We start from the raw sequence: 230686 nt of genomic DNA, 5'->3' as shown, positions 1-230686 counted from the left end.
AACTGGAACACCGCCGCCACCGCTGCCGCGACCACGACCATGCCGCGGTTGGAAATCAGGCCGAGGCGGACGATCTCGCCTGCAGGCAGATGCAATAGTGGTGTCGCGGAGGCCATGGCCTGATCGGCGCCGGCATCGGCGGCCTGGCCCCGGTGCCGGATCAGCGCCTCCAGCGCCAGGGCATCGGCCAGTTTGAGCACCCGCATCTCGGCTTCGGGCTTCTGGCCGCCGGCCGATTCCAGCCGCACTTCCGCCACCCCGAACAGCCGGTGCAGCAGATTCTGTTCGAGGCCGACATTGTGGATGCGCGCGAACGGGATCACCCGCAGGCTGCGCTCGAGCCGGCCACTGCGCACCACCAGCGCGTCGCCGACCACGCCATAGCGGTAGGTCCAGTACCGCCACAACGATGCGCCGACAAGACCGACCACGCCAAGCAGGCCCCACAGTTCGTGCATGCCCTCGCCGCGCCGGCCGAATACGACCACCACCACCAGTGGCACGATGAAGGCCTTGATGTACTGGACCGTCACGAACAGCCACGACATCGGGTGCAGGCGATGGTCGGCATCGCCGGCGGTGACCTGTTGTGGTGCGGCTTCCGGATCAGTCGTCATCGCGATCGATCTGGCGGCCGAGGGTATCGCGCAGGTGCTCGGCGTCTTCAAGGTCGAGGTTGGGCACGCTGACCGCGCCGTGTGCGGTGCCGGCGGTATGCACGACCAGGGTCGCGAGTGCGCGCCGACGCTGCCACGGACCGCGCTTGAGGTCGAGGTGCTGGACCCGTGTCACCGGCACCCGGGTCTCGCGTTGCCAGAGCCGGCCGCGGCGCACCGCCAGGCCCTCGCCGTCGAGTCGCCAGAACGTGTAGCGATGGGCCTTATGGCCCAACCACAGGCCGATCGCGGCCCCGGCCAGCGCGAACAGGCCGATACCGGCCATCACCAGGGCCGTGCGCGGGATCGCGTCGATCCGGCTGCTGCCCAGCAGGGCAAGCACGAGCCCCGCGACGCCTCCGGACAGTGTCATCCAGATCGCCCCGCCGAGCAGGAACAGTGGCCGTGCGCGGGGCGGCAGCGGGTTCCAGTCCGTGTCTGCCGCGGGGGATGGGGCAAGTTCCAGCGGTTCCATGTTCAGCCCCGAGTCTCGTCGATGTAGGCCTCGCCGCGGGCGTACTGGTTGAGGCGCGACTTGAAGCCTTTGATCATCGCCTTGGGGACCCCGGCCGGGATCGCCCCGATGGCGAGTTTCTGGTACTTGACCGCTTCATCGAACTGGCCGTTGGCGGCGAACGCGGCGGCGACCGTGTCCAGTTCCGCCGCGTCGAGGCTGTCCACGCCGTCGATCATGTGCCGTGCCAGCTGCATGGCCCGGGCCGTGTCGCGCTGGCTCTCGATCGGGCAGGTTGCCAGGAACCACACCCGCTCGTTGCGCGCGCGCGACAGGCCGGCGTCCTCGGCGCGCGCGGCCCACTCTTCGGCCAGGGTGCAATTGCGGGCAATGCCGGCTTCGCCGGTGAAGGTCAGCCCGGCGATGACCCCCATCGATTGTGCGTCGCCGTTCTCGGCCGCCCGGCGCGCATGCCGCTCGAGCTGCACGAGGTAATCCTCCGAGGGCTTGTCGGTGCTGTCCTCGGCCTGTTGCTGCTCGATCATGATCTCGACGACCAGGGCGGCGGCCTGGGCGTGGCCGGCATCGCTGGCGTGCTCCAGGTAAGCGAGGCCGCGGGCGGTATCCCTCGGCGCCAGCTTCGGCATGGTGCCGCTGTAGTACAGGGTGCCGAGCAGGTACAGGGCCAGATCCTCGCCGTGCTCGGCCTTGCGTTGCAGTGCCTGCAGGCGCGTCCGGTAGGTGGCTTCGTAGTCCGGCCAGCTTTCGTTGAGGCGGGTGCGGGCAGCGACATCGTCGCGCAGCGGGCGGTCGAGCAGGGCCAGCGACGGCATCGGCGCGTTTTCGGGTAGGTAGCGGGCCAGGGTGATCTCCAGCACCTGGGTTTCGCTGGCGCCGCTCTGGCGGATGATCTGTTCCACATGCATCGAATCGCCGAGCACGAGGCTTTCGGTACGGATCTTCCATTGGCCGTCCATGCGTACCAGCTCCGGTCCGAACTGGTAGCCGGTACCGTACTGCGGCCCGAGCTCGCCGACCGCGAGATCGGGCGTGACCAGGGTGACGTGGCTGAGTGCGATCGCGTTGTCGCCCTCTTCGGGCTCACTGATTCCGCACATGTCGATCCTGATGCATTCGCGTGCGACCGCGGCGCCATCCATCGCCTCGATCGTGTCGCTGTCCAGGCGCGCACGCAGCGCGTACAGCTCCAGCCGCTTGGTCACGGGCAGCCGGCGGATCTGTTCGGGTGAGGCATGCAGGGCGGCGTCGCGGATGAAGGCATGGTCATCGATGCTCGACGGTGCCAGCAGTGCGACCACGTCCGGATCGTTCCGGCTGCTGGCCGCGACATAGCGGTTCCAGGCCGCGCTGACTGCGTTCATCGCTGCGAGCTCATCGGCAGCGGGCGCGTCTCCGGCCGGCAGCGTCCCGGCTGCGGCCATGGCCGGGCCTACTGCCAGTCCGAACCCCAGCAACACCGGCACGGCGACAGCCGGCCACCTCCTCCTGAAATACATCGGTTGCGTTCCCCTTGTGGTTGGCTCGGCCCGATCACCCGCGCCTGTATGGATTCGACTCCCCCGAGCCCGGTGGCCTGAGGGTATAGCGTTTGTAGGTCCACTGGTATTGGGCCGGGTCGCGACGGGCGACGTGTTCGACCGCGCGGTTGAGCGCGGCCACTGCGACCTTCGGGTCGGTATCGGCGATGCCGTCCGGTGCGGGTTCGATGTGCAGGGCGAACCGGGGCCCGGCGGCATGGCTGTCGATCCGCTCGCACCAGGCGAACAGCACCGTCGCGCCGGTGCGATGGGCGAGCCGGCCGACCAGGGTCATGGTGAAGGCCTGCATGCCGAAGAACGGCGCGAACTCGCCATCGCCGGCCTTGGGCTGCTGGTCGGGCAGGATGCCGACCACACCGCCGGCGCCGAGACGCTTGAACAGCTGCCGTATCGCCGGGCCTTCGGCGCGGATCTGGGCGACCCGGCCGGCGTCGCCATGGGCTGCGCGCACGCGGTTGAGGAAGGCCTCGCCGATCGCCGATTCCGGCGGCCGGTAGAGGATCGCCAACGGGGTGTGCGCGGCCAGCCACTGGTTCAGCAGCTCCCAGTTGCCGTGATGCGGTGCGGCGACGATCACGCCCTTGCCGGCCGCGATCGCGGCATCGAACAATTCCACGCCGTGCATCTCGTGGATCATCTGCAGGTTGTCGGCATGCGGGCGTGTCCACAGCCGCATCGTTTCCAGTGCCTGGTGGGCGGTGGTGCGGAGAATCTCGTTGTGCAGCTGCTCGCGTTCGGATGCCAGCAGGTGGGGATAGGCGAGTTCCAGGTTGCGCCGCGCGACCCGGCTCTCTCTCGCATCGATCCGTCGCCACAACGCGGCCAGACCGTCGCCCAGCACCATCAGCCATGGCCACGGCAGCTGCCCGAGTGCGGCGGCGAGGAAATAGAGCAGGGCGGCGGCAATCCGGGCCATTGGGCGGATGGTGAATGCAGAGTGGAGAGAGGTGAGAAGAGAGTTTAGATGACCGGAAGGGCCCATACTCTTTTCTCACCTCTCTCCACTCTCCACTCGCATGTTGGCTCTCATCCAGCGCGTGACCTCGGCCAAGGTCGTGGTCGAGGGCGAAACCGTCGGTGCGATCGGCCCGGGCCTGTTGGCCCTGGTCGGGATCGAGCCTGGCGACGGCGCCGTCCAGGTTCAGCGCATCGCCGACCGGTTGCTCAACTATCGTGTCTTCGCCGATGCCGAGGGCAAGATGAATCTCGGTCTGGCCCACACTGGCGGCGGCCTGTTGCTGGTCAGCCAGTTCACCCTGGCCGCCGACACCCGCAGCGGACTGCGCCCGGGCTTCTCCACCGCCGCTCCGCCCGCCGAGGCTGAACGGGTATTCAGCGATCTGGTCGCGATCTGCCGGGAAAAATACGCCGGGGGGGTGGAAACCGGCCGCTTCGGTGCCCATATGGAGGTCAGCCTGGTCAACGACGGCCCGGTCACGTTCCTCCTTCGCAGCTGAGCCGGCAAGGCCGGCGGCAGGCTGGTATACTGGAACGTTCCCTATTCTCCTTATTTCGCGGTGGCGAGCCCTATGGCCAACGAACGTCAGGCCCCTCAGTCCGACATCAAGCAGCTGATCAGCAAGGGCCTGGAACAGGGCTACCTGACCTATGCCGAAGTCAACGATCACCTTCCCGACGATATCGTCGATCCGGAGCAGATCGAAGACATCATCGGGATGATCAACGGCATGGGCATCGAGGTGCACGAAGTCGCACCGGATGCCGAAACCCTGCTGATCACCGGCGAGGGCAGCAACCGCGATGTCGACGACACCGCCGCCGAGGAAGCTGCCGCGGCGTTGACCGGCCTCGACACCGAGGGCGGTCGCACCACCGACCCGGTGCGCATGTACATGCGCGAGATGGGCACGGTCGAACTGCTCACCCGCGAGGGCGAGATCGCGATCGCCAAGCGCATCGAGGATGGCCTGTCGCAGGTCCAGGCCTCGCTGGGCCTGTTCCCGGCTACCATCGAGATGCTGCTGGCCGACTACGCCGAGTACAAGGAGAGCCGCAAGCGCCTGGCCGAGATCGTGGTCGGCTTCAACGATGCGCTGCTGGAAGAACAGCAGCTGGAAGAAGCGCTGCGCAACGGCGAGGAAGTCCCGGATACCGGCACCGAGGCCGATGAGGCCGAAGCCGACGACGAGGACGACGACGATTCCTCCTCGGACGACGACACTCCCACCGGCCCGGACCCGGCCGAGGTCGAGGCGCGCGTGTCGGCCATCTTCGAGAACTGGAGCAAGTTCGAGAAGGCCTACGCCAAGCATGGTCCGACCCACAAGACCGTGATCAATCTGCGCGAGGAGATGGCGGCCACCTTCATCACCCTCAAGCTGCCGCTGCCGCTGACCGACGTGCTGGTCAACAACCTGCGCAGCGTGGTGATGCAGGTGAAGAAGCACGAGCGCCGCATCCTCGAGCTGGCCACCCGTGTGGCGAAGATGCCGCGCAAGGATTTCATCCGCGCCTGGGACGGCAACCAGACCAATCTGGGCTGGGTCGACGAGCTGCTCAAGCGCAAGCAGAAGTGGGCCTCGGGCCTGCGTGAGGTCAAGGACCAGATCGTCGCCGAGCAGCAGGCCACCCTCGACCTCGAGAAGTCGATGCGCATCACCCTGGCCGATCTCAAGGAGATCAGCCGCGCGATGGCCTACGGCGAGGCCAAGGCGCGCAAGGCCAAGAAGGAAATGGTCGAGGCCAACCTGCGCCTGGTGATCTCGATCGCCAAGAAGTACACCAACCGCGGCCTGCAGTTCCTGGACCTGATCCAGGAGGGCAACATTGGCCTGATGAAGGCGGTCGACAAGTTCGAGCACCGCCGCGGCTTCAAGTTCTCGACCTACGCCACCTGGTGGATCCGCCAGGCGATCACCCGTTCGATCGCCGACCAGGCGCGCACCATCCGCATCCCGGTGCACATGATCGAGACGATCAACAAGCTCAACCGCATTTCCCGCCAGATGCTCCAGCAGTACGGCCGCGAGGCCACTCCGGAGGAGCTGGCCAAGGAAATGGAGATGCCCGAAGACAAGATCCGCAAGGTGATGAAGATCGCCAAGGAGCCGATCTCGATGGAGACCCCGATCGGCGACGACGAGGATTCCCACCTGGGCGACTTCATCGAGGACACCAACGCCGAGTCCCCGATCGACGCGACCACCAACATCAACCTGTCGGAAACCGTCCGCGACGTGCTCGCCGGACTGACCCCGCGCGAGGCCAAGGTGTTGCGCATGCGCTTCGGCATCGACATGAACACCGACCACACCCTGGAAGAGGTCGGCAAGCAGTTCGACGTCACCCGCGAGCGCATCCGCCAGATAGAGGCCAAGGCGCTGCGCAAGCTGCGTCACCCGAGCCGTTCGGAACAGCTGCGCAGCTTCCTCGACATCGACTGAGCCGCGCCGCGCTCCGCGAAGAAGGCCCGCCCCGAGCGGGCCTTCTTTTTTTGCCCATGCTTCCCTGCGGCCGTGCGATCGTATGATGTCGGTTCGGACAAGGAGGGAGGGGGAAGGATGGCGATGTTGGTGCTGGCGTTGCTCGCGTTGCTCGCGGGTCTTTGGTGGTGGCGCCAGCGGCGCATGATCCTGTCGGAGGACGGCATCAACTACGTTCCCACCGGCGACCGCGACATGGAGAAGGCGGTCGCGCAGGCGCGCGAGAATTTCCAGTTCTTCGTCGATCGACTGCGCCATCCGCGCGAGGGCGACGAGGAGTTCTTGGTCAAGGCGCGCATCGAGCACGACGACCAGATCGAGCACATATGGTTATGCGATGTCATGGTCGACGACGACTGGTTCGAGGGCGAGATAGGTAACGATCCGCAGGTCGTGCCGTACAAGCTCGGCGACCGCTGGCGCGGCACCCTGGCGCAACTGAGCGACTGGGCGTTCTTCGAGCATGGCCGCATGCAGGGCAACTTCACCTTGCGCGCGATGCTGCCGAGGATGCCGCGTGCGCAGCGCGAACAGGCACGGCAGATGCTGGAGACCCGCTGGGACACCCGCGAACTGGCCCATCTGCCGTGGCCGGAAAACGCAGTGATGCCCGGGCAGCCGCGACCGGACGACATCAGTCATGGCGACAGCGTGCTGATGGAGGGCGTCGGCGATCATCTCGAGCGTCATTTCGGGAAGATCCCGCGGGTATTCCACGAGATCGTTTCGCCGAGCGCGCACATCGACCTCTATCCGTATCCGGCCACCGTGCAGCGGCCCTTTCACGTGATCGCCACCACCGGCATGGCGGAAAAACCGATGCAGCTGATGGAGGGCGTGCAGGCCGACGAATGGGTCGAGCTGGTGATGCTGCTGCCGCCGTCCTGGCCGCTGGAGCAGGAGGCATGGAACGACGAAGGCCATTACTGGCCGTTCCGTTGGCTCAAGCGCGTCGCCCGCTTCCATTACGAGACCGGTCGCTGGCTGGGCGAAGGCCATGTGCTGACCCACGGTGCCGAGCCTGCGCCGATCGACCCGTCCTGTCGCTACGACAGCGTGCTGCTGGCCGCGCCGCGGGCGCTGCCAGCCGGATTCCAGCGTACGACGCTGAGCGATGGCCGCAGTGTGCGCTTCCTGTGCCTGTACTTCCTCGATGCTAGCGCCCGCGCGGAGCTGCAGGAGCGTGGCCGTGAAGGGTTCCTTGCCGGCATCGATGCGGAACGGCTGTCGGTGTGACCTCGGTCGCCGCGACCCTCTACCGTCAAGACAGGAGAGGGTGCTGACATCGCATGGCGACGGACAGGCGATCAACCGGGGTTGTAGAAGAACTGCTCGCGCACGATCTTGCCGTCTCGGACCTGGTAGACGCAGATCTCCTTCATGTCGACCCGGCCCATGTCCTTGTAGGTCGCATCGATGCCCATCGCGACGCTGAACCAGTCGTCGGCGACGACCGGATCGCTGACACTGCCGCCGTGGATCTCGACGATGTTTTCGCCCCACTGACGGCCCTTCGCGGATCGCCTGCATGCCCTCGACGCGCTCGGGGAAGTTGCCCGCCGCGCCTTCCATCTCGATGCTGATCGCATCGTCGGCGTACAGCTCTTCCTGAGCCTTGTCGTACTCGCCGGCGCGGCACAGTTCGACCGCCTGAATTAAGCCGCGCCGCGAAGCGGCGTCGGCTTGAATGAATTGTTAGGCGGCACCGCCCGGAAATCGTTCAATCGAGGAATGTCCACGTATCTGCACCATCAAAGCGTCTGACGACCACTGACTCGAGGATCTTAGGCTCGAAGTTGCGCAGGTTTACACCGTGCCGAGCACCAGGTTTGGGATCCAGTGGTTCCCAGTGAGTGAAGATGCCGCACGTTCTGCACCGTACGTTCCTCAGGGTCCGGTCACCCCAGACATAGTCCTCCGTGTTCTCTGGATGCCCTTGAACAGACACTGTGCCTAGCTCGTAGTAAGCGCAAATGACCCCTGACCTGCGGCAGAGCGAGCAATTGCAACTCGTGGCCTCTCCTGGCAGAAATGGAAGAGTGATGCGGACTGCTCCGCAGTGACAGGAGCCGTGAAGCGATGGGGTTGGCAGTTCATGACTCATGGGTCGCAGTCCTGGTCGATGTGCCGCCTAACAGGCGTTGTGCGATCTGTTGGGTGTTCATCATGGCCTCCATCTTTCGGGTTGGATTGGACACCCTATAGCCGCGGTGCTGTCAGCATGGTGTCAGCAGGGCCGGGCCGTGTATCGCGGTGCGGCGTGAAGCCTGGGCTGGATGGATGCTAGGGTCTGAATTTGGACCGATCCAAACCGCCCATGCAGGAGCCAGCCCGATGCCGCGCCGCACCCGTCCGAGTTACAGGCTGCCCCTTTTGCTGGGTGCAATCGCGATGGCCGGCGTGACGATGGAGGTGGCCGCCGCGACACCAGCACCCGACGAATCAGTGTCGCCGTCGGTGATGGCCGAGCGCGCCTATGCCTCGGTCGATCCGTTCATCGGCACCGGCGGCGAGGGCCACACCTTCCCCGGTGCGGTGGTGCCGTTCGGCATGGTCCAGCTCAGCCCGGACACCCGCATCCAGCCGCGCAAGGACGCCTACGGCTGGGCTGCGGGATATCGCTACGACGACAGCAGCATCGTCGGCTTCTCGCACACACATTTCTCCGGCACCGGCCATTCCGATCTCGGTGACGTGCTGGTGCTGCCGGTCAGCGGCGAGGTCACGCTGGAACGCGGCGATCCCGACATGCCCGGCAGCGGCTACACCGCGAGCTTCAGCCACGACAGCGAAATCGCCGAGCCGGGCTACTACGCGGTGACCCTCGACAACTACGCCATCCGTGCCGAACTGACCGCCAGCGAGCGCGTCGGCGTGCACCGCTACCGGTTCCCAGAAGGCAAGCCGGCGCACGTGCTGATCGACCTGCGCACTTCGATGTACGACTACCCGGGCAAGGTGCTGTGGTCGCGGCTGCGGCTGCATCCGGACGGCACCGTCACCGGCTATCGCAAGACCCGCGGCTGGGCACCGGGGCGCGAGCTGCATTTCGCCATGCGCTTCTCGCGCGCGGCCAGCGGCCATGCCTTCCACGACACCGAGCAGGACGTGTTCTACAAGGGCTTCGCGACGCCGGCCGACAAGGACCCGACGCGGCGCGCGCAGATCGAGGGCCGGCAGCTGGTCGCCAGTTTCGACTTCGCCGATGCCGTCGGCGGGGAGATGGTCGTCAAGGTCGCGATTTCCCCGGTCAGCGAGGCCGGCGCGATCGCCAACCTCGATGCCGAGGTGCCGGATTTCGACTTCGACCGTGTCCGCGCCGCCGCCCGCGAAAAGTGGACGCGGGCGCTGTCCGCGATCGAGATCGACGCGCCGGAGGCCGACCGCAAGGCCGCCTACACCGCGCTGTATCACGCCCTGCAGGGGCCAAGCCTGTTCATGGATGCCGATGGCCGCTACCGCGGTCCCGACAATGCGATCCACCAGGCCGAAGGCTTCAGCAACCACTCGACCTTCTCGCTGTGGGACACCTACCGCGCGCTGCATCCGCTGCTGACCCTGGTGCAACCCGAGCAACGCAACAACGACTTCATCAATTCATTGCTGGCCTCGCAGCGGCAAAGCCCGTACGGCGTGCTGCCGGTGTGGTCGTTCCACGGCCTGGAGACCTGGACCATGATCGGCTACCACGCGGTGCCGGTGATCGCCGATGCGTACCTGAAGGGCATCCGCGGCTATGACGCCGACGCCGCGCTCGACGCGATGGTGGCCAGCGCCAGCTACGGCCCTTACGACGGCATCGCCCAGTACATGGAACTGGGCTGGGTGCCGATCGACGAGGAAGGCGAGGCCGCCTCCAAGACGTTGGAGTACGCCTTCGACGACTGGACCATCGCGCGCATGGCCGAGGCGATGGGGCGCAAGGACATCGCGGCGACCTACTTCGGGCGAGCGGGGAACTGGCGCAACGCCTTCGATCCGGAGACGGGCTTCATGCGCGCGCGCAACCGCGACGGCAGCTTCCGCGAGCCGTTCGACCCCACCGCCAGCGGCTACGGCACCGACTACACCGAGGGCAACGCGTGGCAGTACTCGTGGTACGTGCCGCAGGACGTGGCCGGCCTGATCGACGCGCATGGTGGCGACGACAGGCTGGTGGAAAAGCTCGACCAGGTGTTCGACGCCGAGGTCGACCCCGCGATCTTCGAGCACATGGAAGACATCACCGGGCTGATCGGCTGGTATGCGCACGGCAACGAGCCCAGTCATCACGTCGCCTATCTGTATTCGTATGCCGGCCAGCCCTGGCGCACCCAGGAGCGGCTCGCCCGGATCATGGCGACGCAGTACAAACCGACCCCCGACGGCCTGGCCGGCAACGACGACCTCGGCCAGATGTCGGCCTGGTACCTGTTCACCGCGCTCGGCTTCTACCCGGTCGCGCCGGCCAGCAACGAATACGTGATCGGCCGCCCGTTCCTGCCGGAGGCGACGCTCAACCTGCCCAACGGCAAGCGCTTCTCCATCGTCACCGAAGGCCTGGACGCCGGCCACGGCTACATCGGCGCGGTCACCCTCAACGGCAAGCCGCTGCAGCGCAGCTTCATCCGCCACGAGGAAATCATGGCCGGCGGCAAACTGCGCTTCGTCATGCAGGCCACGCCGGACACCGACTGGGCGACCGCGCCGGAGCTGCGGCCGTATTCGATGTCGAGATGAGCATGCAGTCCCGCTGGGTCTACCCGGGATTGGGTAGAATGCGGGGCTACGGGCCTATAGCTCAACGGTTAGAGCAGGGGACTCATCGAAAGGTGCCGCCGCGCAGGAATGCGCGGACGGGAACGGGATGAATTCAGGGAAACCTCAGCGGCGTGCATGGCACGGACGGTGGCAACCCTGAGCCAAGCCGGCGGTACACCGCCGGAAGGTGCAGAGACTACCTGAGGGCTTCAGCGCCCTTGATCACAGGCTCGAGCGTCCCGCACCCCACCCGTTGCATGCCCAGTGCATGCGGCGAAGGGTGAAGAGATAGTCCGCGCCGGGAGGAAACCCCCGGACCACGCGAATCCCTTGGTTCCAGGTTCGAATCCTGGTGGGCCCACCAAACACGCATACTCCGCCCGAGGGCGACGTCCCCCGCCGGTTTTGAAACGACGTGATCAAGGATGCCCTGCGAAAAACGTGGTGAGCGCACCTGCGCGTCGGACGCTGGTGCGGCATCTGGTGGGCAAGGGCTGAGCGAGCAGCGAGCGTTGGCGGTCGTGCGCATGAGTGCCGGTGCGTACCGCTACCAGCCGCGGCCGAATCGCAATGTTGAGCTGCGCGAAAGCATTTCGGCGCTGGCACAGCGATACAAGCGCACGGCGTGGGAATGATCCATCTGAAGCCTCGATAGGCAGGACCGGTGGTGAACTACAAGCGTGTGGAGCGGCTGTACCAGGAGGCGAAGCTGCAAAGCGGGGGTGTCGGCGCCGCGGTACGGCTGAGAATCGATCCATTCAGAAGGGTTGCGGCGCGATCGCGTTCAGCCGTACTTGGCGGGAGGGCAGGCCTTCCGCATCGATATCGACCACGATGGGACCGGCCCGGGTGTCGGCACGAACCACGGCGACCACGCGTCCATGGAAGGTCTTGCGTTCGCCGGACTGGAAGCTGGAAACGTCGATCGGATTGCCGTTGCCGATGCCGGCCAGGGTGCCTGCGCCGCTCACGCGCACGCGTACCTGACGGTCGTCGTTGCGGGCATAGATGGGCGTGCCGTCGGCGTCGTGCAGTTCCACGGTGACGTAAACCAGATCCTCGCCATTGGCCGTGAGCTGCGAGCGGTCCGCGGTTGCGACGGCGATGGCCGGCTGGCCGGCCGTGCGCAGTTCCCAGCGAGCGGCCTCGCGGCCGTCGCGATAACCCACCGCGAGCAGGCGTCCCGGCGCGTAGGGCACTTGGTAGACAGCCTTGTATTCGCTGTCCACGCCGACCGGCTTGCGCCCCAGGCTCTTTCCGTTGAGGAACAATTCCACTTCCGGCAGTTCGGAATAGACCAGCACTTCCTGGCGCCGGCCTTCCTGTCCCGGCCAGGTCCAGCTGGGATGCACGTCGTCCAGCGACCAGTCGAGGTGGGGCGGCTCGGTCGGGTAGAAGTCGCGGTCGGGCAGGTCCTCGGTGCCCTCGGGCTGCCGGACGAACGCGGAAATCGGGGTGATGCCGGTCTTCCACACCACCTGTCGGTAGTAGGCCGCCGGGCGCAAGCGCCCGGTCGCGTCTATCTCGCCGCAATACGCCAGGTGCCAGGGATACGGGCCGAGCTTCTGCCAGTCCTGGCTGTAGCCCATCCAGCCGATGCCGGCTTCGCCCAGATAATCGACCGCGGTCCAGACGAAGTCGCCGATCACCCACGGCATGGTTTCTACGGCGCGCCAGTAGGAAAACAGGTCTTGCGGCAGGGATTCGGAGGTGTACATGGTCAGCTCGGGAAGCCGCTCGTGCTCCTCGGCGAAAATGTGGGCGTGGTAGTTGTAGCCGACGACGTCCAGCACCGCGGCCTGGTTCGTGCTTTTCGGCGGGTCGGCGTTGATGCCCTGGGTGACGGGCCGGGTCGGGTCGAGGCTGCGCACGCGCTCGGCAAGCTTGCGGCCGGTTTCGACGCCCTCGGGCGTGCCGTCCTCGGGGATCTCGTTGCCGATGCTCCAGAACAGCACGCTGGGATGGTTGCGGCTGCCCAGGACCATGCTGTCGATGTCCTGCTGCCAGTCCTCGGCGAAGAAGCGCGAATAGTCCAGCGGCTTCTTGCTCTTGTTCCAGCTGTCGAAGGCTTCGTTGATGACCAGCATGCCCAACTCGTCGGCGGCGTCGAGCGTGGCCCGGCTGGCCGGATTGTGTGCGCTGCGGATGGCGTTGTACCCGGCGGCCTTCATCAGCGCGACCTTGCGGGCCTCCGCGTCGGGCGCGCCGGCGGCGCCGATCATGTAGTTGTCGTGGTGGATGTTGCCGCCGCGCAGCAGCACCGGCTGGCCATTGATGCGCAGGCCGTTGGCGGAATCCAGGGCGATCGTGCGGATGCCGAAGCGGGTGCGCCTTTCGTCGACGGTTTCGCCACCGATGCGGACCTCCTGGACCAAGGTGTAGAGATTGGGGGAATCCGGAGACCACAGGCGCGGCCTGGCCACGGTCAGTTCCAGTGAAGGCTGCGCGCGCGCACCGGCGGCGACCGCATGCGTCTGCCGCGCCTCGGCCACGGTCTCGCCGTTGGCCGCCACCACCCGGGTCACCCATTCGGCGGATTGCGTCTTGCCCGACCGGTTGGCGATGGCGGCGCGCACCGAAACCACGCCCCGGTCTTCGGCCGCCACCGGGGTGGAGACGAAAACGCTTTCGGGCTCGACATGGACCGGATCGAGGATTTCCAGCGCGACCGGCCGGATCAGCCCCGAGCCGGCATACCAGCGCGATGACGGATCGGCATGGTCGACGCGCACGACGAGGGTGTTGTCGCCGGCGCGAACCTTGCCGGTCAGGTCGACCGAAAACGCGGTATAGCCGTACCGATGCTTCTTCAGATGTTCGCCGTTCACCCAGATGTCGGCGTCCATGTACACGGCTTCGAAGTTCAGCCGCACGATGCGCGACGCCTCGGCCGGCGTGAGCGTCAGCTGGCGGCGGTACCAGCCGGTGCCGCCCGGCAGATAGCCAGAATCCTGGCCGCTGATGGCGTCCGCATCGAACGGCGCGCTGCCGTCGGGCCTGTCCATGATCGAGAAGTCGTGCGGCACGGCCACCCGCTGCCAGGCCCGGTCGTCGAAGGCGCTGTGTTGCGCGTCTGCGGCCTCGCCGGCATGGAACAGCCAGTCCTGCGACAGGCTGCGGACTTCCGCCCAGGCGGGCGATGCGGCCATCGCCATGAGCAATGCGGCCGTCAGACGTCTGTGCCTTGCCGGGATGTTTCGCACGGTGGTCAGTTCCTCATTCTTGTTCACCCGTCACGACGGTGATGCGTGCGGTATCGACGATGCGGCCCACCGGCCGCCACGGAAGCTGCATATGCCCTCCGTCAGTGCGAATCGCGTTCGACGAGGTCGCCGCTGCCCCCGACCAGGATGTCGAGATCGGCGCCGAGATGGGCCTGCTGCACATGATCGAAATAGAGCCGGGCCCAGCCACGTGCGGGGCGCGGCGCCTCGCGCCATTCGACGCGGCGGCGCTCCAGTTCGGCCTCGTCGACGTCCAGATGCAACCGGCGTCCGGGCACATCGAGTTCGATGGAATCGCCGTCGCGCACCAGCGCCAGGGAACCGCCGACGGCGGCCTCCGGCGAGACGTGCAGCACCACGGTGCCGTAAGCGGTGCCGCTCATGCGCGCATCCGAGATGCGCACCATGTCGGTGACGCCCCGGCGCAGCAGCTTCGGAGGCAGCGGCATGTTGCCGACTTCGGCCATGCCGGGATAGCCGCGCGGGCCGCAGTTCTTCAGCACCATTACGCAGGTTTCGTCGATGTCCAGCGCTTCGTCGTCGATGCGCGCCCTGAAATCCTCGATGTTCTCGAACACCACCGCGCGCCCGCGGTGCCGCAGCAGGTGCGGCGAGGCCGCCGACGGCTTGACGATCGCGCCGTCGGGCGCCAGGTTGCCGCGCAGCACGGCGATGCCAGCCTCGGGCTTGAACGGCGCATCGATGCTGCGGATGACCTCGCGGTTCCAGCAGGGCGCGTCGGCGATGTTCTCACCGAGCGTGCGGCCGTTTGCGGTGAGCGCGTCCAGGTCCAGTTCGCCGACGATCTCGCGCAGCACCGCCGGCAGGCCGCCCGCGTAGTAGAAGTCCTCCATCAGATGCTGGCCGGAGGGTTTCAGGTCCGCCAGACAGGGCAGTTTCGAGCCGATATCGTCCCAATCCTGCAAGGTCAGCGGCACGCCCAGGCGCCCGGCCAGCGCCAGCAGGTGGATCACCGCGTTGGTGGAGCCGCCGACCGCGGCATTGGCGCGGATGGCATTCTCGAATGCGGCGCGGGTCAGGATGCGCGACATGCGCAGGTCTTCCTCGACCATCCGCACGATGCGGCGGCCGGTGAGGTGCGCCAGGCGGAAGCGACGCGCATCCACCGCCGGGATCGCCGCGTTCTCCGGCAGCGACATGCCCAGCGCCTCGACCATGCAGGCCATGGTCGAAGCCGTGCCCATGGTCATGCAGCTGCCCTTGGAGCGCTGCATGCACGCCTCGGCATCGACGAACTCCTGCTGGCTCATTTCGCCGGCGCGCACCATCTCCGACATCTGGATCACGCCGGTGCCCGAACCGATCGGGTTGCCTCGCCAGTTGCCCGACAGCGCCGGGCCGCCGGACAGGCCGATCGTGGGCAGGTCCACGCTGGCCGCGCCCAGCAGCAGCGACGGGGTGGTCTTGTCGCATCCCATCAGCAGCACGACGCCGTCGATGGGATTGGCGCGTATGGACTCCTCGACGTCCATGCTGGCCAGGTTGCGGAACAGCATGGCGGTGGGCCGCATCTGGGTCTCGCCCAGCGACATCACCGGGAACTCGAGCGGGAATCCGCCGGCCTCGTAGACGCCGCGCTTGACGTGCTCGGCCAGTTCGCGCAGCGAACTGTTGCACGGCGCCAGCTCCGACCAGGTGTTGCAGATGCCGATGACCGGACGCCCGTCGAACATGTCGTGCGGAACGCCGAGGCTCTTGAGCCAGCTGCGGTAGTAGAACCCTTGCTTGCCTTCGCGACCGAACCACGCCTGGCTGCGCCGAAGCGGCTTATCGGGTGAGTCCATGGATGAAGCGTTCCCTCGGAAAAGGAATGCGGAAACCGGGAGCCACCGGTGCGCGGCGGCACTTTACGGCGATGATGCTACTAGGCATATTGATGCTTCGGAAATAACAATATCGCCGAATTCGATATACATTCGGATATCGATTTTTGTCTCATCCAGCGGAGGAATCCAGCGTGCATCGTCCCGACACTTCCGCCGAGCCGGCCTCCGGTGCGGCCATCGGCCAGGCGCTCTATCCCGAACTGCGGGGGCGCCGCGTGTTCGTCACCGGCGGAGGCAGCGGCATCGGCGCGGCACTGGTCGAGGCCTTCGCCCGCCAGGGCGCGCAGGTCGCCTTCGTCGACGTGGCCGAGGAGGAGGGGCGGGCGCTGGTCGAGCGTATCGCCGCCGCCGGCGGGCCGCGGCCATGGATGCGGCGCTGCGATGTCGTGGACGTGGCCGCGCTGCAGCAGGCGATCGCCGATGCGGCGGCCGAACTGGGCGATTTTCACGTGCTGGTCAACAACGTCGGCAGCGACGACCGCCACCGGCTGGACGAGGTGACCCCGGACTACTGGGACCGGCGGGTGGCGATCAACCAGCGTCCGGCGTTCTTCGCGATCCAGGCGATCGTGCCAGGCATGCGGCGGCTCGGCGGCGGCTCGATCGTCAATCTGGGCTCCACCGGCTGGCAGACCAAGACCGGAGGCTATCCGGTCTACGCCACCACCAAGTCGTCGGTGAACGGGCTCACCCGCGGGCTGGCGCACGAGCTGGGCGCCTCGCGCATCCGCATCAACGTCGTCACTCCGGGCTGGGTGATGACCGAGCGTCAGGTGAGCCTGTGGCTGGACGCGGAAGGCGAGCGCGAACTGGCGCGCAACCAGTGCATGCCCGACAAGGTCTATCCCGAAGACATCGCCGCGATGGTGCTGTTCCTCGCGTCCGACCAGGCCCGCGCCTGCACCGCGCAGGAATACGTGGTCGATGCCGGCTGGTCCTGAGCGGGCGGATCCCGAAGGCGATTCCGGACGCCGGCGTGCGTCCGGTCAGTTCCCGCTTTTCCGGTTGCCCCGCGCCTTCGGTGTGTAGATATCCGCAGCGGCGTCCTTCAGGGCATCCAGCACGGTGCGTGCTCCTGGAGACAGCAGCCAGTCGGTGCGGGTGATGAAGCCGAACGAATCCATGTTGCAGGAGAGCTCCAGCGGCACGGTCCGGGCCAGGCCGTGCTCGGCGTAGTGCCGGGCGATGTCCACCGGCACCACGGCGAGATGGTCGCTTTCCTGCAGCAGGCGCGGCAGCAATACCAGCGCGGCGGTGCCGATCATGCGCCGCGGGACCTCGAGCCCGGCGGACTGGAACATCAGTTCGAAGCGGTGGCGCAGGATGCTGCCCTCCGGCGGCACCACCCACGACGCCAGCGCCAAGTCGCGCAACTGCGGGTTTCCCAGCGAAAGCAGAGGGTGCCCTGGCCGGGCGATCGCGCAGACCTGTTCCTCGGCCACCGGCTGGTAATGCAGGTGGCGCTTGTCGTGGCGAGCGAACAGGCGTCCGATCATCAGGTCGATCCTGTTCTGCGCCAGTTGTTCCAGTAGCACGTCGCTGCCGTCCACCACCAGCGACACGCGCAGGTCGGGATAGGCCTGGGAGATCCGGGCCAGGGCCGGCGGCAGCAGGGTCATGGCCGGCCCTGCGATGGCGCCGATGGTCACGTTGCCGGCATGCCCGGCCTTGAGCGCTTCGATCTCGGCGCCGGCCTCGCCGAGGCTGGACAGGGCGATGCGGGCGTGGCGGATCATGCTTTCCCCGTACCAGGTCGGGCGCATGGCGCGGGGCAGCCGGTCGAAGAGCGGAACCCCGATCAGGACCTCCAGGCTCTTGAGCAGCTTGGAGGCTGCCGGCTGCGACATGTTCAGCGCCTCCGCGGCGCGATGGACGTTGCCGTGTTCCTCGATGGCGATCACCAGCATCAGCTGCCGGGTCTTGAGGTGGGCGCGGACGAACCAGGGAGGCGTGATGGACACGGCATGTTCCGATATCGATTTGTATATCGATAATGATGATTTACCTATTTGTAGCATATCCATGAAGCCCGCAGAATAAGACCATTGGTGCTGTCCGGCGGCTGCACGCCTGCCGAGCCCGAGCCGCCCATGCCTGCCATACGGCCAGGCAGCGGACCCAGCAGGACGGAGACGATGCGACTGATCCAGTTTCTCGACGATTCCTCGGCCGTATGCGTAGGCGAAGTCGGTATCGACGGCCGCCAGGTGCGCCGGCTCGACCGCGTCGCCTCGATGTACGAACTGGCCAATGCGGCGATCGCCGCCGGGCGCTCGCTCGATGCCATAGCCGCGGAATGCGCCGGCGAAGAACGCCTGGACTATGCGGACCTGCTGGAACGGAACCGCGTGCTGGCGCCGCTGCACCATCCCGATCCGGCGCACTGCCGGGTAACCGGTACCGGGCTGACCCACCTGGGCAGCGCCGCGGCCCGCGATGCGATGCACCGGAACCTCCGGCAGCAGGCCGAGGCGGGCACGCTGACCGACTCGATGCGGATGTTCCAATGGGGCGTGGAGGGCGGCATCCCGCGCGATGGCCAACCGGGCGCGCAGCCGGAATGGTTCTACAAGGGCGATGGCGGCATCGTCGCCGCGCCCGGCGCGCCGCTGGATTCGCCGGACTTCGCGCTGGACGGCGGCGAGGAGCCGGAACTGGTCGGCCTGTACCTCATCGGCCCGGACGGCACCCCGCACCGGCTCGGTTTCGCCCTCGGCAACGAGTTCTCCGACCATGTCACCGAGCGCCGCAACTACCTGTACCTGGCGCATTCCAAGCTGCGCGCCTGCGCGGTCGGCCCGGAACTGCGCACCGGCGAGTTGTCGCGCGATCTGCGCGGGACCAGCCGCATCCGCCGCGACGGCGACGTGCTGTGGGAAAAGCCCTTCCTGACCGGCGAGGCCAACATGTGCCACTCGCTGGCCAACCTTGAGTACCACCATTTCAAGTACGCCGCGCACCGTCGCCCCGGCGACGTCCACCTGCATTTCTTCGGCACGGCCACGCTGAGCTTCGCCGACCAGGTGAGCGCGCGCGACGGCGACGTGTTCGAGATCGAATTGCCCGAGCTGGGCGCGCCGCTGCGCAACCCGTTGCGCACGGTCGCCTCCGGCTTCGCGCTGGGCGGCGTGTCCGTGCGTTGAGCACGGAGCCCGGCGCAGGAGACGACCACAGGAGACGATGCATGACCCGCCAGTTCAAGAGCTACATCGATGGCCAATGGGTTGCCGGCAGCGACGGCGCGGACGACGAGAACCCTGCCGACCTCGCCGCGCCGGTCGGCAGCTACGGCGTGCTGGATGCGGCGCAGGTGGCGCAGGCGGTCGACGCCGCCGCCGCGGCGTTGCCGGCCTGGTCGCTGAGTTCGCCGCAGCAGCGCGCGGACATCCTCGACCGCGCCGGCAGCGAGATCCTCGCGCGCAAGGAAGAACTGGGCCGACTGCTGGCGATGGAGGAAGGCAAGACCCTGCCCGAGAGCATCGGCGAGGCGGCGCGCGCAGGGCAGATATTCAAGTTCTTCGCCGGCGAGGCGCTGCGCATTCCCGGCGAGAAGCTGGCTTCCACGCGCCCGGGCGTGGACGTGGAGATCACCCGCGAGCCGGTGGGCGTGGTCGGCATCATCGCGCCCTGGAACTTCCCGCTGGCGATCCCGGCCTGGAAGATCGCGCCGGCGCTCGCCTACGGCAACACCGTGGTGTTCAAGCCGGCCGAGATCGTGCCGGGCTGCGCCTGGGCCATCGCCGACATCCTCGAACGCGCCGGCGTGCCCGCCGGCGTGTTCAACCTGGTGCTGGGCGCCGGCCGCACGGTGGGCGCGGCGCTGGTCGGGCATGGCAGGCTCGACGCGCTGACCTTCACCGGCTCGGTGCCGACCGGCCGCGCGCTGCTGCGGCAGGCCGCCGAGCGCGGCCTGAAGATCCAGATGGAAATGGGCGGCAAGAACCCGCTGGTGGTGCTGGCGGATGCCGATCTGGATCAGGCCGTGGAATGCGCGGTCAACGGCGCCTACTTCTCCACCGGCCAACGCTGCACGGCCTCCAGCCGCCTGATCGTGGAAAACGCGGTATACGACGAGTTCGCCGCGCGCATGCAGGCGCGCCTGGCCAAGCTGACGGTGGGCGACCCGCTGCAGGCGGGCGTGGACATCGGCCCGGTCGCCAGCGCCGCGCAGTTGGACACCGATCTGTCGTACATCGGCATCGGCCGCGACGAAGGCGCCGAGCTGCTGTTCGGAGGCGAACGCGTCGAATGCGCCACGCAGGGCCATTTCCTCGCGCCGACCCTGTTCGCCGCCCGGCCCGAGCACCGCATCGCGCGCGAGGAGATCTTCGGCCCGGTCGCCGCGCTGATCCGCGCCGACGACTACGAGCATGCGCTGGCCCTGGCCAACGACACCGAGTTCGGCCTGTGCGCGGGCATCTGCACCACGTCGCTCAGGCATGCCACGCACTTCAAGCGCCACGCGCAGGCGGGCATGGTGATGGTCAACCTGCCCACCGCGGGCGTGGATCCGCATGTGCCGTTCGGCGGCCGCAAGGCGTCCAGCTACGGTCCGCGCGAACAGGGACGCCATGCGGTCGAGTTCTACACTACGGTGAAGACCGCCTATACGGCAGCCTGATACCACCACACGGCATCGGTTCTTCGGGAGGGAACGGAATGCGGAAGTTCGTAATGATGTGCGCCACTTTGCTGGTGCTTGCGGCCTGCTCCGGGAGCGGAACAGGGAACGGCGACGGTAGCGGCGAAGGCAAGCCGATCACCGTCGGCTTCAGCCAGGTCGGCGCGGAAAGCGAATGGCGCACCGCCAACACCGCGTCGGTGAAGGCGGCGCTGGCTCCGCCGGAGTTCCGGCTCAAGTTCTCCGATGCGCAGCAGAAGCAGGAGAACCAGATCAAGGCGCTGCGCTCGTTCATCGCCCAGCGTGTGGACGTGATCGCGTTCTCGCCGGTGGTCGAGTCCGGCTGGGAGACCGTGCTGCGCGAAGCCAAGGCCGCTGGCATTCCGGTGGTGCTGACCGACCGCGCGGTGAAGGTCAGCGACGACTCGCTGTACGTCACCTTCATCGGATCGGACTTCGTCGAGGAAGGACGCAATGCCGGCCGTTGGCTGGTCGAGGACAGCCAGGGCAAGTCCGGGCCGATCCGCGTCGTCGAGCTGCAGGGCAGCGTCGGTTCGGCTCCTGCCATCGACCGCATGAAGGGCTTCCGGGAAATCGTCGATGCCGACGGCCGCTTCCGGGTGGTGCGCTCGCAAAGCGGCGATTTCACCCGCGCCAAGGGCAAGGAAGTGATGGAAGCCTTCCTCAAGTCCGAGGGCCGCAACATCGATGTGCTGTTCGCCCACAACGACGACATGGCGATCGGCGCGATCCAGGCCATCGAGGAAGCGGGACTGAAGCCGGGTCAGGACATCCGCATCGTCTCCATCGACGGCGTGCGCGGCGCGTTCGAGGCGATGAAGGCCGGCAAGCTCAACGCCACCATCGAGTGCAACCCGCTGTTCGGCGAGCAGCTGGCGCAACTGATCCGCGACGTGGCCGCGAACAGGCCGGTGCCCAGGCGCGTGGAGGTCGAGGAAGGCGTGTTCACCGCCGACCAGGCCGCCGCCGAACTGCCCAATCGCAAGTACTGACGCCCGCCGGCGCGCCCCGATGCAGTCCGATTCCCTCGCCCCCACGACCGGCGGCTCCGTGGTGCTGCAGGCCGAAGGCCTGGCCCGGCGCTTCGGCCAGACGGTGGCGTTGGAGGACGTCGCCCTCACGCTGCAGGCGGGCGAAGTGCATGCGCTGATGGGGCAGAACGGCGCAGGGAAGTCGACTCTCATCAAGTTGCTGACCGGCGCCGAGCGCGCGGACGCCGGCAGCATCCGCATCGATGGGCGCTCCATCGCGCCGGCCACGCCGCTCGAGGCGCAGCACGAAGGCATCAGCACGGTCTACCAGGAAGTGAACCTGTGCCCGAACCTGTCGGTGGCGGAAAACCTGTTCGCCGGTCGGTTTCCGCGCAACCGGTTGGGCCTGATCGACTGGGCGCGGGTGCGGCGCGACGCGCGCGAGTTGATGGCGCAGCTGCACCTGGACCTCGACGTCGATTCGCCGCTGGGGAGCCACCCGGTGGCGGTGCAGCAGATGGTGGCGATCGCGCGCGCGCTGGGCGTGTCGGCGCGGGTGCTGATCCTCGACGAGCCCACCTCCAGCCTGGACGAAGGCGAGGTGCGCGAACTGTTCCGGGTGATGCGCCAGTTGCGCGAGCGCGGCATGGCGATCCTCTTCGTCACCCATTTTCTCGACCAGGTCTATGCGGTCGCCGACCGCATCACGGTGCTGCGTAACGGCAGGCGGGTCGGCGAATACCTGCCGGCCGAACTGCCGCAGGCCGCGCTGGTGACCGCCATGGTGGGACGCAAGGTGGTCCTGGCGAGCGGCCATGCGCGGGGCGGCATCGTGGCCGACGATGCGCCGGTGGTGGTGGAGGCCGAAGGCCTCGGGCTGAAGGGCAGGCTGCATCCGACCGACCTGCGCCTGCGCGCGGGCGAAGTGCTGGGGCTGGGCGGCCTGCTCGGTTCCGGCCGCACCGAATTGGCGCGGCTGCTGTTCGGCCTGGATCGGGCGGGGCAGGGGCGCCTGCGCGTGGCCGGCCGCGACACCGCGTTCCGCCATCCCGCCGACGCGGTGGCCGCCGGCTTGGCGCTGTGCCCGGAAGAGCGCAAGACCGAGGGCATCGTGGCCGAGCTGTCCGTGCGCGAGAACATCGTCCTGGCCGTGCAGGCGCGCATGGGCCTGCGCCGCTCCATGCCGCGCGCGAAGCAGGAGGAGACGGCGCGCCGGTTCGTCGATCTGCTGGGCATCCGGACCGCCGGTATCGAAACGCCGGTCGGGGCCTTGTCCGGCGGCAACCAGCAGAAGGTCGTGCTGGCGCGCTGGCTGGCGACCGAGCCGAAGCTGCTGATCCTCGACGAACCCACGCGCGGCATCGACATCGCCGCCAAGCAGGAGGTCATGGCTGAGGTGGTGCGACGCGCGGACGAGGGCATGGCGGTGCTGTTCGTTTCCGCCGAGATCGATGAACTCGTACGCCTGTGCGACCGCATCGCGGTGATGCGCGAGCGCCGCAAGGCCGGGGAGCTGCCGGGCGGCAGCGGCGCCGAACGGGTGCTCGCGCTGATCGCCGGGCAGTGAACGTATGACGGGACACGACGAACAGCGGATGAAGACTTCTTTCGCCATTGGCTTGGCGCACGGCTTGCAGACTATCGCCTCCAGGCCGCTGTTCTGGCCGCTGCTGACGCTGGCGCTGCTGCTGGCCGGCAATGGACTGGTCAACCCGGGCTTCCTGTCGCTGCAATGGCGCGACGGGCATCTCTACGGCAACCTGGTGGACATCGCCAATCGCGCCGCGCCATTGATCCTGGTGTCGCTGGGCATGACGCTGGTGATCGCGGTGCGCGGGCTGGACATCTCGGTGGGCGCGATCGCCGCGATCGCCGCCACTGTGGCCGCGTGGACCCTGCTGCGGCTGCAGGCCGGCGACGGTGATGCGCGCGGGCTGCTGCCGCTGTTCGCCGCGCTTGCCGCGGCGATCGCGGCCGCTGCTGCGTGCGGATTGTGGAACGGTCTGCTGGTCACGAAAGTCGGCATGCAGCCGATCATCGCCACCCTGATCCTGATGGTGGCCGGGCGCGGCATCGCGCAGCTCATCGGCGACGGCCAGATCCTTACCGTCTACTACGCACCGTACTCGTATCTGGGCAACGGCTTCCTGCTGGGGCTGCCGTTCGCGCTGTTCGTGGTGGTCGCGGTGTTCGCGCTGCTGCACGTGTTGCTGGGACGCACCGCGCTCGGCCTGTTCGTGCGCGCCATGGGCCACAACCCGCAGGCCGCGCACGTGGCCGGGGTGCGGACGAAGGGGATTTCTCTGGCGCTGTACACGTCCTGCGGCATCTCCGCCGGGCTGGCCGGATTGCTGGTCAGTTCCAACGTCGCCAGCGCCGACGCCAATAGCGTGGGGTACCTGATGGAGCTGGATGCGATCCTGGCGGTATGCCTGGGCGGCACCGCGCTGACCGGCGGCCGTTTCAGCCTGGCGGGCAGTCTGGTGGGCGCGCTCATCATCCAGACGCTGACCTCCACCATCTACGCCGTAGGCGTGCCGCCGCAGGTCAACCTGGTGGCGAAGGCGCTGCTGGTGTTCGCGGTGATGCTGCTGCAATCGCCAGAGTTCCGCCGCAGCGTGCGCGGCCTGGCGATGCGGGCGGGCGCGGGAGGCGCACGGTGAGCGCGACGCATCCCGTCTCCGTTGCCGGCGCTCGGCCGGCACACGCGTGGCGCCTCGCCGAAAGGCTGCCGCTGCTGGTCACCCTGGCGCTGTTCGTGGCGATGTCGGCGGCCGGCGGCGTGCTGTACGACGGATTCCTGTCGCCGCAGGTATTCCTCAACCTGCTGATCGACAACGCCTTCCTGTGCATCGTCGCAGTGGGGCTGACCTTCGTCATCCTGACCGGGGGCATCGACCTGTCGGTGGGGGCGGTGATCGCCTTTACCTCGGTGCTGTCGGCGGCGCTGGTGCAGCGGCACGGCTGGCACCCGCTGGCGGCCATTCCGCTGGTGCTGGCGCTGGGCACCGGCTTCGGCGCGCTGATGGGCGTGCTGATCCGGCGCTACCGGCTGCAGCCCTTCGTGGTGACCCTGGCGGGCATGTTCCTCGCCCGCGGCGCGGCCACGCTGATCAGCGTGGATTCCATCAACATCGAACATCCCGCTTACGTGGCGATAGCCGCGCTGCGCATTCCGGTGGGCGGCGGCGCCTCGCTGTCGTTCGGGGCGCTGCTGGCCCTGGCAGTGGTGGCGGGCGGCGTGGCGCTGGCGCGCCTGACCCGTTTCGGTCGCACCGTGTACGCCATCGGCGGCAACGAACAGTCGGCCTGGCTGATGGGCTTGCCGGTCGGCTCCACGCTGGTAGGCGTGTACGCGCTGAGCGGGTTCTGTTCGGCACTGGCCGGAGTGGTCTACACCTTCTACATGCTCAGCGGCTACAGCCAGCACGCGATGGGACTGGAGCTGGATGCGATCGCCGCGGTGGTGATCGGCGGCACGCTGCTGTCCGGCGGCAAAGGGCATGTGCTGGGCAGCCTGGTCGGCGTACTCATTCTCGGCCTGATCCAGACCCTGATCGTATTCGACGGCACGCTCAGTTCGTGGTGGACGCGCATCGCCATCGGCGTCCTGTTGCTGGCGTTCTGTCTGCTGCAGCGCCTGCTGGTCGCGCGGCACGGCGGCGCGTGACCGCAGTTCTCTTTTCCGATCCTCACGGGATTCCAGATGAAACGCGAATTCGGGACGCTGCCCGACGGTAGCCAGGTCCACCTGCTGACCCTGCGCAGCGATGAAGGGCTCGAAGCGGAGGTGCTGACCTACGGCGGCATCTTGCAATCACTGCGCCTGGAGGCGGGCGGCGAGCCCGTATCGCTGGTATTGGGCCTGGAGGACTTGCCTGCGTACCTGGCCGACACCGTCAACCTGGGCAGGCTGGTCGGCCGCACCAGCGGCCGGATCGCGCATGGGCGCTACGAACACGATGGCAGGACGTACCGGCTCAGCGTCAACGAAGGGCATCACCACCTGCACGGCGGCAGCGGGGGATTCGGCCGCCGCCTGTGGCGCGTGGAAGAACAGGATGTCGACCGCGCGCGCCTGGCCTGCACGCTTGAGGATGGTGAGGACGGCTATCCGGGCCGCCTGGAAGCCAGTGTCGAGTTCCGCCTGCAGGGAACGACGTTGCACTTCGACTGCACCGCGCGCTGCGATGCGCCCACGCCGTTCGACCCGACCTATCACCCGTACTTCAACCTGGGCGGCGATCCCGCCGTGCCGGCGGCAGAGCATTGGCTGCGGGTGCCGGCCGACCGCTACCTGCCGGTGGATGCCGAACTGATCCCGCTGGGGGAAATCGCCCGCGTGGACGGAACGCCATTCGACTTCCGCCAACCGGTCGCACCGACCCGGAACACCGATCTGGCGCACCCGCAGATCCGGATGGGCAAGGGCTACGATCATTGTCTGGTGCTGGCCGATGCCGCCGACTGCAGCGCGGAGCTGTACTCGCCACACAGCGGCGTGGCGATGCGCGTATCGAGCGACGCTCCGGCGCTGGTGTTCTACGAAGGGCAGATCCTCGACGCCCATCATCCGCGGCTCGGCCGGGGCGTGTGCCTGGAACCTCAGGGATTCCCCGATGCGCCTAACCGTCCAGGCTTCCCCGACGCGATCCTGCGGCCGGGCCGGAAGTACGCACGCCGCATCGCCTACCGCTTCGCCCGCGTCGCACCGGGCAGCGCCTGGGAGGATGCGATGGCGGCGCTGACGGAAGGTTTCGCACAGAAGTAGAGAGCGATATGGAGTCGTATTGGCTATCGATTGATTCGATTATCGAAGTCGATGCGCGGCAATGTTGACAGCGCTGCCAAGCGTGCACGATCTTGCGGAAGATCGAATATTCAGCGGCGAAAAGATGGGTTTGCCGCCGTCTCCGCCGGAAAGGGGCGCGTCGCATCCGGCCTCGCCATCGGCTGTCTTTCGCGAATCGTCGCGTATCGGTAATCCGCCAGGCCCGTGTCCATGAAACTGTCCCGACGATCCTTCCTCCAATCCGCTGCCGCAGTGGCCTCGCTTCCGTTCTGGGGGACGAAGGCGTCGGCGCTCGCGCCCACCTTCGCGCCGACCTGGGACTCGCTGGTGGAAGGCTACCGTACGCCCGACTGGTTCCGCGACGCCAAGTTCGGCATCTGGGCGCACTGGGGCGCGCAATGCGTGCCGGAGATGGGCGACTGGTATGCGCGCCGCATGTACATCCAGGGCAACTGGCAGTACGACCACCACGTCGAGACCTACGGCCACCCGACCAAGTCCGGCTTCATGGAGATCCAGAATCGCTGGAAGGCGGAGAACTGGGATCCCGACGCGCTGCTCGACCTGTACGTGAAGGCCGGTGCCAGGTACTTCGTGGCGATGGCCAACCATCACGACAACCTCGACGCATACGACTCCAAGTACCACGGCTGGAACACCCTGCGCGTGGGTCCCAAGAAGGACCTCATCGGCATCTGGGCCAAGGCCGCGCGCGAACGGGGATTGCGCTTTGGCGTCAGCAATCACGGTGCGCACGCGTGGCATTGGTTCCAGTCGGCCTACGGCTACGATCCCGAAGGCCCGTATGCCGGCCAGCGCTACGACGCCTACACGCTGACCAAGGCCGATGGCCGCGGCAAGTGGTGGCAGGGCCTGGATCCGCAACAGCTCTACACCGGCCGCAACATCGTCATGCCCGACGGCTTAAGGACGATCCGTGCCGTCGAGGCGTGGCACGAGAAGAACACGTTCTACTGGGACGAGAAGCCGCCGCTGCAGAACCCGGCGTTCACTCGCCAGTGGTACCTGCGCTGCCGCGACCTGATCGACAGCTACCGGCCCGACCTCGTCTACATGGACAACCACGGGCTGCCGCTGGGCCAAGTCGGGCTGGACATCACCGCCCACTACTACAACGCCAGCATGGCGTGGAACGGCGGCAAGCTGGAGGCGGTGGTCAACGCCAAGGAGTTGCCGACAGAGTGGCGCCCGGGCGTGGTCGAGGACGTGGAGCGCGGCTTCCGCGAGAACATCGAGCCGCTGCCCTGGCAGACTTGCACCTGCCTGGGCGACTGGCACTACGCCCGCTCGCTGTTCGACAACCATCAGTACAAGTCGGCGGCCACGATCGTCCATCGGCTGTGCGACATCGTTTCCAAGAACGGCAACCTGCTGCTGTCGGTGCCGATGCGCGGCGACGGCACCATCGATGCCGACGAGCAGAAGATCCTCGAGGACATCGCCGCCTGGATGGCCCGCAACGGCGAAGCCATCTACGGCACGCGTCCGTGGCGCAGCTTCGGCGAAGGGCCCACGCGCGTGGGCAGCGGCATGTTCAGCGAAGGCTCGTCCAAGCCGCTCACGGCCGAAGACATCCGCTTCACTACCAAGGGCGGTGTGCTGTATGCCATCGCGCTCGGCTGGCCACGCGATGGCGTGATGCGCATCCACACGCTGGCCGAGGAATCGGCGCTGGCGCCGGGTGCCATCGAGCGTGTCGAGATGTTGGGCTCCACCGAAAGCCTGCCGTTTGAGCGCAACCGAAGGGGGTTGGAAGTGCGCCTGCCAGAAGGACTCGCCGGATCGATGGCCGTGGCCCTGAAGATCCGCGGCAACGGACTGGTTTGACCGGATGATCCTGTTGACTCTCTCCGGATCCATTCCCCGCCGCTTGCGGCGCGCCGAGGCACTTGCAGGAGCGCCCTTGGGCGCGACCGCGCCAGCGGGCACCGCAACGCGTGCCTATCGCGGCCAAGGCCGCTCCTGCACGCAATGCGATACCTCGCGGCATGGTCGCACGCTGCTCGGATGCCTTCTGGGCGCCGCGTTGACGATCGCCGGGCCGACATTCGCCAGTCAGCCACCCTCCGGCTTGGACGCCGCCGGCCAGTTGCAGCGGCTGGCGGTCGAGTCGCGCGACGGATTCGGCTGGTTGCGCGTCGCTGGCGGCGTGCAGTTCCAGGTCGATGGCATCACCAAGAGCGTGCTGTTCTACGGCCCCGGCATCGTGCGCGTCTCGGCGCACAAGGGCGAGACCTACACGCAGCAGCCCAGCCTGGTGGTGGTGGCGACGCCGCAGGCCCCGCAACTGGAGATCGCCGAGTCGGCCGACACGCTCGCCATCGACGGGCCGGCACTGCGCATCGAGGTCGACAAGCGGACCGGCGCGCTCGCATTCCAGCGCGCCGACGGCACCCCGTTGACGCGCGAGCAGCAGGCGCCGGCGATCACCCCGGCCACCGAATCCTCGGGGACCCCGACCTACACCGTCGAGCAGCGCTTCGCGCTGACGGCCGACGAATCGCTCTACGGCCTGGGCCAGTACGACGAGCCGTACATGGACTACCGCGGCCGCGACGTGTTGATGGTGCAGACCAATATCGGCATCGTCGTGCCGTTCATGGTGTCCACGCGCCGTTATGGGCTGCTGTGGGACACGTATTCGAAGATGACGTTCTCCGACGGCCCGCAGGGCGCTGCCTTCCGTGCCGACAACGCGCCCGCCGGCGTCGACTACTACCTGATGGCCGGCGACACCATGGACGAGGTGATCGCGGGCTATCGCCAGCTCACCGGCGCTGCGCCGATGTTCCCGAAGTACGCGTTCGGGTTGTTCATGAGCAAGGAGCGCTACGCCACGCAGCAGCGCTTGCTGGAGGTGGTGCGGCGCTTCCGCCGCGAGCGCTTCCCGCTGGACGTCATCGTCCAGGACTGGCAGTACTGGGGCGGCGAGAAGGACGGCGAGTGGGATGGCAACTGGAGCGGCATGGTCTGGGACCGCGAGCGCTACCCGGACCCCGCAGGCATGGTGCGCACCTTGCACGACCGGCTGAACACCCGGCTGATGGTGTCGATCTGGCCCTCGGTCGGCAACGACACCGCGCTGGCGCACGAACTCGACGCCAACGGATTGCGCTTCGAACCGCTGCACTGGATTTCCAGGCGCGCGCGCATCTACGACGCGTTCAGCGACGAGGGCAGGGCCATCTACTTCAAGCATACGAAGCAGGGTCTGCTCGACCTCGGCGTCGATGCACTGTGGATCGACGGCACCGAGGTGGAAGTGGGCGGTGCCGCGCACGATCCGGCCGAGGTGGAGGCCGACATCAAGCGCCTGGGCCGCAATGCGATGGGCGACTTCGGCCGCTATCTCAACGTCTACAGCCTGCTGGCGACGCGCGGCCTCTACGAAGGCCAGCGGGCCAGCGACGACCGCGACGCCAAGCGCGTGTTCACGCTCACCCGTTCCGCCTGGGCCGGACAGCAGCGCTATGCCGCGATGTCCTGGTCGGGCGACACCACCGCCAGCTGGGCCGCACTGCGGGCGCAGATCGCCGGCGGCCTGAACGTCTCGATGGCCGGCCAGCCGTACTGGACCCAGGATGTCGGTGGCTTTTTCGTCAACGCGCCCGGCGGCGAACGCGACCCGGCCTACCGCGAACTGTTCGCACGCTGGAACCAGTTCGGCATCTTCAATCCGGTCTACCGCATCCACGGCACTTCGATCGAACGCGAGCCCTGGGCATTCAAGGCACTCGAGCCGGCGGTGTACCGCTCGATCCGCCGCGCCGCCGAGCTGCGCTATCGCCTGCTGCCCTACATCTACAGCCTGGCCTGGGCCAGCACGCACGACGGCTACACGATGATGCGCGCGCTGCCGATGGACTTCCCGGACCAGCCGGCGTTGCGCCGGGTGGACGACACCTACATGTTCGGCCCGGCGTTCCTGGTGCAGCCGATCACCAGGCCGATGTTCCATGCCGAACTGCCGCCGCCGCCGACGGTGCCGGCGGCGCAGCTGCGCACGCCAGACGGCCAGCCGGGCCTCGAACTGGAGTACTACCGCGGCATGGAGTTCGAGGAGCTCGCCAGCCGCACCATCGACCCCCACGCCGACCACCATTGGCCCGGGCCACCGCTGGACAGCGTGCCGGCCGGCCTTGATGGGCTGCAGAACTTCTCGGCGCGCTGGCAGGGCCAGATCATCGCGGCCGAGGACGGCGAGCACGAGATCGGCGTCGAAGGCGACGACGGCTTCAGGGTCTGGCTCGACGACGAACTCGTGGTCGAGGACTGGAAGGAAGCCGGCGCGCGTTTCGAGGGTGCACGCGTCATGTTGCGCAAGGGGCAGGCGGTGCGCGTGCGCATCGACTATTTCCAAAAGGGCGGCGGCCGGTCGATGCGGCTGGCCTGGCGCACGCCGAGCGAGCGCAGCGCCCTGGCCGAGCACCAGCGCCGGCTCGATCCGCGGCAGGCCACGCTGCTGCCGGCGGGAGCCGACTGGTACGACTTCTGGACCGGCCAGCGCCATGCCGGCGGCGCCAGCACCGCGCGGCGCTATGCGATCGACGAGTTCCCGCTGTTCGTGCGCGCCGGCTCGATCCTGCCGCTGGGTCCGGTGATCCAGCACGTCGACGACAAGCCCGGTGCGCCGTACGAGATCCGCATCTACCCCGGTGCCGATGGCCGCTTCACGCTCTACGACGACGACGGCCAGACCTACCGCTACGAGCAGGGCGAGTACGCCACGGTCGCGCTCGCCTGGGACGATGCCGGACGCACGCTGCGCATCGGCGCTCGCGAAGGCGCTTTTCCCGGCATGACCGAGCGGCGCACGCTGAACGTGCGGCTGATGCCGTCGCGTCCCGGCGACCGGGTCCAGACGAAGACCGTGCGCTTCCACGGCGAACCGGTCGAACTGCACTTCACGCAATGAAGAATGAAGGTCATTCGATGAGAACGATGGGGTTGTTCGCGGCGATCGCCGCACTGTCCTGGGTCGCCATGGCGGGGGACGCCGCGGCAACACCGCAAAGCGTCGCATCGCCCAGCGGAGATGCCGTCATCCGGATCGACGACGACGCCGGCCGGTTCTCGGTGCTGTGGCGCGGGGAGGCCATCATCGATGCATCCCCGCTGGGGCTGGAGCTGGACGGCGCGCCGGCGTTCGGCGCGCTGGCACTGGAAAGCCGCGAAGACACCGAGGTGGACCGCGAGATCCCGCTGGTCGCGACCAAGGCGGCGGTGGCGCGCGACCGCTACCACGGTGCCACACTGACGTTCCGCGAAACCGGCGCGCCGGCACGCAAGCTCATCGTCGACGTGCGCGCCTACGATGACGGCGTCGCGTTCCGCTATCGCATCGACGATCCGGCGCCGGTGCGGCTGAGTGGCGAACGCACGGCCTTCGTGCCCGCGGGCGATCCCTCCTGCCTGGTCACCGAGCGCGACTACGGCGCGCATGAGTTGCCGTTCGAGCGCCTGCGCTTTTCGCAACTGAAGGAAGGCGTCGCCTACGACGTGCCGGTGGTCTGCGCCGCGCCATCGGGCCGCGCCCACTACGCCATCACCCAGGCACATCTGGAGGGCTACACCGGCGCCATGCTGCGGCGCGAGGGCACGGCGCTGCGCGTGTACCTGTCGGCCGTGCCGGACCGGCAGGGCCCGGCCTACATTTCCCCGGCCGGCCTGAGAACGGCCTGGCGCGCGATCATGATGGCCGACCGCGCCGGCGAACTGATCGAGTCGCACCTGGTCGGCAATCTCAATCCGCCGCCCGAAGGCGATTTCGGCTGGGTGAAGGCCGGCAAGACGGCCTGGGACTGGTGGTCGGGCCCGCTGGAAGGCGTGAAGCCCGACCTGGCTGACTACAAGCGATTCATCGACTTCGCGGCGGAGTCGGGCTTCCCCTACTACCTGATGGATGCCGGCTGGGCCTGGGGCGCCGGCCCCTGCTGCGACGCGCTGCCCACGACCGACATCGCCCGCCCGGCCGAAGGCACCGACATGCCGGCGCTGGTGCGCTACGCGGCCGACAAGGGCGTGGGTCTGCTGCTGTGGATGCACTGGGAGCATCTGGCGGCGCGCATGGACGAGGTGCTCGATACCTACGCGCGCTGGGGCATCAAGGGCATCAAGGTCGATTTCATGAACCGCGACGACCAGGAGATGGTGGCGTTCTACCAGCGCGTCGCGGCCGCCACCGCACAGCGCCGCATGCTGCTGAACCTGCACGGCGCCTACGTGCCCGCCGGCCTGCAGCGCACCTGGCCCAACTTCATCACCCAGGAAGGCGTGCTGGGCGCCGAGTGGAACAAGATGGACCGGCGCATCACGCCGGAGCACAACCTGATGCTGCCGTACACGCGCATGCTCACCGGCCCGATGGACTACACGCCCGGCGGCTTCCGCAACGCCACGCCGCAGACCTTCGAAGTGCGCGCCGTGATGCCGCAGACGCAGACCACGCGCGGTCAGGCGCTGGCGATGTACGTGGTCTACGACAGCCCGCTGCAGATGGTCTCCGACGACCCCTCGAACTACCGCGGCGAGTCTGGCTTCGATTTCATCAGGCGCGTGCCGGCAGCCTGGGACGAGACGCGCTTCATCGACGGTGAGCCGGGCCAGGACATCGTGCTGGCTCGTCGCCACGGCAAGGCCTGGTACCTCGGCGCGATGACGGCCGAACAGGCCCGCACCCAGAAGGTGCCGCTCGACTTCCTGCCCTCCGGACGCTGGCGCGCCACCATCTGGCAGGACGGCGAGGGTGTGCGCGAAGTGCGCCGCACCGAACGCAACGTGGCGAGCAAGGACGTGCTCAGCCTGGTGCTTGCCGCAGCCGGCGGCGCCGTCGTGATCCTCGAACCCGCCCCTTGAAGACTCCATGAACACGACAGCATCTCCAGGCAGCTCGCCCGACTCGCCGCAGCGCCGCGGCTTTGTGTGCGCCACGCTGGGCAGCGGCCTGGCCGCACTGGCAGGCCTGCCGGCGGCCCGCGCCGCCGCGGCCATCCAAGCCCCGCGCAGCAGTGCCGACGGGGCCGAACCCGGGCTGCCCTTCCACGCCTGGGCACCGTCGCCGCCGATGGGCTGGAACAGCTGGGACGCCTTCGGCGCCAGCGTCACCGAGGCCGAGTACCTGGAGAACGCGCGCATCCTGGCCGAACGCTTCCTGCCTTACGGCTACGACACGGCCACCGTCGACATCCAGTGGTACGAGGCAGGCGCCAGGTCGTCGCACTACCGGCCCTTCGCGCCGCTGGTGCTCGACGACCATGGCCGCCCGCAACCGGCGCCCAATCGCTTTCCCAGCGCCGCCGGCGGTCGCGGCTTCGCGCCGCTGGCCGCGCAGGTGCGCCGCCTGGGGCTGCGCTTCGGCGTGCATCTGATGCGCGGCATCCCGCGCCAGGCGGTGGGGCTGGAACTGCCCATCGCCGGCAGCCAATGGCGCTGCCATGAGGTGGCCAACCCGGGGTCGACCTGCGCATGGAACACCGACATGTGCGGCGTCAACCCGGACCACCCTGGCGCCTTCGACTGGTACCGCGCCTGGTTCGCCCAGCTGGCCGAATGGGGCGTGGACTTCGTGAAGGTCGATGACATCGCGGCGCCCAACTACCACGCACCCGAGGTCGAGCTGATCCGGCGCGCCATCGACGCCAGCGGCCGGCCGATGGTGCTGAGCCTGTCGCCCGGCCCGTCGCTGCTGGAGCAGGCCGCGCACCTGCAGGCGCATGTCAACCAGTGGCGAGTGTGCAACGACTTCTGGGACACCTGGCCGCAGCTGCGCGACAACCTGGTCAACCTGGTGAAGTGGGCGCCGCATGCGCGCGTCGGTGCCTGGCCCGATGCCGACATGCTGCCGGTGGGCAAGATCGGCCTGCGCAACCTCGACGGCGGCGGCACCGGAGAGCGCGACACCCGCTTCACCCGCGACGAGCAGGTGCTGATGCTCACCGCCTGGACCTGCGCACGCAGCCCGTTGATCCTCGGCAACGACCTGCGCCGGCTCGACGACTGGACTTTCCGGCTGGTGACCAATCCCGAGGTGCTGGCGTTGCTGCGCGTGCCCGGCGCGCGCGAATGGCACAGCACGGCGCAGGGCCACCGCTTCGTCTGCAGCGGCCCGCAAGGCACCTGGGCGGCATGGCTCAACACGGGCGAGGCGCCGTGGCATGCGTCGCTGCCCGCCTGGCTGCCCGACGCGCGTCGCGACTGCTGGGCGCGCGCCGACCTGCCCGCCGGCACCCGCACGCTCACCATCCCCCCGCATGGCGCACGGCTCGTGCGCTGCGCTTGAATCCAAGGAGACCCTGATGACACCCGCGCGCCTACTGCGTACCTTCGCCACCTTCGCCGCCTTTGCGGCCGCCGCCGTGCTGCCCTTGGGCGCCGGCGCCGCCGAGCCCGTTCAGGTCCGCCTCGACGTCACCCAGCAGCCCGCCGGGCCGCGCATCGAACCCACCGTCTACGGCCACTTCGTCGAGCACCTCGGGCGCGTCGTCTACGAGGGCCTGTGGGTCGGCCCCGAGTCGCCCATTCCCAACACGCGCGGCTGGCGCAACGACGTGGTCGGCGCGCTGCGCCAGCTCGGCGTGCCGGTGATGCGCTGGCCCGGCGGCTGCTTCGCGGACGACTACGACTGGCGCGACGGCATCGGCGACCCCGCCAAGCGCCCGGTGCGCATGAACAAGTGGTGGGGCGGACTGGAGACCAACCGCGTCGGCACGCACGAGTTCATGGATCTGGCCGAGATGCTCGGCTCCGAGGTCTACCTGGCCGCCAACATGGGCTCGATGCCGCCGCGCGCGATGGCTGAATGGCTCGAATACATGACCGAAGACGGCAAGACGACGCTGGCCGAAGAGCGCCGCCGCAACGGCCGCGACAAGCCGTGGACCGTCAAGTACACCGGGATCGGCAACGAAAGTTGGGGCTGCGGTGGCAACATGCGGCCCGAATACCAGTCCGATCTGCACAACCAGTACGCCACCTTCCTGCGCGGGTCGACCTTGCGCGCGGCTTCGGGCGAGGGCGGGACCAGCGACCACCTGGTCGAGGTGCTGATGGAGCACTCCGGCAAGCACATGGACGCCTTCACGCTGCACTACTACACCTTGCCGGGCGACTGGACCAAGAAGGGCGAGGCGCTCGGTTTCAACGCCGACGCCTGGGCCAAGACGCTGAAGACCGCGATGGGCATCGAGACGCGTATCGACGTGGTCTCGCGCATCATGGACAAGCACGACAAGGACAAGCGCGTCGCACTGTACGTCGACGAGTGGGGCACCTGGTACGACACGCCGGACGGCGCCTCCGCGTTGTGGCAGCAGAACTCGCTGCGCGACGCGATGGTCGCGGCGCTGTCGTTCAACGCCTTCCACCGCCACACCAACCGCGTGAAGATGGCCAACATCGCGCAGATGGTCAACGCGCTGCAGTCTCCGGTGCTCACCGACGGGCCGCGCATGCTGCTGACGCCCACCTACCACGCGTTCGACCTTTACAAGCCCTTCCGCGGCGCGACGCCGCTGCAGGCCAAGCTGGAGACGCCGCGTTTCCGCACCGGCGACGTCGAGCTGCCGGCGGTGGAAGCCAGCGTGGCGCGCGCCGAAGACGGCAGCACGCAGCTGGCGCTGGTGAACCTGGACCCGCAGCGCCCGGCACGCGTTGTGACCAACCTGAAGGGCGATGCGCGGGGCCGCGTGCTCACCGCCGCCGCCATCGACGCCCACAACACCTTCGACAAGCCGCAGGCCGTGGTGCCCGCTCCGTACGCCGCGCGCGCCGGCGCGCAAGGGCTGGTGCTGGAGCTGCCGCCGAAGTCCATCGTCGTCGTCAGCGTGGGCAAGCCCTGAACCGGGCGACCCGCGAACCCACGATTGTTTCCCACCCCCTTCATCAGGCATCTCTCAAGAGGGTCCCCGCATGCTCCGCTTTGTCCGACGCGCCGCGCACGCCGTCATCCTGTTCGGCTTCGCCGCCGCCGCGCCCGCCTACGCCCACGAGACGCTCAAGCTCGACGCGCCCAAGCCGCTGCTCGCCCCCACGCCGCCGATGGGCTGGAACTCGTGGAACAAGTACGGCTGCGACATCGACGAGGCGCTGGTGCGCCGGCAGGCCGACGCGATGGCGGCTTCCGGCATGAAGGACGCCGGCTACCAGTACATCGTCATCGATGACTGCTGGCAAAAGAGCCGCGACGCCGACGGCAACATCGTCGCCGACCCCGAGCGCTTCCCCAGCGGCATCAAGGCGCTGGCCGACTACGTGCACTCGAAGGGGCTGAAATTCGGCCTGTACTCCGATGCCGGCGTGCTGACCTGCGGCGGCCGTCCCGGCAGCGCCGGCTACGAGTTCCAGGACGCGCGCCAGTACGCCAAGTGGGGCGTGGACTACCTGAAATACGACTGGTGTTACACCGGCACCCGCGACGCCGAGGCCGCCTACACCCTCATGGCCAAGGCGCTGCGCGAGTCCGGGCGCGACATCGTGCTGTCGATCTGCGAATGGGGCGACAACCATCCCGAACGCTGGGCGCAGCCGGTGGGCCACCTCTGGCGCACCACCGGCGACATCTTCGACGCATGGGAGGGCCGCAAGGATTATTCGCTCGGCATGGTCAACATTCTCGACCTGCAGGTGGAGCGCTGGCGCCATTCCGGGCCGAATGCCTGGAACGACCCGGACATGCTGGAAGTGGGCAATGGGGGCATGACCACCACCGAGTACGAGTCGCACTTCTCGCTCTGGGCGATGCTGGCGGCGCCGCTGATCGCCGGCAACGACCTGTCGGCGATGGACGCGGATACGCTCCGCATCCTTACCAACACCGACGTCATCGCCGTCGACCAGGATCCGCTGGGCCAGCAGGCGCGACGCATCTGGAAGCAAGACGACCTGGAGATCTGGGCGCGTCCGCTGAAGGGCGGCGAGCACGCGGTGGTGCTGTTCAACCGCGGCGAGGCGCCGGCCGAGATGAAGGTGGACTGGGATCAGCTCAATCTGCCCGCCGGCCTGACGGCCAACGTGAAGGACCTGTGGAGCAAGAAGGTCTCGGAGAACGTGCGCGGCAGCTATGGCGGCACGGTCGCCCCGCATGGCGTGATCATGGTGCGGATCACGCCGGTGCTCTGACGCGGCGGGCCCACGGCCATCGGATGCCGGCATGAAGAGCCTTCTGCGCCTCGCGGTGGCCGTATGCATCGCGCTTCTGGCGAACCTCGCCTGCGCGGCCACGCGCAGCAGCGAGGCCATCAACCGCGATTGGAGCTTCACGTTGGGCAACCCTGCCAACGCTTGGGCGGCCGGCCATGACACGGAGCAATGGCGTCGCGTGGATCTGCCGCACTCGTTCTCGGAGCCGTACTTTCTCGGCACCGGCTTCTACGTTGGCCATGGCTGGTACCGCAAGAACCTTGAACTGCCCGCCAGCGTCACGGAGAAGCGCGTCTCGCTCGAGTTCGACGGCGTATTCCAGGAGGCCGAGATCTGGGTCAATGGACAGAAGGCCGGGCGCCACGTTGGTGGCTACACCGGCTTCAGCGTCGACATCACGCCTTACGTGAAGGCGGGCCGCAACCTGCTGGCCGTGCACGTGAACAACGAGTGGAACGCACGCGTGGCGCCGCGCGCCGGCGAGCATGTGTTCTCGGGCGGCATCTACCGCAATGTGCGTCTGGTCGTCACCGACCCGGTGCACGTGGCCTGGTACGGCACCTTCGTGACCACGCCACAGGTGTCCGACGAACGCGCCACGGTGCGCGTGCAGACCGAGGTGAGGAACGAGCGCGCCGGCGCGCCGGTGACGGTGGAACTGGTTTCCGAAGTGCTCGACGCGGCCGGCAAGCGGGTCTCGGTGCAGCGCAGCGAGCGCACCATGCCGGCCGCGAGCACCGTGACCTACGAGCAGCAGCTGCCCGAGATCGCGCAACCGCGGCTGTGGTCGCCCGACCGGCCCTACCTCTACACGCTGGTGAGCCGCCTGCACGTGGACGGCAAGCCGGTCGATCGCTACCAGACGCCGTTCGGTATCCGCACCATCGAATTCACCGCCGACCGGGGCTTCTTCCTAAACGGCAAGCACCTGTACATGATCGGCGCCAACGTGCACCAGGACCATGCCGGCTGGGGCGACGGCGTGACCGACGGCGCGGCGCGGCGCGACGTGCAGATGATCAAGGACGCCGGCTTCAACTTCATCCGCGGCTCGCACTACCCGCACTCGCCGGCCTTCTCGAAGGCGACCGACGAGATCGGCCTGCTGTTCTGGTCGGAGGCACCGTTCTGGGGCATCGGCGGCTTCGGTGCCGATGGCAACTGGCTGTCCAGCGCCTACCCGCCCGACCCGGCGGACCGCCCAGGGTTCGAGGCCAGCGTGCTGCAGCAGACCGAGGAGATGATCCGCATCCATCGCAACCATCCCTCCATCGTTGTCTGGAGCAACGGCAACGAGGTGTTCTTCACCGAGGGCCAGGCGATGGACGCGATGCGCGACTTCGTCAAGCGCCAGGTGGCCGTCATGCGCCGGCTCGACCCGACGCGGCCGGTGGCCATCGGCGGTTCGCAGCGCGGCGACATCGACAAGCTGGGCGACGTGGCCGGCTACAACGGCGACGGCGCCACGCTGTTCCTGGACCCGGGCGTGCCCTCGGTGGTGTCGGAATACGGCTCCACGATCACCGACCGTCCCGGCGCCTACGAGCCCGGCTTCGGCCTCATGCCTGACACTCCGGACCAGAAGGCCAACCCCAAGCCCTATTCGTGGCGCTATCCCTGGCGTTCGGGCGAAGCGCTGTGGGCCGGTTTCGATCACGGCTCGATCGCGTCGGTCGAGTTCGGTTCGATGGGCTTCATCGACTATTTCCGCCTGCCCAAGCGCCAGTATCACTGGTACCGCAGTGCCTACGCGGGCGTGCCGCCGCCGGCCTGGCCGGTGGACGGCAAGCCGGCGCAGCTGCACCTGGCCGCCAGCCAGGCGCAGATCCGCGGCACCCAGGGGCTGGACGATGCGCATCTGGTGGTGACCGTGCAGGACGAGGCGGGCAGGGCGCTGAGCAATTCGCCCGACGTGACGCTGACCATCGTCAGTGGTCCCGGCAAGTTCCCCACCGGCCGCAGCATCCATTTCAGCAACACGTCGATGGTCGCCATCCGCGACGGCCAGGCCGCGATCACGTTCCGCTCCTACTTCGCCGGCAAGAGCGTCATCGAGGCGACCTCGCCGGGCCTGAAGCCGGCACGCATCGCGATCACGACGACCGGACCCGATCCTTTCGTTCCCGGCGTCTCGCCGCTGGCGCCCGACCAGCCCGTCATCGCCTACCCGCCAATCAGCCGTAACGCGCTGGCCAGCGATCCGATCAACGTGACCACCAGCCGACCCACGTCGACCAGCGGCGCAGAGGCCGGCCACCCGGCGCCGATGGCCAACGACGGCCAGGAGCAGACCTGGTGGAGCGCGCCCGCGAAGGACGGCTCCGCATTCTGGGCCGTCGACCTGGAGAACCTGTACGCCCTCCATTGGCTGTCGCTGGCCATGCCCAACGAGCAGGCGCCTGACTTCGTCGTCGAGATCAGCAAGGACGGCGCCGACTGGCGCCCGATCGCCGACGCCAAAGGCGGACGCAAGACCTACGAACTCGCGCTGTTCGAGCATGCCGCCATCGCACGCTTCCTGCGCATCCGCTTCCCGGAAGTCACACCCGACCACCCCGCCGCGCTGAGCGAGGTGCGGGTGATGGTGTTTCCTGCGAACTGAACGCCTGGAGCCCAGCCATCAAGAGCGAATCCACGTCCGGGAGGCCAGTGCCGAGCCCGGACTCACTGTGTCTGTTCAGGCGCTCGCGGCGCCGCGAGCGCAGCATTGCAACTGCCCGCGGAACGCCTGATGCCGCCTCAGCAAGCTGTGGCGCCGTTCAAACAATGCTGCTTTCCGATGCAGGGACTCGCCCCGTTGCCAGCGATCCCGCATCAGCGACTTCTGGTGCTCGGTGTAGTGGATCCTCTTCCTGCGCTTCACCTGCAACACTCCTGCTGCTTCCATGAACATCTTCGTGGGTGGTTGAGGTTTCGTACTTCTGTACGGTTGTTCCCGATGTTTCTGGACGGAGCACCCATTTGCCGCTGGTATTCGCGGGTGCTGCGAAGTTCAATGTCAACTTGGCATGGCGGCTGCGAATATTTTCATTGGACCCACGGTCACTGTCCGTCTTAACTTCGGCCACCATGAGCATCGACCACGCCAACGGTTTCAGCCGGCGCGACTTCGTCAAATCCCTGGCCTTGGCCGCTGCCATACCGCGTCTTGCCTGGGCCGGTAGCGCCGCCGAAACTGGAACTGGCGGCGCCCGCATGTTCTCGCTTGCCGATATCCAGCTCGGTGAAGGCGTGTTCGCCCACTCCCATGCGCTCAACCGTCGCTATCTGGCCGCACTGGCGGTTGACCGCCTGGTCGCGCCTTATCGGATCGAAGCGGCGTTGGCGCCGCGCGCCTCCAAGTATCCCAACTGGGAGTCGATGGGCCTGGAGGGGCATACGGCCGGACACTACTTGTCGGCCTTGGCCCAGGAAGCGGCACAAGGCGATGACGAGATGCGCCAACGGCTCGACTACATGATCGCGGAGCTGGCCGCTTGTCAGCAGGCCAACGGCGATGGCTACGTCGGCGCGGTCCCGAACGGACGGGCGCTGTGGGACAGCGTCGTCGCGGGCACGTTCGATGCCGGGTCGTTCTCGCTGGACGGCGCGTGGGTGCCGTTCTACAACCTGCACAAGATGTTCGCCGGCCTGCGCGATGCCTGGTCGTACGCGCGCAACCGCCAGGCCCGCCAGATGCTGATCGCCTTCACCGACTGGGCCGACCGCCTGGTGGCCGGCCTCGACGAGCAGCAGATGCAGGCGTTGCTGGCCACCGAGCACGGCGGCATGAACGAAGTGCTGGCCGATGTCTACGCCATCACCGGCGAGCGGCGCTATCTGGCCCTGGCCCGTCGCTTTTCCCACCATGCCCTGCTGCAGCCGCTGCTGCGCCGCGAAGACGCGCTGGACGGCATGCATGCCAACACCCAGATCCCGAAGGTCATCGGCTTCGCCCGCATCGGCGAGCTGGACGGCGACCAGGCCTGGATCGACGCCGCCGCCTTCTTCTGGGAGACGGTCGTCCGGCGGCGCAGCATCGCCTTCGGCGGCAACAGCGTCCGCGAGCATTTCAATCCCGTCGACGACTTCAGTGCGATGGTGGGGTCGCCGGAAGGTCCGGAAACCTGCAACAGCTACAACATGCTGCGCCTGAGTGCGCAGCTGTACCGACTGGACCCCCAGCCGCGCTACGCCGATTTCTACGAACGCACGCTGTTCAACCACATCCTCTCCACCCAGCACCCGCGGCACGGCGGCCTGGTGTACTTCACGCCGATCCGCCCGCGCCACTACCGGGTCTATTCGCAGCCGGAGCAGTGCTTCTGGTGTTGCGTCGGTACCGGCATCGAGAACCATGGCCGCCACGGTGCGTTCGCCTATGCCCATGATCGGGACTCGCTGACCGTCAACCTGTACATGGCGTCGCAGCTGCAATGGCGCGAGCGCGGCCTGGTGTTGCGCCAGGACACGCGCTTCCCGGACGAGGAAACCAGCCGGCTGGCGCTGCAGCTGCGCGAACCGCAGCGCTTCCGCCTGCGCCTTCGCCATCCGCACTGGCTGGAAGGAGCGCTCGAGGTCCGCATCAACGGCAAGCCCTGGCCGCTGCGGTCCACGCCGTCCTCCTATGCCGACATCGAGCGCGAATGGCTCGACGGCGATGTCGTCGAGATCGACCTGCCGATGCGCACCCGCGCCGAAGGATTGCCCGACGGTTCGGACTACGTGGCGCTGATGCACGGCCCGATCGTACTGGCGGCACGCACCGGCACCGAGGACCTGGACGGACTGATCGCCGACGATGGTCGCGGCAGCCACATCACGCCGGGGCCGCTGTTGCCCTTGGACCAGGCACCGGTCCTGGTGGGTGATCGGAATGCGCTGGCGAGGCAAGTCAAGGCGGTGCCGGGACGTCCGCTCACTTTCGAAGCAGGCGGACTGATCCGCCCCGCCACGTTCAAGTCGCTGCAGTTGGAGCCTCTGTTCCGTGTACATGACGCGCGATACGTCGTGTACTGGCGTACCGCCACCGCGTCCGCCTATCCCGCCCTGGTAAGCCGGATCGAGGCCGACGAACGCCAGCGACAGGCGCTGCAGGATCGCACCCTGGACCGGGTGGCCCCCGGCGAACAGCAGCCCGAGGTCGAACACCAGTACCAGGGCGAGGACAGCCGCACCGGTATCCGCATCGGGCGCCACTGGCGCGACACCGGTCGGTGGATGTCCTATCGGCTGAAGGCGCGGGCCGGCACCGATCCGGCCGCCAACCTCGAACTGCTGCTTGCCTTCTATGGCGGAGACCATAACGAAGGCTTCGACCTGCTGGTCGATGGACGTCGGCTGGAAACGATCCGGTTGCACGGCGGTGCGAACGACACGTTCGTCGAGCACAGGGTTGCCTTGCCGCAGGACATCGCCCAGGCGGCTGTCCGCCGAGGCATCACGGTCAAGCTGGTCGCCTTCCCCGGTCGGCGCACCAGCGGCCTGTTCGATCTGCGTCTGCTCCGCAGCGAATGAAGACCATGCCTGGGCTGCAACACGCGCGTTCCGGTGAGCTGGAGTGTTCCGCCGCGCCTCCATGGCGAACCGGTCGAACTTCGCTTTACGCAATGAAGAGTGAGGGAGATTCAATGGGAATGCAGAAGAGACTGTTGGCGGCGATCGTCGCGCTGTGCTGGGCCGCCACGACGGGAACCGCGATGGCAGACCCGCAGTCGATCGCATCGCCGAGCGGCGATGCCGTGATCCGTATCGACGACGACGCCGGTCAGTTCTCGGTGTTGTGGCGGGGGGAGACCGTCATTGCCGCGTCGCCGCTGGGGCTGGAACTCGACGGCGCGCCTGCGTTCGGCGCGCTGGCGCTGGAAAGCCGCGAAGACACCGAGGAGGATCGCGACATTCCGCTGGTCGCGACCAAGGCGTCGGTGGCGCGCGATCGCTACCGCGGCGCCACACTGACGTTCCGCGAAATGAATGCACCCGCGCGCACCCTCCTCATCGACGTGCGCGCCTACGACGACGGCGTTGCGTTCCGCTACCGCATCGACGACCCGGCGCCGGTACGGCTGCGCGGCGAGCGCACCGCCTTCGTACCGGCGGGCGATCCGTCGTGCCTGGCTACCGAATTCGACGGCTCGCACGAAAAGCCCTTCGAGCGTCAGCGCATCTCGGAACTGGCCACGGACAAGGGCTACGACGTGCCGTTGGTGTGCGCCAGCGCCTCGGGCCGCGCGCACTATGCCATCACCCAGTCCTATCTGCAGGGCTACACGGGTGCGTCGCTATGGCGCCAGGGTGCGGCCATGCAGGTGCGCCTGTCGGCCGTGCCGGGGCGCGACGGGCCGGCGTATGTCTCCCGCGGTGGACTCAGGACGTCCTGGCGCGTGGTGATGATGGCCGACCGCGCGGGCGACCTCATCGCCTCGTCGCTGGTGGGCAACCTCAACCCGCCGCCCGAGGGCGACTTCAGCTGGGTCAAGCCCGGCAAGGCGGCCTGGAACTGGTGGTCCGGGCCCAGCGAGGGCGCCACGGCGGAGATGGACGCCTTCCGCCGTTACATCGATTTCGCCGCCGAATCCGGCTTGCCCTATGCGCTGCTGGACGCCGGCTGGGCCTGGGGCAGCGGTCCGTGCTGCGAAACGCATCCGGAAACCGATCTCACCCGCCCGGTCGATGGCGTGGACATGCCCGGCCTGGTGCGCTACGCCGAGTCCAAGGGGGTCAGCCTGCTGCTGTGGGCGCACTGGAAGCACATGGCCGCGCGCATGGACGAGGTGCTGGACACCTGGGTGCGCTGGGGAATCCGCGGCATCAAGATCGACTTCATGGAGCGCGACGACCAGGAAATGGTCGAGTTCCACGAGCGCATTGCGGCAGCCACCGCCAAACGCAGGCTGCTGCTGAACCTGCACGGCGCCTACATGCCTGCCGGCCTGCAACGTACCTACCCGAACTTCATCACCCAGGAAGGCGTGATGGGCGCGGAGTGGAACAAGTGGACCCCGCTCATCACCGCGCGCCACAACCTGATGCTGCCGTACACGCGCATGCTCACCGGTCCGATGGATTACACGCCGGGTGGCTTCCGCCATCGCACGCCTTCAACGTTCGAAGTGCGCGACGTGCTGCCATTCACCCAGACCACCCGCGGCCAAGCGCTGGCGATGTTCGTGGTCTACGACAGCCCGCTGCAGATGGTGGCCGACGATCCGGATGCCTATCGCGACGCGGCCGGCTTCGAATTCATCCGCCGCGTACCCACCGCCTGGGACGAAACCCGCTTCCTGTCCGGCGAGCCGGGACGCGACATCGTGCTGGCGCGGCGTTCGGGCGCAGCCTGGTACCTGGGCGCGATGACGGACGATGAAGCGCGCACCGCGCGCGTGCCGTTGGACTTTCTGCCGGAAGGCCGCTATCGCGCGACGGTATGGGAAGACGGCGATGCGCCCGACCGCGTCCGCCGCAGCGAACGCATCGTGACCGCGCGCGACACACTCGTGTTGCGCCAGTCGCCGGCCGGCGGTGCCGCCGTGGTCCTGGAGCCTTCGGACCGATGAAAGAGAAGTACTGCAAGACACACGTCGGATACGTTGTTTCCCTCCCTCACTTCGACTCGAACGCATGAGAATCGCACGCCGTCTGATCGGGCTTTCCGTTCTGTTCCTGCTCCTGTCCGCCTGCGGTGGCGGCGGTGGCGGATCGCCACCCGTGGGCGGCAATCCTCCGCCGTCGTCGCCGCCACCGGCCCCGCCGCCACCGCCGCCGCCACCACCACCACCTCCTCCTCCGTCGGACGGGCCGACCGGCTACCGCTGGGGCAATGTCGCGATGGGCGGTGGCGGCTATGTATCTGCGGTGATCCCGAGCAGGACCCAGCGGAACCTGTTCTACGCCCGCACCGACGTAGGCGGCGCGTACCGATGGGATCACGCCACGGGCCGTTGGGTCCCACTGCACGACTTCCTGTCGGAGGACGACGTGGGTCTGATGGGAATCGAGTCGATTGCGCTCGACCCCAAGGACTCGGCCGTGCTCTATGTACTGGCCGGTACCTCGTACTTCAGCAATGGCAAGACCGCGGTGATGCGCTCCACCGACTACGGCGCCACCTTCTCGCGCGTGACCGACGTGACCGCGCAGTTCCACGTCCACGGCAATGGCATGGGTCGTGGCAACGGCGAGAAGATGCAGGTCGACCCGGGCAACAGCAATGTGCTGTACGTGGGCTCCCGCGACAACGGACTGTTCAAGAGCACCGATGCCGGCGTGAGCTTCTCGCGCGTGGGCTCGCTGCCGGTGACCACCACGCCCAACCAGGCTGGCATCAGCTTCGTGCTGCTGGACCCGGCCAGCATCGCCGGCGGCGTGGCGCAGCGCATCTTCGTGGGCGTGTCGCGCTACGGTTCGGTGGGGCCCAACCTCTACCGCAGCGACAACGCCGGCAACACTTTCACCGCTGTCGCCAGTGCGCCGGCGGGCTACATGCCGCAACGCGCGGCACTGGCGGGCGATGGCAACCTGTATGTCACTTACGGCAACGGGGCCGGCCCACACGGCAACTGGAGCCAGCCCGAGCCCATGGATGCCGGCCAGGTGTGGCGATACAACGTCGCCAGCGGCGGCTGGACCAACGTGACGCCCACCGGCATCAACGGGGCGTTCTCCGGCGTGTCCGTCGATCCGGACAATCCGCAGCGCGTGCTCGTCTCGACCATCAACACCTGGATGCAGCAGGGCGACAACTGGGGCGACCAGTTCCTGCTCACCACCAACGGTGGCGGCAGCTGGACCAACGTGGTGCAGGGCGGCTTCGCGCTCGACACCGACGGTGTGACCTGGATCGCCGGAAACAGCATCCATTGGGCGAGCAGCATCGAATTCGATCCGTTCGACACCCGGTCGGCGTGGGTGACCTCGGGCAACGGCGTCTTCCGCAGCACGGACATCACAGCCAGCCCGGCCACCTGGACCTTTGCGGTCAGGGGACTGGAGGAGACGGTGCCGCTCGGCCTGGTCAGCGTGCCCGGCGGGCCGCTGCTGTCGGTGATCGGCGATTACGACGGCTTCCGCCATACCGATATCGATGCCTATGCGCCGATCCACACGCCGCGCATGGGCTCCACCTACGGGCTGGCAGTGGCTGCCGCCAACACGCCGGTCGTGGTGCGCGCCGGTATCGAGAAGATGTTCCGCTCGACGGACACCGGCACCACCTGGACCGCGGTGCCGACGATGCTTCCGGCCGACGCCAGCCGCACGAGGGACAGCGTGGTCACCCTTTCGGCGGACGGCAGGACGCTGCTGCACGGCATCCGGATCGACGACGTCACGACGACCTACCGTTCGACCAACTTCACGAGTGCGAGCCCGACCTGGACTCAAGTGACGGGTCTGGGCACGAGCGGCCTGCGCCCGGCGGCCGATCCGCTCAGGGCGAACAAGTTCTACGCCTACGACAGCAGCAACGGCGCCGTGCTCGTCAGTACCGACGGCGGCGCCAGCTTCGGCGTTGGGGCCATGCTCGCGGCCGGCGGCTCCACCTGGATACGCCCGGCCCCCGGCCGCGAGGGCGACGTGTGGGTGGCGCTCCGTTCCGGCGGGCTGAGCCGCTCGACCAACTCGGGCGCGTCGTTCAGCAGGCTGTCCAACGTGACCGACTGCAGTGCGGTGGGCTTCGGCAGGACGATGAACGGTGCGAGCTATCCGACCGTGTTCATCTGGGGCTCGGTCGATGGCGGCGAGCGCGGCCTGTACCGCTCGACCGACGAAGGCGCGAGCTGGATCCGGATCAACGACGATGCCCACCAGTTCGGTGGTCCGGGCAACGCGCAGCTCGTCGTCGGCGACATGAACACCGAAGGGGTGGTCTACATGAGCACCGTCGGGCGCGGCATCGTCTACGGAGTCCCGGTGGCGCCGCAAGCGAGCGGACGCGACTGGGCGAGAACCGCGCGGTTCCGCAGCGAGTCGATCGAAATGAAGTTACTCAGGTGAACGACGTGATGTTGCGCCTGGGATCGTCCATGAAGCTGCTTTCACGCGTCTTGCTCGCAGTCGCGATTCCGCTCCAGCTCGCAGGCTGCGGCCCCGGTGCCGCGCCTGCAATGGAAGCGGATTCCGGCAAGGCCGTGTTCGAGTGGGTGGAGTATGCGGGCGCCGACCCCGTGTTCGAGCGGAAGCTGCCGGCCGGTGCCTTCCGGAATCCGATCCTCACCGGCTTTCATCCCGATCCGAGCATCACGCGGGTCGGCGACGACTACTACCTGGTCAACTCCACCTTCGGCTTCCATCCCGGCGTTCCGGTCTTCCACAGCACGGATCTGGTGAACTGGACGCAGATCGGCAACGCGATCGACCGCCCGGACATGATGCCGTTCGGTCCGGACGTCAGCCTGAACGGCGGCGGCATCTACGCGCCCGCCATCCGCCATCACGACGGGACCTTCTACCTGGCCACGACGTGCGTGGGCTGTGGCGGCAACTTCATCCTCACCACCCGCGATCCGGCGGACGGCTGGAGCGACCCCATCTGGTTGCCGCACATCGGCGGCATCGATCCATCGCCGTTCTTCGACGACGACGGCCGGGTGTACATCGTCCACCATGCCAATCCGCCGGTGAAGAAGTACCCCGCACACACCCAGATCCGGATCATGGAGGTGGATCCGAAGACGTTCGCGCCACTGTCGGAGGACGTGCTGCTGGTCGATGGCAGCGACAAGCAACCCTGGCACACCGACTACATCGAAGGCCCGCACGTCTACAGGATCGATGGCCGCTACTACCTCAGCGCGGCCGGTGGCGGCACCGGCTACTACCACCAGCAACTGTTCTATCGCGCGGATTCGCCGTTCGGTCCGTTCGAGGCCAACCCCCGCAACCCGGTGCTCACCCAGTTTGGCTTGCCGGACGATCGCCCCGACCCGGTGACCGCCACCGGCCACGCCGACCTGGTGCAGGACCAGGCCGGCAACTGGTGGACGGTGTTCCTGGGCACGCGCGTCTACGACCTGGCGACCCCGCCGCAGGATCCGGGCAACTTCCACACCGGCCGCGAGACCTTCCTGCTACCGGTGCACTGGGAGGACGGCTGGCCGGTGCTGCTGGCCAAGGACCAGGCACTGCCCTGGACGCCGAAGGCCCCTGCGCTGCCCGAGGGCAAGGCGCCTGCCGTCCCCACCACGGGCAACTTCGGCTGGCGCGAGGAGTTCGACGCACCCGCACTCCCGCCTCAGTGGCTGTTCGCAAGGACGCCCCGCAGCCAGTGGTGGAGCACCGGCACGGACGGCGCCCTGGTCCTGCAACCGCGCGCGGACCGCATCGGCGGGAACGGCCAACCCTCGTTCGTCGGTCGCCGGATCCAGCACATGAAGGCGTCGTTCGCCACCCGGCTGAGATTCTCGCCTTCCCGGCCCGGCGATGAGGCGGGACTGTTGGCCGTCCAGAGCGATGACTTCTATTACGCCTTCGGTCTGGGAACCAGCGAACGGGGCGAACCCATGTTGCGGATCCATCGCCGTCGGGGTCGTGACGAACCTGCCGACGGCGTGGTGCTGGCCGAGCGGACCCTGGGTTCGGAAGCGCGCGATGGGGTGACCCTGAAGATCGATATCGACAGGGCCAGGATCGACTTCACCTACAGCGTGGACGGCGGGACGTTCACCACCCTCCTGGACGACGCGGACGCGCGCGTGCTGACCTCTGCGGTTGCCAGCGGCTTCACCGGTGCCGTGGTGGGCCCATATGCGCACAAGGCGGCCGCGCCATGAGGGAACACCGCGCCATGCCCATGCGGCTGATCGGCGCCCTGGCCGGCATCCTCCTGTTCTCCATCGCCGCCGTTTCGTTCGCGCGCGAAGAAGAGCCGGTCACACCCGAGCGGGCGCGCGCCAACTTCGCCCGGCCGATCGTGCTCGGTGCCGATGACGTGCGCACGTTCGCCGATGCGTCGGACGGCTTCCGCGACCTGCGTGCCGATGCAGTGCAGGGCAGGGTGGAGGCATTCGCATACGACTCGGGCGTGACCGGCACGCGCCGTCAGGCGCAGGTCTATCTACCGCCGGGATACTCGGCCGGGCGGAAATATCCCGTGCTTTATCTCCTGCACGGCATCGGCGGCGACCAGGACGAGTGGCGCGGCTACGTGCGCGCGCCGGCGATCCTCGACAACCTGATCGCCGAGGGCAGGGCGGTGCCGATGATCGTGGTCATGCCCAACGGCCGCGCCTTGCCGGACGATCGCCGGCCGCCCGAGGACCGCGTGTTCACGCCGGAAAACGCGGCCGGATTCGCCAGCTTCGAGCGCGACCTGCTGGATTTCCTCGTGCCGGCGATCGAGACGAAGTACACGACCCACGCCGACCGCGAACACCGTGCGCTTGCCGGGCTGTCGATGGGCGGCGGACAGGCGCTGAACTTCGGCTTCGGGCATCCCGATGTGTTTGGTTGGGTCGGCGCCTTCTCGCCGGCACCCAACACCCGGCCGCCGGCGGAGCTGGTCCCCGATCCGGAGGCCGTGCGGGAAAGGTTCACGCTGCTGTACCTGTCGTGCGGCAACCGCGACGGCCTGATCAACGTGTCCCAGGATCTGCACGCATATCTGAAGCGGCACGACATCGCCCACGTCTGGAACGTCGACGACCACGGTCACGACGGCGACAGCTGGGCCAACAACCTCTACCACTTCGCGCAACGGATATTCCGTTGAGCCGGCGTGGCCGCTCCCCGTATCGAGCCCGAGATCTACGGCCACTTCGTCGAGCACCTGGGCGCCGGTGTCTATGGAGGCTTGTGGGTGGGGCCGGATTCGGAGATCCCGAACACACGCGGCTGGCGCAACGACGTGATCGAGGCGCTGCGCCGCCTCGGGGTGCCGGTGATGCGCTAGCCCGGTGGCTGCTTCGCCGACGACTACGACTGGCGCGACGGCATCGGCGACCCGGCGAAGCGGCCGGTGCGGTTGAACAAATGGTGGGGTGCGGTGCCCGAGGACAACCGCGTCGGCACGCACGAGTTCATGGACCTGGTCGAGATCCTCGACAGCGAAGCCTACCTCCACGTGACCGAGGTGCTTATGGCGCGGTCCGCCAAGCACATGGACGCGCTGACGTTGCATTACTACACCGTTCCATCCGGATGAGCTGTCCCACCCTTCGTTGCTGAGGGCAGTGCGTGGTTCGGTTACCTGTGGTCAACAGATGCTTTCAGAAGGTGGCCAACTCATGTTTTCTCCCACAGAGGGTGTATCCGGGGACTCGAATGGCAAGTTGGCTGGGCGCGGCGTTCATGCCGCCGTGCCTGCCTCCACGCGGCGCGCCCACAACGCGTGCAGGCCGCGCGCGGCCAGTTCTTCCGGATGGCGCTGCACGCCGATGCCCAGTGCGGTGAGCGCATGCGCGTACGAGGACAGCAGGCGCTCGTTGCCGATCAGGTGCACTTGCACCGGACGCGGCGATTGCGAGAACAGGCCGGAAGCGCGGATCTCATGGCCGATCAGGATGCCGGACAGGTAGGACGGCAATGCGGCCTCATCGAACAGGCGGAACAGGCGGCTCGTACGCACGCCGAACAGATGATGCAACAGTCCGTCCGGCTGGGCGCTGCGCTTGAGGCCGGCATCGAAAGCATAGGCGTCGAAACGGACTTCCGCGCTGGGCATCGACTGCCCCAGGATGCTGTGCTGGCGCAGTATCGCGTACACCTCGCCGGTCATCGCGGTGGCAATACGGCGGATGAGGCCGTCGTGGACCGTGACCCATTTGCTGTGCGTGCCGGGCAGGCAGACCAGATGGGCGCCGCCGGGCAGTACGTCGAGCAGCGCGGCCAGTTGCGCCTCTTCGCCACGCATCACGTCGGGAACGGTGTCGGAAACCGTGTCGCACAGCCCGGGCACGATCCACAGCTCGCGTCCCTCGAATCCGGCGGCCTCGATTCGCTGCATGCCCTGCGCCAGTTCGGCGTTGCCGGCCGGGCAGTCCAGGTAGGGGACTTCGCGCCAGCCGCCGCGGCCGCCGACCATGCCGCACATCAGGATCCGGGTATCGTTCCAGCCGGCGGTTTCCTGCGCCAGCACATCGCCGAAGCGACCCGTGCTCGCCATCGCGCCGCAGTCGCTGCGCCGTCGCTCGCGCACCAGGCCGCTTTCGTCCAGGCGGTACAGGCGCAGGCTGCTGGTGCCCCAGTCCACTGCGATCATGGCAGTCGCACCCGGTCTTCAGGCCGCGCGAACGGGCGCTCCATCCGGCAGGCGAACACGCCGCCGGATAGCGGCAGCGCGGCCAGGGTGTCCGCGTCCAGGCCCACGCGCGCGCTGGTGACGTACAGGGTGTCGTCGCGCAGGATGCAGCAGGAGGATTGCGGCGCGGGCACGCGGACGATGCGGTCGATGCATCCGTCCGGCAGGTAGCGCACCACCCGTCCGGCGCCCCATTGCGCGTTCCAGAGGGCATCTTCGGCGTCGACGATCGAACCGTCGGGTTCGGTGCCGGGGGCGTCGAGTTCGACGAACAGGTCGATGTCCGATACCGCCGCGGCGGCGGCGTCATAGCGACAGGTCATGATGCGTGCGTCGTGCGAGTCGCAGAAGTACATCCGCGTGCCGCTGCCGTCGAAGCAGATGGAATTGGGGATGGTGGCGCGCGGCAATGCAAGTTCGCGCAAGCCGTGTGCGGCTGTGTACTGGTAGAAGCGGCCGGCGCGGCGTCCGTCCGCGTATTCGCTCTTGGTGCCGAACACGAATCCGCCAGCGCGGTCGGCACGGCCGTCGTTGATGCGTGTCAGCGGATCGTCTGCGTCCACGTCGGTCAGCCTGGCCAGCGGCAAGGTGCGTGTGTGCAGGTGCGCCTCCACGTCGGCTGCATGCAGGCCGTTGGCCAGACCCAGCAGCAGGCGACCGTCCTCGGCCAGGGACAGGCAGCCCAGCGGTTCGGGCAGCGACCACGTGTGCGTGTGGCCGCTGGCGGGAACGTGCCGCCACAGTTCCGCACCGAGGATGTCGGTCCAGTACAGCGCCTGCCGGTGCGCACACCACAGGATGCCTTCGCCGAGCTGGCAACGGCTGTCCACCTGCAGCGTGGCCAGAAGCTCGGTCATGGATTCACCATTCGGCCACGCTGCCGTCGGCATGGCGCCACAGCGGGTTGCGCCAGCGTGGCGGGTCGAGGCTGGCCTGTTTCAGGCGCTCCTCGTCGATCTCCACGCCCAGGCCCGGTCCCGGCAGTGCGGCGATGCTGCCGTCCACGCAGCGGAAGTCGTCCTTGTTGAGCACGTAGTCGAGCAGGTCGGCGCCCTCGTTGTAATGGATGCCGATGCTCTGCTCCTGCAGCATCGCGTTGTAGGAGACAAAGTCCACCTGCAGGCAGGCAGCCAGCGCCACCGGACCCAGCGGGCAGTGTGGCGCCAGCGCCACGTCGTAGGCTTCGGCCATGGCGGCGATCTTCACGCATTCGGTGATGCCGCCTGCGTGCGAAAGGTCCGGCTGCAGGATCGCCAGTCCGCCAGCGGCCAGCACCGGTTTGAACTCGGCGCGCGAGTACATGCGCTCGCCGGCGGCCAGCGGGATCGGTGTGGCATCGGACAGTGGGCGGTAGTACTCCCATTGCTCGGGCAGTACCGGCTCCTCCACGAACAGTGGGCGGAAGGGCGCCAGTTCGCGCAGCAGCACGCGTGCCATCGGGGCGCTGACCCTGCCGTGGAAGTCGATGCCGAAATCGACCGCCTCGCCCATCGCCTCGCGGATCGCCGCGACCTTGGCCACTGCCGCATCGACCGCGCGCGGGCTGTCGATCAGCTTGAGTTCCTCGGTGCAATTGAACTTGAAGGTATCGAAGCCCAGTGCCTGGTAACGCCGCATCTGCGCCACGATGTCGGCCGGGCGGTCGCCACCGACCCAGCGGTAGGTCTTCATGTGTTCGCGCACCAGCCCGCCGAGCAACTGGTACACCGGCACGCCCAGCGCCTTGCCTTTGATGTCCCACAGCGCCTGGTCGATGCCGGCGATGGCGCTCATCAGGATCGCGCCGCCACGGTAGAAGCCGCCGCGGTACAGCGTCTGCCACAGATCGTTGATGCGTGCCGGATCCTGCCCGATGAGGTAGTCGCCCAACTCGTGCACGGCCGCTTCCACGGTGCCGGCGCGGCCTTCGATGACCGGTTCGCCCCAGCCGCTGATGCCTTCGTCGGTCTCGATCTTGAGGAACAGCCAGCGTGGCGCGGCCTGGTAGGTGGTCAATCGCACGATCTTCATGCGGCGTGGTCCAGATAGGCCTGCCGGAACCGGCGCGCCTGAGCGCGGGTGATTTCGACGGACTGGCCGGGTTTGTAGAGTTCGCTGCCGATGCCGGCACCCTGGCAGCCGGCAGAGAGAAATCCGGGCAAGGTGTCGGGGGTGACGCCACCGACAGCGAAGAGGGGAACCGACGGCAGCACGCTGCGCAGGGCGCGCACCATCGTCGGTCCGTAGACGGAAGCGGGGAAGAGTTTGAGCATCTGCGCGCCGGCCTCCAGCGCGTCGAACGCCTCGCTGGCGGTGGCGAAGCCGGCCGCCACAAGCAGGTTGCGCTCGACCGCGTGGCGGATCACCGCCGGGCGCGTGTTGGGCGTAACCGCCAGTCGGCCGCCTGCCGCGAGCAATGCGTCGGCGTCGGCTGTCGTGAGGATGGTGCCGGCGCCGATGGTTGCACGCGCGCCGAACTCGTGGGCCGCCAGCGCGACACTGCGCGACCAGTCCGGCGAGTTGGTCGGAATCTCGATCGCATCGTAGCCTTCGTCCACCAACGTGCCGACATGTGCCAGCACCTCGCTCGGCGCGATGCCGCGCAGGATGGCGATAAGTGGCAGGTGGAAGGGCGTGGTGAGCGCGTCCATGCGGATCAGTCGTGGCAGACCTGAGAGCGGCCGCCGTCGATCAGGATGTCGGTGGCGTTGAGGTTTACCGACAGGCAGCGTTCCCAATCATCGTCGGAAAGTGCCAGCGGGTCGGCGAACAGGTCCGCACCGGCGTTGTTCACCAGCACGTCGATGCCGCCGTGGGCCGCCAGCGCGGCCAGCACCGCCGCGTCCACGGCAGCGCGGTCGGTGATATCGACAAGTGTGTGCACTACGCCATCGTCGCCGATGGGCGACGGTTGCCGGTCCAGACCGACCACCTGCGCACCCTTGCGTGCGAACAGCCGCGCGATGGCAGCGTCGATGCCGCTGGCGGCGCCGGGGACCAGCGCGACCTTGCCCGACAGGCGGCCGCTCACGCGTGCGTTTTCCCGGGGGCGGTGAATGGCGTGGCGGCGGCGCGTGGGCTGTCCTGCTGCGGTGGCGTCATGGGTTCTTCTCCCTGTTGCGAATCAGTTGACGCGGGCCTGTCGCTGGCTTTGTGCCGGTCCGTCGCCCCGCCACTGCGGTGGCGGGGGCGCTGCGCGCCGCCCGTCCCCTGAATGGAAGCGTGGCATAGCCTTACGTGAGCATCTATGCACGACAAATGAAATTTTTGTCATATTCTATTCCTGGTCCGAATAGCTCGTGTTCGGCGGAGACGACACATGATCCAACCCACCACCGGCTGGTTCGGCGCCGCGCGCCTGAAGACCCGCCATCTGCTGCTGCTGCTGCATCTGTACGAGCAGCGCTCCGTGCTGCGCGCCGCCGAGGCGGCCAACATGAGTCAACCGGCGGCTTCCAAGTTGCTGGCCGAAATGGAGGGGCTGCTGGGCGTGCCGCTGTTTGAGCGTCATGCCCGGGGCGTGGAGCCCACCTGGTACGGACAGGTGCTGATCCGCCGTGCGCGCTCGGCGCTGTCGGAGCTCGGCCGCGCGCACGATGAGATCGCGGCGCTGCGCAGCGGTCGCATGGGCCAGGCCACCATCGGCACCGTGGTCAACCCCGGCACCAACCTGGTCCCGCAGGCCATCGCGGCGGTCAAGAGCGACTTTCCCGACATCCTGATCAAGGTGGAGATGGATTACAGCCGCCCGCTGGTGGCCAAGCTGCTGGACGGCCAGCTGGACATCGTCGTCGGCCGGATCATGGAGTCGGAGGGCGCGGCGGAACTGGTCTTCGAACCCCTGGCCGACGAGCCTCATTCAGTCATCGTGCGGGGCGGGCATCCGTTGGCCTGTCGTGACCGGGTCGACCATGCCGACCTGGCCGAGTACGGCTGGATCCTGCCGCCGACGGCCAGCGTGCTGCGTTCGCGTCTGGATGCGATGTTCCTGGAACATGGTCTGCCGCTGCCGCAGAACATCGTGGAAACCTCCTCGTTGCCGATCATCATCCATCTGTTGCGCCACAGCGACCTGCTGACCGCATTGCCGAGTGAATCGGTGGCGCCCTACCTGCAGACCGGGCAGATGTGCGCGCTTCCGATCGAGCTGGGTGTGCGCATGGAGTTCTTCGGCATCATCCGCCGCCGCGACCAGTTGCTCTCACCCGGAGCGGAGCGGGTGCTGGAGGCCCTGCGCGCCACTGCCCGGAGCCTCTACCCGTCGGTGGGTGACGGTGCGGGGATGGGCCAGGGATGACGGATTAGTATTCGCTTCGGGAATAGATCGCGGCTAAATTTTCATTTGCATGTAATGACTGCGCTGTCATAGGCTGCCGGCACGGTCGCATGAGCCTGGATATACGCAGGCAACAGCGATCCGGGGAGCACCACAGCTCGGGCACGGCGGCTGACCCCACCCCTCCGGGGAAGGGCGGACCGGCGGATCCGATCCAGGGAGAGGCGAGGGCGATGCCCACCGGCGCAGCCAACGGTTGCCCATCGCCCCGCGCACCCCCGGCACGAAGGCGCGCAGACGCCAGGGCCGGGACCACAACTTCGATCGTTTGCCATGTGTCCTGGGAGGGAACAATCATGTCGACGCTTCAGAGCCGCCACGCGGCGGCCCATCGTGCGGGTCGTCATGTCGACCGCAAACTGCAACCCACTGCCCTGGCCCTGGGCGTCGCCCTGATACTGTCGGTGCCGGCCTACGCCCAGCAGAACGAGGCGTCCCCGCCGGACGAGGATCGGGCCGTCGAGCTGGACAGGGTGGTCGTCGCAGGAATCCGCGGTTCCGTATACAGGGCCCAGGACATCAAGCGTGACGCCGACACCTTCGTCGACTCGGTCACTGCTCTGGACATCGGCGCGCTGCCCGACCGCAGCGTCACCGAAACCCTGTCGCGCATCCCGGGCGTGACCATCGACCGCTTCCTGTCGGTGGGCGATCCCGAGCACTTCTCGGCCGAAGGCAGCGGCGTGCAGGTCCGTGGCCTGACCCAGGTGCGTTCCGAGTTGAACGGACGCGACAGCTTCTCCGCCTCCGGTGGCCGCAGCCTGAGCTTCCAGGACGTGCCATCCGAACTGATGGCCGGCGTCGATGTCTACAAGAACCAGAAGGCCGACATGATCGAGGGTGGCCTGGGCGGCACCGTCGATCTGCGTACGTTCATGCCCTTCGACTTCGAAGGCAGCAGGTTCGGCATGTCCTTCAGTGCGAACAAGGGCGACTTCGCCGACAAGGTGAAACCCTCCGGCTCCATCCTGTTCAGCAACCGCTGGGAAACCGATGCCGGCGACTTCGGCATTCTGGTCGACGTGGCGCATTCGGAACTGGCCACCCGCACCGACGGCATGTTCGTGCGGCCGTTCTTCGAGACCGCCAACAACGACCTGGATGGAGACGGCGTCAACGAGCGACTCTGGCTGCCGCGCGGCGCCGACTGGCGCACGCTGGAATACGAGCGCGAACGCCAGGGCGCCTATCTCGCCCTGCAGTGGCGGCCCAACGAGAACCTCGAACTGTTCACCACCGCGTTCCAGAGCCGATACGACGAGCTCTGGTACGAGGACGCCATCTTCGTCGGCAACGACCCCACCCAGGTGAGGCTCGATGCAAGCCAGCCCTACGAGCTGGACGGCAACGTGTTCCGCTCGGGACGGCTCGTCCAGCCTGGGGATATCCCCATGGGCACCGACATCCGTGCGTCTCACCGCAAATCCGAGACCACCGATCTCTCGTTCGGCCTGAATTGGACATTCAGCGAAAGAACCAAGCTGTCCACCGACCTGCAGTACATCAAGTCCAGTACCAACACCCTGGATTCCACGGTGGCGCTGGGCATCAACGTGCCCTATATCGACGTCGACCTCAGCGGCGGCCGGCCATCCATCGGTATCGATCCGCAGTTCACCGGAAACCCCGCCAATTATTACTGGGGTTTCACCATGGACCATCGGGACGACAACGAGGCCGACCAGCTGGCCTGGCGCGCCGACCTCAAGCACAGCTTCGACAGCGGCGTCTTCAGGGCGCTCAGGTTCGGCGTGCGCCTGACCGACCGCAGCGCCACCACCGTCGATAGCGGCTACGACTGGCAACCGGTCTTCCAGCCCTGGATGCAGTGGTGGGCCCTGCCGGGCGACCAGCCGCTGCCGGGACTGGACCTCGACGGCACGGTCAACTCCAGCCTGGTCCACCAGAACACCTTCAACAACTTCTACCGCGGCGACGCCAACACGCCGGGTACCTTCTTCGCGCCGATCCTGGCGACGGCCCTTGGCTTCCCGGGCAGCTACCTGGACATCCATGGCGCCGCGACCCCGTACTACCTGTGCTGCTTTGGGCAGATCACGCCGCGGGACCTGCAGGATCCGCAGTGGCGCAACGAACAGAGCGAGAAGACCACAGCCGCCTACGCGATGCTCGATTTCGCCCTGGACAACCTCCGCCTGGACGGCAACTTCGGCGTGCGCGCGGTGCGCACCAGGAATTCCGCCGATGGGTTCCTGGTGTTCCCGAACGTCGCCTATGCGCCGTATCTGGGTGCCGGCGAATCGGAGCCGATCTCGGCCAGCAATGCCTACACCGACGTGCTGCCCAGCCTGAACGTCCGCTGGGAACCGGTCGACAACCTGATCGTGCGTTTCGCCGCTTCCAAGGCCATCGCCCGACCGGCCTTCAGCGACATGCAGGCCTATCGGGTCTTGAGCGTCGGCCTGCGGGACGGCGTCACGCTGGACCCGGACAACCCGAATCAGGTGCTGCCGATCACCGACCTGGTGTTGACCAGCGGTTCCACCAACAACCCCTACCTGAAGCCGATGAAGGCCAACCAGTTCGACCTGTCGCTGGAGTGGTACTTCGATCCGGACAAAGGCGGCATGGCCTGGGTCAACTTCTTCCACAAGGACGTCAAGGACTATTTCCGCAGGCAGTCGCGTCTGCTGCCCTTCCCGGGCGCCGACGGCAACGAATACGACTACCTGGTCACGCAGACCATCAACACCGGCAAGGCACGTATCCAGGGCGCGGAGATCGGTTGGACCCAGTTCTTCGATTTCCTGCCGGCGCCTCTGGACGGCCTCGGTATTTCGGCGAACTACACCTACATCGACAGTTCGACCAGGATACCGGCCGAAGTGGATGCGTTGCCGGTCGATACCGACGGCTCGACGTTCGGCGCTCTGCCGGCCGACGGCCTGTCCAAGAACTCCTACAACGTGGCCACCTTCTACGAGAAGGGGCCTTGGCAGATCCGCCTCGCCTACAACTGGCGCAGCCAGTACCTGCTTGGGGTCGGCGCAAACGGCTACAACGGCACCAACGACAACCTCGATGGCGTAGCCGTTCCCTGGAAACTTCCGGTGTACAGCGACGCGTACGGGCAGCTGGATGGTTCGATCTTCTACCGGATCTCGGACAACATGCAGATCGGCCTGGAGATGAACAACCTCAACAACGCCGAGCAGCGCACGATCATGGATCAGAACGGTGCCGGCAGTCGCCCCACCTCCTGGTATGTCAATGACAGGCGCTACGCCGCGACGGTGCGCCTCACGTTCTGACCCGATCGTCGGGAGGAGCGGTGCTCCTCCCGGCCGTTCCGGCGGTTTCCGCCCGTGCCGGGACAGGCAAGCCGCAGGGCGGCCCGCGGCTCACCATGGGCCGCCTCACCATGGTGTGCTTCACTGCATGGCGCACCGGCTCTCCAATCAAAGGGAGAAACCGATGCACAAGCTTCGCCCGGCCGCCGTATTGCTCGCCCTGCTGATTGGGTTGGCGGAAGGGCTGGGTGCAGGCGCGATGGCTGCCGACGGCCCGGAGTATCGCTGGCGCAACGTCGCCATCGGCGGCGGTGGATTCGTCACCGGGCTGGTATTCCACCCTTCCGAACCCGGCCTGATGTATGCACGCACCGACATCGGCGGCGCCTATCGCTGGCTGCCGGAAGAGCATCGCTGGCGGCCGCTGATGGACTGGATGGGCTACGACGACCATGGTCGCTTCGGCGTCGAGAGCCTGGCGCTGGATCCGTCCGACCCGTCGCGCGTCTATCTTGCCGTCGGCACCTACCTGCACGAGCGCGGACAGGATGGCGCGATTCTGCGTTCTAGCGACCGCGGCGCGACGTTCGAGCGCACCGCGCTGCCGTTCAAACTGGGCGGCAACGAACAGGGCCGCGGAAACGGCGAACGCCTCGCGGTCGATCCCAACGACGGTCGCGTGCTGTTGTTCGGCACGCGCGCGCGCGGCCTGTGGCGCAGCGACGATGCCGGTGCCAGCTGGAAGGAAGTGTCCGGGTTTCCCGCGGTCGCGAAGTCGCGTTCGGCATGGGCGATGGGCTCGCGCGAGCTGCGGCCGGTCGGCATTGCTTTCGTGGTGTTCGACCCGGACAGTGGCGCGCGCGGGTCGGCGAGCCGCACGATCTATGCCGGCGTGTCGACCAATGACACCAGCCTGTACCATTCGCACGACGGCGGCGCCAGCTGGCATGCCGTGCCTGGCCAGCCGGCCGGCCTGCGGCCCAGCCACATGGTGCGCGATGCGCGCGGGCGCTGGCTGTTGAGCTACGGCGACGAACCGGGGCCGAACAACATGGCTGACGGTGCGGTCTGGCGTTTCGATCCTGCCGATGGCGGTTGGGAGGAGATCACACCGGCTCCGCAATCCAGCAGCACGTCCGGGCAGGGCTTCGGTTGGGGCGCGGTGGCGGTGGATGCGAACGATGCGGATGTCATCGTCGCGTCCACCTTCCGCCGCCACCAGCCGCACGACGACATCTATCGCAGCATCGATGGCGGTCGCACCTGGAAAGAGATGCTGCCGGGCTCGTCGTTCGACCGCTCGAACGCGCCTTGGACTGAAGATGCCAAGCCGCACTGGATGGCCGATATCGAGATCGATCCGCACGATTCCGACCGTGTGTGGTTCGTCACCGGCTACGGTGTGTGGGCCTCGCGCAACGCGCGCGCGTTCGATCGCGGTGAGAGCTTGCAGTGGCGCTTCGAGCAGGACGGATTCGAGGAAACCGTGCCGCTGGCGCTGGCCAGCCCGCCGCAGGGCGCGCATCTGGTCAGCGGCATCGGCGACATCGACGGCTTCGTCCACGACAGCCTTGACGTGTCGCAGCAACGCTTTGCCGGCGTGCGCTTCTCGAACACCGAGAGTCTTGCCTTTGCCGGGCAGGTGCCGCAGGTGATGGTGCGTACCGGTTACTTCCACAACCACCCGGATGGCGCAGTGCGTGGCGCATGGTCGAACGATGGCGGCCGCACGTGGACGGCGTTCGCGAACGAGCCGCCAGACGGCGATGGCGCGGGCCACATCACGCTGGCGGCAGACGGCAAGCGTGCGATCTGGAAGCCGCGCAATGGCGAGCGCCACTGGCTGACCGCGGACATGGGTGGGCGCTGGCAGGCGGTGCAGGGCTTGCCGAAGGATGCGGTGGTCGAGGCCGACAAGGTAGACGAGGGCATCTACTACGGCTTCGATGCCGCCAGCGGCACGCTGTACGTCAGCGGCAACGGCGGCGTGTCGTTCCAGCAGGTGCAGGCCGCGGTCGGCGAAGTCGGCGACGGGCACCGCGCCGAGATCCGGCCGCATCCGCAACGCGCCGCCGAGGCCTGGATCGCGGCCGCATGGCGTGGCCTGCTGCATCTGTCGCCGGGCAGGCTGGCGCGGGTGCCGGGCGTGGACAACGCGATGTCGGTGGGCCTGGGCCGGCCGGCGAAGGACGGCGATCCGCCGGTGCTGTTCGTGTTCGGCGAGGTCGGCGGCGTGCGCGGGTTGTATCGTTCCGACGACAGTGGCAGGCGCTGGCGCCGGATCGATCACGACGCGCAGCGCTTCGGCGGCATCGTCCGCCATGTCACCGGCGACCCGCGCCTGCATGGCCGGGTGTACTTCGGTACCGAAGGCCGCGGCATCTGGTACGGAGATCCGCAATGAGGACGATCGTTGCCGCCATTCTCGTCTGGACGGCATTCGCCTTGCCCACCGCTCCGGTGCAGGCGGCCGAACCCGTGCAACCGCCCGCCGCCGGCAACGCGGCCGGCGAGGGCTACCGTCCGGTGCCCGCCGCAGGCGACGCAGCGCCGGCCGAATCGCCGCCGCAACCGATCCTTCTGGACGACGCGCTGAGTGCGATGCCGCCGCCGATCGCCAACGTCGCGGGCCGGCGGACGCAATCGCTGGACGGGCGCTGGCAGGCCATGATCGATGCCCACGGTTCCGGCATCGGCGAATGGAAGGCGGCCTGGCGCGATCGCACGCCGCAGCGGCCCGACGAGTTCTACGAATACGGGTTCGACGATGCCTTCACCCTGCAGGTGCCGGGCGACTTCAACACCCAGCACCCGGAGCTGCACTGGCTGGAAGGATCGGTCTGGTATCGCCGGCCGTTCGATGTCGACATCGAACGGCTGCGGCGGCAGGGGCGGCGGCTGTTCGTGCATTTCGGCGCGGCCAATTACCGCGCTGACGTGTTCCTCAACGGCGAACCGGTCGGCAGCCACGAGGGCGGCTTCACGCCGTTCCATTTCGAGCTGACCGACAAGCTGGTGCAGGGCGAAAACAGGCTGCTGGTGCACGTCGACAATCGCCGCCGCCGCGACGCGGTGCCGTCGCCGGGCGTCGACTGGTTCAACTACGGCGGCCTGACCCGCAGCGTCCAGCTGGTGGAACTGCCGGCGCGCCATGTCCGCGATTACCACCTGCAGCTTGCGCCCGGCGAGCTGCAGCAGGTGCGCGGCTGGGTGCAGGTCGAACCCGCGCAGGTCGGGGTGGCGGTGCGGGTGGAATTGCCGGAGCTGCGCCTCGCGGTCGATGCGCGTACCGATGCCGCGGGCCGCGCCACGATCGAGTTCGACGCGCCGCTGCAGCTGTGGTCGCCGCAGCAGCCCAAGCTGTACCGGGTGCGGGTGTCGGCCGCCGGAGATGCGGTGGAGGACGAGATCGGCTTCCGCAGCATCGCGGTCCAGGGCGAGAAGATCCTGCTCAACGGCGAGCCGGTGTATTTGCGCGGGGTCAACCTGCACGAGGAAATCGACGGTCGCCGCGCGGCGACCGAAGACGACTACCGGCGCCTGCTGGAACACGTGCAGGCGCTGGGCGCCAATTTCGCGCGCGCCTCGCATTACCCGTTCGGCGAGGAGTTCTCGCGGCTGGCCGACCGCATGGGCATCCTGCTGTGGCTGGAAATCCCGGTCTACCAGGGCATCGATTTCGACGATCCCGGCACGCGCGGCACGATGCAGCGGATGCTGGCCGAAATGATCGGACGCGACCGCAATCGCGCCGCGGTGGTGATGTGGGGCATCGCCAACGAAACCGCGTCGGGCCCGGCGCGCGACGCGGTGCTGACAGCGCTGGCCGCACAGGCGCGCGCGCAGGATCCGACCCGGCTGATCGCCGCGGCGTTCTACGGCCCCGGCTTCGATGGCGCGCGGCTGGAGATGCACGACCCGCTGTTTTCGGCGATCGACGTGATCGGCGCCAACATCTACTACGGCTGGTACACGCCATGGAAGGTCGAACCGGAACAGGTGGAGTGGATCCCGCCGGGCAAGCCGCTGTTGATCTCGGAATTCGGTGCCGAGGCCAAGTACGGGCACCGCGGTGCCGGCGAACGTGCCGGCGACTGGGACGAGGAATACCAGGCCGAGTTCTATCGCAAGCAGTTCCGGATGATCCGGGGCCTGCCTTTCGTGCAGGGCGTGCTGCCCTGGGTGCTGGCCGATTTCCGCTCGCCGGTGCGCATGCATCCGTACCAGGCCGGGTTCAACCGCAAGGGGCTGTTGTCGGAGCACGGCGAACGCAAACGGGCGTGGGACGTGGTCGCGGACTTCTATCGCTCCGAGGCCGCCGCGCCGCAAACAACTCGCAAGGAAAACAATGCCGATGACTAGATTCCGTTTCGTCCGCGTCGCACTGCTGCTCGCCGCAGGCCTGGCGGCCACCGTCGCGCACGCAGTCGAGCTGCCGCGCATCTTCGCCGACGGCATGGTGTTGCAGCGGGGCCAGCCGATCCAGGTCTGGGGCCGCGCCGGCGCCGGCGCGCGGATCGAGGTCACGCTCGACGGGGATCGCGTCCGCGCCCGGGCCGATGCGGACGGCGCGTGGCGCGTCGAGTTGCCTGCGCGCGAGGCCGGCGGTCCGTTCACGCTGCGGATCGACGACGGCCGCGCGGCACGCGAATTGCGCGACGTGCTGGTCGGCGACGTGTGGCTGGCCTCGGGGCAGTCGAACATGGAATGGCCGATCTCGCAGTCGGCCGATGCCGAGGCGGAGATCGCGCGCGCGACCGATCCGCTGATCCGCCACTTCAAGGTCCCCAAGTCGTGGTCGGGCGAACCGCAATGGCAGCTGGCCGGCGGCGACTGGGTGGCGTCGTCGCCGGACGTGGCCGGCCAGTTTTCCGCCGTCGCGCATTTCTTCGCGCGCGAGTTGCGTGACAGCACCGGCGTGCCGATCGGCATCGTCGACAGCAGCTGGGGCGGCAGCCGGATCGAGGCGTGGATGGATGCGCCCGCGCTGGGGCTGGATCCGGCCGCCGCGGCCATGGCCGCACGGCGGGCGCGCGAGGCCGACGAACGTGCGTTGCAGGAGACCCGGCGCCGGCTGTCGGCCTGGTCGGACGCGGCGGACGACAGCGGCTGGGAAGCGGCCGATTTCGATGCCTCGGACTGGGTCGCGATCCCGGTGCCGGGGTTGTGGGAATCCAATGGCTGGGTCGGCCTGGACGGCGTGGCCTGGTACCGCACCACGTTCACGCTCGATGCCGCCGAAGCCAAGGCCGGTGTGCTGCTGGGCGTGGGCCGGGTCGACGATTCCGATGTCACTTATGTCAACGGCCAGCGGGTCGGCGCCACCACGCAGCAGTACAACCTGGTGCGCGAATACGCGGTGCCGGCATCGGCGCTGCGCGCGGGCGTGAACCAGATCGCGGTACGGGTCACCGACACCGGTGGCGGCGGCGGCATCCATGGCGCCGGATCGGAACTGTTCGTACAGCCCGTGGGCGGCACGCGGCGTGCGCTGGACGGTGCGTGGACCTTCCGCGTGGCCAACGCGGTGGTGTCGGCGGTCGACGACAACAAGAACCAGTTCGGCACCTTGCTGTACAACGCGATGATCCACCCGCTGCAGCCGTACGGGATTCGCGGGGTGATCTGGTACCAGGGCGAATCGAACGCGGCGCCGGTCGAGCAGGCGATGCGTTACCGCGAGCTGTTCCCGGCCCTGATCGGGCAGTGGCGCGCGCAATGGCAGGCGCCGGCGCTGCCGTTCCTGTGGGTGCAGTTGGCCGCGTTCGGCACCGCCGCCGATACCGTCGCCGACGGCGTGGTCCAGGCCAGTCCGTGGGCGGTGCTGCGCGAATCGCAGTCGGCCACGCTGTCGCTGCCGGCGACCGCCCAGGTGGTGGCGATCGACGTCGGCGATGTCGCCGACATCCATCCGCGCAACAAGCAGGACGTCGGCAAGCGCCTGGCGCTGGCGGCGCGGCACGTGGCCTACGGCGAGTCGCTGGTGCATACCGGTCCGGTGTTCGCTGGCGCCCGTTTCGAGAACGGAGCGGCGACGGTCGTGTTCGAGGCCGACAGCGGACCGCTGGCGGCGCGCGGTGGTGGCGATGCCGTGCAGGGATTCGTGCTGGCCGGTGCGGACGGCGTGTTCCATGCCGCCGATGCGGTGCTCGACGGCGACCGCGTGATCGTGCGCAGCCGACGAGTGGCGAAGCCGGTGGCCGTGCGTTACGCATGGAGCGACAACCCGGCCAGCGCCGACCTCGTCAACGAGGCCGGCCTGCCCGCGTCGCCGTTCCGCAGCGACGACTGGTGAGGGGAGGAGCGATGCCGCGACCGGTGATTGCAGCGAAGGGCATGCGTGGCCTGTACGGCTGCCTGCTGCTGGCGGCGGCGCTGGCGCTCGCGGCTTGTCAGCCGCGAGGCGCGGCAACGGCGCAGGATGGATCGGCGCCGGACGCCCGCCCGATCCCGCGCTTCGTCAGCGACAACGGCAGGCACGCGCTGCTGGTCGACGGCGCACCGTTCCTGGTCCTCGGCGGCCAGGTGCACAACTCCAGCAACTATCCCGCGCCGCTGGAGCAGGTATGGCCGGCGATCGAGGCGCTGGGCGCGAACACGGTGTCGGTCTCGATTGCGTGGGAACAGATCGAGCCGATCGAGGACGAGTTCGACTTCTCCTTCGTCGACCACCTGCTGGAGCAGGCGCGCGAACACGACAAGCGCCTGATCCTGCTCTGGTTCGCCACCTGGAAGAACAACGGCCCCAACTACGCGCCGCGCTGGGTGAAGCTGGACAACGACCGTTTCCCGCGCGTGGTCCGCCAGGACGGCACGGTGCTGAATTCGCTGTCGCCGCATGCCGAGGCCACGCTGCAGGCCGACAGGAAGGCCTTTGCCGCGCTGATGGCCCACCTGCGCGACAACGATGCGCAGCGCACGGTGATCCTGGTGCAGCCGCAGAACGAACCCGGTACCTATGGTGGCGTGCGCGATTTCTCGCCGCTGGCGCAGCAGGTGTTCGAAGGGCCGGTGCCGGAGGCGTTGCTGTCGCACCTGGGCAAATCGCCGGGCACGTGGCGCGAGGTGTTCGGCGACGACGCCGACGAAACCTTCCATGCCTGGCATATCGCGCACTACATCGACCAGGTGGCGCAGGCCGGCAAGGCCGAGTACCCGCTGCCGATGTACATCAACGCCGCGTTGCGCGGGCCGTTCAACCCCGGCCAGCCGGGGCAGTACGCCAGTGGTGGACCGACCGACAACATGCTCGACGTGTACAAGGCCGCCGCAAAGAACATCGACCTGCTGGCGCCGGACATCTACATGCCCGAGTACGTGAGCTATACCACGGTGCTGGAGCGCTACGCGCGCCCGGATAACGCGCTGTTCGTCGCCGAGACCGGCAACGCGCCCGAGTACGCGCGCTACCTGTTCGCCACGCTCGGCCACAACGGCATTGGCTGGGTGCCGTTCGGCATGGACTACACGCCGTACGGCAACTACCCGCTGGGCGTGAAGCGCACCACGCCGGAGACCATCGCGCCGTTCTCGCTGGCGTTCGCGCAGGTCAACCAGGGCATGCGCGAATTCGCCAAGGCGGCGTCGGAGGGCAGGTTGCGTGGCGTGTCGGAGCAGCCCGGCGTTCCCGAGCAGCACGTCAAGCTCAACGATCGTTGGAACGCGACCATCGCCTATGGCCTGCCGCACTTCTGGTTCCAGGGCGCGGTGCCGGGCAATCCCGAGCCGATCGGCGGCGCGCTGATCGCCGAGCTCGGGCCGGACGAATTCCTGGTCACCGGTGTGCATGCACGGGTGACGATCCATCCGGCCGACCAAGGCGTGGCCCTGATCTACGACCGGGTCGAGGAAGGCCGCTATGTCGACGGCGAGTGGGAATTCCAGCGCAACTGGAACGGCGACCAGACCGACTACGGGCTGAACTTTTCCGATGCCGTGCAACTGCTGCGCGTGACCCTTGCGACCTATCGCACCACTTTCGATGCAAAGCAACAGGAGAACTGACGCGATGAACTCCCCCTACAACCATGCACGCTGGCTGGTGTTGCCACTGGCGGCGGCATTGGCGGCCTGCGGTGTCCCGGAGGCGGACTCCTGGGAGCGTTCCGGCGATGGTGTGACCGTTCGCCCGACCGCCGAAGGCGCGGCCGCCGTTCGTCTGCAAGTCGTCGACGATCACATCATCCGCGTCACCGCGGCCGCGGACGGCAAGTTCGATCGCAGCGAAAGCCTGATGCGCGTCGCACGCCAAGGCGACACGCCGGCGTTCGAAGTCAGCGAGGCCGATGGCAAGGTGCGCGTCAGCGCCGCCGGCGTTTCCGCCGAGGTATCCACAGCCGATGGCCAGGTTGCGTTCTTCGACGCATCGGGCGATCCGCTGGTGTCGGAAATCGCGGGCGGGAGGAGCTTTGAAGCGGTCGAGTTCGAGGGCAAGCCCTACTACAGCGTCCGCCAGCGTTTCGAGTCGCCCGACGACGAGGCGTTCCATGGCACCGGCATGCATCAGCAGGGCTGGGTGAACCTCAAGGGGCGCAATGTCGAACTGCTGCAGCACAATATCGACATCGCGATCCCGTTCCTGACTTCGAGCCGCAACTACGGCATCCTCTGGGACAACAACTCGATCACCCGCTACGGCGATCCGCGCGGCCTGCGCCCGCTGCTCGAAACCCTGACGCTCTACGACAAGGACGGCGTCGAGGGCGCTTTGACCGCAACCTATGCGGTCGATGGTGAAGTGAAGGTCGTCCGGCGCGAGGACGAGATCAACTACCAGTACATCGCCAACCTCGAAAACTTCCCCGAGGAAGGCAAGAACCTGGCCGAAGACGGGCGCAGCGACGTGGTCTGGGAAGGCGAGATCGCGGCCAAGGCCGACGGCACGCACACCTTCTCGCTGTACAACAGCGAGTACGCAAAGCTCTACGTCGACGGCGAACTGGTCATGGATCGCTGGCGTCAGAACTGGAACCCGTGGCACCACGAGTTCGAGCTGGATCTGAAGGCCGGCGAGCGCCGCAAGGTCCGGCTGGAATGGGACCGGATCGAACCGGCCTACATCGCGCTGCTGGCGCGCGATCCGCTGCCGGCCGAAGAAGCCCGGGACCTGTCGATCTGGTCGGAAGCGGCGAACGTCATCGACTACTACGTGGTGGCCGGTGCCGACGCCGACTCCGTGATCGCCGGCTACCGCCGCCTGACCGGCAAGGCGGTGCTGCTGCCGAAATGGGCCTACGGTTTCTGGCAGAGCCGCGAGCGCTACAAGACCCAGCAGGAACTGACCGACGTGCTCGACGAGTACCGCCGCCGCGGCCTGCCGATCGACAACATCGTGCTCGACTGGTCGTACTGGCCAGAGGACGCCTGGGGCTCGCACGACTTCGACCCGCAGCACTTTCCCGACCCGGAGGGCATGATCAAGCACGTGCACGACCGCAACGCGCAGATCATGATCTCGGTCTGGCCGAAGTTCTACCCGACCACCGAACACTTCAAGGAGCTCGACGCCAAGGGCTTCATGTACAAGCGCAACATCGAGGTCGGCGAGCTCGACTGGATCGGCGATGGTTACCTGAGCTCGTTCTACGATCCCTATTCGAAGGAAGCGCAGGGCATCTTCTGGCGCCAGATCAACGACAAGCTCAACAGCAAGGGCATCGATGCCTGGTGGCTGGACGCGGTCGAGCCGGACCTGCACAGCAACATCGACATCGGCGAGCGCAAGGCGCGCACCACGCCGACCGCGATCGGGCCGTCGGTGGAGTTCTTCAACTCCTACGCGCTGCCCAACGCCGAGGGCGTGTACCGCGGCTCGCGCGAGGTCGACCCGGACAAGCGCGTGTTCATCCTGACCCGCTCGGGTTTCGCCGGGCAGCAGCGCACCGCGTCCGCGCTGTGGACCGGCGACGTGGTGCCGCGCTGGGACGACATGCGCGAGCAGGTCGCCGCGCTGGTCAACGGTTCAATGGCCGGGGTGCCCAACAACACCTTCGACATTGGCGGCTTCTCGCCCGAGCACCGCTACGAGAGCCACGACCCGGCGCACCTGCCGGAGTGGCGCGAACTCAACCTGCGCTGGTTCCAGTTCGGCACCTTTGTGCCGCTGATGCGCTCGCATGGCCAATACCCGCTGCGCGAGATCTGGAACGTCGCCGACCGCGGCACGCCCCACTACGACAGCTTCGAGCACTACCTGAAGCTGCGCTACACGCTGCTGCCCTACATCTACACGCTGGCCGGCGACACCTGGCACAAGGACGGCAGCATCCTGCGTGCGCTGGATATGGACTTCGGCGACGACCCGCAGGTGGCATCGATCAACGACCAGTACCTGTTCGGGCCCGCGTTCCTGGTCGCCCCGGTGACGACGTTCAAGGCCACCAGCCGTGAGGTCTATCTGCCGGCCGGCACGTCCTGGATCGATTTCGAGACCGGGCAGCGCCACGAGGGTGGCCAGACCCTGACCGCTGCGGCGCCGCTGGCGCGCATGCCGCTGTTCGTCAAGGCCGGTTCGATCGTGCCGCGCGGCGTTGTGCAGCAATATGTCGACGAGCAGCGCGAGGCGCCGGTCACGTTCGAGGTCTATACCGGTGCCGACGGCACGTTCTCGCTGTACGAGGACGATGGCCGCAATTATGGCTACGAGCGCGGCGAGTCGAGTCGCATCCCGTTGTCCTGGAACGAAGCCAGCGGCGAGCTGACCATCGGCGAGCGTCAGGGCAGCTGGCCGGGCATGCTGGCGAACCGCCAGTTCCGCGTACGCTGGATCGATGGCCCGCGTGGCGACAACGGTGCGCTGGAGCCGACGGCCGACGTCGAAGTGGCCTACGACGGCAATGCGGTCACGGTCGCCCGTTCCCGCGCCGCACAATGACATCGACGGCCCTGATCGCGATGATTGTCTATCGGTGGACAATTCACGAGGGGATGGGAATGGTGATCTCGCGGATGGCTGGAACCACGGCGGAGCGGGTGCTATGAGCACCCGCTTCGATCCCGGGCGGCGGGACGCGCTGAAGACCGCGCTCGCCGCCGCGCTGGCCGGGGGGGCGGGTGCGCTTGCGATCGGCGACGCTGCCGCTGCGACGATGGCCTCGGCATCGCCTGCGCCTCCGCGCGCGACCGATGCTGCCGACTGGGCTGCACTGCGGTTGTGGTACCCGCGCCCGGCCGCGCAATGGGTGGAAGCTCTGCCGCTGGGCAACGGCCGGCTGGGCGCAATGGTCTGGGGCGCGGGCAAGCACGAACGCGTGCAGCTCAACGAGGACACCTTGTACGCCGGCGGTCCGTACCGCGGCGAGTCGCCGGAGGCGCTGGCCGCGCTGCCGGAGGTGCGGCGCCTGGTGTTCGCCGGGCGCTTCGCCGAAGCCGAGGCCCTGGCCGACGCGAAGATCATGGGCCGGCCGATCAAGCAGATGCCCTATCAGCCGCTCGCCGACCTCGTGCTCGACGTGCGCAACATCACCGAACTCCACGACTACCGGCGCGAGCTGGACCTCGATGGCGCGCTCGCGCGCACCCTGTTCCGCAGCCGCGGCGGATCGCACCAGCGCGAGGTCATCGTCTCGGCGGTCGACCAGTGCGTCGCGGTGCGGCTGGCGTGCGAGGAAAAGGGCTTCCTCGGGCTGCGCATCGGCCTGGACACCGAGCACGCCGCCGAAATCGCCGCCGATGGCAGCGAACTGCTGCTGACCGGGCGCAATGCCGGTCTGCGCGGCATCGAAGGCCGTCTGCGCTTCGCCACGCGGGTCAAGGTGATCGCCACCGGCGGGCGCTTGTTCGCCGACGGCAACCGGATCGCCGTCGAGAGTGCCGACGAAGTGCTGGTGCTGCTGACCGCGGCCACCAGCTACCGGCGCTTCGACGATGTCTCCGGCGATCCTGAGGCGATCACCCGCACGCAACTCGATGCCGCATCCGCAAAATCCTGGGACGCCCTGCTGGCCGACCACCAGGCCGAGCATCGGGCGTTGTTCCGGCGCGTGTCCCTGGATCTGGGCAGCAGCGCGTCGGCGGCGTTGCCGACCGACGAACGCGTCGCGCGCTTCCGCGAAGGCAACGATCCCGCGCTGGCCGCGCTGTACCACCAGTTCGGCCGCTACCTGCTGATCGCCAGCTCGCGGCCCGGCAGCCAGCCGGCCAACCTGCAGGGCGTCTGGAACGACCTGGTGGCGCCGCCGTGGGAGAGCAAGTACACGATCAACATCAACACCGAGATGAACTACTGGCCCAGCGAGGCCAACGCGCTGCCCGAATGTGTCGAGCCGCTGGAGCGCATGATCCGCGAGCTGGCCGAAAGCGGCGCGGTCACCGCGCGCACCATGTACGATGCGCCGGGCTGGGTGGTGCACCACAACACCGACCTGTGGCGCGCAGCCGCGCCGATCGACGGTGCCAAGTGGGGCCTGTGGCCGCTGGGCGGCGCCTGGTTGCTGCAGCAGCTGTGGGACCGCTGGGACTACGGCCGCGACCTCGACGACCTGCGCCGCGTCTACCCGCTGTTCAAGGGCGCGGCCGAATTTTTCGTCGCCACCCTGGTCGAGGATCCGAACACCGGTGCGATGGTCACCGTGCCGTCGATCTCGCCGGAGAACCTGCACCCGCACGGCGCGGCGGTCTGCGCCGGCCCGTCGATGGACGCGCAGATCCTGCGCGATCTGTTCGGGCAGTGCATCGAAGCATCGGCGCTGCTGGGCGTGGATGCCGATTTCGCGCGCACGCTCGCAACCTTGCGCGAACGGCTGCCGCCGCACCGCATCGGCAAGGCTGGCCAGCTGCAGGAGTGGCAGGACGACTGGGACATGGAGGCGCCGGAGATGGACCATCGCCACGTCTCGCATCTGTACGCACTGCATCCGTCCAGCCAGATCAACCTGCGCGATACACCGGAACTTGCGGCGGCCGCACGGCGCTCGCTGGAGATCCGCGGCGACGAGGCCACCGGCTGGGGCATCGGCTGGCGCCTGAACCTGTGGGCGCGGCTGCGCGATCCGCGTCGCGCCTACCGCGTGCTGGAAATGCTGTTGTCGCCGCAGCGCACCTATCCGAACCTGTTCGATGCGCACCCGCCGTTCCAGATCGACGGCAACTTCGGCGGCACCGCCGGCATCACCGAGATGCTGGTGCAGAGCTGGGGCGGTGCGATCTTCCTGCTGCCCGCGCTGCCGGACGCATGGCCCGATGGCGAACTGCACGGCGTGCGCGTGCGCAACGCGGCCGGACTCGACCTGTCGTGGCGCGGCGGCAGGCTGGCGCGCGCGACCTTGCGCAGCGACAAGGGCGGCGATTACGAAGTCGTCCATCGCGGGCAGGCGTTGGCGCTTTCCCTCGCGGCCGGCGAATCGGCGGTGCTGGTGGCCGACGGGGACAGGCTGGTGCGCGCATGAGCCTGGTCGCCGGCATCGACGCAGGCACGCAGAGCGTCAAGGTGGTGGTCTACGACGGCGCCACGCGCGAGGTGGTCGCATCCGCCAGCGCGCCGCTGGAACTGGACAGCCGCGAGGACGGCAGTCGCGAGCAGCACCCGTCGGACTGGGTGCACGCGATGAAGGCCTGTTTCGATCGTTTCGATGCCGACGTGCGCGCCCGCATCGAGGCGCTGGCGGTGTCCGGCCAGCAGCACGGTTTCGTTCCGCTCGATGCCGCCGGCCAGGTGCTGGCCCCGGCCAAGCTGTGGAACGACACCAGCACCAGCGCCGAGTGCGGGCAGATCATGGATGCGCTCGGCGGTCCGTCGCGCACGATCGCACTGGCCGGCAACCCGATCCTGGCCGGCTACACCGCCTCCAAGCTGCCGTGGACGAAACGGCATCGCGCCGATGCCTACGCCAGGCTCGCCACGATCCTGCTGCCGCACGACTACCTGAACTTCGTGCTCACCGGCCAGCGCTGGATGGAACACGGCGATGCTTCCGGCACCGGCTGGCTCGACGTGCGCACCAGAACCTGGTCGAGCGACCTGCTCAAGGCGACCGATCCCGACCGCGACCTGTCGGCCTGCCTGCCGCCGCTGGTGGCGCACGATGCGGTGTTCACGATTTCGCCCGGCATCGCCAACGAACTGGGCCTGCCGGCCACCGCGAAGGTGGCCGTGGGTGGTGGCGACAACATGATGGCCGCCATCGGCACCGGCTGCGTGACCGAAGGCCGGCTGGCGATGAGCCTGGGCACCTCGGGCACGCTGTTCGCCTACAGCGATACCCCGGTGGTGTCCGACACCGGCGCCTGGGCCGCGTTCTGCTCGTCCACCGGCGGCTGGCTGCCGCTGATCTGCACGATGAACTGCACCGTGGCCACCGAACAGGTCGCGCGGCTGTTCGGCTTCAGCACCCGCGACGGCGATGCCCACCTGCACGCCACGCCGCCCGGCGCCGATGGCCTGGTGATGCTGCCCTTCCTCAGTGGCGAGCGCACCCCCGACCTGCCGCGCGGCAAGGGCGTGCTGGCCGGGCTGGATCCGCACAACATGAGTCCGGCCCACCTGTACCGCGCCGCGATGGAAGGGGCGACCTACAGCCTCAAGTACGGCTTCGATGCGTTTGTTGCCGCCGGCATGCGCTTCGAGCGCATCGTGCTGACCGGCGGCGGCGCCAACAGCGCGGCGTGGCGGCAGATGGTCGCCGATGTGTTCGCGCTGCCGGTCGATGTGCCGAAGCAGGCCGAAGGCGCCGCGTTCGGTGCCGCGCTGCAGGCGCTATGGGCGCTGGGCCATGCCCAGGGCGATGCGACGTCGTTGCCCGAGCTCGTCGCCGAACACGTTGCCGTCGATCCGACGCAGGCGGCCACGCCCGATCCGGCCCGCGTCGCCGCCTATCGCGCCCCGTACCAACGGTTCCTGCAACACCTCGATGCGGTCGCGCCGTTGTACCGCCCCGCGCCCGCGTAGGAGCGATGGATTCCATCACGCCACCGTTCCCGATTTCCCTCTTTCCTCAGCTTGACAAGACAGGACACCGCAACATGAGCACGTCCCCCTTCATCGGCGCCAGAGAGTACTTCCCGGGCATCGGCCGCATCGCCTACGAAGGCCCCGGTTCCGACAACCCGCTGGCGTTCAAGCACTACGACGCCGACAAGCAGATCGGCGACAAGACCATGGCCGAGCACCTGCGCTTCGCGGTGTGCTACTGGCACAGCTTCTGCAACGCTGGCCACGATCCCTTCGGTCCCGGCACGCGGCGCTACCCCTGGGACCAGGCGGACGCACCGATCGCGCGCGCCGAAGCGAAGGCCGATGCGGCTTTCGAGTTCTTCACCAAGCTTGGCGTTCCCTACTACTGCTTCCACGACGTGGATCTGGCGCCGGATGCCGACGACGTGGCCGAGTACGAGCGCAACCTCAAGCACATGGTGGCCCTGGCCAAGGAGCGCCAGCAGGCCACCGGGATGAAGCTGCTGTGGGGTACCGCCAACCTGTTCAGTCACACGCGCTACATGAACGGCGCAGCCACCAATCCGGACTTTGCCGTGGTCGCGCGGGCCGCGGTGCAGGTCAAGGCGGCGCTTGAGGCCACGGTCGAGCTGGGCGGCGAGAACTACGTGTTCTGGGGCGGGCGCGAAGGCTATGCCTGCCTGCACAACACCGATATGAAACGCGAACTGGAGCACTTTGCCCGCTTCCTCGCGGCCGCCCGCGACTACGGCCGCGAGATCGGCTTCAAGGGCGTGTTCCTCATCGAGCCCAAGCCGATGGAACCGATGAAGCACCAGTACGACTTCGACAGCGCCACCGTGGCCGGCTTCCTGCACAGGCACGGGCTGGACAAGGACTTCAAGCTCAACATCGAGGCCAACCACGCCACCCTGGCCGGGCACACGTTCGAGCATGACCTGCAGGTGGCCGCCGATCACGGACTGCTGGGCAGCATCGATGCCAATCGCGGCGACGCGCAGAACGGTTGGGACACCGACCAGTTCCCGACCGACCTCTACGACACCGTCGGCGCGATGCTGGTGGTCCTGCGCCAGGGCGGCCTGGCGCCGGGCGGCTTGAACTTCGACGCCAAGGTGCGCCGCGAATCGACCGACGCCGAGGATCTGTTCCTGGCCCACATCGGCGGCATGGACGCGTTCGCGCGCGGGCTGGAGGTGGCGCACGCGCTGCTGACCGTCTCGCCCTGGGAGCGCTGGCGCAGCGAGCGCTATGCCAGCTTCGACGACGGCCCCGGCCGCGACTTCGCGCAGGGCCGGCTGGGCCTGGCGGGGTTGCATGCGCTGGCGCTGAAGAACGGCGAGCCGGCCCAGCGCAGCGGCAAGCAGGAGCGCTATGAAAACCTGCTCAACCAGTACCTGATGCGCTGATGCGCCCATCCCCGAACTCCGACAAGGCAGATCCCATGTCCAGCGTATCCTTGAGCGACACTCGTCTCGCCCATGGCGAAAACACCGGCTTCATCGTCCTGATCAGCATCGTGGCCACCCTCGGCGGCTTCCTGTTCGGCTTCGACAGCGGCGTGATCAACGGCACCGTGGACGGCCTGCAACAGGCCTTCGACTCCGATTCGGTCGGTACCGGCTTCAACGTGGCCTCGATGCTGCTGGGTTGCGCGGTGGGCGCGTTCTTCGCCGGCCGCCTGGCCGACTACTACGGCCGCCGCGCGGTGCTGATCGTGGCCGCGGCCTGCTTCCTGGTCTCGGCCTGGGGCTCGGGTGTCTCCGTGTCCTCGGTAGAGTTCGTGCTCTATCGCGTGCTGGGCGGCTTGGCCGTCGGTGCGGCCAGCGTAATGTCGCCGGCCTACATCAGCGAGGTGTCCTCGGCGCGCTATCGCGGCAGGCTGGCCACGGTGCAACAGATCGCGATCATTTCCGGCCTGTTCGCCGCCTTCCTGAGCAACTACCTGCTGGCCAAGTGGGCGGGCGCCTCGGTCAATCCCTACTGGGGTGGCCATGCGGCCTGGCGCTGGATGTTCTGGGTGGAGATGCTGCCGGCGGCGCTGTTCCTGGTTGCGCTGTTCTTCATCCCGGAGAGCCCGCGCTACCTGGTGGTGAAAGGCAGGCGCGACCAGGCGTTGGCCGTGCTGGCGCGGCTGTACGGCATCGACGAGGGGCAGCGCAAGCTGACCGAGATCGAGGCCAGCCTGGCGGCCGATCACCACCGTCCGCGGCTGTCGGACCTGGTCGACAAGGCTCGCGGCAGGATCCGCCCGATCGTCTGGGTCGGGATCGGCCTGGCAACGTTCCAGCAGCTGGTCGGCATCAACGTGGTGTTCTATTACGGCGCGGTGCTTTGGCAGGCGGTGGGCTTCTCGGAAAGCGACGCACTGCTGATCAACGTGCTGTCGGGCGCACTGAGCATCGGCGCCTGCATCCTGACCGTGTTGCTGATCGACCGGATCGGCCGCAAGCCACTGCTGTGGATCGGCTCGGCCGGCATGGCAGTGTCGTTGGGGTTGGTGGCGGTCGCGTTCTCCAGCGGGAACCTGGAGAACGGCAAGCTGGTGCTGAGCGACAACATGGGTGTGCTGGCCCTGGTGGCGGCAAACGTATACGTGATCTTCTTCAATCTGTCGTGGGGCCCGGTGATGTGGGTGATGCTGGGCGAGATGTTCCCGAACCAGATCCGCGGCTCGGGTCTGGCGGTGGCGGGACTGTTCCAGTGGGGCTCGAACTTCCTGGTGACGATGACCTTCCCGATGCTGCTGGCGGGGATCGGGCTGGCGGCGACATATGGGCTGTACACGCTGGCCGCGGCGGTCTCGGTGGTGTTCGTACTGAAGTTTGTATACGAGACCAAGGGCAGGGAACTGGAGCAGATGGAGGGTTGAACATGACCAACAGACACAATTTCAAACGAGTCGGCGGCAGCGCGTTGCTGGCGGCCCTGGTGCTGGCACTGGGCGCCTGCAAGGGCGATGGACACGCTGACGCTGACGCTGACGCGCAGGTGCAGACGCAGGCCGGTGGTTCGGTGTGGCCCGAGGTGAACTGGCCGCTGGCCGAGGACCCGGCGCTGGAGCAGCGCATCGACGAATTGCTGGCGACGATGACCGTGGAGGAAAAGGTCGGTCAGCTGGTGCAGGGCGACATCGCCAGCATCACGCCCGACGATGTGCGCCAGTATCGGCTGGGCTCGATCCTGGCCGGTGGAAATTCGGATCCGGGCGGCCGCTACGACGCTGCGCCGGCCGAGTGGTTGGCGCTGGCCGACGCGTTCTACGAGGCCTCGATGGACACCTCGCAGGGAGGCAAGCCCATCCCGGTGTTGTTCGGCATCGATGCCGTGCACGGGCAGAGCAACATCGTCGGCGCCACCCTGTTCCCGCACAACATCGGCCTCGGCGCCACCCGCAATCCGGACCTGATGCGCCGGATCGGCGAGATCACCGCACTGGAGACGCGGGTCACCGGCATGGAGTGGGCGTTCGCGCCGACGGTGGCGGTGCCGCAGGACGACCGCTGGGGCCGTACCTACGAGGGCTATTCCGAGGCGCCGGAGGTAGTGGCCAGCTTCGCCGGCGCGGTGGTCGAAGGCTTGCAGGGCAGGCCGGGGACGCCGGAGTTCCTGGACGGCCGTCGCGTGATCGCCTCGGTCAAGCATTTCCTGGGCGACGGCGGCACCACCGGCGGCAAGGACCAGGGCGATACCCGGATCGGCGAGGCCGATCTCGTCCGCATCCACGCCGCGGGCTATCCGCCGGCCATCGCTGCGGGCGCGCAGACCGTGATGGCCTCGTTCAACAGTGTCAATGGCGAAAAGCTCCATGGCAGTCGCACGCTGCTCACCGATGCGCTGAAGGAGCGGATGAACTTCGGCGGCTTCGTGGTCGGCGACTGGAACGGCCATGGCCAGGTGCCCGGCTGCAGCAACACCGACTGCCCGGCCACGATCAACGCCGGCCTCGACATGGCGATGACGCCGGATAGCTGGAAGGGCTTCTACGAGAGCACCCTGGCCGCGGCGAAGGACGGCGTCATCCCGGCCGAGCGCCTGGACGATGCGGTGCGCCGCGTATTGCGGGTGAAGTTCCGCCTGAACCTGTTCGAGGCCGGCAAGCCTTCCGAGCGCGCCGTCGGCGGGCGTTTCGAACTGCTCGGCGCGCCGGAGCACCGGGCGGTCGCGCGCCAGGCGGTGCGCGAGTCGCTGGTGCTGCTGAAGAACCAGGGCGGGATCCTGCCGCTGGCGCCGGGGCAGCGCGTCCTGGTAGCCGGCGACGGCGCCGACGACGTCGGCAAGCAGTCCGGTGGCTGGACCCTCAACTGGCAGGGCACCGGCACCAAACGGGCCGACTATCCCAATGCCGACACCATCCACGAAGGCATCGCGAAGCAGGTGCAAGCCGCCGGCGGCGAGGCCGTGCTGTCCATCGACGGCACCTACGCGCAGAAGCCGGACGTGGCCATCGTGGTGTTCGGCGAGGATCCCTACGCCGAGTTCCAGGGCGACATCCCCAACCTGCTGTACAAGCCGGGCAACGATACCGACCTGGCGCTGATCCGGCGGCTGAAGGCCGACGGGATTCCGGTGGTGGCGGTCTTCCTCAGCGGACGGCCGCTGTGGATGAACCGCGAGATCAACGCCGCCGACGCCTTCGTGGCCGCCTGGCTGCCCGGTTCGGAGGGCGGTGGCATCGCCGACGTGCTGCTGCGCGCACCGGATGGCGGCGTGCAGCATGACTTCAAGGGCCGGCTGAGCTTCAGCTGGCCGCGCACGGCCGCGCAGTACGCCAACAACGTCGGCCAGGAAGACTACGACCCGCTGTTCCCGTTCGGCTTCGGCCTGACCTATGCCGACGGCGGCGACCTGGCGCCGCTGCCGGAGGACTCCGGCGTGCAGGCGGGGCAGAGCGAGGCCGGGACGTTCTTCGGTCGCGGCCAGCTCGCGCATGGCGTGCTGATGCGGCTGGCCAGCGCCGAAGGACATACCGCGCAGGTGGGTGCGCTGCCCTCCGGCCTGCACGATGGCAGCCTGGAGGTGACGGCGGTGGATCATCATGCGCAGGAGGATGCGCGGCGTTTCGCCTGGTCGGGTACGCAGGCCGCGACGCTGTCGCTGGTGACGCAGGTGCCGCAGGACCTGAGCCGCGAGACCAACGGCGACGTGATGCTGGTGCTGACGCTGCGGCCCGAGCGGATCCCGGACGGCGCGGTGTCGCTCGGCGTGGCCTGCGGCGATGGCTGCCGCGCCAGCCTGCCGGCCCGCGATGCGCTGGCGGACCTGCCGGCCGGGCGCTGGACCACACTGGGCGTGCCGCTGAAGTGCCTGGCCGCTGCGGGCGCCGATATGACGAAGCTGGATGCGGTGCTGGAACTGCAGACCGCAGGTGAGCTTCGGATGTCGGTTTCGCGCGTGGCGCTGGGCGCACTCAACGAGGCCGAGCACAGCCTCGCCTGCGCGCGCTGAGCGGGGCATTCGGCGACCAGTGGTGCCTGATCCGGTAAGGGGACGTGATGCTGTCGATACTTGATGTCGTGATCGTACTGGCCTATCTGGCCGGAATCTTCCTGCTCGCACAGTGGGTCTCGCGCGAGAAGGCGGGTCATCACAAGGATGCGAAGGACTACTTCCTGGCCAGCAAGGCACTGCCGTGGTGGGCCATTGGCGCCTCACTGATCGCGGCCAACATCTCGGCCGAGCAGATCATCGGCATGTCCGGTTCCGGCTACGCGATGGGGCTGGCGATCGCGTCCTACGAGTGGATGTCCGCCGCCACGCTGCTGATCGTCGGCAAGTGGTTCCTGCCGGTGTTCCTTCGTGGTGGCATCTACACCATGCCGCAGTTCCTGGAGCGACGTTACGGCGGCCGCATCCGTACGCTGATGGCGGTGTTCTGGCTGGGGCTGTACGTATTCGTCAACCTGACCTCGGTGCTGTGGCTGGGTTCGCTGGCGATCGCTTACGTGGCCGGCATCGACCAGATGATCGCGTTGGTGGCGCTGGCGGTGTTCGCGCTCGCCTACCAGCTCTATGGCGGGCTCAAGGCGGTGGCACTGACCGATATCGTCCAGGTCACGCTGCTGGTGCTGGGCGGGTTGCTGCTGGCCGGCATTGCGCTGGATCGGATCTCGGATGGCGCCGGCGTGTGGGCGGGCTTCCAGCGGCTGCGTGCGGAGGCGCCCGGCCATTTCCACATGATCCTGTCGCCCGACAATCCGTTCTACAAGGACCTGCCCGGCATCAGCGTGCTGATCGGTGGCATGTGGATCATGAACTTCAGCTACTGGGGCTTCAACCAGTACATCATCCAGCGTGCGCTGGCCGCGAAAAACATCGGCGAGGCACAGAAGGGCGTGCTGTTCGCGGCGTTCCTGAAGCTGTTGATGCCGGTGATCGTGGTGCTGCCCGGCCTGGCCGCGGTGCTGCTGGCACCCGACATCGGGCGCCCGGACGCCGCCTATCCGATGATGATGTCGCTGCTGCCGGCAGGCGCGCTGGGCCTGGTGTTCGCGGCGCTGATCGCGGCGATCGTGTCGTCGCTGGCGTCGATGACCAATTCGATCTCGACCATCTTCACTCTGGACTTCTACCAGCGTCACGACCAGGGTCACGACCAGGGGCGGATCGTGCGCACGGGCCGGATCGTGGCCGCTGTGGCGATGCTCGTGGCGGTGTTGGCCGCGCGCCCGCTGCTGGGCAGCTTCGATCAGGCCTTCCAGTACATCCAGGAGTACACCGGCTTCTTCACCCCGGGCATCGTGGCGATCTTCCTGCTCGGCCTGTTCTGGAAGCGTGCCAACGAGGCAGGCGCGCTGGCTGCGGCGATCGGCTCGTTCGCACTGTCGATCGTGCTCAAGCTGGCCTGGCCGTCACTGCCGTTCATTGATCGCGTAGGCCTGGTGTTCCTGCTGGCGGTGGCACTTGCGATGATCGTTTCGCTGGTGGCGTCGCACATGCCGCGGAAGCAGGTGGTACGGCCCGCCGAGGTGGACTACCGCACCGACGCGACCTTCAACATCGGCGCGCTGGCGGTGATCGCGATCCTTGTCGCGCTGTATGCGCTGTTCTGGTGATCTTCCGGTTTGCCGACGCCGCCAAACCGGCGTCGGCGATCCCGATCTGCCGCCACTCTGATCGTGGCTGCATGCGCAACGATCCGGCAGGAACGGCTTTCCGTGATGGAGTCGACAACGCGGGCGTGTTTCGTTCCGTGCTTCTACCAAAGTCCAAAATGAAGGGCGTTCGGTTGCATGGAACATGCATCCAGAATGCATGCGCAATGCCGGGGCGGGGAGCACGCTGCAGCCGCAGCGAAAGCCGGCATGGAACGTGTGCCAACCATGCTGTCATGGCGATCTGACGGCTGGTCGCAACTACGGGCCAGCGGATGCGGGATTGCGGTGCCGGCGGGGAAAAAGCAATCAAGGCGGTGTGCCGTACAGGCGCGAAAGCCGTGCCCTGCCAACGTGGCGGCGGTGAACTGACAGTGGGCGAGTCCGCATGGGTCGGCGCCCTTCGAATTCGTTTCATGGAGAACAAGATGTCGTGTCCATACCGGGCTGCCCGTGGCAGCGAAAAACGTGTGCAGTTGCCGCTCTTGTGGCAGCAGTCGATGATCGACAACGCACGCATCGAGGCCGAACGCACCGATGCGCGCCGCCGGCTGAAGGCGCTTTCCTTCTCCATCGCCGCGGCCCTGACCACGGGCCTGTTCGCCCGGACCGGCGCCGTACAGGCAGAGACCATCCATACGGACCCGATCACCGGCGTCGACGAGCACGACCGCGCTGGTGGCAGTGGCAATTACGATCCCGGCTACGACATCGTCGATGAAGACGGCACGCTGCATTACCGTTTCGTCGACGGCGACAGCGTGACGCTGGAAGGCGTCGACACCGACGTGCTTGCCATGTCCATCGCCAGCGGCAACCCGCCGGTGGTGCTCGACGTGGCCAGCGGCGGCTGGCTGGAGCTGTCGGCGATCCGCGGCGAGAGCAGCACCGTGGGCAGCGCGGTCGGCATCCTCAACGACGGCAATACGGTCACCGTCAACGGCAACACCAGGATCTCCACCAACGCCGACGACCTGGATTTCGGTATGGTCCGGGGTAACGGTGCGCAAGGGGTGATCGGACGCGGCCGCAGCACCACGACCTTCAACGGCGCCACCGACATCCACGCCCGTACGCAGGGCCATGCGCGTGCGGTCTGGGCCGATAGAACCAGCACCATCATCTTCAACGGCCCGACCACGATCCTGGCCGAGAGCCGCGGCACGCTCGATGCGGTCTACAGCTTCGATGGCCGCATCACCTTCAACGGCGACACCACCATCTCGGCGCTGTCGATCTGGCCCAGCGACAACGCCCATGCGATCTACAACGACGGCGTCGGCAGCCGGATGACGGTGAACGGCGACCTGTCGTTGACCACGGTCGCGATGGGCTCGACCGCGTTCGGCGTGCGCAACCAGGGAACTTTGGAAGTCAACGGCGACACCACGGTCAATGTCCAGGGGCCCCGCTCCACGCACGGGATCGCCAGCTGGCATTGGCGGTCGCGGATGACCTTCAATGGCGATGTCGACGTGCACGTACGCAGCGAAGGGCCGGAGAACGGCTACACGCCGTTCGGCAAGCCTTCCGGACTCAAGAACGACCGCTCGCCCGGTGCGGTGATGACGTTCAACGGCGCCGTCAATGTCGACGTCACCTCGGAAGCGGACACCTACGGCACCGTCAACAGCGGCGTCATCGAGTTCACCTCGCCCACCGCACCGGTGTCGTTCACCGTCGCCGCCGCTTGCGACCCGCCCGACATCCCGAATTGTGATCGTGACGTGTACGGCATCCGCAACTTCGGCACTGTCAACGTTGCCGGCGGCCTGACCGTGTCGACGACCGCGGCCGGCACCGGCGCTGCGTATTCGATCTGGAGCGTGCCGATCGACGTCCAGGACGCCAGCGTCACCGTCAACCAGGCAGGCGGGCAGCGCGTGCAGCTCGACGGCGACATCGCGACCGCGACCGAAACCGTCAACGGCAACATCGGCTCGGTCGACATCAATTTCGATACGTCGGATTCCTGGCTGCGCGGGCTGGTCGGCGGCGTGCAGGTCGATACCAGTTACAGCGTCGGTCGCGCCGATCTTGTGTTCGCGAACGGCGCGGCGTGGATGCCGCAGGGCACCGGCACGCTGGCGAACGACTTCGGCACCGGCACGCTGAGCCTGGGCAGCGGCGCGGCGATCGACATGGCCGGCTACTGGGGCCGCTTCGCGCCTGGCGAGGTGCCGGCGCACGATTACCGCCAGCTGGTCGTCGACAGCAGCAACGGCGACACCGGTGCCGGGGTCGTGCTGGGCGATGATGCACGGTTCCTGCTGCTCAGCGACATCACCGGCATATCCGGAACGGCCACGGCCGACCGGATCGTGTTCGGCAGCGGGATCACCAGCTTCAGTGCGACTGGCACGCAGGGCGTGGGCATCGTCTACGACCCGGCGCTGGACGATACCTCCTGGGTCAACGCCACGACCGTCCGTACCGGCACCACGATCCAGGCGGCCGCGCCGATCGACATCGTCGATGCCAGTGCGGCCGCGGGCGGGACCGCCACGTTCTCGGCCGTGACCGGCGTGCCCGGCGAGTGGAGCGGGACCTATGAGAATGCGCTGGTCAGGTACACCTACACGCCGCAGGTGGCGTTGAGCGCCGACGGCAGCAGGATCGTGCTGTCCGGCATCGCCATCCAGGGTACGGAAGACGGTTCCGGCGATGGGGACGGTTCTTCCGGTGGTGGCGATGATTCCGGTGGTAGCGGTGACGACACGGGCGGAGGAGATGCCGGTGGCGGCACCGGGGAAGGCTCGGGGGACGGCGCGGACGACACCGGCGGAACCGGTGGCGGTACGCCGGCGCTGACGCCTTCGGAAACCGTCCAGACAGCGGCCGATGTCGCCGACAGCGTTCTCAATCTCTGGCGCACGAGCGGGCAGCGCCCGTTGCAGCGTGTGCGAGGTCAACTGCGTGGAAAAGGCGTGGACCGTGCCGGCGCCTGGGCGGTTGCCGACAGCGGTGGGCTGACCGCGGACACCGCCTATTCCCGCCGCTACCGGCAGGACTACGGGAGCGTGACCGTCGGTGCCGATCGTGGGTTCGCTTCCTCCAATGTCACCGGCTTCAGCGCCGGACACGTGCGTGCGACCGCGCGCTATGCACAGGGTCGGGGCGAACTGAGCGGCACCACGGTCGGGCTCTACAGTGGCTGGATCGGCGAGATGGGTGGCTACGTCGTCGTCGGTGCCGAGACGGCCTCGCTGAAGAACCGCTACAGCGCACGCGATTCGCAGGGCCGTGACATCACCGGCGAGTACCGCGCACGGGCGAACCGGGCCTATGTCGAAGGCGGCTATCCGTTCCGCTTCCACGGGTCCTGGTACATCGAGCCCCAGCTCGAACTGTCCGCGGGAGCCATCGGGCGCAACGACCACACCACCAGCAACGGAGTGCATGTACGCCAGGAGAGGCTCGATGCCTCGTTCGCACGGGCCGGCCTCGCCTTAGGCAGGACGCTGCAGGGTGCAAAGACGCAGGGCAGCGTGTACGCCCGGGCATCCGCGCTGCACCACTTCGGCGACCCGTTGGAGATCACCGCTTCAAGGGACGGTGGCAGCATCGTCCCCGACACCCTCGATCGCGAAGGTTCGGGCAGCGAGTTCGTGCTGGGCGGCAACGTCAGTCTCTCCCGCACCGGCCTGTTCTTCGAGGCGTCAAAGGCTTCCGGCGTGGATCTGGAGCGCGACTGGGCGGTCCAGGCGGGCCTGCGCTACCGCTGGTAGCGCAGGTTTCCTCGAGCCGTTGACGGCACGCGAGCGGGGACCGCTCAGGCGGTCTTCCGTACCCGGCCGCCAGAGCGGATAGCGTCGCGATGCAGCCAGCGGTATAGCGCCGGCAGCACCAGCAGGGTCAGCAGGGTCGAGGAGACGATGCCGCCGATCACCACGGTCGCAAGCGGGCGCTGCACCTCGGAACCGGCGCCGGTGTTGAGTGCCATCGGTACGAAGCCCAGCGAGGCCACCAGCGCGGTCATCAGCACCGGCCGCAGGCGGCCGAGCGCACCGTCGACGATCGCGTCGTCGAGCGGGGTGCCGTGTTCGCGCAGGCGGCGGATGAAGCTGATCATCACCAGGCCGTTGAGCACCGCCACACCGGACAGGGCGATGAAGCCGACCCCGGCCGAGATCGACAGCGGGATGCCGCGCAGCGCCAATGCCAGCACACCGCCGGTCAGCGCCAGTGGCACGCCGCTGAACACGATCGCCGCATCGCGCACCGAACCGAATGCCATGAACAGCAGGCCGAAGATGATCGCCAGCGTCACCGGCACCACGATGGCGAGGCGCCGGCTGGCCGAGATCAGCTGTTCGAAACTGCCGCCGTAACCGATCCAGTAACCGCTCGGCAGTTCGACCCCGGCGTCGATGCGTTCGCGCAGTTCGCCGACGAACCCGGCCAGGTCGCGCTCGCGCACGTTGGCGGTGACGATCACGCGGCGCTTGCCGTTCTCGCGATTGACCTGGTTCGGGCCGGGCGCAATCTCGACCCGTGCCACCTCGCGCAGCGGTACCGTGCGCGGTGCGCCGGCCGCCCAGTCGGCACGGCGGCCGGACTCGTCGAGGCTGTCGGCGCCGGCGGGCGGAAGCGGAATCGGCAGGTCATGCAGGGCGGCCGGGTCCTGGCGCAGATGTTCGGGCAGGCGCACGACCAGGTCGAAGCGGCGGTCGCCTTCGAACAGCTGGCCGGCGACGGTGCCGCCGACCGCGGTGGCGACGGTGTCCTGCACATCGACCGGGTTGAGCCCGTGCCGCGCCAGTGCCTGGCGATCGGGAACCACGGTCAGCATCGGCAGGCCGTCGAGCGGCTCGACCCGCACGTCGTCCGCGCCGGGGACCGATGCGAGCACGCGCTGTACCTGCGTGGCCACCCGCATCAACGTGTCCAGATCGTCGCCGTTGACCTTGACCGCAACGTCGGCACGCACGCCCGAGATCAGCTCGTTGGTACGCATCTGGATCGGCTGGCTCAGCTCGTAGTTGTTGCCGGGCACGGCCGCGATCGCGTCGGCGATCTCGTCGACCAGCGCCTCCTTGCGCTTGCGCGGGTCGGGCCAGTCCGCGCGTGGTTTGAGCATCACGAAGGTGTCGGCGACCGAGGGCGGCATCGGATCGCTGGCGACTTCGGCGGTACCGATCTTGGCGAACACCTGCTCGACCTCCGGAACGTCTGCAAGGGTGCGCTCCAGCGCCTCCTGCATCGCCACCGACTGCTCAAGCCCGGTGCCGGTGATGCGCAGCGCCTGCACGGTCAGGTCGCCCTCGTCCAGCGTCGGTACGAACTCGGCACCGAGCCGCGTCGCCAGCAGCCCGCAGGCCACGACCAGCAGAGCGGCACCGGCGATCACCGGCAGCCGCCAATGCAGGGCGCGCGCCAGCAGTGGAGCATAGCCGCACCGCGCCTGGCGCATCAGCCGGTTCTCCTTTTCCTCGACCCGGCCCGAAAGGAAGACGGCGACCGATGCCGGGATGAAGGTCAGCGCCAACAGCATCGCGCCGGTCAACGCCAGCACCACGGTGATCGCCATCGGCTGGAACAGTTTTCCCTCGACGCCATCGAGGGCGAAGATCGGCAGGTAGACCGCAGCGATAATGCCGACGCCGAACAGGCTCGGACGGATCACTTCGACCGTGGCGCTGGCGGCGGTGTCCAGGCGCTCGTCCTCGCGCATCGTGCGGCCGAGCGCATGCTGGCGTTCGCCGAAACGGCGCAGGCAGTTCTCGATGATGATCACCGCGCCGTCGACGATCAGGCCGAAGTCCAGCGCGCCCAGGCTCATCAGGTTACCGGATACGCCGCCGCGGACCATGCCGGTGACGGCGAACAGCATTGCCAATGGGATCACCGCGGCGGTGATCAGCGCCGCGCGTACGTTGCCGAGCAGCAGGAACAGCACTGCGATCACCAGCAACGCGCCCTCGACCAGGTTCTTCGCCACGGTGCGGATGGTGCGGTCGACCAGGGCGGTACGGTCGTAGACCGGTGCGGCACGCACCCCGGCGGGCAGGCTGGCGTTGACGGCCTCAAGCCTGTCGGCCGCCGCCCGCGCGACCTCGCGGCTGTTGCCGCCGGCCAGCATCACCACGGTGCCGATGACGGTCTCGCGACCGTTGCGGGTTGCCGCGCCTGTGCGCAGTTCGCGACCCTCGTCGACCTCGGCGACATCGCGGATGCGGATCGGCAGGCCTTCGCGGCGATCGAGGACGATGTCGCCGATCGCGTCGAGGTCCTCGATCTGGCCCGGCACCCGCACCAGGTACTGCTCGCCGTTGCGTTCGATGTAGCCGGCTCCGACGTTGCGGTTGTTGGCCGCCAGTGCTTCGACCACGTCGTCGAGGGTGAAGCCGAGCGCGACCAGCCGCGCCGGTTCCGGGGTGACGTGGATCTGGCGCGCGAAGCCGCCGATGCTGTCGACCTCGGTGACCCCGGGCACGGTGCGCAACTGCGGCCGGATCACCCAGTCCTGCAGGGTGCGCAGGTCGGTCGGCGTGTACGGCGTGCCATCGGCCCTGCGCGCGTCGGGCGCGGCCTCGACCGTGTACATCAGGATCTCGCCCATGCCGGTGGCGATCGGACCCATCTGCGGTTCGAGCCCGTCGGGCAGCTGCGAGCGGACCTGCTGCAGCCGCTCGGCGACCTGCTGGCGGGCGAAGTAGAGGTCGGTGCCGTCCTCGAACACGACGGTGACCTGCGACAGCCCGTAGCGCGACAGCGACCGGGTGTGGTCGAGCCCGGGCAGCCCGGCCAGTGCGGTTTCGATCGGGAAGGTGACGCGCTGCTCGGCCTCCAGCGGCGAATGGCCGGGCGCCACGGTGTTGACCTGCACCTGCACGTTGGTGATGTCGGGGGTGGCGTCGATCGGCAGGCGGGTGAAATTCCAGCCGCCGAGCGCGGCCATGGCCAGCGTCAGTACCAGCATCAGCCAGCGGTGGGCGATGGCGAAGCGGATGATCTTCTCGAGCATGGCCGGGCCTCAATGCGCGTGGGTGGCGGACGACTTGCCGATGTCGGCCTTGACCAGGAAGCTCTGCGCGACCACGACCTGTTCGCCGGTTTCGATGCCGTCGAGGATCTCGGCACGTTCGGCATCGCGGCGTCCCAGGCGTACGCGGCGCGCACGGAAGGTGTCGCCATCGCGCACGTAGACCACGTCATCGCCGCCCTCGCGTTGCAGCGCGGACAGCGGGACCACGCGCGCGGCCTCGAAGCGTTCGACCGTGACCCGTGCGCGCACCGCCGAGCCCGGCCGCCACAGGCCGTCGGCGTTGGCGATGGTGGCGCGGGCGACGGTGCTCTGGCTGGCGGTCGCGGTGCCGGGCAGGATGCGTTCGAGCACGGTGTCGACGCGGACGTCGTCGCTCATCCGTGCCACCGTCACCGGCGAGCCGACCGCGATGTGCTGGGCGTCGGCGCCGAACACGTGCAGGTCGACCCACAGCTCGGACAGGTCGGCGATCTCGAACAGCGGCGTGCCTTCGGTGGCGACCGCGCCGATCGTGGCCGGGCGCGCCATCACCACGCCGGCGATCGGCGCGGTGATGGTGTAGGTCGACAGGCTGAGGTTGCTCTCGATCACCGCCAGCGACTGGCCGGCGCGGACGCGATCGCCAACACGCGCATGCAGGGCCCGGACCGGGCCGGGATAGCGCGCCATCACGTCGGCGGTGCGCCCGTCGACCGGGATCAGCAGGCCCTGGATCCCGTGCTCGTCGGCGATCGTGCCCGGCGCGACCGGTGCGACACGGATGCCGGAGGCGGCGGCGATGGCGGCGGGGATGCGGGTGCTGTCGCCATCGTCGTCGTGGGTGTCGCCATGGTCGTCATCGTGGCCGTCCGCGTCGTGGTCTCCGGCGACATCGGTGGATGCGGCTCCGGCACGGATGCCGCTGGCGGTGTCTCCACCCGGCGCGCAGGCTGCGAGTGCGGCTGCGAGCAGGGTGGTGACCGAGGAATGGATGAGGGGGCGGATCGCAGGGTTCATCGGGCGTCTCCAGGCAAACGGTTCGCGCTGGCGGCAGCGGAGGTGCGCGCGCCGGCGGGGTCGAGGGGTGTGCGTCCGGTCAGGCGCTGCAGCTCGATCAGAGCGCCCAGGGCTTCGGTCGCGGCGTCGAGCCGCTGGCGTCGTGCGGCGACGATTTCGGTTTGCAGCTGCGCCCATTCCAGGTGGCTGCTGGCGCCGGCACGATAGGCGCGGGCGGCAGCGACCTCGGCACGTTCGAGTGCGGGCATCACTTCGCTGTCGATTCGGCCGGCTTCGAGCCGGGCAGTGCGATAGCGGCCATGCGCCTCGACCAGGGCTGCCTGCAACGACAGGACTTCGGCCTCACGTTCGATCTCCAGCGCCGCCAGTCCGGCCTGTGCGCTGCGGATCGCGGGCCCGGCGCGCCGGCGGCTGCCAAGCGGGACCGAGATGCCGGCGACCAGGCCGACATCGCTGTCGCCGCCAAGTCGGCGCGCACCCAGTTGCCAGCCGATATCGGCGACGGCCTGGCTGCGCGCGAGTTGCAACTGCGCTTCCCGGATCCGGCGCTCGTCACCGAAGCGACGTAGATCCGGGCTGTCGCGTAGCCGGTCTTCAATCGCGTCGAGGTCGGCGATGGGCGGCAGGCGTTGCAGGATGGAGGCATCGATCTCGAAGGCCGTTGTGTGTTCGCCCCACAGCGTGGTGAGATGCCGGCGCGTGGTTTCTGCCTGCCGGTCGGCACGGGCCAGGTCGAGTTCGGCACGGGCCTGGGCGGCCTCGGCGGCCAGCACCAGCGAGCGCGGCGAGGCCCCGGCGGCCAGGCGCCGCCGGGCGGCTGTCACCGAATGCTGCCGCTGGGCGATGTCGTCGCGGGCGATCGCCTGTCGCTGCGTCGCGGCGGCGGCCTGCAGATAGCGACGCGCGGTTTCGGCGAGCAGGTCGAGCCGGCGTGTCTCGCGTTCGAGCGCGAGTGCGTCGGTCCGGCGTTCGGCCAGCGCGCTGCGTGCGGCCTGCTTGCCGCCGCGTTCGAACATCGAGCCGATGCCGAGGGTAAGGTCGGCGCTGCCATTGCCGAAGGCGTTCTCGACTTCGGCGCCGAGCGCCAATGGCGGGCGCTGCGCGGCTCGTTCGCGTTCGGCCGCGAGCCTGTCGCCATGGGCCGTGAACAGGCGCAGGTCGGGATGGGTTTCGACGACGCGCGCGAAGGCGTCGTCCAGGGTCAGCCGCTCGCCGGCACGGGCAGGACCCGTTGCCACGGCACAAGCGACCACGGCGGCCAAGGCCGCATGGCGCAGGAACATGGGATGTCTCCGATAGGAAAAGCGAAGGCCGGCCTCGGGCCGGAAGGGCGCTTATTCCTGGATCGGAGGACGGAACACGCCGTGCGTGCGGTGCGTGGGCGCGGGCGCGGAGTCGATCGCCGACGGCGTCGAGGCGGCCACGGGGCCCGGCAGCGTCATTGCCGCTACCGGCACCGTTGGCGGCGACTGGCCGCAGCAGTGGGCGAAATGGAGCAGATCGTGCAGCAGGTCACCATCGCCAGGCGCGTGGGGTGCAGGGCCGGGCTGTGCGGCCATGGATTCCGAGCCGGCACCGGCGTGATTGCCCTCACCGTCGGCGTCGCCGTGATGGAGGTGAAGGCCACTCGGGTCGTGCTGCAGCTCGTGAACTTCGCCCACCGCCGCCAGCACCGGTTTCGCCATCACCCCGAGCGCCAGCAGTACCAGCACGGCGAGACGCAGTGCGGTCGGCAGGCAGCGGACGTGGCGGAGCACGGACATGCGCGCACCCTACGCATGGCGGGTGGGGTTACACAATTGCATGGTGGCCATCGTTCGTGTCGCAGCGTGTCCGGTTGGCAGCAGGCGCGTGTGGCGGCGACAATGCGGGATGGATACTGCCAGCCTGCTTGAAGCCGTCGAACACGAAACCGGCCCATCGCCCGAATGGAGCGTGCTGTGGCTGCACGGCCTCGGCGCCGATGGCCACGACTTCGCGCCGATCGTGCCCGAGCTCGTCCGCAAGGACTGGCCGGCGTTGCGCTTCGTGTTCCCGCACGCACCCATACGGCCGGTGACGATCAACAACGGCGTGCCGATGCGCGCCTGGTACGACATCCGCGACATGAACCTGGCCCAGCGCGCCGACGAGACCGGCGTCGACCAGTCGGTTGCGCAGGTCGAGGCGCTGATCGAGCGCGAGGCCGGGCGCGGCATCCAGCCGTCGCGGCTGCTGCTGGCCGGCTTCTCGCAGGGTGGGGCGATCGCGCTGGCGGCAGGTCTCCGCCGCACCACGCCGCTGGCCGGCCTGATCGCCCTGTCGACATACCTGCCGATGCCGGAGCGCCTGGCTCGCGAGGTCACCGCGCAGGCGCCGTCACAGCCACTGTTCATGGCCCATGGCCAGTTCGACCCGGTGGTGCCGTATGCCGGCGGCGATGCCAGCGCCAAGGCCCTGCGCGGGATGGGCTTCGAGGTCGATTGGCATGCCTATCCGATGGCGCACCAGGTCTGTGCCGAACAGATCCATGACCTTGGCGGCTGGATGTCGCGGGTGTTCGCCCGCACGAACTGAGCCTGGCGATTTCCCGGCTAGCCGGGCGGCCGCGATCACGCTTCCCGGCATTGCCGGATGACCCCGCCCCCAGGCGGGATTACCATCGATAATGGTCCACGCAGCCGGGGACGCAGGTGGGGGCGATGAAAATGGGGTCTTTGAGGGTCGTGATCGCCGATGACGAGCCGCTGGCACGCGAGCGCCTGCGCGGCCTGTTGGCGGACCAGTCCGGGATCGAGGTGGTGGCCGAGGCCAGCGACGGGCACCAGGCCCTGCATGCCTGTGCCGAACACCAGCCCGACCTGATCCTGCTCGATATCGCCATGCCCGGCCTGGATGGGCTGGAAGCCGCGCATCATCTGGCCGCGTTCGAGCCGCGCCCGGCGGTGGTGTTCTGCACGGCCTACGATGCCCACGCACTGTCGGCGTTCGAGGCCGAGGCGATCGACTATCTGGTCAAGCCCGTCCGTGCCGAGCGCCTGGCCGCTGCGCTGGAGCGCGTGCGCACCTTCGCCGCCGGCCGTCAGCACGGCGTCGCGCGGCTGGATGGCAAGCGTCGCACCCACCTGTGTGCGCGCCTGCGCGGCAGTCTGCGGTTGATCCCGATCGAGGACGTGCACTACCTGCAGGCCGAGGAGAAGTACGTCGTCGTCCACCACGTCCATGGCGAGGACCTGATCGAGGAATCGCTGAAGTCGCTGGAGGAGGAGTTCGACGAGCGCTTCGTCCGCATCCATCGCAACTGCCTGGTCGCCCGCTACGAGATCGTCGAGCTGCGCCGCAGCCCGGACGGCCACGTGCAGGCGATCCTGCGCCACGGAGACCATCCGCTGGAGGTCAGCCGCCGCTGCGTGGCGGGGGTGCGGGAGATGCTGAAGCACCTGTAGGGCAGTGTCAGACGGTGTAGACCGGGTAAGACGAAGCCGCCTCCGGGCCCTGCGAGTCCGCCGGGTGCGGGCCGGAGCTTTCGAAGTCGCTCTGCGTCATCAAGGCTCTGTTCGAAAGCCATTCGACCCGTGCCGTGGGGTTTTCAGTTGCGTTCGCGCCGGAGACGTCCTGCGAGCTTGCGGGCCAGTGCAGGTCACCGGCGCCTGGCCCTGCGATAATGTCGCGATGACCGTCCTTCGTATCGCCACCCGCAAGAGTCCGCTCGCCCTCTGGCAGAGCGAGCACGTCGCCGCCCGCCTGCGCGCGGCCCATCCCGGCCTGCAGGTCGAGCTGGTGCCGATGAGCACCCGCGGCGACCAGGTGCTGGACCGCTCGCTCGCCGCGATCGGCGGCAAGGGGTTGTTCCTGAAGGAGCTGGAAGTCGCGATGCAGCGCGGCGAGGCCGATTGCGCGGTGCATTCGCTCAAGGACGTGCCGATGGAGCTGGAGCCGGGCTTCGTGCTGGCGGCGATCCTTGAGCGCGCCGATCACGCCGATGCCTTCGTCAGCCCGCGTTTCGATGGCATCGATGCTCTCCCGCAGGGCGCGCTGGTCGGCACCTCGTCGCTGCGTCGCCAGGCTCAGCTGCGCGCATTGCGGCCGGACCTCCAGCTGCGCGACCTGCGCGGCAACGTCAACACGCGGCTGGCCAAACTCGATGCCGGCGACTACGACGCCATCATCCTCGCCTGCGCCGGCCTGCAGCGACTGGGGCTGGACGCGCGTATCCGCAGCCGGCTCGACGCCCCCGCGTGGCTGCCCGCGCCGGCGCAGGGCGCGATCGCGATCGAATGCCGTGATGGCGACGAACACGTGCGGACATTGTGCGCGGTGCTCGACCACGCCCCGACCCGCATCTGTGTCGAGGCCGAGCGGGCGATGAACCGCGCTCTCCACGGCAGCTGCCACGTGCCGGTGGCGGCACTGGCAACGCTCGATGGCGATCAGCTGCGGCTTCGGGGTCTGGTCGGCAACGCTTCCAGTGGCCATACCGTGCGTGCGGACGGTGCCGGCCTGTCCGCTTCGGCCGAAGCGCTCGGCGTCGAAGTCGCCGCACGGCTGCTGGAGCAGGGTGCGCGCGAGCTGATCGCCGCCCACGTTTGAGTGTGGCGAATCCAGCAGGAATGCCTTCTCCATCGAAATGAAAACCGGCCCGGTTAAACCGGGCCGGCTGTATGTCGCACCTGTGGGGTGGAGGGCCGCCGGATCAGAGCGGGTTGACGTAGTCGCCCGATACCGAGGTGCAATTGATCAGGGCAAGAGCTGAATTCAGAACGCCCGTGCCAAGGATCGTGTTGTTGCGGGATATGCCGCTGAGGATCAATCCGCCGCCGCAGCGGATTCCGGCATCACCGATGAGGAGGTCTCCGCTCATGATCACGGTGTTTCCTTCGATGGTATTGTGGCCACCATCCTGGTTCCAGATACCGCGCCGGTTGCCAAGAAGCCCGGTTGAAACCAGGTTCCTGACCCGGTTGTTCCGCAGTACGCCTGAATCCATGCCGGTGGTGCGGATCCCGTAGGCGTGACGGGTGCCGCCGCTTGTCGCGACCACTCCGGTGATGTTGTTGTCGATGATGTCCATGTCGCCGGCAGCCAGGATGCCATGGAACTCGGTCACTCCGGCGACAGTGCTTTCGCCCGTTTCGATGATCTCGTTCCTGCGGATTGCCGAACCATCGCCGGTAACATGAAGGCCGGTCTGGGTGTTGAAATCGAAGCGGCTGTCTTCCACCCGGTACTGTCCGTTCGTGAGCATCACGCCGGTCCTGAAACCACGGACTCCGCAGTTCCGGACGGTGAGGTTGTTGCGCCCCTCCGCCCTGATTCCGATTGCCTGGGTGGCGGAGCCAGAGGCCAGATTTCCGAGTTTGAATTCGTTGCAATCAATGGTCACGTTGTTGACCATGACGTTGATCGCATTGCCCGAGGCGAGGTTCGTCGTGACGTGCTGCTTGAGACAGTAGACGCCCTGGGTTGTGATCGTCGCGGGGACGGAAGTGATGTTGATGCAATTGTTGATTTCCGCTGATGCGTCGCGGCTATAGCCAACGGCGGTCAGGACAGCCAAAGCCAATGCAAACTTCACGAGACTTCCAGTTTCCATGTCCACTACTCCCCTGGGAGATTGAAGGATTCGGGCGAACGGGTCGAAGGAGTTCGTCCGAAACAACGGTTATCACGGGGGAAGTGTTGGTTATGTGACGTGGCATTCTTTGTTTTGTGATGCGCGTCACATTACTTGGCGTGCTTGTGTTCGGCCTCATGTGCCTGGCAAGGGGCACGGAACCGCCCATCCACGATGGCGCCTAGGTGATTCAATCGAGTCCGGGGCGGGCGGACGGATGCATCGTCGCAGCTGCCGGGTGGTTCAGAACTGCCGTCTGATACCCAGCCAGCTTTCTGCGGTTTCGGTGCCGCTGGCGCCGCTCGTGCGGTGGCGGATCACGTAATCGGTTTCCAGCGTCCAGTCCGGCCACAACTGGATGTCCAGGCCAAGCGTCTGCTTGACGAAGGTCTGGCCGTCGCCGGTTTCGAACAGCACGTGTTGCGACCAGCGTGCGCGTTCGCCGAAGTTGCGGCCGAAGTCGATCGAGCCGCGGAACACCGGGCCGGTGCTGCGGATGCCGTCGTCGCTGCGCGGTGCCAGCCGGTAACCGGCGCCGAATTCCACGCCGAGCCGGGACGGACCATCGCGCAGTACCTGCAAGCCGTACTGGGTGCCGACACGCCACTTGTTGGAATAATTGTGGGTGCTGTCGCGTGGGCGCGCCGGCGCCCGCAGCCGAGCCCACGAGCGCTGGCCCGGCAGGCGGGCGTTTGCGGATGTGCGCCAACCGCTGGCCTGACCGTGCAGCGAGCGATCGCTGGCCAGCCGCCATTCCTCGTCGTTGCAGCGCAACGACAGGCAGCTGCTGCGCCGCCGGGCCTGGTCGACCGCCTGGGTAATGGCGGCCGGTTGACCCAAAGCAGGCGCCGGCAATGTCAGGAATGGACTGGACAGGGCCAGTCCCAGCAGGATGGACATGATGTGACGGCGAAAGAAAGGTTTCGGGAGCAGGTCTCAGTATGCCAATCCGGCGGGCGTAGGGGAGCGGGTGGAGCCATACCGGAAATGCATGGGTCCGCCTGCGGCGACGATCGGCCGCTGCAGGCGCAGAAGCTCGCGGTCAGAAACCGTAGACGACGTTGATCGTGGTCAGGGTGTCGGTCTTCTTGGTCCCCGCCAGCGCGTCGGTGTTGTGGCGAACCTCCAGGCCGGCCTTCAGCGCCAGCGCATCGGTCATCTTGACCATCAGGCCGAGCTCGTTGCGGGCGAAGGTGTTGTCGCTGCCGGCCTCGATCAGCAATGTGTCGTAGACCGAGGTGGTTTCGGTGAGCTGGTGGCCGAAGCTCATGGAGCCGCGCAGGATCGCCTCGTTCTCGTGCACACGCACGTCCTGCAGTTTGGCCCAGCGGTAGCCGGGGCCGATCTCGAAGGTCAGGTGGGTGGTGTCGTTCTTGATCGCCTCATAGCCGTAGCCGAACGCGGCGGTCCATTGGTACTCGTACGCGGCGAAGTGGTCGCGCTCATTGCGCGCCGAGCCCGTCAGATAGCTGCGCTCGCCCAGGCGATAGCCGGTGCTGGCAGCCAGTCCGTAGCGGTATGCGCTCTCGATGTCATCCTGCTTGCCGTACAGGAATGAGGCGGAGGCGGCATGCTTCCACGCATCGGTTTCCTTGGCCAGGGCGAGTTTGCCGATCAGGGTCTGGCTGTCGGTGTTGCCCTTGGAGATGGCCAGGCCGAGCTCGCCGGTGCCGCTCCAGCCTGCATCGGTGGCTTCCTGGGCGTGCAGGGGGACGATCGCCGCGCTCAGCGCGGCGGCAAGAAAAAGCTTGCGCATGGGGTCTTTCCTTGTGTGGGACAAAAAAACCGCCGATCTATGTCGGCGGTGGCGCGCAAGTATCGTAAGAAAAATGTGAATGACTCCTCAATATCGCATTGGGATAAGGCCATTCGACAATCAGTAATAAGCCATCACCGCGTGGCGGGCCTGGGCGAAGAACAGCCAGCGCTCGACGAAGACCCCGAGCAATGCCGCCATGGCGGCGAGGGTGAACAGTGGCGCGTCCAGGGCAGGGAAGGCCCAGCCCAGCCCCACGGCCAGCATGGGCACCAGCGCGAACAAGTACGTTGCGATCAGCCTCAGCGGACGCGAGTGCTTGCGCGCCAGCACATAACCCATTTCATGGGTGATGTAGTTGGCTTCGGTATGCGGACGCTCGAATACCCCGATCTCTCGACCGGGCAACCCGATCGCATCGGCGCGGCTGGCGGCGGCAGGTTGGCGGTCGATGGCGCGCCAGTAAACCCGCTTGAGCATGGCTGTCACGATGGCGAGCACCCACGTCACGACGGCGGCTATTGCCAGTGTCCGTACCGGCAGCGCTGTCCAACTGGCAATTGCCGCCAGCAACAGCCAGCCGCACAACAGGGCGAATGCGAAATACACCGGTACCACCAGGGCGTGCCGCCAGGCCGGGATCGGCTTGAGCGAGGCGTAGATCATCGCCGTGCAGGCGATGGTAGCGACCGATGTCAGCAGCACGATGGCCGCCAGAAGCGGTACCGCCGGGCTTTGCAAGGCCGCGTATGAGTGCATGAACAAGGGCGTCGCGAGCAGTCCCAGCAATGCGAGGGCTGCGATCGCGGCAAGCACGGCGGAAACGCCTTCGCGAGAGAGCCACGAACTGCGCCATTGCGAGAATGCCCGCCACGCGCGTGCGGGTTTTCCGAGGTGGAACATCGAGCACAGCAGGCCCGCGGTCGTCAGCAGCAGGCCCAGCACAAGCGAAATGCCCCAGAGCAACGGCATCGCGCCCTGCTGCGGTGGGTGACCCTGCAGGTAGGGGAGCAGGATCCACGCCGCCGTCCAGGCCAGCAGCCCGTAGCCGGCACCCGACAAAGTGGTGAAGAAGATGACGGAGAGGGCTGGGTTCATCGCGAAAGCACCCGGTCCAGCCAGCGCAGCACCGGCGGCAGCTTGGTGGTGTCGAGGGTTTCATCGCTTGCGGGAGTGTCAGCCGGTCCGGCCCGGCGCGGCCGCGGCGGCAGGTACTTGTTGGTCGGCTGGTAGCCCAGCTCCGGCATCAGGTCGATGCCGCCGCGCTCGGCGACCAGCTTCGATACCTTCGACTCGGGGTCGGCCAGGTCGCCGAAATGGCGCGCACCGGTCGGGCAGGCTTGTACGCAGGCCGGCTGGCGTTCGGCTTCGGGCAGGTTTTCGTTGTAGATGCGGTCGATGCACAGGGTGCATTTCTTCATCACCCCTTCGACCGCGCTGTACTCGCGTGCGCCGTAGGGACAGGCCCACGAGCACAGTTTGCAGCCGATGCATTTGTCTTCGTCGATCAGCACGATGCCGTCTTCGGCACGCTTGTAGCTGGCGCCGGTCGGGCACACTGTGACGCAGGCGGGCTGTTCGCAATGCAGGCAGGAGCGGGGGAAGTGAAGGGTCATCGCCGGCTGCGCCGCGGCGCCCTCGCCAGCAGGGGCCACCTCGTAGCTGTGCACGCGGTTGAACCAGACGCCGGACGGAGCCTTGCCGTAGGGCTGTTCGTCGGTCAATGGCGCGGCAAAACCGCCGGCATTCCACTGTTTGCAACTGACCGCGCAGGCGTGGCAGCCGACGCAGGTGTCGAGATCGATCACCAGCCCGAGCTTCTTCTTCGATGGCGACGGCAGGCCGGTCATCGTCGGTCGCCCCGGCCGCCACGCAGCAGCCACAATCCGGCCAGGAACAGCACCAGTGCAACCAGCACGACCGGCAGCAAGGCGAGCAGGGCCCCGGCCGGCGTGGCGGCTGCGTCCAGCCCGGGGGGCGCGAGGGTGCCGTTGGCAAGCAGCACCACCAGGCCAAAGCCCAGCGCCACGCATGCGCCACCGGCGAACTTGCGGCCGTTGTTCATGCGGTCCTCCCGCCTTGCGAATCCGTCGCCAAGGATACCGGACCCGGTGCCATCGACCTGCCCGCTGGATGGAGATTCAGAATGGGAAGTACCTCGGGATCAGCGCGATCGCCATGATCCAGAAGATGATGTTGAGTGGCACGCCGATCTTGGGGAAGTCGGCGAAGCGGTAGCCGCCGGCAGCGTAGACCATGGTGTTTGTCTGGTAGCCGACCGGGGTGGCGAAGCTGGTCGAGGCGGCGAAGGCCACCGCCACCAGCAGCGGTTTGGCATCGATGCCCTGCACGTCGGCGGCCGAAATCGCGATCGGCACCACCAATACCGCGGCGCCGTTGTTGCTCATGACCTCGGTCAACACCGCGGTCATCAGATAGATCACCGCCAGCGTGGCGTACGGGCCGAATTGCGCGACCGTACCGATCGCGTTGTGCGCCAGCCAGTCGGCACCGCCGCTGCGGTCCAGGGCGATGCCCAGGGGCAGTACGCCAGCCAACAGGATCACCACCCGCCAGTCGATTGCCTGATAGGCCTCGTCGGGTTCGAGGCAGCGCAGCACCACCAGTGCCACGCAACCGAGCAGGGCCGAAGCGACGATCGGCAACCAGCCGAGCCCGGCCACCACGATCACCGCCGCCATCACCGCCGCCGACACCAGTGCGCGGCGGCGATCGAGGCGGTGTTGCGGCCGTTCGCCGAGCACGACCAGGGCCGGATTGTCGCGCATCGCGTCGATCGCGGCTTCATCGACATCGACCATCATCACGTCGCCGACCGCAAGCGGCACCCGATCGATCGCCTGGCGGACGGTGCTGCGGCGGCGCTGCAGGCCGAGTACGCGCGCGCCATAGCTGTGGGCGAAGCGTAGTCCGGACAGGGTGTGGCCGATCAGGTACGAGCCGGGCGCGACCATCACCTCGGCGTGCAGCCGTTCCTTTCCCTTGTGCGCGCCATCGTCGCTCATGGCAGGGTCTTTGGCGACCGGGTCGTAGGCCAGTTTGTATTGCTTGCGCAGGGCTTCCAGCTGGGTCCATTCGCCCCGCAGCAGCAGCCGGTCGCCGGCCTCCAGCGGGGTGCTGCGCGGGTCGGGCAGGGGGGAGCCCTTGCGGAAGACTTCGAGCAGGTAAAGGTCGCTGTCTTCGGGCGGCAGCTTGCCGCCCTCGCGCCCGATCGCCGATGAGCCCTCCGGCACCGCCAGTTCGGCCAGGTAGCGGCCGCCGACGCCCTCGGTGGCGATTTCCGGCAGGCCCAGGTCGGGCAGCAGGAACCGGCGCACGGTCATCAGGTAGACCATGCCGACGCCGACGAAGATGATCCCGAGCGGGGCGAACTCGAACAGCTCGAAGCCCTCGCGACCGGCTTGCCGCGCCATCGAATCGACCAGCAGGTTGGTCGAGGTGCCGACCAGGGTGCAGACGCCGCCGAACTGCGAGGCGAACGACAACGGAATCAGGAACCGGGACGGCGCCAGTTTGCTGGCGGCGGTGGCGGCGATCACGATCGGCAGCATGACCGCGACCACCGCGGTGTTGTTGATGAAGGCCGAGGTGGCCGCGACCAGCGCCATCATCACCAGCGCGAACAACCAGCCCCAGCGCACCCGCGCCAACAGCTCGCCAAGCCCGTGCAGGGCGCCGCTCTGCTGCAGGCCGGCGCTGAGCACGAACATTGCCGCAACCGTGATCGTGGCCTGGCTGGAGAAGCCCGACAGTGCCTCGCGCGGACTGAGCACACCCAGCACCAGCAGGCTGGCCAGCGACAGCAGCGCGACCACGTCGACGCGCAGCTTTTCGGTGACGAACAGGTAGACGGTGCCGGCCAGCACCGCCAGCGTCAGCCACAACTCCAGGCCCATCAGGTCAGCCTCATCCCGCGCCCTCCGTCATCCGTGCGCGCGCCGGCGCATGGCGGCACCGTAGCGCAAAGGCGTTTCGGTGGCGTGGAGGGCCGCATCGAGGCGGGGATCGTAAGGGGCCAGGGTGGGGAACCCGGGCTGGATGCCATCGCCGGCTTCAACGCGACGGATCGAGACCCGCAGGTCGAACCACGCTGCCTGCCCGGTCACCGGATCGGCGTTGGCGTAATCGCCCTTCGGGGTGATGTCGGATATCAGGTGGTTGAGCAGGAAACCCTTGCGGCTCTCGGGCGCGTCCTTGTCCAGTCCCCACGCGCCGCGGCGTTTGCCGATCGCGTTCCAGGTCCAGACCGTGTCCGGCTGCATGTTGCCGGCGAACTTCGCCTGCACGGTGATCTCGCCGTGGTGCGAGGCCACGGTGACCCAGTCCTCGTCATCGATGCCGTACTTCGCGCCGGTGTCCGGGTGCAGGTACAGCCAGTTGCGCGTGGTGATCTGACGCAGCCAGGCATTCTGCGAGCCCCAGGCGTGATACATGAACATCGGTCGCTGGGTGACGGCAGACAAGGGAAAACGTGCCTTGTCCCCCACCCCTTCAAGGGATGGGCCGGGGTGGGTGCCGGGCCCGGTCTGCGCCGATTCGAACGGTTCGTACCAGATCGGCAGCGGATCGAAGTAGGTCGCGACACGCTCGCGATGCCGGTCCGGCGGCTGGTGCTCGCCATGCCCCTGAGCGGCGAGCCGGAACTTCTGCAGCGTTTCCGAATACAGCTGCAGCACGATCGGCTCGCCGTGGCCGAGGAAGCCCATCTTCTGCGCCCAGTCGAGGTAGCCGCGGTTGGCCATCTTGTAGTAGCGCGCGTGCCCGGGGATTTCCGCACGCCAGAAGCTGCCGTTGTCGATATAGCGTTGCAGCTGGTCCGGGTTCGGCGGGCCCTTGGCTTCCAGTTCGCCGCGGTCGCCGCGCCAGCCGGCCAGCAGGCCGACCCCGGGCGCGCGCTCGTGGCGGGTGATGTAGTCGGCGTAGTCGCGATAGCGCGGCGAACCGTCTTCGTTCACCAGTCCAGGCAGGCCGAGTCGCGCGCCGAGTTCGATCAGCACCGACTGGAAACCGCGCACGTCGCGGCCGTCGCGCTGCTGAGCGGAATCGAGCACCGGCTGGCGGATCGCATCGGCGGCGCCGTCGGCATCCGAGATCGGCCGGTCGAGCAGGCTGATCGCGTCGAAGCGTTCCAGGTACGTGGTGTCGGGCAGCACCAGGTCGGCATAGGCGACCGTCTCCGAGGCGTAGGCATCGGAATAGATGATGTGCGGAATACGGTATTCGCCGTTCGCGTCCTTGTCGGTCAGCCAGCCGATGGTCTCGGCGGTGTTCATCGCCGAATTCCAGCCCATGTTGGCCATGAACATCAGCAGCGTGTCGATCTTGTACGGGTCGCCGGCCCAGGCGTTGCGGATGACGGTGTGCATCATGCCGTGCGCGGACAGTGGATAGGCCCAGGAATAGGCGTGGTCGATGCGGCGTGGCTGGCCGTCGGCGTCGACGACCAGGTCCTCTGGGCCGTGGACGAAGCCCAGCGGCGGTGCATCCAGGGTGCCGTCGTCGCGACGGGCCTTGCCGGGGCGGTTCGGTGGCGGGATCGGCTTCGGGTACGGCGGCTGATAGCGGAACGAACCGGGCGTGTCGATCGCGCCGAGCAGCAGTTGCAGCAGGTGCAGCGCGCGACAGGTGTGGAAGCCGTTGCTGTGCGCGCTGATCCCGCGCATCGCATGCATCGACACCGGCCGGCCGACCATTTCGGAATGCTCGCGGCCCCAGGCGTCGGTCCACGCGATCGGCAGGCGTACTTCCTGCTCGAACGCGGCCTCGGCCAGCTCGTGGGCGATCCGGCGAATGGTCGCGGCGGGAATGCCACAGCGTTCGCTGACCGCGTCGGGCGCGTACTGCGGGTCGAGGTAACGCTCGGCGATGAGGTGGAACACCGGGCGTGCGCGGCGGCCGTCGGGCAGGGTGTACTCGCCGACGATGGCGGGGGAGATGCCGGTGGCATCGGCGGGGGCGGGCGTACCGCGATCCCAGCACAGCGCTCGCTCCTCGTCATCCCGCGCGAACAACCCGTCATTGGCACCGCCCGGATCGTCGATCACCAGCCAGTGCGCATTGGTGTAGCGCACCAGGTAGTCGAGGTCGATGCGGTCGGCCTTCAGCAATTCATGGATCAGCGCGAACGCGAACAGGCCATCGGTACCCGGGCGAATCCCGATCCACTCGTCGGCGATGGCGCCGTAGCCACTGCGCACCGGATTGATCGCGACGATCTTCGCCCCGTTCGCCTTGACCTTGCCCAGGCCCAGCTTGATCGGGTTGGAGTCGTGGTCCTCGGCCACGCCCCACAGCATCAGGTACTTCGTATGCTCCCAGTCCGGCTCGCCGAACTCCCAGAAGCTGCCGCCGAGCGTGTACAGCCCACCGGCGGCCATGTTGACCGAGCAGAAACCGCCGTGCGCGGCGTAGTTGACCGTGCCGAACTGTTGCGCCCACCAGCCGGTCAGGGCCTGGCTCTGGTCGCGGCCGGTGAAGAATGCCAGTTCATCGGGGTTGCGCTCGCGAATCGGTGCCAGCCACGAGGTCGCGATCTCCAGCGCCTCGTCCCATTCGATCTCGCGGAATTCGCCCGAGCCGCGCTCGCCCACCCGCAGCAGCGGCTTGTCCAGCCGCGCCGGCGAGTAGTGCTGCATGATCCCGGCCGAGCCTTTCGCGCACAGCACGCCGCGGTTGACCGGGTGGTCGGGGTTGCCCTGGATGTAGCGGATCATGCTGCCACGAAGCTCGCTACCATCAGGCTCGCTGCCACGAGGCCCCACATCCTGCAGCCACACCTTGATGCCGCAACGGCAGGCGCACATGTAGCAGGTCGTGGTCCTGACCTCGTCGCCGGGTGTCGGCGAGAGATTGATGGCAGGCTCGGCGGGGTTGGACATGGCGACTATTGTGCGCTGGACGGCCCCGACATGGCGAGGCGGCGCCGGTTGTCGCAATGCAACAGGCATTCGTCACGGCATAATCTGGCGATCCGCTCCCCACTGCCGGTACCGCCATGGAACGCATCGAACGCATCCACGCCCTGCACCGCATCCTTTCCAATGCCCGCTATCCGGTCACCGTGCAGCGGTTGATGGAGGAGCTGGAGTGCTCGCGCGCCACCGCCTACCGCGACCTCGCCTACCTGCGCGACTTCCTGATGGCGCCGGTGGTCGGCAATGGCGAGGCCGGATTCAGCTACGACAGCAACGAGAAGGACCGCTTCGAGCTGCCCGGTCTGTGGCTGAGCTCGCAGGAACTGCATGCGCTGCTGGCCGCGCAGCAACTGCTGATACGCAGCGGCGGCGGGGTGCTGTCGAATGCGCTGGCGCCGCTCCAGCAGCGCATCGAGAAGCTGCTCGACGAGCATGCCGGCGGCCGTCGGCTGCCGATGGAGCGGGTGCGGGTGGTGCCGCACCGCATTCGCAAACTCGACGAGCACGCGTTCCGCACCGTCGCCACCGCGGTGCTCGACCGCAAGCGATTGGCATTCGAATACCGCGCCCGCTCGACCGACGAGACCACCCGGCGCGAGGTTTCGCCGCAGCGCCTGACCCACTACCGCGACAACTGGTACCTCGATGCCTGGGATCATGTCCGCGATGGTCTGCGCAGTTTCGCGGTCGACCGTATCGTGGCCGCGAAACTTGGCGAGGACGGCGCTCTCGACGTGCCTGAGGAAGAGCTCAACCGCCAGCTCGCATCCAGCTACGGCATCTTTTCCGGTGAACCGAAGGGCTGGGCGACGATCGTGTTCAACGCCAAGGCCGCGCGCTGGGTTGCCGATGAGCACTGGCATTCGCAACAGCAAGGCCGCTTCCTGCCCGATGGCCGCTACGAGCTCAAGCTGCCCTACAGCAACGGCCGCGAACTGCTGATGGACGTGCTGCACTACGGCAGCGACGCGGTGATCGTCGAACCGCCGGTGTTGCGCGAGCAGGCCCGCGCACTGCTGTCGCTGGCGCTGAGCCAGTACGACTGAGGGCAAGCCGACATGTCGGGGGCGCAGTGAAGGATCGACGCCACGAGAGCATCGCCCTCGTGCTCGGGGCCGGCGGCGCGCGCGGGCTGGCCCAGATCGGCGTGATCGAAGCCCTGCAGGCGCGCGGGCTGCGGATCGTCTCGGTGGCCGGTTCGTCCGCCGGCGCCCTGGTCGGAGGCCTGTACGCCGCCGGCCAGCTTGAGGTCTACCGCGACTGGCTGCTCGGCCTGAGCCGTGCGCAGATGCTGCGCCTGTTCGATCCCGGCATCGGCCGCCCGGCCCTGTCCGGCGGCACGCGGCTGATGGCCGCGTTGCGCGGGCTGACCGGCTCGCCACGGATCGAAGAGCTGCCGATCGACTTCACTGCGGTCGCGGTCGACCTGCTGCGCCAGCGCGAGGTCTGGTTGCGCGAGGGCGACCTGTGGGATGCGGTGCGCGCCTCGATCGCGATCCCGGGCGTGTTCACCCCGCACGTCGTCAATGGCCGCGAACTGGTCGACGGCGGCCTGCTCGCGCCGTTGCCGCTCGCCGCTACCCGTCTGTCGGGTGCCCGCCACGTAATCGCGGTCGACATGCACAGCCGTTCACGGCGCCGGCTCCCGCGCGAGTTGCGGGCCGGAATCGCCGCGGAGGCGCATGATGAGGCGCCCGCCGCGACTGACGAAGTCGGTTCGTTGTCGTCGCGCCGTTGGCTCGACCGCTGGTTTGGCCGGCAGGCGGATGCCGGGGGCATTGCGCCGTCGCTGACCATTCCAGCCCGTCTGGTCGACATGGGGTTTGGTGGGTTGATGGCGCGTTCGCTCGACACCATGCAGGCGCAGATCGCCCGGACCCAGCTGGCGATGGATCCGCCCGAGCTGGTGATCCACATCCCGCGCGACGCCGCCCAGTTCTATGAATTCTGGCGTGCGGCCGAACTGATCGATCTTGGCCGCGCCGAGGCCGAGAAGGTGCTCGACGCGGCCGGCTATTGAGGTGGCCGGACATTCACGCCTCGTAGCCCGGGTAAGCGGAGCGCACCCGGGAGCGCGCGATCCCGGGTGCGCTCCGCTTACCCGGGCTACAGCAACTTGATTTTCCACTCGCTGCTGGCGTCTTAGCCGCTGAGATGGCGACGGGCAAGAGTAGGGCCACGAAAACCGGAGGCCCTGCCATGCATAGCGTCGACACCCATCGTTCCAGCCATCGCCATGCCCCGCATCCACTGCTCGACGAGGTGCTGCGAGGCGCCGTCGCGGTCGGTGCCCTGCTGCTGGTCCTGCTGCCCGAGGCCCGCGGCGTCCACCCGCAGCTGGGCTGGCTGCCGTTGTGGCTGCTCGGCATGCCGCTGGTGGCGTGGTGGGCCGCGTACCGGTTCCGGCTGCCGGGCCGCAGCGGCGAGGTGGCGCATTGCGGGCCGGTCCGGCTCCGCCGTCGCCTGCCGCAGGCCCGTCGCCGTGCCCGGCCGCGGGCGGCGGTGGCCCGTGCCCGGGCCGTGGCCTGACATGACTTGGGGCAGGTCGGTCCGGGCCCGCGCTTGTGCTAGCGTCCCGGGTTTCCATTGAAACCATGAACCGGGATGCCCATGTCCACACTGACCCTGTCCGCCTTGTCCCGCGCCTGCCGGGGCATCCTGGCCGCCGCCAGTCTTGCCGCCGTGGGCATTGCCGGGGTCGCCTGCACCCCCAATGCCGAGGACGCGCGCTTGAACGACACCGCCAGCCACGAGGACGCCGCCACCGACAGCTACCAGTGGCTGGAGGACGTGACCGGCGACAAGCCGCTGGACTGGGTCCGTGGCGAGAACGAGCGCACCGAGGCCGAACTGGCCGCCACCCCTGAATTCAAGGCGCTGGAAGGCGATATCCGCGCGATCCTCGACTCCGACGCCAAGATCCCCGGCGTACAGAAGATCGGCGACTACTACTACAACTTCTGGAAGGACCAGAAGCACGAACGCGGCCTGTGGCGGCGCACCACGCTGGAGGAGTACCGCAAGGACGATCCCAAGTGGGAAACCGTGCTCGACATCGATGCGCTCAACGAGGCCGAGGGCGAGAACTGGGTCTGGCACGGCGCGCAGTGCCTCAAGCCCGACCGCGACCGCTGCCTGATCGCGCTCTCGCGTGGTGGTGCCGACGCCAACGTGACCCGCGAGTTCGACATGACCACGAAGTCCTGGGTCGAGGACGGTTTCTTCCGTCCCGAGGCCAAGGGCGGCCTGCAATGGATCGACCGCGACACCGTCTACGTCTACACCGACTTCGGCGACGGCAGCATGACCGAATCGGGCTACCCGCGCATCGTCAAGGAATGGAAGCGCGGCACGCCGATGTCGGAAGCGAAGGTCGTCTACGAAGGCAAGGCCGACGACATGTACATCGCCGCCTTCCACGACGACACCGAAGGCCATGAGCGCGACTTCGTCAGCCGCACGCTCGCGTTCTACAACGACGAGCTGTACCTGCGCAGCGATGACGGCTCGCTGGCGAAGATCGACGTGCCCAACTCGGTCAACAAGAACGTGCACAAGGAGTGGCTGCTGCTGGAACTGCGTGAGCCCTACGAGGCCGGCGGCGCCGAGTATCCGGCCGGCAGCCTGATCGCAGCCAACTTCGACGATTTCATGGCCGGCAAGCGCGAGTTCACCGCGCTGTTCACGCCGAGCGACAGCACCTCGCTGGCCAGCTACACCTGGACGCAGAACCATCTGGTGCTGAATGTCCTCGACGACGTCAAGAACCGGCTCAGCGTGCTGACCCCGGGCGATGGCGGCTGGAAGGAAAGCGAATTCGCCGGCGCACCGGACTTCGGCACCGTCAGCGTCGGTGCGGTCGATGCCGACGAGAGCGATGCGCTGTGGATGACGGTGGCCGATTACCTGACCCCGACCACGCTATCGCTGGTCGAGATCGACAAGCAGCCGGAACCGCTGAAGTCGATGCCGGAATTCTTCGACGCCTCCAACATGGTGATCGAGCAGCACTTCGCGACCAGCCAGGACGGCACCCGCATCCCGTACTTCCTCGTCCGCCCGAAGGACCTTGCCTTCGACGGCCAGGCGCCGACCCTGCTGTACGGCTACGGCGGCTTCGAGATCTCGCTGACCCCGGGCTATTCGGCCGGGGTCGGCAAGGGCTGGCTGGAGAAGGGCGGCGTATACGTGGTCGCCAACATCCGCGGCGGCGGCGAGTACGGCCCGCGCTGGCACCAGGCGGCGCTCAAGGCCAACCGCTACAAGGCCTACGAGGACTTTGCCGCGGTCGCCAGGGATCTGGTCGAGCGCAAGGTCACCTCGTCGGCGCACCTGGGTGCGCAGGGCGGCAGCAACGGCGGCCTGTTGACCGGCAACATGCTGACCCAGTACCCGGAACTGTTCGGCGCGATCGTGGTGCAGGTGCCGCTGCTCGACATGCGGCGCTACCACAAGCTGCTCGCCGGTGCCTCGTGGATGGCCGAATACGGCAACCCGGACACGGCCGACTGGGAGTTCATCAAGACCTTCTCGGCCTACCACCTGTTCGATCCGGCGAAGGAATACCCGCCGGCGATCTTCATGACCTCGACCCGCGACGACCGCGTCCACCCCGGCCACGCCCGCAAGATGGCGGCGAAAATGCTCGATGCCGGCAAGGACGTGCGTTACTACGAGAACATCGAGGGCGGCCACGGTGGCGCGGCCAACAACGCCCAGGCCGCGCACATGAGCGCGCTGGCGTACACCTTTCTGTGGAACGAGTTGGCGAAGTAGGCTTTCGCCAGCCTTGTCCGGCATGACGACGGGGTCCGCCCCCGCCGTTGGTGACTGTTCCGACGTGGCCTGCCGGCCTTGACGACGAATGTCCCCCGGCCGCCGCCCGTGGCGGCGGCCTCCTCCTTGATTTCGCCGTCAAGGCCGGCAGGCCACGTCGGAACAGTCGGATCGCGCGGCTAGGCTGGAGCCAGAAGCCGGCCCTCCCCGGGATTCCGCTTCTGGAACCACCGGTCATCTCCGAACACCGGGGGCGAAGGCCCTTGGGTGTGAAATCAAGGAGGAGGCGCCGGCCCTGGCCGGCGCCGGGGGACATTCGCATCCAAGGGCCTTCGCCCCCGGCGCCCCGGTCATCCAACAGACACGGCGCTTTTCCCCTCGATCGGAGCAAGAACCGTTCTTTGGATGGGGTAAACCCCCCATGCCAACCGGCAGGTGTCCGGGCTACCTGAAACCCGTTACCTTCGGCAATTCCTGTTGCGAAATGCGTCCTCGCCCCCATCCCATGAAACCCACACTCCTGCTAGCCGCCGTCCTCATGAGCCTGACTGCCTGCTCCGGCAAACCCGCCGCCGAACTGCCCGCCCCGCCCGATGCCGACCAGCGGCCCCACGTGGTCAAGGCCCCGCACGGCGCCGAGCGCGAGGACGAGTACTACTGGCTGCGCGACGACAAGCGCGAGGACAAGGCCATGCTGGCCTACCTGGAGGCCGAGAACGCCTACGCCGACGCGGTCATGGCCCCGCTCAAGCCGCTGGAGGACAAGCTCTACGACGAAATCGTCGGTCGCATCAAGCAGGACGACAGCTCGGTGCCGTATCGCGAGCGCGGCTGGTGGTACTACACCCGCTTCGACACCGGCAAGGACTATCCGATCCACGCCCGCCGCAAGGACGGCCCCGGCATCGATGCGACCTCGATCCAGAAGGCCAACGACTCCGGTGATTTTGCCGATGAGCAGATCCTGCTCGATGTCAACGCCCTGGCCGAAGGCAAGGATTACTACGCCGCCAGCGCTCGAACGGTGAGCCAGGACAACACCCTGCTTGCCTACGCCGAGGACCTCAACGGTCGTCGCCAGTACACCGTACGCATCAAGAACCTCGAAACCGGCGAGCTGTACCCGGACGAGATCAAGGGCGTCTCGGCCAACCTGGTCTGGGCCGACGACAACAGGACCCTGTTCTACGTAGAGAACGACCCCGAGACCCTGCTGACCAAGCGGGTCAAGAAGCACGTGCTTGGCACTCCGGTCGCCGACGACGTGCTGGTCTACGAGGAAACCGACGACAGCTTCTACATGGGCATCGGCCGCACCCGCGACGATCGTTTCATCGTCATCGGCGTGTCGAGCACGGTGTCGGACGAGTTGCGTCATGCCCCGGCCGCCGATCCGCGCGAGTTCACCGTTCTGTCCGCGCGCGCGCGCGACGTCGAGTACGACGCCGACCACCACGACGGCCGCTGGGTGATCCGCACCAATGCTGACGGCGCGAAGAACTTCAAGGTCGTCACCGCCCCGACCGGCTCGACCTCACGCAAGGACTGGAAGGACTGGATCGCGCACCGCGACGATGTGTTCATCGACGGCGTCGAACTGTTCGACGGCTTCACCGCGATCGGCGAGCGTTCCGAGGGCCTGGAGCGGCTGCGCGTCGTGCGCGGCACGCCGGGCGGGACCGGCGGCGCCGAGGAGTACGTCAAGGCCGACGAGCCGGCCTACTCGATGGGCCTGTCGGCCAACCCGGAGCCGGACAGCGAGTGGCTGCGCTACAGCTACACCTCGATGACCACGCCGGGCACCGTCTACGAGCTCAACACGAAGACCGGCGAGCGCCGCATGCTCAAGCGCGAGCCGGTGATCGGCTACGACCCCGAGCAGTACGTGACCGAACGCCTGTGGGCGACCGCACGCGACGGCACGAAGGTGCCGGTGTCGCTGGTCTACAGGAAGGGCTTCAAGCGCGACGGCAGCGCCGCGCTGCTGCAGTACGCCTACGGCAGCTACGGTTCCTCGAGCGATCCGGGCTTCAACAGCACCGTGGTCAGCCTGCTCGACCGCGGTATGGTCTACGCCATCGCCCACATCCGCGGCGGCCAGGAAATGGGCCGGGCCTGGTACGACGACGGCAAGCTGTTCAACAAGGTCAACACCTTCACCGACTTCATCGACGTGACGAAGTACCTGGTCGAGCAGAAGTACGCCGCGCCCGACCGCGTCGCCGCCTATGGCGGCAGCGCCGGCGGCCTGCTGATGGGCGCGATCTCGAACATGTCGCCGGAGACGTATACGGTGATTCTGTCGCAGGTGCCGTTCGTCGACGTGGTCACCACCATGCTCGACCCGAGCATCCCGCTGACCACCAACGAGTACGACGAGTGGGGCAACCCCGAGCAGAAGGACTACTACGACTACATGTTGTCGTATTCGCCCTACGACAACCTGAAGGCCCAGGCCTATCCGGCGATGTTCATCGGCACCGGCCTGTGGGACTCGCAGGTGCAGTACTGGGAGCCGGCCAAGTATGTCGCCCGGCTGCGCGACATGAATACGTCGGACAACACCGTCGTGTTCCGCACCAACATGGAAGCCGGCCACGGCGGCAAGTCCGGCCGCTTCCGTCGCTTCCGCGAGCGCGCGGAGATGTATGCCTTCATGCTCGACCGGCTGGGCGTGGACGCGGCGGCGCAGTAAACCTGTTTTCGTCGTCCCGGCGGAAGCCGGGACCCATTTTTGAACTTGCTGTCACATCCTGCCCAGAGGACAAAGCAAAATGGATCCCGGCTTCCGCCGGGATGACGCCAGATCATGCAGGAATCCGAATCCGCCCCCATCCGCTTCCGCTGGGCCTGGTGGCTGCTGGCCTACGCCAGTCTCGGCCTGGGCCTGGTCGGCATCGTCGTGCCGGGATTGCCGACGGTGCCGTTCGTGCTGCTGTCGGCCTGGGCCGCCGCGCGTGGTTCCCAGCGCCTGCATCGCTGGCTGCTCGCGCATCGCCAGTTCGGGCCGATGATCCGCGACTGGCAGGCGCAGGGCGCGGTCAGCCGGCGGGCCAAGTGGCTGGCCACGACCATGATGTCGGCCTGTGCGGTGATCATGTTCCTGACCGCGCCGAAGCTGTGGATGGCCGCCACCGGTACCGGGATCATGGCGGTGGTTGCGACCTGGCTGTGGCTGCGGCCTGAACCGCGGCGTGAACCACACTGACACGAATCGCCCTGACCTGGCTCACACTGATATGAATCGCCCCGATCCGGCGGCATGCAGGGCGTGAACCGCCTCCACCGCCGGGCTACACTGCCGCCATGAACGCACGCAACGCACTCCTGCTACTGATATCGGTCCTGCTGCTGGTCGGCTGTGGCGTCAAGGGGCCGCTGGTCCAGGCGCCTCGTGAAACAACGGTCGATCTCGACGCCGTGCCCGAAGCGCCGGCCGATACCGAGGATGACGAGGTCTTCGACGACTTCCCCGAAGAAGACTACGACCCGGCACGCTGATGGGCGGTCCTCGGCAAGCGGCGAACCCCCGCAGCCTGCATTTCAGCAAGATGCACGGCGCCGGCAATGACTTCGTCGTGCTCGACCTGCGCGGCGGCCGGCCCGCGCCATCGCCGGCACTGTGCCGTGCGTTGGCCGACCGACATACCGGTGTCGGCTGCGACCAGATACTGACCGTCGAGGACGCCGCCGCACCCGGGGCGGTTGCTGTCTATGGCATCTGGAACGCCGACGGTTCGCGTTCGCAGCAGTGCGGCAACGGCGCGCGCTGCATCGCCGCCTGGCTGGTGCGCGACGGTGCCGTGCAAGCCCCTGAATTCCTGCTCGACAGTCCTGCCGGCCGGCATCCGGTACGGCGGCTCGATGCGGACCGCTTCCGCATCGAGCTGGGGGTGCCGGATTTCGAGCCTGCGCACATCCCGATGCGTGGTTTCGATGCCGCCCGCGACCGCTACCGCGCCGGCGATCCGGCGCTGCCCGAGTTCGGTGCGGTGTCGATGGGCAACCCGCATGCGCTGGTCGAGGTCGAAGACGTCGATGCCGCGCCGGTCGCCGATGTCGGCCCTGCGCTGCAGCGTGATGAAACGTTCCCGGAGTCGGTCAACGTCGGCTTCGCCCAGGTCGTCGCGCGCGATCGCGTGCGCCTGCGCGTGTACGAACGCGGCGTCGGCGAGACCCTGGCCTGCGGCAGCGGCGCCTGTGCGGCAGCGGTGGTGCTGATGAAGCGCGGCCGCATCGACCGCGTGGCGGCGATCGAGCTGCCTGGCGGAGAGTTGCGTATCGAGTGGCCGGCCGACGATGCTCCGGTGGCGATGACCGGACCGACTGCATTCGTATTCGAAGGAGAGTGGCATGAAGACAGGTTCTGAGACCCAGGAAAAGCTCGGCGCGCACGAGGTCGCGGCCTGGCTGCGGCGGCACCCGAATTTCCTCAAGCAGTTCCCGGACCTGGCGCTGAGCCTGGTGGTGCCGCGCGACGAGGGCTCTGCGGCCTCGCTGGCCAGCTACCAGCTTGAGGTGCTGCGCGACAAGAACCGCGAGCTGTCGCGGCGCCTGCAGGAATTGTTCTTCAATGCACAGGAGAACGAGCGCCTTGCGGTGCGCACCCATCAGCTGGCGCTGGTGCTGATGCGCCAGACCAGCGCCGCCGACACCCTGCGCGCGATGGCGGCGACGCTGGCGGAGGAGTTCAACGGCGACATGGTGCGGCTGGTGATGCTGAAGCCGGTCGAGGGCCTCGACAATGCCGAATGGCTGCAGGTGATCGCCGAGGGCGATGAAGCCTTGACGCCGTTCCGCGATGGTCTCGCCGACGGCGAACCGCTCTGCGGCCGCCTGCAACCGGAGAAGAACGCGGTGCTGTACGGCGCGCGCAGCGAGCAGGTGATGTCCTCCGCCTTGCTGCCGCTGCCCGGCGTCGGCCTGGTCGCGGTCGGCAGCCATGACGCAAACCGTTTCTACCCCGGCATGGGGACCCTGTTCCTGCGCATGATGGGTGAGTCGCTGGTGACGGCATTGAAGAGGTATGACGACTGACGAACCCGCTTTCGCGGGAATGACGTCAGAGGGTGCCATGAACGCGATCGAAGATTTCCTCGCCCACCTGCGCGTCGAGCGGCAGATGTCCATGCACACGCTCGATGCCTACCGCCGCGACCTCGACGCGCTGCGCGCCTGGGCCGACCCGCAAGCGCTCGACGTGATGATGCTGGACGCCGGGCACCTGCGCGCCTTCGTTGCTGCCGAACACCGCCGCGGGTTGTCGCCCAAGAGCCTGCAGCGGCGCCTGTCGGCCTGTCGCAGCTTCTATGCCTGGCTCCTGAAGCAGGGCCGCATCGCCGCCAGCCCGGCCGCCGCGATCCGCGCGCCGAAAGCGCCGCGCAAGCTGCCGCAGGTGCTCGACCCGGACGAGGCCAAGGCCCTGGTCGAGGTGCCGACCGATGCCCCGCTCGGCCTGCGCGACCGCGCCCTGCTGGAGTTGTTCTATTCCTCCGGCCTGCGCCTGTCGGAGCTGTGCGGCCTGCGCTGGCGCGACCTCGATCTCGCCGATGCGCTGGTGCACGTAACCGGCAAGGGCAACAAGCAGCGCAGCGTGCCACTGGGCTCGCATGCACGACGGGCGCTGGCCGAATGGCGCGCATCCACTGTTTCCGCTGCAACCGGCGCGTCCGACGACGCCCCGGTGTTCCCCGGCCGCAACGGTCCGATCACACCGCGCGCAGTGCAGCTGCGGCTGGCCAAGCTGGCCCGCCAACAGGGCCTGTTCAAGCGCGTGCATCCGCACCTGCTGCGGCACTCCTTCGCCAGCCATATCCTCGAATCCTCCGGCGACCTGCGTGGGGTGCAGGAGTTACTCGGCCATGCCGACATCGCCACCACCCAGATCTACACCCACCTGGACTACCAGCACCTGGCGAACGTCTACGATGCCGCGCACCCGCGCGCGAAGCGGAAGCGCTGAGTGGCCGTTGCCGGCAAGCTACAGGCCGGCCAGCACGCCCCCGTCCGCCAGCACCGAGGCGCCTGTCATGTAGCGGCTTTCGTCGCTGGCCAACCATAGCGCGACGTCGGCGATCTCCTCGGGCTCGCCGATGCGCTGGAACGCATCGACCTTCAACCGCGACTGTTCGGCCAGTTCCGGCGATGCACCGGTGGCGTTGCGGAACAGGGCGGTATCGATGATCCCGGGGGCGATCACGTTGGCGCGGATGCCCTGCATGCCGTAGTCGAGCGCGGCGGCCTGGGCCAGGCCCATCAAGGCCCGCTTGCTCGTCGCATAGCCGCCCGCGCCGGGACGGGTACTGCGTTCGTGCAGCGACGAGGTCAGGATGATGCTGCCGCCCCCGCTGCGCAGCATGTGCGGGATCTGCCGTTGCATCGACAGGAACACGCCGCGGGTATTGGTCTGGTAGATCGTTTCCCACTCTTCCAGGGACAGTTCGTGCAGGGGCTGGAAACGGCCGGTGATCCCGGCATTGTTGAAGGCGACATGCAGCCCGCCATAGCGTTCGGCCACCGCATCGACGAAGTCGCGCACGTCGGCCGGCACGGTGACGTCGGCGCGCACGTACATCGCCTCGCCACCGGCGGCACGGATTTCCGCCTCGACTTCGCGGCCCAGCGCTTCGCGTCGCCCACAGAAGCCGACCCGGGCACCTTCGCGGGCGAAGGCCAGCGCAGTCGAGCGTCCGATGCCGGAGGTGGCGCCGGTGATGATCGCGACCTTGCCATCGAGGCGGCCGCGAGCCTGGACGGTCGGTGCGGCAGACGCGGTAGCGACGCGGGAGCCGGCGGCCAGAGCGGTCGCGGCCAGGCCGGCGCCCAGCAGTTCACGGCGGGAGATCGTGGTCATTTCTGCACCTCGTGCGTGGGGTAGGACTCCATGCTCGGTGCTTTCAAAAGCTGCGATAATCCATCGAAAGTGAATTGGTTTCATTCGTAAAATGAACGAATTCCCGATACTGACCCCGGCCCGGCTGCGCGAAATGGTGGGTTTCGCGGCGGTGGCACGGCACCTGAGTTTCGCGCGCGCGGCAGCCGAGGTCGGCTGCACGCCTTCGGTGCTGAGCCGGCGTATCGCCAGCCTCGAGCGGACCGTGGGCGGCCCGGTGTTCCTGCGTTCGACCCGCCAGGTGTCGCTGACCCCGTTGGGCGAGACCTTGCTGGCCGACTACCGTGTGCTGGAAGCTGCGCTCGGTGACTTGAATGCCCGGCTTGCCTCGCAGCATGCCGAGCCGGCCGGCCTTGTCCGCCTGCACGTACCGACGACCTACGGGCGGCGCCGGATCGCGCCGTTGCTGGCAGGCTTCATGGCCCGGTATCCGCGAATCCGGCTCGATGTGGTGTTCGACGACGGCTTTGCCGACCTGATCGCCTTGCGCGTCGATGTCGCCGTCCGGATCGGTCGTCTTGCCGATTCGCGACTGGTGGCGCGCGGTCTTGGACCTGTCCATCGCGTGCTCTGCGCATCGCCGGCTTACCTGGAACAAGCGCCGGGACTGGTGCGGCCGGAGGACCTCGCCCGTCATCGGTGCCTTGCCTTCACCCCGCTGCAAAGCGGCGCGTTGTGGACGCTCGAGCGTGGCCGGCAGCGGCGTTCGGTGCGGGTGCAGCCGGTGCTTGCGACCAACAACGCCGACGCCCTCCAGGCCGCGGTGCTTGATGGTGCCGGCATCGCATTGCTGGCGGACTTCGTCATCGGTGAGAACATCGCGTCGGGGCGGCTGGTGGAAGTGCTGCCGCAGTGGCATCTGCTGCAGCCGACGGTGCAGCTGGTCTGGGTGGCCGGGGCCGACCGGGCGCCACGGGTGCGAGCCCTGATCGACTACCTCGGCGAGCATCTGGGCGGTGTGGCGGTGGACGACGCAGGCGTGCGCGCAGCCCAAGCCCCGGCCTGAGCCTGCATCTTGAACCCGCCGGTGACGCCCCCACCCATGAGTCATCGCTTCCGGAGGCCCCATGGACCCCAGCCAGAATCCCAACGTCTTCCACGCCACCACCATCGTCTCGGTGCGTCGCGACGGCCGCGTCGCGGTCGCCGGCGATGGCCAGGTGACCCTCGGCCACACGGTGATGAAGGCCAACGCGCGCAAGGTGCGCAGGCTCGGCCGCGACGGCCAGGTGCTGGCCGGTTTTGCCGGGGCCGCCGCCGACGCATTCACCCTGTTCGAACTGTTCGAGGCCAAGCTGGAGAAACACGGCCAGCTGGCTCGCGCCGCGGTTGAGATGGCCAAGGATTGGCGCACCGAGCGCCGGCTCGGCAAGCTCGAAGCACTGCTCGCGGTCGCCGACAAGGACACCTCCCTGGTGATCAGCGGCACCGGCGACGTGATCGAGCCGGAGGACGGCATCATCGCGATAGGCTCCGGCGGCATGTACGCGCTGTCCGCCGCGCGCGCGCTGATCATGCATACGCAACTTGATGCCAGGACCATCGCCACCGAGGCGATCAACATCGCCGGCGATGTGTGCATCTACACCAACCGCAACGTCGTGATCGAAGAGCTCTGACCGTCGCGACGCATCCCCACATGTCATCCCGAGCCTAGCGTGGGAACTGTTTTCCCGGCCAACAGCACGTCCCTCATTGCGTTCGGGATGACGGAGCAGAGTCGAACATGTCCATGAAAACCGACAGCAACAACGCCACCATGACCCCGCGCGAGATCGTGCAGGAGCTCGACCGCCACATCATCGGCCAGCATTCAGCCAAGCGCGCGGTCGCGATCGCGCTGCGCAACCGCTGGCGCCGCGCGCAGCTCGACGATGAGCTACGCAACGAGGTGATGCCCAAGAACATCCTGATGATCGGCCCGACCGGCGTCGGCAAGACCGAGATCGCGCGCCGGCTGGCGACACTCGCCAACGCGCCGTTCGTCAAGGTCGAGGCGACCCGCTTCACCGAGGTCGGCTACGTCGGCAAGGACGTCGAACAGATCGTCCGCGACCTCGCCGACACCGCGGTCAAGCTGTATCGCGAGCAGGCCAAGCAGCGCGTGCGCACCCAGGCCGAGGAGCGTGCCGAGGACCGTATCCTCGATGCGCTGCTGCCGCGCCGCAGCACCAGTGCCAACTCGTTCGGTTTCAACCTTGCCGAGGCGGCCAAGGACGAACCCTCGGCGCAGGACAACGCCCCCGACGACGGCACCCGCGCCAAGCTGCGCCGGCAACTGCGTGCCGGCGAACTGGACGAGCGCGAGATCGAGATCGAAGCCGCGGTCAATGTCGGCGTCGACATCATGGCGCCGCCCGGCATGGAGGAGATGGGCCAGCAGCTGCGGCAGATGTTCTCCCAGGTCGCCGGCAACAAGACCCACACGAAGACCCTGCCGATCAAGGCCGCGCGCAAGCAGCTGATCGAGGACGAGGCGGCGCGCCTGGTCAACGAGGAGGAAGTGCGCGAGGCGGCGATCGAGGCCTGCGAACAGCACGGCATCGTCTTCATCGACGAGATCGACAAAGTCGCCAAACGCAGCGAGGCCGGCCTGAGCGGCGGCGATGTCAGCCGCGAGGGCGTGCAGCGCGACCTGCTGCCACTGGTCGAGGGCTCCACCGTCAGCACCAAGTACGGCCCGGTCAAGACCGACCACATCCTGTTCATCGCCTCGGGCGCGTTCCACCTGGCCAAGCCCAGCGACCTGATCCCGGAACTGCAGGGCCGCTTTCCGATCCGGGTCGAGCTGGGCGCGCTAAGCAAGGACGACTTCGTCCGCATTCTGACCGAGCCGAAGGCGGCGCTGACCCTGCAGTACGTCGAGCTGATGAAAACCGAAGGCGTCGGCCTGCGCTTCACCGACGATGCGGTCGAGCGGCTGGCCGAGATCGCCGCCACCGTCAACGAGCGCCAGGAGAACATCGGTGCCCGTCGCCTGCACACCGTACTCGAACGCCTGCTCGACGTGCTCAGCTACGAGGCCCCCGATCGCGACGGCCAGTCGGTCAACATCGACCGCGCCTATGTCGACGATCATCTCGGCGAGTTGGTGCAGGACCCGGATCTGAGTCGATACATCCTCTGAGTCGTCCGGATCCAGATCCGAAAACGGGAAAAGGCCTGCCGACGGGCAGGCCTTTTCGTTCGGCCGGAGCCGGGTTGTCCGGACAGCCGGCCTTCGCACCCGCGTATCACGCGGGCACGAGGCTGATGCTCAACGCGTCTTCTTGGCGCGGCTGCGGCGCGAGGCCTGCGAGTCGACCTGGGACGCGCCGTCGCCCAGCGACTTCGGCACCGCGACACGCGCCTTCTTCGAAACTGTCTTGGCCGCCGCCGACTTCCTGGCGGACGTCTTCTTTGCCGGGGCCTTCTTGGCTGCGGCCTTCTTCGCAGCAGGCTTCTTCGTGATCTTCTTGCCGGCCGTGGCCTTCTTCGTTGCGACCGTTCGGCCGTTCACGCCGAGCTCGCGCGCGGCCAGCGTGCTTTCGGTATTGAGCTTGTGCAGCTCGATCTCGAACTGCTTGAGCGCGCGGTCGAAGATCTCGGCCTTGTCCGCCGTGCGTGCGTTGGCAGCGCTCGGCTTCTGCCCGGTGCGACGCGCTGCGGCGATGCTTTGACGCTGTACCAGCTGGCGCTGCTTGTCGCGCAGGTCGCGGCATCGCTTGATCGCGGCGATCAGATCCTTGACCTGCCAGGGGCCCTTGGATTCGACCAGGGCTTTCTCGCGTGCGCTCAACAATGCAGCTTGTTTCGTGGACAGCTTCATGCGACTTGATTTCCTGTGATGTGGAAGTTGAACGCGCATCATATTCCACGAAGGCGATGCATGCGCAGGCTGATTACTCGCTTGTCAGGCGTGCAAGGTCGGCGCCAACGGCTGTTCGGCCGAGGCTAGCGTCATCGGTTGGGCCCGGCGGTTTCGCTGCGTCACGAAGCAGGCCCGTATCGTCTCGGGCCAGCTTCGTCTCCACTGCCGGTTGGCGGTAGCGGTTCAGCGCAGGCGTTTTCGAAGCGCATTCCACAGGTGGCGTCGCGCGTTGTAGACGTTCACCCCCAGTACCAGCGCGGTCAACCAGATCATGCCCTCGGTGCTCAGCGCGACCGAGGTCGTCAGCACGATCAGCGCGGTCCTGCCCACGTCCATCGCGATGCCGACGCCCAGCGCCAGCCAGGCGAAGATACAGATCGCCGCGCCCAGGTAGAGCCAGCGGGTGCCGCGACGGCGGGACTGTGCAGAGCGCGCCTGCAGCGGTTCCAGCGAAGCGTTCATCGGGCCGCCTCCTTGCCGCCGGCCGGCAGCAGGTCCTGCGGCAGCGGTGAGGACGCGGTCTCCATCACCCCGACGTTGGACACGATCCACCAGCGCTCGCCGTCGTTGAGCAGCTGGAAGTGATTGATCCCGCGCATCAGCGGCTGTTCGTCGTCCAGACGCAGACGGACCTCGAAGCTGCTGGTCACCGAGGCCATCAGGTCGTGTTGTTCGACCCGGGTCACCAGCGGGATCTCGTGGAAACCGGTGTTGGCGTAGGCGCTTTCGGTCTGCGCGATCAGTTGCTCGGTGTCCATTGCCATGATCCCGGTCATCACCTCCGACTTCACCGCGATCGACATGCGCGCGCCGTCCAGGAACAGCGCCCGGAAACGGTCCCAGTCACGTTCGGCACCGGCATCGGCGGAGACGACGTCGTACAGCGCGTGCACGATGGATTCGGGCGATTCCCAGTCGCCGGGACCGCAGATCGCGCTGACCGGGAACGCCAGCGACAGGGCGAAGAGCAGGCCGGTGGCGCGGCGCATGGGACGGAAGGATCGGTGGGAACGGGTCATGTCATTCTCCTTTGAGCGAGTCGAGTGCGGCGTTGTCGAGTAGTCGGCCATCGAGCACGACGGCGTGGATGGCACGGGTGTTGCGGATGTCATCGAGCGGATCGGCGTCCAGCACCAGCAGGTCGGCCTCGTGGCCGAGCGCGACGCGGCCCAGGCGCCGTTCCGCGCCCAGGGCGCGGGCGGCGTTGACGGTGGCGGCGCGCAGGATCGTCGGCGTCGCTACCCCGGCGTCGGCCAGCAACTGCATCTCGCGGTGCAGGCTGATGCCCGGTGCGATCCACGGGTTGCTCATGTCGGTGCCCAGGGTCATGCGCGCGTCGGTGGCGTACAGGCGCACCGCCAAGCGCTGGACCTTCGGCCAGATCGCGCGGGCGCGGGCGAAATCCTCGGGCTTCCAGCCGATCGCGAAGGTGAACCAGTCGTTCCAGTTCGCCTGCAGGGCCGGGTGCGCGTAGCGGCGGGCGTCGACCTTGTAGTCGTTGTCCAGGTCCTGCACGAAGGCGGCGTGGAAGGCGACGAGGGTGGCGTCGAACACCGGGCGATGGCGCTGGAACGCGGCCACCAGGCGGTCGGCCCCGGGGCCGTCGGGGTCGAAGTGTTCCCACCACTCGAAGAACGCGAAGGTGCCGGCACGGGCGTCGGCCTGCCAGGCGCGCCGCGCCTGCGGATCTAGCAGGTCGGGGCTGGTCGGCATCAGGTGGACGATGCCGTCCAGCCCCATCTCCAGCGCGTCCGGCCAGGCGATCGCTTCCAGGTGCGCGACCGCGGGGCGTCCATGCGCGTGCGCGGCCTCGATGCCGGCGCGCAGTTGTTCGCGATCCAGTCCGGTATAGAGCTTGATCCAGTCCGCGCCTGCCTCGACCTGGGCATCGACCACGCGCCGGACCTCGTCCGCGCTGGCCGCTCCGGCGGCCAGTCCGCGGATCGCGGTGTTGTTGATCACCGGGCCGGCATCGAAACTCTCCGGGCCGGTCAGCCGGCCGGCATCGAGTGCCTCGCGGTAGCGTGCCGCCGCGGCCAGGTCGCCGCCGGGGTTGCGGATGGTGGTGACGCCGAACGCGACCAGCCGACGCGCATTGTGGGCGGCGATGGCATCGTCGGGGTCGGCGACCATGGTCAGCTGGCCGCGTTCGCGCCGCATCTCCAGCGGGCCCAGGGTCAGGTGCGCGTGCATGTCGATCAGGCCCGGCATCAGGTAGCGCCCCTGCATGTCGACGGTGTCCGCGTCGCGCCGACAGGACCGGCTCGCCGGCCGGGCGATGCGGACGATGCGTCCGTCCTCGACGCGCACGCATCGCGGTGCTGCGCTGCGTGCGCGCTCGACATCGACAATGCGGACGTTGTCGAGTGCGATCGCGTTGGAGGGCCGGGCAACGCTGGCGGCCGGGGCGACGGCCACACTCGCGGCGAGGGCCGCGGCGGCGGTCAGCCAGGGCAGGGATGGGATAGGCATGGTCGGCATGGACTCCGTTCGGGAAGTGATGCCCCCTCAGTGGTCCCGTGCCGCCGATTTCTTACGCAGGAAAACAATTTCCTGCCGGGTGTAAGAAACTGCCTCCTGCCGTCGACTGATCGGTGATGGGTATCGGATCGCAGCACTCTTCCATGCATTCTTTGTGGCCCCAAGTCGAGACCTTCTATCCGCAGCTGTGGCGCGCGGTGTGCGGCTATGAGCGCAACCCGGCGTTGCGTGACGAATTGATGCAGGAGGTGCTGCTGGCGGTATGGGAAAGCCTGTCGAAGCTGCGCGAACCCGATCGCCTGCTGCCGTTCGTGCTGCGCATCGCGCACAACCTCGGCGCCAGCCATGTGCGCTCGTCGATGCGCACGCCGGCGCTGGTCGAGTTCGATACCGAGATGCATGAATCGCTGTCGCGGGCGTCGGAGAGCGAGGCCGAGCGCGCCCGGACCCAATGGCTGTTCGAGGCGCTGGCGACCCTGCCGGTGAGCTTCAGGCAGCCGTTGATGCTGCAACTGGAAGGCTTCGACTACCAGGAGATCGCCGACATGCTCGGCATCAGTCCCGACAACGTCGGCGTGCGCATCCATCGCGCGCGCGAACGACTCAAGAACCTGTCCCGGCAGGAGGATGCAGATGAACTTCGATGACGATCTGAAGGCGGCATGGCAGAACGAAGTCCGCCCGACGCCCCCGCGCCAGTTGACCGACCGGGTGCGCCGGCACCGGCAGCGTCATCGTCTGCAGCGCGGGCTGGAGGTGGTGCTGACCTGCGTGGCGGTGGGCGTGTTCGGCTATGCGCTGATGTCGCGCACCGCCGGGCCGACCCACTGGTTGCTGCTGCCGTTCTTCATGGTGTTCCTGCCGGTGGTCTGGAGCGTCGTCCTGCGCGCTCCGGCCCCGCGTGGCGGCGATGCCAGCGAGGCCCCCCAGGTCTATGCGCGGCTGCGGCTGTCGCAGCTGCGCTCGGGGCTGCGCGACCTGTGGCTGGCGCGCCGGGCCGCCATTGCCCTGCTGGCCTATGCGCTGATCGCGCTGGCGGTGAGCTGGTCGTTCGGCGACGCGGTGTGGCGTGGCGCGGCGACCACTCTGCTGATCTATGCGTCCGGATGGCTGCTCGCGACCTTCGCGTACAGCCATCGCCTGCGTCGACGCCGGTTGCGCGAATACCGCTCGACCCGGCGGATGCTGGGGCCCTGAGCGGTCGGGCGTCTGTCCGCCGCGTGCTCGTATGGAACTGATGTGTCCAGGCAGAGAGATCTGCTGGCATCCATGGCGATGCGTTACCGACTTCGTTCGGCCTCTGCCCGGCCATCCCTGGCCGGGCGTTCGTCAGCGCATGAGTCAGCGGCTCATGAGCGCGCTTCCTCATCCTCGCCAATATCCTCGTTCCACACCTCGGGATTGGCGGCGATCCAGTCGCCAAGCATGGTGATGCAGCGTTCGTCGGCAAGGTCGATGACGTTGACACCGTTCTCGCGCAGCCAGTCGATGCCGCCACCGAAGTTGACCGACTCGCCGACCACCACGGTGCCGATGTTGAACTGCCGCACCAGTCCGCTGCAGTACCAGCACGGGGCGAGGGTGGTGACCATGATGGTGTCGCGGTAGCGGCGCTGGCGGCCGGCCTTGCGGAACGCGTCGGTCTCGCCATGTACGGACGGGTCGCCTTCCTGCACACGGCGGTTGTGACCGCAGCCGAGCAGGGTGCCGTCGTTGCGGTACAGCGCGGCGCCGATCGGGATGCCGCCTTCGGCGAGACCGGTGCGGGCTTCCTCGATCGCGGTGTCGAGCAGGGCGCGGTAGTCGGGGGTATCGATCATGACGGTTCCTTGTGCGGGTGTGTCTCGTGGTGCCCGGGGCGAAGCATCTCGACATGCGGGATGCCGTCCTCGACGTAGGGTTCCGACGCCGGTACGAAGCCGTGCCGGGCGTAGTAATGCTGCAGGTGCGACTGGGCGCCAAGGCGGATCGGCGTGCCGGGCCATTCGCGCTCGGCCAGGGCGATGCCTTCGCGCAGCAGCGGGTCGCCCAGGCCCTTGCCGCGCCAGCCCGGCGCGGTGACCACGCGGCCGATGCTGGGTTCGGCGAAGTCGCCGCTGCCGTGGCCGAGGCCCGGCGGCATGATCCGCAGATAGGCAACCAGCGAGCCGTCGGGCGCGAGGCCGAGCAGATGCCAGGCTTCGGGATGGCGATCCTTGCCGTCGATGTCGAGGTAGGCACAGTCCTGTTCGACCACGAACACCTCGCTGCGCAGGCGCAGCAGGTCGTAGAGGTGGTCGGCGCTCAGATCGGTGAAGCGGGCGAGGTGCCAGCGCAGGGCGGGAGTGTCGATCATGGCGTCATGATGCCAGTGGGTTTGCTTTTCCACGAGCTACGGGAGCGTGTCCAGGAGTCGGTGGCCATGCGGTTTGCGTGACCGTCTGCGGCATGGATGCCGCAGTCGAGCCCCCATGGATGGGTTTACGGCGTGTCACGCAAACCGCATGGTCACCGGCTCCCCGCGCGGAGAACAGATCAATGGCCGGTTTTTTCGCCCCGGATCGGCGACAATTCCATCCATGAGCGAGCAGCCTTCCAAACAGCACACTTCCGGCACCACCCATTTCGGCTTCCGTGACGTGCCGGTCGGCGAAAAGCAGAAGCTGGTCGGTGAGGTGTTCTCCTCGGTCGCCGGCAAGTACGACCTGATGAACGACCTGATGAGCCTGGGCATCCACCGGGTCTGGAAGCGCTACTTCGTCGCCACCGCCCAGGTCAGGCGCGGCGACCGCGTGCTCGACCTGGCCGGCGGCACCGGCGACATCGCCCTGCTGCTGCGCGACCGCGTCGGCGAGACCGGCAGTATCGTGTTGGGCGATATCAACGGCGAGATGCTGCGGGTCGGTCGCGATCGGATGACCGACATCGGCCGGGTCGCCGGCTTCGAGTACGTGCAGATGAACGCCGAAACGCTGCCGTTCCCGGATGCCAGCTTCGACCTGGTCACGATCGCCTTCGGCCTGCGCAACGTCACCGACAAGGATGCCGCGCTGCGCGAGATGCATCGCGTGCTCAAGGTCGGCGGACAGGCGCGGGTGCTGGAGTTCTCCGAGGTCAAGGCCGACTGGTTCAGGCCGCTCTACGACTTCCACTCGTTCAAGGTGATGCCGGCGCTGGGCAAGTTGTTCGCGAACGACAGCGACAGCTACCAGTACCTCGCCGAGAGCATCCGCAAGCACCCGCCGCAGGCCGAACTGCAGGCGATGATGGAGACGGCCGGCTTCGCCCGCTGCCGCTACCGCAACCTGTCCGGCGGGATCTGCGCGATCCACACCGGCTACAAGGTTTGAAGCGGACCCTCACCCCAACCCCTCTCCCGTAAACGGGAGAGGGGCTTTCAAAGGCCGCAACGCTCAAAGCCCCTGTCCCGCTTGTGGGGTGAGACAGCACCGTTTCACGCCACTGGCGCGCGTGCTGTCGAACGCCCGAAGGCTATGCCTGAGGGCCGGGGCGCGGAGCGGGGTTGGGATGAGGCCGGGCGGGCAAGGCGCTAAACTCGGAGGTTCATCCGTATCCGTGGACCTGCGCATGCGCTCTTCCCTGCTGACCCTGTGCCTTGCCGTCGCGCTCGCTGCCGGCTGTTCTTCCGAACAGGCCGCGCCGACGGTCGATCCTGTCGCCGCCCCCTCTGATGCCCAGGGCAGTGCCGTGGCCGCCGAACACGACGAAACCTCCTACGCCGAGCCCGACTCGGTCCGGATCAAGGACCTGGCGCTGGCATTGGATGTCGATTTCGACAACCGCCAGCTCACCGGCAGCGCCACCTACACCCTCGACTGGGTCGATCCGGCCGCCGGCCGGCTGGTGCTCGACACCCGCGACCTGGCGATCGAGAAGGTTGTCGGTGAACTCCCGGATGGCAAGTGGAAGGACCTGACCTTCGTCGTCGACGAGGCTCACGACATCCTGGGCAGCAAGCTGACCATCGCCGCGCCCGAGCGCAACCCGCGCATCCGCGTCACCTACACCACCTCGCCGGAGGCGTCCGGGCTGCAATGGCTGACCCCGGCGATGACCGAGGGCGGCAAGACGCCTTTCATGTTCAGCCAGTCGCAGCAGATCCACGCGCGTTCGTGGGTGCCGCTGCAGGACACCCCGCGGGTGCGCTTCACCTACACCGCGCACGTCACCTCGCCGAAGGATGCGATGGTGCTGATGAGCGCCGACAACGATCCGGCTGCGGAGCGTGACGGCGACTACCACTTCGCCATGCCGCAGCCGATCCCGTCCTACCTGCTCGCGATCGCCGCCGGCGATCTGGTGTTCAAGCCGATCAGCGGACGCAGTGGCGTCTGGGCCGAGCCGTCCGCGGTCGACAGATCGGTGGCCGAGTTCGCCGACACCGAGAAGATGATCGAGGTCACCGAGCAGCTGTACGGCCCCTACCGCTGGGAGCGTTACGACATGCTGGTGCTGCCGCCGTCGTTCCCGTACGGCGGCATGGAGAATCCGCGCCTGAGCTTCATCACCCCGACCGTGATCGTCGGCGACAAGTCGCTGGTCGGGTTGATCGCGCACGAGCTCGCGCACAGCTGGTCGGGCAACCTGGTGACCTTCTCCACGCCGCGGGACGGCTGGCTCAACGAAGGCTTCACCAGCTATGTCGAGAACCGCATCATCGAGGAGCTGTACGGCAAGGATCGCGCCGACATGGAAAACGTGATCGAGCGCAACGAGCTGGCGGTCGAGTACGCCGAACTCGACCCGGCGCTGCAGGTGCTGGCCCAGCGTCCGGGCACGGTCAAGGACCCGGATGCGTCGAGCAGCGCGACCGTCTACACCAAGGGCGCGTGGTTCCTGCAGTTCCTGGAGCAGCGCTTCGGCCGCGAGGACTTCGATCCGTTCCTGCGTGGCTACTTCGACCACTTCGCTTTCCAGAGCATCCCGACCGCCACCTTCGTGGAGTACCTGAAGGAGAATCTGATCGACAGGCATCCGGGCAAGGTGTCGATGGACGAGGTCGAACAGTGGATCCATGAGCCGGGCATTCCGGACAACGCGCCGAAGATCGTTTCGCCGCGCTTCGACGCGGTCGATGCCGCCCGCGCTGCCTGGCTGGCCGACGGCGTCCTGCCGGACAAGTCGCTGACCGGCGGTTGGAGCACACAGGAGTGGGTGCACTTCGTCGAGGGCATGCCGGAAACGCTGTCGGTCGAACAACTGTCCGCGCTCGATGCCGCCTATGCCTTCACCGGAACCGCCAACGGCGAGATCGCCATGCGCTGGTATCCGCTCGCGGTGCGCAGCGGCTACGACCATGTCAACCCGGCGGTCGAGGTGTTCCTCGAGAAGATCGGCCGCCGCAAATTGATCATGCCGACCTACGAAGCGCTGGTGAAAACGCCGGAAGGCCTGCAGTTGGCCGAGACGGTGTTCGAGAAGGCGCGTCCCGGCTACCACCCGATCACTACCGGCTCGGTCGAGGCGGTGATCGCGAAGGCGAAGTCGCAGTAATTGCCTCGTCACTCCCGCGAGAGTGGGTTGGCTTGTCGTGCCGCCGCCTGCTGGCGGCGGTCCAGGGCGCGGTCGCCATGCGAACGCCCATGGATCCCCGCAATCGGCCATTTGGCCGCGGTGAAGTGCTATACGGGGATGACGACACGAGCCGGTGGCGAATGAGTTGCCGTTGAACGAGGACATGCCGATGATCCATACCGCCCTGCGTACCGCCCTTGCCGTGGCCCTGCTGGCCGCACTCGCCGCTTGCGGCCCGAAGGCCGACCCGGAAGCCGAGCGTGCCGCCCGCGCGCAGGCACGCGAACAGGCCGCCGAAGCGATGGCGAAGGAGTTCGACAAGGCCTACGCCGATGGCAACTGGACCCTGGCCCGGGCCCACGGCGACATCCTCAATGCCGAGTATCCCGGCAGCGAGGCCGCCGAGCGTATCGCCGAACAGTACGAGCAGGCCCGGGCCAGGGCGCTCGAGCAGCGCGAGCAAGCGCGTCTGCAAGCCCTGTGGACCTACCAGCGCCAGCCGTTCAAGGACGGCACCCAGGTGTCGGCCTCGATCTTCGCCCGCGACCGCGTCGACACCGACGGCAGCGGTGCCAGGCCGGTGCAGCTGATCTTCCGCGACAACCCCGAGTGGGGCACCAGCAGCTACCTGGTGCTGGAGGCCGGCGATTTCGACTGCTACGGCGGCTGCAAGGTGAAGATGAAGGTCGACGACGCCGAGCCCAAGCGCGTCGACGCCCGCCGGCCGAAGACCGACGAGGCGATCGCGATGTTCATCGAGGACGAGAAGATGCTCTGGCGCACCGCGAAGCAGGCGCAGCTCATCGAGATCGAGTTTCCGGTCAAGGCCGGCGGCACCCGCACCGCCGCCTTCGAGGTCGGCGGCCTCGCGCCGGAGAACCTGCCGGAGTGGAACTGAGTGCGGCAGGGTAGCCCGGGGTAAGCGCAGCGCACCCGGGGCTCACCGCAGTCGGTATGGCACCCCGGGTGCGGCCTCCGGCCTTACCCGGGCTACGGTGTTTTCCCGAGTCCCTTACAGCGCGTAGCCGAACTGCTGCTTGAACTGCTCGGCGAACTCGTCGTAGTCGAAGCGCTGGTTCTGGGTGCCCGGATGCTCCACCTTGAGCGCGCCCATCAGGTTGCCGATGCGGCCGATGGTCATCCAGTCGTAGCCCTTTTCGATGCCGAAGATCAGCCCGGCGCGGAAGGCATCGCCGCAGCCGGTCGGATCGGTGACGCGGCGCTCGTGCGCGGGCGGCACGTGGAGGGTCTCGCCGGGGGTGTGGATGTCCGCGCCCTGCGGACCGCGGGTGGTGATGTAGGCCTTGACCCGCTTGACGATCTCGTCTTCGTTCCAGCCGGTGCGTTCCTGCAGCAGGTTGGACTCGTAGTCGTTGACGGTGACGTAGTCGGCCTGCTCGATGAAGGAGCGCAACTCCTCGCCATTGAACAGCGGCATCGCCTGGCCGGGATCGAAAATGAAGGGGATGCCGAGTTCGGCGAACTCTTCCGCATTCTGGATCATGCCCTCGCGGCCGTCCGGGCTGACGATGCCGAAGCTCACGCCCGCCACGTTCTTCACGTGGTTCTCGTAGCTGCGCATCATCGCGCCGGGATGGAACGCGGTGATCTGGTTGTTGTCGTGGTCGGTGGTGATGAAGGCCTGCGGGGTGAACAGGTCGTCGAGTACCTTGACCTGGTCGAGGCGGATCTCCTGTTCCTCGAACCATTCGCGGTAGGGATCGAAGTCCTGGCCGACAGTCGCCATCGGGATCGGATCGCCGCCGAGCAGCTTGAGGTTGTAGGCGATGTTGCCGGCGCAGCCGCCGAACTCGCGGCGCATGCGCGGGACCAGGAACGACACGTTCAGGATGTGCACCTTGTCCGGCAGGATGTGGTTCTTGAACTGGTCCGGGAAGACCATGATGGTGTCGTAGGCCAGTGAGCCACAGATCAGAGCGGACATCGGGGGTACCGGTGAGGGGCGGCTGGGCCGCCGGGAACAGGGCCCCCGGAGGGGCAAACCCGGAAAGGGTAGCGGCTGGATGTCCGGCCGGCCAGCCTGAACGGGGATGGAGCGGTCCGGACAAGGGTGCCGGTTGGGCATGAGCCCCGACCGCAGCGTGATTTGGCGCGGTTTTCTCCTTGCCCGGCCTCGGTGCGGCAGGTAGGCTAGCCGGCCACCCCCGCACTCCTCCAAAGACGGCCCGTTCCCCGATGTTCAAGAAGTTTCGCGGCATGTTCTCCAACGACCTGTCCATCGATCTGGGCACGGCCAACACTCTGATCTATGTCCGCGGCCAGGGCATCGTGCTGAACGAACCCTCGGTGGTGGCGGTGCGCCAGGACCGCATGGTCGGCGGCGCCCGCACGGTGGCGGCGGTCGGCAGCGACGCCAAGCAGATGCTCGGCCGCACCCCGGGCAATATCACCACGATCCGGCCGATGAAGGATGGCGTGATCGCCGACTTCACCTATACCGAGGAAATGCTCAAGACCTTCATCAAGAAGGTCCACAAGTCGCGCTTCCTGCGCCCCAGCCCGCGGGTGCTGGTGTGCGTGCCGTGCGGCTCGACCAATGTCGAGCGACGCGCGATCAAGGAGTCGGCCGAGGAGGCCGGCGCACGCGAGGTCTACCTGATCGAGGAGCCGATGGCGGCGGCGATCGGCGCCGGCCTGCCGGTGACCGAGGCGCGCGGCTCGATGGTGGTGGACGTCGGTGGCGGCACCTCCGAGGTGGCGGTGATCTCGCTCAACGGTATCGTCTACTCGGCCTCGGCCCGGATCGGCGGCGACCGCTTCGACGAGGCGATCATCAACTATGTGCGCCGCACCTACGGCACCCTGATCGGCGAGGCCACCGCCGAGCGGATCAAGCTGGAGATCGGTTGCGCCTGCCCGCAGGACGACGCCCGCACCATGGAGGTGTCCGGCCGCAACCTCGCCGAGGGCGTGCCGAAGATGGTCACCCTCAACGCCAACGAAGTGCTCGAGGCGCTGCGCGAACCGCTGTCGGGGATCGTGGCGGCGATCAAGCTGGCGCTGGAGCAGACTCCGCCGGAGCTGTGCGCCGACGTCGCCGAGCGCGGCATCGTGCTGACCGGCGGCGGCGCGTTGCTGCGCGATCTCGACAAGCTGATCAGCGACGAGACCGGCCTGCACGTGCAGGTCGCCGACGACCCGCTGACCTGCGTCGCCCGCGGCGGTGGCCGCGCGCTGGAACTGGTCGACATGCACGGCAACGAGTTCTTCGCGCCGGAGTAGTTTGTATTCGGGGACGGGCCATCCGTGGCCCGAATCCGGCACCGTTTCAGGCCGGGCGCTTTTCCAACGGCCCCGGAACCGAGCCTGGGGCGCCGGTTACACTCTTTTCTCACTGCTATCTACTCTCGACTGGTCTTCAGTGCCCTCCTACGCCGGTTCCAGCTCATCCCATCGCTCCGGTGAAGTCGCCGGGACGCTCTGGTTGCTGGGCTATCTGGCGTTGGCGATGGTGCTGATCGTGCTCGACCACCGCGGCGGCTGGCTCAACAACGCCCGCAAGCAGGCCACGGTGCTGGTACAGCCGTTGTGGATGGTGGCGGGCTGGCCGGGGCAACTGGTGCACAAGGTCCAGGCCGACGCCGGCACCCTCAGCCAGCTCACCGCCGAGAACGCGCGCCTGCGCAACGAGGCCCTGGTCAACAATGCCCGCCTTGCCCGCCTGCAGACGGTCTCGGTCGAGAACGCGCGTCTGCGCGAACTGATGGGCGCGGCCGAGCACGGCCAGCTCGACGTGCAGTTGGCCTCGATCCTCGACATCGACCTCGACCCGACCCGCCAGCGGCTGGTGCTCGATGCCGGCAGCAGCGACGGCGTCCGCCTTGGCCAGAGCGTGATCGATGCCGGTGGCCTGATGGGGCAGGTGATCGATACCACGCCGATGCACGCCACCGTGCTGCTGCTGACCGATGCCTCGCATGCGGTGCCGGTGAGCGTGGCCCGCAATGGCGTGCGCCTGGTCGCCTACGGCACCGGCAGGCGCGACCGGCTCGAATTGCAGAACATTCCGATGTCGAGCGAGATCGAGGTCGGCGACTCGGTGGTTACCTCGGGCCTGGGCGGGCGTTTTCCGGCCGGCTTCCTGGTCGGCACCATCACTGCCCTGGAACCCGATGACAGCCGGGCGTTCCTGCTCGGCGTGGTCACCCCGGCCGCGCAGCTCGACAGGGGCCGCAACGTATTGCTGTTGCGCGAGAGGCGGGGTCAGGAGCGGCAGGCGCAACAGGCGCAACAGCAGCAGCCCGAGGCTGGAGCCGGGGAGGAGGACGATGCCACCCCGGGTGCCGAGCCCGCGGCCATTCCCCGATCACCGGCCGCGGATGCGCCGCAGGAGCGCCGGCCATGAGCCGTCCCCGCCGTCACTGGGTGATGCCGGTCAGCATCGTGCTGGCGCTGCTGCTGGGCCTGCTGCCGCTGCCGCCGGCGATCCAGCCGCTGCGGCCGTACTGGCTGGCGCTGGTGGTGGCCTATTGGGTGATCGAGGATCCCGAACGTCGTGGCCTGGGTTTCGCCTTCATCACCGGCCTGCTGGCCGATCTCGCCTTCGGCGGCCTGTTCGGCGAGCAGGCGCTGCGGCTGGTGGTGATGGCCTACATCCTGCAACGCTTCCGCGCCCGCCTGCGGTTCTTCCCGATGTCGCAACAGGCGCTGGCGATTGGCGGCCTGCTGCTCAACGATCGCATCCTGACCTGGGTCCTGCATGCCGCACTGGGACTGACGCCGATGCCGTCGGCGGCGTGGCTGGCGCCCCTGATCGGCATGCTGCTGTGGCCGATCGTGTTCGTGCTGATGGACACCGCACGACAGGGCAACTGGCGGAAGGGCTGAGCGATGCGTTCCCATCGCCGCGTCCTCAAGAACTCCCATGCCGAGGCCGAGCAGTTCCGCAACCGCGCCCTGCTGGCCTTCAGCGGGGTGGTGGTCGCGCTCGGCGTGCTGGCGGGGTGGTACTTCAACCTGCAGGTGCTGCAGCACGACGAGTACGCCACCCGCTCGGAGAACAACCGGATCAAGCTGCGCCCGGTGGTGCCTGCGCGTGGGGTGATCTACGACCGCAACGGCCGCATCCTCGCCGACAACGTGCCGGCGTTCCGGGTCGACGTGACCCCGGAGGAGGCCGGCGCCCCGGACAAGTGGCTGCCCGGACTGGCGGAGATCTTCTCGCTCACCGAAGAGGAGATCGAGCAGTTCGAAAAGGCCCGCCGCACCACCCGCGGCTTTCGCCCGATCACATTGAAGATGCGGGTCAGCGAGGACGAGGCGGCGCGGTTCGCCGTCGACCGCTGGCGCTACCCGGGCGTGGAACTGGTGTCCTACCTCAACCGCCGCTACCCGCATGGCGAGCTGCTCTCGCACGTGATCGGCTATGTCGGCCGGATCGATGAGGACGACCTCAAGACTCTTGGCGAGGCCAACGCCGCGCTGACCCACATCGGCAAGACCGGCATCGAGCGCTCCTACGATGAAGCGCTGCGCGGGCAGGTCGGTTTCGAGCGGGTCGAGACCAACGTCGAGGGACGTTCCATGCGAGTGGTCGGGCGGATGCCGGCGATGCCGGGTGCCGACCTGCGATTGAGCATCGACCTCGACCTGCAGCAGGCGATGGCCGATGCCTTCGGCGAGTTCGAGGGGGCGGCGGTGGCGATGGATCCGCGCACCGGCGAGGTGCTGGCGATGGTCAGCCTGCCGGGCTACGACACCAACCTGTTCGTCAACGGCATCTCGCACGCCGACTACAAGACGCTGATCGACAACCCGTCGCGGCCGCTGTTCAACCGCCTGGTGCTCGGCGGCGTGGCGCCAGGGTCCACGCTCAAGCCGCTGATCGCGCTGGCCGGCCTGGACAGCGGCATGCGCCAGCCCGAGGACCGGGTGATGTCCACCGGCATGTTCTACCTGCCCGGCGTGCGTCGCGGCTGGGGCGACGCCAGTCGCGGCGGCCACGGCTGGACCGATCTGCGCAAATCGATATCGCACTCGGTCAATACCTATTACTACAAGCTGGCATTGGATCTGGGCATCGAGCGTTTCGCCCACTACATGCGCGAGTACGGCTTCGGCGAGCCGACCGGGGTGGACCTGGTCGGCGAGATCGGCGGCATCCTGCCCTCGCCCGAGTACAAGATGCAGATGCGGCGGGAGCGCTGGTACCCCGGCGATACGGTCAACGCCAGCATCGGCCAGGGCGACTGGAAAGTGACCCCGCTGCAGCTCGTCCGCAGCATTGCCGGCATCGCCGACGGCTCCCTGCGCAGGCCGCATCTGACGCTGGAGCAGCGGGGCGGGTTCGAGGCCCCCTGGCAGGCGTTGCCGCAGCCGCCGGGCGCGCCGATCAGCTCCAATCCGGAGAACCTGCAGGTGGTGCGCGAGGGCATGGCGGCGACCATGCAGCCCGGTGGAACCGGCTGGCGGATGGCGCTCGGCGCCGAGTACACCATGGCAGGCAAGACCGGCACCGCGCAGGTCACCAGCCGGCGCGACAATGCCGCGGTCGACCCGCGCAGCCTGCCGCTGCACCTGCGCCATCGTTCGCTGTTCGTCGGATTCGCCCCGGTCGAAGACCCGACCATCGCGGTGGCGGTGGCGGTGGAAGGCGGTGGCTACGGCGGCAGCACGGCCGCGCCGATCGCGCGGAAGATCTTCGATGCCTGGCTGACGGGCGCGATGCCGGAGCCCGCAGCCGACGAGCCGGTGCCGGCCACGATCGCCGAGTCGGATGGTGGCCCTGCCGGCGCCGAAACCCCCGAAGCCGGGCCCGCCGTGACGGAAGCACGCCGATGAGCCTGATCCTGCGCTGGCTGTTCGACCTTGGCGTCCGCTTCGGCCGCACCCTCGACTGGATGATGCTCGGCGCTCTGCTGGCGCTGATGGGCATCGGGCTGGTGGTGCTGCACAGCGCCAGTGGAGGGTCGCCCCACCTGGTCATTGCCCAGGGGAGCCGTTTCGCGGTTGGCCTCGGCGCGTTATGGCTGATGTCGCGGATATCGCCTGCGCAGTTGCGCAACTGGACGCCGCTGGTATTCGGATTGACCCTGGTGCCGTTGCTGGCGGTGCTGTTCATCGGCACCGGCAGGCACGGTGCGCACTGGATCAACCTTGGGGTGATCTATTTCCAGCCGGCGGAGTTGATCAAACTGAGCCTGCCGATGATGGTGGCCTGGTACCTCAACCGCCGCGCGCTGCCGCCACGCCTGGACGTGGTGCTGGTGGCGGCGGTGATCATCGCCGTGCCGACCGCGCTGATCCTGCTGCAGCCGGACTTCGGCACCGCCATGCTGGTCGCGGTCAGCGGCGCTTTCGCGCTGTACCTGGCCGGATTGCCGTGGTGGTGGTTCGGGACGGCGTTCGCCGGCGTCGCGGCGGTCGCGCCCGCGGCCTGGTTCTGGCTGCTCAAGCCCTACCAGAAGGACCGCATCTTCACTTTCCTCAATCCCGAGTCCGATCCGCTCGGCGCCGGCTGGAACATCATCCAGTCGAAGATCGCGATCGGTGCCGGCGGCCTGTCCGGCAAGGGCTGGGGGCAGGGCAGCCAGTCGCACCTGAACTACATCCCCGAACACACCACCGACTTCATCTTCGCCGTGCTCAGCGAGGAGTTCGGCTGGATCGGGGTGGTAGTGGTGCTGGCGCTGTACCTGTTCGTGGTCGGCCGTTGCCTGTGGATTGCCGCCGAGGCGCGCGACGGTTATTCGCGTCTGCTGGCCGGTGCGCTCGGGCTGGCGTTCTGCGTGTACGTGATCGTCAACGGCGGCATGATCGCCGGCCTGCTGCCGGTAGTGGGTGTGCCGATGCCACTGCTCAGCTATGGCGGTACTTCGGCGGTGTCGCTGCTGGCCGGACTCGGCGTGGTGATGGCGGTGCGGGTGTACAAGCCGGTGCACGCCCGGTAAAGCTGACTCGCAACCAATCCGGCGCCGCTCGCGCGGTTTTGCAAGCCGCGTGCGCATGCTAGCCTCGCTGCGATGACCGCAACCGCCGCCCGCAGCGTCCTGACCGGTGCGCTGACCCTCGTCCTCGCCGCCTGCGTCACGCCGGCGACCCCCGCCACCTCCGGCGCTTCGGATGCCACTCCGGCCGGCAGCGTCCTGCCGGCGCCGGCGCCGGATGCGCCACCCGACCCGGCCCCGTCGCCAGCCACGCCCGCGGTTGTCCCGGGCACGCCGGCCTTGCCGGATCCGGTCAAACCGATGCCGCTGGAGCAGGCGCGCGCCGAGTTCATTCGCGACACCGCCGACAAGTACGGCGTCGACCGTGCGCACATCGCCTCGGTATTGGCCCAGGCGCAGAAGCACGACAGCATCATCACTGCGATGTCGCGGCCGGCCGAGGCCAAGCCCTGGCGCGACTACCGCCCGATCTTCATCAGCCAGGCCCGCATCGACGGTGGCCAGGCCTTCCTCGCCAGGCATCGCGATGCGCTGGCCCGGGTCGAGGCGCGCTACGGCGTGCCGGCCGAGATCATCGTTTCGATCATCGGCGTGGAAACCAGTTATGGCCGCGTCACCGGCAACTACAGGGTGATCGACGCGCTGTACACGCTGGCGTTCTTCTATCCGCGCAGCGGCGACCCGACCAAGGCCGATCGCGAGAACCGGCGCGAGGCCTTCTTCCGTGGCGAGCTGGCGCAATTGTTCGCGCTGGGCCAGGAGGCCGATCTCGACATCACCACACTCAAGGGCAGCTATGCCGGGGCGATGGGCTGGGGCCAGTTCATGCCGTCCAGCTACCGCGAGTACGCGGTCGACGGCAACGGCGATGGCAAGCGCGACCTGTTCAACAGCACCGACGACGTGTTCGCCTCGATCGCCAACTACTTCGTCGGCAAGGGCGGCTGGGTTCGTGGCGGGCCGGTGACGGTGCGTGCGACCCGCGATCCGGGCACCCCCGATTTCGAGCCCGAAGGCCTGGAGCCGGCCTGGAGCCTGGCCGACCTGGCCGCGCGCGGCTATCACCCGTCCACCCCGGTCGCGACCGGCGAGCGCGCGTTGCCGCTGAACCTGGATGGCGTCGGCGGCAAGGAATACTGGCTGGGCTTCCGCAACTTCTACGCGATCACCCGCTACAACATCTCCAAGCACTACGCGATGGCGGTGTACCAGTTGGCCGAGGCGATTGCCGGACGCGAGAACCCGCTGGCGGCAGCGGAACGTCCCGCAGAGATCAGCGACGCATGAGAAAGGCGCTGGCCGCCGCCGTAGTGTTGGGCCTGACGGCCTGCGCCGGCGCGCCGAAGAAGTCCGGGCCCGATGCCGCGGGTGCGAAACCTGCCGCCTCATCTTCCAGGCCCGCCACGGGTCGCAAGGTGTCGCCGTATGCGCCGGCGCAGGAGGACCCGAGTACCCGCGGGAACTACACCGCCGGCGGACTGTACAAGCCGGGCGTGCTCGACAGCACGCCGGATTACGTCCCCGATGTCGATGCGATTCCCGAGCCCGAAGTCGTCGACGAGCCGCGCTCGGCGATCGGCAACCGGCCCAGTTACACCGTGCTCGGCAAGACCTACAGGGTGATGGACGACCATCGCGGCTTCGTCGAGACCGGGACCGCGTCCTACTACGGTCAGAAGTTCCATGGTCGCCGCACCTCCAACATGGAGGTGTACGACATGTTCGCCTTCACCGCCGCGCACAAGTCGCTGCCGCTGCCCAGCTTCGCCCGCGTCACCAATCTCGACAACGGCAAGTCGGTGGTGGTGCGGGTGAACGACCGCGGCCCGTTCCACGACGGCCGCGTCGTTGATCTCAGCTATGCCGCTGCAGTCAAGCTCGACATCGTGCAGAAGGGCACCGGCCGGGTCGAGGTGCGGGCGTTGACGCCTGGCGAAGACGGGCCGCTGCTGGCGCACAACCGACGTGAAAAGCGCGGCGCCCGTGGCCGCGCCCGTACGGACGCGGATGCCGTGCCGGTCGTGCCCAGTGCGATGGACCGGTTGGTCTCCAGCATTCCCGCGGACACTCCTGCGGATATCCCCGCCAGGACGGGCCCGGTCGCATCCGCAACACCGCCCGCAACAGCAGAGACTCCCGTCGAGCACCGCTTCGACATGCGTCAGGACGGCAGGTCGATGACCGCCGACGAGTTCGATGCCTGGATGAAGGCCCGCCAGATCCGCATCGCCACCGGCCGTCCGGCTACGCCGCCGACCCGGTCAGCCGCCGCCGTGGGCACCGTGCATGAGCCCGTCGTGCGAGAGCCTGCTGCCAGCCAACCTGCTGCCAGCCAACCTGCTGTCAACCAACCCGCGGTCGCGCCCGCGCCCGACCAGGTCATCCTGCAGATCGCCAGCTTCGCCGCCCGTGCCAATGCCGACCGCGCGCTGACGATGCTCCGCGACGCCGGCATCGAACAGGTCCGCCTGCTCGATGCCGAGGCCAACGGCCGTCCAGTCTGGCGCCTGCATGTCGGTCCGCTGGCCGAGGCCGCCGCTCCCGGGCTTGCCGCCCGCCTGGTCGACCTGGGTTTTGGTCCGCCGCACCGCGTCCGCGATTGAGGGGAACAGTTGAGGTCCACCCCGATGTCCCCATCCTATAGTGCTGCTAACCTGCCTGTTCTGCTCGGTTGATTCGCCTGTAGAACCCACTTGTAGAGCCCTCTCTGTAAACCCGGCCGCCACGCGGCCCCGGAGCCGTTGATTCGATGAAGTTGGAATCTGTGAAAATCCGCGCTGCAGTCAAAGCGACCGCCCTGACCGCCATCACCACCGTCGTGGTCGGCTTCGCCTTCGCCCAGGCCCCCGGGTCCGGCGCCGAGGCACCGCCGACCCCGGGCCCCGCCCAGACTGCGGCCAGCGATGCCCTGCCGGTACCGCCGGCACCGGAGATCACCGGCACCGCCTGGATCCTGATGGATGCTGTCAGCGGCAACGTGCTTGCCGGCCACAACGTCGACCAGCCGGTCGAGCCGGCCAGCATCACCAAGGTCATGACCAGCTACGTGCTGGCTGCCGAAATGGCTGCCGGCAAGATCAATGAAGACGACCCGGTGATGATGAGCGAGAACGCCTGGCGCAAGGGCGGCGCGCGCACCGATGGCAGCTACTCCGGATTCGAGGTCAACAAGACCGCACCGCTGCTGGAGATGGAAAAGGGCATGGTGGTGCAGTCCGGCAACGACGCCGCGATCGCCCTGGCCGAGCATATCGCCGGCAGCGAGGAGGCCTTCGCCGCGCTGATGAACCAGTACGCCCAGCGCATCGGCATGAAGAACAGCCACTTCGTCAATGCCACCGGCCTGCCCGGCGAGGGCCACATCACCACCGCCCGTGACCTGGCCCTGCTCGGCCGGGCGCTGATCCACGACTACCCCAAGGCCTACTCCTACAACAAGATCAAGGAGTACACCGTCGGCTCGATCACCCAGTCCAACCGCAACCTGCTGCTGTGGCGCGATGCCTCGGTGGATGGCATCAAGACCGGCCACACCTCGGCTGCCGGCTACTGCCTGATGGCCTCGGCCCAGCGCGGCGACCAGCGCCTGATCTCGGTGGTCATGGGTTCGACCTCCGAGGCCCAGCGCGCCAGCGACAGCCAGGCCCTGCTGAACTGGGGCTTCCGCTTCTACGAGACCCACAAGCTGTACGAGCCGAACCAGGCCATCGCCAGCCAGAAAACCTGGAAGGGCAAGGCCGACGAGGTGAAGCTCGGGGTCGCCGAACCGCTGCTGGTGACCGTCCCGCGTGGACGCTACGAACAACTCAAGCCGATGATGGACGTGCCCAGGACCCTGGTCGCGCCGATCGAGCAGGGCCAGACCATCGGTGCGGTCAAGGTGATGCTTGACGACAAGATCATCGCCCAGCGCCCGCTGGTTGCTATCGAGGCGGTCGAGCAGGCCGGCTTCTTCAAGCGGCTGTGGGACGAATTCTGGATGTGGTGGGACTCGGAATAGGCACCGCCTTGGGTTCCGCCCCGGCCGGACCCATAATCGCTGGATGGAAATCAAGTCCGACAACCCTGAACACGGCTTCCAGTTTCCGGGCGACTTCGAGCTCAGCGCGATGGGCATGGCCGGCGCCGGACTGGAACGCGAACTGCCGCAGCGGCTGATGGACGCCGGCATTGAGGTCGAGAGCGAGTCGATCGACTGGAAGCACTCTTCCAACGGCAAGTACGTGTCGGTGCGGATCCGCTTCCGCGCCGAGAGCCGCGACCAGTACGACCTGGCGCACCAGGTGCTGCGCGACCATCCGGAAGTGAAGTGGACGCTGTAGCGGAAGCCCATCTCCACCCCAGCCCGCGCCTTGAAGGGGAGGGGGTGAAGGCCGCGCTGCTGCGTGACCTCGGGCGCCGGCCCTACGAACCGGTCTGGCGGGCGATGCAGGCCTTCACCGACGCCCGCGACGCCGATGCCCCCGACGAACTGTGGCTGGTCGAGCACGATCCCGTGTTCACCCTCGGCCAGGCCGGCAAGCCCGAGCACGTGCTGATGCCGGGCGACATTCCGGTCATCCACGTCGACCGCGGCGGCCAGGTCACCTACCACGGCCCGGGCCAGATCGTGCTGTATCCGTTGCTGGACCTGCGCCGGCTGAAGATCGGCGTCAAGGAATATGTCTGCACGGTCGAGCAGGCGATGATCGACACCCTGGCCGACTGGAACATCGAGGCGGTCCGCCGCGACGGGGCCCCCGGCGTCTACGTCGGCGACGCCAAGATCGGTGCGCTCGGCATCCGCGTCCGCCGTGGCTGCACCTTCCATGGACTGGCCTTCAACATCGCCATGGACCTGGAGCCGTTCCGGCGCATCAATCCCTGTGGTTACGAGGGGTTGCAGGTGACCTCGATGTTAGACTTGGGCGGCCCGTCCGGCCCGGATGCGGTCAAGCCGGTGCTCGTTGGGCATCTGGCCCGCCTGTTCGGGCTCAAGATCGAAACCGCGCCGCCGAGCATCTGATTTTCCCTTCTCCCGTGTGCGGGGGAGAGGGGCCGAAACCACAAGAGCTGTGAACATGACCGACTCCAGGACCATCCCGCTCACGGTCGTGAACGGCGACACCGCCCCGGCTTCGCTGGAAGTCGGGAAGAAGCAGGTCGCCGGCGACAAGATCGCGCGCTCGCCGGTGCAGTTTGCCGACGTGCCGGTGCTGCGCAAGCCGTCGTGGATCCGCGTGCGCATCCCGTCCGGCAACGCGGTCGCCAAGCTCAAGGAAAAGCTGCGCGAAAACCGCCTGGTCACCGTGTGCGAGGAGGCCAGCTGCCCGAACATCCACGAGTGCTTCGGCCACGGCACCGCCACCTTCATGATCCTCGGCGAGGTCTGCACCCGCCGCTGTTCGTTCTGCGATGTCGCCCACGGCCGGCCCAAGCCGCCAGACCCCGAGGAACCGCGCCACCTGGCCGACACCGTCGCCGACATGGGCCTGCGCTACGTGGTGGTCACCAGCGTCGACCGCGACGACCTGCGCGACGGCGGTGCCCAGCATTTCGTCGACTGCATCGCCGCGATCCGCGACAAGGCGCCGAATACGAAGATCGAGATCCTCACCCCCGATTTCCGCGGCCGGGGCCGCATGGAACGCGCGCTGGAGATCCTCGCGACGAATCCGCCGGACGTGTTCAACCACAACGTCGAGACCGTGCCGGACCTGTACCGCAACGTGCGCCCGGGCGCCGACTACCAGTGGTCGCTGACCCTGCTGCAGAAGTTCAAGGCCCAGCACCCGGAGGTCGTCACCAAGTCCGGCATCATGCTCGGTCTCGGCGAGACCATGGAGCAGGTGCAGGCGACCCTGCGCGACCTGCGCGCGCACGATGTCGACATGATCACCATCGGCCAGTACCTGCAGCCCAGCGCCCACCACCACCCGGTGCTGCGCTACTGGACGCCCGAAGAGTTCAAGGAACTTGAGGAATACGGCCTGTCGCTGGGCTTCAGCCACGTCGCCTCCGGCCCGCTGGTGCGCTCCTCGTACCACGCCGACCGCTCGGCGATGGAGGCCGGCGTCGCCGCCTGAACGGCAGCGGAAGCTTCGACGCCGCGCCGTAGCGGAATCTTCACTTTCCCGTTGCACCGGCCGGGCAGTATGGGCAGTCCATGCTTGGATGAACGGTCACGGGCGGCCATGCGCCTGCCTTCCGCAAGCTGAACCGCATGTCGGTCACCGGCTGCCTTCCGTACCCCGACAGGTGACAGTTTCCGCAACTTTCGGCACTGTGAACCTGTCCAACCGCTTCCCACACTGGCTGCTCGTAGATAGTGTGTAGTCCTCCAGGCCCCAAAGATCAGGCCACCCCGGCCGCGAAGCTTCGCCGATGACCCCCAAGATCTCCTCCCTCCTGTCCGCACTGCTGCTGACCCTTCCGCTGGCCGGGTCCGCATGGGCCGAGGACGCGTCCGCCAGGGTGGCCAAGGCCATCCCGGTCGAAGTTCCGACCGGAGCCACTCCCGACCAGACCAACGCGGCCAAGCTGGTTTACGGCCTGCTCTCCGACAGCCGCTACGCCTACCGGCCCAAGCCGCTGGACGACGGGCTGTCGGCGGAGATGTACGAGCGTTACCTGGAGTCGCTCGACAGCAGCAAGCAGTTCTTCACCGCTGCCGACATCGCCCGCTTCGAGCGCTGGAAGCTGCAATTCGACGATGCGCTCAAGGGAGGCGACCTGGACCCGGCCTACGCGATGTTCGCGACCTACCGTCAGCGCGTGGACGAGCGCGTGGCCTTTGCCCGCGAGCTGCTCAAGGATGACGACGCCTTCGACTTCAGCGGCGACGATCGCTACGTCTACGATCGCGAGGATGCGCCCTGGGCCGCCGACAATGCCGAACTCGACGCGCTATGGCGGCAGTCGGTGCGCAACGACTGGCTGCGCCTGAAGATGGCCGGCAAGGCGCCGGCGGAGATCCGCAAGACCCTTGGCAGGCGCTACGCCAACATGGCCAAGAGCGTCTCCGAGCTGAAGGGCGAGGATGTCTTCCAGATCTTCCTCAACAGCTATACCGGCGTCATCGACCCGCACACCAGCTACCTGACCCCGCGTTCGGCCGACAACTTCAACCTGTCGATGTCGCTGTCGCTGGAAGGCATCGGCGCGGTGCTGCAGAAGCAGGAGGACGTGGTCGCGATCCGCGAGATCGTCGCCGGCGGTCCGGCCGGCAAGTCGGGACTGCTGAACCCGGGCGATCGCATCGTCGCGGTCGGCCAGGGCGCCAACGGGCCGATGGAAGACGTAGTCGGCTGGCGCATCGACGACGTGGTGGCCAAGATCCGCGGCAAGAAGGGCAGCAGGGTCCGGCTCGACGTGATCCCGGTCGCCCTCGACCTGGATTCGCCGCCGCAGCGGGTCGTGCTGGTGCGCGACAAGGTCCGCCTTGAGGACCAGGCCGCCAAGTCCAAGATCATCACCATCCCGGGCTCCGACGGTGCGCCGGTGCAGCGCATTGGCGTGATCGAACTGCCCGGTTTCTACCAGGACTTCGAGGGCCGCCGCCGCAACAACAACGACTATGCCTCGGCCACCCGCGACGTCGCCCGCCTGCTCGGCACGATGCGCGATGAGAAGGTCGATGGCGTCGTGCTGGACCTGCGCAACAACGGCGGCGGTTCGCTCAACGAGGCGATCGAACTGACCGGCCTGTTCATCGAACGCGGCCCGGTCGTGCAGGTGCGCGAATCCGGCGGCCGCGTGGTCGTCAACAGCGACGAGGGCGGCAGCATCGTCTGGGGCGGGCCGCTGGCGGTGCTGATCAACCGCGGTTCGGCCTCTGCGTCTGAAATCTTCGCCGGTGCGATCCAGGACTACGGCCGCGGCCTGGTCATCGGCGAGACCAGCTTCGGCAAGGGCACGGTGCAGAACCTGGTCGACCTCGATCGTTGGCCGGCCAACGAGAAGCCACGCTTCGGTCAGGTCAAGCTGACCATCGCCCAGTTCTTCCGCGTCAGCGGCAGTTCGACCCAGAACAAGGGCGTGGTGCCCGACATCACCTTCCCGGCCTCCGTCGATGCCAGCGAGTTCGGCGAGAGCACCTACGACAACGCGCTGCCGTGGACCAAGATCTCGGCGGTGCCGCACACCCGCTATGGCAACTTCGCCCCGCTGTTGCCGCGGCTGGAGGCCCTGCACGAGACCCGTATCGCCACCGACAAGGAGTTCCAGTGGTGGTCCGAGGACGTGGCGCGGTTCAAGGCCAAGCGCGAGGAAACCTCGGTCAGCCTCAACGAGGCCGAGCGCCGCGCCGAGCGCGACCGCGACCAGGCCCGGCGCAACACCCGGCAGGAGGAGCGCAAGGCACTGGGGCTGGCACTGGACCCGCTCGCCGATCTGGACGACGACGGCCTGGCCGCCGGCGAACGCGACATCGTCGAGGACACTGCCCGCGAGAAGCTGGCCGAGGACCGTCCCGATCCGTTGCTGCGTGAGTCCGCCGCGATCCTGGCCGACGCGGTGCGCCTGCTCAATGCCGACCGCCAGCTGTCGGTACAGGTGTTGCCGACGGCGAATCAGCCGGGGCACTGGGCGGACTGACGCGCAGGGCCCGGCACAAAAAACCCTCACGAAACCCGGCTCCCCGCAGGAGCGACGCAGGTCGCGACCGGTACATCGTTGGAAGGGTTTGCGGGTCGCGACTTGCGCCGCTCCCGCAAGGCGTCGTGCGCGGAACGGGGCCATGCGCCGCGATCGGCACTCTAGCCCTGGCCGGAATCTGCACGCGCTGCGCGCGCGCGGCGTCGCGGCCCCGGTTTGCCCTGACGGGCATCGCGGGTCGGCAGGCCCAGGCCGTGTTTCACCACGTCGAACACCAGATGGGTGTCGTAGCGTTTGATGTTGCCCTCGTCGAGGAACAGGCGGTCCACCACCTGCCGGCAATGCGCGACCCCGGTGGTCGCGATGATGACCAGGTAGTCCCACTCCCCAGCGAGTTCGTAGCACTGCTGTACTTCGGCCGCGGCGCGCATGCGGGTGCGGAAGGCGGTATGGCGCTGCACCGATTCGCGCTCCATCGTCACCCAAACCGCCGCGAGCGTGCTGCCGACCGCGGCCGGGTCGAGTACCGCGACCTGCCACAGCAGGCCGCTCTTGCGGTAGCGGGTGAGCCGGCGTTGCACGGCACTGGGCGAAAGCCCGACGGCTTCGCCGAGATCGGACAAGGTGGCGGTGGCATCGCGCTGCAACAGTTCGAGCAATCGATGGTCGAAGTCGTCAAGGGCGGCGGTCGCGTGAGTCACGCAAGAATTTTGCGCAGAGGCGGACAAATTTTCAATTGCCAGTCGCGTCATCCCGCTACGCTCGGTTGCGTATCCAACATGCCAAGGCGAACCATGCCCCCGCTCATGCATTCCTGCGAAGCCGGCGATCCGGCCGGTCTGGCGATCCGCGACGGCACCCCGGACGACATCGGTGCGCTGCAGGCGCTGATCCTCGAACATGGACCGAACCGCTGGAACCACCTTCCGGTGGACGAAGTCCGAACCCATGTCGCCGGCATCGCGGATGACCGCACCGGTGCGGTCGTGACCGAGGCCGGCTCCGCCATCGTTGCCGTGGTGACCTACGAGGCGACCGATGCGTTCGAGCGCTACCAGCCGTCCGCGCGCGCAGGCGTGGCGCAAGGCCACGTGTGCGAAGCCGTGGTACACCGTGATCACGTGGGCCGTGGCATCGGCGCCCGGCTGCTGCGCGCCGCGGTCGCGCGGTTGCAGGCGCTGGGTTGTGTGGACATCTACATCGAACGCCACGAGCAGAACGCTGCGTCGGCGGGGATGATGCGCAAAGCCGGCTTCATCGTCGTCGACAGCTTCGCCGATCCGGCGCGGCGCGCCCACGGCAGCGGTCGCACCACGGTCTGTCGCATGCAATGCGCGTGCTGAGCGGCCCGGGCCGGCATCGGGCGATCCTGCGCGTGTTGCGGTCCGGCATCATCGAATAGTTCCCAGCACCCATCCGGCATGGATGCCGCCACCTCCCCCAACCTTTCCCGTCTGGATCTTCCGAATGAGTACTGCCGCATCGACTGTCGCCCGGGCCGCCCCGGGTGGCCTGGCCGTCGCCCTCGCCCTGGCGGCGGTCTATGTCGTCTGGGGCTCGACCTACCTTGGCATCCGCTTCGCGCTCGAGGGCGGCTGGCCGCCGCTGCTGATGGCCGGCGGACGCTTCGTCGTCGCCGGTGTGTTGATGTACGCAGCGTTGCGCCTGCGCGGGGAGCGTCCGCCCACCCGCGCGCAATGGTGGTCGCTCGCGGTGATGGGGCTGATGCTGATGGGGTTGGGCAACGGCCTGGTGACCGTCGCCGAGCAATGGGTCTCGTCCGGGCTGGCGGCGATCGCGGTCGCGTCGATGCCGCTGTGGATGGGCCTGTTCGCCACACTGCGCGGCGAGCGTCCCGGCCGCCAGGAATGGATCGGCCTGGTCATCGGCTTCGTCGGCGTGCTCTGGCTCAACGCCGGCAGCGCGCTGTCGGCGACGCCGCAGGGCTTGCTGGCCCTGTTGATCGCGCCGATCGCCTGGGCGTTCGGTTCGGTCTGGAGCCGCGGTCGCGACCTGCCGTCGCCGTTCATGTCGGCGGCCGGGCAGATGCTGTGCGGCGGGGCCATGATGCTGGTCGTCGGCGCCCTGCTGGGGGAGCGGATGCCGGAGTCGCCATCGACCAAGGGCACGCTCGCGGTCGCCTACCTGGTGGTGTTCGGTTCGATCGTCGCCTTCAGTGCCTACATCTGGCTGCTGCGGCACGTGCGCCCGGCCCTGGCTTCGAGCTATGCCTACATCAATCCACCGATCGCGGTGCTGTTCGGCGTGCTGCTGGCCGGCGAGCGCTTCTCGCTTCACGCGATCGGGGCGATGGCGGTGATCCTGGTCGGCGTCGCGATAGTCACGCTCGCGCGCAGCCGCCCGCGCCCGCCGGCGTTGGAGCCGGCGGCATGAGCGGCGGTGTCGGAAGCAACATGCACGAACACCGCGCCGGCCTGTGGATGGCGATTGGCGCATTCGTGATCTGGGGTGTGACGCCGTTGTATTGGCACCTGCTCAAGGCGGTGCCTTCGTGGCAGATCGTGTTGCACCGGATGGTCTGGGGCGCGCTGCTGGTTTCGGCCTGGCTGCTGTGGCAGCGCGGCCGCGGCTGGTTGGCGGCGGTGCTGGCGGACCGGCGGCGGGCCGCGCTTCTGCTGGCCAGCGGAGTGCTGATCGGCCTCAACTGGAGCCTGTACATCTGGGCGGTCAACGCCGGCCACGTGGTCGAAACCAGCCTTGGCTACTACATCAACCCGCTGCTCAATGTCGTGCTGGGTGTTGCGCTGCTGCACGAGCGGCTCAACCGCGTGCAGTGGATCTCGGTCGCGCTGGCTGCCTGTGGCGTGGCCTGGTTGACCTGGTCGTACGGTCGGCTGCCGTGGATTGCGTTGGGACTTGCACTGTCGTTCGGCTTCTATGGCCTGCTGCGCAAACGGGTCGCGGTCGACGCGGTGGCCGGGCTCGGGGTCGAAAGCCTGTACCTGCTGCTGCCGGCGCTGGCCGGGTTGATGTGGATCGAGATGCACGGGCAGGGTGGCTTCCTCGCCCTGGGCGGCGCGCCGGGGTGGGGCTGGGGCATCGACGCGCTGCTGGTGCTCGCCGGCGTGGTCAGCGCGCTGCCACTGATCGGCTTCGCCTACGCGGTACGGCGGGTGCCGCTTTCGGTGGTCGGCTTTCTGCAGTACATCGCGCCGACCCTGCAGCTGCTGATCGGCGTGCTGGTCTTCCAGGAAGCCTTCGACCAGGAGCGCGCGCTGGGTTTCGCCTTCATCTGGGTGGCGCTGCTGCTGTTCGCAGGCGATGGCCTGCGCCGTGCGCGGCGACAGGCCGCGCCTGCGCCTGCATGAGGAGGTGATGCAGGCGGGCGGGAGCGTGCCGGGCTCGCGCGGACAGGTTCGCGGTAATCGATCCATGCATCGATGGACAGGCAACAAACGGAAAGGCCGCGGGGGACCGCGGCCTTTCCGTTGCCCGATGGCGAGGTGGTCACGCCGAGCGCAACGCTTCCGTCACCGGCAGCCGCGCCGCGCGCAGGGACGGGAACAGGCCGCCGACCAGGCCGATGCCGAGCGCCCACTTCAGGCCGTTCCAGAGCAGCTCCGGCGAGACGCTGAACTGGAACATCACCTGGCTGAAATTGCCGCTCAACGTGGACACGCTGTAGTTGTTGAACACCAGCCAGGCGATCAGGCCGCCGATCAGGCCGCCGAGCAGGGCCAGCAGCATGGTCTCCAGCATCACCGCCACCACCACCGGCAGGCCACGGAAGCCGATCGCACGCATGGTCGCGATCTCGCGGGCACGGCCGGCGACCGCCGCATACATGGTGTTGAGCGCGCCGAACACTGCGCCGATCGCCATGATCGCACCGATGATCGTGCCGAGGGCCTTGATCAGCTTGGTCAGCCCTTCGGACTGCTTGCTGTAGTAGTTCTTGGTGGTCAGCACGTCGAGCTTCAGGCGCGGGTCGGCGGCCATCGCCGCCTTGAACGGTTCGAAGCCTTCCGCACCGTCCAGGCGTACGGTGACCGACTGGTAGGAGGTCCGCTGGTAGGTCGCGCCGAGCGTTTCGGCATCGGCCCACAGTTCCGAATCGTGCGAATCGCCGGAGGCGAACTTGCCGACCACGGTCCAGTCCTGGTTGGCCAGGCGCAGGGTGTTGCCGACCTCCAGTCCCACGTACTGCCTGTGCGCGCCCTGGCCGACGACCAGCTCGCGTTTGCCGGACTCGAAGCGGCGACCTTCGACGATCTGCAGCTGCGGGCGGATCGCCCAACCGGCATCACCGACACCGCGCAGCTGCGCGTTGGCGTCGGTGCCGTCGGACCTGGTGACCATGTTGACCACCTGCGACAGCTCCGGCGACACCAGCGGTCGGCCGCTTTCGTCCTTGGCGATGCCGGCCAGGCTGGTGATCAGCGGCACCTGGTCGCGGGTGATCACCGAGTTGGTCTCGGCCTGCGAACCGCCGCGCAGCACGATCGCGGTATCGTCGCGGCCGGTCTGCTCCAGCGTTTTCTGGAAGCCGGCGCCCATCGCCAGCATCGCCACCAGCACCGCGACCACGCCGGCGATGCCGATCACGATCACCGACGACGCGCCCCAGCGCTGGGGCAGGCTGGCGATGCCGATCCGGGTCGCTTCAAGCGCCAGTCGCCCACTGCGGGTGAAGGCCAGCCACAGGGCCGCCAGCACCGCGGCGCCAAGCACGCCGGGCCACGGCAGCATGATCCAGGCGACCAGCCCGGCCAGCAGCATCAGGATCACGCCAAGGTTGCCGAGCCACTTCTTGATCCGGTTCATATCCGCTCCTCCTTACTTATCGGCCGGCCAACGCATCGACGATGTTCAGCCGCATCGCCCGCAGTGCGGGCAGGGCACCGACCAGCAGGCCGATCACCACCATCAGCGCGATGCCCAGCGCCCAGGTCACGCCGGGTACGGTCGGCAATTGCACCGCGCCGCCGCTGACGGTGCTGATGACCGGCATGATCACCGCCGCCAGCACCAGGCCGATCACCCCGCCAAGCACCAGCAGCAGCACCGATTCCACCAGCACCAGTGCCAGCACGCTGCGGTCGCTGAAACCGATCGTCTTGAGCACCGCCAGTTCCGGAATGCGTTCGCGCACCGCCTGCGCCATGGTGTTGCCGGTCAGCAACAGCAGGGTGAAGAACACCGCGCCCATGATGCCGCTGACGATCATGCCGACGTCGGCGAACTGCTTGATGAAGGCCTGGTTGAAGGCCTGCTCGCTCTGGGTCTTGGTCTCGTGGTCGGAGTTCTCGCTCAGCTTGTCGATGGTCTGGGCGATCTGGTCGGCCTGCTCCGGGTCGTCGAGCTGCACCATCCACCAGCCGACCCGGTCCTTGACGAAGTCGTTGGCCTCGTTGAAGTAGTCCCAGCGGAAATACAGCGCGTTCTCCTCGCCCTTGCGCTTGGACTCGGTGACCCGGAACGTGCCGACCAGCTTGAATTCCCAGTTGTTGCTGCCCTGGGTCGGGAAGATGGTGGCCTGCAGCGGGATGGTGTCGCCGACCTTCCAGCCGTGCCGCTGCGCCAGCGACTCGCCGACGACCGCACCGATGCGGGTGGTCTCGAACGCCTGCAACTGCTCGGGGGCGATCTGGTACTCCGGGTACATCTCGAAGAAACCATCGCCGACCGACATGTTCGGGAAGAAATTGCGCTGGTCCTGGTAGATGCCGCCGAACCAGGCGCCGCGCACGGCCAGCTTCACGCCGGGGACATTCGCGATGTCCGATTCCAGCCGCGCCGGCAGCATCTGGGTGATCGACAGCCGCGAGGCGACCACCAGCCGGTTGTAGCCGGCCATGTCGCCGCCGGCGGCGAAGGCCACCCGGACCGAGTCGAGCAGGCCGAACAGCAGGAACGCGGTGATCACCGACAGCAGGGTCAGCAGGGTACGGGTCTTGCTGCGGAACAGCGCGGCCCAGATCAGGTGGAGGTATTTCATCGAATACATCCTCGGAGGTTTCCTTCTCCCTCCGGGAGAAGGTGGCGCGAAGCGCCGGATGAGGGTTTGGCGAGGGCAGGGGCGGCGAACCACAGTCGCTCCGCCGTACCCTCACCCCAACCCCTCTCCCGGAGGGAGAAGGGCTTTCAGGGTCACGCCACGCGGCGCACCTGCTCGACCAGGGTGCCCTTGTCGAGATGCAGGGTGTGGGTGGCGTATTCGGCAGCCTTGGGGTCGTGGGTGACCATCACGATGGTCTTGCCATGATCGCGATTGAGCGTCTGCAGCAGCTCCAGGATCTCCTCGGCCGATTGGCGATCGAGGTCGCCGGTCGGTTCGTCGCAGATCAGCAGCTTCGGATCGGAGACGATCGCGCGGGCGATCGCCACACGCTGCTGCTGGCCGCCGGACAGTTCGTTGGGCTTGTGCTTGCCGCGCTCGGACAGGCCGACCAGTTGCAGCGCGATCTCGGCACGGCGCTTGCGATCACCCGCGCCGAGCCGGGTCAGCAGCAGCGGCAGTTCGACATTCTTCTGCGCCGTCAGGGTCGGCATCAGGTTGTAGAACTGGAACACGAAGCCGACGTTCTGGCTGCGCCAGTGCGAGAGCTGGCCGGCGCTCATGGTGTCGATGCGCTGGCCCTCGATCTCGATCTCGCCGCCGGTGGGCGCATCGAGGCCGCCGATCAGGTTGAGCAGGGTGGTCTTGCCCGAACCCGACGGGCCCATCAGGGCGACGAAGTCGCCGGCCGGGATCTCGAAGTCGAGCCCGTGCAGCACTTCCAGTTTCTCGGGCCCGCGCTGGTAGGTCTTGGTGAGGTTGCGAATGGATACGAGTGGAGAAACCAGGGCAGTCATATGTGTGGCCTCGCTTCGGTCGGGCCGGTACGCCCGATGGGTTGAACGGTCGCCGGTCATCGTTCCCGGCCTGTTTTCCTGCCGCCACGCCATCGGCGCGGCCATCACCAACATGACGAACGAAGGCTCAGCGGTTCGACGCCGCGCCCTCCATGATCCTGACCCGGCTGCCGTCGGCCAGCGCCGCGGGCGGTTCGAGCACCACCCTGTCGCCACCGGCCAGTCCTGAGGTGACCTCGAGGTCGTTGCCGAGGGTACGGCCGATGCGCACGCTGCGCTGCGCGACCGTGTTGTCGCCCCCCACCACGAAGGCGATGCGTCCGCCGTCGCGCGACGCGACCGCCGTGGCCGGCACCAGCACGCCGGGCGGCGGTGCGTCTTCCGCGGCCGGATCGTTCTTTTCCAGGAAGCTCACCCGCACCCCCATGTCCGGCACGATGCGCGGATCGTTGCTGTTGAGTGCGACGCGCACCTTGACCGTGGCCTTGCCGCGGTCGGCGGTGGGGATGATCGCGATCACCTCGGCCGGGATCTTCCAGTCCGGGTAGGCGTTGAGGGTGGCCTCGACCGGCATCTTCGGCTGCACCCGGCCGATGAAGGACTCGCCGACATCGACTTCGACCTCGAGCGAATCCATGTCGACGATGGTGCCGATGCCGGTGCGGGTGAAGCCGCCGCCGGCCGACAGCGGCGAGACGATCTCGCCCGGCTGCGCCGCCTTGGCGATGATCACGCCCGCGAACGGGGCGCGCACGACGGTGTTGTCGACGCCGATCCCGGCGATCTCCAACTGCTCGGCGGCGACCGCTGCATTGCGGCGTGCGGTTTCCAGCTGCGCGCGCAGGGCATCGCGCTGGGCGATCGCCTGCTCATGCTGCGACCTGGAGACCAGTTGCTGGTCGACCAGCGTGGTCAGCCGGCGGGCATTGGCCTCGGCCTCCTGCAACTGCGCCTGGATGCTGCTGGCCTGGCTGTGCGCGGCGGCCAGCTGCGATCGGGCCAGTGCATGCTGGGCGTTGGCGTCGACCGGATCCAGCGTGGCCAGCACCTGGCCTTCCTCGACGGTCTGGCCTTCCTCGATCAGCACCTCGCGGACACGGCCGGTGATCTTCGCCGACACCGTCGCCATCCGGCGCGCGACCACGTAGCCGGTCGCATCCAGGACCGAGGCGTTGCCGCCGCCGCCACCGATCGCGACTGCGGTCGCGGTGCGTACTTCCGGCGCGCCGTCGCGGCCGAACGCAACCCAACCGATCAACGCCAGCACGAGAATGCCAGCCAGTACGCCGAGTGCGATCCACAGCCCGCGCCGCGACGGCGGCGCAGGCGGCCTCTGGCGGTCGATACGGAGTTCCTTCAACAGGTCGGCTGAGCTGTTCATCCTCGATCCATGACGTTTGATCGTGCCAAGTGTGACCCCAGCCGCAGCATGGCGCCAACCTGCCGGAAGTCAGTTCCGGATCGTTCCGGAGGTCGACAGCATCCCCCTGCAGCGTCGTCGTTCCAAGTGACAGCTGTCATCCGTGCGTCGTGCGGGTCGTCAGTAACCGGTTTCACGCCCCGGGAGCTCGCTGCGGTAACGCTCGATCGCACCGCGATCCTGCAGGGTCACGTAGACCGTACGGCCATCCGCGCCGCCGAAGGCCACATTGCTCGGTTTGCGGCCGCGCAACCGCACCGTGCGCAGCAGCTCGCCCGCCGGCGAGACGATTGCGACTTCGCCGGCGCCATGGCGGGCGATGTGCAGGTTGCCGTGGAAGTCCGTGCGCATGCCATCGAGGCCGTGGTCGGGGAACTCGATCAACAGCCTCTTGTTGTCGATGTTGCCGGAAAAGATGTCGACGTCGTACACCCACACCCGCCGCTGCACGCTTTCGTTGACGTACAGGCGACGGCCGTTGGGGCTGACCTCGATGCCGTTGGTGGTGCCCATGCCGCTTTCCAGCAAACGCACGGCGCCGTACGGCAGCACCAGCCAGAGCTGGCCGCTGTTGCTGCTCCAGTCGGGATCGCTGGCATAGAACATGCCGTTCGGAGCGAAGGCGATGTCGTTGGGCCCGTGCGCGTCGGGCAGGCTGGCGAAGGTGCCGATCGACTGCCCGGACGGATCGATGCGCAGGATGCGGTGCATCGTGTAGTCGGCCACATACATGAAGCCGTCGGCGTCGAAGCGGATGCCGTTGCCGACGCTGCCCTCCGGAAGTTCGACGAACAGGGTCGCTTCGCCGCGGCCGTCGGCGGTCTCCACCACCCGGCCGATGGTGCCCTCACGGGCGAAGTTGACCGCGTAGAGCGCGCCGTCCGCGCCGGTAGCGGGGCCTTCGATGCCGGCGGTGAACACGCCATCGCCGACGAAGTCGCTCGCCTCGTACAGCCGCTCGCCCGATGGCGCGACCGCATGAGGACCGGGGCAGCCGGCGAGTAGCAGCATCGTGAGCAGGGCGGCCACCAGGGCCCGCGAGGGAAACATCGGAACGGAAGTGGGCGCCATTGCAGCTCCTGCCTGGAGTGGTGTTCGGATGGGGCGTCGACAGCGTACACGTCGGCAGAGATTGGCGCGGCGGCGGTCGCAGCGGCGAACGGATGACACCTGTCATGCGTACCGGATGGCAACCTCCACTGCCATCATCGGCGTGCCAGCGCGATCCTGCCGACACAGGAAATTCCCGACAGGAGCCCATGCGATGGCTGTCCATGCCGTTATCCCCGCCCGCCTGCATGCCGTGCACAAGGCCTACGGTACCGTGCAGGCGCTGGCCGGCATCGACCTGGAACTGCGCCCGGGGCGGCTGCTCGCCCTGCTTGGGCCGAATGGCGCCGGCAAGACCACCGCGATCGCTTTGCTGCTCGGCCTGCAGGCGGCCGACTCCGGTGCCGTCGAGCTGTTCGGCCGCAACCCGCGCGATATCGCCGCACGCCGCCAGGTCGGGGTGATGCTGCAGGCGGCGGAAGTGCAGGACACGTTGAAGGTGCGTGAGCTGCTCGAGCTGACCCGCAGCTACTACCCGGCCCCGCGCAGCATCGCCGACTGCGTGGCGATGGCCCGCCTGGACGGCCTGATGGAGCGCCGCTACGGCAAGCTTTCCGGCGGCCAGCAGCGCCGCGTGCAGTTCGCGCTGGCGGTGTGCGGCAACCCGAAGCTGCTGTTCCTCGACGAGCCGACCACCGGTCTCGACATCGAGGCGCGGCAGGCGATGTGGAAGGCGATCCGCATGCTGGTTACGGATGGCTGCGCGGTACTGCTGACCACCCACTACCTGGAGGAGGCCGAGGCGCTGGCCGACCGCGTCGCGGTAATCGACAAGGGGCATCTCATCGTCGAAGGCAGCGTGCAGGAGATCCGCGCACGTGTGTCGCAACGGCGCATCCGCTGCACCACCTCGCTGCCGGCGGACGTGATTGCGGCCTGGCCGCAGGTGCGCGAGGTGCGTCTTGAAGGCGAACAGGCATCCGGGTGGAAGCTCGAGATCATCGTCGACGCCGCCGAACCGGTGGTGCGGCGGCTGCTCGCCGATGATGCCCTGTTGATGGAACTGGAAGTGCAGCGCGCCGGCCTGGCCGATGCGTTCCTGGCACTGACCCGCAATGAGGACGCCGCAATGCCGGCGATGAAGGAGGTGGCCTGATGAACGCCATGGTCGAAAGCCGTCATTCCAGCGCACGTGCGTGGTGGCTGGAGGCCCGCTGCGAGATCCTGCGGGTGTTGCGCACGCCAGCATTCGCAGTGCCGACGTTGTTGTTTGCGCCGCTGTTCTACACCCTGTTCGGCGTGCTGCTGGCCCCGAGCGGCAACGGCAGCCCGGTGAGTGGGACAGCGATTTCCGAATACATGCTGGCGACCTACGGCGTGTTCGGGGTAATGGGCGTGGGGTTGTTCGGCTTCGGCGTCAACGTCGCCATCGACCGCCAGCGTGGCCTGCTCGCGCTCAAGCGCGCGCTGCCGATGCCGGCCGGTGCCTGGCTTGGTGCCAAGATCGCCTCGGCGATGCTGTTCGCTTCGGTCTGCTCGCTGCTGCTGGCGGTGATCGCGGCGACGCTCGCCGGGGTGTCGCTGGCGCCGATGCAATGGCTGGGCCTGTTCGCGGTCAACGTGTTCGGCATGCTGCCGTTCTGCGCACTCGGGCTGTGGCTCGGCACCGTGAGCAGTGGCGATGCATCGCCGGCGGTGATCAACATCGTCTACCTGCCGATGTCGTTCCTGTCCGGACTGGTGGTGCCACTGGCTGCGTTCCCGTCGTGGCTGGGCGCGGTCGCGCCGCTGTGGCCGTCGTATCATCTGGGCCAGATCGCGTTGAAGGTGGTCGGCCGCGATGCCGGTCAGCCGTTGTGGTTGCACCTGATGGTGCTGGCCGGGGTTGCGGTGGTGTGCCTGCTGCTGGCGCGTCGGCGCCTGGCCACGGCCGCATGAGCCACCTTCCGCCTGCATCCTCCCATCCGGACGCCTGCCGATGCCCTCCCGCCCCTTGCCTGCATGGTTGAAGCCCGAGCCGGGTTCGGAGGTGGAATGTGCCCTGCGCGAAGGCAGGTCGCCCTGGACCGATGCCATCCACCTGCTGTGGTCGGTGTGGGTGTTCATCACCCCGGCGTTCACGCCGGCCGGCCATGACCTGCGCTGGCTGCTGCTGACGCTGCTCTCCTATCCGCTGTTCGTGTGGCTGTATGCGAAAACGCTGCTGGTCGCGCCGCGGCGGGTGGCCCGATACGCCTACGGCATGGTCGCCCTGTGCCTGGTGCTGTTGCCGCTGTGGTACCCATCCGGGCTGAGCTATTTCGCGTTCGGCTGCGTGATGCTCCGCCTCGGGATTGGCGCTTCGATGTGGGGCTACCTGTTGCGGCTGATGGTGCTGAACGTGCTTGCCATCGGCTGGGCGTTCTACCTCGGCTATCCGTGGATGGCGGTGGCGTGGTTGCCGGTGGTGAGCTTTGTGATCGGCCTGGTGACCCATTTCGAGGCCATCACCAAGCGCAGCAACACTGCGCTACGCATGTCGCATGACGAGGTGCGCCGGCTCGCCGCCCTCGCCGAACGCGAGCGCATTGGTCGCGACCTGCACGACCTGCTCGGGCACACCCTGTCGCTGGTGGCGCTGAAGTCCGATCTCGCTGCGCGCCTGCTCGAACGCGATCCACGTGCCGCGCGCCAGGAGATCGACGAAGTCAGCCGGGTCGCCCGCCAGGCGCTGTCGCAGGTGCGGCGCGCGGTGACCGGCATCCGCTCCGCCGGTATCGCCGCCGAACTGGCATCGGCGCGGCTGCTGCTTGAAACCGACGGTATCGCATTCGACTACCGCGCCGACCTGCCACCGTTGCCGGCCGGACACGAGACCACCCTGGCCATGGTCCTGCGCGAGGCGGTCACCAACCTGCAGCGCCATGCCCGGGCACAGCAGGCCCGGGTCGAACTGCACGAGGTCGACGGCGACGTCGTGCTGCGGGTCGAGGACGATGGCCGTGGCGGCGACATCGTGCCCGGCAACGGCCTGGGCGGGATGCGCGAGCGGGTGGAAGGATTGGGCGGCAGGCTGCGGATCGAGTCGCGGCGCGGCCATGGCACCTGCGTGGAAGCGCGTCTGCCATTGCCGGCGATGGGGCAGGCGATCGAGCAGGCCATCGAGCCGACAATCGAGCCGACAATCGAGGAGGCGCCCGTACCGGCATCCGCAAGAGACGCCGGCTCGGCACTGGACGATGCCGCGACGACGCCCGGGCATTGAGCCGACGGCCCGGAAGCATGCACGATGCAGAGGCCGTCATCCATGATTGCGACATGACCCAGGCATCCGCGACTCCTTCGTCCACCATTCGCGTCGTACTGGCCGAGGACCAGGCGATGGTGCGTGGCGCGCTGTCGGCCCTGCTCGGGCTGGAAGACGACATCGAGGTGGTCGCTGCGGTCGCCGAGGGCGAGGCCGCATGGCGCGCGTTGCAACGGCACGCACCCGACATCCTCGTCACCGACATCGAGATGCCGGGTCTCACTGGATTGGAGCTGGCCCAACGCGTGCAGCGCCATGAACTGAAGACGCGGGTGGTGATCGTCACCACCTTCGCCCGCGCCGGCTACCTGCGCCGCGCGCTGGATGCCGGCGTGACCGGCTATCTGCTCAAGGATGCCCCGGCCGAGCAGCTGGCCGAGGCCTTGCGCAAGGTGCATGCCGGCGGCCGCGCGATCGATCCGGAACTCGCGCTGGAAGCCTGGGGCGAAGCCGATCCGCTCAACGACCGCGAGCGGCAGGTGCTGCGGCTGGCCGGCGAGGGCCTGAGCGCCGGCGACATCGCCCGCAAGCTCAATCTCAAGCAGGGCACCGTGCGCAACTACCTGTCCGAGGCGATCGGCAAGCTCGGCGTCGGCAACCGCATCGAGGCGTTCCGGCTGGCACGGCAGAAGGGGTGGCTCTGATGCGGCCGATCCGGGCGGCACGCGCGATGGAGGCAAGAGTGAAGAAGATACGCGTGGTGAAGATGTTCGCGGCGCTGGTGCCGGCGGTCCTGTTCGTGGCGCTGGCACAGGCAGGCGCACCGATGCCGGAACAGTCGGTGCAGTCGCTGGAAGGGAAACAGGTGCGCCTGCCGGCGGACCTGACGCCATGTCCGGTGCTGCTGGTGATCGGATTCACCCGTGCGTCCAGCACGCAGACCGCGGCCTGGTCGCGTCGACTCGCCATCCACGATGCGTGTGCGACAGGTCTGGTGGTGTATCAGGTGGCGATGGTCGAGGACATCCCGGCGCCGTTTCGCGGCCTGGCGGTGCGCGGCATGCGCAAATCGGTGCCGGCCGCCCTGCATCCGCGGTTCCTGCTGATCGACGCGCAAACACCGCAGTGGAGGGCGCTGGCTGGCTACCAGGACGAGGACGATGCCTACCTCGTGCTGCTCGACAGCGATCGCAAGGTGCTGTGGCGTCACGCCGGAGCGTTGGACCCGCCCGCCGAGGCGGCATTGCAGGACGCCGTTGCCGCTGCGGGCGCGCCGTAGCCAGCTCGTTCGTCCGGCAACGATCGGTACTTCGGTTCAGGCCGCTGCCGTCGCCGGTGTCGTGGCGGCAGTCGCGGCCGTTCCGGCCAGCAGCGTATCGACCAGGGCATCGACCCTGGCATGTGCCTCGGCCACCGAGGCGGCCAGCCGCTCGCCGCCGAACTCCTCGTTCTCCACCGCGATGCTGTGCATGTCGTGGATACCGATGAAGCCCAGCGCGGTGCGCAGATGCGGCTCCAGGTGGTTCATGTGCGCCAGCGGGCCGCCCGCGTCCATGCCATGGCCGCCGCGCGAGGACAACACGACCACGCGCCGCGGCCGGTCGGCCAGCAGCGGCACGTACGGGTCGTCGCCGCGCGAGGGGTCGAACACCACGGTGCGGCCGATGCGCACGATGCCGTCGACCCAGGCCTTCAGCGGCGTCGGCATGCCGAAGTTGTACAGCGGTGCGCCGATCACCAACAGATCGGTGTCGATCAGTTCGTCGACCAGGGCGTTGCTCTCGGCCAGACGCTCGATCATCTGCGCATCGCGCCGGTCGTGCGGGGTGAACTCGGCCCGGATCCAGTCGTGGTCGACCCCTTGCGGCGGCGCGGCGCCAAGATCGCGGTAGCGGATCGGGTCGGCCGGGCGCGCGGCGTGCCAGCGGCTGACGAAGCGGTGGCTCAGGGCGCGGCTGTACGAGCCGTGCGGGTCGACGCCGCGAAGGCCGGGGCGGGCGCTGGCGTCCAGGTGCAGCAGGCGGGTCATCGGATCACCTCTTTGAGTTAGGATCATTGACGGCTCAGGGCCGTGATCCACACGCTATGGCCTGATACAAAAGGCGACAAACGATATTTTTTTCAAGAATGGATGAGTAAAACTAAATCATGAGCCGGCGCCTGCCCTCCCTGTCCTCGCTGCGCGCGTTCGAGGCGGCCGCCCGCCTGGGCAGTGCCAAGCACGCCGCCGATGAGCTGTCGGTGACCCCGGCGGCGATCAGCCACCAGGTCCGCCAGCTCGAGGACGAGCTCGGCCTGGCCCTGTTCGTGCGCCGGCCGCGCCGGTTGCTGATCACCCCGCCGGGCGCGGAACTGCAGCGCGCCCTGACCGGCGCCTTCGGCAACATTGCCGAGGCGGTCGAGCGCGTGCGCACGCCACAACGCCGCAGCCTGACCCTGAGCGCGACGCCGGCGGTGGCCTCGCGCTGGCTGCTGCCGCGCCTGCCGCAGTTGCGTGAGGCCTGCGCCGACCTGGACCTGCGCATCCACGTCTCGCACGAGCCGGTCGCGCTCGACGGCATCGAGGCCGACGTCGCGATCCGCTACGGCCACGGACGCTGGCCGGGGCTGGTGTCGTACAAGCTGTTCGACAACGTGTTCGCGCCGGTGTGCAGCCCGTTGCTGAAGCTGGGCGATCCGCGCGAGCTGCCGCGCCATACCCTGCTGCATTTCGCACCGCCGGGCGCGCGCAGTGCGCCGGTGGACTGGCGGGCCTGGCAGGCGCAGGCGCGGGTGCCCGGCCTGGATGCCGGGCCCGGTCCGGTGTTCTCCGACGAGACCCACACCATCTCCGCCGCGCTCGCCGGGCAGGGGGTGGCGTTGATGAGCCTGGCGCTGGTGGCCGACGAACTGCGCGCCGGCTCGCTGCTCAATCCGTTCGGGCCGGCGCTCGAGGCCGAGCCGTTCCACCTCGTGTACCAGGAAGCGCGGCGCGAGGATTGCTGGCTGGCGACCCTGCGCGACTGGATCCTGGACCTGCCGCCGCTGGAACTGCCGCGCGAAGCGGGATATCAGGCGCGGTAACGCGCCTTCAGCATCGCGAACGCCGAGCGCAGGCCCAGCGCCTCGCCACCGGCGGGACGTCCCGGGCGGGCGTTGTCGCTCCACGCATATACGTCCAGGTGTGCCCACGGCTTGTCGCCCGGCACGAAGCGCTCCAGGTACAGCGCGGCGGTGACTGCGCCGGCCATCTTCGAACCGGAGTTGGCCATGTCGGCGATGTTGCTGGTCAGGTAGCGCAGGTACGGACGCCACAGCGGCATCCGCCAGACCGGGTCGCGGGTGGCTTCGCCGGCGTTGAGCCAGGCGTTGGCGAGGATGTCGTCGTTGGCGAACAGCGCCGGCAGATCGGGGCCGAGCGCGATGCGGGCGGCGCCGGTCAGGGTGGCGAAGTCGACGATCAGGTCCGGCGACAGTTCGCCGGCATGGGCCAGCGCATCGCACAGCACCAGCCGGCCCTCGGCGTCGGTGTTGTCGATCTCCACGCTGATGCCCTTGCGGGTGGCGATCACCTCGCCGGGGCGGAACGCGTTCGGGCCGATGCTGTTCTCCACCGCCGGCACCAGCAGGGTCAGCCGCACCGGCAGCTTGCGCGCCATGACCAGCTCGGCCAGCGCGATCGCGTGCGCGGCGCCGCCCATGTCCTTCTTCATGTTGCGCATGCCGTCGGCCGGCTTGATGTCGAGGCCGCCGCTGTCGAAGCACACGCCCTTGCCGACCAGGCACAGGTGCGGCTGGCCTTCGTCGCCCCAGTGCAGGGCGATCAGGCGCGGCGCGCGGTGGCTGGCGCGGCCGACCGCGTGGATGGCGGGGAAGTTCTGCTTGAGCAGTTCGTCGCCGGTCACGGCCTCGACCTCGGCGCCGTGCTCTTTGCCGATTCCGCGTACCACCGTTTCGAGCTGGTCGGGGCCCATGTCCTCGGTCGGGGTGTTGACCAGGTCGCGCACGCGCGTGCAGGCGGCGAGCACGTCGAAACTCTCGCCGTCGGCAGTTTCGACCACCAGTTGCGCGGGTGCGCGCAGCGGGGCCTTGTAGCGGGTGAAGCGGTAGCTGCCCAGGCCCCAGCCGAGTTCGAGCGCGGCGCGGCGGCTGTTACCAGGCGTGCTGTCCCCAGGCGTGCTGTCCCCAGGCGTGCTGTCCCCAGGCGCGCTGTCATCGGACGCGCTGGCATCGGGCTCCGTGGCCAGCGACCAGCTGCGCGCGGGCAGGGCGAACGGCGCGTGGCCGTAGGCGCAGGGGTCGAGCGGGTCCTCGACGCCAATCACCGCGCCGGCCATTGCACCCTCCGCATCCGGCAACACCAGTGCACTCCCGGCCGAGCCGTCGAAGCCCTGTGCGCCAACCCAGGCCTGCACGGTCGCCGGCTGTGCCTGCAGCCAGTCGTTGAAGCCGCCACGGGTGGTCACATGCAGCGGAAGGGCGTCCTGGGTTTCGGTGGTGAAGGCTTCGGGGAGGGTCATGCGGATTCCAGTGTCGGTGCCGCGGTGGCGGCATGGCTGGTGTCGAGCCAGTCGGCCAGCGCGGCGAGGGTGGTGAATTCGAGGTCGGGGCGGATGTCGGCGTGCGGCCAGCTGGCAACTTCGTCAGCGTCATCCGGCCGGTTGAGCCAGCAGCTGCGCAGGCCGGCGCGGCAGGCACCGGCCACATCCATATCGACGTGGTCGCCGACATGCAGCACCTGTTCGCGCGGCAGGCCGAGGCGATCGCAGGCGGCGTGGAAGATGCTGGGCTCGGGCTTGGCCGCGCCGTGTTCGCGCGCGCCGAGCGAGAACGCGAAGTGATGGTCGATGCCGATCACGCGCAGGTCGGCATTGCCGTTGCTCAGCGCGACCACCGGCACCCGCGCGGCGAGCCGCTCGAGTGCGTGTTCGGCATCGTCGTAGAACTCGACCCGGTTGCGCTCGGCGTAGAACACCTCGAACGCGGCCTCGGCATGGGCCGGATCATCGCCGCTCAGTTCCATCGCCCGCACCAGGCTCAGCTTGCGCAGTCCGGTCAGGTCGTGGAGCAGGCTTGCGTTCTCGGCGAACACCTGTTCGCGCAGGGCGCGCATCTCCGGAATCGGGAACCGCGCCGCGGTGCGCGGGCAGTGCTGGCGCAGCCAGTGGTCGAGCACGCGCTCGATGCGGGCGCCGATCGGCGCGAACGGCCACAGGGTGTCATCAAGATCGAGGGTGATCGCGCGGACGGGGAAAGACATGCATGCCGACATGCCGGCCATTCTACCGGCACGTGCCCGAACTGCGGTGTCGCGTACTGCCGGACCGGCCCCGACGCGGCCGGCCCGGTTTCATGCCGGCCTGCAGTGACTTGAGGTCGTGGCGGAATACATGGTGGCCGAAATGCCGTCGGCAGCGAACCTGGGACGACGGCATCGATGTGAAGGCGGTTACGGGAGTGGGTCCGCGGGAACCAGGATGGTGCGGGTGGGCCGGTTGTTGACGTAGGCGATGCACGTGCCCTGGTTGGCGAACGCGTGCGGATGGTCGAACTTCGCCCAGCCGTCGTTGGTGCACTCGCCGACGTTGCGGGGCGGGCCGCAGCGGCGCTGGTTGCCCGGAATCGACACGCCCAGCGGCCTGCCCGGGGGGTTGATGAACATGTTGTGTTCGATCACGTCCTCGTCTCCGAGGTTGTAGGCTCTGTGGACCCGGCCGTCGGTCTTCTCGAATGCCTCTCCCGCGCTGAACGTCTCGATTTCACCGCACCCATCCTCGACCGTGATCGTGCCCTGCTCGACGACGTTGTAGACATATCCGGGGTGGTAGTGCCAGCCGCCGGTGGTTTCTCCGACCGGGGTCACGAGTTCTCGATAGGTCAGTGTCGCCGGACCGTTCGTCAGCCCGGAGTAGTCGATCGCGCCGTCCGCCCTGTACGCGATGAATCCCGCAAGGGCGATTCCGCTCGTGGCCACCAGGACGCTTGCGCCGATCAACAGTGCCAGCTTGGTCCGCCGGGAGTTACTTGCCGTGCCGTTCATGCCGCTCTCCTCTCTGGTTCGGTCGAATGCCAGCGGTCTCCGGCCGCTGCCGTGGCAGCATTGGAAACCGGAAACCACCTGCGGGGCGGCGGGACGCAGCCCTCATCACCACAAGCGCAAGCAGGGGCCAAATCCGACATCGGGACCGGAAAGAAGGTGCCGCCGAACCGGTGCCGGTCCGGGGTCGAGGATCAGCGGATCGAGGATCAGCGCGCCGCTTCCGGTTGCTGCAGCCGGTGTGCCAATCCGCGCCGGAACGGGTGATCGGCGGCGTAGCGCGCGGCGAAGACGGATTCGGCGGCTTGCCATTCGCGTTCGGCGGCGGCGTGGTCGCCCTGCGCGGCGAAGGCGTCGCCGCGCAGCATCCGGGCCTGGGCCAGCCAGCGATGGCCTGGCGGCAGGCGTACGTGCGGTTGATTGGCGATGGATTCGACGTCGTCGAGGCGGGCGTGGGCTTGTGCGATATCGCCTTGCACGAGCATCACCCGGGTGAGTGTCAGTTGCCCTTCGATCCACATCGGATGCCGGCGCCAGCCGGGGTCGCTCGCCTCGCGATCGGCGTGTTCGATCAGGCCGGAGGGGCAGTCGGGGGCCGGGGCATGCGTGCAGGCGAGGGCGAGCCGGGCGCGTATGACCGGGAGTGACCAATGGGTATCGCCTAGTTCACGGAACACGTGGATCAGGCTGTCGCGCATCCCGACATGGTCACCCTCGACCTCCTGTTGCTTGCTGGACCACGCCGTCAGGATCAGCAGGCCCAGATCGGCGCCTTCGCCGGCCATTGCTTGCAGGGCCGCGCGGATGCCCGCAGCCTCGGTGTGGGCTTCGCGCAGCCGCCCCAGCGAGGTCAGCATGGCCATGCGGTAGCGGCGGGCGGCCGTGTGTTGCCGGCTGTCGGCGCCCCAGTGCTGTTCGGCGATACCGATGGCCATCTCGCATTGGGGCAGGGCCCGCTCCAGGTCGTCGAGCTTCCACCAGTCGCTGCAGGCGGCGAGCGCCAGGTTGAACCGATCCGGCGGATCGCGCAGCCCAAGGCGGTCGAACACGGCGAGCGACGCCATGTGGTCCTCGGCACTGTCGTGCAAACGGCCCAGGGAACCTTTGATCTTGGCGACATTGCCGAGCAGGATCGCGGCCTCGCGGGTGTCGGCGCCTTCGTGCTGTACGCGATGCCGGTATGCCTGTTCCGACAGTGTCAGCGCCTTTTCCGTATTGGACCGTTCATGTTCGGCCAGGGCGAGGTTGGAGTAGCCGATCGACAGGTCCGGATGTTGCGGTCCGAGTTCGGATTCACGCTGGCGTTGCGCTTCGGTGAACAAGGGGATCGCCTCGGCCGGACGACGTGCGTGGACCTGCAGGAGACCGAGGTCGTCCAGTACCTCGGCCAGCGCCACGCCTTCGATGCCATGGCGGCGCATCAGCCGGCGCGCTGCTTCGAGGTCGGCGCGCGCTTCAGCAAGATCCTCCTGCCCCAGACGGGCGCGTCCGCGCAGCGCCAGTGCGCGTGCGGTGAGCGGGTCATCATGACCGAAGACCTGTTCGGCATGTTCGTAGGCACGCTGGGCGAGATCGCCTGCGATCCGTGACTCGCCCATGCGCTCGTAGGTGCGGGCGAACATCACCAGCAGTTCGCCGTACACCTCCGGGTCATGCTGACGGCGGTTTTCCAGGTCGCGCACGCCTCGCGCCAGCACTTCGTCCAGCTTCGGCAAGCTGGTTGCCGGCACGCCCGAGCGCAACGGCGCCAGCATGTTCTCGACGAAGGCCTGCACCGCCTGCGCGCGCGCCGCCTCGGCACGCGCGCGGCGTGCCTGGTCGAGGCTGATGCCGGTCGCGGCGACCAGGGTCACGGTGATCAGCGCCGAGGCCGCGACCGCAGCCTTGTTGCGGCGGACGAAGCAGGCGGCACGGTAGCGCCAGTCGCCGCGCCGGGCCGCGACCGGGCGCCCGGCGCGCAATGCGGCGATGTCATCTCCCAGGGCCTGGGCCGAGCCGTAGCGCAGGGCCGGCTCGCTGCGCATCGCCTTGCGCGCGATGGTGCCGAGGTCGCCGGACAGCAGGCGGGTGAGCGCGCGCGGCGTGGTCGCGCGGGTGTCGGCATCGTCGCGGGTGATGGTGAGGTCGCGCATCGGGTCCGCGCCCGGTGCGGTGCCGGGCAGCGGCCGTTGCCCGCTCAGCAGCTCGACCAGGACCACGCCCAGTGCGTAGACATCGGTCGCGGTGCTGGCCTGGCCGGTGTACTGCTCCGGTGCGGCGTAGCCGGGGGTCAGCCGGCGTAGGCCGGTGCCGGTGCGTTGCGGGTCGCCGGTGTCGGGCTCGAGCAGACGGGCGATGCCGAAGTCGAGCAGCCGCACCTGGCCCTCGCCGTCGACCAGCAGGTTGGACGGCTTGAGGTCGCGGTGCACGACCAGGTGCTGGTGCGCGTAGTGCGCCGCGGCGCAGATGTCGGCGAACAGGTCCAGGCGCGCGTCGATGCCGAGCCGGCGCGCGTTGCACCAGGCGATCAGCGGTTCGCCCTCGACGTATTCCATCGCGAACCACGGCACCCCGTCCGGGGCAATGCCGGCGTCGATCAGGCGGGCGATGTGCGGGTGCTCCAGGCGTGCGAGGATCCGGTGTTCGTGTTCGAAGCGGCGGCGCTCCCGCGGGTCGTAGACGTTCAGTCGCAGGCGCTTGAGCGCGACCTGCTGCACGGTCTCGCCCAACATGCGCTCGGCCAGGAACACGCTGGCCATGCCGCCTTCGCCGATCAGGCGCAGCACCCGGTAGCCGGGCACGTCCGGCAACGCGTCGGCCTGCGCGCCAAGCCAGTCGTGGACGGCGGCCGCGCGCGCCTCCAGGGCCGCCCCGTGGCTGCTGTCTGCATCCAGCAGCGATAGCACCAGGGCGCGCAGCTCGATGTCGGCGCATCGGGCCTGCAGCCAGTCGCGGCGCCGTGCTTCTGGTTGCTCGAGCAGTTCGTCGAGCACGGCGTCCACCTCGGCCCAGCGGCGGGCGAGGTCGGGGTTCATGGTGCGCCCAGCCACTGCGCGAGCAGGGCACGCGCCTTCAGCCAGTCACGCTCGACGGTGCGCTCGGTGACCCCGAGCACGGTGCCGGTCTCGCTCGCGGACAGGCCGGCGAACAGGCGCAGTTCCACCAATCGCGCCAGCCGCGGACTGAGTGCCGCCAGCCGCGACAGCGCCTGGTCGAGGGCGAGCAGTTCCAGCGAATCATCGGCATGCGGTGGCGGCGCGACGACCGGGTCGGCCTGGCGCTTGCCGGCCGTGCGGCGGCGGGCGCGGTCTATCAATATGTGTCGCATCGCCTTGCCGGCATAGGCCAGGTAATGCCGGCGGTCGCCGAAACTGGCCTGCTGATGTTGCGCCATCGCCAGCCAGGCCTCGTGCACCAGCGCCGTGGTGTTCAGGGTGTCGGCGTGCTCGCCGCGCAGGCGTGCGCGTGCGATCCGGCGCAGGTCGGCGTAGATCAGCTCCAGAAGTTGCCCGCCGGCTTCCGTGTCGCCGCGTCGCGACCGTTCGAGCAACTGGGTGATGTCGTCTGTGGCCAGGTTCATGCCTGCCTCGCCGGCATTGGGACGACGGGATGGCTATCGGGCGTCGCCTCCGGATCAACGGCGGACATTGTCTGCTGCGGCCACCGTTGCGCTGGCCCGGGCCGGCGCGTCCGCCGTCCCACGTGGTCACTCCAGCAGCCGCGCCCAGCCGTCCAGATACTCGATGCGTTCCAGCACCAGCTTCACGCACACCAGCAGCGGCACCGCCAGCAGGTCGCCGTACACCATGAAGAGCAGGGTCAGCGAAGCGTGGCAGCTAGGCCGCCGGCACCCGACGCGGCGGCGCCGCGCCGCCCGATGGCGCCCCGGGGGCGGCGGCACTGTCGGTGGCCTGCTTCGCCACGTCGGCGGCTTCGGTGGCGGCGCCTGCGGCGAACAGGCTGGAGATCATCGACACCAGCTTGACCAGGTCGCCGCTTTGCGCGGCGTAGCGCAGCGGTTCCGCGCGGCCGGCGACGAAGCCGGCGACCAGGCCGGCGATCACGATCCGTCCGGGCGTCCAGGCCGAGCGCCAGCTCTGCTTGAGTTCTCCGGCGCAATCGCGCGCCTTTCCGACGCGTGCATCGAGCAGATGTTCACGGCGCTCCACGCGCCGTTGCAGGGTCTGGAACTTCATCGCGGCGTCCCTCCCATGTCGTTGCCGGCGAGGCCGTCTTCATCCGCGCCGTCGGTTTCGTCGCCCAACCCCATCCGGCGCAGTTGGCGGCGGGTCGCTTCCAGGCTGGTGTGGCGCAGGTAGCGCAGGACCATCCAGACCCCCAGCGCGGTCACTGCGATGGAGGTCGCCGCGGTGATTGACAGCGAGGCAAGCCATGACAGCCCCAGCGCCTGCAACAACGCGATCACCGCGCCCATCGCCAGCAGGCAGGCGGCGGCGCCGAAGGCCAGTGCCACGCCCATCCATGCCAGCGCGTGGCCGAGTGCGCTGCGCGCCAGCGACAGGTCGGCGAGCAGCAGCCCGCGCAGTGCCCGCGCGGCATCGGCGGCCGCGCCCAGGCTCTCGCGGCCGGCGCCGCCGATGTCGCGCATCGCCTGCTCGAAGCCGGCCCGCTCCTTCGCCGTTTCGCCGTTGGCGCCCTGTTCCTGTCCTGGCGAGTCCGGCCCCGGGGGCTCCGGCTTCGGCGAACCGTTGGGCTGTCCGTCCTCCGGCCGGGTGCTCTCGTTGCTCACCCGTCGTTTACTTGTTGTTGCTGCTGGCGAGCTTGGCAAGGACGAAGCCGGCCGCGAAGGCCACACCGAACGACGTCAGCGGGCGCTCACGCACCAACTCGGCGGCGCTGTCGATCAGATCGCGGCCTTTTTCCATCAGGGCATCCATCTGCTCGCGCGCGGCGCCGCCGGCCTCCTCGGCGGCGGCCAGCCCAGCCAGCGCGCTGTCGGCCAGATCGGCCTTGACGTTGGCCCTGCCAAGCTTGAGCTCCTCGCCGGCGGCTTCGGCGGCGCTGCGGACTGCATCGCGGGTGTCCTGCGCGGCCTGTTTGGCATGGCTGCCGGCTTCGCCGAGATGGGACTTCAGGTTGTCGGTGGATGTGGGCATGTGGGGTCTCCTTGGGGGTCAGCGTATCGGCAGGTTGCCAGGACGGCCACCGCGCACGACACGAAATACCAACTGTGCCGGAGGCCGTGTGAAGCTGGCGCGGAAACCGGGAAGATCGTCGAAACGGCCGCTGTTCGCGCCGATCACCACGTCGCCGGCGCGCAGACCGTTCTGCGCGGCGCGGCTGCCGTTGGCCACCGACTCGACCAGCACGCCGCTGGCGCCGGCCTGGCGCAGCCGTGCCGGCAACTCGGTGAACACCGCGCCCTGCAGCCGCTCGTCGAGTTCGCCGCCGGCGAGGGTGCGCGGCTGCTCGCGGATCGCCACCGTCACCTGCAGCGGCTTGCCGTCGCGGCGGATGTCGAGGGCGACCCGCTTGCCGACCGGCTGCAGGCCCTCGAAGTTGCGAAGCGATGCCGGGTCGTCGATGCGCTGGCCATCGGCGGCCACGATCACGTCGCCGACCTGCACCCCGGCCGCCGCCGCGGCCGAGCCCGAATAGACCCGGTTGACCAGCGCGCCACGGGCATCGCCCAGACCCAGGCCCTGCGCCAGCCGCGCGGTCACCGCCTGGGCTTCGATTCCGATCGTGCCGCGGATCACCACGCCGTCGTTGCTGATCAGCTGCTCCATGATGCTGCGCGCCAGACCGATCGGGATCGCGAAGCTCAGGCCGATGTTGCCCGCCATGCTGCCGCGCGGATTGAAGCTGGCGGTATTGATACCGACCAGCTCGCCGTTGAGATTGACCAGCGCGCCGCCGGAGTTGCCCGGGTTGATCGAGGCATCGGTCTGGATGAAGTTCTGGTAGCCCAGCCCTCGCAGGCCCGAACGGCCGACCGCCGAGACGATGCCCGAGGTCACCGTCTGCCCGATCCCGAACGGATTGCCGACCGCGACCACGAAATCGCCCACCTGCAGGGTGTCGGCCGAGGCCAGCGGCAGGGCGTTGAGGTCCCGGGCCGCGATCTGCATCACCGCGATGTCGGTATCGGCATCGGAGCCGACGAAGTCCGCCGACAGGGTGCGGCCATCGGACAGGGTCACCGACACCTCGTCGGCGCCCTCGATCACGTGATGGTTGGTCAGGATGTAGCCGCGCCCGGCATCGACGATCACTCCCGAACCCAGCGATTCGTTGATCCGTTCCTGGGTCAGCTCGGGGAACATGCGCTGGAACATCGGGTCGTTGCCGAACGGACTGACCCGCACCCGCTGCTTGGTGTGCACGCTGACCACCGCCGGGGTGACCCGGGCCAGCATCGGCGCCAATGACGGCAAGGGCTTGCCGTCGACCGCAGCCGGCAGCGCACCCACCGTGGCCGGTGCGAGCGCGGCGGCAACAGGCGCTGCGGCGACGGCCGGCGGGCTGGCCCCGGCGGGGGCTTGCAGTGCGTCGCGCATCGCGGTGGCGACGAAGCCGCCGAAGGCAGCGGCCAGGGTCAAAGCGAGAAGCGTCTTGGTTGCGGTCTTCATGGAGTCGGGTTCGGGTACTGGTGCGTGCCCACCCTCGGAGCGGGCTCCTTCGGCATTCAGTCTCGGGCATCGGCCCTAAATCCTGAATGAAACGTGCCCGGATGAAACGCTGCTGCTTGAAGCGGCCGCGCCACTGCCGGTCCCTGCGAGGATGCCGCATCGTACAGCGTGAGGGTATTCACCCATGCCGAATGCCCAAGCGCTCAAACTGCGTGACGGACATCAAAAACCCGTTGACAGCTTCCCGACCCGGGCGTAGCTTGGGCCCCTGCGGCGACACACAACATCTAGTGGTTGTGATCGCGTTGTGAACCCAAGCTGTTGTGAACCCAAGCGTTTACCCGGCTCGGGTCAACCCGTTTCACCACGGGAGCGCGCAGTGACGCAGGCACGGCATTTCGCCCGGTACAACACGACTTTTTTCAGTTTCATCCGCGGCGCGTCCGACGCTGCCGCGGGCATGCGCGTCGGCGGTTGCCGGCCCATGCGGCCATCATCGACACAATCAACGCATCACCTCCGGCCGTGACCCGGCCGGAATCCAACGAGGAGACAGGAACAGCATGAGTACGGTGCGCCTCGAGGCAGTCAAGCCGGCGGCAAGGGACATCCAGTTGCAGCCGGCGTCGCTGGACATCTGGGACAAGAAATACCGGTTGAAGACCAAGTCCGGCGAGGCGGTGGACGAGGACATCGACGCGACCTACAAGCGCGTCGCCAGGGCGCTGGCCGACGCCGAGCCCGATTCCGAGAAGCAGAAGTACTGGTACGAGCGCTTCGTCTGGGCGCTGCGCCGCGGGGCGATCCCGGCCGGCCGCATCACCTCCAATGCCGGCGCGCTGGCACACAAGCCCGCCACCAGCACCATCAACTGCACCGTGTCCGGCACCATCGACGACTCGATGGACGGCATCCTCGACAAGGTCCACGAGGCCGGCCTGACCCTGAAGGCCGGCTGCGGCATCGGCTACGAGTTCAGCACCCTGCGCCCGCGCGGCGCCTTTGTCGCCGGTGCCGGCGCGTACACGTCGGGCCCGATGTCCTTCATGGATATCTACGACAAGATGTGCTTCACCGTGTCCTCGGCCGGTGGCCGCCGCGGCGCGCAGATGGGCACCTTCGACGTCAGCCACCCGGACGTGAAGGATTTCATCCGCGCCAAGCGCGAGGACGGCCGCCTGCGCCAGTTCAACCTGTCGCTGCTGATCACCGACGGCTTCATGCAGGCGGTCGAGGACGACGCCGACTGGCCGCTGGTGTTCCCGATCAACACCAAGGAAAAGTCCGACCTCGACCTCGACAATCCCGAGCAGGTCGTCTGGCGCGACTGGCCCACCCACAAGAACTACATCGTCCGCGACGACGGCCTGGTCGCCTGCAGGATCTACGGGCAGATCCGCGCCCGCCACCTGTGGGACATGATCATGGTCTCGACGTACGACTACGCCGAGCCCGGTTTCATCCTGATCGACCGCGTCAACGAGATGAACAACAACTGGTGGTGCGAGAACATCCGCGCGACCAATCCTTGCGTGACTGCCGATACCTGGGTGCAGACCGCCGAAGGTCCGCGGCAGGTCGCCGATCTGCTCGGCAGCCAATTCCTGGCCCGTGTCGATGGCCGCGATCATGCGACCGGTGTTGAGGGCTTCTTCAAGACTGCCACCAAGCCGGTGATGCGCTTGCAGACCCGCGAGGGTCACGCACTCCGGCTGACCTCCGACCATCGTGTGCGCCGCGTCTCCCACATGACTCGCTGGTCGCTTGAGACCGAATGGTGCGAAGCCGGGCAACTGGCTGCGGGCGATCGGGTCCTGCTCAACAATCACCGTGAAAGCGCCGAATGGGCCGGAGCCTGCAGCCATGAAGAGGGTTATCTGCTCGGCCTGCTGGTCGGCGATGGCACGCTCAAGCAGGATGCAGCTGTGTTGTCGGTGTGGTCGCAGGCCGCCGCGGTCAACGCCAGTGGCAATGCCCCGGTCGCATTGATGGACGAGGCGCTGCGCTGCGCCAAAGCGTTGCCGCACCGTGCCGATTTCGCCGGTTGGTCCGAAGTGGAGGGTCGGGGTGAGCACCGCCTGAAGCTCGCCGCCCTGCGTGATCTGGCGTTCGACCTCGGTATGCGTCCCGGCGACAAGGCCATTACGCCTGAACTCGAAAAGACTTCAAGTGCGTGTTATCGCGGCTTCCTACGCGGCATGTTCGACGCAGACGGTTCGGTGCAGGGCAACCAGGACAAAGGCGTGAGCGTGCGCTTGGCGCAGTCCGATCTGCCTCGTCTTGAGGCCGTACAGCGCATGTTGCTGCGTATCGGCATTGCATCGCGCATCTATCGCGACCGCCGGCCTGCAGGTGAAAGCCTGCTGCCGGACGGCAAGGGCGGGCAGAAGCATTACCCGACGCTGGCCCAGCACGAGCTGGTGATCAGCGGCGAGAATCTGGCTGTATTTGCCGAGCAGGTGGGTTTTGCCGACACCGCCAAGGCCCGTCGACTGTCCGCATTGCAGTCGGATTACCGTCGCCGCCTCAATCGCGAGCGTTTCGTGGCCACGGTCGAAAGCGTCACCGCCGATGGCGTTGAAGACGTGTACGACGTGCAGGTGCCAGGCATCAACACCTTCGACGGCAACGGCCTGCACGCACACAATTGCGGAGAGCAGCCATTGCCGGCGTACGGCGCCTGCCTGCTGGGCTCGGTCAACCTGACCAAGTTCGTGCGCAACCCGTTCACCGACAAGGCCGAGTTCGACTGGGACGAGTACAAGGAGGTCGTCCGCGTCTTCACCCGCATGCTCGACAACGTGGTCGAGATCAACGGTCTTCCCTTGCAACAGCAAAGGGACGAGATCATGCGCAAGCGCCGCCATGGCATGGGCTTCCTCGGCCTGGGCAGCACCGTGACCATGCTGCGGATGAAGTACGGCGACGCCGGCTCGTGCGAGTTCACCGAGCGCATCGCGAAGGAAATGGCCATCGCCGGTTGGGAAATGGGCCTGGAGCTGGCCCGCGAGAAGGGTCCGGCGCCGATCATGGTCGAGAACTTCGAAGTCACCGCCGAGATGCTGCGCAAACGCCCGGAGATGAAGAAGGATGGCTGGAAGATCGGCAAGCAGATCCCCGGCAGGGTGCTGCACGCGCGCTACAGCCGCTACATGCAGCGCGTGGCAGAGGTCGCGCCGGAGCTGGTCGAGCAGCTGGCCGACGTCGGCAGCCGCTTCACCCACCACAGCTCGATCGCGCCGACCGGCACCATCTCGCTGAGCCTGGCCAACAACGCCTCCAACGGCATCGAGCCCAGCTTCGCCCACCACTACAGCCGCAACGTGATCCGCGAGGGCAAGAAGTCGAAGGAAAAGGTCGACGTGTTCTCGTTCGAACTGCTTGCCTACCGCGAGCTGGTCAACCCCAAGGCGATGCCGTTCTCCGATGACGCAGTCGCCAAGCTGCCGGACTACTTCATCGCTGCCGACGACGTCACCCCCAAGGCGCACGTCGACGTCCAGGCCGCTGCGCAGAAGTGGGTCGACAGCTCGATCTCCAAGACCGCGAACGTCCCCACCGACTACCCGTACGAGGACTTCAAGGACATCTACACCTACGCCCACAAGCAGGGACTGAAGGGCTGCACCACCTTCCGCTTCAACCCGGCGGCCTTCCAGGGCGTGCTGGTCAAGGAGACCGACCTGGAGAACACCCTCTACCGGTTCGAGCTGGAAGACGGCCAGGTGGTCGAGGTCAAGGGCAATGAACAGATCGAATACGACGGCGAGATGCACACCGCCGCCAATCTGTTCGATGCGCTCAAGGAGGGTTACTACGGCAAGTTCTGACCGCTTCCGGGGCTCGCCGGGAATGTTCCCGGGGCCTCTTGATTGCGCCCGTGGCAGGTATAGCATCGCCATCGGAGCACCGCCCGCCAAAGCCCGGTTCCGGCAGGCGGTCGTGGACCGGTGCTCCAGCAGTTCCAGGCAGTTGTTGGCTCAATCACAAGTTGAAACCGATACGCCCGTGAGGAGGGCACATGAGCAACGGCAATGGAGTCACGGCGACGCTGTCAAAAGCCGCCGACAATGCGATGGACAAGGCCTCCAGCATCAGCGGTGAAATCGCCCACAAGGCCGAGGACGTCGTCAGCACCGTGCGCAGGGTTGCGGCCAAGGCACGCAAGAAGGCGGCCAAGGCGGCCAAGGACGCGGGTTCGGCTGCAAAAGATGCCCGGAAATCCGCCGGCAAGACCGTGGGCAAGGCGAAGAAGGCAACCAAGAAGGCCGTCGGCAACGCGAAGAAGAAGCTGGCCGCCGCCAGCGCCAACGCGAAGAAGGAAGCCGCTGCGCTGAAGGCGAAGAAGGCCGCGAAGAAGGCGGCCCCGAAGAAGGCGGCTCCCAGAAAAGCGGCGAAGAAAGCCGCACCGAAGAAAGCCGTAAAGAAAGCAGCCCCGAAGAAAGCGGTAAAGAAAGCAGTGAAGAAACCGGCCGCCAAGGCGGTGAAGAAGGCAGCCCCGAAGAAGGTCATCGCAAAGAAAGCGGCACCGAAGAAAGCCGCGAAAAAAGCCGCCAAGAAAGCGGCGAAGAAGAAGTAAGCAAGCCCCGAGCCGTAACCCCTCCCTCGCACGCGGGGGAGGGTCTCGGGAACGACCGCACCACCGCAAGCACAGCACCAGCGTCACCGTATCCAGGAGCAAGGGCCGATGGCCGTCAAGATCGACAAGAAAATCAAGGGCTACAGCGTCGTCACCCCGGAAGACAAGGCCAAACAGGCCGAGGCCGCCAAGGCCGAAGCCGTCAGGCGCGAGGCCGCCGAAGCCGCCGAGGCCCAGGCCAGCAACGTCATCCAGATGCATGAGCGCATCGAGCGCCCCGAGACCCTGATCGGCTCCACCTACAAGCTCAAGACGCCGTTGTTCGAGCACGCCCTGTACGTGACCATCAACGACATCGTGCTCAACGCCGGCAGCGAACACGAACAGCGCCGCCCCTTCGAGATCTTCATCAACTCGAAGAACATGGACCACTTCCAGTGGATCGTCGCGCTGACCCGCATCATGTCGGCGGTGTTCCGCAAGGGCGGTGATGTGACCTTCCTGGTCGAGGAAATGAAGGCCGTGTTCGACCCGCGCGGCGGCTACTTCAAGGCCGGCGGCGTGTACATGCCCTCGCTGGTCGCCGAGCTGGGCAGCATCGTCGAGGACCATCTCAAGGCCATCGGCATGATCAAGGACCCGGAGCTGAGCGACGCCCAGCGCGCCCTGATCGCCGAGAAGCGCGCCGCCTACGCCGCGCTCGACTCAAAAAAAAACTCTGAAATAAGCCTGGCCGGCGCAACGCCGGCTGCAGTCGCGACCACCAGCGAAGCCCCGGTCGTCACCGACGACCGCAGCGGCGAACTGTTCCCCGAACCCAAGGTCCGCCCCGACCGCCGCGAGGAAGATGTGGAAGTCACCGGCGACGGCGGCGTCTCGTTCCCGCCCTCCGCAACCATGTGCCACAAGTGCAACACCAAGGCGCTGGTGATCATGGATGGGTGTGCTACTTGCCTCAACTGTGGCTACTCGAAGTGCGGGTGAGCTGAGGAAGAGAAGGACGAGGCTCGATGGCCTTTTATGTCGTGCGTAAGGAGGCTCCATGAATGATGGCACTGAAGAGCAGGCGGAGAAGAATGGTGCTGTTGAGCCGCTTTTTGCCGTTGCTTTGAATGGTGACGACTCGCTGCGCTTCTACTCCCTCGAAGACTTTATTGAGTGGGCTAACGTAGAGCTGCAAGCGTGGAGCAAGTGGGTTGACTATGTGCAGCCTCGCGGAACTAGAGGGGCGAAGCGAGCAGTAAGGCAAAGGACGCTGTTTCAGACTTCGATCACTCATGCGACTAATGCGCTTAAGCAAGATGGACAGGCAAAGAAGCAGTCCATTGCAGCGATAGTTGGTCAGTTGAGCGAGATAGGAAACAGAAAGATTCTGCTTTCGAATTCTTTCCAAGGATTGAGAGTGCTGGAGCTCCACAAGCTTCGTCCAGACCTCTCGCTCGCGGCGTGGTCAATTGAGACTGGGTGCGCAGGGACAGTGGCTAGAGAACAAGAGGAGCCATTGCTTTCAGAGCTATTTCAGGCAGTCACCTATTACGCGGTGCCTAGTTGGCAGCAAGACCTACTAGTTCGAGCAGACGAGCTGCTGACATCTCTGGAGTCTAGAACTGCTCAAGGCCAACGCCTTTTAGGCGAGATTTTGGAACGCGCGAAAATAGAGCGTGGTGAGCAACAAGCCGCTCATTTGAAGACTGTTGAGGGGATTGAGTCTGGCTGGAAGGATCAAGCGGCAGACATTAACAAGGACTGGGGCTCGCTCAAGCGAGCGTTCCGAGAAGATATGAAACTGAAGGCATCCCGGCAATATTGGGAAGACAAGGCGTCAAGACACAAGGCTTATGCCGTTGGATGGGGCATTGCCTTCGGCTTGGCATTGACCGGGTCGGTGATTGCTCTTCTATTGTGGGGCGTTGATTGGTTGGCTGGAAGTGCCACACTTTCTTCTGAGGTTAGCAGTGCTCAAAGAGGCGCTGGTCTCGAAATGTTGCCTCGATTGCTTGTGGTACTTCTTCCAGCATTTGCCGTGATTTGGCTTCTTCGAATAGCTGGCCGTCAGCTTGCTGGCCATCTTTCTCTCGTAGAGGACGCAAATGAAAGGAGTACTATGCTGCTGACCTTCTTGGCACTCCTTTCTGGTGAAGATCATGGCGGAGATCTGTCAGAGAAGGATAGGATCCTTATACTCCATGCCCTGTTTAGACCAAGTGCTGTCTCCTCTCAGGATGATGCTCCACCGGCACATTGGTTTGATCTCCTGATGGAGAGAGTAGGATCGGCTGGCAGATCCGGAAAGCCCTAAATTTGAGAAATGAGGTTGGCCACCGTAGCCCGGGTAAGCGAAGCGCACCCGGGACTTTGAGATGGTAGGCAAAGCGGGAAATGAGGTCAGGTTCATTTTTGATCCGACGCACTCAACAAACCTTGGAAGGACGGAAAACTGGGGTCAGAGTCGACTTTCCAGGCGCCGTCTCTTGAGCAGCCGGTGTAGCCCGGGTAAGCGAAGTGCACACGGGATTGGCTTCCATCGTGGGTTTTGATCGGAACGTGCAGCTTCACACCATCTGGATGATGGCGAGGATGTTGCCCTCGGGATCCATGAACCACGCGGCCCGGGCGCCGCCGCCGGTATAGATGTCGCCGTCCACTTCGTCGTCGGGCATGTCGTAGTGCTCGAACGTCACGCCGCGCTGTTTGAGCTCGGCGACTTCCTTCTCGATGTTCTCGACCTGCCAGAAGGCCTGGCTCGCCTTCGAGGTGCCGGCGTTGTCGGTGGGATACAGGAATGCGGCGGTGCCGTTGCCGAAGCGGTAGGTTACGCCGTCCGCCAGCTCCCCTCCCGGCTCGAAGCCGAGGACCTGTTCATAGAAGCGCCGTGCACGCGCGACGTCGCGCGCCGGAAGATAGGCATAGATGGGATGGTTCTGGAGCATGATGTCCTCCTGTCGGGAACACGGCCGATCGTGGCCGGTACCTGATCGACGATCCAGGCCATGCCGATTCGACAGCTAGCGTAGCCCGGGGTAAGCGGAGCGCACCCGGGGCGTTGAGGTAATAGGCATGCATCCCGGGTGCGGCCTCCGGCCTTACCCGGGCTACGATAAGGTCGTTGGACCAAAAGGGGACGGAGGGAATTAATCTACTTTGATTCCCTCCGTCCCTTTTTCTGGCAATGAGCGGAATGTCGGCGGTTGGCGGTTCACTTTAAGGAGCACAAGGTGGTGTTCGAGAATAAGCATTTCAGTTATCTGCACGGCCTTGTCCAGAACCGCACGACGGTTCGGGCCATGGCCCAGATCGACCGGTTGACGGAGCAGGGAGCGGCGAACACCACCCTGATCAAGTGGGGTCTCTCGGCGGCGCAGCCGTCGGGGTTCAACGTGACTTGGTACTGCACCCGCATGGCGATCCAGAAGGTTCCGCGCGGCAGCGGCATCGAACTGATCTACATGGGGCCGGATGGACACATGGGCTATGGCACCGCCAGCGGCGACAGCGAGTCGCCGATCTGGCCCGCCGGTGATGGGCCCGATGTCCATGGTGTGCTGCGCGACCTGCGGACCATTGGCGAAGGCGTCTATGCCGTGGGCATGGGGCGGCAGGTCTACCGACGCAACCTGGCGGGCGCCTGGGAGCGGAAGGATGCAGGAGTGCTGCAGGACCGCGAGCTTATGGAGGTCGTCGGCTTCAATGCGATCCATGGCATCGACGAAGCGGAACTGTATGCCGTGGGCTATGCCGGCGAGGTGTGGCGTTGCGACGCGGGACGCTGGGAGCAACTGGACAGTCCCACCGACGTGATCCTCAATGCGGTGCACGTACTTCCCGACAGCCGGGTGGTGGTGGCGGGCAAGAGCGGCTTCCTGATGATCGGCTCGCGAAGCGCCTGGGAGGTCGTCGAGACCGGCCTGGATGCCCAGATATGGGATATCCAGTACTTCAACGACGGGATCTACCTGGCCACCAGTGATGCGCTCTATCGGCTCGACGCGAATCATGTGCCGCAGCAGGTGGACATGCGTCTCGCAGGGCCGGTGACCTGCGGTCAATTGGATGCCGGCGACGGCATCCTCCTGTCGACTGGACGCAAGCACCAGTGCTGGAGCGATGATGGGAGCACCTGGCATGATCTCGCATGAGTTCGCTTCATGCTGACCCAAAGGGGTCGGAGGGAATTATTCCACTTTGATTCCCTCCGTCCCTTTTTCGGCTTGGATGTTGGGGCGGGGAAGTCGGACAAACTTATGTTGCGGGCCGACTCAACCGGCAATCGTACGCCGGAAGGTCTTGTGCCAAAAAGTAATGCCAATGGCGGAGCAGGAATGTAATGGGAAAAACAGGCGTAACTTTTCTTGATGGTCACTCTCCTCGGCGAAACTCCCTGGGCCTCATCGCCTTCCCAAATAATCTTGATGGAAGAACAAATTTCTGCCGTTTTTTTAGCAAAACTCCCGACGACCGTTGGTTTCATACTGACTTCGATTTCCAGGCGAAAGCCGTCAGCGCCATTATCCAGGAACACAAGGGCTACAAGGCTTGGTGGGTGCTGGGAAAAAATGGGGAGGTAGCTGAACTGGTGATTGGTGGCCCTACAAACCTGGAACAAATCGCCGGTGCCGGGCTCAATCGCCCCCAGCCTTATGGTTACCTAGAGTCGCTGAAGAATATTCGGAATACCTTGTACGCTTGTGGCTATGGCCGCCAGGTATATAGACGCGACAGTAACGGTTGGATATCGATTGCCGATTCGATACTCACCCGCGAAGAAGCCACCGGCTTTTTTGATATCGACGGGCTGGATCACGATAATCTTTATGCAGTCGGCTGGAAGGGCGAAATCTATTTCTACGACGGAAGTCGCTGGCTCAAGGATGACAGCCCCACGACCGCACATTTATCGAGTGTGAAATGCTTGGACGATGGCACCGTTTTCATCAGCGGCGACCGAGGTATTGTCCTTAAGGGATCGTTCAATCACTGGCAGTTGATCGAGACTGAAGGTTTCACTGGCAACTGGTACGGTCTGGAAAGTTTCAACGGAGCTATTTATCTTGCAGGAAATGCTGAAATCGCTCGTGTCGAGGGCAGCTCCATTGTTCCAGTGAACGTAGCAGAACAACCCATCACTACCCATCGACTCGATGCCAGGGAAGGGCTGCTTTGGTCGATTGGTGAAAGCGATATCTACATATTCGATGGTGACCGCTGGATGGAGGTGAAGCATCCGGATAATCGCTGACTGGATAGCTGTCCGTGCATCTTTCGATACTACAAACCGTTCTCGAGAAATGCGGTCAGATTCATTCTCTTCGGTGATCCGCTGAAAGGCATTGTCGACTGAGATGCCGACGATGGACGAATTGTCGGTGCGTTGTCCTTTGAAGAAAGTGGAGTGAAGCAGATCCAGGTCCGGTATCCAGGAGGTTCATGTGGCAAGACGCGAAGACCCGTATCTGTACAGCGCCGCGTTCCGTCCGGGAGCGGAGGTGGACCATCGGGCGTACCCGTACAACATTGCGGCCGTCCGCGAGCTGGATGGCATCGAGTTCCATCCGAACGTCACGTTCCTGGTGGGCGAGAACGGATCGGGCAAGTCCACTGTGCTCGAAGCCATTGCGATCGCGCTGGGCTTCGGTCCTGAAGGCGGGACCCGAAACGTCCGGTTCAAGACGGTCGAGTCTGTTTCTCCACTGCATCAGGCCCTCCGCCTTTCGCGCGGTGCGCCGATGCCACGCGACGGCTATTTCCTCAGGGCCGAAAGCTTCTTCAACGTGGCCTCGTACATGGACGAGGTTGGCTATACCGACGGCTATGGCGGCTCGTTGCACGCCAGCTCCCATGGCGAATCCTTCATGGCCGTGCTGGTCAACAAACTGCGAGGAGATGGCATCTATCTCTTCGACGAACCTGAGGCCGCCCTTTCGCCCAGCCGGCAACTGGCGGCGTTGCGTGCCATCCACGACCTTGTCGAGGACCACTCGCAGTTCATCATTGCCACCCACTCACCGATCCTGCTCTCGTATCCGCACGCCAGGATCATCCTTTTCGATCGCAGCGGCGTGAGCGAGGTGTCCTACGAGGAAACGGAGCACTATGCGATCACTCGGGATTTCCTGAATCACTATCCACGAAGGTTGGAGCAACTGCTTGCAGATGAAGACATCTGACGGATCGGATCCAAGCTCATCGAATGGGCTCTTGTCATGTTGCGCGTTGCTGGTACTGGCCTCGTTGTTCGCAGGCAATGCATGGGCCGCCTCGGTGATGCAAAAGCCGCTAGACGAGCTCGTGATGGAAGCCGACTACGTGCTGGTGGCTGCCGTCACCAGCGTGGACATGATCGACGGACGCGGACGTCCTGTGCACGACCCGGAAGCGAGAACTGGGCCGGGTTTTGACAACCAGATGCGCCTGCACCTCAAGGTCGATGAGGTCCTGTTCGACCGTGCTGGGTCGGTGCCGCCGACATTGATGGTTCCGCTGTGGAAGATGTGGCATTACCAGTTGGGCACCATTCGGGAGCAGGTGACGGGGCACCGCGCGATTTTTCTTCTGAAAGAAGACAGCCAACCGGTCTATCCCGCCTTCTTCCAGCGCTCGTTGGATGAGCGCGAGGAAATCGAGGCACTGCTCAGGCAAAACGGAAGACCGAAGGAAGACCAAGAGGGGACGGAGGGAATTGATCTACTCTAGTTCCACCTGTTCCTCTTCTGCAGGTCATGGTCGACTCTTCGCAAGCCCGCTCAGTATCCCGGAGGCCACCGTGCTCGATACCCAGGAGATTGAATGTCCGTATTGCGGCGAGCTCATCAGCCTGGTGCTGGATGCGAGCGCGGGCCCGCAGCGCTACATCGAGGACTGCCAGGTCTGCTGCCGGCCGATCACGGTGGTGCTGGACGTGGACGAAAACGGCGATGGGCGCGTGCACCTGCAAACGGAGGATGACGCGTAGTCAGCGTAGTTCGGGCAAGCGCAGCGCGCTGGACTAGGACGACGCCAGCTACTGATCTGGTCCGGTTCCACATGCTGACCGCCGCAAGGTACGCACGCCGGACTTGATCTCGCCTGACGTCCGCGACCCGATGCGGGGAGTAGCAGATTCCTTCGGTGTTCTGAACTGCTTTGATTTCATGTGATCGGCAACGACCGGAACCACGCGACGAACGCCAGCCAGGAATGGTTGTGCTCACTGGCGAAGTGCAGCCACAGCAGAATCACCGAGCCCACCGCGAACCGGACGAACGGACGGCGTCCGGACGTGCCGATGTGCATCCGGGAAACGCAGTCAGCCGCCATTGTTGTTGGTGAAGCGAAACCTGCATTCATTTCACGAATGGGCATGATCCAGTCACGTCTTGTGAACGAAGCTCGCACCACACTGCGCCTACCACCCCTCCCCCCGAGCTTGGAGCACAGACGATGATCAGTTCCTACGGCACCCGTATTCCCCTCGCGATCGCCCTGTCCTCGGCACTGGCCTTCGCCGTGGGTTGCGACAACCGCGTCGATGACCGCAACGTCGATGACCGCACCACGATGCAACCGGCCGACGAGGAAGTTGTACCGACCACTCCGGCGGACCCGATGACGCGTGACGGCGACAGGTACTCGGCCGATGCCGACCGGGACGACGTGATGGGCGATGGTCCTCGCTCTGACCAGCCGATCGACGACACCTGGATCACCACCAAGGTGAAGTCTTCGCTGCTGGCCGACTCCGATGTGGCCGGTCTGGACATCGACGTCGAGACCGTCAATGGCGTGGTGACGCTGTCGGGTCAGGTCGATCAGCAAGCGCAGATCGAGCAGGCGACGCGTATCGCGCGCGATATCAAAGGCGTGACAGATGTCCGGACGACCAATCTGGTTGTCGACGCCAACTGACCCAAGTTGCTGCGACCGGGTAAACAGGCTCTGAGTCGACTTCCAGGCACGGTCTGGGTCGATTCCGAAGCTGTGCAGCTTCGAGGCGCGACACATGTTCCGCATGGTCCTGCTTGCCCTGGTCGCCATCAGCGCCACCGCACACATTCCGGCTCCGGCCCTGCCCGGGCTGCAGAAACTGATCTGCTTCGATTTCAGGTGATCGGCAACGACCGGAACCATTCGACGAACGTCAGCCATGTGCGGCTGTATTGGCTGGCGAAGTGCAGCAACAGCAAAACCATCGAGCCCACTGCGAACCAGACGAACGGGCGGCGTCCGGGCGTGCCGCGTGGCAACGTGACCGTCAGCAACGCCAGCAACACGGCGGTTACCAGCACTGCCGGCAACTGGTACATGAACTCGGCGGGCAATGGCGGGAAATGGAATCCGAGGATGCGCGCGAGCACCGGATCGAGCAACGGCAGCAGCGTGCACGCCATGAACCGGCCGTGCACGGCCGGCGATTTTCGCCAGATGACGCCCAGCAGCAGCGCTGCCGCGAAGATCGTCGTCGTTGCCAGAATCATGTAAAGAAAGAAGCCATCGCGCGCGAACTGCGCCTCGTCCATTCGCGTGATCAGGCGATGCGCCGAGAGCACGCCGGAGACGACGAAGGCAGCGCCCAATGCCATGCCCATGCGGCCCAGCCTGCGATGTGCGGCAAACCGGCGTGCCCGCATCAGCAGGGGTTGCGCGGCTAGGAGCAGAAGCCATGCCATTCCCAGCATAGCGTGCGCATGCGTGTAGCCGTCCGCCTCGGTGAGCCGGGACAGATACCGCGGCCAGAACGCCCACAACACCAACGGCCATAGCGTCGCAACCGCAATCACCAGTGCCAGCGCCAGGCTATCCAGGGGCAGCCCGCGCCGGGTCCGGTCACCGGTTCGCGCAAGCGCATCGACAGCTCTGGTCATGGGTGATCCCTTGGCTTCCCTGTGAGCAACAACGAGTGTGCAGCAGGGAAACGGACACTGTCCGCCTCGGCGACGAAAGCCCCGTTACGGGCCGATACGACTTTTTCCTGGCCGGTTTTTGCCGCAGTGCACATTGACTCCCCCGAAAACCATACGCTAGCGTCGGGTCCGCGGTGCAGGGGAGGGGGAGTCGCAGAAGTTCGATGCCCCGGCCGCAGATGGGTTTTGTCATCGATGCGGGCGCCGGCCGGTGCCCGTGGTGCACACCATTTCAAAAGGGGCAAGGCATATGGATATTCGACTCGGCGGTACCGTTGGACGGTGGCTGCCCGCGCTCGTGTTGCTCGCGATCGGCGGACAGGCCATGGGCAGCACCCTGAACCAGAATGTTTCCTGGACCATCGACCGGTCGGGAACCAGCACCAAATATCGCGTGGTGGCCTACGGCGACTCGATCTACGCCGGCTACAACGGTTCCATCAGCAAGGCCGCGCTGTATGCGGCGCCAACGGTGGATGCCGAGTACATTTCGGCGAAGTGGAACGCCGACATCGAAAGCGTGCGCCGGGCCAAGTCGGGCGCGGTGGCCAAGGACGTCTACGAGAACAAGATCGTGGGCGAGCGCTCCTACATGCAGCACAGTTCGACCCGCATGGTGACCTTCGAGATGTGCGGCAACGATGGCCTGCAGGCGCGTTCCAGCTTCAAGTCGCAGACCGGCACCTGCAACTACAGCGGGATCGAGTCGGCGATCTCCTCCTGCCGCACCTACGTGGCCCGGGCGATGGACTACATCAACGCCAATGCGCATCCGAACGCGAAGCTGAAGGTGATCTCCAACCTGTACTACCCCGGCTACGACGCAGACAACGTGCAGAGCTCGTGCAAGGATGCCAATACCGGCGCGACGGTGAACATGCGCAGCGTCTTCCTTCCGGCCATGGCGCGGATGAACTACTGGATGTGCGAGTACGCCCGGCAGAAGGGCTTCAAGTGCGCCGACAGCTTCGCCCAGTACATGGCCGCGGACTACGACCGCAACGGTGACGGCATCGTCGATTCCGAGGCGATCCGTTACATCCCCGGCGAGAGCGAGAGCAACTACGTCAACCGCATCTCGGTGACCTTGCGCTCGACCCTGCGCGACGCCAACTTCAAGCTGGTCAGCAGCTCCAGCAGCTACGACTACATCCAGTCCGACGACGTTCACCCGACCTACACCGGCACCACCGTCTGGGCCGGCATCTGGGGCGGCAGCTCGGGTTCGGTGACGCCGCGCTACACCAGCTTCCCCGACGGCCGCAGCCCCATCTGGAACCGTTACGGGCACGAGCGGATGGGCTGGGCGCTGTCGGTCTACAACCCGGCCGGACCGAACTGACCGGCATCGGTTGAGACAGGTCCATGAGCACGTCCGGCAACTCGCACACCACGCCGCCCGGCCAGGGCGGCGATGGTGTGCGGGTGGTCGCCAAGGCGCGACCTGCGCGTCGTGCGGCATTGTTTTACAAGCTGCTGGCCGTGGTGCTGGTCGGGGCCGGAATTGCCTGCCTGCTGCAGTTGCCGAAGACGCCGCGCGCGGTCGCCGGCACCGGAGCGGAGACGCCGGTGCGCGAAGCCCGTGATGCAGGGCAGCCCGCAGGGAGCACGGACGCCATGCCGACCGCGCGCCGGATGCCGGCACCGCTGGAGGACCCGGTCGACCTGCCCAGCAGGGACCGCGATGACATCGCCGCCTGGATACGGCCCGGCGATCCGGAACCGACGGTCGCCGAGGTGATCGACGCGCTGCACCACGTCGGGATCCGCAGCGGCATCGCCGCATTCAATCCGCCGGGTACCAGCCCACCGCTGGAAGGGCTGGCGGTGCCCGAGGACTACGAGCTGCCGGAAGGCTATGTCCGCCACCACCAGGTGACCGACGAAGGCGAGCCGATCGAGGCGATCCTGATGTTCTCGCCGGACTACACCTTCCATGACGACCAGGGCCGCCCGATCCAGGTGCCGGAGAACCGCGTCGTGCCGCCCGAGCTGGCGCCGCCCGGCCTGCCGCTGCGGCGGGTCCGCATTCCTTCTTCGAAGGTTCCTGATTGATCAGAAAATCGATTACCGAGCCGGGCTCGCAGCGATTTGTGGGGCCTCGCTGGAGCAGGCTGGCCGGCATTGTCGCCAGCGCCGCCTTGCTCGGCCTCTACGCGCGCGGCGGTCATGCCTGGCTGCTCGGGTTCGTCGTGCTGTTGCCGTGGCTGCTCGCACTCAATCGCGAACGGACACAGGCCGGCGCGCTGCTGAGCGGGCTGTTGATGAGTGTCGCTTTCATGGCGGCGGTGTTCATCTGGTTCGGCGCCGCCATCGGTGCCTACACCGGCGTTGGCGCGTTGCCGGCGACCCTGGTCCTGCTGGTGCTGGCGCCGCTGCTGCAGTGCCAGGTGCTGGCATTCGCGTTGGTGCGTCACCTGGTCGGTCGTCGCCATGGGCCGTTGTTGCGCGCACTGGCCGGCGCCTCGGCCTGGGTGGGTTGCGAGTGGCTGGTGCCCAAGCTGCTTGGCGACACCCTCGGCCATGGATTGTTTCCCTCGGCGTACCTGCGCCAGGTTGCCGACCTGGGTGGTGCGGCGGGCATCACCTTCCTGCTGATCCTTGTCAACGAAGCCCTGGCCCTGATCGCGGTGCGTTGGCGCGAGGGCGGCGCGCGCGCCATGCTTCGGCCCGCGGCGCTGGCGGCGGCTATTGTCGTCGCGATGGCAGGCTATGGCGGTGCGCGGTTGTCCGCATTGCAGTCGCCGCCTGCCGCGGACGTGCCATCGCTGCGGGTCGCAATGGTGCAGGCGAGCATCACCGACTACGAGCGCCTGCGTGAGGAAATCGGCGCCTATGGCGTGGTCCGGCATGTGCTGGACACGCATTACGCGCTGTCGAATTCAGCCATCCGCGACCACGATGCGGACGTGCTGCTGTGGTCGGAGACGGTTTACCCGACGACCTTCGGACATCCCAAGAGCGAGGACGGTGCGGCACTGGACCGCGAGATCCTCGACTTCGTCGATTCCGTCGGCGTGCCGCTGGTGTTCGGCACCTACGACATCGACGATGCCGGCGAATACAACGCGGCGGCCTTCGTCGAGCCGGGCAGGGGCCTGCTCGGCCACTACCGCAAGGCCCACCCGTTCCCGCTGACCGAGCATGTGCCGGGCTGGCTGGACGGCCCGCTGTTGCGGCGCCTGCTGCCCTGGACCGGCGGTTGGCAGCCGGGCGACGGCGCCCGCGTGCTGCCACTGCGCACGACAGACGGGCGCGAGGTCAATGTGGTCCCGCTGATCTGCCTGGACGATGTGCGCACCGGCCTGGCGATCGACGGCGCGCGGCTGGGCGCGCAGGCGATCATCGGCCTGTCCAACGATTCCTGGTTTACCCGGTATCCGAACGGTGCCCGTCTGCACCTGACGGTCGCGGCGTTCCGCAGCATCGAAACGCGCCTGCCGCAGCTGCGGGTCACCACCAACGGCCTCAGTGCGATCATCGACGATACCGGCGAAGTGCGGGTGAGTACGACCATGGGCGACCCGGCGGTGCTCACGGGTACTCTCGCCGCGCAGGATCCGCCGGTCACGCTGATGGTGCGCTGGGGCGACTGGGTGGGCCGGACCGGGTTGCTGTTCCTGCTTGTACTGGCCGTGTTTGCCGGCTGGCGCGCGGTGAGCGGCCGCCGGGCCGGGATGGATACGGTCACACAGGGGGGCGATGCTCATTTTTCGGCGGAGGTGGCCGTCCTTCCGGCCGCGTGGCGCGCCGTTGCCGCGCTGCTGCGGCTATGCGCGGGCGTCGGTCTGCTCGCATTGGCACTGGGCATGCTGCTGCGTCACGGCGCCCAGGTCCAGTCGCTGTCGCAGATCTGGTTGTTCGCCGCGATGGTGGTGGCGCCGATGCTGGCCGCATGGGCGATCCGGCGTGCGTTTGCCGCCACCGCGCGCATCGAGGCCGGGATGCTGGTGCTCGACCAGCGTGCCCAGCGGGTCGAAATTCCGGTGGGTCAGATCACAGGCCTGCGTGCATGGCGGGTGCCCCTGCCGGACAGTGGCGTCGACCTGCAGCTGGCTTCGGGCAGGCGCTGGCCGCTGGGTATCATCCTGCCCGACCCCCGTGCGCTGCAACGTGCGTTGGCTGCGGCCGGATCGCCGGCGCGCATGGCCGGCGGCGCATCCGATCGCATGGCCGCGCTTGCACAGGTGCGCGCGTCGATCCGCCGCCGGTGGTTCGAGCATGCGCTGGTGAAGTTCGCGCTGTTCCCGCTGCTGCCCGCGCTGGTCGCCTTCCGTCTGCATCAACACATCGCCTTTGGCGGCACCTTTGGCGAGTACTACATCTACGGCCCCAAGGCCTGGCTGCTCGGGTTGCTGATCTGGTGGACGGCGTGGTCGATCGGCCTGATGTTGTTTGCCGCTGCGCTGCGCATCGTCATCGAAGCTGTCACCGGGTTCGTCTTGCTGCTGCGCCCGGCTGCTGCGAGCGATGCCCGGCGTGCGCTGGAATGGCTGGGGCGGTTGGTCTTCTACGTGGGCGTGCCGGCCTGGCTGCTGCTGCGTATTCTGTCCGCCTGAGCGGGCGCACAGCCACGGCAGCCCAGTATGGATGTGCTGCTGTTCCGGAAGTTTCCTGTCGAAGATCTCATTTTCTGAAATAAGCTGCCCATGCCATAGTCCTGGTCGTCGTCGTCCTCGTCGCGCGGGGTGAGCGATGGCGACTTTTTGCCGGCGTTCTGGCCGCACGGGCATGGGCGGCATACCCGTCAGGCGGGGTCATGCTGAAATGAAAAAGAGGATCTGATGGAAACAAAGCGAGGTACCTGCCACTGCAAGGCAGTGGAGTTCGAAGTCGATCTTGAGCACGGTTTCGAAAACGTGCGGCGCTGCAATTGCTCCATCTGCAGCCGCAAGGGCGCGATCATGGCCGCCGTGCCGCTGGACAGGCTTCGGGTGGTGCGGGGCGCGGACAAGCTCTCGCTCTACCAGTGGAACACCATGCAGGCCAGGCATTATTTCTGCAGCATCTGCGGCATTTACACGCACCACCAGCGCCGCAGTGTTCCTACGGAGTACGGTTTCAATGTGGCGTGTATCGAAGGCGTCGATCTGTCGCGCATCGGCCCGATCGGAGCCAGCAACGGCGCGGGCCAGAGCCTGATCGGCGAGGTGCCCTGAACGGATCCTTGATAGCTGTGTCCGGTCCCGGCGCCGTTTCTAATATTGCCCATAAGCTGGCGGCGATGGATTCCTGCGTTTCTATTTCCCGCACAATCGGCCTATCCTGACACTCACCCTTTCCATAGCGCGAGGCTTTCACATGTCCAATTTCGCCGGTGCCCTCAAGGAGGAAGTGGCACGTCTGGCGCGCAAGGAACTGCGCAAGACCATCGATCCGATGCGCAAGCACGTCGCGAGCCTGCGCCGCGATGTCGCAGCGCTCAAGCGTGAGAATGCCGAACTGCGCAGGGAATTGACGACCTTGGGCAAAGCTTCCCGCTTTGCGATGTCGGCCGCGCCGCCTGTTGCCGCATCCAAGGGCTCGTCCAAGCCGCGCCGTTTCTCGCCCGCGGGCCTGCGCAAGTTGCGCGACCGGCTGGGACTGGCGGCGGCGGATTTCGGGCGCCTGCTCGGTGTCAGCGGCCCAACGGTCTACAACTGGGAGAAGGGCATCACCCGTCCTCCGGCCGAGCAGCTGGAGCGTATTGCCGCGCTGCGCGGCAAGGGCAAGCGCGAGGTGCTGGCCGCGCTCGAAGCGCTGGGCTGATACCGATCGTATCCGTTGATCCGGCGCCGTCAGCGCAAGTGCGCCGGAATCTCCTCCGGCACGGTCCAGTAGTAGACCACCGAGTCGCCGATGATCCGCTGCCGCTGCGGTACCCAGTCGCCCATGTGGTAGTTGTGGGTGACGATGCGGGTGCCGGGGGCGAGCCGCAGCAGCTTCGGCCGCAGGCGCAGGTTGAGGTCGGGCAGCAGGTACAGGGTGACCACGGTCGCGCTGGTCAGGTCGAGCTCGAACATGTCGCCCTCGATGAAGGTCACCTTGTCGTCCACGCCTTCGCGGTGGGCGGCGAGGTTGGCCTCGCGCACGAGTAGCGGGTGCAGTTCGATGCCGACCCCGCGCGTGCCCCAGCGCTGGGCGGCGGTGATCGGAATGCGGCCATCGCCGGAACCGAGGTCGTAGACCACGTCGCCGGGGCCGACATCGGCGATCTCCAGCATCGCGTCCACCACCTCCTGCGGGGTTGGCACGTAGACCACGTCCGGGGTGCGTGCCGGGCGCGGACTGTCCTCGGGGGCGAGCGAGATGAGGTCGTACACCGCGTCGACAGGCGGCAGGTCGAGCGGATCTTCATCGGCTGGGGCCGACCGGGGCTCGCCTGCCGTGGCCGGGGCGTCATCGGCCGATGGCGCGGCCGGCGGCCCGGCGCTGCAGCTGATGGCCAGCACCGCCGCCATGGCGATCGCGAGCATGCCTGCTGCGTGAGGCGCCATGCGGCTTCCTGTCTGCTGCCATCCTTTCGGACTGCCACGTTGCAGATGTCCCATCGCGTGCTCCCGGGCCGTTGTCCAGGGTGTCATTGTGGCCGGGTCCGGGCACCGGGTCGCGGGCCGGATGTCACCCCCCGCGAAATCCGGCCCGGAGTTGGGTAAGGTTGCGTCCAGGCGCCTGCACTAGGCCTTCATGTAACCCGCGTGACCCCGCCACGTGAGTCCATCCATGCCGCCCCGCCAATCCGCTCCGAACATGTCCGCCGCCGTCGCGCCATCGCCACTGGCCGGTTTTGCCCGTTTCCTCCAACGCCACCCCGAGGCCGGCGTCATCGACATCGTCGTCGACACCACCGATCACAATGGTGCCCGGGTCCCGGTGGTCGCGACCGGTGCCTACCGGCTTGGCGACGGCGTTTCGCTGGCCGAATCCGCGCGGATGGCCTACGAGAACGAAGACGACGGCTTCCTCTACGACGAGCTGGAACTGCTCGACGATGCGGACGACATCATCGTCGTCGGCTTCTACCCGCGATGGCCCAATTCGACCGCGGAGGGCGACGCGGCGTTGATGACGGCCCTGCGCGGATTGGTGCCGGCACACACTGACGGCGCGGTGCGGCGGACCTACCTGTTCCACCATGTCGACCGCCAGCCCTACATCAACCTGCTGACCGGCAAGCCGTTCGCAGTACGCGGCTGAGGCCGGATACGCCGGTGATCTGCTAGATTTCCCGGCATCGGATACGCGGGCCACGAGCCGCGAAGGGAGCACGCATGGCGTCGGCAACGCAGGATCTGGAACTGTTCGTTCGCGAGTCATTGGCGGCAGGCGTCGCTCGCGAGGAAATACGGGCCACTCTGGCCCGGGCCGGATGGCCGCCCGAACAGGTAGTGAGTGCCTTGGATGTCTGGGCGGATATCCCGTCTGCGATTCCAGTGCCGCGCCCGCGCCCATACCTGTCTGCACGTGAGGCGTTCCTCTACCTTGTGCTGTTCACCACGTTGTACGTCGCCGCCTATCACCTGGGCAGCCTGTTGTTCGACCTGATCACCCGCGCGCTACCGGACCCGGCGGATTCCGAATACGTCATTGGCCGGCTGGAGCGATCTATGCGTTGGTCGGTGGCATCGTTGGTCATCGCGTTCCCGGTGTTCCTGTTCGTCGCCCGTTATCTGGGCCGCGAGTTGGCACGCAGTCCGGTCAAGCGCCTGTCGGCGGTGAGGCGTTGGCTGACCTACCTGACCCTGTTCGTAGCCTCGGCCGTGCTGGTCGGCGACATGATCACGCTGGTGTTCAACCTGCTCGGCGGCGAGTTGACCCTGCGCTTCGTGCTCAAGGTGCTGGTGGTGGCGGTGATTGCCGGGACAGTCTTCGGCTACTACCTCGGCGACCTGCGACGCGAGGAGCGGGAGGCATGAGTGGAGGCATTGCGGGCGAGGGGCGTTGGCTGGCGATCGTGGCCAGCGTCGTGGTAGTCGCCACCGTGGTCACAGCGGTCGTGGTGATGGATCCGCCGTCGGCCCGACGCGACATGCGGATCGACGAGAAGCGCGTGCGCGACCTCGAGCGTATCGAACGTGCCGTGCGCATCCATCTGGACGAACACGGCGCCCTGCCGGAGACGCTTGCAGCCCTCGCCCGGCGCCCCGGTCTACCTCTGCCGTCCGGCGACCCGGTCGATGGCGAGGCCTACGGGTATGAGGTGACGGGCCTGCGCTCGATCCGCCTGTGCGCCACGTTCGCGACCGACACCGCCCGTGAGATTGGGGGCAGTGGTTATCTCGACAGATGGCACCATCCGGCCGACCGCCATTGCTTCGACCGCCGTTTCGACAGGAAGGATTCGGGCGGCGAGTAATTTCCTGTACCACCGCGGTCCGGCATGCGGCACACTGTGCGTGAAGCAGTGTGCGGAGAGGTCGCCATGTCCCGTCATTCCAAAATCCGGCGCGACGCGCGCAGGAAGCAGGCTCCCGATCGTCCGATCCGCCGTCTCGGCGATACCCTCCAGCCCCACGCGCAGCTGATCGATGCCGATGGCAATGTTGTCGGCGGGGCCGGATTGCGCGATCGCGAATGGGTGATGGTGCTCGGCGGCAAGGCCCTGAGTGGGACCGAGAGTGCGGCGATGATGCTTGCGATGCTCAGGCACGCGGTGGCGGTGCAGGCCGATGCCGGTCGCAAGCTGGAACTGCATGTTTCGGCCGCGCTGGACGCCGCCGCCGCCCATGAGGCGATGGCGGCCGGCAAGTCGCTGCCGCAGTACCTGGAGATGCTCGAAGCCGAGCGCCAGGAACGGCGGGCCGGGGATATGCCGACCACGCCGGATGGCTTGTCGTCCTCGGCCGTATCGCACTGAGCGGGACTGGCCTGTCAGCGGCGATGTCGTCAGGTGCTGCGTGGAAACCGGAACCGGCGTACCCTCGCATCATCGCCGTTCTGCCAACCCCTGGGGAGGGAAGTGATGAATGCTGCCGCACGCCCGAAGTCGTACTGGTTGATCGCAGTAATCGCCTTGTTGTGGAATCTGCTTGGCGTGCTGGTGTTCCTGCTCACGATCGCGATGACGCCCGAACAGGCGGCGGCGATGCCGGATGCCCAGCGCGAGGTATACGAGGCCACGCCGTCGTGGATCAACGTGCTGTGGGGCGCTGCGGTGGCGGCCGGCGTGTTGGGCGCGTTCGGGTTGCTGCTCAGGAAGCGCTGGGCGGTGATGTTGTTCATGGTGTCGCTGGTCATGGTGGTGCTGCAGATCGTCGGCAGCTTTGCGGCGACCCCGGCCTGGTCGCTGCTCGGGCCGTCGAGCCTGGTGATGCCGGCGGTGATCCTGCTGATCGCGCTCGGGCTGTGGCTGTACGCGAAGAAGGCCGACGCACGAGGCTGGCTGGGCTGAGCATGTCCCGGCCGCAAGGCCGGGTCACTGCCTGCGCCGCGATTGACCCGCGTCCGGGATGGATATTCCCGCGCCGGCCTCTGGCCGTGCGCGGGGCGGATGGGTAGCGTTTGCGCTCCACCTTCCCGAGTACCGCCATGAGCATTTCCTTGTCGATGTATCCGGCCTCCGTGCCCGTCTTCATCCATACCCTGCAGAACCTGGTCCATGTACTGAAGAAGGGCGAGGCGCATGCCGTCGCCCACGGCTATGCCCCCGAGGCACTGCTGCAGGCACGGCTGGCGCCCGACATGCTGCCGCTGGCAAGGCAGGTGCAGATCGCCACCGACATGGTCAAGAACGGCTCCGCCCGGCTGGCCGGCATCGAGCCGCCGCGATTCGATGACGACGAGACCGCCTTCGACGAACTGTACGCGCGCGTCGAACGTGCGATCGCGTTCATGCGCAGCGTGCAGCCGGAGCAGGTCGACGGTGGCGAGGACCGCGACATCACGCTGAATTTCGGCAAGGAAAGACTCGAGTACAAGGGGCAGGCCTACCTGCTCGACTTCGTGCTGCCGAACCTGTTCTTCCACGTCGGCATCGCCTACGCGATCCTGCGCCAGTCCGGCGTCCGGCTGGGCAAGCTGGATTACATGGGAGCCGGCATCGAGCGCTGAACGCCGCGCCGTTCAGTCGCCGAGCAGTTGCCGCCGGCGGGCCCGCGTGAGCCCGCCGATGGCTTTGTCGTACGACCAGCGGACCAGCTCGCGCAGATAGTCCTCGGGCACGGTCCGCACGTCGACGATGGTGACCCAGTGGAAACGCCCCAGCCAGCGTGCCGGCTTGATGCCCGGCACGCCGGTCAGTTCGAGAAAACGCTCCGGCGTGACCTTGATGCTGAAGCGCCAGCGCTCAGGCTCACTGGTCTTGAAATACGCAAAACGCTTGCCGCCGACGTCATGGACCAGGATGTTCGGCCCGTTGTCGTGCAACTGCACACGGGCGCCGGGCAGCGATGCGCAGAAATCCTTGAGCTGTTCGGTGTCCATGGTGTGGGTGATGGCAGAAGCCGATGCGCGTTACCAGAGATTGCGGCCGTCGATGGTCTCCACCGGCACTGCATCAAGGTCGAAGTCGTCGAACAGGCGCGCATTGACGCCGATCTTCGGGTGCTCGAAGTCGGGCTCGCCCTTGGACCAGTCCGGGGACTCGTTGAAGGTGCCGCAGCCGCAGGTCGCGCAGAAGTTCAGCTTTACCGTCTCCGAGCCCCAGCGGTAGGTGGCCACGTCGTCCCCATCCGTCAGCAGACGGAAGCTGTCCGGGGTGTAGTAGGCCCAGAGCGCGCCGCGCTTGCTGCAGATCGAGCAGGTGCAGCGGGTAACGCTGGCGGGGGCGGTGTCGACTTCAAAACGCGTGCGGCCGCAATGGCAGCTTCCCTGTAGGCGCATGGTCCATGATTCCCGTGATGGAGGCTGGGTGCCAGTATGCGTGCACCTTGCTGACAAAGTGTGTCAGCAGGGTGTGCGGGAAACCGGCCCGTCATGGAACAGAAGCCGGCGCATCGAAAGGACGCTAGGCTGTGCGACTCCGGGTCGAGAAGGACGTTGTCGTGCTGTCCCAGCTTGCCGCGCATTGCAGATACCTGCTGCCACTGTCGATGGCGCTGGCCGTTGCCGCCTGCACGACCGCGCCGGCACGCAATCCACTGGCCGAATGGCGCCCCTCGTCGAACTTCGACGAGCGCCGCGCGCGCGTGATCGTGCTCCACCACACCGAGGTGAAGGGTGCCGAGGCGGCGCTGGAGATCCTGCAGACCCGCAACTCCGGCGGTCGGGTCAGCGCGCATTACCTGATCGGCGCCGACGGCCGCATCTATCAGCTGGTGGCGGAGTCGGAGCGGGCCTGGCATGCCGGCGCGAGCCGCTGGGGCGGCATCGGCGACCTCAATTCAGACTCGATCGGCATCGAGATCGACAACGACGGCGCCTCGCCATTCCCGGATGTGCAGGTCGAGGCCATCATCGTCCTGCTCGAGGACATCACCACCCGGCTCGGCATTCCGCGCCATCTGATCCTGGGCCATGCCGACATCGCCCCGACCCGCAAGCGCGACCCGAGCGCGCATTTCCCGTGGCAACGACTGGCCGAGGCCGGTTTCGGACTATGGCCGCGCATGCCGCCCGCACCGGCGTCGGATGGCTTCGATCCGTGGCTGGCGATGCGGTTGATCGGCTACGACCTGCGCGACCCGGACGCCGCGCGCTGCGCGTTCCAGCGCCGCTACCGCGGTATCGAGTGCCGGCTCGATGCGGACATGCCCGACGATGCCGGGGCGGGCAGCCAATGGCTGCCGGGCGACGCCGATATCCTGCACGACCTGCAGCAACAGCTGATGGAAATGCCGGACGCCGCCGACGGGTGAGGCCTACGCGCCGATGCCGTGCGGCTCGATGAAGCCGGTGGCGATGCCGATGGCGACCAGCCCGATCAGTGCGATCGACAGCGCGATGCGGCGGGTCAGGGCATTGACCGCGCGCTTGCTCTCGCCGCGGTCGGTGAGCATGTAGTAAAGCGCGGCGCCGAGGTTGTAGAGGATCAGGGCGAGGAAGCCGACGACCAGCAGGGTCTTCATGATTGTGCTCCGGGGAGAGGAGAGGGCCGGCGGCGCAGCCAGCGCATGCGGATCAGCAGGGCGACCGTCATCGCCGTAAGGTACAGACCGTAGGCGACCGAGGTCGCCAGGACCTGCGGCCACATCGCCCCGTACGAGGCGTCGGCGTTGCGCATGCCCCAATGCATGCCGGCGAACGCGGCGGCTGTGGCCACCGCCAGGGCGAGGCTGTCGAATGTGGTGCGGGCCGATCCGCGCGGCTGGCGCGGGAAGCGCCAGAACAGCACCGACAGGATCACGAACCACGGCGTGAACAGGATCAGGGCGAGATTGAGTTGGATGCCCGGGACATGGGGCCGGCCTGGGAGAGGTGGTGACAGTCTAGGGAGGCAGGATCAGATTCAGTAGAATCAGAAACGGTGAAAAAAACCGTATCAGTTGATCGCTCAGCCCATGACCACCAAGACCAGGCCCGCCAAAACCAGGATCGCCCGGCACCGATGACCCGCTACCGCGCCCTCGCCGAGGAGCTCGCGCGTTCGATCCAGGCCGGCGTGTTCCGTCCCGGCGAGCGGCTGCCGTCGGTGCGGCAGACGTGTTCCGCCCGCAAGGTGAGTCCGGCGACGGTGTTCCAGGCTTATTACCTGCTGGAGGCGCAGGGGCTGGTCGAGTCAAGGCCGCGTTCGGGTTACTACGTCGCCCCCCACCCGCCGCCGCGGTTGCCGGAGCCGGAGACGCCGTCGCGGCCGGACGGCGACTCGCGCACGCTCGATGTCAGCGCACTGGTGTTCGGGGTGCTGGAGTCGGCGATGCAGCGCGACCTTGTCCCGTTCGGCTCGGCCTTCCCGAGCCCGCTGCTGTTTCCGCTGTCACGGCTCGGGCGCGCGCTCGCGACCAGCGCGGTCGAGCTCGATCCGTGGCGCACGGTCGACGACCTGACCCCGGGCCATGCCGAACTGCGTCGGCAGATCAGCCAGCGTTATCTGGTCGACGGCATCGAGGTGGCGGCCGATGAGATCGTGATCACCAACGGCGCGCTGGAGGCGCTGAACCTGAGCATCGCCGCGGTGACCCGGCCCGGCGACGCAGTACTGGTCGAGTCACCCTGTTTCTACGCCGTGCTGCAGACGCTCGAGCGCAGTGGCCTGCGAGCGATCGAGGTGCCGACCCATCCGCGCGAAGGCGTCGACCTCGACGCGCTGGAAGCCGCGATCGGGCGCCATGCCCCACGCGCCTGCTGGCTGATGCCGACCTTCCACAACCCGCTCGGCGCGACCATGCCGGAGTCCGCCAAGCGCGCGCTGGTCGAGTTGCTTGCCGCGCACGACATTCCGCTGGTCGAGGACGACGTCTACGCCGAACTGCATCATGCTCCCAAGCGGCAGCCGCCGGCCAAGGCCTTCGACCGCAACGGGCGGGTGCTGCATTGCTCGTCGTTCTCCAAGTGCCTCGCGCCCGGCTACCGGATCGGCTGGGTCGCGGCCGGCCGTCATCGCGAGACGATCGCCCGGCTCAAGCTCACCAGTACGCTCAACACCAACGTGCCGGCGCAACTGGCGATCGCGCGCTACCTGCAACGCGGCGGCTACGAGCGTCACCTGCGGCGGTTGCGCGCGACCCTGGCCGCGCAGCAGGCGCAGTATCTGGACGCGATCACGCGGTATTTCCCGGACGGCGTAAGGGTGACGCGTCCGCAAGGCGGCTACTTCCTGTGGCTGGAGCTGCCACATGGCAACGACGCCCTGGCCCTGCATCGGCAGGCACTGGAACATGGGATGAGTCTCGCGCCGGGGCCGATCTTCTCGGCCCGACGCGAGTTCGGTCACTGCCTGCGCTTGAACGCCGGTCATCCGCTCGACGAGCGTGCCGATGCGGCGCTGCGGACCCTCGGCACGCTGGTTGCGCGCAGGCAGGACAGGGCCAGTCCCGATGGCGTTGCCTAGCCTTCCACGGTCGTGGTCGGTGGCGGGCTCAACTCCAGCAGGCGGCCATTGGCGCCGTCTTCCAGCAGCCACAAGCTGCCCTCGGGACCCTGCCGGATCGCGCGCATGCGCTTGCCCATGTCGAAGCGTTCGGCTTCGCGCGCCTCTTCGCCATCGAACTCGATCCGCACCAGCGACTGCGACGACAGTCCGGTGATGAATCCGTTGCCCTTCCAGTGCGGGAAGCGGTCGCCGTCGTAGATCACGAAGCCCGACGGCGAGATCACCGGTGTCCAGGTGATCTTCGGGGCGATGAACTCGGGGCGGGTGTCGTGGTTCGGGATCGGGCGGCCGTCGTAGTGGTCGCCGTTGGAAACGATCGGATAGCCGTAGTTGCCGCCGCGTTCGACCAGGTTCAACTCGTCGCCGCCCTTCGGCCCCATTTCGTTGTTCCACAGCCGGCCCTCGGCATCGAAGGCGATCCCGAGCACGTTGCGATGGCCGAGCGACCACACCTGCGCGGCCACCTCGCCCTGGTCGACGAAAGGATTGTCGGCCGGCGCGGTGCCGTCGTCGTTGAGACGCAGGATCTTGCCCATGTTCGAATTCATGTCCTGGGCCGGGTCGAACTTCTGCCGTTCACCGGAACTGACCCACAGGTAGCCGTCCCTGTCGAAGGCCATGCGATGACCGTAGTGGCCCTGGCCGGTGACCTTGGGCACCTGGCGCCAGATCACCTCCAGACCGGACAGGCGGCCGCCGCCGCGGGCGTTGAGCTGGAGCCGCGCGCGCGCGACAGCGGCGCCGCGGGTGTCGCCTTCGCCGGGTTCGGCATAGCTGATGTAGACCAGATTGTTGTTGGCAAAATCCGGATGCAGGATCACATCTCCGAATCCGCCCTGGCCGCCATAGGCGACCTCGGGCACGCCGCTGATCTCGACCGCGTTGCCCGTGTCTTCGCCGGTGAGGGTGACCAGCTTCAGCTTGCCGCGCTTCTCGGTGACCAGCAGGCGGCCATCGGGCAGGAATGCCATCGCCCACGGCTCGTCGAAACTGGCCATGTCGACGGTGACGAACGGGGCAGCCGGTTCCTGCGCGGCAGCCGTGGACGTGTTCGCGGCCACGTCGTTGCCCCGGTTGCCGCAGGCGAGCAGCAGGGCGGAAAGGCAGGCGATGGACAACAGGTTGCGGGGCATCTTGGACTCCGGATTCCGGGCGGGATGGACGAACAGGTCCAATGGTCGATTCTCGCATCCATCGTCCCGCGCTTCACCCATGCCGGAGGTATCGGTCTGTTCTCGTCCGCAGCGTTCGGCAGCGCAGCATTGGCGCGGATATTCCCCGGCCTGTTCGTAAAGGTTGTGTTGTGTTCATTCGCCCGCACCCGGAAACCGTGCGCGAAACGCGGTCGTTATCACGTCGCATGACGACCTGTGTCACGTCTGCTGGCGCGAATAGCGCGGATGGAGATGAAGCGGGTTAACTGCTTGTTGGAACGCGGTCCGGGGGGGAGCGAGGGTTCATTGGCAGCGATGCAGGGTAGGCCCCGTGCGATCAGCGCATCTCGACAGTTTCACGGTCGCACGCACATCCACTTGCAGACATTCTCCAGGAGAAGTCGACATGACTCACAACAACCGCAAGCCCATCGCTGTTGCCTTGGCCCTTTCCGTCGCACTTGCCGCGCCGATGGCGTTCGCGCAGGAGTATCAGGACGAGACCACCGGCCAGGATCAAGCCGAGTCGGCGACCATGAACGCCGCGGAGCCGGCACAGAAGAGCTGGGCCGAACTCGATCTCGATCAGGACGGCTCGATCAACAGGGAAGAGGCCGCCGCCGCGCCGGCCCTGGCCCAGGTATTCGACCAGGCCGATGCCGACGGAGACGGCATGCTGACTCCTGAGGAGTACCGCAACTTCGTCGCGCAGTCCCAGAGCGACGTGCAGGAAGACGACAACTACTGAGGAAGCGGACTCCGTACCGCACATTTCCTTCCTCCCCCCGGCCACCGGCAAGCCGCGTCGTGCGGAATCCGGTGGCGAAGGGCGGTCCGGGACCGGGCCGCCCTTCATCCTGTACTTCATTCCGCGCGCTGGCCGGCCCATACTTTGCGCCATGACCGGAATCCGCATGGTCGGCTTCGATGCCGACGACACCCTGTGGCGCAGCGAGGACTACTTCGACGCCGCGCAGAAGGAATTCGAACGCATCATCGCGACCTACGTCGAACTCGACGACGTGCGTGCGCGCCTGTACGCGATCGAGAAGAACAACATCGCCCTGTTCGGCTATGGCGTGAAGGGCATGGTGCTGTCGATGATCGAGGCTGCGGTCGAGATCACCTCGTCGCGGATCAGTGCCACCCACCTGCACCGCATCGTCGGTCTCGGCAAGGAGCTGCTCGCCCATCCGGTCGAGCTGTTGCCCCATGTTCCCGAGGCGGTCGAGGCGATTGCCGCCGAACATGACATCGTGCTGATCACCAAGGGCGACCTGTTCCATCAGGAAGCGAAGGTGAAGCAGTGCGGCCTGGCCGATCTGTTCCGCCGTATCGAGATCGTCAGCGAGAAGGACCCGTCGACCTATACGCGGCTGCTGGAAGAGTTCGGGCTGCCGGCGGAGCAGTTCGTGATGATCGGCAATTCGCTGCGCTCGGACATCGCGCCGGTACTCGAGCTTGGTGGCTGGGGCGTGCACGTGCCCTACCACCTGACCTGGGCCCACGAGGCCGAGGCGACGGTGGCAGTCGATGCCCCGCGGCTGCGGGTTGTCGGCCGTGCCGACGAGCTGCCGGTGGCAGTGCAGGCCATTGCCACCGAAGCCCTGGAAAGTGGAGCCGGAACGCTGTGAGGGGAGAAACCTGAACGGCTGTCCCGGCGTGGTGCGGCCAACTGGCTGGGTTAAAAACCGGTTCACGAGGGCAGGGGCAGGGTGTAGCCACATCCACCCGTACCCGGAGTCCACCCATGGCTGCACTGACCCGCTGGATCGCCCCTGTCGCCGTTGCCCTGGGCCTGGGCATGGCCGCGCTGATGCCGGCGCCGGCTCGTGCCAGCGACGACCTGGTCCGGATCATCGTCGACGTCGCCGACATCATCTACCACCGTGGGAATCCCTATTATCGCCACGGCAACTACGGTCCATATGACCGCATCGTGGTGGTCCGCGACTATCGCGGCCGTCCGAACTACTACCGCCATGTGCCGCGTTCGTACTACACCCGCCATCACGGCAGCCGCCATTACCGCAGCGGTCCGCCCTATGGCGTCGCCCACGGCTATTACGGCACCGCCCCGGGCAAGATGAAGTACAAGGGCGACAATTGCGACAGGAAGGGCCGTTGCAAGGTGAGCTACTACGACCCGCGCCGGGATGACCGCCGCTACGACCGCCGTTACGATCGCCGTGACAGCGATCGCCGCTGGGATGGCCGTCGTCGCGATGATCGTCGCGACGGTCGCCGTGGCTGGGGCGGCTGAGTCGCGTCCAGCCTTGACGTCCGGTTCAAAGCAGGGGCCACCGCCCCATCGGCCCGACCGCTGCATTCCGTCGTGCCGGCGTGACGGCGTCTTGTCGCCGACCTGCTAGTCTCTTTGCCGCGCCCACCTTCTGGAGGTGACCATGAAACGCCTGTCGATGACCCCCGTGTCGCTGCTGTTTGGCGCGCTTCTGCTGGCTGGCAGTTCGCTGGCCCCGGTACAGGCCCGCGATATCGACTGCAAGCTGAGGTTCAACCTGTCCGGCTGGTCGGTGTTCTACAAGACCGCCTCCGGCACCGGCACCATCAGCTGCAGCAATGGCCAGAGCATGACCGTCCGGATCAGGACCAAGGGTGGCGGCCTGAGTTTTGGCAAGTCGACCATCGAGAACGGAGTCGGCGAGTTTTCCGCCGTCAACAACATCAGCGAACTGCTTGGCAGTTATGTCAGCGCCGAGGCGCATGCCGGCGCGGTCAAGTCGAGCAAGGCGCAGGTGGTGACCAAGGGCGAGGTTTCGCTGGCCCTGGCCGGTACCGGCAAGGGTTGGGATCTTGGCGTGGCATTCGGCAAGTTCGAGATTTCGCGCTGATCCGTCCGGCCCGAAGCACGCGATACACAAGAGGAGCCACGACGATGCTTGCCCCCACCCGCAGATTCGCCTTCACGGCCATGCTGGCCGCCGGCCTGGCCATGCTGCCCGGCATTGCCGCGGCCCAGGACTTCACCTTCGGCTGGAACCCGCGTTCCGGCGATGTCTGGGTCGACAACTGGCTGGATGACATGAACCGTTACGGCAGCCGCTACCGCGAGCCGTTCGTCGACGAGATGGTGCGCTACCACGGCGCGCCGCGCGACCTGGTCAGCGAACTGCTGGGCACGCGCCGCTGGGCGCCGGGCGACGTCTACATGGCCTGCACAATCGCCTCGATCATCGGCCGCCCGTGCCGCTACGTGGCCGACATCTGGGAGCGCGACCATGGCAGGGGCTGGGGCGTGGTCGCCAAGGATCTGGGCATCAAGCCCGGTTCGCCGGAATTCCATCGCCTGAAGAAGGGGTTCGTGCCCAGCTATGACCGCTGGGGTCGCGGGATCACCCTCGACGCCGAACTGGAGCGCGATTTCCCCGGTCGCGGCAGGGGCGCGCAGGGCAGGGACGCGGCAGGCAAGTCGGGCAATGCCGCCAAGGGACCGCCAGCGGACCGGGGCAACAACGGCCGACCAGGTAACGACAAAGGAAAGGGCAAAGGCAAAGGCAAGGAACGCGACTGATACTGGCACCGGCAACGATCGACAACGGCGGCTACGGCCGCCGTTGTCGTATCCGCCGCTGGAACCGCTGCCGCATCCTGATCCGCTGGCCGCAACCCGCTCATGGCCGTCGCAGCGTCAGCAGACGGCCCTGATCGCGCAGCAGATGCCAAGCACTGGCGTCATCTGGTCGAACGATTCGTCGGGGCTTCCTCCTGGGCAGCGAAACAGTCGTCGCTCCATTGCACTGACCTGTGATCGAAACCCTGATCGAGCGTCGGCTTGATGATCCGGAAGTAGGGGGAGACGTCGAAGTCCCGCGGCGCGAACAGGCTGTGGTGGCGGATATGCAGCACCTCGTCGAAGCAGTCCGGGCAATCGGGCGTCGCCCGGTCCCGTCGGATCGCGAGCGGAAGGATCGGATAGCGGATGGAATGAAACGCCTGCGCGATCAGCGTCGAACAGATGGCGCGGGTAGGGTCGCCGCTGCCGAATGCCAGCATCCGTCGACGGAGCCGGGTCGGCACCGGCGGCGTGGGCAGCAGGTAGCGGGCCAGGTCGACGACGTTGCGCAGGTCGTAGTGCGCGCCGATGCGCTCGATGACGTAGGCGCAGACCGCGCGCCTGGCGTCGTCGCCCAGCCCCACCGGCCGGCAGATTCGGGTGTGGTGCCCGGCGTACTCCTCGGGACCGACGCTGCGCACGCCATCCACGATGTCGGCCTCGACGAAACAATGCGCGGAATTGCCGTGCGCCGCTTGCAGGTAGCCGCCGACATAGAGCGTGGCATGGGACCAGGTGGACTGGGTCAGGTACTTGATGGCGGTGCTGATCCGGCTGTGGCCTTCGACGAGAAGCACGTCGCCGGGACGCAGGGCGGCCAGCAGCAAATCCCGCGGTGTTTCCGGCGCCACGCCATGGGTCTGCACGCGCTGGGCCAGGAACCGGGCCAGCCCGCGTCCCAGCCAGGCCAACGATGCGTCGATCGGGGAGACCATGCGTCACCTCATTCCGGTATCGCGTCTTAGATCGCGTTCAATTCCCTGGCCAGCGTGGCCGGTTCCATCGTCGCCAGGGTCAGGGCGAGCAGGCGTTGCAGCCGTCGTTCCAGCAGGTCGGCCGTGCGCGCGAAGGCCGCCGCGACCGCGGATCCGCCACCGGGCGTCGCCGAAGGGTCGCGGCAGCCCCAGTATGCCCTGACCGGGGTGCCCATCCAGACGGGGCAGATCTCATGCGCCGCGTTGCCGCAGACCCTGCCCGAGGGCTGGCTTCCGGCGCCGTACCCAGCTCGAACCCTGGCCGGCAGTGCGGCCGTAGCAGCGCTGGCGACGGCGATTCAGAGCACGTCACCCGGCGATTCGATGCGCGCCAGTTGCGTTGCTGCGCAGGCACTCGCCGTAGCGGTTCTTCAGCGGTTCGCGCAGCAGGTATCGCGCGACCAGCGTCGCCAGAGTGGCTCTGATCGAACTGGCGAACGATACGATCAGCATGCCGCGGCCGAGGCCGAAGATCGCGCCGGCGGCCAGCGTCAGCACTGCAGCGTCCGGTATCGATAGCGCGGCCGCCGCAACATATGACCGTGAAGAAGACCGCTGCCGCCTGCCATGGGTGAGCCGAGGTCCACGCCGAGAGTTCCGCCTGGCGCGCCATCAGCGTCGCCAAGCCTCGCGAGAGGGGCCATGGGGCATTGCCCAGCAACATACTCCGGATGATCCGCATCCACAACGCAGCGGATACCGAAGGCACCAGCCCCTCAAGTCGCACATTCAGTCGTCCGCGTCCTCTCGCATGAAGGTCGACAACGCCTCGTCGATACCTTGGCGCACATCGCGGCCGCGGCATCATCGGTGCTGAGCACCCAACGGCTGCCATCGGCACGCAGTGGAATCGCGCCGACTTCACGACCGCCTGTACAGACTGCGCTTTCATGCATGCCGGTGGCGTGCGGCCCACATGGCTGGCGCAGCAGGAGGGTGAACCATCGTCGTTCCATGCGGGAACTGGGGCGGGAAAGCCTGCATCGCGATCGCCGCGATGCTCCTGTCCGCGTGCGCGGGACCGCAGTCCGCGCTGGACCCGGCAGGGCCGGCCGCGTCCGCCATAGCTACCACATGGTGGCTGATGTTCGGCACGGCCACGGCGGTGTGGACGATCGTGATGGGGTTGTTGTTGCTGGCGATGCGGCGCGGACGCGGCATGGCACCGGTTGCGGGCAGGAAGCTGATCGTGATCGGTGGCGTCCTGGTGCCGACGGTGCTGCTGGCGGCATTGCTGGTCTACGGCACGCGCACCAGCGACCGCGTCACTGGCCGCGGCAGCGATGTCGACCTGGTGGTGCGCGTGACCGCGCGGCAATGGCAATGGCAGTTCGATTATCTCGACGGCGACGGTGCCACGATCGCGTCGACCTTCGACCGCCTGGTGCTGCCGTCTGGACAGATGGTGGAATTCCGCGTCGGCAGCAGGGACGTGATCCACAGCTTCTGGATTCCACGACTGGGCGGAAAGATGGACGCGATCCCGGGCCGCGAGAACGTGATCCGGCTGCGCGCCGACCAGCCCGGGCCGATGCGCGGGCAGTGTGCCGAGTTCTGCGGGCTGGACCACGCAACGATGGCATTCGACGTGGTGGTGCTGGACCCCGATGAGTTGCCGGCGTGGCTGCGGGCCAATGCCGGCGTGGCGGCGGACGGGAACGCGCAATGAATCCGGTTGTCATCGACGCGAAGGAGAACGCGCGCCGGTTGGCGGAACTCGATCGCATCTGGTGCAACGAGCCTGGACTCGTCGGTCAGCTGCGGGCGGTCAACCACGGCACCGTCGGCCTGCGCTTCATCGCCGCCGGCTTCGCGTTCCTGCTGGTCGGCGGATTGCTGGCGATGTTCATTCGTCTGCAGCTGGCGTGGTTCGACGCCGAGGTGCTGGATCCGCAGCGCTTCAACCAGTTCGTGACCCTGCACGGCACGACGATGATGTTCCTGTTCGCGGTGCCGATCATGGAAGGCTTCGCGATGTACCTGCTGCCGAAGATGATCGGTGCGCGCGACCTGCCGTTCCCGCGGATGAGCGCGTTCGGTTGGTGGTGCTACCTGTTCGGCGGCCTGTTCCTGTATTCCAGCCTGCTGTTCGATGCCGCGCCCGACGGCGGCTGGTTCATGTACGTGCCGTTGACCGATGCCACGTTCTCGCCGGGCAAGGGGCCCGACTTCTGGCTGATCGGCGTGACATTTGCCGAGATCGCGGCGGTGACTGCGGCGGTCGAACTGATCGTCGCGGTGCTGGTGACGCGCGCGCCGGGCATGGACATCCGGCGGATGCCGCTGTTCGCCTGGGCGATCCTGGTGACTGCGTTCATGATCGCGTTCGGCTTTCCCCCGCTGATCCTGGCCAGCATCCTGCTGGAGATCCAGCGCGCCTTCGGTTTCGTGTTCTTCGACCCGGCGCTCGGTGGCGATCCGCTGTTGTGGCAGCACCTGTTCTGGTTGTTCGGGCACCCTGAGGTCTACATCATCTTCCTGCCGGCGGCGGGCGTGGTGTCGATGGTGGTACCGACCTTCGCGCGCAGGCCGATCATCGGCTATACGTGGATCGTGCTGGCCCTGGTCGCCACCGGTTTCCTCAGCTTCGGCTTGTGGGTGCACCACATGTTCGCAGTGGGCATCCCGCTGCTGGCACTGGCCTTCTTCAGCGCGGCGAGCATGGCGGTGGCGATTCCGACCGCGATCCAGGTGTTCGCGTGGATCGCGACGCTGTGGTCCGGGCGGCCGTGGCTGCGGGTGCCGATGCTGCACATCTTCGGCTTCTTCGTGGTGTTCGTGCTCGGCGGGCTGACCGGGGTGATGCTGGCCTTCGTGCCGTTCGACTGGCAGGCGCACGACACCCACTTCGTCGTTGCGCACCTGCATTACGTGCTGATCGGCGGGATGATGTTCCCGTTGTTCGCCGGGCTGTACTACTGGCTGCCGCTGGCCAGCGGGCGGATGCCGTCGGAAAGCACCAGCCGTACCGCGTTCTGGCTGGTATTCATCGGCTTCAATCTGACCTTCCTGCCGATGCACCTGACCGGGCTGCTGGGCATGCCGCGCCGCGCCTACACCTATCCGGAGGAATTGGGCGTGCAGTGGCTCAACCTGCTGTCGACGGCGGCGGGCTTCGTGCTGGCGGTGGGGATCATCGCGATCTTGGTCGATGCGGCGTTGTGTTTCGTGCATGGACGACGCGGACGCGGCAACCCGTGGCGCGCCGGCACGCTGGAATGGGCGGTGCCTTGCCCGGTCCCGAACTACAACTTCGCGTCGATCCCGGTCGTCGGCGCGCGGTATCCGCTGTGGCACGACCGCAACCTTGCCGCGCGCACGGTCGACACGGGTGGTTTGCTTGGCGATCCGCGAAGCGGACGTCGCGAACTGCTGGGTACCGGGCCGGTCTCCGCGAAGCCGGAGCAGGTGGTGTTCCTGTCGTCATCGTCGTGGTGGCCGCTGGTTTGCGCGATGCTGATCGCCTCGATGTTGGCGTTCTTCATCGCCGGGTACTACCTGCTATCGGCGGCATGCCTGCTGCCGCTGGCGGGCGGGTTCCTTGCATGGATGTGGACGACGGGCCACCGCCATGCTCCGTTGCGGGTCGATGCCGGGAGCGGACTTTCGCTGCCGCCGCAATCGGCCAGCCGCAACGCTCCCGGCTGGTGGGCGGTGGTGATCACGATGCTGATCGATGGTTCCCTGTTCGCATCGCTGGTGTTCGCGTATTTCTACCTTTGGCTCGGCGCCGGGGCGTGGCCGCCCGCCGGCACTGGCGATCCACGGCTGACATGGGGGTCGTTGGCCGCACTGGCGTTGCTCGCGGCGTGCTGGGCGTGCTCGCATTTCGCCGGCCGGGCGTTTTTGGGCGGGCGCCGTGCGCGGCATGTGCCGTTGGCGGCATTCGCCATCGCGACGGCCTGCGCGTACCTGCTGGTCTACCCGTCGGCGGTGACGGGTCTTGTCGCCGTTCCGCAGGCGCATGCCTATGCCTCGGTGGTCTGGATATTGGCAGGGTTCGCCGTGGTGCATGTCGCGATTGCGGCCTTGATCTGCGGCTTCGTGCTGGCACGCGTGGCCTGCGGCCATGTCGATGGCGCACGTCCGTTGGAATGGCGCGTGGCCCTGGCTTTCCTGCGCTACACGCTGGTGCAGGCAGCGATCGCCTGGGCCGTGGTGCATCTGTTTCCGGTGGTGCAGGGATGAAGCCGGAGGTGCGCCGGAGCCGCTTCGGCTGGATCGCCGCGCCAATGCTGCCGTGGGCGCTGCATTTCGTGGCGATCTACAGCCTGCAGGGTCTGGTCTGCGCCCGCGGCTGGAACCAGGTCGGTGGCGTGGTCGGCATGCTGGCGCTCACCGTGCTGGCCTGGGGCGCCACGGCGTGGCTCGGTGCGCTTGGCCGGCGCGCGCTGGCCGCTGCAGCCGACGACCCAGGCGCGACGCGGTTCGCGGCGAGGCTGGTGGTATGGCTGTCGCTGCTGTCGGCCGTGGCGATCCTGTTCACTGCGTTGCCGGTAGTGTTGCTGGCGCCATGCGAATGAGAGAGTGGCGATGCGCAAGAGCCTGAAACAGCCGGTTCCGGAGAAGCGCAGCCCGACGGTGGAAAGCCGGGTGGCGCTCAAGCGCCATCCGCTGCATCCGATCCTGGTGGTCTATCCGATCGTGTGCCTGAGCTTGCTCCTGCCCTCGGACCTGGTCTACCAGTGGACAAGTGACGGGTTCTGGGCGCGCCTGTCGTGGTGGCTGAACCTGATCGGGCTGGCCAGTGGCCTGTTCGCCGCGGTGTTCGGCATGCTGGACATGTTCCTGATCCGCGTCGCACGCCGGCATGTCTCGGTATGGAACCACTTCGTCGCCGGGGTCATGCTGCTGGCGCTGGCCGCGCTGGGGGTGTGGCTGCGCGCGGCCGATCCCGCCGCCATCTGGCCTTGGGCCGTGGTGCAATCGTCGCTGTGCCTGCTGATGGTGATCGTGGTCGGCTGGCTGGGCGGCACGCTGACCTTCGGCCACGGCATCGGCGTGTACGACCATGCCTCGAAGGACTACGGCGTCGACGACGCGCCCGGCGAATGAGCATGTCCGACCATCGCCACATCGCCCGGGGCCGGTGCCTCGCCAAAGCTGCGCGGCTTGGCGCCGGTCAGCGCGGCCGCGGCCAGCAACAGCAGCAGCGGCAACCAGCCGAGCAGCCGGTAGAACATCGCGCTGTGCTTGTCGTGGCCATGTCCCAACGCATACAGGTGCAGGCCGAGGTACAGGTGCAACAGCACAGCCAGTGTCACCACGGCCAGTTTCGCCACCAGCCACCCGCCCGGCTGTACCCACGGGATCAACGCCATCCCGAATGCGATCGTCAACACGCCCGCGGGTGTGGCGATGCGGAAGAACAAGTGGTTCGCCACCGGATTGAAGAAGCCGGCTCGCGCATCGCGTTCGCGCAGGTGTCGCGCAACGAACAGCCGCGGCAGGAAGAACAGCCCGGTGAACCAGACCGTCATGCTGGCGATGTGCGCGACCTTCAGCCAGAAGTACATCGTGCAGGCTCCATGGGAAGGGGGACGACGCCGGGCCGGATGGCTCGTGTCGCCCCGATGCTGGCCATCTTGCCGGGTCGCACGTGGGCGACAGGCGAATTTTCCGGGGAGGTGCCGACGTTGGCCACCGCCTGGTCGCTGTCGCCGGTCGTTCCCGCGCTGTTGCTGATGACCATGCTGTATGCGGCCGGGCTATGGCGCTTGTGGCGCGACGGGCACCCGGGGCGCGGAATCGCGATGATCGAAGCGGCGCTGTTCTTTGCAGGCATGGGTGTGCTGGCGCTGGCAATGGTATGGCCGGTCGATGCATACGGTGCATGGTTGTTGTCCGCGCACATGGGTCAGCACATGCTGCTGCTGGCGCTGGCGCCACCGTTGCTGCTGGCGGGCCGGCCGATGGCGGCGGTGGCCGCCGCGCTGCCGCCGCGTTGGTCGAAGGCATTGCATCGTGCATTGCTGCCATTGGCGCCCGGATTCGGGCGCACGCTCGCGCTGGCCACGTTCGCCAATGTTGCGGTGATGTGGGGTTGGCATGCGCCTGCCGCGCTGGCGCTGGTGATGCGCAGCGGACCGGCGCACTGGGTGATGCACGGCAGCTTCCTGCTGGCGGGCCTGTGGTTGTGGGCCTTGCTGTGGCAGCGCATTCGCGACGACGTGGCGGGCGCGCTGTCGGGCGCGATCGCCATCGTCGTGGTGATGATGCAGATGGGGTTCCTCGGGGCGTTGCTGACGTTCTCGCAGCGCATCGTGTACCCGGTCTATGCCGACCGCGCGACGGAACTGGGCATTGCTGCGTTCGACGACCAGCAGTTGGCGGGGCTGATCATGTGGGTACCGTCATGCCTGCCGTACCTTGCCGGCGCGTTGTGGTTGCTGGCCCGCGAACTCCGCAGGATGGGCAAGCGCCTCGACTGAGGCGGCGCTATACGTTGCCGTCGCCACGTGAGCTGCGCCGGCCAGGGCCGGTCCACCTGCTGGTCGCCGCCCTCTTCAGGTGCTGACCGCCCCATCACCCCCTGCCGTGCCCATGACCGCTCCCATCTCTTCGTCCTCCGGTCCGATGCCCGATCCGGCTTCGGTGCGCCTGTCCGTCGCCCCGATGATGGATTGGACCGTGTGCTCAAGAATAATCAGCTAAAACAAATGCTTGGGTCAGTGGTTCTGTGCCAGGTTGCAAGGAAGTCGCTCGAGGGCTGGCCAACGACTCAATGTGGACGTGGTGGGAATGGGCCTTTCCACCTCGCGGTCCCGAACGTGCGCGGGTCGCGCAAGCATGAGCCTTCCCGATCGAGTCAAGACCTCCCGGGCATTGGCGCGCATCCCGGGCCTTTGTGGTGCCGAGGCAGGACAACCCCCAAAGGCGTACCATCAAGAGACCTGTAGCCAACGGCCAATGGCGGATCCAGTGGAAAGCCAAGAAAGCCAACGGATCGCAATTGTCCTGGCGCGCAGGGCGGAGACTGCCGGGCAGATTGCCGATACGATGGTCTCGACATGGCAGGCCATCGATGCCGCCCTGAGCCCCATCATCGGCCAGCGGGGCGTTGCCGTGCTCTACAAGCGCAGCCTCTACCTCGCCGGCCACGCCCATCCGTGGCTGGCGGGTATGCATGAAGACAGCCAGGCCACCATGGATCTGATGGCACTGAGATCTGTTTTTGCGCAGCAAAGCAGCACCGATGCCGCCGTCGCTGGCGGCGCATTTCTGCAGACGTTCCACGAGCTGCTGTCCAGTCTCATCGGGCTCTCGCTCACCGAGCGATTGCTTCGTCCCGTATGGGCCCCCTTTTCAAGCGGCCCGCCCGCGCAGGACACTTCGTCATGACCACCAAAGTGACAATCAACCGCCTGGCAACCGGCGTGCCTGGCCTGGACGAAGTACTCAGTGGGGGGCTGCCGGAATTCTCGTTCAATCTCATCGCCGGGCCGCCCGGTTGCGGCAAGACCACGCTGGCGCATCAGATGATGTTTGCGCTGGCCACGAAGGAGCGCCCGGCGCTCTATTTCACAGTGCTGGGTGAGCCGCCCCTGAAGATGTTGCGCTATCAGCAGCAGTTCGAGTTCTTCGACAGCGAGGCGATCAACCACTCGATCCACTTCATCAATTTGTCCGACGACGCTTCGGCGGGCGACCTGGACCAGGTCCTGCGACGCATGGTCGCCGAGGTGGAAGCACATCGTCCGGCACTGGTGTTCGTCGACTCGTTCCGCTCCGTGGTGCACGCGAGTCGCGGCGAGGGCCAGCCGCACAACAACCTGCAGCAGTTCGTCCAGCAACTCGGCATGCTGATGACCAGCTGGCAGGCCACGACCTTCCTGATCGGCGAATACTTCACCGAAACCGAGGCCGACGCCAATCCGGTGCTGACGGTGGCCGATGGTCTGATCTGGCTGCGCCAGAGCGTCCAGCGCAACTCCATGGTGCGCAAGATGGAGGTGATGAAGATGCGCGGCCAGCCGACGCTGCCGGGACTGCATACGTTCCGCATCACGGCGTCCGGCATCGAAGTGTTCGCGCCGGCGCGCGTGGCGCTAGCGGCGCATGCCGAAGCGAACCCGCGGTCGGCCGGCAAACGCCTGCTGATGGGCGTGCCGCATCTGGACGACATGATGGGGGGCGGTTTGCCGTGCGGCTATTCGATGCTCGTGGCCGGCCCTTCCGGATCCGGCAAGAGCATCCTCGCCGCCGCATTCCTCGCCGAGGGCGCGCGTTGCGGCGAGACCGGCGTCATTGCGGTCTTCGAGCAGCGTCCAAACCGGTCGCGCAACCGCCTGCTCACGGACCTGATCGAAAGCGGCCGCGTGGGCCTGGTGGACAGCCGCGCACCCGACCTGTCTATCGACGAGATCGTGCAACTGCTGCTCAACGAGATCCGCAGGCTCGATGCGAGCCGCGTCGTCATCGACTCGCTGTCGGCATTCGAGCTCGCCCTGGCACCGACCTTCCGGGAAGACTTCCGCGAGTCGTTGCTGCGCCTGGTCACCGCCCTGAGTGGTGCCGGCGTCACCGTGCTGATGACATCCGAACTGGAAGACCGCTACATCGATCTGCGCTTCAGCCCGTATGGCACCGCGTTCCTGACCGACGCCATCATCGTGCAGCGTTATATCGAGGTCGACAGCCGGCTGCGTCGCGTGATGGCGGTGGTCAAGGTGCGTGCAAGCGCGCATTCGGACGAGTTGCGCGAGTTCAGCATCGATGACGACGGTATCCACATTGGCGAAATACTTGCCGATCAGGAGGGGCTGCTCGGTGGCAGGCCGACGACGAAGCAAGTCCGCGGCGCCGACGGCAGTTGAGCCTGTGCCATGACCAAGACGCCTCGCGACAAAGACAGCGCCCTGACGGAAGCCGAGCGCAAACTCGCGCAACTGCGACAGCAGGCCGAGCAGGCACGCGTGACGTTGGCCCGGTTGCACCGGGACGTGGCCGAGGCGGAGAGCCGACTGGACGGCAACCAGTCGGCACGACTGATCGAGGCGAACGAGCGGTTGGTGCTCGCCGCACTGCGTGCCAGGAGCGATGCCGAAGCCGCGTCACGGGCAGTCGACGAATTGGCGCGATCCGTCGAGTTCGACGCCTTGACGGCTTTACCCAATCGCACGCGGCTGCTCGACCGCTTCGCAAGTGCCATCGCTTTCGCCAAGCGTCATGGCACGCGGATGGCACTCCTGTTTCTGGACCTCGACAACTTCAAGCAGATCAACGACACACTCGGCCATGCCATCGGCGATGAGGTGCTCAGGCTGACAGCACATCGTCTGGCTTCTCTTGTCCGCGATGAGGATACGATCAGCCGCTACGGTGGCGATGAGTTCGTGATCCTGCTCGCGGAGATATCCCAGCCGTCCGATGCGGTCCTGGTCGCCAATAAGCTGATTGCGGCCCTGGGTTCTCCCTGTCGCGTAGGCGAGCATGTGTTTCGCCTGACTGCGAGCATCGGCATCTGCATCTATCCCGATGATGGCGACGACGCACATACGCTCATCGAGCGTGCCGACGCCGCCATGTACTGCGCCAAACGTCAGGGGTTTGGCAGTTCTCTTTTCCATGGAGAAGAGCCTGCAGGCCAGGCGCCAGCGCTGACGTCGTTGCAACCTCCCTTCATCCACCACGAACAGGCGTCGAGCGAATACGAACGGCACTACATGCAATTGCGCGAAGCCAATGGCGAGCTGGTATTGGCCGCACTGGACGCGCAGGAACTACAGGCGGCTGCGGAGCGGGCGCAGCGGCAGCAGAAGGAGTTCCTGGCCGTGGTTGCGCACGAGTTGCGCAACCCGCTGACGCCCATCCGCATCGCGGCCGAAATGCTGGGCTTGGCGCGTCCGGAGGAAATACCGCGCTACCAAGCCATCATCGAGAACGAGGTCGAACACATGGTCCGCCTCGTAAGCGACCTGGTGGACATGTCCCGCGTCAACACGGGCAAGCTCAGGATCGAATGCCGGAGGGTTGACCTCGCCGACATCATCGACGAAGCAGTCGCTGCCTGCCGGCCTGCGATGGATACGCGCCTGCAACACTTCAGCGTCCAGGTGCCTGCATGCGCCATCGAACTGAACGCGGATCCGGTCCGCCTGGCGCAAGTCCTGAGGAACCTGCTCGACAACGCGTCCAAGTACACACCCAATGGCGGGGAGGTCGGGCTTTCGGTCGTCGTCGCCGACGATACTGTCGTGATGAGCGTGTCCGACAGTGGCATCGGCATCACCGCCGGGGCCTTGGCCGAGGTCTTCGAGCCGTTCGTGCAGGACAAACACGCTATTGGCTTCAATGGTGTTGGCCTGGGGATCGGGCTCACGGTGGTACGCGAGCTGGTGGATGCACACGGCGGTCAAGTGGTGGCGAGTAGCCCGGGTACGGGCCTGGGCAGCAAATTCGTGGTTACGTTGCCATTGACGGGACGCAAGTCGGGAAACGCGTCGCAGGGTTGATGGGCCCGCAAGCGAACAACACACCCAGAGAAGAAAGGTTTTTCGCCCAATCGAGGGGAAAGCGCCGGGTCTGTTGGATGACCGGGGCGCCGGGGGCGAAGGCCCTTGGATGCGAATGTCCCCCGGCACCGGCCAGGGCCGGCGCCTCCTCCTTGATTTCGCACCCAAGGGCCTTCGCCCCCGGCGTTCGGACATGACCGGTGGTTCCAAAGATGGAATCCCGGGGAGGGCCGGCAGGTCGCGTCGAGACAGCCAGGTAGCAGCGAGAACCGGCGATCGAACGCAAGCGGCAGCGCCCACGCCTTCGCTGAAGGCGAGCCCCCCTCACATGGAAGAAGAACCAGAAAAAATGGGTCGAGTTCATGTTCCAGCCCGATTCGACCCGCAGCGCGCAACCGGGGAGAATGTGGACTTCCGGGTCCCTGTCATCCCGTTGTGTCGACCATGACCTCCCCAAGCCAGCCTGCAGCCAGTCCACGTATCGATCCCGCGGCGCTACGCCTGTCCGTCGCCCCGATGATGGATTGGACGGACTCGCATTGCCGGGTCTTCCATCGCCTGCTGGCGCCGCATGCGCGGCTGTATACGGAGATGGTGCACGCCAACGCGGTGATCCATGGCGATCGCGAGCGCCTGCTGGGCATGGATGCGTCCGAGCATCCGGTCGCGCTGCAACTGGGTGGCAGCGAGCCGGAGTTGCTGGCGCAGGCGGCCCGGATCGGTGCCGACTGGGGCTATGACGAGATCAACCTCAACTGCGGTTGTCCGTCCGACCGGGTCCAGGCCGGGCGCTTCGGCGCCTGCCTGATGCGCGAGCCGGCGCTGGTGGCCGATTCGGTCGCGGCGATGGTCGCGGCGTGCACGGCTTCGGGGCGGGATGTTCCGGTGACGGTGAAATGCCGGCTCGGGGTCGACGATGACCACGACTACGACTGCTTCCGCGCCTTCATCGACATCGTCGCCGATGCCGGCTGCGGCATGTTCGTGGTCCACGCGCGCAATGCCTGGCTGCAGGGCTTGAGCCCGAAGGAGAACCGAGAGGTGCCGCCGCTGCGCTACGACTGGGCGTACCGGCTCAAGCGCGAGCGGCCGGACCTGCAGGTGGTGGTCAACGGCGGTATCGCCGATGCCGGCGAGGCGGCCGCGCACTTGAACCATGCCGACGGCGCCATGCTGGGTCGCGCCGCCTATCACACGCCGTATCTGCTGCACCGGCTCGACGTGGCCTGGTTCGGGGGTGAAGTGAAGCCGCGCGCCGAGCTGCTGCGCGCGCTGCGGCCCTATGTCGAGGCACAACTGGAGCGTGGGGTGTTTCTAAAGCACATCACCCGCCACCTGCTCGGCCTGTTCGCCAACGAGCGCGGCGGCCGTGCGTTCCGGCAGGTGCTGAGCGAGGGCGCGCACAAGCCCGGTGCCGACTGGTCGCTGGTCGAACGGGCGATCGCGATCACCGAGTCGTTCGCCACGGCGCACGACAGCGACCGCCAGCCGGCTTGAGCCACGGCCCATGATCACCCGCGACACCGACGCCTTCCTGCGCTTCGCTCACGGCAGCGCGCCGGACTTCGGCCCCGCCACTGCCCGCGCCGCGTTCCTGGTTTCGCCGGACGGCTTCGCCCGCGCCGACGAATCCGCGCGCGACAACATCTACATGGCCGACGCCCCGGCCTTCGACCCGGCGTGCGCGCTCGACGAACACCGCGGGCTGCATCGCGCGCTGTCGCGCTGCCTGCCGACGATCTGCTTCGCCGGCGACCCGGCCACGCCGGATGCGGTGTTCCCGAACAACGTGTTCGCGACCGCTCATCCGGATGCGGCCGGCGGCGGCGCGGGCCGGGTGATCATCGGCCGCATGCGCCATCCGGTACGCCGGCGCGAGGCGATCCGCGACGACATCCGCGGCTTCTTCACCGACGTGCTCGGTTACCGTCTGCACGACCTGTCCGGACAGCTGCATCCGTGCGAACTGACCGGTTCGCTGGTCATCGACCGCGCCCGCGGGCTCGGCTTCTGTGGCCTGTCCGAGCGCTGTGACGAGGCAGGCGCCCGGCTCATGCACGACGCCTTCGGCCTGCGCGCGACCCTGATGTTCGATCTCGCCCCGGGCGAATATCACGCCAATGTCGTCCTGTCCGTGCTGGCCGGACGGGCGCTGCTGGTGTGCCCTGACGGTTTCGCCGATCCGGCCACCGCCGACGCGATCGCCTCGTTGTACGTACCGCACACGGTGCGGCTGTCGGCAGCGGAGCGGGCGGCGTTTGCCGGCAATGCGATCGCATTGGGCGACACCGTATGGATGAGTACGCGGGCCGGGCAGGCGCTGGTTTCGCCGCAGCACGAGCGGCTGCAGGCGGCGGGGTTCCGCATCGAGACCGTGGCGCTGGATACGATCGAGGCCGCTGGCGGGTCGTTGCGTTGCTGTGTCGGCGAAATCTACTGATGTTTTCAGAGCGGGTCTGGATTTTGTGAATCCGGTCAAGGACTTGCTGCGCCAGCACGCGATTTCCATGGGTGCTTGCGGCGGCCGCCGGTACATGGCTGAATGGGGCGCATCGGGGGGCGGAAAAGTTCAGACCGGATTCACCGCCTTGTTCAGAGAATGCCCCTGCGGTGTCATCTTGACGCTCCCTGCACAACGGCTCCCGCCCGCCTGCTGTCCCCTGTTCCGATCCGACCGGAGACCCATGCCCAGCCTGCTCGTTCGTACCACTGCCCTGGTTCTGCTGGTCGCGGCTGCCGTGGTGGCGGGTGAGGCCATGGCCCAGAAGGGTGGCCCGCCGGACAAGGTGAGCCGGGAATCGCCGCAGGTCCGCCACAGCCGTGGCGACGACCAGCGTGCCCTGAGCGATGCCGTGCGCCGGGTCGAACGGCGTACCGGTGGCCGGGTCCTGAGCGCTGAGCGCGTGCCGTTCGACGGCCGCGACGTCAGCCGTGTCAAGGTCGTCGATCAACAGGGACGCGTTCGTGTATTCATGGACGACCCGAGCTCCACGCGCCAGCCGCGCCAGCTGCCCAGCCGCCCTGATCCGCGTCGTACACGTGATGACGACGACTGAAGCGACTAAGGTGTAGGCAGCGCCCGGACCGGCTTGTTGCGGTCCTTCCACCCACGGAGTTCCCCGAATGGAGTTCCCATGCGAATCCTGCTTGTAGAAGACGAAGCCCCCCTGCGCGAAACCCTGGCCGCCCGCCTCAAGCGTGACGGCTACGCGGTCGATGCCGCCCAGGACGGCGAGGAAGGGCTGTACATGGGCCGCGAGGTGCCATTCGACCTCGGCATCATCGATCTCGGCCTGCCCAAGATGTCGGGCATGGAGCTGATCAAGGCGTTGCGCGACGAGGGCAAGAAGTTCCCGATCCTGATCCTGACCGCGCGTTCGAGCTGGCAGGACAAGGTCGAGGGGCTCAAGCATGGCGCCGACGACTACCTGGTGAAACCATTCCACGTCGAGGAGTTGCTGGCGCGCATCAACGCGTTGGTGCGCCGCGCCGCCGGCTGGAGCAAGCCGACCCTGGAATGCGGGCCGGTGACCTTGGACCTGGCCGCGCAGACGGTCAGCGTCGAAGGCCAGAACGTCGACCTGACCAGCTACGAGTACAAGGTGCTCGAATACCTGATGATGCATGCCGGCGAACTGGTCTCGAAGGCCGACCTGACCGAGCACATCTACCAGCAGGACTTCGATCGCGACTCCAACGTGCTGGAGGTCTTCATCGGCCGCCTGCGCAAGAAGCTCGATCCGGAGAGCGCGCTCAAGCCGATCGAGACCGTGCGTGGCCGCGGCTACCGCTTCGCAATCCCGCGCAGCGGGGAGTAGCGATCCCCGGCTCTTCCTTTGACGGACCACTGCCGATGGGCGCGGACAGGGTTTCGGCCCTTGTCCGCGCCTTTTCATTTCCACGACGCACTCCGCCGTGCGATTCCCCTTCCGGTGCAAGCCGGGCCGCCGCGCCGGTAAGCTGTCGCCGTATGCCAAACCTTGTTTCCAATGGCTGTTTTTTCGATTCTTCTCCGATTGGCGGGGAAGCGACTTCGGATGCAGCCGCCGCCCGCCGATCGGCGTTCCATGCTTCAAAGGCGGGGCGTCGACCCTCCTGGCCCACTCTCCGCAACCCCCGACTTCCCTACGAACACCCCCGCAATCGGGAAAAGAATCGTCTTCTTTCCTCAGGGCGGCGACTCCTTCCGGAGGTGTTCCTCTCGATAGCGACCCTGAAGTTGTCGTCTGGCGGGGGAATCCCGTGAGCTGGGGGCAGCCGAGGTCGTTGCAGGCGCGCCAGCTGCTGGCGGCCAGCCTGGGCCTGCTCGCGTTCCTGGCGCTGGCCGGCTACGCGCTTGACCGCGCCTTCCTTGAGACCGCCGAGAGCAACCTGCGCGAGCGCCTGAAGGGGTATGCGCTGGCTTATGCCGGCAAGGGCGAGTTCGCCCGCAACGGCGAGTACATCCCGCCCTACGACGCGGTCGACCCGCGCTTCGACATGCCTGGCAGCGGCCTGTACGCGGAAGTGGTGTTGCAGCATTCGCGCTGGGACTCGGCCTCGGCCGTCGGTCCCGAGTTGCCGCCGGGCGAAATGCTCGAGCCGGGCGGGGAGAGTTTCGACAAGAGACTTTCGGTGACCGAACTGGACGGCAGTATCGGCGAGGTCTATCGCTACGGCTACGGTGTGATCCATGACGTAGGGCAGGTGGGCGAGGAGATTCCGTACACCATCTACATCCTCGAGACCACGACCCAGCTCGGCCGCCAGGTCGCTGTGTTCCGCGAGGCGCTGTGGCGTTACCTCGGCGGCGCAGGCCTGATCCTGTTGCTGCTGCAGGGGCTGATCCTGCGCTGGAGCCTGCGTCCGCTCAAGCGCGTGGTCGACGAGCTCAAGCGCGTGCAGCGTGGCCTGCTTTCGCGCATGAGCGGGCGTCATCCGCGCGAACTGGAACCGCTGACCGAGAGCATCAACGCCTTCATCGAGAGCGAGCGCGAAAACCTCGAGCGCCAGCGCAACACCATGGCCGACCTCGCCCACAGCCTGAAGACGCCGCTGGCGGTGTTGCGCGCGCGCATTGCCGAGGAGGCCCCGGCCGAGGAGCTGCGCGAGGAGATCGATATCCAGGTCCGGCGCATGAGCGATCTGGTGTCCTACCAGCTCGGCCGTGCCGCGCGCTCGGGCCATGTGCTGTTCGCCGCACCGGTGGAGATCGAGCCGTATGCCGATCAGATCGTGCGCAGCCTGGAGAAGATCTACGCGTCCAAGGGTGTGTTCTGCGAGTTCGACCTCGATCCCGGCATCGCGTTCTACGGCGAGCCGGGCGACCTGCAGGAGGTGCTCGGCAACCTGCTGGAGAATGCGTTCAAGTGGGCGTCTTCGCGGGTGTTGTTGACGGTCAAGCCGGGCGAAACGGAACCAAGCCGGCGCCCCGGCCTGTTGCTGGCGGTCGACGATGATGGTTCCGGCATTCCCGGGGACAAGATCGAGCGCGTCCTGCAGCGCGGGGTGCGCGGCGATGAGCGTGTGCAGGGCCATGGCATCGGCCTGGCCACGGTGCAGGACGTGGTGCGCAGCTACCGCGGCACGCTGGAGGTGTCGCGCTCGGAGGAGTTGGGCGGGGCGCGGTTCGAGGTGAGGCTGCCGCCGGGGTTGTAGTGGCGTGTCGCGCGCAACGCGGAATCTGCTTTGAAAGTTTGCGGAGGACGCATCCGGGCAGGGCTTTGCAGGACACGCCGTAAATCCATCCTTGGAGGCTCATCCGAAACATCCATGTTTCGGAAGGTCCTGCAAAGCCCTGCCCGGATGCGTCTGGGCAAGTTGGCGGGAAAGCTGATTCCGTGTTGTGCGCGACACGACAGGAGTTGCGAAGAGTCAGGCAAACGGTGGCGGCCCGTACAGTCGCTGCAGATGCTTCGCCACCGCTGGCATTTCCACGCGCAGCAGCGCCGGGTCGCTGAAGTGGTATTCGGTAGCCACCGCGAAGAATTCCTCGGGGCACTCAGCAGCATACGGGTCGATCGCGATCTCTTCGCCGGCATCGACCGCGGCGGTCAGGGCGTCGAAGGCGGTCTGGAAGTCGCGCGCCCATTCGCGTTGCCACGGCCGCGGCAGCGGCGGGGTGCCGTCGAGCAGGCCGTCGAGCACGTCGAGCTTGTGCGCCATCTCGTGCGCGGCCACGCAGAAGCCGGCACGCGGGTCGGCGCAATCGGCCTGCACGTCGGCCCAGGACAGGATCAGCGGACCCTGTTCCCAGGCTTCGCCGATCAGTTCGTCATGCCATTCGTGCAGTACGCCGGCAGCGTCCATATGGTTGCGTTTCACCCGGAACGCGTCGGGGTAGACGATCAGCTGGCTCCAGCCATGCAGGCCCTCGGCGCCGAATTCGATCAGTGGCAGACAGCACAGTGCGGCGAGTTGGCAGCGTGCGGTCTCGTCCAGCGTCAGGTCGCCGAGCGGAGTGATGGTCTTCTCGTGCAGAAAGCGCGAGACCAAGGCCGCCAGGCGCTGTTGGCGCGTCTCGTCCAGCGCGAGCACCCACGGCAGGCCGTGGCATGCATCCCGCCACAGATCGGGCGGCAGGGCCCGGGGGGGCGGCGCAGCCGTTTGAACAGACCGAGCAAGTACGCCTCTTGCGGTGGGCTCAGCGCACCATGCCGGGCAGGAAGCTGTGCCAGCGCCGCGGCGACGGGCGCCCGTTCGAGGGTGCGTCACCGTGCACGCTGGGCCGGGCCCGGGTCTCCCGTTCCGGCACCGTGGCAGGGGTCGTGTCCGGGGTCGGCTCCGACTTGTCCTGGGCCAGCCGGGACGTTTCCGGGCAACTGCCGCTGTTCGGGCCGCTGTGCTGGATATCGCGCGCAAGCACCGGCGCCGCGGCGGTCGCGGCGACGAAAACGAGGACGGTCAGGCAATGGCAGATCCGGTGCATGGTGGGTCCTTGCCACAGGCCGGGCGGATTCCGGCAAACGCCGAATATAGCGTGATTTCGTGACGGATGTTTTGTTGCGCTGCGGCAACGGTGGCCGTCGCGCATAATGCCGCCGATGAGAAGCGCCGCCCCTCTCCGTGCATCTTTCATAGCTGTGCCGGCAACCGGCGACAACCTGCGTGGGAGGCTGGTCCGTGGATGAACGCGCCCTGCTGCAGCGCCTGAGCGCCGGCCCCGTGTCCGGGGACGCCCTGGCGCGCGAATCCGGCCAGACCCGGGCGGCGGTGTGGAAGCGGGTGCAGGCGCTGCGCGAGGCCGGGGTGCCGGTGCTGGCGCGTCCGGGGCGTGGCTATTCGCTGGCAACACCGCTGGATCTGCTTGATGCCGATGCGATCGAGGCCGGTATCGACCCGGCCGTGCGCGCCCGGCTACAGGCGCTGGAAGTGGCCTGGAGCATCGACTCGACCAACAGCGAGCTGCTGCGCCGCGGTGCGGCCGGACTGGAAGGCGGTGCCGTGGCCCTGCTGGCCGAACGCCAGACCGGCGGTCGCGGCCGTCGTGGCCGGGACTGGGTGTCGCCGCTGGCGGCGCACCTGTACCTGTCGCTGGCCCGGCGTTTCGAGGCCGGCCTGGCCCGGCTCGGCGGCCTGAGCCTGGTGGCCGGTGTCGCCACCGTCGAGGCCCTGCATGCGCTGGGTGTGGAGCAGGCGCGGCTGAAGTGGCCCAACGACATCGTGGTCGAGACCGACGGCGTGTTGCGCAAGCTGGGCGGGTTGCTGGTGGAGGGGGGCGGCGAGCACGGTGGCCCGGCGCATGCGGTAATTGGACTTGGATTGAACGTGCGCATGCCGGCGGGGGATGCGGTCGCGCCGTGTATCGACCAGCCGTGGTGCGACCTTGCCGGGCTCGATGCCGGTCCGGCCTGCGACCGCAACCGCCTTGCCGCGACGGTGCTCGCGCACTGGCTGCCGGCGCTGGACACGTTCGACGCCGACGGTCTGGCCCCTTTCCTCGACCGTTACGCAGCGCTCGACGTGCTGACCGGTCGCGCGGTGATCCTGCATTCGGAAACCGGCGAGCGTGAAGCGGTCGTGCTCGGCCTTGCGGGCGACGGCGCGTTGCGGGTGAGGCTGGCCGGTGGGGAAACCCGCAGCGTGCATTCGGGCGAGGTCAGCGTCCGCCGCGCAACCGCAGGAGCATCGGCATGAGCGTCTGGTTGTTCGATCTCGGCAATACCCGGCTCAAGTGCGCGCGGCTGCACGATGACGGTACGGTCGGCGAGGTGTTGGCGCTTCCGCACCAGGCCGCGAGTGCCGAGGATGTCGCCGCGGCGATGGAGGTCGCGTTGCCGGCGCGGATCGAAGTCGCGTACCTGGCCAGCGTCGCTTCGCCGTCGCTGACCACGGCGGTGATCGATGCGCTCACGCGGCGTTGCGGGCGGATCTCGCGGGCGTGCACCCAGCGCCGGTTCGGTGGCTTGCGGATCGCCTACGAACGACCGGAGAAGCTCGGCGTCGACCGCTTCCTGGCCCTGGTCGCGCTGCACGCACGCGGCGGCCCGGCGCTGTGTTGCGGCGTCGGCACCGCGCTGACAATCGACCTGCTCGACGGCGAGGGACTGCATCGCGGCGGCCGCATCGCGCCGTCGCCGGAGTTGATGCGCGAGGCGCTGCATGCGCGCGCCTCGCAGCTGCCGGCCGAAGGCGGACGCTATCGCGAATTCGCCGACGACACCGAGGATGCGCTGGCTTCGGGTTGCGATGGCGCTGCATTGGCGTTGGTCGGGCGCAGCCTGGCCGAGGCCACGCATCTGCTTGGCGAAATGCCAACGCTGTACCTGCATGGCGGCGGCGGAGAGCGCCTGCGCGCGATGCTGCCGGCGGCACGCTGGGAGCCCGGGCTGGTGCTGCAAGGGCTGGGGTGCTGGGCCGGCGTCGAGCATGCTCATTCGCGGCATGCCCAGTAGAATCGCCGCATGCTGATCCGTGCCCTGATCGTCTTCCTTGCCGTCCTCAACCTGGGTGTTGCCGCGTGGTGGATCTTCCGCTCCGATCCCGCGCCGGCCGCATCCGAGCCGCTGCCGTTGGGGGTCGCGCGGCTGCAACTGGTCAGCGAAGTCGCACCCGGCGAACTCCCGGTCGCGGAGGAAAACGCCGACGCGCCATTGCGTTGCTTCAGCTTCGGCCCGTTCGACAACGACACCGCCGCGGTTGCACGATCGGCGCTGGGGCCGCTGGTCGAGCGCATCGTGCCGCGTCAGCAGGGCGATGGCGAGATCCGCGGCTGGCGGGTCTACATGCCGCCATTCGATGGTCCCGACGCGGTGCAGGCGGCCGCGCGCGCACTGTCGGAGGCCGGGGTCGGCGACATGTTCGTGGTCCGCGACGGGGTGGAAGCCAACTCGATCGCGCTGGGCCGCTACGGTACCGAGGAGGCCGCCCGCCGCCGTGTCGAGACACTGGCCGGGAGCGGTTTCACCGCCCGTGCCGCGCCGATCGGCAGCGGCACCCCGCGGGTCTGGTTCGACGTCGAGGCCGGACCGCGCTTCGACCCGGAGCAGGCCCGCAGCGCAGCCCGTGCGCCCGGACACGAGGAACTGGAGTGCGAACCGCAGCCGTAGCGCCTGGCTCCATCGGTTAGAATGGACAGTCATGCCGGCTTAGCTCAGTTGGTAGAGCAACCGCCTTGTAAGCGGTAGGTCGTCAGTTCGAATCTGACAGCCGGCACCATCGAATCGCAAAAGGAGCGCGTCGGATGAGTCGCCAGTACCCGTCTGTTTCCCTGATCGGAGCCCCGACCGACATCGGTGCCGGGCACCAGGGCGCGCGGCTGGGCCCCGAGGCGCTGCGCATCGCCGGGCTTGGCGAGGCGCTGGTCGCGCGCGGTGTCGACGTGGTCGATCGCGGCAACCTCGACGGCCCGCGCAATCCCTGGCAGCCGCCGGTCGACGGCTACCGCCATCTCAACGAGGTCGCGACCTGGAACCGGCTGGTGATGGACGCGGTGCGGGCCGAACTGCGCGATGGGCGCATGCCGATCCTGCTTGGCGGCGACCATTGCCTTGGCCTGGGTTCGATCACTGCGGTCGCGCGCCACTGCCGTGAGACCGGCAAGAAGCTGCGCGTGATCTGGCTCGACGCCCACGCCGACTTCAACACCAGCAACGTGACCCCGTCCGGCAATATTCATGGCATGCCGGTGGCCTGCCTGTGCGGGATCGGCCCGCGTACGCTGACCCACCTCGATGGCGAAGGCCCGGCGATCACTCCGGATGTGATCCGCCAGATCGGCATCCGTTCGGTCGACCAGGGCGAGAAGCGGCTGGTCAAGGAGCACGGCCTCGACATCTACGACATGCGCTACATCGACGAAGTCGGGATGAAACGGGCGATGGCCGAGGCGCTGGACGGGCTCGACGCCGACACCCATCTGCATGTCAGCTTCGACGTCGATTTCCTCGACCCGAGCATCGCCCCGGGCGTCGGCACCACCGTGCCGGGCGGGCCGAACTACCGCGAGGCGCAGCTGGTGATGGAGATGATCGCCGACACCGGCCTGATGGCCTCGCTGGACATCGTCGAACTGAACCCGCTGCTCGACAAGCGCAACCGCACCGGCAAGCTCGCCGTCGACCTGGTCGAAAGCCTGTTCGGCAAGTCGACGCTGATGCGCGATTGAGTGCGCCGACCTGAACAGCGGCGGCCAAAGCTGTCGCCCGGCTGACCGTCTATCGCGGTTTTCACGCTGTTTGCATGGGGTCTGCTGTGGGATGGTGACGCGCGACATGCCGCTGCATGTCCGAAGTTCCCCAGCTACCGCGATGAAGGAGTGTGAGATGAAAGCTCTGGTCGTATTGATGCTGTTGGCGGCGTTCTCGGTGACCACGCTGAGCGCCTGCAACACGATGGCAGGTGCCGGCAGGGACGTGCAGGCTGTCGGCGAGAAAGTCGAGGACAAGGCCGAAGACTGCAAGGACGGCAAGTGCTGAATCCGGCGGTGCGGCGATGCTGCATCTGCCGACATCAGAAAGTGGGGAAAGGCCGGTTATCCGGCCTTTTCCATTTTTGTCCGGCTGTTCAGGGCGCCATGAACCTGCGAGTGCAGGGGGTGTTTCTCTGTGGTTCACCATCTTCTACGGCGGGATAACGCAATACCGACTCGATGCGAATGCCGGGGCTGCGAAGCTGGGCGAGCAGTCGACATCAGACTGCTCCCCCAACGCAGAGGAAATTACAGATGAACAAGGACATCATTGCTGGCAAGTGGACGCAGATCAAAGGTCAAGCCCAGGCCAAATGGGGCGACCTGACGGACGATGTGTTCGATGTCGCGGAAGGCAACTCCGAGTACCTGGCAGGCAAACTGCAGGAACAGTACGGATGGGCGCGTGAGCGTGCCGAACGCGAGGTGCGCGAGTTCGAGAAGACCCTGCACTGATCGACGAGCAGTAACGACCTCCTTCCCAGCGTACGTTGCGGGCCGGCATTCGCCGGCCCGTTGTTGTTGGGCCTTGTCGCGGGCCCACCCGGCTCAGTAGCCCGGCGGATCCGGCACGAATCCAGTCGGAAATGCCTGCGGCGCCTCCGGTTGAGGTGACCGTCGGTTGTGGATGATGCCGAGCGCGATCAGTCGTTCGCGAGTGTCGTAGCGGATCTCGCTGACCTGGGCCGGATGCCGGCTGGCGCGGGTGAAATGCGTGCGCGAGGCCGGCGACCATTCGCGTGCGCCATGGCCGGTGCCGATACGTTGCCGGGCCGGTGCGGCGGCGCGGGATTCGGCGGTCGGGGCGGCATCATCGGCGCCGGGGTGCTCGATCCTGCCGATCAGCGGGCGGTGCGGGGAGGGCATGGGCGCCACCTCGGTGAACGCCGCGATCCCGATCACGCCGACATTGCGTGGTCGCCCGGTGCGGCTGGCATAGCTGTCGCGGTGGTCGGTGAACACGAACTGGGCGACGTCGCCGAGCGACTTCCGCCAGCCGGTTATCTCGGTGCTCTGCCAAGGCCCGAGCACGTAACCGGCCTGAGAGGGATCGGCGGTTTCGCCGCTGACCGCGTTGATGCCATCCACCGACAGCACTACCAGCACACGCTGCCCGGTGGTGTTGGCCAGCCGCACCCCGTAGCGATGGCCGGGGGTGCCGGCGACCCAGGATTCACCGCGACGGCGGTAGACCGGCAGCCAGTCGCCGAGGTCGCGGTCGACGACCGTCACTTCGACCAGGTGGCCGGGGCGGGGAAGGACCGGCTCGATCGGCCTGTGGGCGTGGGTGGTCGATGGCAGGCCTGCCAACGACAGGCCGGTCGACACCAGCAGGGCGAGGAGGCGAAACGGCGTGCGCATGCGGGCATCTCCGTGGAAGCGTGTCAGTAGCAACGTCCCGGTGGCCGCAACGGGGTTGATCGCCCGGAGATTTCGCCACCGTCCTGCTGCGGCCTTTCCTCGGAGCGCCGCGCGAAGGAAAGTGGTGAAACCTCCGGTGGCGAAATCTCCGGGCTGGGCTCCGGTAAACTGCAGCGTCGTTTCGCAGGCGTTACTTTTCGATGCAAGCAGCCAGCCTTTCCGATCGCCGCACCCGCGTGCTGACCGGCATCACCACCACCGGCACTCCCCACCTGGGCAACTACGCCGGCGCGATCCGCCCGGCGGTGGCCGCCAGCCTCGACCCGCAGGTGGACAGCTTCTACTTCCTCGCCGACTACCACGCCCTGATCAAGGCCGACGACCCGGCCCGGGTCGCGCGCTCGCGGCTTGAGATCGCCGCGACCTGGCTGGCCTGCGGCCTGGACCCGGAGCGGGTGACCTTCTACCGCCAGTCCGACATCCCCGAGATCCCGCAGCTGACCTGGCTGCTGACCTGCGTCACCGCCAAGGGCCTGCTCAATCGCGCCCATGCCTACAAGGCGGCGGTGGACAAGAACACCGAGGCGGGCGAGGATCCGGACGCCGGTGTCACTGCAGGGCTGTACATGTACCCGGTGCTGATGGCGGCCGACATTCTCGCCTTCAACGCACACCGGGTGCCGGTCGGCCGCGACCAGATCCAGCACATCGAGATGGCGCGCGACATCGGCCAGCGCTTCAACCACCTTCATGGCGACGCATGGCGCGCGCTGACCGGCAAGGCCGGCGAACCGCTGACGTTGCCGGAGGTGGAGATCGAGGAGCACGTCGCCACGCTGCCCGGCCTGGACGGGCGCAAGATGTCCAAGAGCTACGACAACACCATTCCGCTGTTCGCCGAACCGGAGGTGCTGAAGAAGCTGGTGATGTCGATCGTCACCGACTCGCGCGCGCCCGGCGAGCCGAAGGAAGTGGAAGGCTCCAGCCTGTTCCAGCTCTACCAGGCGTTCGCCGACACCGAACAGACCGAGGCGATGCGCCAGGCCTATGCCGACGGTATCGGCTGGGGCGATGCCAAACAGCGCCTGTTCGAGCGGATCGAGGCGACGGTGGCGCCGATGCGCGAATCCTACCGCGAGCTGATCGCGCGCCCGGATCATCTGGAAAACGTCCTGCAGGCCGGGGCGGAGAAGGCGCGCGCGGTGGCTGCGCCGCTGCTCGACGAGTTGCAGCGCGCGGTCGGGCTGGGCGGGTTTGGTGCCGCGCTAACGGTGCGTGCGTCCACGCCGGAGCCGGAGGCATCGAAGCCGCCGGTGTTCAAGCAGTACCGCGAGACCGACGGCCGCTTCTACTTCAAGCTTGCGCAGGATGACCGTGTGTTGCTGCAAAGTGAGGGCCACGAGTCGCCGCGCGATGCGGGCCAGCTGGTTGCGAAACTGAAGCAGTCCGCCGGCGCGGAGGTCCACCACGTGCTCGACAAGGGCGTGCACCTGGGTGGGCACCTGGTCGGGCATCTTGGCGAGGGCGTGCTGGTCGAGGAACTGGTGGCCGCATTGGCGCAGTTCGCCGAGGAGGCCTGAGCCGTCCATTGGCTTGGGTTGTCATTCCGGGCGCTGCGCGGGATCTGCTTTGAAGGTTTCGTGGCGGGACGCAGCCGGGTATCGCTTTGCATGACACGCCGTAAACCCATCCATGGGGGCTCGGATGCGGCATCCATGCCGCATACGGTCATGCAAAGCGATACCCGGCTACGTCTGGACAGTGGGTCGGAAAGCAGATCCCGCACAGCGCCCGGAATGACGCATTCCGACCAAAGCGGCATCGTCGCCATGACGGTGTCCGCCTACACTGGCCGCAGGTGAATACGGAGGCACAGCACTTGGCCGAGCACGGCATCACCACCATCGACACCGGTTTCCAGCGGCCCAACTTCGATGCCGCCTACCTGATCGTCGAGAACGGTCGCGGCGCTTTCGTCGACTGCGGTACCAACCACAGTGTGCCGGCGATGCTGCAGGCGCTGGCCGGCAATGGCCTGTCTCCGGCCGATGTCGACTGGCTGGTGCTGACCCATGTCCACCTCGACCACGCAGGCGGCGCCGGCGCCTTGATGCGCGAGCTGCCGAACGCGCGCCTGCTGGTGCATCCGCGCGGCGCGCCGCACATGGTCGATCCGTCGAAACTGATCGCCGGCGCCACTGCGGTGTATGGAGAAGCCGAGATGGCGCGCAGCTACGGCACGATCCTGCCGGTGCCGGCCGCACGCGTGATCGAGGCGCCGGACGGCTTTGAATTCGAGTTGTCGGGCCGGCCGCTGCGCTGCATCGACACCCCGGGGCATGCGCGCCATCACCTGTGCCTGTGGGATGCGCGCAGTCGCAGCTGGTTTACCGGCGACACCTTCGGTCTCTCCTATCGGGAGTTCGATACCGTCAATGGCGCCTTCGCGTTGCCGACCACCACCCCGGTGCAGTTCGAGCCCGAGGCGCTCAAGGCCTCGATCGGGCGCCTGCTGGATGCCGGACCCGAGGCGATGTACGTGACCCACTACGGGCGCGTGACCGGAGTCGAGCGCCTCGCTGGCCTGCTGGCCGACCAGATCGACGCGATGGTCGCCGCCGCACGCGAAGCCGCCCATGCCGAGGACGTGCACGCGACTCTGGTCTCTGCGCTGGAGGCCCTGTACCTCCAGCAGGTGCGCGCGCACGGGGTGACCCTGCCCGACGACGGAATCCGTGCGGTGCTGGCGATGGACATCGAACTCAACGCCCAGGGATTGGAGGTCTGGCTGCAACGGCAGTCCGGGCAGGCCGCACACAGCTGAGGGTATCGCCATCATCACCTGTGACCCTGCTGATGGCGGTAGGCTTTGGCTCTGTCCCTCCACCCTGTCCGCCGTGCGCCTGCGTTCCAAAGCCCCCGATGCTGCCCAGGAGTCGACCGATGCCGTGTCCGAGCACCGGCGCCAGGTGGCCCTGGATGCCTATGGCGTGCTCGACAGCGCACCCGAGCAGGCGTTCGACGACATCGTCTGGCTCGCGGCCACCCTTTGCGGCACGCCCGGGGCGCTGATTTCGCTGGTCGACCGGGAGCGGCAGTGGTTCAAGGCGAGGCTTGGAGTGGAACCTGTGCAGTCGCCACGCGAGGAGGCCATCTGCGACCACGCCATCCGCAGCGCGGATCGATTGATGGAAGTGCCAGACCTCCGGGCAGATCCACGATTTTCGAGGCTTGGCTTCGAGGTCGCCGGCCAGCCGGTGCGGTTCTATGCCGGAGCGCCGTTGCGCAGCCCCGAGGGCCATGCGCTCGGCACGATATGCGTGCTCGACGCCGTGCCCCGTGAGTTGAGCGCGGCCCAGCGTGAAGGCCTGCAGGTACTCGCGCGGCAGGCCCAGCACCTGCTGGAACTGCGTCGTTACGCACAGGAGCAACGACGGTTGCTGGCCGAGCGCGAGTCCTCCGCCCGCCATCTGGAGGAGGCGCGGGCGGACCTGCAGCGTCGCAACGAACAGCTTCAGCACAGCGCCCACCACGACCAGTTGACCGGGTTGTTGAACCGGGTTGGTCTGTCCCAGTTGCGGCAGGATCCGGCCGTGCTGGAACGGCTGGCGCGCGCGCCCTTCAGCCTGATGCTGATCGACGTCGACCATTTCAAGCAGGTCAACGACCGTCATGGGCACCTGCTCGGCGACCGTGCCCTGCAGGCGGTCGCCGATGCGGTCGGGACCAGCATCCGTCGCGGCGACGTGGCAGTGCGCTTCGGTGGCGAAGAGATCCTGGTGGTGTTGCCGGAGATCCGCCTGGCCGGGGCGGTCGAGGTCGGCGAACGCATCCGCCGCGGGGTCATGCGTGCGCCGTTGCCGTTCCCGTTGACGGTGTCGGTCGGCGTCGCCAGCGCCGAGCCCGGGGTGGATGGGATCGAGCAGGTGTTCGATCGCGCCGATCAGGCCCTGTACCGGGCCAAGGCTACCGGCCGCAACCGGGTGGTCGCGGACGACACGCCATTGCGGGGGTAGGGCTGTCTGCGACGGGTGCGGCTTGCGTCAGTCGGTCCACCGCGTTGGCGGCGTGCCGCGTTCGGGGTGTTTCATCCTCACCACGCAGAAGCGTTGCCCGGTTGGGGCTTCCATCACCCACCAGCGTTTGACGAAGGCGATCTTCTTTGCGCCCAGCGCTTCCAGCCGGGCGGCTTCGGCGTCGACATCATCGGCCTCGATGTCCAGGTGCACGCGCGATTCGTGGCTGACCTTCTGCACCTCGATGTGCAGGTCGCCGGGGGTGTCGCCGAATTGCTGGTATTCGGCACTGCCATCACCGGCATCGCGGTCGGCGATGCTCACGCCCAGCGCCCGGCTCCAGAAATCGGCGGCGGCGTCGAGGTCGTCGGTGTTGCAGTCGATGATGAAGCCGGCGAGGCGGCTGCGGTGGGCCATGGCGTTGCTCCATTCGTGGGCAGGCCACGATTGTGGCACCGCCGTCGATGGCGATGCCGCAGGGACGAAAAGTCAGTGATCGTGCCCGTCCTGGTCGTCGTGGGTGTCCATCCGGGCCGCCTGCAGATAGATCGCGTATTCCGCGCGATCGAGCGGGAAGTCCTGCAGGGCAAGCACTGCCGCAAACCGTTCATCGTCACCGGAGCCGGGATTGGCGGCGATCTCGAGCAGGGCGTCCTTGAGCCGGTCGGAGCGCACGCCGGCCGCGGTCACGCCACCGATCGCCGCTTGCCGTACCTGTGGCGCGGAATCGAGGATGGCCTGGTGGAGGATGTCCTCGAGATTGCCGCCCTTGTCCCACGAGACCGACTGCATGAGGCTGGCAGCGCGGACCTCCGGGTCCGGGTGCTGGCGCAGGCGGGTCAGTTGCTCGGCGACCGGGGCTGCGTCCTCGATCGGTACCACGGCGGCTTGCAGCATCCCGACCAGCCGGCCCAGCATGGCCGGGTCGTTCTCCTCGCTGATCTGGCGGGTGAGCAGCTCTCGCACTTCCGCGTTGTCCAGCGGATAGGCCTCCAGCAGCGCCAGACCGTCCTGTCGTCTGGCCGGGTCCGCGCTGTCGGACAGGCCGAGGGCGAAGCGCAGGATCTCCTCGTTGCCGTTCGCGGCACCGTGCAGGACAGCCAGCAGCGCGCCCTTGGTGTCGAGATCGGTTTCGGATGCGTACATCGCCAGCAGCTTCTGCAGGTAGGCCGGATCGCGCAGTGCTCGCCCGACCTCGCCATCGAGGTCGTCGCTCACGGTCCGCGAGCCGGGCGGGAGGATGCGATTGCGGGAGTCCGGCATCGTGCCCGCCGCCCGTGGCCCCGGTTTTTCCGCCATCTGCGGGGATGGCGCATCGTCCCGACGCGATATCGAAGACCATGCGAGCATCGCGCCACCGATGACGATGGCGCCGAATATGGCGATACCCGTGCGCAATCGAATCATCTGCGGTTACACCTGTCCTGCCATGCCTGGATGATGCAGGACTCGCCAACGTGCTGGTCGACGGGTCCGGATGCCGTGGCGCCGATCTGCACCGGCGCCACGATGGGGAACATCAGCACTTGGGAGCGACGAAGCCGCTTGACCCGGTGTAGGTGTAGGCATCCGGAATCCACTTGCCGCTGCCGATTCGGTTCCAGATCGAACTGGTGCCGTAGTAGCCGGTGATCGACTGGCCGCTCTTCTGGCAGTAGATCGTCACCTTGGTGCCGTTGGCGAGGCTGCCGACGACCGAATAACTGGTGCTCGGGCCCGACCGCACGTTGAGGTTGGCGCCGTTGGTCTTGACCGTGCCGGTCGCCGTGCTGGTGCCGGTGTTGCAGTCCCCGGCGGAGAAGTATCTGACGGTACCGTAGGCAACCGTCACGCCGTTGATGATGGGGTCGCGCACGGTGCCGTTGTAGATCTGTTCGTAGTGCAGATGTGCCGGGAACGTGTATTTCGCGCTGCTCTTGCCGACCGCGCCGATCCTCTGGCCACGCTTTACCGTCTGCCCCTTCGAGACGGCCATCGAGCGCAGGTGCGCATACCGTGTCCGCCAGCCGTTGCCGTGGTCGATGACGATGTTGTTGCCGTAGCCGGTATTGGTGTCATAGGCCGCCTTGATCACGGTACCGGCCGCCGCCGCTGCGACGGGCTTGCCTAGATCGGCGTCCCCGGATCCCCAGTTGAGATCGGCCGCGCGTGCCGGGTTGTGGCCTTTCCAGTTGCTAACCCGCCATTGCGTGCTGCTCTTGCCGCAAACCGGCAACTGGAAGTTGGGAGCGGCCTGCGCAGCGGTGACGAAC

200 protein-coding genes, 1 tRNA gene and 3 pseudogenes (2 of these 204 running past the window's edge) are annotated in these 230686 nt (G+C 67.4%); 134 read left to right on the top strand and 70 right to left on the bottom strand.

The features are described 5' to 3' along the window. From FKV23_RS15165 to FKV23_RS15150, 4 genes are all read right to left on the bottom strand, one after another. A protein-coding gene (locus FKV23_RS15165) for a PH domain-containing protein (RefSeq protein ID WP_141624611.1) crosses the window boundary here: on the bottom strand, positions 1-617 show its 5' end (the start). 898 nt of this gene lie to the left of the window's left edge; the window shows 617 of its 1515 coding nt (coding positions 1-617); its start codon is at positions 615-617; its stop codon lies beyond the left edge, outside the window. Further along, the gene (locus FKV23_RS15160; protein WP_141624610.1) at positions 607-1131 is read right to left on the bottom strand and encodes a PH domain-containing protein; all 525 of its coding nucleotides are present in this window, start codon (positions 1129-1131) and stop codon (positions 607-609) included. The genes FKV23_RS15165 and FKV23_RS15160 overlap by 11 nt, the downstream gene beginning before the upstream one ends. 2 nt (positions 1132-1133) lie before the next feature. After that, positions 1134-2492 (bottom strand): tetratricopeptide repeat protein, encoded by a 1359-nt coding sequence (locus FKV23_RS17285; RefSeq protein ID WP_167285292.1) that lies wholly within the window; start codon positions 2490-2492, stop codon positions 1134-1136. Positions 2493-2661: 169 nt separating this feature from the next. Next, complete coding sequence (locus tag FKV23_RS15150; protein ID WP_244244025.1) at positions 2662-3585, bottom strand: lauroyl acyltransferase; 924 nt, start codon at positions 3583-3585, stop codon at positions 2662-2664. Between the two features lie 100 nt (positions 3586-3685). Here FKV23_RS15150 and dtd point away from each other — a divergent pair, with 100 nt between their 5' ends. The 3 genes from dtd to FKV23_RS15135 all read left to right on the top strand — a co-directional run bounded on the left by dtd (position 3686) and on the right by FKV23_RS15135 (position 7348). Next, positions 3686-4126, top strand: a complete 441-nt coding sequence (gene dtd / locus FKV23_RS15145) for a D-aminoacyl-tRNA deacylase (RefSeq protein WP_141624608.1) — start codon at positions 3686-3688, stop codon at positions 4124-4126. A 72-nt stretch (positions 4127-4198) separates the two neighbouring features. Next, on the top strand, positions 4199-6073 hold the full coding sequence (gene rpoD / locus FKV23_RS15140; protein WP_141624607.1) for an RNA polymerase sigma factor RpoD: 1875 nt from the start codon (positions 4199-4201) through the stop codon (positions 6071-6073). 117 nt (positions 6074-6190) lie between these two features. Then, complete coding sequence (locus tag FKV23_RS15135) at positions 6191-7348, top strand: suppressor of fused domain protein (RefSeq protein ID WP_141624606.1); 1158 nt, start codon at positions 6191-6193, stop codon at positions 7346-7348. Positions 7349-7419: 71 nt separating this feature from the next. Here the strand turns inward: FKV23_RS15135 and FKV23_RS15130 are convergent, their stop codons facing one another. Together FKV23_RS15130 and FKV23_RS17910 are read right to left on the bottom strand one after the other, a co-directional pair. Further along, the gene (locus tag FKV23_RS15130) at positions 7420-7701 is read right to left on the bottom strand and encodes a SnoaL-like domain-containing protein (RefSeq protein ID WP_244244024.1); all 282 of its coding nucleotides are present in this window, start codon (positions 7699-7701) and stop codon (positions 7420-7422) included. Between the two features lie 131 nt (positions 7702-7832). Then, positions 7833-8216 (bottom strand): GFA family protein, encoded by a 384-nt coding sequence (locus FKV23_RS17910; protein ID WP_141624605.1) that lies wholly within the window; start codon positions 8214-8216, stop codon positions 7833-7835. Positions 8217-8446: 230 nt separating this feature from the next. Between FKV23_RS17910 and FKV23_RS15120 the strand changes: the two genes are divergently transcribed. Beyond that, positions 8447-10831: a GH92 family glycosyl hydrolase gene (locus FKV23_RS15120; protein WP_407067630.1), complete on the top strand. Its 2385-nt coding sequence runs from the start codon at positions 8447-8449 to the stop codon at positions 10829-10831. A gap of 430 nt (positions 10832-11261) precedes the next feature. Then, positions 11262-11567 (top strand): annotated as a pseudogene (locus tag FKV23_RS15115) (IS3 family transposase); the annotation flags it as partial. Between the two features lie 43 nt (positions 11568-11610). Here the strand turns inward: FKV23_RS15115 and FKV23_RS15110 are convergent. Then, the gene (locus tag FKV23_RS15110; protein WP_167285289.1) at positions 11611-14001 is read right to left on the bottom strand and encodes a glycoside hydrolase family 2 TIM barrel-domain containing protein; all 2391 of its coding nucleotides are present in this window, start codon (positions 13999-14001) and stop codon (positions 11611-11613) included. Between the two features lie 155 nt (positions 14002-14156). Next, entirely contained in the window at positions 14157-15881 is a 1725-nt protein-coding gene (locus FKV23_RS15105) for an IlvD/Edd family dehydratase (protein ID WP_141624603.1), read from the bottom strand. A gap of 173 nt (positions 15882-16054) precedes the next feature. Here FKV23_RS15105 and FKV23_RS15100 point away from each other — a divergent pair, with 173 nt between their 5' ends. Next, positions 16055-16864 carry an SDR family NAD(P)-dependent oxidoreductase gene (locus FKV23_RS15100; protein WP_141624602.1) on the top strand — a complete coding sequence of 270 codons (810 nt, stop codon included), beginning with the start codon at positions 16055-16057 and terminating at the stop codon, positions 16862-16864. A gap of 45 nt (positions 16865-16909) precedes the next feature. Here the strand turns inward: FKV23_RS15100 and FKV23_RS15095 are convergent, their stop codons facing one another. Beyond that, positions 16910-17884: a LysR family transcriptional regulator gene (locus FKV23_RS15095; protein ID WP_141624601.1), complete on the bottom strand. Its 975-nt coding sequence runs from the start codon at positions 17882-17884 to the stop codon at positions 16910-16912. Positions 17885-18058: 174 nt separating this feature from the next. On the opposite strand from FKV23_RS15095, the gene araD1 reads away from it, so the two are divergent. The 14 genes from araD1 (at position 18059) to FKV23_RS15025 (ending at position 40087) form a co-directional block, all read left to right on the top strand. Next, positions 18059-19066, top strand: a complete 1008-nt coding sequence (araD1, locus tag FKV23_RS15090; RefSeq protein WP_141624600.1) for an AraD1 family protein — start codon at positions 18059-18061, stop codon at positions 19064-19066. A 41-nt stretch (positions 19067-19107) separates the two neighbouring features. Continuing rightward, the gene (locus tag FKV23_RS15085; RefSeq protein ID WP_141624599.1) at positions 19108-20544 is read left to right on the top strand and encodes an aldehyde dehydrogenase family protein; all 1437 of its coding nucleotides are present in this window, start codon (positions 19108-19110) and stop codon (positions 20542-20544) included. A gap of 38 nt (positions 20545-20582) precedes the next feature. Next, positions 20583-21557, top strand: coding sequence for an ABC transporter substrate-binding protein (locus FKV23_RS15080; protein WP_141624598.1), 975 nt, complete (start codon positions 20583-20585; stop codon positions 21555-21557). Positions 21558-21576: 19 nt separating this feature from the next. Continuing rightward, positions 21577-23103 (top strand): sugar ABC transporter ATP-binding protein, encoded by a 1527-nt coding sequence (locus tag FKV23_RS15075; protein ID WP_141624597.1) that lies wholly within the window; start codon positions 21577-21579, stop codon positions 23101-23103. Between the two features lie 28 nt (positions 23104-23131). Further along, positions 23132-24199, top strand: coding sequence for an ABC transporter permease (locus FKV23_RS15070; protein ID WP_141624596.1), 1068 nt, complete (start codon positions 23132-23134; stop codon positions 24197-24199). Next, positions 24196-25206: a galactofuranose ABC transporter, permease protein YjfF gene (gene yjfF, locus FKV23_RS15065; RefSeq protein ID WP_279633013.1), complete on the top strand. Its 1011-nt coding sequence runs from the start codon at positions 24196-24198 to the stop codon at positions 25204-25206. The genes FKV23_RS15070 and yjfF overlap by 4 nt, the downstream gene beginning before the upstream one ends. 36 nt (positions 25207-25242) lie before the next feature. Continuing rightward, entirely contained in the window at positions 25243-26307 is a 1065-nt protein-coding gene (locus tag FKV23_RS15060; protein ID WP_141624595.1) for an aldose epimerase family protein, read from the top strand. A 231-nt stretch (positions 26308-26538) separates the two neighbouring features. After that, positions 26539-28176, top strand: a complete 1638-nt coding sequence (locus FKV23_RS15055; RefSeq protein ID WP_141624594.1) for an alpha-L-fucosidase — start codon at positions 26539-26541, stop codon at positions 28174-28176. Between the two features lie 76 nt (positions 28177-28252). Further along, positions 28253-31264, top strand: a complete 3012-nt coding sequence (locus tag FKV23_RS15050; RefSeq protein WP_208543184.1) for a glycoside hydrolase family 31 protein — start codon at positions 28253-28255, stop codon at positions 31262-31264. Then, positions 31261-33204, top strand: a complete 1944-nt coding sequence (locus FKV23_RS15045; RefSeq protein ID WP_208543183.1) for a glycoside hydrolase family 97 protein — start codon at positions 31261-31263, stop codon at positions 33202-33204. Before FKV23_RS15050 ends, FKV23_RS15045 begins: the two co-directional genes overlap by 4 nt. 7 nt (positions 33205-33211) lie before the next feature. Beyond that, positions 33212-34627, top strand: coding sequence for a glycoside hydrolase family 27 protein (locus FKV23_RS15040; protein WP_208543182.1), 1416 nt, complete (start codon positions 33212-33214; stop codon positions 34625-34627). A gap of 16 nt (positions 34628-34643) precedes the next feature. Beyond that, positions 34644-36185, top strand: a complete 1542-nt coding sequence (locus FKV23_RS15035; protein ID WP_141624592.1) for an alpha-N-arabinofuranosidase — start codon at positions 34644-34646, stop codon at positions 36183-36185. A gap of 70 nt (positions 36186-36255) precedes the next feature. Further along, positions 36256-37464 (top strand): glycoside hydrolase family 27 protein, encoded by a 1209-nt coding sequence (locus tag FKV23_RS15030; protein WP_141624591.1) that lies wholly within the window; start codon positions 36256-36258, stop codon positions 37462-37464. Positions 37465-37495: 31 nt separating this feature from the next. Further along, complete coding sequence (locus tag FKV23_RS15025; RefSeq protein ID WP_141624590.1) at positions 37496-40087, top strand: glycoside hydrolase family 2 protein; 2592 nt, start codon at positions 37496-37498, stop codon at positions 40085-40087. A 157-nt stretch (positions 40088-40244) separates the two neighbouring features. Here FKV23_RS15025 and FKV23_RS15020 read toward each other — a convergent pair whose 3' ends face one another. Further along, a complete protein-coding gene (locus tag FKV23_RS15020; RefSeq protein ID WP_141624589.1) occupies positions 40245-40562 on the bottom strand; it encodes a hypothetical protein in 318 nt (105 codons plus the stop codon). Here FKV23_RS15020 and FKV23_RS15015 point away from each other — a divergent pair. The 6 genes and pseudogenes from FKV23_RS15015 to FKV23_RS17595 all read left to right on the top strand — a co-directional run. Then, a complete protein-coding gene (locus FKV23_RS15015) occupies positions 40555-42981 on the top strand; it encodes a glycoside hydrolase family 127 protein (protein ID WP_141624588.1) in 2427 nt (808 codons plus the stop codon). The two genes, FKV23_RS15020 and FKV23_RS15015, sit on opposite strands and share 8 nt — an antisense overlap. 119 nt (positions 42982-43100) lie before the next feature. Next, the gene (locus FKV23_RS15010; RefSeq protein ID WP_208543181.1) at positions 43101-45020 is read left to right on the top strand and encodes a glycoside hydrolase family 97 protein; all 1920 of its coding nucleotides are present in this window, start codon (positions 43101-43103) and stop codon (positions 45018-45020) included. 64 nt (positions 45021-45084) lie between these two features. Beyond that, on the top strand, positions 45085-47457 hold the full coding sequence (locus FKV23_RS15005) for a WD40/YVTN/BNR-like repeat-containing protein (protein ID WP_141624587.1): 2373 nt from the start codon (positions 45085-45087) through the stop codon (positions 47455-47457). 29 nt (positions 47458-47486) lie between these two features. Next, a complete protein-coding gene (locus tag FKV23_RS15000) occupies positions 47487-49232 on the top strand; it encodes a glycoside hydrolase family 43 protein (protein ID WP_167285287.1) in 1746 nt (581 codons plus the stop codon). 14 nt (positions 49233-49246) lie between these two features. Further along, the gene (locus FKV23_RS14995) at positions 49247-50170 is read left to right on the top strand and encodes an alpha/beta hydrolase (RefSeq protein ID WP_208543180.1); all 924 of its coding nucleotides are present in this window, start codon (positions 49247-49249) and stop codon (positions 50168-50170) included. 18 nt (positions 50171-50188) lie between these two features. Further along, positions 50189-50518: pseudogene (locus FKV23_RS17595) on the top strand (alpha-N-arabinofuranosidase); the annotation flags it as partial. A gap of 228 nt (positions 50519-50746) precedes the next feature. Here the strand turns inward: FKV23_RS17595 and FKV23_RS14985 are convergent. From FKV23_RS14985 to FKV23_RS14965, 5 genes are read right to left on the bottom strand one after another with little or no spacing between them, the layout of a single operon-like run. Continuing rightward, complete coding sequence (locus FKV23_RS14985; protein ID WP_141624585.1) at positions 50747-51658, bottom strand: 2-dehydro-3-deoxygalactonokinase; 912 nt, start codon at positions 51656-51658, stop codon at positions 50747-50749. After that, a complete protein-coding gene (locus tag FKV23_RS14980; protein ID WP_141624584.1) occupies positions 51655-52554 on the bottom strand; it encodes an SMP-30/gluconolactonase/LRE family protein in 900 nt (299 codons plus the stop codon). The genes FKV23_RS14985 and FKV23_RS14980 overlap by 4 nt, the downstream gene beginning before the upstream one ends. 4 nt (positions 52555-52558) lie before the next feature. After that, the gene (gene dgoD, locus FKV23_RS14975; protein WP_141624583.1) at positions 52559-53707 is read right to left on the bottom strand and encodes a galactonate dehydratase; all 1149 of its coding nucleotides are present in this window, start codon (positions 53705-53707) and stop codon (positions 52559-52561) included. After that, positions 53704-54327, bottom strand: coding sequence for a 2-dehydro-3-deoxy-6-phosphogalactonate aldolase (locus FKV23_RS14970; RefSeq protein ID WP_141624582.1), 624 nt, complete (start codon positions 54325-54327; stop codon positions 53704-53706). Before FKV23_RS14970 ends, dgoD begins: the two co-directional genes overlap by 4 nt. Positions 54328-54332: 5 nt before the next feature. Then, positions 54333-54707, bottom strand: coding sequence for an SDR family NAD(P)-dependent oxidoreductase (locus FKV23_RS14965; RefSeq protein WP_141624581.1), 375 nt, complete (start codon positions 54705-54707; stop codon positions 54333-54335). Positions 54708-54995: 288 nt separating this feature from the next. Between FKV23_RS14965 and FKV23_RS14960 the strand changes: the two genes are divergently transcribed. From FKV23_RS14960 to FKV23_RS14895, 14 genes are all read left to right on the top strand, one after another. After that, a complete protein-coding gene (locus FKV23_RS14960; RefSeq protein ID WP_141624580.1) occupies positions 54996-55973 on the top strand; it encodes a LysR substrate-binding domain-containing protein in 978 nt (325 codons plus the stop codon). Between the two features lie 335 nt (positions 55974-56308). Next, entirely contained in the window at positions 56309-59284 is a 2976-nt protein-coding gene (locus FKV23_RS14955; RefSeq protein WP_141624579.1) for a TonB-dependent receptor, read from the top strand. 163 nt (positions 59285-59447) lie between these two features. Next, positions 59448-61667: a sialidase family protein gene (locus FKV23_RS14950; protein WP_141624578.1), complete on the top strand. Its 2220-nt coding sequence runs from the start codon at positions 59448-59450 to the stop codon at positions 61665-61667. Next, a complete protein-coding gene (locus tag FKV23_RS14945; protein ID WP_141624577.1) occupies positions 61664-63625 on the top strand; it encodes a glycoside hydrolase family 2 TIM barrel-domain containing protein in 1962 nt (653 codons plus the stop codon). Before FKV23_RS14950 ends, FKV23_RS14945 begins: the two co-directional genes overlap by 4 nt. After that, complete coding sequence (locus FKV23_RS14940; protein WP_141624576.1) at positions 63618-65558, top strand: sialate O-acetylesterase; 1941 nt, start codon at positions 63618-63620, stop codon at positions 65556-65558. The genes FKV23_RS14945 and FKV23_RS14940 overlap by 8 nt, the downstream gene beginning before the upstream one ends. An 11-nt stretch (positions 65559-65569) precedes the next feature. Next, positions 65570-67267: a DUF5597 domain-containing protein gene (locus FKV23_RS14935; RefSeq protein ID WP_167285284.1), complete on the top strand. Its 1698-nt coding sequence runs from the start codon at positions 65570-65572 to the stop codon at positions 67265-67267. A gap of 4 nt (positions 67268-67271) precedes the next feature. Then, complete coding sequence (locus FKV23_RS14930; RefSeq protein WP_141624575.1) at positions 67272-70136, top strand: TIM-barrel domain-containing protein; 2865 nt, start codon at positions 67272-67274, stop codon at positions 70134-70136. Positions 70137-70239: 103 nt separating this feature from the next. Further along, positions 70240-72648 carry a glycoside hydrolase family 95 protein gene (locus FKV23_RS14925; RefSeq protein ID WP_341867568.1) on the top strand — a complete coding sequence of 803 codons (2409 nt, stop codon included), beginning with the start codon at positions 70240-70242 and terminating at the stop codon, positions 72646-72648. Next, complete coding sequence (gene xylB, locus FKV23_RS14920; RefSeq protein WP_141624574.1) at positions 72645-74147, top strand: xylulokinase; 1503 nt, start codon at positions 72645-72647, stop codon at positions 74145-74147. Before FKV23_RS14925 ends, xylB begins: the two co-directional genes overlap by 4 nt. A 74-nt stretch (positions 74148-74221) precedes the next feature. Then, entirely contained in the window at positions 74222-75562 is a 1341-nt protein-coding gene (gene xylA, locus FKV23_RS14915; RefSeq protein WP_141624573.1) for a xylose isomerase, read from the top strand. Positions 75563-75597: 35 nt separating this feature from the next. After that, positions 75598-77025: a sugar porter family MFS transporter gene (locus tag FKV23_RS14910; RefSeq protein ID WP_141624572.1), complete on the top strand. Its 1428-nt coding sequence runs from the start codon at positions 75598-75600 to the stop codon at positions 77023-77025. 2 nt (positions 77026-77027) lie between these two features. Beyond that, entirely contained in the window at positions 77028-79601 is a 2574-nt protein-coding gene (locus tag FKV23_RS14905) for a glycoside hydrolase family 3 protein (protein ID WP_141624571.1), read from the top strand. Between the two features lie 44 nt (positions 79602-79645). Next, on the top strand, positions 79646-81208 hold the full coding sequence (locus tag FKV23_RS14900) for a sodium/sugar symporter (protein ID WP_167285282.1): 1563 nt from the start codon (positions 79646-79648) through the stop codon (positions 81206-81208). Positions 81209-81663: 455 nt separating this feature from the next. Next, entirely contained in the window at positions 81664-84975 is a 3312-nt protein-coding gene (locus FKV23_RS14895; RefSeq protein WP_141624569.1) for an autotransporter outer membrane beta-barrel domain-containing protein, read from the top strand. A gap of 44 nt (positions 84976-85019) precedes the next feature. Here FKV23_RS14895 and FKV23_RS14890 read toward each other — a convergent pair whose 3' ends face one another. The 4 genes from FKV23_RS14890 to FKV23_RS14875 are packed head-to-tail and all read right to left on the bottom strand — an operon-like array spanning position 85020 to position 90994. Then, the gene (locus FKV23_RS14890) at positions 85020-88214 is read right to left on the bottom strand and encodes an efflux RND transporter permease subunit (RefSeq protein ID WP_141624568.1); all 3195 of its coding nucleotides are present in this window, start codon (positions 88212-88214) and stop codon (positions 85020-85022) included. A 9-nt stretch (positions 88215-88223) separates the two neighbouring features. Then, a complete protein-coding gene (locus FKV23_RS14885; RefSeq protein WP_141624567.1) occupies positions 88224-89231 on the bottom strand; it encodes an efflux RND transporter periplasmic adaptor subunit in 1008 nt (335 codons plus the stop codon). Continuing rightward, complete coding sequence (locus tag FKV23_RS14880) at positions 89228-90514, bottom strand: TolC family protein (RefSeq protein WP_141624566.1); 1287 nt, start codon at positions 90512-90514, stop codon at positions 89228-89230. Before FKV23_RS14880 ends, FKV23_RS14885 begins: the two co-directional genes overlap by 4 nt. 51 nt (positions 90515-90565) lie before the next feature. After that, a complete protein-coding gene (locus FKV23_RS14875; protein ID WP_167285281.1) occupies positions 90566-90994 on the bottom strand; it encodes a hypothetical protein in 429 nt (142 codons plus the stop codon). A gap of 109 nt (positions 90995-91103) precedes the next feature. Between FKV23_RS14875 and FKV23_RS14870 the strand changes: the two genes are divergently transcribed. The 3 genes from FKV23_RS14870 to hemC all read left to right on the top strand — a co-directional run bounded on the left by FKV23_RS14870 (position 91104) and on the right by hemC (position 93800). Continuing rightward, on the top strand, positions 91104-91787 hold the full coding sequence (locus FKV23_RS14870) for an alpha/beta hydrolase (protein ID WP_141624564.1): 684 nt from the start codon (positions 91104-91106) through the stop codon (positions 91785-91787). A 125-nt stretch (positions 91788-91912) separates the two neighbouring features. Continuing rightward, on the top strand, positions 91913-92656 hold the full coding sequence (locus FKV23_RS14865; RefSeq protein WP_407067629.1) for a LytR/AlgR family response regulator transcription factor: 744 nt from the start codon (positions 91913-91915) through the stop codon (positions 92654-92656). A 226-nt stretch (positions 92657-92882) separates the two neighbouring features. Continuing rightward, positions 92883-93800, top strand: coding sequence for a hydroxymethylbilane synthase (gene hemC / locus FKV23_RS14860; protein ID WP_141624563.1), 918 nt, complete (start codon positions 92883-92885; stop codon positions 93798-93800). Between the two features lie 103 nt (positions 93801-93903). On the opposite strand, the gene FKV23_RS14855 is transcribed toward hemC, so the two are convergent. From FKV23_RS14855 to FKV23_RS14820, 8 genes are all read right to left on the bottom strand, one after another. After that, positions 93904-94785, bottom strand: coding sequence for a right-handed parallel beta-helix repeat-containing protein (locus FKV23_RS14855; protein WP_141624562.1), 882 nt, complete (start codon positions 94783-94785; stop codon positions 93904-93906). Between the two features lie 282 nt (positions 94786-95067). After that, positions 95068-95724, bottom strand: a complete 657-nt coding sequence (locus tag FKV23_RS14850) for a DUF481 domain-containing protein (protein ID WP_141624561.1) — start codon at positions 95722-95724, stop codon at positions 95068-95070. Between the two features lie 142 nt (positions 95725-95866). Next, positions 95867-96580 carry a DUF481 domain-containing protein gene (locus tag FKV23_RS14845; protein ID WP_141624560.1) on the bottom strand — a complete coding sequence of 238 codons (714 nt, stop codon included), beginning with the start codon at positions 96578-96580 and terminating at the stop codon, positions 95867-95869. Positions 96581-96700: 120 nt separating this feature from the next. Next, on the bottom strand, positions 96701-97678 hold the full coding sequence (locus tag FKV23_RS14840) for a dimethyl sulfoxide reductase anchor subunit family protein (RefSeq protein ID WP_141624559.1): 978 nt from the start codon (positions 97676-97678) through the stop codon (positions 96701-96703). Next, on the bottom strand, positions 97675-98430 hold the full coding sequence (locus FKV23_RS14835; RefSeq protein WP_141624558.1) for a 4Fe-4S dicluster domain-containing protein: 756 nt from the start codon (positions 98428-98430) through the stop codon (positions 97675-97677). The genes FKV23_RS14840 and FKV23_RS14835 overlap by 4 nt, the downstream gene beginning before the upstream one ends. Continuing rightward, a complete protein-coding gene (locus FKV23_RS14830) occupies positions 98427-98645 on the bottom strand; it encodes a hypothetical protein (RefSeq protein ID WP_141624557.1) in 219 nt (72 codons plus the stop codon). The genes FKV23_RS14835 and FKV23_RS14830 overlap by 4 nt, the downstream gene beginning before the upstream one ends. Positions 98646-98721: 76 nt before the next feature. After that, entirely contained in the window at positions 98722-100497 is a 1776-nt protein-coding gene (locus FKV23_RS14825; RefSeq protein ID WP_141624556.1) for an SLC13 family permease, read from the bottom strand. Between the two features lie 27 nt (positions 100498-100524). After that, positions 100525-103479 carry a molybdopterin oxidoreductase family protein gene (locus FKV23_RS14820; protein ID WP_141624555.1) on the bottom strand — a complete coding sequence of 985 codons (2955 nt, stop codon included), beginning with the start codon at positions 103477-103479 and terminating at the stop codon, positions 100525-100527. Between the two features lie 116 nt (positions 103480-103595). On the opposite strand from FKV23_RS14820, the gene FKV23_RS14815 reads away from it, so the two are divergent. The 10 genes from FKV23_RS14815 (at position 103596) to xerC (ending at position 114253) form a co-directional block, all read left to right on the top strand. Continuing rightward, on the top strand, positions 103596-104561 hold the full coding sequence (locus FKV23_RS14815; RefSeq protein ID WP_141624554.1) for a helix-turn-helix transcriptional regulator: 966 nt from the start codon (positions 103596-103598) through the stop codon (positions 104559-104561). A 26-nt stretch (positions 104562-104587) separates the two neighbouring features. Next, a complete protein-coding gene (locus FKV23_RS14810; RefSeq protein WP_167285280.1) occupies positions 104588-105535 on the top strand; it encodes a patatin-like phospholipase family protein in 948 nt (315 codons plus the stop codon). A gap of 179 nt (positions 105536-105714) precedes the next feature. Next, positions 105715-106044 (top strand): hypothetical protein, encoded by a 330-nt coding sequence (locus FKV23_RS14805; protein WP_141624552.1) that lies wholly within the window; start codon positions 105715-105717, stop codon positions 106042-106044. Between the two features lie 105 nt (positions 106045-106149). Further along, positions 106150-108291 carry a prolyl oligopeptidase family serine peptidase gene (locus tag FKV23_RS14800; protein ID WP_407067684.1) on the top strand — a complete coding sequence of 714 codons (2142 nt, stop codon included), beginning with the start codon at positions 106150-106152 and terminating at the stop codon, positions 108289-108291. Between the two features lie 505 nt (positions 108292-108796). Next, positions 108797-110986: a S9 family peptidase gene (locus FKV23_RS14795; RefSeq protein ID WP_141624550.1), complete on the top strand. Its 2190-nt coding sequence runs from the start codon at positions 108797-108799 to the stop codon at positions 110984-110986. Between the two features lie 114 nt (positions 110987-111100). Further along, a complete protein-coding gene (locus FKV23_RS14790; protein ID WP_141624549.1) occupies positions 111101-111499 on the top strand; it encodes a YbaN family protein in 399 nt (132 codons plus the stop codon). A 98-nt stretch (positions 111500-111597) separates the two neighbouring features. Continuing rightward, positions 111598-111792, top strand: a complete 195-nt coding sequence (lptM, locus tag FKV23_RS14785) for an LPS translocon maturation chaperone LptM (RefSeq protein ID WP_141624548.1) — start codon at positions 111598-111600, stop codon at positions 111790-111792. Next, entirely contained in the window at positions 111792-112661 is an 870-nt protein-coding gene (dapF, locus tag FKV23_RS14780; protein ID WP_141624547.1) for a diaminopimelate epimerase, read from the top strand. The genes lptM and dapF overlap by 1 nt, the downstream gene beginning before the upstream one ends. Continuing rightward, complete coding sequence (locus FKV23_RS14775) at positions 112645-113328, top strand: DUF484 family protein (protein WP_141624546.1); 684 nt, start codon at positions 112645-112647, stop codon at positions 113326-113328. Before dapF ends, FKV23_RS14775 begins: the two co-directional genes overlap by 17 nt. Before the next feature lie 37 nt (positions 113329-113365). Further along, entirely contained in the window at positions 113366-114253 is an 888-nt protein-coding gene (gene xerC, locus FKV23_RS14770) for a tyrosine recombinase XerC (RefSeq protein ID WP_141624545.1), read from the top strand. A gap of 18 nt (positions 114254-114271) precedes the next feature. Here xerC and FKV23_RS14765 read toward each other — a convergent pair whose 3' ends face one another. Further along, positions 114272-115144, bottom strand: coding sequence for an SDR family NAD(P)-dependent oxidoreductase (locus FKV23_RS14765; RefSeq protein WP_141624544.1), 873 nt, complete (start codon positions 115142-115144; stop codon positions 114272-114274). Positions 115145-115235: 91 nt separating this feature from the next. On the opposite strand from FKV23_RS14765, the gene FKV23_RS14760 reads away from it, so the two are divergent. From FKV23_RS14760 to hslU, 3 genes are all read left to right on the top strand, one after another. Beyond that, on the top strand, positions 115236-116189 hold the full coding sequence (locus FKV23_RS14760) for a LysR family transcriptional regulator (protein WP_141624543.1): 954 nt from the start codon (positions 115236-115238) through the stop codon (positions 116187-116189). A gap of 61 nt (positions 116190-116250) precedes the next feature. Beyond that, on the top strand, positions 116251-116802 hold the full coding sequence (hslV, locus tag FKV23_RS14755) for an ATP-dependent protease subunit HslV (RefSeq protein WP_141624542.1): 552 nt from the start codon (positions 116251-116253) through the stop codon (positions 116800-116802). 140 nt (positions 116803-116942) lie between these two features. Next, entirely contained in the window at positions 116943-118310 is a 1368-nt protein-coding gene (gene hslU / locus FKV23_RS14750; protein ID WP_141625227.1) for an ATP-dependent protease ATPase subunit HslU, read from the top strand. 129 nt (positions 118311-118439) lie between these two features. Here hslU and FKV23_RS17280 read toward each other — a convergent pair whose 3' ends face one another. The 4 genes from FKV23_RS17280 to FKV23_RS14730 all read right to left on the bottom strand — a co-directional run bounded on the left by FKV23_RS17280 (position 118440) and on the right by FKV23_RS14730 (position 121505). Continuing rightward, positions 118440-118991, bottom strand: coding sequence for a hypothetical protein (locus tag FKV23_RS17280; protein WP_167285279.1), 552 nt, complete (start codon positions 118989-118991; stop codon positions 118440-118442). Positions 118992-119216: 225 nt separating this feature from the next. Further along, entirely contained in the window at positions 119217-119495 is a 279-nt protein-coding gene (locus FKV23_RS14740) for a hypothetical protein (RefSeq protein WP_141624540.1), read from the bottom strand. Continuing rightward, complete coding sequence (locus FKV23_RS14735) at positions 119492-120052, bottom strand: hypothetical protein (protein ID WP_141624539.1); 561 nt, start codon at positions 120050-120052, stop codon at positions 119492-119494. Before FKV23_RS14735 ends, FKV23_RS14740 begins: the two co-directional genes overlap by 4 nt. Position 120053: 1 nt before the next feature. Further along, positions 120054-121505 carry an amidohydrolase family protein gene (locus FKV23_RS14730; RefSeq protein WP_141624538.1) on the bottom strand — a complete coding sequence of 484 codons (1452 nt, stop codon included), beginning with the start codon at positions 121503-121505 and terminating at the stop codon, positions 120054-120056. 152 nt (positions 121506-121657) lie between these two features. Here FKV23_RS14730 and FKV23_RS14725 point away from each other — a divergent pair, with 152 nt between their 5' ends. Further along, positions 121658-122161, top strand: a complete 504-nt coding sequence (locus FKV23_RS14725) for an RNA polymerase sigma factor (RefSeq protein WP_167285278.1) — start codon at positions 121658-121660, stop codon at positions 122159-122161. After that, on the top strand, positions 122148-122711 hold the full coding sequence (locus FKV23_RS14720) for a hypothetical protein (protein ID WP_141624536.1): 564 nt from the start codon (positions 122148-122150) through the stop codon (positions 122709-122711). Before FKV23_RS14725 ends, FKV23_RS14720 begins: the two co-directional genes overlap by 14 nt. A gap of 152 nt (positions 122712-122863) precedes the next feature. Here the strand turns inward: FKV23_RS14720 and FKV23_RS14715 are convergent, their stop codons facing one another. Continuing rightward, the gene (locus tag FKV23_RS14715) at positions 122864-123334 is read right to left on the bottom strand and encodes a nucleoside deaminase (protein ID WP_141624535.1); all 471 of its coding nucleotides are present in this window, start codon (positions 123332-123334) and stop codon (positions 122864-122866) included. Next, positions 123331-123849, bottom strand: coding sequence for a GNAT family N-acetyltransferase (locus FKV23_RS14710; protein ID WP_141624534.1), 519 nt, complete (start codon positions 123847-123849; stop codon positions 123331-123333). Before FKV23_RS14710 ends, FKV23_RS14715 begins: the two co-directional genes overlap by 4 nt. Before the next feature lie 223 nt (positions 123850-124072). On the opposite strand from FKV23_RS14710, the gene ubiE reads away from it, so the two are divergent. The 3 genes from ubiE to FKV23_RS14695 all read left to right on the top strand — a co-directional run bounded on the left by ubiE (position 124073) and on the right by FKV23_RS14695 (position 127926). After that, positions 124073-124843, top strand: a complete 771-nt coding sequence (gene ubiE, locus FKV23_RS14705) for a bifunctional demethylmenaquinone methyltransferase/2-methoxy-6-polyprenyl-1,4-benzoquinol methylase UbiE (protein ID WP_141624533.1) — start codon at positions 124073-124075, stop codon at positions 124841-124843. Between the two features lie 238 nt (positions 124844-125081). After that, positions 125082-127007 (top strand): M1 family metallopeptidase, encoded by a 1926-nt coding sequence (locus tag FKV23_RS14700; protein ID WP_141624532.1) that lies wholly within the window; start codon positions 125082-125084, stop codon positions 127005-127007. Positions 127008-127197: 190 nt separating this feature from the next. Continuing rightward, positions 127198-127926, top strand: coding sequence for a hypothetical protein (locus tag FKV23_RS14695; protein ID WP_141624531.1), 729 nt, complete (start codon positions 127198-127200; stop codon positions 127924-127926). 114 nt (positions 127927-128040) lie between these two features. Here FKV23_RS14695 and FKV23_RS14690 read toward each other — a convergent pair whose 3' ends face one another. Further along, positions 128041-128973 carry a carbohydrate kinase family protein gene (locus FKV23_RS14690; RefSeq protein ID WP_141624530.1) on the bottom strand — a complete coding sequence of 311 codons (933 nt, stop codon included), beginning with the start codon at positions 128971-128973 and terminating at the stop codon, positions 128041-128043. Between the two features lie 251 nt (positions 128974-129224). Between FKV23_RS14690 and FKV23_RS14685 the strand changes: the two genes are divergently transcribed. The 12 genes and pseudogenes from FKV23_RS14685 (at position 129225) to FKV23_RS14630 (ending at position 143509) form a co-directional block, all read left to right on the top strand. Beyond that, entirely contained in the window at positions 129225-130271 is a 1047-nt protein-coding gene (locus FKV23_RS14685) for a rod shape-determining protein (RefSeq protein ID WP_141624529.1), read from the top strand. Positions 130272-130410: 139 nt separating this feature from the next. Then, positions 130411-131376: pseudogene (gene mreC / locus FKV23_RS14680) on the top strand (rod shape-determining protein MreC); the annotation flags it as partial. Positions 131377-131390: 14 nt separating this feature from the next. Continuing rightward, positions 131391-131876 (top strand): rod shape-determining protein MreD, encoded by a 486-nt coding sequence (mreD, locus tag FKV23_RS14675; protein ID WP_141624527.1) that lies wholly within the window; start codon positions 131391-131393, stop codon positions 131874-131876. Positions 131877-131879: 3 nt separating this feature from the next. After that, positions 131880-133829, top strand: coding sequence for a penicillin-binding protein 2 (gene mrdA / locus FKV23_RS14670; protein WP_141624526.1), 1950 nt, complete (start codon positions 131880-131882; stop codon positions 133827-133829). Continuing rightward, positions 133826-134938: a rod shape-determining protein RodA gene (rodA, locus tag FKV23_RS14665; RefSeq protein WP_141624525.1), complete on the top strand. Its 1113-nt coding sequence runs from the start codon at positions 133826-133828 to the stop codon at positions 134936-134938. Before mrdA ends, rodA begins: the two co-directional genes overlap by 4 nt. Positions 134939-135010: 72 nt before the next feature. Continuing rightward, the gene (gene mltB, locus FKV23_RS14660; protein WP_141624524.1) at positions 135011-136222 is read left to right on the top strand and encodes a lytic murein transglycosylase B; all 1212 of its coding nucleotides are present in this window, start codon (positions 135011-135013) and stop codon (positions 136220-136222) included. Beyond that, complete coding sequence (locus FKV23_RS17680) at positions 136219-137538, top strand: septal ring lytic transglycosylase RlpA family protein (RefSeq protein ID WP_141624523.1); 1320 nt, start codon at positions 136219-136221, stop codon at positions 137536-137538. The genes mltB and FKV23_RS17680 overlap by 4 nt, the downstream gene beginning before the upstream one ends. Before the next feature lie 146 nt (positions 137539-137684). Continuing rightward, entirely contained in the window at positions 137685-138935 is a 1251-nt protein-coding gene (locus FKV23_RS14650) for a D-alanyl-D-alanine carboxypeptidase family protein (RefSeq protein WP_141624522.1), read from the top strand. A 43-nt stretch (positions 138936-138978) separates the two neighbouring features. Then, on the top strand, positions 138979-139257 hold the full coding sequence (locus FKV23_RS14645) for a DUF493 family protein (protein WP_141624521.1): 279 nt from the start codon (positions 138979-138981) through the stop codon (positions 139255-139257). Between the two features lie 44 nt (positions 139258-139301). Further along, positions 139302-139940, top strand: coding sequence for a lipoyl(octanoyl) transferase LipB (gene lipB / locus FKV23_RS14640; protein ID WP_141624520.1), 639 nt, complete (start codon positions 139302-139304; stop codon positions 139938-139940). Positions 139941-139995: 55 nt separating this feature from the next. Next, positions 139996-141000, top strand: coding sequence for a lipoyl synthase (gene lipA / locus FKV23_RS14635; protein WP_141624519.1), 1005 nt, complete (start codon positions 139996-139998; stop codon positions 140998-141000). Positions 141001-141298: 298 nt separating this feature from the next. After that, entirely contained in the window at positions 141299-143509 is a 2211-nt protein-coding gene (locus FKV23_RS14630; protein WP_141624518.1) for a carboxy terminal-processing peptidase, read from the top strand. Between the two features lie 161 nt (positions 143510-143670). Here FKV23_RS14630 and FKV23_RS14625 read toward each other — a convergent pair whose 3' ends face one another. Next, a complete protein-coding gene (locus FKV23_RS14625; RefSeq protein ID WP_208543176.1) occupies positions 143671-144210 on the bottom strand; it encodes an Lrp/AsnC family transcriptional regulator in 540 nt (179 codons plus the stop codon). 105 nt (positions 144211-144315) lie between these two features. Between FKV23_RS14625 and FKV23_RS14620 the strand changes: the two genes are divergently transcribed. The 3 genes from FKV23_RS14620 (at position 144316) to rarD (ending at position 146838) form a co-directional block, all read left to right on the top strand. Next, positions 144316-144852 (top strand): GNAT family N-acetyltransferase, encoded by a 537-nt coding sequence (locus tag FKV23_RS14620; protein WP_141624516.1) that lies wholly within the window; start codon positions 144316-144318, stop codon positions 144850-144852. A gap of 124 nt (positions 144853-144976) precedes the next feature. Beyond that, positions 144977-145903, top strand: a complete 927-nt coding sequence (gene yedA, locus FKV23_RS14615; RefSeq protein WP_141624515.1) for a drug/metabolite exporter YedA — start codon at positions 144977-144979, stop codon at positions 145901-145903. A 20-nt stretch (positions 145904-145923) separates the two neighbouring features. Next, the gene (gene rarD / locus FKV23_RS14610) at positions 145924-146838 is read left to right on the top strand and encodes an EamA family transporter RarD (RefSeq protein ID WP_141624514.1); all 915 of its coding nucleotides are present in this window, start codon (positions 145924-145926) and stop codon (positions 146836-146838) included. Between the two features lie 139 nt (positions 146839-146977). On the opposite strand, the gene FKV23_RS14605 is transcribed toward rarD, so the two are convergent. From FKV23_RS14605 to FKV23_RS14585, 5 genes are all read right to left on the bottom strand, one after another. Then, positions 146978-148294: an ABC transporter permease gene (locus FKV23_RS14605; RefSeq protein ID WP_141624513.1), complete on the bottom strand. Its 1317-nt coding sequence runs from the start codon at positions 148292-148294 to the stop codon at positions 146978-146980. 16 nt (positions 148295-148310) lie between these two features. Beyond that, positions 148311-149468 (bottom strand): ABC transporter permease, encoded by a 1158-nt coding sequence (locus FKV23_RS14600; RefSeq protein ID WP_141624512.1) that lies wholly within the window; start codon positions 149466-149468, stop codon positions 148311-148313. A gap of 152 nt (positions 149469-149620) precedes the next feature. Then, on the bottom strand, positions 149621-150325 hold the full coding sequence (locus tag FKV23_RS14595; protein ID WP_141624511.1) for an ABC transporter ATP-binding protein: 705 nt from the start codon (positions 150323-150325) through the stop codon (positions 149621-149623). 127 nt (positions 150326-150452) lie between these two features. Beyond that, positions 150453-151706, bottom strand: a complete 1254-nt coding sequence (locus tag FKV23_RS14590) for an efflux RND transporter periplasmic adaptor subunit (RefSeq protein ID WP_141624510.1) — start codon at positions 151704-151706, stop codon at positions 150453-150455. A 159-nt stretch (positions 151707-151865) separates the two neighbouring features. Continuing rightward, positions 151866-152756, bottom strand: a complete 891-nt coding sequence (locus tag FKV23_RS14585) for an SMP-30/gluconolactonase/LRE family protein (protein WP_208543297.1) — start codon at positions 152754-152756, stop codon at positions 151866-151868. A gap of 253 nt (positions 152757-153009) precedes the next feature. Here FKV23_RS14585 and FKV23_RS14580 point away from each other — a divergent pair, with 253 nt between their 5' ends. Genes FKV23_RS14580 through FKV23_RS14560 form a run of 5 tightly spaced genes read left to right on the top strand, consistent with a single transcriptional unit; the run spans position 153010 to position 157300 of the window. Then, entirely contained in the window at positions 153010-153951 is a 942-nt protein-coding gene (locus FKV23_RS14580; RefSeq protein ID WP_141624509.1) for an ABC transporter ATP-binding protein, read from the top strand. Then, a complete protein-coding gene (locus FKV23_RS14575) occupies positions 153951-154733 on the top strand; it encodes an ABC transporter permease (protein ID WP_141624508.1) in 783 nt (260 codons plus the stop codon). Before FKV23_RS14580 ends, FKV23_RS14575 begins: the two co-directional genes overlap by 1 nt. A gap of 40 nt (positions 154734-154773) precedes the next feature. Further along, positions 154774-156039, top strand: a complete 1266-nt coding sequence (locus FKV23_RS14570) for a sensor histidine kinase (RefSeq protein ID WP_141624507.1) — start codon at positions 154774-154776, stop codon at positions 156037-156039. A 53-nt stretch (positions 156040-156092) separates the two neighbouring features. Beyond that, on the top strand, positions 156093-156725 hold the full coding sequence (locus tag FKV23_RS14565; RefSeq protein ID WP_141624506.1) for a response regulator transcription factor: 633 nt from the start codon (positions 156093-156095) through the stop codon (positions 156723-156725). 38 nt (positions 156726-156763) lie between these two features. Then, positions 156764-157300 carry a hypothetical protein gene (locus FKV23_RS14560; protein WP_141624505.1) on the top strand — a complete coding sequence of 179 codons (537 nt, stop codon included), beginning with the start codon at positions 156764-156766 and terminating at the stop codon, positions 157298-157300. Positions 157301-157336: 36 nt separating this feature from the next. On the opposite strand, the gene FKV23_RS14555 is transcribed toward FKV23_RS14560, so the two are convergent. After that, positions 157337-158050, bottom strand: coding sequence for an FMN-dependent NADH-azoreductase (locus FKV23_RS14555; RefSeq protein ID WP_141624504.1), 714 nt, complete (start codon positions 158048-158050; stop codon positions 157337-157339). A gap of 119 nt (positions 158051-158169) precedes the next feature. Here FKV23_RS14555 and FKV23_RS14550 point away from each other — a divergent pair, with 119 nt between their 5' ends. Further along, complete coding sequence (locus tag FKV23_RS14550) at positions 158170-159084, top strand: LysR substrate-binding domain-containing protein (RefSeq protein ID WP_244244023.1); 915 nt, start codon at positions 158170-158172, stop codon at positions 159082-159084. On the opposite strand, the gene FKV23_RS14545 is transcribed toward FKV23_RS14550, so the two are convergent. The 9 genes from FKV23_RS14545 to FKV23_RS14505 all read right to left on the bottom strand — a co-directional run bounded on the left by FKV23_RS14545 (position 159072) and on the right by FKV23_RS14505 (position 168609). Further along, positions 159072-160520 (bottom strand): leucyl aminopeptidase family protein, encoded by a 1449-nt coding sequence (locus FKV23_RS14545; protein WP_141624502.1) that lies wholly within the window; start codon positions 160518-160520, stop codon positions 159072-159074. The genes FKV23_RS14550 and FKV23_RS14545 overlap by 13 nt on opposite strands. Next, positions 160517-161260, bottom strand: a complete 744-nt coding sequence (locus FKV23_RS14540; RefSeq protein WP_141624501.1) for an HAD family hydrolase — start codon at positions 161258-161260, stop codon at positions 160517-160519. The genes FKV23_RS14545 and FKV23_RS14540 overlap by 4 nt, the downstream gene beginning before the upstream one ends. 189 nt (positions 161261-161449) lie before the next feature. After that, positions 161450-162040: a cupin domain-containing protein gene (locus tag FKV23_RS14535; protein WP_141624500.1), complete on the bottom strand. Its 591-nt coding sequence runs from the start codon at positions 162038-162040 to the stop codon at positions 161450-161452. A gap of 206 nt (positions 162041-162246) precedes the next feature. Next, the gene (locus tag FKV23_RS14530; RefSeq protein ID WP_141624499.1) at positions 162247-165051 is read right to left on the bottom strand and encodes a serine/threonine-protein kinase; all 2805 of its coding nucleotides are present in this window, start codon (positions 165049-165051) and stop codon (positions 162247-162249) included. Beyond that, entirely contained in the window at positions 165048-165596 is a 549-nt protein-coding gene (locus tag FKV23_RS14525) for an ECF-type sigma factor (RefSeq protein WP_141624498.1), read from the bottom strand. Before FKV23_RS14525 ends, FKV23_RS14530 begins: the two co-directional genes overlap by 4 nt. Before the next feature lie 256 nt (positions 165597-165852). Next, complete coding sequence (locus tag FKV23_RS14520; RefSeq protein ID WP_141624497.1) at positions 165853-166212, bottom strand: hypothetical protein; 360 nt, start codon at positions 166210-166212, stop codon at positions 165853-165855. Continuing rightward, positions 166209-166766, bottom strand: coding sequence for a phage holin family protein (locus FKV23_RS14515; RefSeq protein ID WP_244244022.1), 558 nt, complete (start codon positions 166764-166766; stop codon positions 166209-166211). Before FKV23_RS14515 ends, FKV23_RS14520 begins: the two co-directional genes overlap by 4 nt. Before the next feature lie 7 nt (positions 166767-166773). Continuing rightward, complete coding sequence (locus FKV23_RS14510) at positions 166774-167133, bottom strand: hypothetical protein (protein ID WP_141624496.1); 360 nt, start codon at positions 167131-167133, stop codon at positions 166774-166776. An 18-nt stretch (positions 167134-167151) separates the two neighbouring features. After that, positions 167152-168609 carry a trypsin-like peptidase domain-containing protein gene (locus tag FKV23_RS14505; protein WP_141624495.1) on the bottom strand — a complete coding sequence of 486 codons (1458 nt, stop codon included), beginning with the start codon at positions 168607-168609 and terminating at the stop codon, positions 167152-167154. A 563-nt stretch (positions 168610-169172) separates the two neighbouring features. Here FKV23_RS14505 and FKV23_RS14500 point away from each other — a divergent pair. The 4 genes from FKV23_RS14500 (at position 169173) to FKV23_RS14485 (ending at position 175487) form a co-directional block, all read left to right on the top strand. Continuing rightward, positions 169173-172439 carry an LAGLIDADG family homing endonuclease gene (locus FKV23_RS14500; RefSeq protein WP_141624494.1) on the top strand — a complete coding sequence of 1089 codons (3267 nt, stop codon included), beginning with the start codon at positions 169173-169175 and terminating at the stop codon, positions 172437-172439. A 191-nt stretch (positions 172440-172630) separates the two neighbouring features. Continuing rightward, entirely contained in the window at positions 172631-173188 is a 558-nt protein-coding gene (locus tag FKV23_RS14495) for a hypothetical protein (RefSeq protein WP_141624493.1), read from the top strand. A 108-nt stretch (positions 173189-173296) separates the two neighbouring features. Next, a complete protein-coding gene (locus FKV23_RS14490) occupies positions 173297-174172 on the top strand; it encodes a TSCPD domain-containing protein (RefSeq protein WP_141624492.1) in 876 nt (291 codons plus the stop codon). Between the two features lie 58 nt (positions 174173-174230). After that, positions 174231-175487, top strand: coding sequence for a DUF6161 domain-containing protein (locus tag FKV23_RS14485; RefSeq protein ID WP_141624491.1), 1257 nt, complete (start codon positions 174231-174233; stop codon positions 175485-175487). Between the two features lie 253 nt (positions 175488-175740). On the opposite strand, the gene FKV23_RS14480 is transcribed toward FKV23_RS14485, so the two are convergent. After that, entirely contained in the window at positions 175741-176118 is a 378-nt protein-coding gene (locus FKV23_RS14480) for a VOC family protein (protein ID WP_141624490.1), read from the bottom strand. Between the two features lie 354 nt (positions 176119-176472). On the opposite strand from FKV23_RS14480, the gene FKV23_RS14475 reads away from it, so the two are divergent. The 5 genes from FKV23_RS14475 (at position 176473) to FKV23_RS17575 (ending at position 180137) form a co-directional block, all read left to right on the top strand. Next, on the top strand, positions 176473-177324 hold the full coding sequence (locus tag FKV23_RS14475) for a beta propeller repeat protein (RefSeq protein ID WP_208543175.1): 852 nt from the start codon (positions 176473-176475) through the stop codon (positions 177322-177324). A 188-nt stretch (positions 177325-177512) separates the two neighbouring features. Beyond that, positions 177513-178424, top strand: a complete 912-nt coding sequence (locus FKV23_RS14470) for a hypothetical protein (protein WP_141624488.1) — start codon at positions 177513-177515, stop codon at positions 178422-178424. Between the two features lie 190 nt (positions 178425-178614). Further along, positions 178615-179352: an AAA family ATPase gene (locus FKV23_RS14465; RefSeq protein ID WP_141624487.1), complete on the top strand. Its 738-nt coding sequence runs from the start codon at positions 178615-178617 to the stop codon at positions 179350-179352. Further along, positions 179333-179878 carry a hypothetical protein gene (locus FKV23_RS14460; protein ID WP_167285277.1) on the top strand — a complete coding sequence of 182 codons (546 nt, stop codon included), beginning with the start codon at positions 179333-179335 and terminating at the stop codon, positions 179876-179878. Before FKV23_RS14465 ends, FKV23_RS14460 begins: the two co-directional genes overlap by 20 nt. 70 nt (positions 179879-179948) lie before the next feature. After that, positions 179949-180137, top strand: coding sequence for a CPXCG motif-containing cysteine-rich protein (locus FKV23_RS17575; RefSeq protein ID WP_244244021.1), 189 nt, complete (start codon positions 179949-179951; stop codon positions 180135-180137). Positions 180138-180313: 176 nt separating this feature from the next. Here FKV23_RS17575 and FKV23_RS14450 read toward each other — a convergent pair whose 3' ends face one another. Next, on the bottom strand, positions 180314-180526 hold the full coding sequence (locus FKV23_RS14450; RefSeq protein ID WP_141624484.1) for a hypothetical protein: 213 nt from the start codon (positions 180524-180526) through the stop codon (positions 180314-180316). Positions 180527-180604: 78 nt separating this feature from the next. Here FKV23_RS14450 and FKV23_RS14445 point away from each other — a divergent pair, with 78 nt between their 5' ends. Beyond that, positions 180605-181069 carry a BON domain-containing protein gene (locus tag FKV23_RS14445; protein WP_244244020.1) on the top strand — a complete coding sequence of 155 codons (465 nt, stop codon included), beginning with the start codon at positions 180605-180607 and terminating at the stop codon, positions 181067-181069. Positions 181070-181263: 194 nt separating this feature from the next. On the opposite strand, the gene FKV23_RS14440 is transcribed toward FKV23_RS14445, so the two are convergent. Continuing rightward, the gene (locus FKV23_RS14440) at positions 181264-182025 is read right to left on the bottom strand and encodes a hypothetical protein (protein WP_141624483.1); all 762 of its coding nucleotides are present in this window, start codon (positions 182023-182025) and stop codon (positions 181264-181266) included. Between the two features lie 289 nt (positions 182026-182314). On the opposite strand from FKV23_RS14440, the gene FKV23_RS14435 reads away from it, so the two are divergent. The 5 genes from FKV23_RS14435 (at position 182315) to FKV23_RS14415 (ending at position 187812) form a co-directional block, all read left to right on the top strand. Beyond that, a complete protein-coding gene (locus FKV23_RS14435) occupies positions 182315-183406 on the top strand; it encodes an SGNH/GDSL hydrolase family protein (RefSeq protein ID WP_141624482.1) in 1092 nt (363 codons plus the stop codon). 23 nt (positions 183407-183429) lie between these two features. Beyond that, positions 183430-184119 (top strand): hypothetical protein, encoded by a 690-nt coding sequence (locus FKV23_RS14430; RefSeq protein ID WP_141624481.1) that lies wholly within the window; start codon positions 183430-183432, stop codon positions 184117-184119. A 38-nt stretch (positions 184120-184157) separates the two neighbouring features. Then, a complete protein-coding gene (lnt, locus tag FKV23_RS14425) occupies positions 184158-186623 on the top strand; it encodes an apolipoprotein N-acyltransferase (RefSeq protein WP_141625224.1) in 2466 nt (821 codons plus the stop codon). Between the two features lie 225 nt (positions 186624-186848). Continuing rightward, complete coding sequence (locus FKV23_RS14420) at positions 186849-187223, top strand: GFA family protein (protein WP_141624480.1); 375 nt, start codon at positions 186849-186851, stop codon at positions 187221-187223. Positions 187224-187365: 142 nt separating this feature from the next. Beyond that, positions 187366-187812: a helix-turn-helix transcriptional regulator gene (locus FKV23_RS14415; protein WP_141624479.1), complete on the top strand. Its 447-nt coding sequence runs from the start codon at positions 187366-187368 to the stop codon at positions 187810-187812. Positions 187813-187841: 29 nt separating this feature from the next. On the opposite strand, the gene FKV23_RS14410 is transcribed toward FKV23_RS14415, so the two are convergent. Beyond that, on the bottom strand, positions 187842-188519 hold the full coding sequence (locus FKV23_RS14410) for an SAM-dependent methyltransferase (RefSeq protein WP_167285275.1): 678 nt from the start codon (positions 188517-188519) through the stop codon (positions 187842-187844). A gap of 274 nt (positions 188520-188793) precedes the next feature. Here FKV23_RS14410 and FKV23_RS14405 point away from each other — a divergent pair, with 274 nt between their 5' ends. From FKV23_RS14405 to FKV23_RS14380, 6 genes are all read left to right on the top strand, one after another. After that, positions 188794-189240 carry a hypothetical protein gene (locus FKV23_RS14405; RefSeq protein ID WP_141624477.1) on the top strand — a complete coding sequence of 149 codons (447 nt, stop codon included), beginning with the start codon at positions 188794-188796 and terminating at the stop codon, positions 189238-189240. A 74-nt stretch (positions 189241-189314) separates the two neighbouring features. Beyond that, the gene (locus FKV23_RS14400) at positions 189315-189959 is read left to right on the top strand and encodes a DUF5671 domain-containing protein (RefSeq protein WP_141624476.1); all 645 of its coding nucleotides are present in this window, start codon (positions 189315-189317) and stop codon (positions 189957-189959) included. Further along, positions 189956-190399 carry a hypothetical protein gene (locus FKV23_RS14395; protein ID WP_141624475.1) on the top strand — a complete coding sequence of 148 codons (444 nt, stop codon included), beginning with the start codon at positions 189956-189958 and terminating at the stop codon, positions 190397-190399. The genes FKV23_RS14400 and FKV23_RS14395 overlap by 4 nt, the downstream gene beginning before the upstream one ends. 66 nt (positions 190400-190465) lie before the next feature. Then, entirely contained in the window at positions 190466-190900 is a 435-nt protein-coding gene (locus FKV23_RS14390; protein WP_141624474.1) for a hypothetical protein, read from the top strand. Positions 190901-191005: 105 nt separating this feature from the next. Next, complete coding sequence (locus FKV23_RS14385; RefSeq protein WP_141624473.1) at positions 191006-191434, top strand: hypothetical protein; 429 nt, start codon at positions 191006-191008, stop codon at positions 191432-191434. Positions 191435-191571: 137 nt separating this feature from the next. Next, entirely contained in the window at positions 191572-192093 is a 522-nt protein-coding gene (locus tag FKV23_RS14380) for a DUF1993 domain-containing protein (RefSeq protein ID WP_341867566.1), read from the top strand. Between the two features lie 12 nt (positions 192094-192105). Here the strand turns inward: FKV23_RS14380 and FKV23_RS14375 are convergent, their stop codons facing one another. Together FKV23_RS14375 and FKV23_RS14370 are read right to left on the bottom strand one after the other, a co-directional pair. Then, on the bottom strand, positions 192106-192465 hold the full coding sequence (locus FKV23_RS14375; protein ID WP_141624472.1) for an MmcQ/YjbR family DNA-binding protein: 360 nt from the start codon (positions 192463-192465) through the stop codon (positions 192106-192108). A 30-nt stretch (positions 192466-192495) separates the two neighbouring features. Then, positions 192496-192864, bottom strand: a complete 369-nt coding sequence (locus FKV23_RS14370; protein WP_141624471.1) for a GFA family protein — start codon at positions 192862-192864, stop codon at positions 192496-192498. A gap of 209 nt (positions 192865-193073) precedes the next feature. Between FKV23_RS14370 and FKV23_RS14365 the strand changes: the two genes are divergently transcribed. Beyond that, entirely contained in the window at positions 193074-193838 is a 765-nt protein-coding gene (locus FKV23_RS14365; RefSeq protein ID WP_141625222.1) for an N-acetylmuramoyl-L-alanine amidase, read from the top strand. 3 nt (positions 193839-193841) lie between these two features. On the opposite strand, the gene FKV23_RS14360 is transcribed toward FKV23_RS14365, so the two are convergent. Further along, the gene (locus tag FKV23_RS14360; protein WP_141624470.1) at positions 193842-194048 is read right to left on the bottom strand and encodes a twin transmembrane helix small protein; all 207 of its coding nucleotides are present in this window, start codon (positions 194046-194048) and stop codon (positions 193842-193844) included. After that, on the bottom strand, positions 194045-194326 hold the full coding sequence (locus FKV23_RS14355) for a hypothetical protein (protein WP_141624469.1): 282 nt from the start codon (positions 194324-194326) through the stop codon (positions 194045-194047). The genes FKV23_RS14360 and FKV23_RS14355 overlap by 4 nt, the downstream gene beginning before the upstream one ends. A 201-nt stretch (positions 194327-194527) precedes the next feature. Between FKV23_RS14355 and FKV23_RS14350 the strand changes: the two genes are divergently transcribed. Continuing rightward, complete coding sequence (locus tag FKV23_RS14350) at positions 194528-195970, top strand: aminotransferase-like domain-containing protein (RefSeq protein ID WP_141624468.1); 1443 nt, start codon at positions 194528-194530, stop codon at positions 195968-195970. On the opposite strand, the gene FKV23_RS14345 is transcribed toward FKV23_RS14350, so the two are convergent. Beyond that, a complete protein-coding gene (locus FKV23_RS14345; RefSeq protein ID WP_141624467.1) occupies positions 195967-197145 on the bottom strand; it encodes a PQQ-dependent sugar dehydrogenase in 1179 nt (392 codons plus the stop codon). The genes FKV23_RS14350 and FKV23_RS14345 overlap by 4 nt on opposite strands. Before the next feature lie 24 nt (positions 197146-197169). Here FKV23_RS14345 and FKV23_RS14340 point away from each other — a divergent pair, with 24 nt between their 5' ends. From FKV23_RS14340 to FKV23_RS14315, 6 genes are all read left to right on the top strand, one after another. After that, positions 197170-197376: a hypothetical protein gene (locus tag FKV23_RS14340; RefSeq protein ID WP_141624466.1), complete on the top strand. Its 207-nt coding sequence runs from the start codon at positions 197170-197172 to the stop codon at positions 197374-197376. A gap of 196 nt (positions 197377-197572) precedes the next feature. Continuing rightward, positions 197573-197914 carry an EF-hand domain-containing protein gene (locus FKV23_RS14335; RefSeq protein ID WP_141624465.1) on the top strand — a complete coding sequence of 114 codons (342 nt, stop codon included), beginning with the start codon at positions 197573-197575 and terminating at the stop codon, positions 197912-197914. A gap of 151 nt (positions 197915-198065) precedes the next feature. Continuing rightward, positions 198066-198800: an HAD family hydrolase gene (locus tag FKV23_RS14330; RefSeq protein WP_141624464.1), complete on the top strand. Its 735-nt coding sequence runs from the start codon at positions 198066-198068 to the stop codon at positions 198798-198800. Between the two features lie 116 nt (positions 198801-198916). Next, positions 198917-199429: a hypothetical protein gene (locus FKV23_RS14325; RefSeq protein WP_141624463.1), complete on the top strand. Its 513-nt coding sequence runs from the start codon at positions 198917-198919 to the stop codon at positions 199427-199429. Positions 199430-199571: 142 nt separating this feature from the next. After that, positions 199572-200018 (top strand): hypothetical protein, encoded by a 447-nt coding sequence (locus tag FKV23_RS14320; protein ID WP_244244018.1) that lies wholly within the window; start codon positions 199572-199574, stop codon positions 200016-200018. 44 nt (positions 200019-200062) lie between these two features. After that, positions 200063-200698: a hypothetical protein gene (locus FKV23_RS14315; protein ID WP_141624462.1), complete on the top strand. Its 636-nt coding sequence runs from the start codon at positions 200063-200065 to the stop codon at positions 200696-200698. A gap of 161 nt (positions 200699-200859) precedes the next feature. Here FKV23_RS14315 and FKV23_RS14310 read toward each other — a convergent pair whose 3' ends face one another. The 3 genes from FKV23_RS14310 to FKV23_RS14300 all read right to left on the bottom strand — a co-directional run bounded on the left by FKV23_RS14310 (position 200860) and on the right by FKV23_RS14300 (position 202212). Further along, positions 200860-201675 carry a C40 family peptidase gene (locus tag FKV23_RS14310; protein ID WP_141624461.1) on the bottom strand — a complete coding sequence of 272 codons (816 nt, stop codon included), beginning with the start codon at positions 201673-201675 and terminating at the stop codon, positions 200860-200862. 26 nt (positions 201676-201701) lie between these two features. Continuing rightward, positions 201702-201890 (bottom strand): hypothetical protein, encoded by a 189-nt coding sequence (locus tag FKV23_RS14305; protein ID WP_141624460.1) that lies wholly within the window; start codon positions 201888-201890, stop codon positions 201702-201704. A gap of 133 nt (positions 201891-202023) precedes the next feature. Then, complete coding sequence (locus FKV23_RS14300; RefSeq protein WP_141624459.1) at positions 202024-202212, bottom strand: TVP38/TMEM64 family protein; 189 nt, start codon at positions 202210-202212, stop codon at positions 202024-202026. A gap of 499 nt (positions 202213-202711) precedes the next feature. On the opposite strand from FKV23_RS14300, the gene coxB reads away from it, so the two are divergent. The 4 genes from coxB to FKV23_RS14280 are packed head-to-tail and all read left to right on the top strand — an operon-like array spanning position 202712 to position 206769. Then, positions 202712-203383 (top strand): cytochrome c oxidase subunit II, encoded by a 672-nt coding sequence (coxB, locus tag FKV23_RS14295; RefSeq protein ID WP_141624458.1) that lies wholly within the window; start codon positions 202712-202714, stop codon positions 203381-203383. Then, on the top strand, positions 203380-205902 hold the full coding sequence (gene ctaD, locus FKV23_RS14290; RefSeq protein ID WP_141624457.1) for a cytochrome c oxidase subunit I: 2523 nt from the start codon (positions 203380-203382) through the stop codon (positions 205900-205902). Before coxB ends, ctaD begins: the two co-directional genes overlap by 4 nt. Positions 205903-205910: 8 nt before the next feature. Next, a complete protein-coding gene (locus FKV23_RS14285) occupies positions 205911-206237 on the top strand; it encodes a hypothetical protein (protein WP_141624456.1) in 327 nt (108 codons plus the stop codon). A gap of 10 nt (positions 206238-206247) precedes the next feature. After that, entirely contained in the window at positions 206248-206769 is a 522-nt protein-coding gene (locus FKV23_RS14280; RefSeq protein ID WP_141624455.1) for a DUF2231 domain-containing protein, read from the top strand. Here the strand turns inward: FKV23_RS14280 and FKV23_RS14275 are convergent. Continuing rightward, on the bottom strand, positions 206739-207230 hold the full coding sequence (locus tag FKV23_RS14275; RefSeq protein WP_141624454.1) for a CopD family protein: 492 nt from the start codon (positions 207228-207230) through the stop codon (positions 206739-206741). The two genes, FKV23_RS14280 and FKV23_RS14275, sit on opposite strands and share 31 nt — an antisense overlap. A gap of 111 nt (positions 207231-207341) precedes the next feature. On the opposite strand from FKV23_RS14275, the gene FKV23_RS14270 reads away from it, so the two are divergent. The 9 genes from FKV23_RS14270 to FKV23_RS14230 all read left to right on the top strand — a co-directional run bounded on the left by FKV23_RS14270 (position 207342) and on the right by FKV23_RS14230 (position 217805). Next, entirely contained in the window at positions 207342-208145 is an 804-nt protein-coding gene (locus FKV23_RS14270; RefSeq protein ID WP_407067683.1) for a cytochrome c oxidase assembly protein, read from the top strand. 490 nt (positions 208146-208635) lie between these two features. Further along, the gene (locus FKV23_RS14265) at positions 208636-209055 is read left to right on the top strand and encodes a hypothetical protein (RefSeq protein ID WP_208543174.1); all 420 of its coding nucleotides are present in this window, start codon (positions 208636-208638) and stop codon (positions 209053-209055) included. Beyond that, positions 209052-210530, top strand: coding sequence for an ATPase domain-containing protein (locus FKV23_RS14260; RefSeq protein WP_141624452.1), 1479 nt, complete (start codon positions 209052-209054; stop codon positions 210528-210530). The genes FKV23_RS14265 and FKV23_RS14260 overlap by 4 nt, the downstream gene beginning before the upstream one ends. Positions 210531-210539: 9 nt before the next feature. After that, the gene (locus FKV23_RS14255; protein ID WP_141624451.1) at positions 210540-212168 is read left to right on the top strand and encodes a diguanylate cyclase domain-containing protein; all 1629 of its coding nucleotides are present in this window, start codon (positions 210540-210542) and stop codon (positions 212166-212168) included. A gap of 444 nt (positions 212169-212612) precedes the next feature. Then, positions 212613-213665 (top strand): tRNA dihydrouridine(20/20a) synthase DusA, encoded by a 1053-nt coding sequence (dusA, locus tag FKV23_RS14250; RefSeq protein WP_141624450.1) that lies wholly within the window; start codon positions 212613-212615, stop codon positions 213663-213665. A 10-nt stretch (positions 213666-213675) separates the two neighbouring features. Further along, entirely contained in the window at positions 213676-214608 is a 933-nt protein-coding gene (locus FKV23_RS14245) for an arginine deiminase-related protein (RefSeq protein ID WP_141624449.1), read from the top strand. 244 nt (positions 214609-214852) lie between these two features. Beyond that, positions 214853-215224 (top strand): PepSY domain-containing protein, encoded by a 372-nt coding sequence (locus tag FKV23_RS17570; RefSeq protein ID WP_244244017.1) that lies wholly within the window; start codon positions 214853-214855, stop codon positions 215222-215224. 78 nt (positions 215225-215302) lie between these two features. After that, positions 215303-215986, top strand: a complete 684-nt coding sequence (locus tag FKV23_RS14235) for a response regulator transcription factor (RefSeq protein ID WP_141624448.1) — start codon at positions 215303-215305, stop codon at positions 215984-215986. Between the two features lie 448 nt (positions 215987-216434). Then, positions 216435-217805 (top strand): ATP-binding protein, encoded by a 1371-nt coding sequence (locus FKV23_RS14230; protein WP_141625219.1) that lies wholly within the window; start codon positions 216435-216437, stop codon positions 217803-217805. Positions 217806-218021: 216 nt separating this feature from the next. Here FKV23_RS14230 and FKV23_RS14225 read toward each other — a convergent pair whose 3' ends face one another. Next, positions 218022-218684 (bottom strand): M90 family metallopeptidase, encoded by a 663-nt coding sequence (locus tag FKV23_RS14225; protein WP_407067628.1) that lies wholly within the window; start codon positions 218682-218684, stop codon positions 218022-218024. A gap of 106 nt (positions 218685-218790) precedes the next feature. Next, the gene (locus tag FKV23_RS14220) at positions 218791-219075 is read right to left on the bottom strand and encodes a hypothetical protein (RefSeq protein ID WP_141624447.1); all 285 of its coding nucleotides are present in this window, start codon (positions 219073-219075) and stop codon (positions 218791-218793) included. A gap of 194 nt (positions 219076-219269) precedes the next feature. Between FKV23_RS14220 and birA the strand changes: the two genes are divergently transcribed. The 7 genes from birA (at position 219270) to FKV23_RS14185 (ending at position 223512) form a co-directional block, all read left to right on the top strand. After that, positions 219270-220283, top strand: a complete 1014-nt coding sequence (gene birA / locus FKV23_RS14215; protein WP_141624446.1) for a bifunctional biotin--[acetyl-CoA-carboxylase] ligase/biotin operon repressor BirA — start codon at positions 219270-219272, stop codon at positions 220281-220283. After that, positions 220280-221041 carry a type III pantothenate kinase gene (locus FKV23_RS14210; protein WP_141624445.1) on the top strand — a complete coding sequence of 254 codons (762 nt, stop codon included), beginning with the start codon at positions 220280-220282 and terminating at the stop codon, positions 221039-221041. The genes birA and FKV23_RS14210 overlap by 4 nt, the downstream gene beginning before the upstream one ends. A 9-nt stretch (positions 221042-221050) precedes the next feature. Continuing rightward, the gene (locus FKV23_RS14205) at positions 221051-221695 is read left to right on the top strand and encodes a hypothetical protein (RefSeq protein ID WP_141624444.1); all 645 of its coding nucleotides are present in this window, start codon (positions 221051-221053) and stop codon (positions 221693-221695) included. A 33-nt stretch (positions 221696-221728) separates the two neighbouring features. Beyond that, positions 221729-221804, top strand: a tRNA-Thr gene (locus FKV23_RS14200). A gap of 25 nt (positions 221805-221829) precedes the next feature. Beyond that, positions 221830-222753, top strand: coding sequence for an arginase (rocF, locus tag FKV23_RS14195; protein ID WP_141624443.1), 924 nt, complete (start codon positions 221830-221832; stop codon positions 222751-222753). Positions 222754-222910: 157 nt separating this feature from the next. Continuing rightward, positions 222911-223063, top strand: coding sequence for an entericidin A/B family lipoprotein (locus FKV23_RS14190; protein WP_141624442.1), 153 nt, complete (start codon positions 222911-222913; stop codon positions 223061-223063). A 248-nt stretch (positions 223064-223311) separates the two neighbouring features. Next, positions 223312-223512, top strand: a complete 201-nt coding sequence (locus FKV23_RS14185; protein WP_141624441.1) for a CsbD family protein — start codon at positions 223312-223314, stop codon at positions 223510-223512. Between the two features lie 93 nt (positions 223513-223605). On the opposite strand, the gene FKV23_RS14180 is transcribed toward FKV23_RS14185, so the two are convergent. Further along, entirely contained in the window at positions 223606-224418 is an 813-nt protein-coding gene (locus FKV23_RS14180) for a hypothetical protein (RefSeq protein WP_141624440.1), read from the bottom strand. A gap of 200 nt (positions 224419-224618) precedes the next feature. Here FKV23_RS14180 and FKV23_RS14175 point away from each other — a divergent pair, with 200 nt between their 5' ends. The 3 genes from FKV23_RS14175 (at position 224619) to FKV23_RS14165 (ending at position 228434) form a co-directional block, all read left to right on the top strand. Continuing rightward, a complete protein-coding gene (locus FKV23_RS14175) occupies positions 224619-225998 on the top strand; it encodes a tryptophan--tRNA ligase (protein WP_141624439.1) in 1380 nt (459 codons plus the stop codon). Positions 225999-226297: 299 nt separating this feature from the next. Continuing rightward, positions 226298-227242 carry an MBL fold metallo-hydrolase gene (locus FKV23_RS14170; RefSeq protein WP_141625217.1) on the top strand — a complete coding sequence of 315 codons (945 nt, stop codon included), beginning with the start codon at positions 226298-226300 and terminating at the stop codon, positions 227240-227242. 73 nt (positions 227243-227315) lie between these two features. Further along, on the top strand, positions 227316-228434 hold the full coding sequence (locus FKV23_RS14165) for a sensor domain-containing diguanylate cyclase (RefSeq protein ID WP_167285270.1): 1119 nt from the start codon (positions 227316-227318) through the stop codon (positions 228432-228434). A 27-nt stretch (positions 228435-228461) separates the two neighbouring features. Here the strand turns inward: FKV23_RS14165 and FKV23_RS14160 are convergent, their stop codons facing one another. The 3 genes from FKV23_RS14160 to FKV23_RS14150 all read right to left on the bottom strand — a co-directional run. Continuing rightward, on the bottom strand, positions 228462-228851 hold the full coding sequence (locus FKV23_RS14160) for a VOC family protein (RefSeq protein WP_141624437.1): 390 nt from the start codon (positions 228849-228851) through the stop codon (positions 228462-228464). Between the two features lie 72 nt (positions 228852-228923). Then, the gene (locus FKV23_RS14155; RefSeq protein ID WP_141624436.1) at positions 228924-229841 is read right to left on the bottom strand and encodes a hypothetical protein; all 918 of its coding nucleotides are present in this window, start codon (positions 229839-229841) and stop codon (positions 228924-228926) included. A 112-nt stretch (positions 229842-229953) separates the two neighbouring features. Then, positions 229954-230686, bottom strand: the 3' portion of a protein-coding gene (locus FKV23_RS14150; RefSeq protein WP_141624435.1) for a M23 family metallopeptidase. 56 nt of this gene lie beyond the right edge of the window; only the last 733 of its 789 coding nucleotides appear in the window; its start codon lies off the right edge, out of view; the stop codon is at positions 229954-229956.

Source organism: Lysobacter alkalisoli (assembly GCF_006547045.1).
Taxonomy (GTDB): domain Bacteria; phylum Pseudomonadota; class Gammaproteobacteria; order Xanthomonadales; family Xanthomonadaceae; genus Marilutibacter; species Marilutibacter alkalisoli.
This window is presented reverse-complemented; position numbering and strand designations above follow the sequence as displayed.

Bases quoted from the DNA above. Each gene is read 5' to 3' on its own strand.
- FKV23_RS14505 (WP_141624495.1), bottom strand. From the start codon at position 168,609: ATGAAGACCGCAACCAAGACGCTTCTCGCTTTGACCCTGGCCGCTGCC.
- FKV23_RS15030 (WP_141624591.1), top strand. From the start codon at position 36,256: ATGCTCCGCTTTGTCCGACGCGCCGCGCACGCCGTCATCCTGTTCGGC.
- FKV23_RS15005 (WP_141624587.1), top strand. From the start codon at position 45,085: ATGAGAATCGCACGCCGTCTGATCGGGCTTTCCGTTCTGTTCCTGCTC.
- FKV23_RS14880 (WP_141624566.1), bottom strand. From the start codon at position 90,514: ATGTTCCTGCGCCATGCGGCCTTGGCCGCCGTGGTCGCTTGTGCCGTG.
- FKV23_RS14740 (WP_141624540.1), bottom strand. From the start codon at position 119,495: ATGAACGCTTCGCTGGAACCGCTGCAGGCGCGCTCTGCACAGTCCCGC.
- FKV23_RS15130 (WP_244244024.1), bottom strand. From the start codon at position 7,701: ATGCGATCAGCATCGAGATGGAAGGCGCGGCGGGCAACTTCCCCGAGC.
- FKV23_RS14260 (WP_141624452.1), top strand. From the start codon at position 209,052: ATGACCACCAAAGTGACAATCAACCGCCTGGCAACCGGCGTGCCTGGC.
- FKV23_RS14765 (WP_141624544.1), bottom strand. From the start codon at position 115,144: ATGACCACGATCTCCCGCCGTGAACTGCTGGGCGCCGGCCTGGCCGCG.
- FKV23_RS15105 (WP_141624603.1), bottom strand. From the start codon at position 15,881: ATGGACTCACCCGATAAGCCGCTTCGGCGCAGCCAGGCGTGGTTCGGT.
- FKV23_RS14450 (WP_141624484.1), bottom strand. From the start codon at position 180,526: ATGCCCATTCGTGAAATGAATGCAGGTTTCGCTTCACCAACAACAATG.
- FKV23_RS14470 (WP_141624488.1), top strand. From the start codon at position 177,513: ATGGGAAAAACAGGCGTAACTTTTCTTGATGGTCACTCTCCTCGGCGA.
- FKV23_RS15070 (WP_141624596.1), top strand. From the start codon at position 23,132: ATGAAGACTTCTTTCGCCATTGGCTTGGCGCACGGCTTGCAGACTATC.
- FKV23_RS14605 (WP_141624513.1), bottom strand. From the start codon at position 148,294: ATGAACCGGATCAAGAAGTGGCTCGGCAACCTTGGCGTGATCCTGATG.
- FKV23_RS15015 (WP_141624588.1), top strand. From the start codon at position 40,555: ATGAGCATCGACCACGCCAACGGTTTCAGCCGGCGCGACTTCGTCAAA.
- FKV23_RS14580 (WP_141624509.1), top strand. From the start codon at position 153,010: ATGGCTGTCCATGCCGTTATCCCCGCCCGCCTGCATGCCGTGCACAAG.
- FKV23_RS14870 (WP_141624564.1), top strand. From the start codon at position 91,104: ATGGATACTGCCAGCCTGCTTGAAGCCGTCGAACACGAAACCGGCCCA.
- FKV23_RS14320 (WP_244244018.1), top strand. From the start codon at position 199,572: ATGAAACGCCTGTCGATGACCCCCGTGTCGCTGCTGTTTGGCGCGCTT.
- FKV23_RS14585 (WP_208543297.1), bottom strand. From the start codon at position 152,756: ATGCTGCTACTCGCCGGCTGCCCCGGTCCTCATGCGGTCGCGCCATCG.
- FKV23_RS14945 (WP_141624577.1), top strand. From the start codon at position 61,664: ATGAGGACGATCGTTGCCGCCATTCTCGTCTGGACGGCATTCGCCTTG.
- FKV23_RS14390 (WP_141624474.1), top strand. From the start codon at position 190,466: ATGTCCCGTCATTCCAAAATCCGGCGCGACGCGCGCAGGAAGCAGGCT.
- FKV23_RS14430 (WP_141624481.1), top strand. From the start codon at position 183,430: ATGAGCACGTCCGGCAACTCGCACACCACGCCGCCCGGCCAGGGCGGC.
- FKV23_RS14535 (WP_141624500.1), bottom strand. From the start codon at position 162,040: ATGAACGGCACGGCAAGTAACTCCCGGCGGACCAAGCTGGCACTGTTG.
- FKV23_RS15010 (WP_208543181.1), top strand. From the start codon at position 43,101: ATGCAGAAGAGACTGTTGGCGGCGATCGTCGCGCTGTGCTGGGCCGCC.
- hemC (WP_141624563.1), top strand. From the start codon at position 92,883: ATGACCGTCCTTCGTATCGCCACCCGCAAGAGTCCGCTCGCCCTCTGG.
- FKV23_RS14850 (WP_141624561.1), bottom strand. From the start codon at position 95,724: ATGTCCATCCTGCTGGGACTGGCCCTGTCCAGTCCATTCCTGACATTG.
- FKV23_RS14695 (WP_141624531.1), top strand. From the start codon at position 127,198: ATGATCCATACCGCCCTGCGTACCGCCCTTGCCGTGGCCCTGCTGGCC.
- rarD (WP_141624514.1), top strand. From the start codon at position 145,924: ATGCACGAACACCGCGCCGGCCTGTGGATGGCGATTGGCGCATTCGTG.
- FKV23_RS14645 (WP_141624521.1), top strand. From the start codon at position 138,979: ATGGAAATCAAGTCCGACAACCCTGAACACGGCTTCCAGTTTCCGGGC.
- FKV23_RS14840 (WP_141624559.1), bottom strand. From the start codon at position 97,678: ATGAACCCAGCCCTCTCCGTCATCTTCTTCACCACTTTGTCGGGTGCC.
- FKV23_RS14405 (WP_141624477.1), top strand. From the start codon at position 188,794: ATGTCCGCCGCCGTCGCGCCATCGCCACTGGCCGGTTTTGCCCGTTTC.
- FKV23_RS15040 (WP_208543182.1), top strand. From the start codon at position 33,212: ATGAACACGACAGCATCTCCAGGCAGCTCGCCCGACTCGCCGCAGCGC.
- hslU (WP_141625227.1), top strand. From the start codon at position 116,943: ATGACCCCGCGCGAGATCGTGCAGGAGCTCGACCGCCACATCATCGGC.
- FKV23_RS14330 (WP_141624464.1), top strand. From the start codon at position 198,066: ATGACCGGAATCCGCATGGTCGGCTTCGATGCCGACGACACCCTGTGG.
- dgoD (WP_141624583.1), bottom strand. From the start codon at position 53,707: ATGAAGATCGTGCGATTGACCACCTACCAGGCCGCGCCACGCTGGCTG.
- FKV23_RS14575 (WP_141624508.1), top strand. From the start codon at position 153,951: ATGAACGCCATGGTCGAAAGCCGTCATTCCAGCGCACGTGCGTGGTGG.
- FKV23_RS15110 (WP_167285289.1), bottom strand. From the start codon at position 14,001: ATGGCCGCATCGCCCGCCTGGGCGGAAGTCCGCAGCCTGTCGCAGGAC.
- FKV23_RS15135 (WP_141624606.1), top strand. From the start codon at position 6,191: ATGGCGATGTTGGTGCTGGCGTTGCTCGCGTTGCTCGCGGGTCTTTGG.
- dusA (WP_141624450.1), top strand. From the start codon at position 212,613: ATGACCTCCCCAAGCCAGCCTGCAGCCAGTCCACGTATCGATCCCGCG.
- FKV23_RS14590 (WP_141624510.1), bottom strand. From the start codon at position 151,706: ATGAACAGCTCAGCCGACCTGTTGAAGGAACTCCGTATCGACCGCCAG.
- FKV23_RS14335 (WP_141624465.1), top strand. From the start codon at position 197,573: ATGACTCACAACAACCGCAAGCCCATCGCTGTTGCCTTGGCCCTTTCC.
- FKV23_RS17910 (WP_141624605.1), bottom strand. From the start codon at position 8,216: ATGAGTCATGAACTGCCAACCCCATCGCTTCACGGCTCCTGTCACTGC.
- FKV23_RS14845 (WP_141624560.1), bottom strand. From the start codon at position 96,580: ATGCGCAAGCTTTTTCTTGCCGCCGCGCTGAGCGCGGCGATCGTCCCC.
- FKV23_RS14185 (WP_141624441.1), top strand. From the start codon at position 223,312: ATGAACAAGGACATCATTGCTGGCAAGTGGACGCAGATCAAAGGTCAA.
- FKV23_RS14690 (WP_141624530.1), bottom strand. From the start codon at position 128,973: ATGTCCGCTCTGATCTGTGGCTCACTGGCCTACGACACCATCATGGTC.
- FKV23_RS14980 (WP_141624584.1), bottom strand. From the start codon at position 52,554: ATGACCGAGCTTCTGGCCACGCTGCAGGTGGACAGCCGTTGCCAGCTC.
- dapF (WP_141624547.1), top strand. From the start codon at position 111,792: ATGGGCGGTCCTCGGCAAGCGGCGAACCCCCGCAGCCTGCATTTCAGC.
- FKV23_RS14725 (WP_167285278.1), top strand. From the start codon at position 121,658: ATGCATTCTTTGTGGCCCCAAGTCGAGACCTTCTATCCGCAGCTGTGG.
- FKV23_RS15085 (WP_141624599.1), top strand. From the start codon at position 19,108: ATGACCCGCCAGTTCAAGAGCTACATCGATGGCCAATGGGTTGCCGGC.
- FKV23_RS14400 (WP_141624476.1), top strand. From the start codon at position 189,315: ATGGCGTCGGCAACGCAGGATCTGGAACTGTTCGTTCGCGAGTCATTG.
- FKV23_RS15080 (WP_141624598.1), top strand. From the start codon at position 20,583: ATGCGGAAGTTCGTAATGATGTGCGCCACTTTGCTGGTGCTTGCGGCC.
- FKV23_RS14775 (WP_141624546.1), top strand. From the start codon at position 112,645: ATGAAGACAGGTTCTGAGACCCAGGAAAAGCTCGGCGCGCACGAGGTC.
- FKV23_RS14545 (WP_141624502.1), bottom strand. From the start codon at position 160,520: ATGACCCTCCCCGAAGCCTTCACCACCGAAACCCAGGACGCCCTTCCG.
- FKV23_RS14630 (WP_141624518.1), top strand. From the start codon at position 141,299: ATGACCCCCAAGATCTCCTCCCTCCTGTCCGCACTGCTGCTGACCCTT.
- FKV23_RS14700 (WP_141624532.1), top strand. From the start codon at position 125,082: ATGCGCTCTTCCCTGCTGACCCTGTGCCTTGCCGTCGCGCTCGCTGCC.
- FKV23_RS14370 (WP_141624471.1), bottom strand. From the start codon at position 192,864: ATGCGCCTACAGGGAAGCTGCCATTGCGGCCGCACGCGTTTTGAAGTC.
- FKV23_RS14525 (WP_141624498.1), bottom strand. From the start codon at position 165,596: ATGAACCTGGCCACAGACGACATCACCCAGTTGCTCGAACGGTCGCGA.
- FKV23_RS15060 (WP_141624595.1), top strand. From the start codon at position 25,243: ATGAAACGCGAATTCGGGACGCTGCCCGACGGTAGCCAGGTCCACCTG.
- FKV23_RS14385 (WP_141624473.1), top strand. From the start codon at position 191,006: ATGAATGCTGCCGCACGCCCGAAGTCGTACTGGTTGATCGCAGTAATC.
- lptM (WP_141624548.1), top strand. From the start codon at position 111,598: ATGAACGCACGCAACGCACTCCTGCTACTGATATCGGTCCTGCTGCTG.
- FKV23_RS14550 (WP_244244023.1), top strand. From the start codon at position 158,170: ATGAGCCGGCGCCTGCCCTCCCTGTCCTCGCTGCGCGCGTTCGAGGCG.
- FKV23_RS14650 (WP_141624522.1), top strand. From the start codon at position 137,685: ATGAAGTTGGAATCTGTGAAAATCCGCGCTGCAGTCAAAGCGACCGCC.
- FKV23_RS14685 (WP_141624529.1), top strand. From the start codon at position 129,225: ATGTTCAAGAAGTTTCGCGGCATGTTCTCCAACGACCTGTCCATCGAT.
- coxB (WP_141624458.1), top strand. From the start codon at position 202,712: ATGCTCCTGTCCGCGTGCGCGGGACCGCAGTCCGCGCTGGACCCGGCA.
- FKV23_RS14595 (WP_141624511.1), bottom strand. From the start codon at position 150,325: ATGACTGCCCTGGTTTCTCCACTCGTATCCATTCGCAACCTCACCAAG.
- ctaD (WP_141624457.1), top strand. From the start codon at position 203,380: ATGAATCCGGTTGTCATCGACGCGAAGGAGAACGCGCGCCGGTTGGCG.
- FKV23_RS14895 (WP_141624569.1), top strand. From the start codon at position 81,664: ATGGAGAACAAGATGTCGTGTCCATACCGGGCTGCCCGTGGCAGCGAA.
- mrdA (WP_141624526.1), top strand. From the start codon at position 131,880: ATGCGTTCCCATCGCCGCGTCCTCAAGAACTCCCATGCCGAGGCCGAG.
- FKV23_RS15075 (WP_141624597.1), top strand. From the start codon at position 21,577: ATGCAGTCCGATTCCCTCGCCCCCACGACCGGCGGCTCCGTGGTGCTG.
- FKV23_RS14730 (WP_141624538.1), bottom strand. From the start codon at position 121,505: ATGCCTATCCCATCCCTGCCCTGGCTGACCGCCGCCGCGGCCCTCGCC.
- FKV23_RS14985 (WP_141624585.1), bottom strand. From the start codon at position 51,658: ATGATCGCAGTGGACTGGGGCACCAGCAGCCTGCGCCTGTACCGCCTG.
- FKV23_RS14180 (WP_141624440.1), bottom strand. From the start codon at position 224,418: ATGCGCACGCCGTTTCGCCTCCTCGCCCTGCTGGTGTCGACCGGCCTG.
- FKV23_RS14305 (WP_141624460.1), bottom strand. From the start codon at position 201,890: ATGGGCACCCCGGTCAGGGCATACTGGGGCTGCCGCGACCCTTCGGCG.
- rocF (WP_141624443.1), top strand. From the start codon at position 221,830: ATGAGTCGCCAGTACCCGTCTGTTTCCCTGATCGGAGCCCCGACCGAC.
- FKV23_RS14995 (WP_208543180.1), top strand. From the start codon at position 49,247: ATGCCCATGCGGCTGATCGGCGCCCTGGCCGGCATCCTCCTGTTCTCC.
- FKV23_RS14420 (WP_141624480.1), top strand. From the start codon at position 186,849: ATGGAAACAAAGCGAGGTACCTGCCACTGCAAGGCAGTGGAGTTCGAA.
- FKV23_RS15035 (WP_141624592.1), top strand. From the start codon at position 34,644: ATGACACCCGCGCGCCTACTGCGTACCTTCGCCACCTTCGCCGCCTTT.
- FKV23_RS14825 (WP_141624556.1), bottom strand. From the start codon at position 100,497: ATGGGCCTGGAGTTGTGGCTGACGCTGGCGGTGCTGGCCGGCACCGTC.
- FKV23_RS17285 (WP_167285292.1), bottom strand. From the start codon at position 2,492: ATGAACGCAGTCAGCGCGGCCTGGAACCGCTATGTCGCGGCCAGCAGC.
- mltB (WP_141624524.1), top strand. From the start codon at position 135,011: ATGACCGCAACCGCCGCCCGCAGCGTCCTGACCGGTGCGCTGACCCTC.
- FKV23_RS14395 (WP_141624475.1), top strand. From the start codon at position 189,956: ATGAGTGGAGGCATTGCGGGCGAGGGGCGTTGGCTGGCGATCGTGGCC.
- mreD (WP_141624527.1), top strand. From the start codon at position 131,391: ATGAGCCGTCCCCGCCGTCACTGGGTGATGCCGGTCAGCATCGTGCTG.
- xerC (WP_141624545.1), top strand. From the start codon at position 113,366: ATGAACGCGATCGAAGATTTCCTCGCCCACCTGCGCGTCGAGCGGCAG.
- FKV23_RS14345 (WP_141624467.1), bottom strand. From the start codon at position 197,145: ATGCCCCGCAACCTGTTGTCCATCGCCTGCCTTTCCGCCCTGCTGCTC.
- FKV23_RS15045 (WP_208543183.1), top strand. From the start codon at position 31,261: ATGAAGAATGAAGGTCATTCGATGAGAACGATGGGGTTGTTCGCGGCG.
- FKV23_RS14210 (WP_141624445.1), top strand. From the start codon at position 220,280: ATGAGCGTCTGGTTGTTCGATCTCGGCAATACCCGGCTCAAGTGCGCG.
- FKV23_RS14410 (WP_167285275.1), bottom strand. From the start codon at position 188,519: ATGCTCGCGATCGCCATGGCGGCGGTGCTGGCCATCAGCTGCAGCGCC.
- rodA (WP_141624525.1), top strand. From the start codon at position 133,826: ATGAGCCTGATCCTGCGCTGGCTGTTCGACCTTGGCGTCCGCTTCGGC.
- FKV23_RS14255 (WP_141624451.1), top strand. From the start codon at position 210,540: ATGACCAAGACGCCTCGCGACAAAGACAGCGCCCTGACGGAAGCCGAG.
- FKV23_RS14885 (WP_141624567.1), bottom strand. From the start codon at position 89,231: ATGAACCCTGCGATCCGCCCCCTCATCCATTCCTCGGTCACCACCCTG.
- FKV23_RS14925 (WP_341867568.1), top strand. From the start codon at position 70,240: ATGAGCACCCGCTTCGATCCCGGGCGGCGGGACGCGCTGAAGACCGCG.
- FKV23_RS14160 (WP_141624437.1), bottom strand. From the start codon at position 228,851: ATGGCCCACCGCAGCCGCCTCGCCGGCTTCATCATCGACTGCAACACC.
- FKV23_RS14570 (WP_141624507.1), top strand. From the start codon at position 154,774: ATGCCCTCCCGCCCCTTGCCTGCATGGTTGAAGCCCGAGCCGGGTTCG.
- FKV23_RS14155 (WP_141624436.1), bottom strand. From the start codon at position 229,841: ATGATTCGATTGCGCACGGGTATCGCCATATTCGGCGCCATCGTCATC.
- FKV23_RS14480 (WP_141624490.1), bottom strand. From the start codon at position 176,118: ATGCTCCAGAACCATCCCATCTATGCCTATCTTCCGGCGCGCGACGTC.
- FKV23_RS15150 (WP_244244025.1), bottom strand. From the start codon at position 3,585: ATGGCCCGGATTGCCGCCGCCCTGCTCTATTTCCTCGCCGCCGCACTC.
- FKV23_RS14485 (WP_141624491.1), top strand. From the start codon at position 174,231: ATGAATGATGGCACTGAAGAGCAGGCGGAGAAGAATGGTGCTGTTGAG.
- FKV23_RS14820 (WP_141624555.1), bottom strand. From the start codon at position 103,479: ATGTCCAACCCCGCCGAGCCTGCCATCAATCTCTCGCCGACACCCGGC.
- FKV23_RS14910 (WP_141624572.1), top strand. From the start codon at position 75,598: ATGTCCAGCGTATCCTTGAGCGACACTCGTCTCGCCCATGGCGAAAAC.
- FKV23_RS14815 (WP_141624554.1), top strand. From the start codon at position 103,596: ATGGAACGCATCGAACGCATCCACGCCCTGCACCGCATCCTTTCCAAT.
- FKV23_RS14510 (WP_141624496.1), bottom strand. From the start codon at position 167,133: ATGCCCACATCCACCGACAACCTGAAGTCCCATCTCGGCGAAGCCGGC.
- xylB (WP_141624574.1), top strand. From the start codon at position 72,645: ATGAGCCTGGTCGCCGGCATCGACGCAGGCACGCAGAGCGTCAAGGTG.
- FKV23_RS14805 (WP_141624552.1), top strand. From the start codon at position 105,715: ATGCATAGCGTCGACACCCATCGTTCCAGCCATCGCCATGCCCCGCAT.
- FKV23_RS14280 (WP_141624455.1), top strand. From the start codon at position 206,248: ATGCGCAAGAGCCTGAAACAGCCGGTTCCGGAGAAGCGCAGCCCGACG.
- FKV23_RS14495 (WP_141624493.1), top strand. From the start codon at position 172,631: ATGAGCAACGGCAATGGAGTCACGGCGACGCTGTCAAAAGCCGCCGAC.
- FKV23_RS14620 (WP_141624516.1), top strand. From the start codon at position 144,316: ATGCATTCCTGCGAAGCCGGCGATCCGGCCGGTCTGGCGATCCGCGAC.
- FKV23_RS15055 (WP_141624594.1), top strand. From the start codon at position 26,539: ATGAAACTGTCCCGACGATCCTTCCTCCAATCCGCTGCCGCAGTGGCC.
- FKV23_RS15020 (WP_141624589.1), bottom strand. From the start codon at position 40,562: ATGCTCATGGTGGCCGAAGTTAAGACGGACAGTGACCGTGGGTCCAAT.
- FKV23_RS14970 (WP_141624582.1), bottom strand. From the start codon at position 54,327: ATGGACGCGCTCACCACGCCCTTCCACCTGCCACTTATCGCCATCCTG.
- FKV23_RS14445 (WP_244244020.1), top strand. From the start codon at position 180,605: ATGATCAGTTCCTACGGCACCCGTATTCCCCTCGCGATCGCCCTGTCC.
- FKV23_RS14930 (WP_141624575.1), top strand. From the start codon at position 67,272: ATGAACTCCCCCTACAACCATGCACGCTGGCTGGTGTTGCCACTGGCG.
- rpoD (WP_141624607.1), top strand. From the start codon at position 4,199: ATGGCCAACGAACGTCAGGCCCCTCAGTCCGACATCAAGCAGCTGATC.
- FKV23_RS14500 (WP_141624494.1), top strand. From the start codon at position 169,173: ATGAGTACGGTGCGCCTCGAGGCAGTCAAGCCGGCGGCAAGGGACATC.
- FKV23_RS14380 (WP_341867566.1), top strand. From the start codon at position 191,572: ATGAGCATTTCCTTGTCGATGTATCCGGCCTCCGTGCCCGTCTTCATC.
- FKV23_RS14245 (WP_141624449.1), top strand. From the start codon at position 213,676: ATGATCACCCGCGACACCGACGCCTTCCTGCGCTTCGCTCACGGCAGC.
- FKV23_RS14950 (WP_141624578.1), top strand. From the start codon at position 59,448: ATGCACAAGCTTCGCCCGGCCGCCGTATTGCTCGCCCTGCTGATTGGG.
- FKV23_RS14440 (WP_141624483.1), bottom strand. From the start codon at position 182,025: ATGACCAGAGCTGTCGATGCGCTTGCGCGAACCGGTGACCGGACCCGG.
- FKV23_RS14235 (WP_141624448.1), top strand. From the start codon at position 215,303: ATGCGAATCCTGCTTGTAGAAGACGAAGCCCCCCTGCGCGAAACCCTG.
- FKV23_RS14315 (WP_141624462.1), top strand. From the start codon at position 200,063: ATGCTTGCCCCCACCCGCAGATTCGCCTTCACGGCCATGCTGGCCGCC.
- FKV23_RS14365 (WP_141625222.1), top strand. From the start codon at position 193,074: ATGGCGCTGGCCGTTGCCGCCTGCACGACCGCGCCGGCACGCAATCCA.
- FKV23_RS14435 (WP_141624482.1), top strand. From the start codon at position 182,315: ATGGATATTCGACTCGGCGGTACCGTTGGACGGTGGCTGCCCGCGCTC.
- FKV23_RS14340 (WP_141624466.1), top strand. From the start codon at position 197,170: ATGGACGAACAGGTCCAATGGTCGATTCTCGCATCCATCGTCCCGCGC.
- FKV23_RS14830 (WP_141624557.1), bottom strand. From the start codon at position 98,645: ATGAACAACGGCCGCAAGTTCGCCGGTGGCGCATGCGTGGCGCTGGGC.
- FKV23_RS15000 (WP_167285287.1), top strand. From the start codon at position 47,487: ATGAAGCTGCTTTCACGCGTCTTGCTCGCAGTCGCGATTCCGCTCCAG.
- FKV23_RS14875 (WP_167285281.1), bottom strand. From the start codon at position 90,994: ATGTCCGTGCTCCGCCACGTCCGCTGCCTGCCGACCGCACTGCGTCTC.
- FKV23_RS14475 (WP_208543175.1), top strand. From the start codon at position 176,473: ATGGCCCAGATCGACCGGTTGACGGAGCAGGGAGCGGCGAACACCACC.
- FKV23_RS14360 (WP_141624470.1), bottom strand. From the start codon at position 194,048: ATGAAGACCCTGCTGGTCGTCGGCTTCCTCGCCCTGATCCTCTACAAC.
- FKV23_RS14565 (WP_141624506.1), top strand. From the start codon at position 156,093: ATGACCCAGGCATCCGCGACTCCTTCGTCCACCATTCGCGTCGTACTG.
- FKV23_RS14865 (WP_407067629.1), top strand. From the start codon at position 91,913: ATGAAAATGGGGTCTTTGAGGGTCGTGATCGCCGATGACGAGCCGCTG.
- FKV23_RS14715 (WP_141624535.1), bottom strand. From the start codon at position 123,334: ATGATCGATACCCCCGACTACCGCGCCCTGCTCGACACCGCGATCGAG.
- lipA (WP_141624519.1), top strand. From the start codon at position 139,996: ATGACCGACTCCAGGACCATCCCGCTCACGGTCGTGAACGGCGACACC.
- xylA (WP_141624573.1), top strand. From the start codon at position 74,222: ATGAGCACGTCCCCCTTCATCGGCGCCAGAGAGTACTTCCCGGGCATC.
- FKV23_RS14490 (WP_141624492.1), top strand. From the start codon at position 173,297: ATGGCCGTCAAGATCGACAAGAAAATCAAGGGCTACAGCGTCGTCACC.
- FKV23_RS14190 (WP_141624442.1), top strand. From the start codon at position 222,911: ATGAAAGCTCTGGTCGTATTGATGCTGTTGGCGGCGTTCTCGGTGACC.
- FKV23_RS17680 (WP_141624523.1), top strand. From the start codon at position 136,219: ATGAGAAAGGCGCTGGCCGCCGCCGTAGTGTTGGGCCTGACGGCCTGC.
- FKV23_RS14350 (WP_141624468.1), top strand. From the start codon at position 194,528: ATGACCCGCTACCGCGCCCTCGCCGAGGAGCTCGCGCGTTCGATCCAG.
- FKV23_RS15160 (WP_141624610.1), bottom strand. From the start codon at position 1,131: ATGGAACCGCTGGAACTTGCCCCATCCCCCGCGGCAGACACGGACTGG.
- FKV23_RS14835 (WP_141624558.1), bottom strand. From the start codon at position 98,430: ATGACCGGCCTGCCGTCGCCATCGAAGAAGAAGCTCGGGCTGGTGATC.
- FKV23_RS14960 (WP_141624580.1), top strand. From the start codon at position 54,996: ATGATCCAACCCACCACCGGCTGGTTCGGCGCCGCGCGCCTGAAGACC.
- FKV23_RS14600 (WP_141624512.1), bottom strand. From the start codon at position 149,468: ATGAAATACCTCCACCTGATCTGGGCCGCGCTGTTCCGCAGCAAGACC.
- FKV23_RS14530 (WP_141624499.1), bottom strand. From the start codon at position 165,051: ATGAACCCCGACCTCGCCCGCCGCTGGGCCGAGGTGGACGCCGTGCTC.
- FKV23_RS17570 (WP_244244017.1), top strand. From the start codon at position 214,853: ATGCCCAGCCTGCTCGTTCGTACCACTGCCCTGGTTCTGCTGGTCGCG.
- FKV23_RS14890 (WP_141624568.1), bottom strand. From the start codon at position 88,214: ATGCTCGAGAAGATCATCCGCTTCGCCATCGCCCACCGCTGGCTGATG.
- FKV23_RS14205 (WP_141624444.1), top strand. From the start codon at position 221,051: ATGCTGATCCGTGCCCTGATCGTCTTCCTTGCCGTCCTCAACCTGGGT.
- FKV23_RS14760 (WP_141624543.1), top strand. From the start codon at position 115,236: ATGAACGAATTCCCGATACTGACCCCGGCCCGGCTGCGCGAAATGGTG.
- FKV23_RS14955 (WP_141624579.1), top strand. From the start codon at position 56,309: ATGTCGACGCTTCAGAGCCGCCACGCGGCGGCCCATCGTGCGGGTCGT.
- FKV23_RS14415 (WP_141624479.1), top strand. From the start codon at position 187,366: ATGTCCAATTTCGCCGGTGCCCTCAAGGAGGAAGTGGCACGTCTGGCG.
- yedA (WP_141624515.1), top strand. From the start codon at position 144,977: ATGAGTACTGCCGCATCGACTGTCGCCCGGGCCGCCCCGGGTGGCCTG.
- FKV23_RS14375 (WP_141624472.1), bottom strand. From the start codon at position 192,465: ATGGACACCGAACAGCTCAAGGATTTCTGCGCATCGCTGCCCGGCGCC.
- FKV23_RS14735 (WP_141624539.1), bottom strand. From the start codon at position 120,052: ATGACCCGTTCCCACCGATCCTTCCGTCCCATGCGCCGCGCCACCGGC.
- FKV23_RS15120 (WP_407067630.1), top strand. From the start codon at position 8,447: ATGCCGCGCCGCACCCGTCCGAGTTACAGGCTGCCCCTTTTGCTGGGT.
- FKV23_RS14275 (WP_141624454.1), bottom strand. From the start codon at position 207,230: ATGTACTTCTGGCTGAAGGTCGCGCACATCGCCAGCATGACGGTCTGG.
- FKV23_RS17280 (WP_167285279.1), bottom strand. From the start codon at position 118,991: ATGAAGCTGTCCACGAAACAAGCTGCATTGTTGAGCGCACGCGAGAAA.
- FKV23_RS14220 (WP_141624447.1), bottom strand. From the start codon at position 219,075: ATGCACCGGATCTGCCATTGCCTGACCGTCCTCGTTTTCGTCGCCGCG.
- hslV (WP_141624542.1), top strand. From the start codon at position 116,251: ATGGACCCCAGCCAGAATCCCAACGTCTTCCACGCCACCACCATCGTC.
- FKV23_RS14790 (WP_141624549.1), top strand. From the start codon at position 111,101: ATGCAGGAATCCGAATCCGCCCCCATCCGCTTCCGCTGGGCCTGGTGG.
- FKV23_RS14795 (WP_141624550.1), top strand. From the start codon at position 108,797: ATGAAACCCACACTCCTGCTAGCCGCCGTCCTCATGAGCCTGACTGCC.
- dtd (WP_141624608.1), top strand. From the start codon at position 3,686: ATGTTGGCTCTCATCCAGCGCGTGACCTCGGCCAAGGTCGTGGTCGAG.
- FKV23_RS14175 (WP_141624439.1), top strand. From the start codon at position 224,619: ATGCAAGCAGCCAGCCTTTCCGATCGCCGCACCCGCGTGCTGACCGGC.
- FKV23_RS14555 (WP_141624504.1), bottom strand. From the start codon at position 158,050: ATGACCCGCCTGCTGCACCTGGACGCCAGCGCCCGCCCCGGCCTTCGC.
- ubiE (WP_141624533.1), top strand. From the start codon at position 124,073: ATGAGCGAGCAGCCTTCCAAACAGCACACTTCCGGCACCACCCATTTC.
- araD1 (WP_141624600.1), top strand. From the start codon at position 18,059: ATGCGACTGATCCAGTTTCTCGACGATTCCTCGGCCGTATGCGTAGGC.
- FKV23_RS14935 (WP_167285284.1), top strand. From the start codon at position 65,570: ATGCCGCGACCGGTGATTGCAGCGAAGGGCATGCGTGGCCTGTACGGC.
- FKV23_RS14710 (WP_141624534.1), bottom strand. From the start codon at position 123,849: ATGATCGACACTCCCGCCCTGCGCTGGCACCTCGCCCGCTTCACCGAT.
- FKV23_RS15025 (WP_141624590.1), top strand. From the start codon at position 37,496: ATGAAGAGCCTTCTGCGCCTCGCGGTGGCCGTATGCATCGCGCTTCTG.
- FKV23_RS14720 (WP_141624536.1), top strand. From the start codon at position 122,148: ATGAACTTCGATGACGATCTGAAGGCGGCATGGCAGAACGAAGTCCGC.
- FKV23_RS14520 (WP_141624497.1), bottom strand. From the start codon at position 166,212: ATGAAGTTCCAGACCCTGCAACGGCGCGTGGAGCGCCGTGAACATCTG.
- FKV23_RS14940 (WP_141624576.1), top strand. From the start codon at position 63,618: ATGACTAGATTCCGTTTCGTCCGCGTCGCACTGCTGCTCGCCGCAGGC.
- FKV23_RS14310 (WP_141624461.1), bottom strand. From the start codon at position 201,675: ATGGTCTCCCCGATCGACGCATCGTTGGCCTGGCTGGGACGCGGGCTG.
- FKV23_RS14905 (WP_141624571.1), top strand. From the start codon at position 77,028: ATGACCAACAGACACAATTTCAAACGAGTCGGCGGCAGCGCGTTGCTG.
- FKV23_RS14325 (WP_141624463.1), top strand. From the start codon at position 198,917: ATGGCTGCACTGACCCGCTGGATCGCCCCTGTCGCCGTTGCCCTGGGC.
- FKV23_RS14540 (WP_141624501.1), bottom strand. From the start codon at position 161,260: ATGTCTTTCCCCGTCCGCGCGATCACCCTCGATCTTGATGACACCCTG.